Genomic DNA, 225,833 nt, shown 5'->3' with positions numbered 1-225,833 from the left:
GCTGGGCTGCAGCTGAGCGGCATCGGCGGGCTGTACTGCTCGACGAGCGGCAACACCGGCATCGGGTTCGCCGATGATTTCAACAGCAGCGACAGCGCCAGCATGAGCAACCCCTTCACCTGCGCGCTGGGTGCCAATGCCGTGGTCAGCCTTGGCCTGCTCTTTGTCCTCGCCTGGCTGCTACGCCCTGCCCGCACACCGCGTGCCCTGCGCGAGCAGCAGAGCAAGGCCCCTCCCCGCTACTTCTGGCCCTCGGCCAATCCCCGCGCCTCTCCCCAGTTCTGATCCCGGCCGTCATCCCGGCCACTGGTAATTCATCTCTGCCATTTACGAGTGCAACGGCTCGCTTGCCGTGCCTCGCCGTACCGGATCGGAACCATGACAAGAACCACAGACGTACTCCTGCGCCCCCTCTTCGTGCCCACCCTGCTCGCCCTGAGCCTGGGCTTCGCCCAACAGACCAGCGCCGCGCACAGCCTGGAACTGGACAGCACCCATATCGAAGGTCGCCAGGCCAGTGACCCCACCGCCCCCAGCCTGGCCGAGAAACAGGCCGAGTTCGCCCACATTCCCGGCGGCGCCGAGGTGGTGGACGCGGAAAGCTACAAGAACGGCCGCACCAGCAACCTGCAGGACGCCCTAGGCCTGGCCACCGGCGTGTTCATCCAGCCGCGCTTCGGCGCCGAGGAGGCGCGCCTGTCGATTCGCGGCTCGGGGCTGCAACGCACCTTCCATGGCCGCGGTCTGCTGCTGATGCAGGATGGCGCGCCGATCAACTCGCCCGATGGCAGCTTTGACTTCCAGAGCATCGAGCCATTGGCCACCGACCATATCGAAGTGCTGCGCGGTGCCAACGCCTGGCGTTACGGCGCGGCCAACCTGGGGGGCGCGATCAACTTCGTCAGCCCCACCGGTAAGACCGCACCGCCAGTCACCCTGCGCATGGAAGGTGGCAGCTTCGACTACCAGCGCCTGTACGCCGCCTTCGCCCAGGACTTCGGCGCCTGGGACGCCTTCATCAGCCTAAACGACTATGCCCAGGACGGCTTTCGCGACCACGCCCACCAGGACAACCAGCGTTACTTCGCCAACCTCGGCGGGCGCATCAACGAGCGCCTGTCCACGCGCTTCTACCTGACCCACGTGGAAACCGATTCGGACCTGCCGGGCAACCTGACCAAGGCCCAGCTACGCGACAATCCGGAGCAGGCGACCTCCCTGGCCCTGGACCAGCAGCGCGATTTCACCCTCAACCGCCTGGGCAATATCAGCGTCCTGGAACTGGACGGCGGCCATAGCCTCGAATTGGCCACCTACTACAGCGAGAAGTCGCTGTTTCACCCCATCTTCCAGGTACTGGACGTCGACTACGAAGACTACGGCCTGCGCCTGACCCACAAGTGGCAGAACGACGCCGGCTGGCGTTGGCAGGGTGGCCTGGACAGCAGCCACGGCCGCGCCTGGGACTCGCGCTACGCCAACCTGGGCGGACACCGGGGCAACAAGCTCAATGAGCTGCACCAGACCGCGCGCAACCTCAACCTGTTCGGCGAGCTGGAAATCCCGCTGGCCGAACGCTGGGCGCTGATCACCGGCGCGGCCTGGCAGCACCAGGAGCGCGACGTGGACGACCGCCTGCGCTGCAACGCCTTCGTCACCGGCTTCTGCCTGCCGCAGGACGAATCCTTCAACAAGACCTACATCGGGCGCAGCGGGCGCATCGGCCTGCGCCATGACCTGAATGAAGAGCTGCAACTGTTCACCAATTTCAGCCAGAGCTTCGAGCCGCCGACCTTCAGCGAGCTGTCCGGCGGCGCCATCGTCAGCGAGAACGACGCACAGAAGGCCAACACCCTGGAAGCCGGCCTGCGCTGGAATCGCGACCACCTGGATATCGACCTGGCGGTCTACCGCAGCGAGATCCGCGACGAGCTGATTGGTTACACCGACCCGACTCGCCCCAGCAACGTGATCACCACCAACGCCGACCGCACCATCCACCAAGGCATTGAGCTCGGCGCGGCCTGGAGCCTGGGCGACTTCGTGCTGCGCGGTCAGTACCTGTTCAACGATTTCCGCTTCGACAATGACGAAACCTACGGCGACAACCGCATCGCCGGCGTACCACGCCAGTTCCTCAAGGGTGAAGCGCTGTGGCAGCGCGCCGGCTGGTACGCCGGCCCGACGCTGGAATGGGTGCCGACCCACTACGCGGTTGACCATGCCGAAAGCCTGTACGCCGAAGGCTACGCCATCTGGGGTCTGAAGAGTGGCTACCGACCAGGCGAGGGCCTGGGCTTCTTCGTCGAGGGGCGCAACCTCGCGGACAAGAGCTACATCGCCACCACCGGCGTAGTGGCCAACGCCAACGGCCAGGATGCTGCATTGTTCCTGCCGGGCGATGGCCGCAGCCTGTATGTCGGCCTGGAGTGGCGGATGTGAGCTGGCGTCAGCGACTGCTGCGGCTGATGCCGTGGCACCGACGCCTGGCACTGCTGGCCTGCGTCGGCATCTTCACCTGGGCTATCAGCGGCATGCTGCACCCTCTGATGAGCGCACTGCAGCCACGTCCGGCGCAGACCATGGCGCCCCGTCCGGTATTGCCGCTGGAGCAGTTGCGGGCACCGGCGCAGGTACTGGCCGACGCGGGCATCGCCACGGTGGCAGGCCTGCGCCTGCTGCGGGTGGATGGCGAACCCTATTACCAGGCGCGCCTACCCGGCCAGGCCGAGCCACGCTACTGGCATGCTCGCAGCGGAGCGCCCGCCGACCTTACCGCCCGCCATGCGCGGGCACTGGCCGCCCACTACCTCAGCAGCCAGGAGCCCCTGCGTTACAGCGGTAGCCTGACAGCCTTCGACAGCGAATATGGATTCATCAACCGCCTGCTGCCGGCAGCGCGGGTCGATAGCGCGCGTGAGGATGGCCTGAGGCTGTATGTCGATCTCTATCAGGATCGCCTCGGCACCCTGGTGGACGACCGCAAGGCCTGGTTCAGCCTACTGTTCCAGCAGCTGCACAACTTCGCCTGGCTGCAGCCCGTGGAGGGCTGGCGCATCGCCTTGATGCTGCTGTTGCTGGTCTGCGTAGCCCTCACCCTGGCAATGGGTATCACCCTGTTCCTGGCCAGGCGCCGGGCTCCCACCCGCCTGCGCCGCGCGCATGGCTGGGGCGGCTTGCTGCTGGCCGTGGCCGGCTTCGGCTTCCTCTTCAGCGGCACCTGGCACCTGCTGCACAAGCAGAAGGCTCCGACTGCGCTGCAGCCATTCACCGCGCAACTGGCCAGTGCCAGCCTGATCGCCGCACCCGACGCAGGCTGGCTCCCCGCAGGCAGCAGGCTGCGACAGCTGAGTCTGGTCGAGCTGGATGGCGAGCCCGCCTGGCGCCTGCAGACAGACCGTGCCCTGCACTACCGTAGCGCCAGCGGCCAGGCGTTGGATGCGGCTGCCGTCCAGCGCTATCTGCAGCAACGCCTTGCTCACTACGCCACACAGGCTGGGCTCGGCGAACCACTGCAGGTCAGCCTGCAGACCGGCTTCGACCACGACTACGGCTTCATCTTCAAGCGCCTGCCGGTGTTCAAGGCCAGCTATGCCGATGCAGGCAACACCGCCCTGTATATCGACCCACTGGATGGAGCCCTCGCCGCCCGTGTCGACGATGCCGACCGCAGTGAAGGTGCCACCTTCGCCTACCTGCACAAATGGGAGCTGCTCGGCCATCTGAGCAAGCCCGTCAAGGACCTGGCTCTGAGCCTGACCGCCCTGGCACTGGTAGTCTTGGCCCTCAGCGGCCTCTGGCTGTACGCCCGGCGACCGCGCCGTGCGCCTGCCACCTCATTCACCGCCCCACAAGGAGAAACACCATGAAAGCGCACAAGCTTCTGCTGCTGGCCGGCCTGCTGGTCTCGCCGCTGCTGGCCCAAGCCCACGAGTACAGCGCCGGTCAGATCCACATCGATCACCCCTGGTCGCGTGCGATGCCGCCGAGCGTGCCCAATGCCGCCGCCTTCTTCGTCCTGCATAACCAGGGCGACAGCGCGGACCGCCTGATCTCAGCCAGCAGCCCGCAGGCGCAAAAGACCGAGATTCACGAGCATGTGCACAAGGATGGCCTGATGAAGATGCAGCAGGTGCAAGGCATCGATGTACCGGCCGGCGCCGAGGTGAAGCTGCAGCCCATGGGCTACCACGTGATGCTGTTCGGCGTGCAGAAACAGGCCCAGGATGGAGAGCGCTTTCCGCTTACCCTGCGCTTCGAAAAGGCCGGTGAGGTGCAGGTCGAGGTTGCCGTGCAAAAGGATGCTCCGGCCAGCGAGCACCAACACTGATCAGGCGGGCTGCGGCAGGCGCCCGTCCACCAGATAGAGATCAAGGGCAAACAGGCGCGGGATATCCGGCGCCTGGGCGCTCTTGAACGCCACATAGCCTGCCGTGGTCTCGCACAGCCAGGTCTGCTGGTTGCGCGGGCGCTGCTCACTGAACGCACTCGGCGCGTACAGCGCCACGTTGCTGCCCTGCAAGGGACAGCGTGCCGATGGATACTCGAAAGCCTCCACACCTGCCTCGCGCATGGCGCTACCCAGCGCCTGAGTGGCGGCGTAATCACTGCGGTGCATCAATGCCTCGCGAAAGCGATCAAAAGGCGGCATGTGCAGCCGAATACCATGCTCGACCTGATAGCGCGCCTCGAACGACGAATGCTCAGAGACAATCCGCCCACTCGGTGGCGGCTCGACCATGCCCTGCCAGAGCACAAAGCGGTAGAAAGCCGTTTCCGCCATCGCCGTTTCCAGGCGACAGGCGGCGTAGAACAGACTCGGCTCATGGCGCCGCCCGAAACGCGAGCCCCAGCGCAGCGGCGGATAACGAAACGGCGTATGCAGCAGGTAGTGCAGCGGCTCATCGCTGCGCGGCAGCGGCGGCTTGCTGGTTTCCAATAGCTGCTCGAGCAAAGCCTGCTCTTCCAGGGTGTCCACCAACTGCAAGGTGGCGACCTGCTCCTGATTCTCCACCAGCCGCACCAGACGGCCCCGCAGCGGAATGATCTGCTCGACGCCCGCGCAGGCATGCCAGATGTCCATATCGAAACTCGCTTAGGTCGCCCAGACCATCAAACCTTGCCACGAATGGCATCGAGATACTCCACCACCCGCACCAGGCCCTGGACCCGGCTCATCTGCTCGAGCGGCACACCGGCCAGGTGACGATTCTCGGTGCGCAGAAAATGGCGCATGTCTTCAAGATTACCGCCGAACAAGGCGAACAGGGCGCGATAGGCACGAACCAGCAGCAGGGCCAACTCTCCCGTCTTGCTCTGTGGCCGTAACCCGCCACTCTCGCTCCAGCGACTGATGGCAGAACGGTTAACGCCCACGATGGCAGCCAACTCCTGCTGGGTCAGCCCCAATTGTTCACGGGTATTGAGCAGGGCCTTGAGCAGAACAGCCTCGGCCTCGACTCCGGGTTTGCTGAGGGCACTCATGGTAGCCTCTTAAATGTTCGTTAAACTCAAAAGTAGCAGATAAAGAGCAAAACAAACACCAATGACTCGATGCCAGCCAATTTTCCGAGACAACAAAAAACCCCTGGAACCAGTGATTCCAGGGGTTTTCCATGAATGGCGGGAAGATAGGGATTTGAACCCTAGGTGCCATTGCTGACACAACGGATTTCGAATCCGTCCCGTTCGACCACTCCGGCATCTTCCCAAAGCGGTGCGCATGATACCAGTTGACGAAACGTAGTCCAGAAATTTTTCTTGTTTGATCAGATGCTTGCGCCGCACCCATGAAAAAGGGCGCCGCAGCGCCCTCCTTCTATAGCCCAATCACTCATTGAGTCAGTCGAGTGAGCGCCTCGCGGTACTTGTCGGCGGTCTTTTGAGCAACGTCAGCCGGCACGGCTGGCGCGGGCGGCTGCTTGTTCCAGCCGGTGGACTCCAGCCAGTCACGTACGAACTGTTTGTCAAAACTCGGTGGATTGCTGCCTTCGGCATAGCTGTCGGCCGGCCAGAAACGGCTGGAGTCAGGAGTCAGCGCCTCGTCCATCAGCGTCAGGGTACCGTCTTCATCCAGACCGAACTCGAACTTGGTGTCGGCAATGATGATGCCGCGGGTCGCTGCGTATTCGACCGCGGCGCTATACAGGGCGATGGCGGTGTCGCGCACCTTGGCGGCCAGTTCCTTGCCGATGATAGCCTCGCACTGCTCGAAGCTGATGTTTTCGTCATGATCACCAACAGCAGCCTTGGTCGAGGGCGTGAAGATCGGCTGCGGCAGCTTGGCTGCCTCCTTGAGGCCGGCCGGCAGCTGGATACCACAGACGGTGCCGCTCTTCTGGTATTCCTTCCAGCCCGAGCCGACGATATAGCCACGCACGATGGCTTCCACGGCTACCGGCTTGAGGCGCTTGGCGACTACGGCACGCCCTTCGACCAGGGGCAACTCGGCAGCCGGCACCACATCCTCGACCTTGTCGCCGGTAAAGTGGTTGGGTACCAAGTGACCCAGCTTGTCGAACCAGAAGTTGGAGATAGCAGTGAGAATCTTGCCCTTCTCTGGAATCGGTTCGTTGAGAATCACGTCGAAGGCCGACAGGCGATCCGTGGCGACCATCAGCATGCGCTTGGCGTCGATCTCGTAGAGATCACGGACTTTGCCCGAATAGATTTTCTTCAGGCTCAGGGTGCTGGGAGTTGTCATGTCGAATTTCCGCCTGGTTTAAACGAAACAGGCGAAACCCACCGGGTTTCGCCTATCGATTGGCTGCGAGCACGGCGCTCAACTCAGCCGAGGTTGTCCTTGATCAGGGTCAGCACGCGCTGCGCCGTGTCTGCCGGAGCGGCGGTATTGATGTCCTTCTCCACCGAGACCTGGACCTCGCCATTGGCACCGCTGGTCAGACGCACCTGATAACGCTCGGCACGCGCGTCGATCTCTTCCTGGCTCGGCTCGCTACTGAACAGACCGCTGATAAAGCCCTTCTCTTCTTCCGGCTTCTTCGCGCCTTCGGCCATGTTGACGTAGTACACGCCCAGGCTGCGGTTGATGTCATCGATGCGCACATCACCCAGCTCCAGTGCGCGACCGACGCTGGACCAGGCACGATCGAAATCGGTGCTGAGGTTGAGCACCGGGTTGCCGGCACCATCGGTGGTCAGGTTGACGCGGTTGGGGGCGTCGTAGCTGCGCGCGGCCAGCAGAGAGACCGATCCATGTTCGGCGGTACTGCTCAGGTCGGCGAGCATGCCATCAAGCAACGAGGCTTCCAGGCTGGCGATCCCGGTACGCGCCGGGAAAGCCACATCGGCAGTGCTGTCCTCATCACGCTCAACACTGGCCACGAAGACTTCGCTGGTGCCGCGCACAACACCCGGTTCGATGCGCACACGCACGCGGACCTGGTTGTCCTCATCGGACAGCAGACTGCCAACTCGGCGCCCCATGGACGGCGCCAGCTCTGCCGGGGTTTGCCACTCGGTATTGAATTCGCCGGTTTGCGGGCGCTCTTCAGCAATACGGAAACCATTGTTCTCGAAGTAGGAGCGGGCCACCGGCCAGACCGCCGACGGATCACGCTGCGCCACCAGCCAACGCGAGTCGCCGCTCTTCTGCAGGCTGAACTGGCTGGCTTCACCACTCACGCCCATCGGCTGCGGACGCGGCACTTCAAACTCCTGCGGAGTCTGGGTGCTGGTCGCGACATGCGCCGGTACCGGCAACAGTGGATCGAGACGCTTGGCATCGACATCGGCCGGCAGCTGCATCGGCGCAGTCTGACGCGCGTCGAGGTAATCGGTGGAACGATCACGGAAGTAACCTTCGTCACCCCAGAGCCAGCCGCAGCCGCTGGTGCTGGAAATGATCAGGGCAAGGGTGGAAAGACCAGCCAGTCGCTTCATGCGTATTACTTCCTCGATTAAGCCAGGACGCCGGTCTGGCGCATGGCCTGACGCAGCGGTTCGTGACAGCGCGGGCTGAGCCAGGTCAGCGGCAGACGAATACCGTCGGCCATCAAGCCCATCTCGTGCAGGGCCCACTTCACCGGAATCGGGTTGGATTCGATGAATAGATTCTTGTGCAGCGGCATCAGGCGCTCGTTGATGGCGCGGGCAGTAGCGGCATCACCGGCAATCGCGGCAGCACACAGCTCGGCCATGGCACGCGGGGCGACGTTGGCAGTGACCGAGATATTGCCCTTGCCGCCCATCAGCATCAGCTCGACGGCGGTCGCATCGTCACCGGAATAGACCAGGAAGTCGGAGCTGACGCGGTCCAGGATGTCCTTGGCACGCTGCAAATCGCCAGTGGCTTCCTTGATGCCGATGATGTTGGCGATCTTGGACAGGCGCTCGACGGTCTCCGGCAGCATGTCGCACACGGTACGGCCCGGTACGTTGTAGAGAATCTGCGGGATGGCCACAGCCTCGGCAATATGGCGGAAGTGCTGGTAGAGACCTTCCTGGGTCGGCTTGTTGTAGTACGGGGTCACCAGCAGGCAGGCATCGGCACCGACGCTCTTGGCGTTCTGGGTCAGCTCGACGGCTTCACGGGTGCTGTTGGCGCCGGTACCGGCGATCACCGGGATACGCCCGGCAACCTGATCGACCACGCGACGAATGACTTCGACATGCTCGTGCACATCCAGCGTGGCGGACTCGCCCGTGGTGCCGACGGCAACTATTGCATTGGTGCCTTCCTGCAGGTGGAAATCCACCAGTTTGTGCAGGCCATCCCAGTCCAGACCACCCTGAGAATCCATGGGCGTGACCAGTGCCACCATGCTGCCCGAAATCATGCAACCGCTCCTGCCGGAAAAAGAGAGCGGTAATGGTACTGGCGCCACCTGTGTTGCACAAGCGAACCCGCGGGGCTGCCAGCATTCCCCTGAGCGGCGCTTTTCGCTACCCTTCCGGCTTTACCCGGTGCTGCTCAGGCACCCTCTCTCCCTTTTCAGGAAGGCTGCATGTCCACCCCCTCGGTTCGCGAACAATTCCTCGTCATCAGCGCCCTCGGCGCCAACCCCATGGAGCTGACCAGCGTGCTCTGCCGCGCGACCCAGGAGAACCGTTGCGGCGTGGTTAGCAGCCGCCTCACCCGCCACGGCGAATACAGCGCCCTGACGCTTCAGGTCAGCGGCAACTGGGACGCCCTGGCCCGCCTGGAAGGTGCGCTGCCGGGCCTGGCCAAGCGCCACAGCTTCAGCGTCAACATGACCCGCAGCGCCGCCCTCGATGTACGCCCCAATGCTCTGCCCTACGTGGCCTATGTCAGTTGCGCCTATCGCCCGGACATCCTCAACGAGCTGTGCCAGTTCTTCGCCGATCATCGCGTCGAACTGGAGAACATCACCTGCGACACCTACCAGGCGCCACAGACCGGCGGCACCCTGCTGAATGTCACCATCACCGTGACACTGCCCGCAGGCACCCAGATCAGCTGGCTGCGCGACCAGTTCCTCGACTTTGCCGATGCCCTCAACCTGGACGCCCTGATCGAACCCTGGCGCCCGCAGAATCCGTAATAGATAGAAGGAGCAGACGATGGCCGTGACCCTTGACCAACCGGTTGCCGATTTCAGCGCCGCCGCCACCAGCGGCCTGCAGGTGAGCCTGAGCGCCCTCAAGGGCCAGCAGGTCGTCATCTATTTCTACCCGAAGGACAGCACGCCCGGCTGCACCACCGAAGGCCAGGGCTTTCGCGACCACTACCCGGCGTTTCAGGCGGCCAACACTCAGGTCTTCGGGGTGTCGCGCGACGGCATGAAATCTCATGAGAACTTCAAGTGCAAGCAGGCCTTCCCCTTCGAGCTGATCAGCGACAAGGATGAAGCGCTCTGTCAGCTGTTCGATGTGATCAAACTGAAGAAACTGTACGGCAAGGAATACCTGGGCATCGACCGTAGCACCTTCCTGATCGACGCCAAGGGCGTGCTACGTCACGAATGGCGCGGCGTGAAAGTGCCGGGCCATGTCGAAGAAGTACTGGCCGCCGCACAGGCCCTCAACCAAGCCTGACCCATCTAATAAAGAAGGCCGCAACCGCGGCCTTCTTCGTCAATGGCATCAGGCTTTCTTCAGCCAATAGCGGAATACGCCACCTTCCTCCTCCTCGCGCAACAGTTCATGGCCCGCCAGCCGGGCGAAAGCACGAAAGTCACGTTGCGAGCCAGCATCGGTGGCCGTCACCTTGAGCACCGCGCCGCTGGCCAGACGGTTCAGCTCCAGCTTGGCCTTGAGCAGCGGCAGCGGACAACTCAGGCCGCTGGCGTCGAGCTCGGCATCGCAGGCAGGGATATCAGTCATGGGCATCTCCTCGAGGGCCGGCAAGGATACCGTACAAGCCTGGCCAGCGGCCCACCGAGCCAGCTAGAGTAACGACTTTGTCCAAGCCAGAGCCTCTGCATGAACTTTCTGCGCCCGACCCTGCTTGCCCTTGCCTGCCTGACGCTGCCAGCAGGCGCCAGTGATCTGCCCTCATTGGGCGACGCCAGCTCCTCCATCATCTCACCCGAGCAGGAGCACCGCCTCGGCCGGGCCTGGCTCAGCATGCTGCGCGGCCAGGTCGATCAGCTGTCCGACCCACAGCTCAAAGACTTCGTGGAAACCAGTGTTTACCGCCTAGCTGAAACCAGTGAGCTACAGGACAAGCGTCTTGAGTTCGTTCTGCTCAATAGCCCGCAGATCAACGCCTTTGCTGCCCCCGGCGGCATTGTCGGGGTCAATGGTGGCCTGCTGCTCAATGCCAAAACCGAAGCCGAGTACGCCTCGGTGATGGCCCACGAACTGGCGCACCTTTCCCAGCGCCACTTCGCCCGCGGCGTGGAAGCGCAGCAGCGTATGCAGGTGCCAGTCATGGCGGCCATGCTCGCCGGCATCGTCGCGGCAGCGGCTGGCGCAGGCGATGCCGGCATTGCCACCATGATGGGCGCTCAGGCTGCTGCCATTCAGGAACAGCGGCGCTTCTCACGACAGAACGAACAGGAAGCCGACCGAATTGGCCTGCTCAACCTGGAAAGAGCCGGCTATGACCCACGCGCCATGCCGAGCATGTTCGAACTGCTGATGCGCCAGTACCGCTACGACTCGCGCCCACCGGAATTCCTGTTGACTCACCCGGTGACCGAATCGCGTATCGCCGACACCCGCAACCGCGCCGAACAATTCCCTGCAGGCGGTATCGTAAACAGCCTGAACTACCAGCTGATGCGTGCGCGCACCCAGCTGCTCTTCGAGGAAACACCCGGCATTGCCGCCAAGCGCTTTCGCGCCATGCTCGATACCGACCCCACGCTCGAAGCCGCCCGCTATGGCCTAGCGATCGCCCTGATCAAGGGCGGCCAACACGAGCAGGCCCGCAAAGAACTGAACGAGTTACTGAGCAAGTCGCCCAACAGCCTGCCTTACAACCTGGCCATGGTCGATGTGGACAGTGCCACCAAGCGCCTCAGCGACGCACAGCGCCGTATCGAGCGCTTACGCGAGCTGTATCCGGAGAGCTATCCACTGGAACAGGCACGGATCGATCTGCTGCTTAAACAAGGCCAGAACCAGCAGGCTGAAGCGGCTCTCGATCAGCTGCTCAAGCAACGTGGCAATGACCCGGACGTGTGGTATCAGGTTGCCGAAGTCCGCGGACTGACCGGCAATATCATCGGCCTGCACCGAGCACGCGCCGAGTTTTTCGCCCTGGTTGGCGACTACGACCAGGCCCTGGAACAACTCGACCTGGCCAAGCGCCGTGCCAGCAGCAACTTCCCAATGGCCTCACGCATCGACGCTCGCCAACAGCAGCTGCAGGAAGAGAAGAACGCTATCGACAAGATGATGCGCTAATAACTCGCACCATGAAAAAGCCCGGCGTTTGGCCGGGCTTTTTGTTTGCATGGACAATCAGGCGTTGCCGCTCAGCTTCATCCGCGCCGCCTGAGTGAAGTCCAGCATACGCTTGAGCGGTCGCACCGCCCGCGGAATCAGCGCCGGGTCGACCAGAATCTCGTTGCTCCCCTCGCGCAGGCACTGCAGGGTGCGCTGCAAGGTGTTCATAGCCATCCAGGGGCAATGTGCACAGCTGCGACAAGCAGCGCCATTACCCGCCGTGGGTGCCTCGATGAACGCCTTGTCCGGACATAGCTGCTGCATCTTGTAAAAGATGCCGCGGTCAGTGGCGACAATGAAGGTCTTGTTCGGCAGGGTTTGCGCGGCCTTGATCAATTGGCTGGTTGAACCGACTGCATCGGCCAGCTCGATCACCGCCTCCGGCGATTCCGGGTGAACCAGCACCGCAGCATCCGGATACAGGGCCTTCATGTCCTGCAACTGCTTGGCCTTGAACTCCTCGTGGACGATGCAAGCCCCATCCCACAGCAGCATATCGGCACCGGTTTCACGCTGGATATAGCGCCCCAGGTGCTGGTCCGGCGCCCAGAGAATCTTCTCGCCGTTGTCCATCAGGCTCTCGACGATCTCCAGCGCGCAGCTGGAGGTCACCACCCAGTCGGCACGCGCCTTCACTGCCGCCGAGGTATTGGCGTAAACCACCACGGTACGGTCCGGATGCTGGTCGCAAAAAGCCGAGAACTCATCCACCGGGCAACCCAGATCCAGCGAGCAAGTGGCGTCTAGCGTCGGCATCAGCACGCGCTTCTCCGGATTGAGGATCTTCGCCGTTTCCCCCATGAACTTGACGCCAGCGACCACCACGGTCTGCGCCTCGTGTTGATTGCCGAAACGGGCCATTTCCAGGGAGTCGGATACGCAACCACCGGTTTCCTCGGCCAGCGCCTGAATGACCGGGTCACAATAATAGTGGGCCACCAACACGGCATTCTGCTTCTTCAACTCGGCAGCGATTTCGCTGCGGTAGAAGGCTTCCTGCTCTGGCGTCAGTGCCACCGGCTGCTTGGCATCGAGATGCGCCTGAACCAGAAGGCGTTCGGAAATCTGCGTCATATCATCAAACCTGCGGGCGCTCATACGCGAGCGGCGAGTATACACCCAGGTCCCGGCAGCCGGCTGGGGAGCCGACCCGGGCGACATCTTTTCGCGGGGCAAAAAAAAGCCAGTCTTGCGACTGGCTTTGCGATCTGGTGGGTCGTGTAGGATTCGAACCTACGACCAATTGGTTAAAAGCCAACTGCTCTACCGACTGAGCTAACGACCCAACGCGGGGCGTATAATACTGATTTAATTCAGGAAATCAACACTCCACGAAAAAAATTAGCGATATCGGGTCGGATCCGCGACGCCCGCCGCGACAAAACCGGCGGCTCGCAGGCGACAGCTGTCGCACTTACCGCAAGCGCGCCCCTCATCATCAGCCTGGTAACAGGAAACGGTCAGGCTGTAATCCACGCCATGACGCAGCCCGACCTCGACGATCTGCGCCTTGCTCAGGTTCTGCAACGGGGCCTGAATACGAAAGCCATCGCCCTCGACACCCTCGCGCGTCGCCAGGTTGGCCATCCGCTCGAATGCCTCGACGAAGGCCGGACGGCAGTCCGGATAGCCCGAGTAGTCGACCGCGTTCACCCCGATGAAGATATCGTGGGCGCCCAGCACCTCGGCCCAGCCCAGCGCCAGCGACAGGAACACGGTGTTGCGCGCCGGCACGTAGGTCACCGGAATCCCTTCGGTGGGCCCCTCCGGCACGGCAATGGAAGTATCGGTCAGCGCCGAGCCACCGATGCCGTTCAGGTTCAGGCCGATCACCTTGTGCTCGACCGCACCCAGCTGCGCCGCGACCCGCTCGGCGGCCTGCAGCTCGGCACGATGCCGCTGCCCATAGTCGAAGCTCATGCTGTAGCAGGAGAACCCCTGCGCCTTGGCCTGCGCCAGCACGGTTGCGGAATCGAGGCCGCCCGAGAGCAGTACCACGGCTTTCTTGTCAGTCATGCGAGTACGCTCCTGTTCAGTGACCCGGCTCGTCGTTCCAGAGAATCTTGTGCAACTGCAGCTGGAAACGCACGGGCAGATTGTCCTCGACGATCCAGTCGGCCAAGGCCTGGGCACTGACCTGCTTATGGCTAGGCGAAAACAGCACCTCGCCAGCGCGCTGATCGAGGCGGTATTCAATCATTTTGGAAACCGCCCAGTCGTAATCCTCGCGCGAGCAGATGACGAACTTGACCTGATCCCTGGCGGTCAGCTCGGCCATATTGCTGTAGAGGTTGCGCGCAACTTCCGCAGAGCCCGGCGTCTTGAGATCGACCACGCGGCTCACCCGCCGATCGGTGGCCGCGATGTCCATGGCGCCGCTGGTCTCCAGCGACACGTCGTAACCGGCATCGCACAGGCGCTCAAGCAACGGGATGCAGTTCGGCTGAGCCAGAGGCTCGCCACCCGTCACACAGACATAGCGCGGCTTGAAACTGGCGACCCGGGCACAGATCGCCTCCAGGGTCATGATCTCGCCGCCGCTAAAGGCATAGGCAGTGTCGCAGTACTGGCAGCGCAGCGGGCAACCAGTCAGGCGAACGAATACCGTGGGCAGGCCACTGGTACGCGTCTCGCCCTGCAACGAGTAGAAAATCTCGGTAATGCGCAGGGTTTCTTGCATATAGGCACCGGGCGTGACGGCGAAACAGGCCATCCGCCTCCGTTGCGGTTGAATAAGGCCGGCGATAGTAACGAAAAAGCCCGCGACGAGCGCGGGCTTTCTGGTCGACAGGGGTTCCTACTGCAAGCGCTGCAAATCGCGCTGCGCCAACTGAGCGGCCGATGTGCCCGGGTACTGGGCAACCAACTGCTGCAAAATACCCTTGGCGTTGGCGGTATTACCCATGCGCTGCTCGACATCAGCAAGCTTAAACAGGGAGTCCGGCACCTTGGCATGGGTCGGGTAGTTGGCGCTGACCAAGGCAAAGGCACGCCCTGCAGCCTGTAGGTCACCCTTGGCCAGGTTGACTTCGCCCAGCCAGTACTGCGCGTTACCGGCGTACTGGCTTTGCGGGAATTTGCGCAGGAAACCGTCGAAAGCCTGACTGGCCTTGTCGAAGTCCTTGGCCTTGATCAGATCGAAGGCAGCGTCGTAATACAGCTTTTCCTTCGCCGGATCGGCAGGTTCATTGCTCGCCGCCGGAGCCTGCTGGCTCGGTGCGCTAGGAGTACCGGCCGCATTGATCGCACCGGACTGAGAATTCTGGGCAGGTGCCTGAGCACCGGCAGTACCGCTTTGCAGGCGGCCATCGAGATCCTGGTAACGCGCCAGGCTTTCCTGCTTGAGGCGCTGAATCTCGTTTTGCTGCTCTTCAACCATGCCACGCAGCTGAGCAATCTCTTGCTGCATCTGCTGCAGTTGCATGAACAGCTCGCCCTGCGCCGAGGTCGGGGTTACAGCCCCGCCCCCGGCGTAGGCGCCACTCGTACCGTAACCAGCAGGTGGGTAGCTGCTGCCGTAACCGGCACTGCCATCCACCACGGGAACCTCAGCCCAGGCCGCGAGCGGCAGGGCCAATACCAGAGAGGTCAGGATACGAGGGCACTTATGCATAGCGAATTACTTACGCAGTTCTACGCGGCGGTTCTGAGCCCAGGAGGACTCGTCGCTACCAGTAGCAACCGGACGCTCTTCGCCATAGGAAACCAGTTCCAGCTGAGCCGGGGAAACGCCCTGCAGCACCAGGTAGCGCTGAACGGCCTGAGCACGACGCTCGCCCAGAGCCATGTTGTACTCGCGGGTGCCGCGCTCGTCGGTGTGGCCTTCCAGAACGACGCGAGCGCCGTTGCCTTTCAGGTCCTTGGCGTGTACGTCCAGAGCGCGCATGGCTTCCGGCTTCAGGTCGGAGCTGTCGTACTCGAAGTAGAAAGTGGTGATGGCGCGCAGAGCGGCTTCTTCGCTCAGAGCGCCGTCAACGCCGCTACCGCCAGCGTTGTAGCCAGCGTTCGGGTCTACAGCGCCTTCGCCGGAGGTGTCGCCGCCTTTGGAGGAGCAACCTACAGCCACGGCCAGAGCCAGGCTCAGAGCAGCAAATTTGCCGAATTTAAGCATATCCATGATGGACTCCTAATGATCCCAGGTGTGTTTAAGAAAGTGTTGGTTCTGATACCGCATCAGTTCAGGTATGGGGACCACGAAGGCTCTCGGACATCGCCTTGAGCGGTAGGAATTGGGAGCCTAACGCGCCCATTGGTGGACACGAGCATCAAGACTCCCCGGCCCTGCTGGCGGGTGGCGTAGATTAGCATGGTGCCATTTGGCGCAACAGTGGGCGAATCATCCAGACTGGTCTCGGAAAGGATGCGCAAACGACTGGTTACAAGATCCTGAGCCGCCACTTTGAAGTTGGTAAAACCATCCTGACGATGAATCATTACCAGGGTCTTCTCGTCGGCAGAAAGTTTCGGGTTGGCGTTGTAGTTGCCGGTGAACGTTACCCGCTCGGCTCCGCCACCGATCCGCTGCTTGTAGATCTGCGGTTTGCCGGCGCGGTCAGACGTGAAATACAGAGTCTGTCCGTCCTTACCCCAGAACGGTTCGGTATCGATGGCGTAGTGGTTGGTCACGCGCTGCAGTTGACGGGTCCCCAGATCCATCACGTAGATCTCCGGGTTACCGTCCTTGGACAGCACGAAGGCCAGGCGGTTGCCATCCGGCGAGAAGGCCGGCGCACCATTGAGCCCCTCGAAATTGGTGATCTGCTCGCGGCGACCGGTATCGACATGCTGAATGAAGATGCGCGGGCGACGCTGTTCGAAGGACACATAGGCGATGCGGCGACCATCTGGCGCATAACGTGGCGACAGAATCGGTTCGCGCGACTGTAGCAAGGTCACGCCACGGGCACCGTCATAGTCGGAGCGTTGCAGCGTGTAACGGGTATTGTTGACGCCAAAACGCTCGGCGGTGACGTACAGCATCTTGGTGGAGAAAGCGCCCTTGACCCCGGTGAGTTTCTCGAACGCCTGATCGGCAGCGTAGTGCGCCATATCACGCAATTGATCGGTGGTACCGCCAACGGTGCCGGCCATCACCTGCTGCTGAGTCGCGACGTTGAACAGTGCGTATTGAGCCTGCAGGCGCGCGCCGTTGGGCACGATGCTGCCGACCATCACGTACTGGGCGCCGATGGCCTGCCAGTCGCGGTAGATGATCTCGGCTGCCGAAGTCGGCAGGCTGATCATGTTCTGCCGCGGAATCGGCTCATACATGCCGCTATTACGCAGATCGTTACCGATGATGGTGGCTAGATCCTCCGGCAATACGGTGCCGCCCTGCCAGCCAAACGGCACCACCGCGATGGGGATAGCCCGATCGGCACCACTGGTCACCAGAATGTTCTTCTCTTCGGCCATGGCCAGACTGGCAACACAGCAAAGCGTCAGCAGCAGGCCTCGAAACATAGTGATCACAGATCCAGATCCTCTGGGGTAAAGGTCATCTTGAACGAACGATAGGCATTGAAGTCACTCGGGTTCATGCCACTCATCTCCGGTATGCGGCCCACATTACGCACTGCAGTGACCGCCGAACTGTCGAAAGCGCCATCGCCACTGGAGCGCGACACAGCTGCGTTGGTGATGGTGCCGTCGGGCAACATGTTGATCTGCACCACTACACTCATCCCGTTACGCGCTGATGGCGGGCGGCTCCAGTTCTGCGATACCAGCTGGCGGATCAGATCATCATAGTTACCTGCCACCTGATCGCCGACCTCATCGGCCAGCGCCTGCTGGCGCTCAGTGGTATCCGAGAGTAGCTCGGCCAGCGCCTGCGCCTTCTTCTCTTCCGCCGACTTGCGCGCCGCTTCGGCGGCTTTGCGCTTCTGCTCAGCTTCCGCTTTCTTCTTGGCCTCTTCAGCCTTCTTCTTGGCTTCCTCGGCTTTTTTCTTCTGCGCCTCGTAAGCCTTCTTCTTGGCCTCTTCGGCGGCTTTCTTTTTCTCTTCTTCCGCTTTCTTCTTGGCGATATCAGCCTGCTTCTTCTGCTCGGCTTTTTTCGCCTCCTCGGCTTTCTTGGCTTCAGCCTGTTTTTTCGCTACCTCGGCCTGTTTGGCCGCCTCAGCTTTCTTTTGTTCCGCAGCTTGTTGTTTCTGCTGCTCTTCCTTTTTGGCTTCCAGCTGCTCGGCCTCGAACTGGCGCGCAGCCGTTTTCTTGGCTTCGCCGGCGATTTTCTGGTTGGTCTGGGTAGTCGCCTGGCTTTGCGACTTGAGCTGGTAGAGCGTCGCCTGAACGATCGGCTTGCTCGGCGGCAGCTCAGGCGCGAAGTGGAAGCTGACGAACAGCATGGCGAACATCAGGGCGTGCAATGCTACAGCCCAGATGGTCGGCCAGAAGTAGCTTTCCGAAGAGGAGCGCGTGCTCTGCTGCTGCATCAGGGCGCCTCGGTGATCAGCCCGACGTTAGCCACGCCAGCCTCTTGCAGGCCGCCCATCACGGCCATTACGGAGCCGTAGTCGACCGCCTTGTCGCCACGCACGAAGACCTGCACCTTCTTGCCCTGGCTGGCGTTCTGATTGAGGATCGCGCCAACCGTCTGCACCAGTTGCGGCAGTGCAGTCGCGGTTTCGCTGGCCTTGCCCTGGTCCGGGTCGACTTCCTCACCCATGTTCCAGTAGTAGGTCTTGTCGGCCTTGATCGAGATGGTCAGCACGCGGGAGTCGTTATCCTGCGGTAGCACCTCGCTGGAGACCTTGGGCAGGTCGACTTTCACGCCCTGGTTGAGCATGGGCGCGGTCACCATGAAGATCACCAGCAGCACCAGCATGACGTCGATGTAGGGAACGACGTTCATCTCGGCGACGGGCTTGCGTCTGTTGCGAATTCGGGCCATGGGCTAGATCTCAGTCGTCCGAGGTGTGGACCTTGCGGTGCAGGATCGCCTGGAATTCGTCGGCGAAGGTGTAGTAGCGACCAATCAGACGCTCGCCCTGTGCCGAGAAACGGTTGTAGGCGATCACCGCGGGAATTGCGGCGAACAGGCCAATGGCAGTGGCGATCAGCGCCTCGGCGATGCCTGGCGCCACGGTCGCCAGGGTGGCCTGCTGCACGGCGCCCAGCCCACGGAAAGAGTTCATGATGCCCCACACGGTGCCGAACAAGCCGACATAAGGGCTGGTGGAGCCCACGGTGGCGAGGAACGGCAGACTGGTTTCCAGCTTCTCTTCCTCGCGGGAAATGGCCACCCGCATGGCGCGAGCCACACCATCCATGACCGCATCAGGATCAACACCGGCCTGCTGACGCAGGCGGGAGAATTCCTTGAAACCGGCACGGAAGATCTGCTCCACACCGCAATCGGGGTCAGGATTGCTGCCGGCCTGGCGATAGAGCTTGGACAGGTCGATGCCCGACCAGAAGCGCTCTTCGAACACTTCCAGGGACTTCTTCGCGGCACGCAGCATGGTGCTGCGCTGGAAGATCATGATCCAGGACACCACCGAAGCGGCGACCAGGCTCAGCATAACCAGCTGCACCACGACACTGGCATTGCTGATCAGGCTCCACATCGACATATGGTCAACGGTGTTGGCTGCTTCCACGCTTACTCTCCTACTGGAACGGAAGCCGCACCGGCGAAGGCCGCACGCAGCGCCTCGGGTATGGCACGGGGTTTCAAATTGTCGGCACGTACGCAGGCCACCAGGAACTGCCCCTCGCAAAGCAACGCATCATCCATGACTCGCCTCACCTGTTGACGGAAGCGAATGCTGGCACGGTTCAACTCCATCACCTCAGCACTGATAAAGATTTCGTCGTCCAGCTTGGCCGGTGCGTGATAGCGCGCCTCGGCGGAATGCACGACGAACAGCAGGTTCTCGTCGACCAGCTGCGACTGGGCGAAACCCAGGTGCCGCAAGCGCTCGGTACGAGCCCGCTCCATAAACTTGAGGTAATTGACGTAGTAGACGATGCCACCGGCGTCGGTATCTTCGTAATACACCCGACTGCGGAGGACGAAAGGCTTGGCCTCGTTTTGTGCGCGCATACTCTAGTGCTAGCTCCCTGGGTTGCCAATTGGGGTCGGCAACTATTTTTTGTTACTCGTCGCTGCCGCCGAACAAGTCGGCGGTTGGCGTATCGAGCAGGCGCTTGGGCAGATTCAAGCCGAAGTGCAAATATGCGTGTCGAGTGACCACCCTGCCCCGCGGCGTACGCATGATGTAACCCTGCTGGATCAGATAGGGCTCGAGCACATCCTCGATGGTGCCCCTTTCCTCACCAATGGCCGCCGCCAGGTTATCGATGCCGACAGGCCCGCCATCGAACTTGTCGATCATGGCCAGCAGTAGACGTCTGTCCTGGTGGTCGAAGCCACGCTCATCCACATCCAGCATGTTCAACGCCTGATCAGCCACCGCGCGGCTGATTTGCCCACCAGCACGCACCTCGGCGAAATCGCGCACCCGACGCAACAGTCGGTTGGCGATACGCGGTGTGCCACGAGCGCGGCGGGCGATCTCGAAAGCCCCCTCGGCGTCGATGGCCAGCCCGAGAATGGCGGCGGAACGACTGACGATGGTCGCCAGATCGGCATTGGAGTAGAACTCCAGGCGCTGGACGATGCCAAAGCGGTCACGCAGCGGATTGGTCAGCATGCCCGCACGCGTAGTCGCACCGACCAGAGTGAAGGGCGGCAGATCAAGCTTGATCGAACGCGCCGCAGGGCCCTCGCCGATCATGATGTCGAGCTGAAAGTCCTCCATGGCCGGGTACAGGACTTCCTCGACCACCGGCGACAGACGATGGATTTCATCGACGAACAGCACATCTCCGGCTTCCAGGTTGGTCAGCAGCGCAGCCAGATCGCCCGGACGTTCCAGCACCGGGCCCGACGTACTCTTGATGGAGACACCCATTTCCTGAGCAATGATATTGGCCAGGGTGGTCTTACCCAGGCCCGGCGGGCCGAAGATCAGGGTGTGATCCAGTGCCTCTTGACGATTCTTGGCGGCCTGAATGAACAGCTCCATCTGCTCGCGCACCACGGGCTGACCGATGTATTCGGCCAGCTTGAGCGGGCGAATGGCACGGTCAAGCTGTTCATCGCGCTCACGACTACTGGCTGTGATCAGGCGGTCGGCTTCGATCATCGCGGGTTACACCATTCCTTTCAGGGCGCGGCGGATCATTTCTTCGCTGCTCAACCCGTCTTCCTTGATCGCCGCCACGGCCTTGCTGGCCTCCTGCGGCTTGAAGCCGAGGGCGATCAATGCACTCAGGGCATCGCTCTCCGCGCTTGAGACTGCCACACCGGCGCGAGGTTCCACCACCAGCGGGGCGATGGTCGGCATGCTCTCCCAGGCCTTGAAGCGATCCTTGAGCTCGACCAGCAGGCGCTCGGCTGTTTTCTTGCCGACTCCCGGAATCTTCACCAGGGTCGAAGTGTCCTGGGCCTGTACGCAACGCACCAGCTCGTCCACTTCCAGCCCGGACATCAGCGCCAGCGCCAGCTTGGGCCCGACGCCATTCAAACGGATCAGCTCGCGGAACAGTTCGCGCTCGCGCTTCTCGAAGAAGCCATAGAGCAGATGGGCGTCCTCGCGCACCACCAGGTGGGTGTGCAAGGTCACCGGCTCGCCGACCGAAGGCAAGCGATACAGGGTGGTCATCGGCACTTCCAGCTCATAACCGACGCCATTCACATCGAGAACCAGGTGTGGCGGCTGCTTTTCCGCCAGAGTGCCTTTCAGGCGTCCGATCACGATTTCGTTTCCTTTTCTTACAAACGCAGGCGACCGCTACGACGCTTGGCGCCAAGCAGGCCGTGGGGAATCAGGCTTTGTCGGTGGTGGGCATGACAGAGGGCGATGGCCAGGGCATCGGAGGCGTCGATTTGAGGCTTCTGCACCAGCTTGAGCAGGTGCATGACCATCATCATCACCTGCTGCTTGTCGGCGCCGCCGGTGCCGGCGATGGCCTGCTTGACCTGACTGGCGGTGTATTCGCTGACCTCAAGCCCTGCCTCGATGCCGGCGACGATGGCCGCGCCACGGGCCTGACCGAGCTTGAGCGCCGAGTCAGCGTTCTTGGCCATGAACACCTGCTCGATACCCATGGTTACCGGCCCATGCAGGCGAATTACCTCGCTGACGCCACGAAACACCTTCTGCAGACGCTCAGGCAGTGCGCCCTCTCCCGTGCGAATGCAACCCGAGGCGACATATTCACAGCCCCGACCGGTATCACGCACCACGCCATAGCCAGTGATGCGCGAGCCGGGGTCAATGCCGAGAATCAGGGTCATGCCGCCGTGCGCTCCATAACCGGCCAAGGCCGGCATACTGTCTATTTATCCAGCCGCGAGTATACGGAGTGGCACCGATATAAAAAAGCCGGAAGCACCTGAGGCGACTTCCGGCTTCTGTAGCTCAGACGCAATCAGTCCAGCTGCTCCATGATCTCGTCCGGAATTTCGGCGTTGTGGTAGACGTTCTGCACATCGTCCAGATCTTCCAGCATGTCGATCAGTTTGAGCACCTTCTTGGCAGTCTCCAGGTCGGCAACCGGCGCGCTGATGGACGGCACCATCGCCACCTCGGCTTCCTCACCCTTGAAACCGGCAGCGTTGAGCGCCTCGTTGACCGCCAGGAAGTCGGTGAAACTGGTCGACACCAGCGCCGAGCCGTCCTCGCCCATCTCCACATCGTCCGCGCCGGCTTCCAGAGCAGCTTCCATCAAGGCGTCCTCGTCCACGCCTGGAGCAAAGCTGATCTGCCCTTTGCGGTCGAACATGTAGGCCACGGAACCGTCAGTGCCGAGGTTACCGCCGCACTTGGTGAAGGCATGGCGCACTTCGGCCGCGGTACGGTTACGGTTATCGGTCATCGCCTCGACGATGATCGCCACGCCACTGGGCGCGTAGCCCTCGTAGCTCAGCTCGGTCATGTTGTCGGCTTCGGTATTACCGGCGCCACGGGCGATGGCGCGGTCGATCACCTCGCGGGACATGTTGGCCGTCAGCGCCTTGTCTACCGCCAGGCGCAGGCGCGGATTGTCCGCCGGAACCGGGCCACCATGTTTGGCCGCCACGGTCAGCTCGCGAATCAGCTTGGTGAAGATCTTGCCGCGCTTGGCGTCTTGGCGCCCTTTGCGGTGTTTGATGTTGGCCCATTTGGAATGACCAGCCATAACTCACTCCGTCTCTTTCTACTCAGGTTTAACGGGGCATGGCCCCATAACGAAGAAGCCTGGAAATCCAGGCTTCTTGTACCGATTTACTCAGCCTTGGGCTGTTCGCGCAGGCGAATATGCAGCTCGCGCAGCGACTTGTTGTCCACCTCGCCCGGCGCCTGGGTCATGACACAGGCCGCACTCTGGGTTTTCGGGAAGGCAATCACTTCGCGGATCGAGCTGGCGCCAGTCATCAGCATCACCAGGCGATCCAGACCGAAGGCCAGACCACCATGGGGCGGCGCGCCGTACTTGAGGGCGTCAAGCAGGAAGCCGAACTTCTCCTGTTGCTCTTCTTCACTGATACCCAGCACGCGGAACACGGTCTGCTGCATGGCCTTGTCGTGGATACGAATGGAACCGCCGCCCAACTCAGTGCCGTTGAGCACCATGTCGTAGGCGCGTGAGAGCGCGGCCGCCGGATTGGCTTCCAGCTCGGCCGGCGTGCACTTCGGTGCGGTGAACGGATGGTGCATCGCGGTCAGGCTGCCATCGTCGTTTTCCTCGAACATCGGGAAGTCGACCACCCACAGCGGCGCCCACTCGCAGGTGAGCATGTTCAGGTCGTGACCGAGCTTGATACGCAGGGCGCCGAGTGCTTCGGAAACGATCTTGGCCTTGTCGGCGCCGAAGAACACGATGTCGCCGTCGACCGCACCGACGCGATCGAGGATCACGTTGATGTTGTCCAGCGGGATGTTCTTGACGATCGGCGACTGCAAACCCTCAACACCGGCCGCACGCTCGTTGACCTTGATGTAGGCCAGGCCCTTGGCGCCGTAGATGCCGACGAACTTGGTGTAGTCGTCGATCTGCTTGCGCGGCATGCTCGCCCCGCCCGGCACGCGCAGCGCGGTGACGCGGCACTTCGGATCGTTGGCGGGACCGGCAAAGACCTTGAATTCAACGTCTTTCAGCTGGTCTTCGACATCCACCAGCTCCATCGGGATACGCAGGTCGGGCTTGTCCGAGCCGAAGCGACGCATGGCCTCGGCCAGGGTCATGTGCGGCAGCTCACCGAACTCGACACCCAGTACCTCCTTGAACAGGTTACGCACCATGGTCTCGGTCAGCCCCATGATGTCGGCCTCGTCGAGGAAGCTGGTCTCGATGTCGATCTGGGTGAATTCCGGCTGGCGGTCGGCGCGCAGGTCTTCGTCACGGAAGCACTTGGCAATCTGGTAGTAGCGGTCGAAGCCAGCCACCATCAGCAGCTGCTTGAACAGCTGCGGCGACTGCGGCAGGGCGAAGAAGCTACCGGCGTGGGTACGGCTCGGCACCAGATAGTCACGCGCGCCTTCCGGTGTGGCGCGGGTCAGGATCGGCGTTTCCACGTCGAGGAAGCCGTTGTCATCCAGATAGCGGCGGATGCTCGAAGTGATGCGCGAACGCAGCTTCAGCTTCTCGGCCATTTCCGGGCGACGCAAGTCGATGAAGCGGTAGCGCAGGCGGGTTTCCTCACCCACATCGGTGTATTCGTTGAGCGGGAACGGCGGGGTTTCCGCTTCGTTGAGCACTTCCAGCTCGTAACCCAGCACTTCGATGGCGCCGGAGGCCATGTTGGCGTTGCGCGCGCCTTCCGGACGCAGGCGCACCTTACCGGTGATCTTCACCACGTACTCGCTGCGCACGCGGTCGGCCTTGGCGAAGGTCTCGGCGCGATCCGGGTCGAACACCACCTGGGCCAGGCCTTCACGGTCACGGATATCGAGGAAAATTACGCCACCATGGTCACGACGGCGGTGCACCCAGCCGCAAAGGGTGATTTCCTGACCGTCCAGGCTCTCGTTCAACTGGCCGCAATAGTGGCTGCGCATCATGATCGTGTTCGCTTCTCTAATCAGTCTGAATTCGGGCCCAGGCATCTTGCAGGCATTTTCTGAGAATCTGAGACGAAAATGCGCGAATACTCGATCAGCGGCGCCATAGCGCTCGACTGGCACGATGCCGTGCCCGGGACAAGGGGCGCGATTATATATGGTTAATCGCATCGACGCAGCCGCCCGCCGCAGCAGGGAAGCTCGACCTCTCTATACTGAGATTCCAGCCACGCGGAGAGCTTTGCCATGGCCCTAGCACGCCCCGCCGACATCCCCCAGGATCTACTTGAGGACTTTCGCCTCGACACCCACGAGCAGTTGCCACGCTGCGAACAGCTCCTGATCGAACTGGAGCAGCACCCGGGCGACAGCGCGCGCCTGCGCGAGCTTTTCCGCCGAATCCACACCATCAAGGGCAGCCTGGGCTATGTCGGCCTGAATCAACTACTGCCACTCCCCCAAGCGATCGAGGATGTACTGGGCGGCCTGCGCGAAGGTGACCTGCAGTTCGACAGCCTGCTCGGCGATATTCTGCTGCTCAGCCTCGATCAACTACGCAAACTGATCGACGCCACCCTGGGCCTTGTCGAAGCCCCCTCGCCGCACCAGATCACCAGCCAGTGCCAAGCCCTACAGGCCCTGGCCAACGCACCCGCCTCACGCCAGAGTGAAATTCGCCGCACCCTGCTGCAGCACCTCGACCCCAGCACTCGTCTGCAGCCTGTCGCAGTCGGCAACGCCCCTCTCCAGCAGTTACTGGAGAGCCACGGCGTAGCCATGGACGCCGACCTGCTCTTTTTCAGCGAACTGATGAGCGCCGGCGAGCACCGCTCTCCCTACTGGCACGGTCGAGGCTTACGCCTGCTCGACCTGGCGCTGAGCATGAATGAAATAGCCGGCAGCCCCGTGGAACCCGAGCAATTGGCCGCAGCTGTCTGCCTGCACGACCTGGGCATGGCCTTTCTCCCACTCGAACTCCTGCATAAGGAGAGCGAACTGAGCCGGGAAGAACGCCGCCAGATGCAAAGCCATCCGCGCCAGGCATGTGAACTGCTCAAGCGTATGCCGGCCTGGAACACGGCCAGCGAGATCATTCTGCAGCATCAGGAGCACGCGGATGGCAGCGGCTACCCCAAAGGCCTGCGGGAAGCGGAAATCCACCCCGGAGCCCTACTGCTGAATGTGGCTGACACTTTCGACGCCCGCACCCATGAGCGCGCCCACCAAACCCTGAGCAAGCGCCCACGACTACGTGCCATCCTGGAAATCAACAACCTGTCAGGCCAACAGTTCAGCCATAAATGGGTGGATATTTTCAACCAAACCCTGCAAGCCAGACCGGAACTGGCGAAACTCTAGGAAAACCAACACCCACTCATAGCCTCCAAGCATGCCCCCAATTGACACAAGACAACCCGGGCAAAAGCCCGCCTGTGATAGGCTCCGGACATCAAGGGGAGCGTCTACCCCGGCCACCTGAGAGGAGATACCGGCATGGAAATCAACATCGGCATTGCTGAACAAGATCGCGCCGCCATCGCTGAAGGGCTTTCCCGCCTGCTGGCGGACACCTACACCCTATACCTGAAAACCCACAATTTTCACTGGAACGTCACCGGACCAATGTTCAACACCCTGCACCTGATGTTCGAAGGGCAGTACACCGAACTGGCCCTGGCCGTGGACGCAATCGCCGAGCGCATCCGTGCCCTGGGCTTCCCCGCACCGGGCACTTATGCAGCCTACGCCCGCCTGTCCTCGATCAAGGAAGAGGAAGGCGTACCCAGCGCCGAAGAGATGATCAAGCTCCTGGTCCAAGGCCAGGAAGCCGTCGTGCGCACTGCTCGCAGTATTTTTCCACTGCTGGACAAGGTCAGCGACGAGCCCACTGCAGACCTGCTCACCCAGCGCATGCAGGTGCACGAGAAAACCGCCTGGATGCTGCGCAGCCTGCTCGCCGCCTGAAGCGCATCCAGCCAAGGCCCGTCCAAGACGGGCCTTTTGCTAGGCACCCGCCCTGCAACTACTCTATTCTTTGCCCATACCACCATCCGCCACAGTGATGTGCATGAGCCAGCAGCCGAAAGCCCCCTCTATCCTCGAACAGTATCCGGAAGAAACACGCGAGGCTGCAGAGCTGCTCAAGCGTGCCGTACCCCACATGGTGCGGCACGACATCCCACCGAACCCCATCCACTATGCGCTCTGGTATAGCTATTGCCGGGGAGACGAGCCCGAACTGAACCGTCGCCTCGACAAGATCGTCGCGGACTTCTCCAGCTTCCCGCCGGAAACCGCCGCCAAACTGTTTCGTGATTACGTCATTCGCGGCGAGCTTGAAGAAGCACGCTGCGGACAGCAACAAGTCATCGAACTGGTCGACGATATTGAGGGCGACGTACAACGCAGCGTAACCGGCAGCCAGCATTACCAAGACAGCCTGTCCCAAGGCCTGGCAGCTCTGCAGGAACCCATCGTCGACGACCTGCCTGCGGTGCTCAACGAGCTACAACTGAGCACCCAGCAAATGCACGATCAGCAAGAGAAGTTCCTCTACCGGCTACGCGCCGCCCAGGGTGAAATCCAGAGCCTGCGCAGCCAGCTGGAACGCGCCCAGGCCGCCGCAACACTGGACAGCCTGACTCACGTGTTCAACCGTCACGCCTTCACTCGCCTGCTGGAGCAGGCACTGGCCAACGACACCGACGGCCTGGCCCTGATCATGCTGGATATCGACCACTTCAAGCAGTTCAACGACCAGTACGGCCACCCCCTGGGAGATCGGGTACTGCAACATGTTGGCCAACTGCTTCGCGATCTGCTGCCTGCGCGCGGCGTGGCAGCCCGTTACGGCGGCGAAGAATTCTGCATCATCCTCAAGGACTGCTTCGACCTGGCCACCGCCAGCGCCTTCGCCGAACAACTACGCCTCAAGATCCAGGCTTTGCGCGTCAAGGTTCGTAGCACCGACAAGGTTCTCGACACCATCACCGCCTCCTTCGGCCTGGCACTGGCCGTACCTGGCGACACCTTCGACACCCTGGTCACCCGGGCAGACGATGCGCTGTACCAGGCCAAACGCAACGGCCGCAACCAGATCAGCCCCGCCACCTCCGAGCCAGCCCTGAGCGCCTGATTTGAGCGCCCCTCCCCTTTGCGGTTAAATACGTTGGCGCTGCCCTTGTAGCGCCTGGCGGTCAGGCCGGCCATTTGAGCCCATTCATCGGGCTTGCGGCGGCGCTGCCAGCATGCTCAAGCCAAATAGTGAAATAAGTGAGCTCACCACCCATGTTGAAGATCGTCCACCTGATCACAGGCGGCGGCGCCCTGCTGCTGTCCTTCCTTCCCAGCCTACGAAACGAAGCCCTTCCCTTCCTGCAGCAACCGGATGCGCTCTACCTGGCATTGTTCGGCCTCAGCAACCTGTTCATGGCGCCACTCCCAGCCCACCCGCAAGGCGCACGCAACCAGCTGCAAGTACTGGTCAGCGCGCTCATGGTGTTTGCCACTGCACTGCAAACACTCGTGCTGCTTGCCCCGCTCCCACAGATCGGCAGCCAGCCAGCAGTTTTCCTCAGCCTGATTATTCTGGTAGCAGCAGCCGTCCTGCATCTGAGCATCAGCCTGAGCAAGGCAACCTCCACCCCGCGCAGCAACCCGCCCAGCCTCACCCCGAGCGAAAACCGCGAGACCGGCACGGTCAAATGGTTCAACACCTCGAAAGGCTTCGGCTTCATCTCCCGCGACAGTGGCGATGACATCTTTGTGCACTTTCGTGCCATTCGCGGCGAAGGCCATCGCGTATTGGTAGAAGGTCAGCGTGTTGAGTTCTCCGTCATGAACAGAGACAAAGGCCTGCAGGCCGAAGACGTCATAGTCGCACTCCCCGGCTACCGCTAAACCCAAATGAAAGAAGCCCGCAAACGCGGGCTTCTTCATATTCAGTAGTGCGGTGGCGGCGCATCACCTTCGGCCAAACCGAACTGATTAGCCCCCTCTTCCAAACGCCGAGCCAATTCCTTCATCTGCACCTGCATGCGCTCAATCAGCCGCTGCTGCTCCACCAGCTCATCATTCAACGCGGCAATGGTGTCGTCCTGGAACGCCAGCCGGCTTTCCAACTCCACGACCCTCTGCTCCAGATCCATATCAAACCTCCAACCACTGAAAGTCACTCGTCAACGCCAGACGCAAGCGTTCACGCATGGCTCTCAGCTGCTCTTGCGAATAAGGCACTGCGGGCTGACGCCCCCAGACCGGAGCGGGCCAGGCAGCATCATCGCGATGGCGCACCACCACATGCATATGCAACTGACTCACCACATTACCCAGCGTCGCAATATTCAACTTGTCAGCCACGAAGGCATCCTTGAGCGTCTCGGCCAGCAGCGTAGTCTCTCGCCAGAGTAGCTGCTGCTCATCTGCAGCCAGCTGAAATACCTCACTAACCGCCTCCCGGCGCGGCACGAGAATGAGCCAGGGATAACTGGAGTCATTCATCAGCAACAAACGACACAAGGCAAAATCACCTAGCACCAGGGTGTCCTGCTGCAAACGCGGATCAAGACTGAACATTCGAACCCCTCCAGCTCAGCTCACATGATTCTTCGAGCGCGCAGCATAGCGGGAAGACATGAGCTGCTCACCCACCAAGCCCCAAAAACAGGCATGCACGGCCGATTCTGGCGCTAACAAGAAAACCAACGCCCCATAAGTGGGCAAAAAAGTGGCATACGCGCCCACAAATCGAACAAGCACACCGATAAAAGCGTTACCGCGCAGCCAGACACGCTCGCACCATCGTACCAACCCGAATCAAAGACACCACCCCACACGCCAGAACGCACCCAACACAATGCCGAAAAAGCCTCTCAGCCGCAGAGGAATCAGCCACAGAGGATTTTTCTCATCACTCAGGCAACTTGTGCACGGAACTTGCTTTGGAACAGCCACCGTCGGCGCCGCAGGGGCTTTCGGTTCAGCGCGAATTACCGCTTAACGCTGTAAGCGCTTGGATTGATAGCCTTTTCAAGGCGACTCGCACGGAGAAAGCAGCGGCAAAAACCTACATAAAGGCGACATCGCAGATGCAAATTTGCGACAAGCTCACTAACTAAAGCGTAGGGAATCAATGATATCTGTCGCCAACTTAAACCTCCGTGCTATAAGTTAGCGCCGACACAAAAAGAAAGAGCCGCCCATATAACAAAATAGTGGGCAGCACAACTCTTCTAAACCAAAGGAGCAATCACAATGCAAGTGATGAAGTGGAGCGCACTGGCTCTCGCCGTGACCGCCGCAACCACCCAACTGGCTTCCGCCAGCGCGCAGTCCGAGTCTAACGGCTTCGTTGAGGACAGCAGCCTCAATGTTCTGAGCCGCAATCTGTACTTCTACCGCGACTTCCGCAACGCCGGCCCAGACCGTGACGATGATCCTCAAGAGTGGGGCCAAGGGTTCATCACCACCTTCGAGTCGGGATTCACCGAGGGCACTGTAGGTTTTGGCGTTGACGCTATCGGCCTGCTGGGCCTGAAACTGGATAGCGGCAAAGGTCGTAGCGGCTCCGGTCTATTCCCCACCGGCAGTGACGGCCGCTCTCAGGACGATTACTCCGAGGCTGGCGGCGCGGTCAAACTGCGCGTTTCCAACACTGTCCTCAAGTATGGCGACCAGTTCACTGCCTTGCCTGTACTGAGCACCGATGATAGCCGCCTGCTGCCAGAAGTTGCTGAAGGCTTCATGGTGACCAGCAGCGAAATCGAAGGTCTAGAGCTTAATGCTGGTCACTTCACCGCCATCAACGCCCAAGACCAAACCTATCACGATAGCCTGGGCCTGAAAGGCGCTGACGTATTCGGCGGCTCCTACAGCTTCACTGACAACCTGTCCGCTTCTCTGTACTACTCGGACGTGGAAGACTCCTTCGAGAAGTACTACGGCAACCTCAATTACACCTACGGCATCAGCGACAACCAATCGCTGAACTTCGACTTTAATATTTATCAGACCGATTACGATAAAGAGTACACCGATACCGGTAGCGACGAAGACAACACCATCTGGAGTCTCGCAGCCGCCTACAACATCGGCGCTCACACATTCACTGCAGCCTACCAGAAGTCCATTGGCGGCTTTGATGGTACCGGTTATGACTACGGCGTGGACGGCGGCGGCACAGTCTGGCTGGCCAACTCCATCCAGCGCTCCGACTTCAACGCCGAAGACGAGAAGTCCTGGCAAGTACGCTATGACCTCGACTTTACCGAGTTTGGTGTACCTGGCCTGGCCTTCATGACCCGCTACGTCAGCGGCTCCGATGCCAAAACCGCAACTACTGACGACGGCAAAGAGTGGGAGCGCAACGTCCAGATCGGCTACACCGTTCAAGAAGGCGCCGCCAAAGATCTGAACGTGCGTGTCCGCCAGGCAACCTACCGCAGCAGCGATGGCGTTTATTACGGCGCACCGTCGAGCGACGAAGTTCGCGTGATCATTGAGTACCCGCTGAGCATCCTGTAATAGCGCTCCGCGGTCTCATGACAAAAAGAACCCGGCCTAGGCCGGGTTCTTTTTTATCCGCCGAAGAAACTCAAAGAGGCAACGCGTAGGTCCCCGTGACATGCGCCACTAACTCCCCCTCCCCTCCTTGTGAATAAAGCTGCACCTCACACACCGCTTGACGCCGCGAAAGGCGCAAGATTCGCGCCTCGGCAACCAAATCGACAGGCTTGGGCTTGGCCAGAAAGTTGATATTCAGGTTGGCCGTCACCGCCATCTCCACCCTACCCAAACGCCCCAGCACCACCGCATACATGGCCGCATCGGCCAGCGACATGATGGTCGGCCCTGAAACAGTGCCCCCCGGCCTCACCAGCTTGCCGTGAAATGGCACTCTGGCCACCGCCTTATCGGCATCCAGATGATCGATTCTCAGGTCGATGTCTTCCGCCATGGGCACGCCGGCACGAATCAATGCCTGAACCTGGTCAGCTGTCAGCTCCGCCATATTCACTTCCGCTCCATCCTGTACGCCACCTAGCTTGCCCCGTACAATGCCGAGTCATTATTTGCCCTCGCAACCGACAGAACGGCCAAACATGCGTACCAGTCAGTACCTGCTCTCGACCCTCAAGGAAACTCCCTCCGACGCGGTGGTGATCAGCCATCAGCTGATGCTGCGTGCCGGCATGATCCGCAAACTGGCCTCGGGCCTGTACAACTGGATGCCAATGGGGCTGCGCGTATTGCGCAAGGCCGAAGCCGTGGTACGTGAGGAAATGAACGCCGCCGGCGCCCTGGAAGTGATGATGCCGGTCGTGCAGCCTGCCGAACTGTGGCAGGAGTCCGGCCGCTGGGAGCAATACGGCCCCGAACTGCTGCGCATCAAGGACCGTCATGACCGCGCCTTCTGCCTCGGCCCGACCCATGAAGAAGTCATCACTGATCTGGCCCGCAACGAGCTGAACAGCTACAAGCAGCTGCCGATCAACATGTATCAGATCCAGACCAAGTTCCGCGACGAAATCCGTCCGCGCTTTGGCCTGATGCGTGGCCGTGAATTCCTGATGAAGGACGCCTACTCCTTCCACATCGACCAGGCCTCGCTGCAGGAAACCTATGACCGCATGCACCAGGCCTACTGCAACGTGTTCACCCGCCTGGGCCTGAACTTCCGCCCGGTGCAGGCCGATACCGGCTCCATCGGCGGCACTGGCTCCCACGAATTCCATGTACTGGCCGAGTCCGGCGAAGACGATATCGCCTTCAGCGACAGCTCCGACTACGCCGCCAACATCGAAAAGGCCGAGGCCATCCCGCGCGAAAAAGAACGTGGCGCCGCCACTGAAGAGCTGCGCCTGGTCGATACGCCGGACGCCAAGACCATCGAAGAGCTGGTCAACCAGTTCGACCTGGCTATCGAGAAAACCGTCAAAACCCTGGTCGTGCATGCAGCCGAGGAAGGCAAGCTGGTTGCACTGATCGTGCGCGGCGACCACGAACTCAACGAAATCAAGGCCGCCAATCACGAACTGGTCGCCAGCCCGCTGGTATTTGCCTCCGAAGCCGAAATCCGTGCCGCAATCGGTGCCAGCCCTGGCTCGCTTGGCCCGCTGAACCTGCCGATCACTTGCGTGATCGACCGTAGCGTCGCCCTGATGAGCGACTTCGGCGCCGGCGCCAACATCGACGGCAAACACTACTTCGGCCTCAACTGGGAGCGCGACCTGCCGCTGCCTGCCGTTGCCGACCTGCGCAATGTGGTCGAGGGCGACCCCAGCCCGGACGGCAAGGGTTCCCTGGTGATCAAGCGCGGTATCGAAGTCGGCCATATCTTCCAGCTCGGGACCAAATACAGCGAAGCCATGGGCTGCAAGGTACTCGGCGAGAGCGGCAAACCAGTCACCCTGATCATGGGTTGCTACGGCATCGGCGTCTCCCGCGTGGTCGCCGCAGCCATCGAGCAGAACTGGGACGAGCGCGGCATCCTCTGGACCGACGCCCTGGCGCCGTTCCAAATCGCCATCGTGCCGATGAAGTACGAAAACGAAGCCGTGCGCGAAGCCACCGACAAGCTCTACGCCGAATTGACCGCCGCCGGTTACGAAGTGCTGCTGGATGATCGCGACAAGAAGACCAGCCCAGGTGTGAAGTTCGCCGACATGGAGCTGATAGGTATTCCGCACCGCCTGGTCGTCAGCGAGCGCGGCCTGGCCGATGGCAACCTGGAATACAAAAACCGCCGCGAAAGCGATAGCCAGCAGGTTTCGGCAGCCGACATCCTGACTTTCCTTGCCGAGCGCATCGCCCGCTGACCTCAGACCCAGTAACCCACATGTACCAGCGAAACACCCTTCGAATTGGCGCCGCCCTGCTCGGCGCCCTGATGCTCGGCGGCTGCGCCAACCAGCTACCGCAACGCAGTGAGCACGAGGAGCGCCTTGAACGGCGCTTGCTCGCTCACAGCCTGCAGATTGATGTTGGCGAGCCTCGCGTACTGGCCTTGCCGCAGCGCCGCGTGCGCATCCACGAGCAGAAGACCTTCGAGGTCACCGCCTTCGAAGTCACCCGCCGTTACGACCGCTACACGCCTTACCAGCCCTGGCGCGAGCTGTACGAAGTACCGTTGGGTGCCGTGGCGGTCGTGGCCGGGATTGGTGCCAACATCGTCAACGTGGTGATGCTCGGCCGCCTGCCGGACAGCGTGACCAAGGACTGGATCAACTATGGTTTCGCCGGCCTCAACCCAGCGATGAACGTCGAGTCCAATGGTCGCTCGGAACAGAACCTGGCCAAGATCGACGAGGTTCAGCAGGACAAGCGAACCGAGTATTCGAGCCTGCCCTGGGCTGAACGCCCCGTGCTGGTCAAGGCCGGCAAGGAAACCCATGAACTGAGCACCGACCGCGCCGGCATGCTGCGCCTGAACCTGCTCGACGGCCCCTTCGCCGACCACGACGCCAGTCAGATCGGCACATTGCTACTCAGTGTCGAAGACCCACAGGATGGGACCAGCGCCGATGCCACCCTGCTGGTCAGCCGTGACCTGCGCGGCAAACTGCGCGAAGCGCATGCATTGATCTACGACGACCTCGAAGAAGACGAAGTGTCGCACTGGGTTCATCGAGTCAAGCGTCTATCCGACCTAGGCCTGGAGGAGGAAGCCAGCGAACTGGAGCAGAGCCTGATCGAACTGACTCGTAACGACCCAGAGTTGCAGCAGGAATTTCTCCACGCCCTGCTCAAGGATGCTGGTCGCCTGGCGGCAGACCCTGGCGAGGACTGATCAGCGCCGGACCAGAAAACCCGCGATCCCCTGCAGCGGCTGCTCCTCCAGAGCCAGGCCGCTGACCTCAGCCCGCTCCGGACCATGCTCCAGCCAGGCCGTCAGCTCACGCACGGCCTGCTCCTCACCTTCGAGCAGGACTTCCACACGGCCGTCAGCCAGGTTGCGCACCCAGCCATCGAGATCCAGCCGCTCTGCCTCTTCCTGGGTGTGCTGACGAAAATGCACACCCTGCACCTTGCCGCTGACGAAACCGTGCAGACAGATACGCATGATCCTTACTCCCGAGATTGCCAATGGGCTAAGCGCGCCTGCAGGCCCGCCGCCGTTTGTTCGCCAAGCAGGCGCTCACGCAACCTGCCATCGGCACCGATGATATAGGTCACCGGCAACACGTCGTTGCGCGGCAGTTCGAGACGTGTAGCCGGGTCTGTTGCCAGCACGGTAAAGCGAATGGCAAAGGCATCGGCAGCCCGAGCCAGATCACCACCTTGCAGGGCGTCGAAATTGACACCCAGCACCTGCGCACCAGTGCCATTCAACTGCTCACTCAGCTGATTCAGCTCGGGAATTTCTGTGCGGCAGGGCTTGCACCATTCTGCCCAATAATTGATGACCAACCACTGGCCATCCAGCTGCTCAGCCGTTACCTTTCGTCCATGCTGATCGAGGCCCCAATCCTCGGCGCAGCCGGCCAGGAGAAGCGCGGCAATGCAACCCACCATCATCCGAAGTGACCGTCCCATGCATTCGCTCCTCGTGCGCGCGGGGTTGTTATGACGCTGGATGCCCTGCATCTTGAAGTGCCGGACATACTCGACGAGAACGCCACGTCACTCAGCGACCTCAATGAACGCCTGAGTGGCGCGCGCCGATTGCCCGTCGAGGAAGGCCTACAGCAGTTGCTCGAACTGCTCTTCCGCCTCAACCGCAGCGCCATGACCTTACTGGAAAGGCAGCGTGCCCTGCAAAGCTTCTGCGAGGAATACCGCCATTACAGCGCCCCTCTGCTGAGCGGCAAGCTGCCCTCCGCCAGCTTTGTCCACTTGTGCAACGAGCTGGCCTGCGGCTTCAAGCGCCTGCTACTGCAGATCCTTCAGGGACGCCAGCCATCGCGTCCACACCTGGCCTGGTGTCTGTACATGGCAGAGCATTTCCTGGCGCAGAGTCTGTTACGTCACTATCAGCTGTACCAGGAACCCAGCGAGTCGCTGTGGAGTGACAGCCACCTGCTGTACTGGATTGGCGAGCACCAGGACTGCCTGGACGAGCATGTCGCAGCCCCCTTCCAGCCAACGCCTGCCAGCACCTTGCGTGGCCTGTACCAGCAAATGTTGCTACTTGCCCTGAGCAGCCCCTTCCACCTGGCCAGCGGCGAATGCGTCGCTCTGTTTGGTGCACTTACACCACTCGCAGAGCTCGCGCGCCTGCTGCCCTGGGAGGAAGATGATGATAGTGATGGCCCGTTGATCGACCTGAGCCAATCGCTACCCTGCCTGCCTTACGAAGCCCCGATCAAAGGTACAGCAGATTACCTGCGCCGCCTCGAGCTGGGCGCCCTGCTGGTAGCACTGCACGAACCGGCACCACTACAGAGCGCCATCGAACGCGAACTGCTGGAGCGCGTTCGCCAACACTGGCACGGACGCCAGCAGCGCCGCCATCCGCGTGCGGATTTCAGCGCAGACTGCAGCCTGGTTGTCGGGCTGACGGCTATTCACGACCACCTGCTGGAAAAGCGCCCGCAGAGCAGTACAGCCCAGATGCTCGATGCAAGCCCTGGGGGCGCCCGCCTGCGCTGTCCCAACGAGCAGGGCAACCAGCTGCCGGTCGGCCAGCTGGTACTGGTGCTGACGCACAGTGGTACTCCGACTCTGGCGCTGGTGCGCTGGCGTCATCTCAATCAACAGGGGTTACACCTTGGCCTGCGCTACCTCAAGGGCCTGCCCAGACCGGTCTGGCTGCGCCGCGCTCCCAGCGCCCAGACTCATCCGGGGGTTCTGCAGAGCACGCCCGAGCCGGGCGCCGGCTGGCATCACGGCTTATGGTTGCCGCGCGGGCAGTTCGTTGAAGGAGAAAACCTCTGGCTGCAGCTGGCCAACGTGAATAATCAGGCCGTTATCCTTCTGCCTGCCGCCAATCTCGACACCCCCAGCGTGGTTCGTCACCCACTGCGTCTGGCCTGAACAAACCGCCAGGTTCTGCGAAGAAAGTCTCAACTAACTCCGCTGCAGTGCACAGTTTGCGTGCACCTCACCTGCCTATAATCGCCCCATACCTATACCAACACGTTCTGCCGGAGCCCCATCCATGTCCCAAGCCAATGACAAGCTGATCGGTCCCGTTCCCTCCAGCATCGTCAACAGCGCACGCAGCAACGTAACGCCCTACGAGGGGCGTGTGGCGGAATACAACGTGGCTACCTGGCTGCATCTGCCAGGCCTGGCCAACTTGCCGGTTTCGCTGATGGTGCGTTATCGCGACGGCAATCAGGTGCGTGACGTGGCCGTCGATCACGGCAAGGTCAACAGCCATAACAAAGTCATGCTTTCGGGCATCGCCCGCTTGCCGATGAAAGGCAAGATTGAGGACATGCAGGTACGCCTGCGCTCGGCAGTCCCCACGCAGTCGTTGATCGTCGAAGAACTTTTCGTCCAGGCGGTAGAGCTACAGGAAAGCGCCAATCGCCAGGCCATGGCCTGATAGCCAGACTGCTTAGGCAAACCCCGCTTCGGCGGGGTTTTGCTTTGTGGGCTCAGAACACCCCGAAACGCACAACCGAACTGGGCTTTTCCGGCTCGGTTTCTTCACCGGCCTGACGCGCCAGCGCAGCCAGTGACTGTGGCCAGCGAACAAAACGCAGACCGGTAATGCGGTTGAGCCGCTCCAGCGCTTCATCGGTATCGCGCGGTTGCAACGGCACTACTTTGTTCTTGCTACTGCTCATCCACTCGACTTCCCTGAGTCTCAGGCCGCCGGCACTCTGCCAGCATATAGCTGGAAGATAGCCAGAAGCGTGCCAGCCTTCCCAGGCCGGTATTGCTGCGTTTGCTCGCCTTTATAGCCTCGCGGAGCCGACTGCACCCCGCACTAAACTGACTTTTTTCGTCACTTCTGACCAGTCCCGTCCAGCCACTGGGCCAGACTGCCAGCAAATAGCTCAGCCTGCTGCTGGTGAAGCTGCTCCAGCGCCACGCGTACCGAGGGGTACCAGGCCTCCTCGAACTGCTCGGGTAACTGCCCCGGCCGCGGTAGCGGCCAGGGGCTGCTCATCAGCAGTTGATAAAGGCTGTAGTGCTGCAGATCCCGGCACAGCACCCAATTTCCGCCACTGGTGCGACAGATCAGTTGCTCACCGGCGAGAAACTCGGTCAGCTCGGCCCATTCGTCCTCTGGCAGCAACCAGCCTTCACGCTGTATCTCGGCATGGCTCACCGCTCGCCCCTGCTGCTGTCGTTGATGAAAGACCCGCAACACGCCAAGCAATACCAGCACCCGCGGTAAAGCACGCCGCCGCCAGAGGCGGGAAGAGGACAGGTTGCACACCAGCTCGGCGCCGAACAGCACGATCAACCAGGACAGGTAGATCCACAGCAAAAACAACGGCACCGTGGCAAAAGCGCCATAGATCAGCTGGTAACCGGGAAACAGGCTGACGTAGAGCCCGAACAACCCCTTGGCCAGCTCGAACAGCACGGCGGTGAACAGCCCGCCTGCGAAGGCATGGCGCAGCGGCACGCGGGCGTTCGGCACGCTGGAGTAGAGCAATGTGAACGCCGCCACACTGGACAGCAACGGAGCGAAACCGAGCAGCGTCTTGGCGCCGACCAGCGCATCCGGCCCGGACAGCAGCGACAGCGAGGTGATGTAGGTGGTCGCGGCAAAACCCGCACCCAGCAAGATCGGCCCCAGGCTGAGAATCGCCCAGTACAGCAGAAAGCTGGAGATGCCACGACGCGGCTGACGCACGCGCCAGATGGTGTTGAAGGCTTTCTCGATGGTCACCAGCATCATGAATGCCGTCACCGCCAGCAACACCACGCCGACCCAGGTAAGCTTACGTGCCTGGGTGGTGAACTCGCGTAGATATTCCTGCACCGTCTCGCCGGACGACGGCACGAAGTTCTGAAAGATGAAGCTCTGGATCTGCTCACCGGTCCCCTGAAACGCCGGGATGGCCGAAAGCATGGAGAAGGTCACAGTCATCATCGGCACCACGGCGAACAGCGTGGTGTAGGTCAAGGCGGCCGCACTGTTGATCGCGCGATCGGCCAGAAAACGCCGGAACAGGAAGCCCCAGAACTCCACCCAGTCATCCAGCCGCCGTCGCATGCCCTCTCCTTAGCCGTTTCGCGCTCTTGGCAGCTAGAATAGCGCCCTCATTCGCCAATGGGCACCCGCCATGACCGACCTGACCCTCTATCACAACCCGCGCTGCTCCAAGTCTCGCGGCGCGCTGGAGCTGCTCGAAGCCCGCGGCCTGACACCCACCGTCGTACGCTATCTGGATACGCCGCCCAGCGCCGATGAGCTACACACCCTGCTCGGCAAGCTGGGCATCCCGGCCCGCCAGCTGCTGCGCAGCGGTGAGGACGAATACAAAGCACTGGGGCTAGCCGACTCCAGCCTGAGCGACGAGCAACTGATCGCCGCCATGGCCAGCCACCCGAAACTGATCGAGCGCCCCATCCTGATCGCCGGTGAACGTGCTGTGATCGGCCGCCCACCGGAGAAAGTGCTGGAGCTGCTGGTATGAGTACGCCCTACATCCTGGTGCTCTACTACAGCCGCCATGGCGCCACGGCGGAGATGGCCAGGCAGATTGCCCGCGGCGTCGAACTGGGTGGACTGGAAGCACGCCTGCGCACCGTCCCCGCGGTTTCCAGCGAGTGCGAGGCCGTCGCTCCGGCGATTCCTGCCGACGGCGCGCTGTACGTCAGCCATGACGACCTCAAAGGTTGCGCTGGCCTCGCGCTGGGCAGCCCGACCCGCTTCGGCAACATGGCCGCGCCGATGAAGTATTTCCTCGATGGCACCAGTAGCCTGTGGCTGACGGGCGAATTGGTAGGCAAACCGGCCGGCGTGTTTACCTCGACCTCAAGCCTGCACGGTGGCCAGGAAAGCACCCTGTTGTCGATGATGCTGCCCCTGCTGCACCACGGCATGCTGATCTGCGGCCTGCCCTACAGCGAAGGAGCCCTGCTCGAAACCCGGGGCGGCGGCACACCGTATGGCCCCAGCCACCACGCCGGCGCCGATGGCAAGCGCTCCCTGGATGAACATGAAATCGCCCTGTGCCGCGCCCTTGGCCAGCGCCTGGCGACCACCGCTGCAACACTGGAGTCCTCACGTGGCTAAAACGCCCAAACCCCTGCCCAGCCTGGAATGGCTGACCCCGCGCCTGCGGCTCAGCCGCGCGCTCAGCCTGTTCAGTTTCCTCGCCTTGCTGGCACTGCTGCTGGTCTGGAACCTCGCTTTCGCCGACCTGCACGGCGCACGCATCTGGGTCGTGCTGAGCATTCAGCTGTTACCACTGCTCTTGCTCGCCCCCGGCCTGCTGCTGGGCAACGCCCGCGCCCATGCCTGGGCCTGCTTCGTGGTCAACATCTACTTCATTCAGGGCGTATTGGCCGCCATCGATCCGGCCCGCGCACTGTTCGGTGCCCTGGAAACCGTGATCAGCCTGGGGCTGTTCTGCAGCGCCCTGCTCTATGTGCGCTGGAAGTTCCAGTACGACCGTAAGCTGGCGGGCGAGTAAGTCGAACCCTGGGCCTTACCAGCCCAGGGTTTCCTTGAGAAAGGGAATGGTCAGCTTGCGTTGGGCCTGCAGGGATGCCTGGTCGAGGCGCTCCAACAGCTCGAACAGACCGCTCATGCTGCGCTCGCCACGGGTCAGGATGAAACGCCCAACGTCATCGGTCAGGTGCAGGCCACGGCGCGAAGCACGCAACTGCAGGGCGCGCAGCTTGTCTTCATCACCCAGCTCATGCAACTGGAACACCAGCGCCAGGGTCAGACGCGACTGCAGATCGGGCAGCTGCACCGGCAATTCGCGCGGTGAAACGGTGGCCGCGAGCAGCAGGCGCCGACCGGAGTCGCGCAGGCGGTTGAACAGGTGGAACAGCGCCTCTTCCCAGTCCGCGCGCCCGGCCACGGCGTCGAGATCATCGAGACAGACCAGCTCGGACTGGTCCAGGCCATCGAGCAGCTCAGGGCCGTACTCGGCCACTTCGCCCAAGGGCAGATAGACCGCCGCCTCGCCACGCTGCTCGAAACGCAGGCAGGCCGCCTGCAGCAGGTGGCTGCGCCCCACACCTTCACCACCCCAGAGGTAGATCAGGCTCTCGGTCCAGCCGGCATCGGCCTCGCACAGGCGCTCGACATAGCCGAGGGCCGCCGCGTTGGCGCCGGGGTAGTAGTTCACAAAGGTGGCGTCGTCGCGCAGGCGCACGCCAAGAGGCAGCTGGACTGGTTTCATGCACTGGACGGCGGTTCTTGCGAATCGCCGGAAGACTCTCCGTAAAGGTCGGAAAGTTTATAGAAATCATGAGCATGGCGCAGCAAAACCATGATCACCGCGGCCACTGGCAAGGCCAGCAGCACACCGGTGAAGCCGAACAGCTGACCACCGGCAAGGATGGCGAAGATCACGGCTACCGGGTGCAGGCCAATGCGATCACCGACCAGCAAAGGAGTCAGTAGCATGCCTTCGAGCAGCTGACCGATGCCAAAGACCACGGCAATGCCGATCAGTGGATAGAGCTCAAAGCCGCCATGCTGAAACAGCGCGGCGACCACGGCAGCACCAAAACCCACGATAAAGCCCATGTACGGCACGATGCTGGCCAGTCCCGCCAGCAAGCCGATCAGCAGTCCCAACTCCAAACCGACCACCATCAGACCGACTGAATAGATGCCCGCCAACGCCAACATGACCATCAGTTGCCCACGCATGAAAGCGCCCAGCACCTCATGACACTCACCGACCAACTGCACGATCAGTCGCTCGCGGGCACGCGGCAATAGGCTGCGCAACCGGGCCATCATCAGGTCCCAATCGCGCAACAGATAGAAAGCCACCACGGGTATCAACAGCAGATTACCCAACCAGCCGAGCAGCGCCAGGCTCGACGCCGTGGCTTGCGCCAGCAGGCCACCGACAATATCGGTGGTCTTGCCAAGCTGTCCGGAAAAGGCCTGCTTGAGCTGGTCGAAGCGCCAGAAACCCTCGGCCAGACCGAGCTGCGCCTGCATCCAGGGAAAAGCCTGGTGCTGCGCCCAGTCGAGCCCCTGTGGAACCAGTTCGTAGAGCCGCACCAGCTGCCGTCCCAGCATCGGGATCAGCACCAATAACAGAATCAGCAATAGCAGGCTGAACACGGCGAACACCACGACCACGCCCCAGGTACGCGAGAGCCTGCGCCGCTCCAGGCGATCCACCAGCGGATCGCCCATGTAGGCCAACAACATGGCGACCAAAAAGGGCGACAGGATCGGCATCAGCAGATAGATCAGCCAGCCACAGAGAAACAGCCCAGCCAGCCATAGCCAGCGCTGTGAATCGGTCATTTCAGGCACTCCGCCTAAAGGAAAGAGGCCGGTGCGTCACAACGCACCGGCAACACGACAGTAAACAGCAGCAATAGTGACAGCGCGTCGACCGTTTGCTTACCAGCTGAAGCGCATCAGGTTGGCCGGCACCTGAGCCGGCGTGGCCTGCGGCTCGCCAGTGGCATCCAGCGGCGCAGCCTCAACCGGTGCTTCGCGCAAGCCTGCCAGCCCCAGCTGGGCACGCAACTGCTCGGCACTGGCATTGACCTGCCACACCAGCAGATCACCGCTGACCCTCAGCAGGCGGGCACCAAACGGGTCGAGCAGGCGCTCCAGCTCTGCGTAGCGCGACAGATCCGCGCCCTGCACTTCCAGGGTCATGGCTCCAGCCGCTCCCGGTTTCACCAGGAAACGCGGCGCCAAACGCTGGCTCACAGCCAACAGCACGGCATCGGCCAGGGCCTGCTGATCCGCGCCTTGTGCGCTGCCCTGCTCACGGGCATCACCCAGCCACAGCCGCCAGTCGGCTTGCCACTGGCCATCCTGCTCGCGGGCATTGACCGCCAACAGGGCATCGGCCGCATAACGCTCGGAGGCGGGCTGCAACGCATCCGGCTGGCTGACACCAAGGTTCTCAGGGGTAGCGACCAGCTGTTCTTCAAGGTCAGCCAGCGGCAGGCGCAGCGGCAGACCGCGATGCTGGGCTGCCTGACGCAGAGGTGTTGCAGCCTCCTGGCCATCGCCGATCAGGCTGCTGCTACCCTCGCTGTTATTCAGCCACCAGGTCAGGATCAACGGACGGTTGGCGCCCCAGATCGGCACACCGGCCTGACGCAACTTGTTCTCGGTGGTCAGCGGATCGAAATCCACCACCAGGCTATCGCCCTCGTACACGTACTGACTGACCAGTTGCTGAGGGTCCTTGCGCACGCCCTCCAGCCCCGCACTCTGCACAACCTTGGCATCGCCGGTCAGGCGCAGCATGAGGGTTTCCAGGGCGCGCCCGAGCGCGGCACTGCGCTCTTCCGGCTGCTGGCTGGTAACACTCTCGCGCACCTGATAAAGGTCGTCGACCTGAGCGGCCAGGGCCGGCAGACTGAGCAGCGAAAGACAAACGGCGAACAGACGGGCGGACACGCGCATCGACAGACTCTCGGAAGGGGAAGCAAATGCCTGATCGGCCAGGCGAAGGGCTATACCTTAAACAGCCGCCTGTTCCCCGGCAACCGTCGGGGCTGGTGGCCGCTGCCGGGCAAGCCTGATAAAATCGCGCGCCTTCGCGCAGCGGCCCGCACAACGGCGCCCGCCCTCAGCATTCTCCCCTCTAAAGGCCTGATCCCATGAGCAAGCAACCCTCCATCAGCTACAAAGACGCCGGTGTAGACATCGACGCCGGTGAAGCCCTGGTCGAACGCATCAAAGGCGTGGCCAAGCGCACCGCGCGCCCGGAAGTCATGGGTGGCCTGGGGGGGTTCGGCGCCCTCTGTGAAATTCCTGCCGGCTACAAGCAGCCGGTCCTGGTCAGCGGCACCGACGGCGTCGGCACCAAGCTGCGCCTGGCGCTGAACCTGAACAAGCATGACAGCATCGGCCAGGATCTGGTCGCCATGTGCGTCAACGACCTGGTGGTGTGTGGCGCCGAGCCGCTGTTCTTCCTCGACTACTACGCCACCGGCAAGCTGAATGTCGACGTGGCCGCTACCGTGGTGACCGGCATCGGTGCCGGTTGCGAGCTGGCTGGCTGCTCCCTGGTCGGTGGTGAAACCGCCGAAATGCCGGGCATGTACGAAGGCGAAGACTACGACCTGGCCGGTTTCTGCGTGGGCGTGGTGGAAAAGGCCGAAATCATCGACGGCTCCAAGGTCGCTACCGGCGATGCCCTGATCGCCCTGCCCTCCTCGGGCCCACACTCCAACGGCTACTCGCTGATCCGCAAGATCATCGAAGTCTCCGGTGCCGATATCGAAAGCATCCAGCTTGACGGCAAGCCGCTGACCGAACTGCTGATGGCGCCGACCCGCATCTACGTCAAGCCGCTGCTCAAGCTGATCAAGGACACCGGCGCGGTCAAGGCCATGGCCCACATCACCGGTGGCGGCCTGCTCGACAACATCCCACGCGTGCTGCCGGAAGGCGCCCAGGCGGTGATCGACGTGGCCAGCTGGAACCGCCCGGCGGTCTTCGACTGGCTGCAGGAGAAGGGCAACGTCGACGAGCATGAGATGCACCGCGTCCTGAACTGCGGCGTCGGCATGGTCATCTGCGTGGCTCAGGATCAGGTCGAAAGCGCTCTGGCCAACCTGCGTGCCTCCGGCGAAACCCCGTGGGTCATCGGCAGCATCGCCCAGGCCGCCGATGGCGCTGCCCAGGTTCAACTGAACAACCTGAAAGCCCACTGATGGCCGACTGCAATGTCGTGGTGCTGATCTCCGGCTCCGGCAGCAATCTGCAGGCACTGATCGACAGCATCGCCCATGACGGCAATCCGGCACGCATCGCCGCGGTGATTTCCAACCGCGCCGATGCCTACGGGCTGGAGCGGGCCAAGCAGGCCGGTATCGCCACCCGCGTGCTCGACCACAAGCAGTTCGACGGCCGTGATGCGTTCGACGCCGCGCTGATCGAAACCATCGACGGCTTCGATCCACAGCTGGTGGTACTGGCCGGCTTCATGCGCATCCTCACCGGCGGCTTCGTCCGCCACTACGAGGGACGACTGCTGAATATCCATCCCTCGCTGCTGCCCAAATACAAGGGCCTGCACACCCACCAGCGCGCGCTGGAGGCCGGTGACCGCGAGCATGGCTGCAGCGTGCACTTCGTCACCGAGGAACTCGATGGCGGTCCTCTGGTCGTACAGGCGGTGGTCCCGGTAGAGTCTGACGACACGCCGGAGTCACTGGCGCAACGGGTTCATGGCCAGGAGCACCACATTTATCCTCTGGCCATGCGCTGGTTCGCCGAGGGTCGCCTGCGCCTGGGCCAAACCGGCGCACAACTGGACGGCAAGGACCTGCCAGCCACCGGACACCTGATTCGCACATAGGAGATCACATGCCCCGCGCTCTGCTGATGTTGCTCGCCCTGCTGGCCCTGCCGGCACAGGCCCTGGAGATCAAGCCGTTCTCCGCCAGCTACACCGCCGACTGGAAGCAGGTACCGATCAGCGGCACCGCCGGCCGTAGCCTCAAGCAACTGGACAACGGCCGCTGGGAGCTGGATTTCGAAGCCTCCATGCTGGTCGCCAGCCTTAGCGAGAAAAGCACCTTCCGCGTGGAGAACGATGCCTTCCTGCCGCTGACCTATCGCTTCGACCGCAGCGGCCTGGGTAAAGGCAAGCAAATCGAGCTGGATTTCGACTGGACCGAGAAGCAGGTGATCGGCAACGACCGGGGTGATGCGGTGCGCGTACCGCTCAACCTTGGCCTGCAGGACAAGTCCACCTACCAACTGGTCCTGCAGCACGATGTGGCCGCCGGCGAGAAGAGCATGAGCTACCAGGTGATCGACGGCGACGAGGTCGAAACCTACGATTTCCGCGTACTCGGCGAAGAAAACGTACGCACCAAGGCCGGCCTGCTCGCTGCGATCAAGGTCGAGCGCGTGCGCGATCCGACCCAGAGCAACCGCAAGACCGTGCTGTGGTTCGCCAAGGACTGGAACTACCTGCTGGTACGCCTGCACCAGGTCGAGAAAGACGGCAAGGAATACCAGATCATGCTCAAGGACGGCACGGTCGACGGCCGCACTGTCGAAGGCAAACGCGACTAAACGCAGATACCAACGAAAGCCGGGCGACGCCCGGCTTTTTCATGCCCGCCATTCGGCGCTAGGATAACTCTCTCCTCCCGGAGGGCCTTGCCATGAGTGACGCCTATCGCCCGCTGTCCTGCGACCTGTACGACTACCTGGAAATCGCCTGCATGCATCACTACCAGCTGCGGATCGAACTGGTCGGTGGCGGCGAGTTGACAGCCCAGGCCCTGACCACCCGCACCGAGAGCAGCAAGGAAGAGTTCTTTATCGTGCGCACCGAGAACGGCGAACAACCGCTACGCCTGGATCGCCTGCTGGCCATCACGCCACTCAACCACGGCGCCAGTTTCGGCCGGGTACTGCTGGGCAATGCACGCTGCTGAGCACGCATGAAAAAGCCGGGCTGGGCCCGGCTTTTTGGCATCACCACATCAGGTCGTCAGGCACCTGGTAGGCGGCATACGGATCATCCTCGTCCGGCGCTTCGGTCGGCGTGTTGAGCAGCACGATGCGGCGCTCGTCACGCTCCTGGATCTTCAGCGCCGCTTCACGCGGGATCACCTCGTAACCACCACCATGGCGGACAATGGCCAGCGAGCCACGGCTGAGCTTGTCGCGCATCAGGTTGTTCACCGACAGACGCTTGACCTTCTTGTCGTCGACGAAGTTGTAGTAGTCCTCGGTGGTCAGTTTAGGCAGACGAGCGCTCTCGATCAGCTGCTTGATCTGCGCAGCGATGGCCTTCTGCTGGATCTTCTCCTGCTGCTGACGGTTCAGCTCCTGGTCGCGCGCGGCTTTCTCGGCCATGGCCTGCAGGGCGGCCTGCTTCTGCGAGTCATCCACTTCGGCCTGACCCTTCTTTTCCAGGCGCTGCTGCTTCTGTTTCTGCTTGCCGGCCTGTTTAGCCTGCTTTTCATTGACCAGCCCGGCTTTCAGTAACTGGTCACGGAGGGAAAGGCTCATCGGTACTCGCTCTCGTCGTCAGCAGCCCGGAGACTGCTTTTCCATCTTCTTGGCTTCGCCCCAGAGGGCATCCAGTTGTTCAAGGTTGCAATTCTCGATGGCCAGGCCGGCCTCGCGCAATGCCTGTTCGATATAGCGGAAGCGCCGCTCGAACTTGCCATTGGCCGCGCGCAGGGCGGACTCCGGATCGACCTTGAGGTGTCGCGCCAGGTTGGTGACAACGAACAACAGGTCGCCCACCTCCTCGGCAATCGCCTCAGGATCGTTCTCGCTCATGGCCTCCAGCACTTCGTCCAGTTCCTCGCGCAGCTTATCCACCACCGGCAGCGCCTCGGGCCAGTCGAAGCCGACCTGGGCCGCACGCTTCTGCAGCTTCACCGCCCGCGACAGCGCCGGTAGCGTGACGGGGACGTCATCGAGCAGCGACAGTTGCTCAGGCACTGCAGCCTTCTCGGCGCGCTCCTCGGCCTTGATCTCTTCCCAGCGCTGCTTGATCGCGGCTTCTTCCAGGCGGGCCATATCCGGGGCGCCGTACAGATCGCCATCGGGAAACACGTGGGGATGACGGCGCACCAGCTTGGTCGTGATGGCGTCGACCACCTTGGCAAAGTCGAAACGCCCCTCCTCACGCGCCAACTGGCTGTAGTAGACGACCTGAAACAGCAGGTCACCCAGCTCGCCCGGGAGGTGGTCGAAGTCGCCCCGCTCGATGGCATCGGCCACCTCGTAGGCTTCCTCGAGGGTGTGCGGCACGATGCTGGCGTAGTTCTGCTTGAGGTCCCACGGGCAGCCATGCTGCGGATCACGCAGGCGGGCCATCAGGTAGAGCAGGTCGTCCAGGGTATAGATGTCTTTCATAGGCTCCAGCGTGCGCGTGGGAGCGGCTTCAGCCGCGAACAGCGGCGCTGAGATCATCGCGGCTGTAGCCACTCCCACGAACGCCCTTTGCGATATCTCACCTCAGCTGCCGTTGCGACTGCGACGCACCTCGATGATGTTGGGCAGCTGACTGATCCGCGCCAGCAAACGTGCCAGGGCGTCCAAGCCGGGAATTTCGACCGTCAGCAGCATGGAGGCGGTGTTGTCTTCCTTGTTCGAGTGGGTGTTTACCGCGAGCACATTGAGACGGTCGTTGAGCAGCACCTGGGAGACGTCGCGCAGCAGACCGGAACGGTCATAGGCCTTGATCACGATATCCACCGGATAGGTCTGCACCGGCACCGGCCCCCAGCTGACCTGGATGATCCGCTCGGGCTCGCGACCGGCCAGTTGCAGCACCGAGGCGCAATCCTGGCGGTGAATGGACACGCCACGCCCCTGGGTGATGTAGCCAACGATAGGGTCGCCCGGCAGCGGCTGGCAGCAGCCGGCCATCTGCGTCAGCAGGTTACCCACGCCCTCGATCTGGATATCGCCCCGCTTGCCCGGGCGCAGGCTCTGAGGCCGCCGCGGGATCAGCTCGAGCTGCTCGCTGCCGCGCTCCGGCTCCACCAATTGCTGGGCCAGGTTGACCGCGTGGGCCAGGCGCAGGTCACCGGCACCGAGAGCGGCATACATGTCCTCGGCGGTCTTCAGGTTGCACTTCTCGGCCAGCTTGGCGAAGTCCACCGAGGACAGCGCCAGGCGCGCCAAATCGCGTTCGAGCATGGCCTTGCCGGCGGCGACGTTTTGCTCGCGATCCTGCAGCTTGAACCAGTGGACGATCTTGGCCCGCGAACGGCTGGTGGTGATGTAGCCGAGGTTGGGGTTGAGCCAGTCGCGGCTCGGCGCGCCCTGCTTGCTGGTGATGATTTCCACCTGCTCGCCGGTCTGCAGGCTGTAGGTCAGCGGCACGATGCGTCCGTTGACCTTGGCGCCGCGGCAGTTGTGGCCGATCTGGGTGTGCACGCGGTAGGCGAAGTCCAGCGGCGTGGCGCCCTTGGGCAGGTCGATGGCATGGCCATCCGGGGTGAACACGTAGACCCTGTCCGGCTCGATGTCGACACGCAGCTGCTCGGCCAGACCGCCGATATCGCCCAGCTCCTCGTGCCACTCCAGCACCTGGCGCAGCCAGGCCATCTTCTCTTCGTAGTGGTCGGAACCACCCTTGACGTCGGTGCCCTTGTATTTCCAGTGGGCACACACGCCCAGCTCGGCTTCCTCGTGCATGGCGTGGGTGCGGATCTGCACTTCCAGCACCTTGCCGTCCGGGCCGATCACCGCGGTGTGCAGCGAGCGGTAGCCGTTCTCCTTGGGGTTGGCGATGTAGTCGTCGAACTCCTTGGGAATATGCCGCCACAGGGTGTGGACGATGCCGAGCGCGGTGTAGCAGTCGCGCACCTCGGGCACCAGCACGCGCACCGCACGCACGTCATAGATCTGGCTGAACTGCAGGCCCTTGCGCTGCATCTTCCGCCAGATCGAATAGATGTGCTTGGCGCGACCGCTGATGTCCGGCTTGATGCCGGTGGCGGTGAGCTCGTCGCGCAGTTGCTGCATCACGTTGGCGATGTACTGCTCACGGTCCAGACGACGCTCGTGCAGCAACTTGGCGATCTGCTTGTACTGCTCCGGCTCCAGATAGCGGAAGGACAGGTCCTCCAGCTCCCACTTGATATGGCCGATGCCGAGGCGGTGGGCCAGCGGCGCGTAGATGTCGAACACCTCGCGGGCGACGCGGTGGCGCTTATCGTCGTCGGCTTCCTTCACCGCGCGGATGGCGCAGGTGCGCTCGGCCAGTTTGATCAGCGCGACACGCACGTCGTCGACCATGGCCACCAGCATCTTGCGCAGGTTCTCCACCTGAGCCTGCGAGCCGAGCACCAGGGAGTCGCGCGGGTTGAGCGAGGCGCTGATGGCCGCCATGCGCAGCACGCCATCGACCAGCTTGGCCACCACCGGGCCGAACCTGTCCTGTACCTCCTTGAGCGTGGTCTTGCCCTCGCGCACGGCACGGTAGATCACCGCGGCCACCAGGCTGTCCTGATCCAGCTTGAGGTCGGCGAGGATCTCGGCGATCTCCAGGCCGGTCTGGAAGCTGGAGGCGCCCTCGACCCACAGGTTCTGCGCAGCGTTGGCCTGCTGTTCCACCTCGCGGGCGAACTCGCAGGCCGCCTTGAGCGCCGCGCGATCCAGCGCCGGGTCGACGCTGAGGGTGTGATCCAGCCAGGCCTCGAGGTTGATGCTGCCGTCGAGGTTGACGGGCTGGTGTGCTCTCACCTGTACCATCTTTCTGCCTTCCCTACGGCGGGCCGCAGCCCTGCCGGATGATCTCTGGCCTTCTATGGGCCAGTCGGATTGCGCGAGCGTCCTAGCTCGCCTCGAATAATGCCATCGCCTCCACATGTGCCGTCTGCGGGAACATGTCGAGAATCCCGGCCCGTTTCAGCCGGTAACCCTGCGCCACCAGTTCGGCGGTATCGCGCGCCAGGGTCGCCGGGTTGCAGGACACATAGACCAGGCGCCGCGCACCCAGCCGATGAATCCCCTTGACCACCTCGAACGCGCCGTCACGCGGCGGGTCGAGCAATATCGCGTCGAAGCCCCGGGATGCCCAGTGTGCCTCGGCCAGCGGCTTCGACAGGTCGGCCTGGAAAAAGTGCGCATTGCCCAGGCCATTATCCTCTGCGTTGGCCTGTGCCCGCTGCACCATGGCCTCTACGCCCTCCACCGCCACGACCTCGGCCACCGTCTGCACCAGCGGCAGGGCGAAGTTGCCCAGGCCGCAGAACAGATCCAGCACCCGCTCGCCAGTGTGCGGCGCCATCCAGTCTAGCGCCTGTTCGACCATGGCCTGATTGACCTGCCCGTTGACCTGAACGAAATCCCCCGGTCGGTATTGCAACTCCAGGCTCCAGGGTTCCAGGCGATAGCCAAGCTTTTGCCCCTGCTGGTCGGCCTCTGGCTTGCCAGTACCCTGCAGCCACAGCTGGGCGGCGTGCTCGCTGCAAAAAGCGCGCAGGCGCTGCAGATCAGCCTCGCCCAGCGGCGCCGTGTGGCGCACCAGCAGCGCGGACTGGGTGCCATGGAACAGTTCGACATGACCGATGGCCTGGGGCTTGTCCAAACCACGCAGCTGCGCCGGTAACGCGCGCAACAGTGTTTGCAAGGGCTGTACCAGTACCGGGCAGTCGCCAATAGCAACAATGTCCTGGCTGGAGGCGGCGCGGAAGCCAACGTCCAGATGCTTGTTCTTGACGTCCCAGCGCACCGCGATGCGGGCGCGGCGGCGGTAGGCGAATTCGGAACCGACCAGCGGCGCCGCCCATTCGTCGGGCTGCACACCGGCGACCCGCTGCAGTTGCTCGGTCAGACTGCGCTGTTTCAGGGCGAGCTGCTCGCCATGGGGCAGATGTTGCAGGGTGCAACCGCCGCACTGGCCGGCATGGATACACGGCGGCTGACGGCGCTGTTCCACGGCGCGTAGCACACGCTCGGTGCGCGCCTCCACCACCTGGGCACGAGTAGCCAGTACGCGGGCCTCGACCTCTTCGCCCGGCAGCGCACCCGCCACGAACCAGCTACGTCCGTCGACGAAACCGATACCGCGGCCATCGTTAGCCAGGCGCTCGATGTCGAGCTTCTGCTTCTTGCCCACCGGCACCTGCGCCTTGCGCTCGCCCCCACTGGGCTGGAAACGCAAACCGCCGCTGCGCTTGGCCATCTTCATTACCTATTTATCAGTGGGCGGCGGCTGCCATCCCGTACTTCATTATTGCTGCGGATCTTCGTAGACGCCGGTAGACAGGTAGCGATCGCCACGGTCGCAGATGATCGCCACCAGCACCGCATTCTCCACCTGCTGCGACAGGCGCAGCATGCCGGCCACCGAGCCACCCGAGGACACGCCGCAGAAGATGCCTTCCTCGCGCGCCAGGCGACGCATGACGTGCTCGGCCTCGGCCTGGGACATGTCCATCACCTGGTCGACACGTTCGGCCTGGTAGATCTTCGGCAGGTATTCCTCCGGCCAGCGGCGGATACCGGGAATGGCCGAGCCTTCCTGCGGCTGCAGGCCGACGATCTGGATCGCCGGATTCTGTTCCTTGAGGTAACGCGAGGTGCCCATGATGGTGCCGGTGGTGCCCATCGAGCTGATGAAGTGGGTGATGCGCCCGCCAGTCTGCTGCCAGATTTCCGGGCCGGTGCCGTGATAGTGCGCCTCGGGGTTGTCGCCGTTGGCGAACTGATCGAGCACCTTGCCCTTGCCCTCGGCCTGCATCTGCAGCGCCAGGTCGCGAGCGCCCTCCATGCCCTGTTCCTTGCTCACCAGAATCAGCTCGGCGCCGTAGGCGGTCATCGCCCATTTGCGCTCGGCGGTGGAGTTGTCCGGCATGATCAGGATCATCCGGTAGCCCTTGATCGCCGCCGCCATTGCCAGGGCGATGCCGGTGTTGCCACTGGTAGCCTCGATCAGGGTGTCGCCGGGCTGGATGTCCCCGCGCAGTTCGGCACGGGTGATCATCGACAACGCCGGGCGATCCTTCACCGAACCGGCCGGGTTGTTGCCCTCCAGCTTTACCAACAGGGTGTTGCTGGTGTTGCCGGGCAGGCGTTGCAGGCGAACCAGCGGGGTATTGCCGATGCAGTCGGCGATGGTGGGGAACTGCAAGGTCATGGCGAGGCGGCCATCCGTTCATCAAACAGGGCCGCCATGATACCGGCAAACCGCCGTCGACCATATCGGCACGGACACTTCACTCAGCGGCGCAAGCGCTCAGGCCCCAGCCCGGCAACGCTGCCCCAGATCAGCCGGCCTGGGCATAGATAGTTTTTGCAGCCCCCGCACCCTACTGGTCAACCCGCCTCGATCAACACCAGAACCGTCACCGGCAGACAGGCGCAAAGGGGCACACAACCGCGATCGCACCACACACCACTGCAGCTTCCCACCCGACTAATCGCTAAACTGCAGGCAACACCCGCAATGGAGAGTGCTGTGTTCAAGGATCTCGGTATCAAGGGCCGCGTGCTGCTGCTCACCCTGCTTCCCACCAGCCTGCTGGCACTGGTGCTCGGCGGCTACTTCACCTGGGTACAGCTGGCTGACCTGAATCACCAACTGCAGGAGCGCGGCGAGCTGGCCGTACGCCATCTGGCCTCACTGGCGGCCCCGGCCCTGGCACGCAGCGACGCCTCGCAGCTGGTACGCCTGGCCAACGAGGCGCTGAACCAGCCAGACGTGCGTGCCGTCGGCTTTCTCTCGGCCAACCGCAAGCGCCTGGCCCAGGCCGGCCCGGACATGCTCAGCCCGCCGCCCCAGGCCACCGTGGAGCCGCTGACCAGCAGCAGCCTCGATGACACCACGCGCTTCCTGATGCCGGTCTTCGGTCGCCACCAGAGCCTGCCCGACACGGATCAGGCCGCCGGCGCCGACCGCCTACTGGGCTGGGTAGAGCTGGAGCTGTCGCATCATCGAACCCTGCTGCAGGGCTACCGCAACCTGCTGGTCAGCCTGCTGCTGATCCTCGCTGGCCTGACCATCACCGCCCTGCTCGCCCTGCGCCTGAGCCGCGCCATCAGCGACCCACTGCGCAGCATCCAGCAAGGCGTCAATCTATTGAAGGATGGCCAGCTGGAGACTCGTCTACCTGCCCTGGGCGACCACGAACTGGACGCCCTGGCCGCTGGCATCAACCGCATGGCCGAATCCCTGCAGAACGCCCAGGAAGAACTGCAGCACAGCATCGATCAGGCCACCGAGGACGTTCGCCAGAACCTGGAGACCATCGAAATCCAGAACATCGAGCTGGACATGGCGCGCAAGGAAGCCCTGGAGGCCAGCCGCATCAAATCCGAGTTCCTGGCCAACATGAGCCACGAGATCCGCACCCCGCTCAACGGCATCATCGGCTTCACCGGCCTGCTGCAGAAAAGCGAGCTGACCTCGCGCCAGCGCGACTACCTGGGCACCATCGAAAACTCGGCGGAAAGCCTGCTGGGGATCATCAACGAGGTGCTCGACTTCTCCAAGATCGAGGCCGGCAAGCTCATCCTGGAAAGCATCCCGTTCAACCTGCGCGACCTGATCCAGGACTGCCTGACCATCCTCGCCCCAGCCGCCCACGACAAGCAGCTGGAGCTGGTCAGCCTGATCTACCGCGACACCCCGCTGAGCCTGCAGGGCGACCCGCTGCGCCTGCGCCAGGTGCTGACCAATCTGGTCAGCAATGCCATCAAGTTCACTCACGCAGGCAGCATCGTGGTGCGCGCCATGGTCGAGGACGAAAGCGCCGACCGTGCCCAGCTGCGCATCAGCGTGCAGGACACCGGCGTCGGCCTCTCCGACGAAGACCTGCGCGCGCTGTTCCAGGCCTTCAGCCAGGCCGACAACTCGCTGAGCCGCCAGGCCGGAGGCACCGGGCTCGGCCTGGTGATCTCCAAACGTCTGATCGAACAGATGGGCGGCGAGATCGGTGTCGACAGCACCCCGGACAGCGGCTCGGAATTCTGGATCAGCCTGAGCCTGCCCAAGGCCCGCGACGACGCTGACGACCTGCCCCGCGCCCCGCTGATGGACCGCCGCATTGCCCTGCTGGAGCCCCATGAACTGACCCGCCAGGCCCTGCGTCATCAGCTCGAAGACTGCGAGCTGAAAGTGCTCGAATGCGCCGATCTCGAACAATTGCTGGAGCAGGTCAGCCAGGCTCGTCAAACCGAGGCGATAGAGTTGGCGGTGATCTCCGCCAGCCTGGCGGAACTCCCCCCCCAACAGCTGGCGCCACGGCTGTGGGATCTCGAGCGCCTGGGCTGCAAGGCCCTGGTGCTCTGCCCCACCACCGAGCAGGCGAGTTACCACGAAGCCTTGCCGGATAGTCATCTGCAACTGCAGGCCAAACCGGCCTGCACGCGCAAGTTGCTGCGCGGCCTTGCTGAGTTGCTCGGCCCGCGCCAGCCAACTGCCCAGTCCCAGGCCATACCGCCCAGCCGCGCACCGCAGATTCTCTGTGTCGACGACAATCCGGCCAACCTGCTGCTGGTCCGGACCCTGCTCGACGACCTGGGCGCCGAAGTGCTGGCCGTCGACAGCGGCCAGGCGGCGGTCGAAGCCGTCCAGCAACAAGCCTTCGATCTGGTGTTCATGGACGTGCAGATGCCAGGCATGGACGGCCGCCAGGCCACCGAAGCGATTCGCCGCTGGGAACAGGAGCGCGAGCGCAGTCCGTTGCCGATCGTCGCCCTGACCGCCCATGCCCTGGCCAATGAAAAGCGCGCCCTGCTGCAGAGCGGCATGGATGACTACCTGACCAAACCGATCAACGAGCGCCAACTGGCCCAAGTGGTACTCAAGTGGACCGGCCTGCCGCTGCGCGACCAGCAACGTCCGGCTCGCCCCGTCCAGCCCATCAGCAGCAGCCTGCAGGTACTCGATCCCGAGGAAGGCCTGCGTCTGGCAGCCGGCAAGGCCGACCTGGCCTCCGACATGCTGAACATGCTGCTGGCCGGCCTGCCAGCGGATCGCCAGGCAATCCGCCAGGCTCGGGAAAGCGGCGAGCGCAACGCCCTGATCGAGCGCGTGCACCGCCTGCACGGCGCTACCCGTTACTGTGGCGTGCCGCAGTTGCGGGCGGCCTGCCAGCGCAGCGAGACCCTGCTCAAGCAGGAAGCCCCCGATACCGCGACGGCTCTCGACGAGCTGGACGCCGCCATTGCCCGCCTGGCCGAACAGGCCTTGGTCGACGCCTGAAGGAGCCCCCATGCGCATCGTCCTGTTCAGCAGCAAGCCCTACGACCGCAGCAGCTTCCTCGCTCACCCCCTGGCTGAGGGCTGGCAACTGGAGTTTCAGGAGTGCCTGCTGCGCTACGACTCCGCCGCTCTAGCCGAAGGGGCTGAGGTAGTCTGCGCCTTTATCAACGACGACCTCTCCGCCCCCGTACTGGAGCGCCTGGCCACCGCTGGCACGCGCCTGATCGCCCTGCGCTCGGCCGGCTACAACCACGTCGACCTGCAGGCTGCCGAACGCCTGGGTTTGTGCGTGGTGCGCGTCCCCGCCTACTCGCCCTATGCCGTGGCCGAGCACGCCGTGGCGCTGATCCTGGCCCTCAACCGGCGCATCCACCGCGCCTTCAACCGTACCCGCGAAGGCGACTTCAGCCTGCACGGGCTGACCGGTTTCGACCTGCATGGCAAGACCGTCGGGATCATCGGCTGCGGGCAGATCGGCCAGGCCTTCGCCCGCATCATGACCGGCTTCGGCTGCCAGGTACGGGTATACGATCCGTATCCTCTGGGCGAGCTGCCCGGGCTGACCATCCATCAGGTGCCCCTGGAGCAGTTGGTGAGCGAAAGCGACATCATCAGCCTGCACTGCCCCCTGAACGACAGCAGCCGCCACCTCATCAACACCCAGCGCCTGGCGCAGATGAAACGTGGCGCCATGCTGATCAACACCGGGCGCGGTGCCCTGGTCGATACGCCGGCGCTAATCGGCGCCCTGAAAAGCGGCCAGCTTGGCTACCTGGGACTGGACGTCTATGAAGAGGAAGCCGAGCTGTTCTTCGAGGATCGCTCCGACCTGCCGCTGCAGGACGACGTACTGGCCCGCCTGCTGACCTTCCCCAATGTCATCGTCACCGCCCACCAGGCCTTCCTCACCCGGGAAGCCCTGGCTGCCATTGCCGCCACCACACTGAGCAACGTCGCCGCCTGGCTCGCCGGCACGCCGAGCAATCGGGTGAGCAGCAACGCGTGATAGCATCGCCGCCAACTCAGGAGGCTTCATGACCACCCACGATTTCCGCTACTCCCTGCTCAGCCCGCAGCACACCCTCACCGAATGCCGCGCCCTGGCTCCCGGTCGCTATCAGGTCACCGGCAACGGTGGCGCCATCCAGGCTGGCGACACCCTGTTGGTCACTCTCAAGGGCAGCCGCGACCTGTCGATGAGCCTGACGGTGGAAAAAGTCCGCCACCTGATCAACCCACCAGGGCAGTGGATGGCCGTGGCCAGCGGCCCGGCCTTCCGCGAGCTGGCCATCCTCAATTGGCAAGTGGCCTGCGATGGCTGCGACCAACGCATCGAGCTGGAATTCGCCGCCGACGCCAGTCTGGGCGAAAAAGCCTACCCGGCCGCCGCCGAAGCCCGCCTGCAAGAGCTAGGCTGGGCAAGTCAGCGCGGCCAACACCTCTGCCCCGCGTGCAAGGAGCAAAGCGCATGAAACACCCCCTGATCGCCACCCTGCTACTGGCCGGCCTGAGCGCCTGCGCCAGCGGCCCGCAACTTGAAAGCGACAAGGCCTACCGAGTGGAATGGATCGGCGAGCGACCGTTGATCGACCGCAGCCACCTGACCATCACCCTCGGCGCGGACGGCCGTGCCTATGGCAGCGCCGGCTGCAACCACTGGTTCGCCGGCTACCAGCGCGACGGCGACACACTAAGGTTCGAGCAGGCCGGATCTACCCGCAAGATGTGCCCGCCAGCGTTGATGGAGCAGGAGCAGCGCTTCCTCCAAGCCCTCGGCCAGGTACAGCGCTGGGATTTCTCCGCCACCGGCCAACTGCAACTCTGGCCCGCCAGCGGCAAACCGATCCGCCTGTGGCCGGAAGAAGGCTGAGCATTCCGAGCCCACTCTCGGGCACGCGCAGGCTGGGCTGAGCAAGGCGAAGCCCAGCGCACCGGACAGCAGTAGCCCGGATGCAATCCGGGGAAAGCCGGCAACCCGCCGATTACATCCGGGCTACTGCCCTACTCGAACAGCACCAGCTGCTCCTGCCGGCCGCGCAGATCGAGCAGGCGCACCCCCACTCCCAGCAGCCGCACCGGCTTGTTGCCGCGCGCAAAGGCGGCGCTCAACAGCCGCCGATAGCTGTCCAGTTCACGACTGGCGCCGGCCTGCTCCAGGGTGGTCTGGCTAAAGTCGTGGAACTTCACTTTGACGAACGGTTTGTCCGGGCGGTAGCTGCTATCCAGTCGAGACAACCGTCCATTGAGCTCTTCCAGCAGCGTCGGGAGCTGTTCCAGGCAGGCCGCCAAATCCGGCAGGTCCTGGTCAAAGGTGTTCTCCACGCTCAGCGACTGGCGCCGGCTGTTGACCTGCACGGGACGCTCGTCGACGCCCCTTGCCAGGTTCCACAGGCGCTCACCGAAACTGCCGAACTCGCGGGCCAGGGCCAGCTTGCTCCAATCCCGCAGATCCAGACAGGTGCCTATGCCCAGGCGCCCCAATTTGTCCGCGGTGACCTTGCCCACACCATGCAGCTTGCTCACGGGGAGCTCGGCGACGAACGCCTCGACCTGCTCCGGGGTGATCACAAACAGCCCATTGGGTTTGTGCCAGTCGCTGGCGATCTTGGCCAGGAATTTGTTTGGTGCCACCCCGGCGGACACGGTGATATGCAGCTCCTGCGACACCCGCCGACGGATCTCCTGGGCAATGCGCGTAGCACTACCGGCGAAATGCGGGCTGGCGGAAACATCCAGATAGGCCTCGTCCAGCGATAGAGGCTCAATGATCTCGGTGTAATCGCGGAAGATTGCGTGAATATCCCGGGAGGCCGCCTTGTAGGCATCGAACCTCGGCCTGACCACCAGAAGATCCGGGCAGAGCTTAAGCGCCTGCCCGGTGGGCATCGCCGAACGCACCCCCCAGGCCCGCGCCTCGTAGTTGCAGGTGGCGATCACCCCACGCCGGTCTGCCGCCCCACCAACCGCCAGCGGCTTGCCGGCCAGGCGCGGATCGTCGCGCATTTCGATGGCGGCGTAAAAACAGTCGCAGTCGATGTGGATGATCTTGCGCACGAATGCCGCAAAGCCCCGTGTGGCATGCCCTGAAAGCCTGGAGTCTATCACCCGCCACGCGCTAAGCATCTGAACGAAAAACACTTTTTCTGAAAAACCGGTTGACATGAAGTCGTTCGACAGTAGAATGGCGGCCGCGGGATGGAGCAGTCTGGTAGCTCGTCGGGCTCATAACCCGAAGGTCGTCGGTTCAAATCCGGCTCCCGCAACCAGCTACCAAACGCCCTGATCAGGCAACTGATCGGGGCGTTTTCTTTTGCGTCGAGAAAAGTGTCCTCAGCCTTTCTTAAGAAAGGCTGCCTATGCTGCACACATCAAAGCCACCCTCGAGGACGCAGCATGAGCTGGAAGAATACCGAACACCGCTATGGCAGCCTGTCCATTGCCCTGCACTGGCTGATGCTGGTACTGATCGTCGCCGTGTACTGCACCATGGAATTCCGCAGCCTCTTCCCGAAGGGCAGTGACGGACGTACCTTGATGGTACAAGCCCACTTCATGTTTGGCCTGACCGTCTTTGCCCTGGTCTGGCTGCGCCTTCTGGCCCGCGTGATCGCGCCCACGCCGCAGATAGTGCCGGCTGTACCGCTGTGGCAAGCCATCCCGGCCAAGCTCATGCACCTGGCGCTGTATGCACTGATGATCGGTCTACCCCTGGCCGGCTGGCTGATCCTCAGTGCCAAGGGCAAGCCCATTCCTTTCTATGGTCTGGAGCTGCCGGCATTGATCGGCAAGAACCCCGACCTGGCCGAGCAGATCGAGCACTGGCACGTACTGATCGCCGAAGCCGGCTACTGGCTGATCGGCCTGCATGCGGCGGCAGCGCTGTTCCACCACTACATCAGCCGTGACAACACCCTGACCCGCATGCTGCCGCGTCGCTCCTAAGCGCAATGCCGAGCGGCTGCCACTGGCCAGCCGCTCAATCCGCTACCATGCGCGGACAGCCCGTCATGCGTATCCCTATGTCGTACTCCGTCAATCCCATCGGTTTCATGCGCTCCTGCTTCAAGGAGAAATTCGCCATTCCCCGCCAGCCGCAGCTGGCTCCTGCCGCCCGCGGCGTATTGGAGCTGGTTGCACCCTTTGACCGGGCCGAGGCGGTGCAGGGGTTGGAGCAGGTCAGTCATGTCTGGCTGCTGTTTCTCTTTCACCAGGCGCTGGAGGACAAGCCGCGCCTCAAGGTGCGTCCGCCACGCCTGGGCGGTAATGCCTCGCTGGGGGTGTTCGCCAGCCGGGCCACCCATCGCCCGAACGGCATCGGCCAGTCGGTGGTGAAGCTGGAGCGCGTCGAGCCGGGCCGCCTGTGGTTATCCGGCATCGACTTGCTGGACGGCACCCCGGTGCTGGATATCAAGCCCTACGTGCCCTACGCCGATTACGTTGCCACCGCGCACAACGCCATTGCCGACAGCGCCCCGCCGCTGGTCGCGGTGAGTTGGGACGATACGGCGCTGCAGCAGGCCCGGCAGCACGCCCAGCGTCTGGGCGAGCCGCTGGCCGAGCTGATCGAGCAGTGTCTGGCTCAGGACCCGCGCCCGGCCTACCAGCAGCCACAGCCGCAGCGACGCTACGGTGTGCGGCTATGGGATGTGCAGGTGCGCTGGCACTATCCGACGCCGGAGCAGATTCACATCCTGGAAGTCGCCCCGGCCTGAGCCGCTAGCGCCGCTCGCGACCGACAAACGCCTGCAGTTCGGGATAGAAGGCACGAAAATCCTCACCCAGCGGTTCGTATAGCGACTCCAGCTCGGCCATGGCGCCGTCCAGCAACGCGGGGCGCGACAGGCGCCGCCCCATGCCGAGCAAGACCTGCTCCAGCACGGCGAAGTCCCGATAACTGCCCAACCAGTCCTGTGCCGCCATGCGCGGGGCAATGAAGGCCAGGCGCTGGGGCAAATCCGGCTGTACCGTCAGCAGCCGATAGACCCGCTCGGTGAACAGCGACAGCGGCTCGTGCGCGTAATCCGTCCAGTCCCGCGCCAGGCAATGGTCGAAGAACAGATCCAGCAGAATCCCCGACGTGCGCCGGCGCTCACGGGGAAAGCGCGCCCGGGCGCGTTCGACCAGAGGATGTTGATCGGTAAAGGCATCAATGCGCCGGTGCAGACGAATTGCCGCCTCGACCTGCGCCGGGAAGCGCCCGTCCAGGCGCCCTTTGACGAAATCGCCATACAGGCTGCCGAGCAGCTGCGCCGGTGCAGGGCCGCCCAGGTGCAGGTGGGCCAGGTAGTTCACGCCGCCCCCTGGCGCCAGGCCCTGGGCGTGACGCCCAGCCAGCGACGGAAGATGCGACTGAAATTGCTGCTGTCCTGATAGCCGACCCGCTCGGCAATCGCCTCCACGCTCATGGGGGTGTTCTGCAGCAACCAGCAGGCCAGCTCCTGGCGCACCTCGTCGAGCAGTTGCTGGTAGTGCACGCCCTCCTCGCGCAAACGGCGGATCAGGGTCCGCTCGGACAGATTGAGCTCACCGGCCAGCTGCTCCAGGGTCGGATAACGGCCCTCGCACGCCAGCAGGCGCAGCTGTACCCGCCGCGTCCATTCGCCACCGCGCTGCGCACCCTGCAGTAATTGTTCGCAATCGCGCAGCGCCGTACGCGCGGCCAGCGGATCGGCACTCAGGCTGGGGCGATCCAGCCACTGCAGTGGCAGGCTGACACCATAGGCGGGCGCGGCGAAGGTCACCTGCCCCAGACGTTCGCGGTAGCGCGCAGCCCAGGGCGGTTCGGCGAAGGGAAAGCTGAACTCCAGCTCCGCCAGCGCCAGCCCACCGCACACGGCATCCAGCAGACGCAGCGCGGTGCCGGCCATGGTGGCCAGGATGTGTTCGCGGGCGTCGCCCAGATCGAACGACTCATCACCGGTCATGCAGTAGCGCCCGTCCCGCGCCTGCCCGGTCAGGCGTATTCCGCTCATGCGCAGCACACTGAAGCGCTCGACCACCTGCAGCACCCCGCGCAAATCGGCGCAGGCCACCGCCGCGTAGCCCACCGGACCATGGGCCGAGACCTGGGTGGCGCAGCCGATTTCCAAGCCCAGCCAGGGGCAGTCGGTCAGCTGAATGGCGCGCCGGATCAGGCGCTGTATCTGGGCAAAGCACAGGCTGCGGTTGTCGCCGTGCAGCTGCGACCAGTCCAGCCCGGTGCCGGCAAGAATCTGCTCAGGGGTGAAACCGCGCTGCTGCAACGCGGCGCAGAGCATGCGCGCGTAGATCGGGTGCAGGCAGGGTTGCAGGGAATCTTCGGTCGAGGGCATGGCAGCCTCCGCATCCAGCAAGGCTGTCACCATAAGACGATTTATTGCCCACCTCAACGGTTACCACACCCGCCGAGGTGGCGCATGCTGGCATCAGGTCGAAGAACCGAGGAGAGAACAACAATGGATGCCCAAGCTGCTGCCCTGCCCTACCGTGATCGCAAACGCCCGCTGTGGCTGCTGTCACTGTTCGTCCCTACGCTGGGTCTGGTCGGCCCGGCGTTATACCTGCTGGTGTCGCCCAATGAACTGTGGCTGTGGCTGTCGCCGCTGTTCTTCTACTTCGGCATTCCCCTGCTCGATGCGCTGATCGGCGAGGACCCGAGCAACCCGCCGGAGTCCGAAGTGCCGCAGCTGGAGGCCGATCCCTACTACCGCTGGATCACCTACCTGCTGGTTCCGGTGCTGTGGCTGTCGTTCATCGCTGTGGTCACGTTCGTCGCCAGCCAGCCACTGAGCTGGAGCGGCGTGCTGGCGATGATCATCAATACCGGCGGCGGCCTGGGCTTCGCCATCAACCTCGGCCACGAGATGGGCCACAAGAAGCCGCCACTGGAGCGCTGGTTGGGCAAGCTGGCGCTGGCCCTGAGCTGCTATGGGCACTTCTACATCGAACACAACCGCGGCCACCACCGCGACGTTGCCACCCCTGAAGACAGCGCCTCGTCGCGCATGGGTGAATCCATCTACCGCTTCGCCCTGCGCGAGCTGCCGGGCGGCCTGCTGCGCGCCTGGCACCTGGAGAAGGAACGTCTGGCCCGCTGCGGCAAAGGTCCCTGGTCGCTGCGCAACGAGATCCTGCAAACCGCGCTGATCAGTCTGGGTCTTTACGGCGGTCTGGTGCTGGTCCTGGGCATCGGCATTCTGCCCTTCCTGCTGCTCAGTGCTTTCTGGGGCGCCTTCCAGCTGACCTCGGCCAACTACCTGGAACACTACGGCCTGCTGCGGCGCCGGCTGGACAGCGGGCGCTACGAGGTGTGCCAGCCCCATCACTCCTGGAACAGCAATCACCTGTTCTCCAACTGGGCGCTGTTCCACCTGCAGCGCCACTCCGACCACCACGCCCATCCCACCCGGCGTTACCAGTCGCTGCGCAATTTCCCCGACCTGCCGCGCCTGCCCAGCGGCTACTTCGGCATGTACCTGGTGGCCTATGTGCCGCCGCTGTGGTTCCACCTGATGAATCCCCGGCTGATCAGCGCCGTGGACGGCGACGTCACGCGCATCAACTTCCAGCCCGGCCTGCGCGCGCCGCTCATGCGCCGCTACGGCCTGCAGGAGCAGCCGGCATGAGCCGCTACCAGTGCCCGGAGTGCGGTTACTGCTACGACGAAGCGGCAGGCGAACCCCACGAAGGCCACCCGCCGGGCACGCGCTGGGAGGCGCTGCCCGAGGACTTCGTCTGCCCGGACTGTGCCGTACGGGCCAAGGCCGACTTCGTCGCGCTGCCCGACTGAGGCGGCCTTCGCTCATTCCCGCCTGGGGAAACATCACCTCCGTCGATGATCGGTATCGGCACAAACGATCTGCATATCGGGCAAACCCGATATAGAGTTCGCCTCAACCCGATACACGACCCGCTGCCATGAACGACCTCGACGACATCATCAAGGCCCTCGCCCACCCCGTGCGGCGCGAGATCCTGCAGTGGCTGAAGGAGCCGGAAAAGCACTTCGCCGACCAGGACCACCCGCTGGAACTCGGCGTCTGCGCCGGCAAGTTCGAGCGCTGCGGCCTGTCGCAGTCGAGTGTTTCCGCGCACCTGGCCACACTGCAGCGCGCCGGCCTGGTGACCTGCCGCAAGGTCGGCCAGTGGAGTTTCTACAAACGCAACGAGGACGCCATCCAGGCCTTCCTGCACGACCTCGACGCCCAACTCTAAGAACGACCTGCTGCGGCAGGACAACTTACCCGAATCACTCAGGAGCCGGCCCGATGCCGTTACCGCTTCTCGTCCTCGCGCTGTCCGCGTTTGCCATCGGCACTACGGAATTCGTCATCATGGGCCTGCTGCCCGAAGTCGCCGCCGACCTCGACGTGTCCATCCCCGGCGCCGGCTGGCTGGTCACCGGTTACGCCCTGGGCGTGGCCCTCGGCGCGCCCTTCATGGCCCTGGTCACGGCCAACTGGCCACGCAAGCTGGCCCTGCTGGTACTGATGGCGGTCTTCGTGCTGGGCAACCTGCTGTGCGCCACCGCCGCCGACTACGAGCTGCTGATGTTCGCCCGCGTTGTCACCGCGCTGTGCCACGGCGCCTTCTTCGGCATCGGCTCGGTGGTTGCCGCCAGCCTGGTGCCGGAGAACCGCCGCGCCTCGGCCGTGGCCCTGATGTTCACCGGCCTGACCCTGGCCAACGTGCTCGGCGTGCCGCTGGGCACCGCGCTCGGCCAATACGCCGGCTGGCGTGCCACCTTCTGGGCGGTGACCGGCATCGGCCTGCTGGCCTTCGCCGGCCTGCTCTGGGCGCTGCCCAAACCACGCGAACAGCATCGCAGCGACATACGCAGCGAGCTGCGCGCCCTGCGCGGCAGCGGCCTGTGGCTGGCCCTGCTGACCACGGTGCTGTTCTCCGCCACCATGTTCGCCCTGTTTACCTACATCGCCCCACTGCTGGGCGACGTCACCGGCGTATCGCCGCGCGGCATCACCTGGACGCTGCTGCTGATCGGCCTGGGCCTGACCCTCGGCAACGTCATTGGCGGGCGCCTGGCCGACCGCAACCTGGCCGCCGCCCTGGTCGGCGTACTGCTGGCGCTGGCCATCTTCAGCGCCCTGGTGCGCTGGAGCAGCCCGCACCTGATTCCCCTGGAACTCAACCTGCTGCTGTGGGCCATGGCTGCCTTCGCCGCCGTGCCGGCACTGCAGATCAATGTAATGAATTTCGGCCACAGCGCTCCAAACCTGGTCGCCACCCTGAATATCGGCGCCTTCAACCTGGGCAATGCCCTTGGTGCCTGGGTGGGCGGCGTAGTGATCGCCCAGGGCCTGGGCCTGACGGCCGTGCCCATCGCTGCTGCCGCGCTTGGCGCCGCCGCGCTGATCGTCGCTTTGCTCAACCTTTCCCGCAGCGGCGACAACCTCGCCAATGCCGTGTTTGACTGACCCGGAGGCTTCACCATGACTACCCTGTTCGACCCCATCAAGATCGGCAGCCTGGAGCTGCCCAACCGCATCATCATGGCCCCGCTGACCCGCTGCCGCGCCGACGAGGGTCGCGTGCCCAACGCGCTGATGGCCGAGTACTACGTGCAGCGTGCCAGCGCCGGCCTGATTCTCAGTGAGGCCACCTCGGTCACGCCGATGGGTGTCGGCTACCCGGACACTCCCGGCATCTGGTCCGAAGACCAGGTGCGCGGCTGGCTCAATGTCACCCGTGCCGTCCATGCCAATGGCGGGCGCATCTTCCTGCAGCTGTGGCACGTCGGCCGGGTGTCCGACCCGGTTTACCTGAACGGTGAACTGCCGGTCGCCCCCAGCGCGATCAAGCCGGCCGGACACGTCAGCCTGGTACGCCCGATGAAGGAATTCGTCACTCCGCGCGCCCTGGAAACCGAGGAAATCGCCGACATCGTCGAGGCTTATCGCCACGGTGCCGAAAACGCCAAGGCCGCCGGCTTCGACGGTGTCGAGATCCACGGTGCCAACGGCTACCTGCTCGACCAGTTCCTGCAAAGCAGCACCAACCAGCGCACTGATCAGTACGGCGGCTCGGCGGAGAACCGCGCACGTCTGCTGCTGGAGGTCACCGATGCCGTGGTCGGCGTCTGGGGCGCGGACCGCGTTGGCGTGCACCTGGCACCACGCCAGGACGCCCACGACATGGGCGACGCCAACCCGCGCGAGACCTTCGGTTACGTGGCCCGCGAACTGGGCAAGCGGGGCATCGCCTTCATCTGCACCCGTGAAAAGCAAGGCGAGGACAGCCTGACGCCGTTCATCAAGGAACAGTTCGGCGGCCTGGTGATCGCCAACGAGCGTTTCACCAAGGAGCAGGCCAACGCCTGGCTGAGTGAAGGCAAGGCCGATGCCGTGGCCTTCGGCATCCCCTTCATCGCCAACCCGGATCTGCCTGCACGCCTGGCCCAGGATGCACCGCTCAACGAGCCGCGTCCCGAGCTGTTTTATGCCCAGGGCCCGGTCGGCTACATCGACTACCCACGCCTGTAATAGGCCACGGCCGGTGCACCGCACCGGCCCACAGCCCACTCAAGGAAAGACCGATGCAGAACATTCTGATCACCGGTGCCTCCCGCGGCATCGGCCTGGGTCTGGCCCAGGCCTACCTGGACCGTGGCGCACACGTGCACGCCGTGGTGCGCAATGCCGACTCGCCAGCATTGCGCCAACTGCAACAGACCTACCCTGATCGCTTGCACCTGATCGCCTGCGACCTCAACCACGATGACGCAGCCGCACAGATCACCCAAGCGCTTAACGGGCACCCCCTGGATATCGCCATCTTCAATGCCGGGATCATGGGGCCCAGCCACCAGGACGTGGCCCAGGCCAGCGCCAGCGAGATCGCCGAGCTGTTCCTCTGCAACGCCATCGCCCCGCTGCGCCTGGCCCGGCAACTGGCCGCGCAGGTCATCGAGGGTGGCGTGCTCGCCTTCATGAGTTCGCAGATGGGCAGCGTGCAGCTCGCCCGCGCCAGCGATATGCCGCTGTATGGTGCCAGCAAGGCTGCGCTCAACAGCCTGCTGCGCAGTTGGAGCGAGGCCGAGGACCGCCCCGCCGCCAGCCTGCTGGCCCTGCATCCGGGCTGGGTGCGCACCGACATGGGCGGCAGCGCCGCCGACCTGGATGTGGCCACCAGTGCCGCCGGTCTGGTCGCGACCATCGCCAGTCAGCTCGGCACCCGCAATTGCCTGTTCCTCGACTATCAGCAACAACCGCTGGCCTGGTAAGGGGCCAAGGCTCTTGCACAAAGGGCTATCAGGCTGGCTATGATCGGAGCCCATGACTGCCGCTCCCCAGCTTCGCCAACCCTGCCCGCCCGGCGCCTGCGACTGTGATCGCGAGCGCCTGCTGGAGGCTCCCGGCGCCGACCTGCGCATCCTCCTGCTGACCCGCAACGAGGAAAAGCGCCTGCTCGAGCGCCTGGAGCAGCTGCGCGACCTGAACGACCTGCGCCACCTGCAGCAGCGCATGTACCAGCAGCTCGGTATCCGCGTCGAGGTTGCCCCCGGCTTCAATGAAGTGCGCAGCATGCGCGGCATCGCCATCCACATCGAGCCACACCCGGGCCTGTGCCGCAAAACCCGCCAGTCGATCCCCGCCGCGATCCGCCGCGGCCTGGAGCACAAGCCGGAAATCGCCTGGCGCCTGCTCGACGAGCATGACCTGCTGCGCGATGCCTGAATAAAGTTGTCGCGGCGACTAAAGTGCTACCTTGCAGGTGAGGCACAAGGAACGCCCCATCGCCCACAGCTTCGCGAGGCTTACTGGATGCACGTCATGATCGTGGACGACGACCCCTGGCTGACGGGACTGCTGCAGCAACTGGTATTGAACACGAGACCCACGGCTACCATCGACTGCTTTGGTGATCTACACAGCGCCCTGAGTGCCTGGAAACTGAATAGTTACCAACTGGTGCTGGCCGACTGGAATTTACCGGATGGCTCAGGGCTCAGCTTGCTGCAAAGCATTCGCCAGCAGGACCAAAGCACCCCCCTGGTCATGATTACCGGCCGTGCCGATCGAGACAGCGTGCTCGCAGCCAGACCCCTGGGAATCAGCGCCTACATCACCAAACCTTTCGAGGTACCCAAGGTGATCGCCTGTATCGACCGGCTGTTACCAGCGGTCGAAGCGCAAACCCCGCAGCAGCCGACGCCAAGTGATTTCCTCGACCACCTCGCCGGACTCTGCGCCGCCGACCTCGATCTCCCCCTATTGAGCGGAATCAAGGACAAGCTCCAGCAAGCCTACCAGGGCACGCCCTTGGATTTTCGCAAACTGGCCGAAGAGTGGCAGCGTGATCCGGCGCTCTGCGCCTACCTGATCTCGGCTGCCAACAGCCCGGCCTACAAAGTCGACGGCCAGCCGTGCAACAGCCTGCAGGAAGCGCTGATACGCCTGGGCGGGCGCACCAGCCTCAACCTGGCCATCGCCCAGGCATTGCGCCAGGCCTGCACCAGCGACGATCCCATACTGTCCTCGCTGATCCAGGAGCACCTCAATGCCGCCGAACGGATAGCCGAACAGGTGATCGGCCTAGCGCGCCAGTGTGGCATCGACCACGGTGCCCTGCATGCCGCGGCTCTGTTACACCGCATGGGCGAGTTGAGCGTATTGCTCCAGGCACAGCAGTGGAGCGCGCAAGGTAGATCGCTCGACACGACACTGATCGACAAAGCCATCAGCGACTACGCCACCTCTTTCGCTATTGCCCTGAAAGCCCAGTGGGGACTGCCCATGGCGCTGCGCCAGTTGATCGGTGCCACCTATGCACTGCCCAAGACCCAGGTCCGCCGCGAACAGGTGCTGATGCGTCTGGCAGCCGCCCTGTTCAATAACGAGCCAGAGGAAACCACCGAGCGCCTGAAGAGCCTGGCAGGCACGGCATGAGCCGGCGCCCAGGCAGAAACCTACACTCCGGATACATCCGTACCCCCATCGTCGGCTTTCACCACTGCGACATGCGGGCTACGGCAGTGCCGGATAAGCGCCGGCAGCATTCGATCGCCTCCTGGGACAAGCTCGCCTATGAAGAAAAACCTCTCGGCAAGATGGAGCATCGCCTGGATCCTGCTGCTGGGCCTGGCCACCACCGTACTGATCGCCGAATGGCTGCGTAACACCAACCAGCAAAAGTTGCACAGCGCACTGGAAAACGCGACCACGCATGCCGCAGACGCCATCACCGAGCGCGTCAAGATTTACCAGTACGGTCTACGCGGCGCACGCGGCGCCGTGCTTTCCGGCGGCGATGATGGCATCACCAGGGAAGCCTTCCAGCGCTACAGCCAGACCCGTAATCTCGAACAGGAATTTCCTGGCGCCGCCGGCTTCGGCTTTATTCGCCGCGTGCCGCAGGCAGAGGAAGGCGCCTTCCTTGCCCGAGCCAGAACCGATAGCCACTCCGCGTTCAACCTCCAGCAGTTTGCCCCCCATGACGGCGACCGTTATGTCATCCAGTACATCGAGCCGCTGGAGCCCAACCTGCCGGCCGTAGGGCTGGATATTGCCTCGGACGCCGCCCTGCGCAGCGTCGCCCTGGCCGCCATGCAAAGTGGCGAAGCGCGCCTGACCGGGCTGATCACCCCGTCCCCAATCAAGGGCGAAACGCAGCAATCGCTGCTGATATTGATGCCCATCTACCGTACCGGCAGCACTCCGCCCAGCCTGGCCGAGCGCACGCGCAATGGCTTGGGCTGGAGCTACGCCCCCTTGTCGCCCTCATCCATGATCCAGGACTTGCACCTGCACAACCAGGCCGTGCACCTGCGTCTGCTCGACATTACCGAACCCAATTACAGCCCCGTGCTGTACGAGGCGGACAATCAGCCGGAGAGTGCGACCACAATCGCCACGCACCTTGTGGAGCGGGACATTTTTGGCCGCCGCTGGCAAATCGAACTAAACGCCTATCCAGGCTTCGCCAAGAGCTTGCACCTGACCTCGCCGAAGATGATCTATATCGCCGGCGGCCTGCTCAGTCTGATGCTGGCGGCGCTGGCCGGCATCTCCAGCATCAATCGCCAGCGCCGCCGGCAGATCTTCGCCGGGCAGGCGCGTCTGGCGGCCATCGTCGAGAGTTCCAACGACGCCATCATCGGCAAGACCCTGGACGGCACCGTTACCAGCTGGAACAGAGGTGCCGAGAAGATGTTCGGCTACAGCGCCAAAGAAGCCATCGGGCTGCGGCTGGTCCAACTGATCGTGCCACCGCAACTGGCTCATGAAGAAACCATGATCCTGCAAAAGGTCGGCGCCGGCGAAACAATCAACGCCTTCGAGACCCTGAGAAAGCGCAAGGACGGCAGGATGCTCGACGTCTCGGCCGTGATCTCGCCGATACATGACGAGGCCGGACAGGTAGTGGGGATATCCAAAACCGTGCGCGACATCACCGAGCGCAAGGCCATCGAAAACAAAATCCTTGAACTCAATGCCAGCCTGGAGCAGCAGGTAGCGGCACGAACCGCCGAACTGAGCGAACTCAACGTGCTGCTTACCAGCGTGCTGGACTCGGCCTCGGCGGTGGCGATTATCGCCACGGACACCGCCGGCACCATCACCGTATTCAATTACGGCGCGCAGAACCTGCTGGGTTACAGCGACACGGACATGGTCGGCAAGCAGAGCCCGACCTTGCTCCATCAGCAAGACGAACTGGCTCGCCGCAGCACGGAGCTGAGCGGCACCTACGGCACCTCGATCAGCGGTTTTCGCGCACTGGTGTACCTGGCGGAGACCCAGGGCGCCGACATCCGCGAGTGGACCTATGTACGCAAGGACGGCAACACCTTCCTGGTCAGCCTGGCAGTCAATGCCATACGTGACCGACAAGGACAGCTGGTGGGCTACCTGTGCATCGCCGTTGACGTTACCGAGCAAAGAGAGGCCTCACGGCGCCTGACAGACAGCCTGGAGACCACCCGCGCGATACTGGACACAGCAGTAAACCCAGTGATCACCTTCCATGCCGACGGTCGCGTGCAGAGCTTCAACCCCGCCGCACAACAGGCCTTCGGCTACAGCGCCGATGAAATGGGGGAGCGCGTCCTGTATGACCTGATCAGCCCGAGTTCACGAGAGCGCCTGAAAGACATGATCGAGAGCCATGTCAGCCAAGGCAATTCGCAGCAGGGCAAAGCCGTCGAGCTGACCGCACTGAACAAAAGAGGTACGGAATTTCCCATTCACCTGTCGATCGGCTCCATGCCATCGACTGATCAGCCGTTGCTGGTGGGCGTCATTACCGACCTCAGTGAGCAGGTAGCCCTACGCAAGGAACTCCTCGCGATCCGCGACCAACTGACGGTGGCTGCCGAAGTGGCGCAGCTCGGCATCTGGTCCTGGGATCTGGCAGACAACAGCCTGCACTGGAACGAACGGATGTTCGAGCTATACGAACAACCTCCGCAACTTGGCGAGCAGGGCTTGCGCTACGAGCACTGGCTGTGCCGGATTCACCCCGATGACCGTGAAACCGTGATGGCCGACCTGCTCAGGGCCATAGCCAACGAGAATAGCTACGCCCCGGTTCTTCGCGTCGTGCGCAGCAATGGACAAGTGCGCTTCATTCAGGCGGGGGCCCATGTAGAACGCAATGCTGACGGCAAGCCCATCAGGGTTATCGGGATCAACATCGATATCAGCGCCCAGCATGAGGTAGAGGCCTATCTGCGCTATGCCAAGGAACAGGCGGACGCCGCCAATGCCGCCAAGAGCACGTTCCTCGCCAACATGAGTCACGAAATACGCACGCCGCTGAATGCGGTGCTGGGCATGTTGCAGCTGGTTCAGGCAACGCAGCTGACGCCACGCCAGCTCGACTATGTGCGCAAGGCCCATGGCGCGGCAAAGTCCCTGCTCGGCCTGCTCAACGACATCCTCGACTACTCGAAGATCGAGGCCGGCAAACTGCAACTCGAACTGCATCCCTTCGAGCTGGAGCCGCTGATGCGTGATCTGGCGGTGATACTCGCCGGTAACCAGGGCCTCAAGGACGTGGAGGTGATGTTCGACCTCGACCCCAACCTGCCAGAGGCCTTGCTCGGTGACAGCCTGTGCCTGCAGCAGATCCTGATTAACCTGGCCGGCAACGCGCTCAAGTTCACGGAGCATGGCCAGGTGGTCGTCAGCCTGCGCCAGCTCGGCAGAATCGGCCAGCGGGTGCAGTTGCGCGTCGCCATCAACGACACCGGTATCGGTATCAGCGAAGAACAGCTCGGCCGCATTTTCGAAGGCTTTACCCAGGCAGAAGCCTCCACCAGCCGCCGCTTTGGTGGCACCGGGCTCGGTCTGGTGATCTGCAAGCGCCTGATCGCGCTGATGGGCGGCGAGTTGCAGGTCACCAGCCAGATAGGCCAGGGCAGTAGCTTCTGGTTCGACATCGAACTGGACATGGCCACCCAGAGCTCCCTGCGCACCTCCTGCAGCGCCATCGACAGTGAACTACGCCTGCTGGTAGTGGACGACAACGCGATGGCCGGCGAGCTGCTGCTGCAACTTGCTGCCGACCTTGGCTGGCACGCCAGCTACGTTGACAGCGGCGAACGGGCGCTAGCGGCCATCGAGAGCGCAGCGCAGCAGGGCCAACCCTTCCAGATCGTACTGATGGACTGGCGCATGCCCGGCATGGACGGTATCGACACGGCCCGCCAACTGAACACCCGTCACCTTGAGCGGCCACCACTGGTCGTGATGATTACCGCCCACGGCCGCGAGGTAATGAGTGATATCCAGCACGAAGGCAACGCGCCCTTCGCTGCATTCCTGAGCAAACCCGTAACCCCCATGCAACTGTCCAGCACCATCGAGCGTGTACTGACCGGACAAACGGAAACCAGCGAGCCAGTTCGCAACGTACAACCCGAACGTCTCGTCGGCCTGAACCTGTTGGTGGTCGAGGACAACGCCCTGAACCGTCAGGTCGCCCAGGAGCTGCTGCAGGCTGAGGGCGCCCGCGTGCACTTGGCCGAGGATGGGCAGGCCGGTGTGGATGCCGTGCTGCGCGCAGCGCCTCAGTACGACGCCGTGCTGATGGACATCCAGATGCCGGGCATGGACGGCCTGCAAGCCACACGCGCTCTGCGCAGCCACCCACAGCTCAGCGCCCTGCCGATCATCGCCATGACGGCCAACGCCTCGCAAAGTGACAGACAGAACTGCCTGGAGGCAGGCATGAACGAGCACGTGGGCAAACCCATAGACCTCGAACAACTGGTACAGGTTCTGCTGCACTGGACCGGCCGAGCAGTGCCTGACAGCCCCACCCGCACGCCGACAGATAGCGCCGGCGGCCTGATCGAATCACGCGAGTCGCTGTTACGCCGCTTCGGCAACAACCGGCAACTGCTGCGCAACATGCTGAGCAGTTTCGACACGCAGATGAGCAGGCAGCTCGAGCAGTTGGCGGCCTGTGCGACTAACAATGACCGCCCCGGTGTGCTGATGGCCTTGCACACGCTCAAGGGCAGTGCCGGCACCATGGGGGCCAGCGGCCTGGCAGCGGAAGCGGCGCGATGGGAGCACTCGTTCAAGCACAGCGAGGACAGCGCACTTGCCACCCCACTGACCGATCCGACCTGGCTGCAAGGACTGACCACACTGCTCGCCAGCAGCGTACGCGAGCTGAACGAGATATTTACCGAGAGCGAGCCGGCCACCTCGCCGCTGCCCGCAAGCAGCGACAATGACTGGATCTCGGAGCTGCAACACCTGCACGACCTGCTGGCCAGCGGCAACCTGCAGGCACTCGAACAGGCGCAGACCCTGGCGGCGGCAGTGCCCGAGAACTGGCGCGACAGCTACAGCGAACTGCTGCAGGCCAGCGAACTGCTAGAGTTCGAGCAGGCACGACAACTCTGCCATGCGATCCTCACCGCCGTTCAAGGAGCCTGAGATGGAGTCCTGGATAGAGCACCGCAAGATTCGCCCCAAGCTGTTGGTGGTCGACGATCAGCCCCTGAACATCCGGGTGCTGAACGAACTCTTTCGCCATGATCACGATGTTTTCATGGCCACCCGCGGTGAGCAGGCCATCGCCATCTGCCGGGAGCAGCGCCCCGACCTGGTATTGCTCGACGTGGTCATGGAGGGCATGGACGGCTATCAGGTGTGCCGTGAGCTGCAGGCTGACCCGCTGACCCGCGACATTCCCATCATTTTCGTCAGCGCCAAGGGCGAGGAGGAGGACGAGGCGTTCGGCCTGGAACTGGGTGCTGTCGACTACATCAGCAAACCTTTCAACTCGAACATCGTACGCGCAAGAGCCAAGACTCACCTCACCCTCAAGCTACAGAGCGACTACCTGCGCAGCCTGACCCGGCTCGACGGCATGACCGGGATTGCCAACCGCCGCTGCTTCGACGACAACCTCAACAATGCCTGGGCCCAGGCTTGCCGTAGTGGTAGCCCGCTGTCATTGCTGATGATCGATATCGACTACTTCAAGCGCTACAACGACCATTACGGCCATCAGCAGGGTGATCTGTGCCTCAAGCAGGTTGCCATGGCCCTCGCTGGCGCCACCAGCCGCCCTTCTGATCTGGTGGCGCGCTACGGTGGCGAAGAATTCGCCTGCCTCCTGCCGGATACCCAGCAGGAGGGCGCCATCTTGATCGCCCGAAAAATGCTCACGGAAGTCGAGGCGCTGGCAATCGCCCACCCCCTCTCGGACGTGGGCGACAGGGTCAGCCTGTCCATCGGCGTGGCCACGCTAGTGCCATCGGCACAGGCCGATCCGACCCAACTGGTACGCGATGCCGACGAACAGCTGTACAAAGCCAAGCACGCCGGTCGCGGGCGAATGAACGTAGACCCCGGCTAGCTCACAGCGAGTCCAGGTAACGCTCCACATCCAGCGCCGCCATGCAGCCGGCGCCGGCCGAGGTAATGGCCTGGCGGTAGACCGAGTCGGCCACGTCGCCGGCGGCGAACACGCCGGGCACGCTGGTCGCGGTGGCATTGCCGTCGCGACCGCCGTTGACCACCAGATAGCCATCCTTGAGTGCCAGCTGGCCCTCGAACAACGAGGTGTTGGGCGTGTGGCCGATGGCGACGAACAGGCCATCGACCCTGAGTTCGCTACTGGCGCCGTCGTTGTGCTTGAGCCGCACGCCGGTGACGCCACCGGCATCGCCCAGCACCTCGTCCACCTCGGCATTCAGGCGCAACTCGATCTTGCCCTCGGCGATGCGCGCACGCAGCTTGTCCTGCAGGATCTTCTCGGCGCGGAAGGTCTCGCGGCGATGCACCAGGGTCACCTTGCTGGCGATATTGGCCAGGTACAACGCCTCTTCCACGGCGGTATTGCCACCGCCGACCACCGCCACTTCGCGGTTACGGTAGAAGAAACCATCGCAGGTGGCGCACGCGGACACGCCCTTGCCCATGAAGGCCTCCTCGGACGGCAGGCCCAGATAGCGCGCACTGGCGCCGGTGGCGATGATCAGCGCATCAGCCGTGTAGGTACCGCTGTCGCCGACCAGGGTGAAGGGCTGGCCGGCCAGGTCCACGGCATTGATGTGGTCGAAGACGATCTCGGTCTCGAAACGCTCGGCATGCTCCTGCATGCGCTGCATCAGCGCCGGGCCGGTAAGACCGTGGGCATCGCCCGGCCAGTTGTCGACCTCGGTGGTGGTGGTCAGCTGGCCGCCGGCCTGGATGCCGGTGATCAGCAGCGGTTTGAGGTTGGCGCGGGCGGCATACACGGCGGCACTGTAGCCGGCCGGGCCGGAACCGAGAATGATGACGCGGGCGTGACGGGTAGCGCTCATGGCCAACTCCAAAAGAAAAAGGGGCCATCCGGAAGCACTTGGGGAAGGCTTGGATCAATCGAACAGCCCCGTTAAAGGGAATTGCCGGCAAGGCTACCCAGTGCGAGGCAAGCTGGAAAATGCCCAATGCCAATCCGCTCGATAGAGCGGCACTATACGGCCGGGGGGCTGAGGGCGTTGGCTATACTCGGCACATTCCCACCTCAGCGGTGCGACCGGCATGACCCTGCGCAAACGTCTGTTTTGGCTGTTCGCCCCATTGCTGGTGCTGGCCCTGCTGTTTGCCTATGGCCTGTCGCAAAGCCTTATTCTCAGCCGCTTCGACCGCCAGGACGCACAGCTGCTGGAGGGTGAGGCAGTGCGTTTGCAGAACCTGTTGGAACAGAATCTGCGGCGCAATCTCGATCTGGTGCAAAGCTATGCACAGTGGGACACCAGCTACGAATTCATGCACGGCCAGCATCCGGACTACCTGCGCCGCAATGCCGACCCTGAAGCTCTGAGCGAAATGAACTTCGACTTCATGGTGTTCCTCGACCTGCAGGGGCGCGTGCATGCCGAGCAGTGGTTGCCGCCCACCCTGACGGACATGTTCGTGCTCGACGGCCAGCCCCCCAGGAGCCTGGAAGCACTGCGCCGGGCAATACTGGAGCAAGCCAGGGGCCTGATACAGACAAGCGATGAGGATCTCTATGGCGCGTTGATCGCTGTACAGGGCGTGCCCCTGAACCTGGCCATGGGCAGCATCCAGGACAACCAGAGCACCCTACCCAGCGCCGGCACCCTGATTGCCGGACACTTCCTCGACGGCGAACGTAGCGAGAACCTGCAACAACAGATCAATGGCACCCTGCGCCTGCTGGCAGCGGATCACTCGGTCGAGCGCTGGGCCCCACTCCCCTCCCCCGGGGTGTTCAGCCTCAATCGCGCGGAACTGAGCCAGCGCCACCTGCCGAATGAGGAACAGCAACAGATCCTTCTGCGCTTCAGCAACAGCCTGGGCCAGCCGCAGATGCTGTTCGAGCTGACCCGCGACCGCCGCCTCTATCATGAAGGCCGCAAGGCCATCGCCATCTTCCTGGCCCAGGCCACGGGTGTCAGCCTGCTGGCTTTGCTGCTGATCTACCTGGGCCTGGAGTTCGCCATCCTGCGCCGTGTCTCGCGCATGCACCAGGACATCGCCGCCATTGGCCCGGACTCCAGCCAGCAGCGCCTGCAGGATCGCGGCACGGACGAACTGGGCCGCCTCGCCTGCGAGGTCAACCGCATGCTCGAACGCCTGGAGCAAAGCGAGACGCGCGACCGCGAAATTCTCGACGCGATTCAGGACGGCTATTTCGAGATCGCACCCGATGGCCAGGTACAGGCCGTCAACAGAGCCCTGTGCAACCTGCTCGACTACCCGGCCGAAGCCATGCTTGGCCAAAGCTACGAAAGGTTGCTGAGCCGCGAGGATGCCGAACGGGCCCGCCAGGACTTCGCCCTGGCCCTGGCCAATAACGAACAGATCCGCTTCAGCGCGCCCTTGCGGCGTGGCGACGGCAGCCTTGGCCACTATGAAACGCGCTTCTCGCTGATTCGCGACAGCCAGGGCCATTTCGCCGGCTTTCGCGGCATCCTGCGCGATATCAGCGAACAGGTGGCCTATCAGAACCAGTTGCTCGATCTGGCCTATCGCGACTCGCTAACCGGCCTGGGCAACCGCAAGGCCTTCAGCGAACAACTGCGCCATGCCCTGGACAAGGCGCAGCGCGAGCAGGGCCGGCTGGCCCTGCTCTATCTGGACCTGGATCGGTTCAAGGAGGTCAACGATCGCTACGGTCACGATGTCGGCGACGCCCTGCTGCAGGACATCGCCGAACGCCTGCGCCGCACGGTACGGCAACCGGACCGGGTGTATCGCCTGGGTGGCGACGAATTCACCCTGGTGCTGCCGGACAGCAACAGCGTCGCAGCGCAAAAGCTTGCCGAGCGCCTGCTCGCCGAGCTGCAAAACGCCGCACAGATCGGCGCACTGAGCATCGACTTTGTTACGCCGAGTATCGGCATCGCTCTCTACCCGGACCACGCACAGAACCCGGAGGCTTTGATCAAGGCCGCCGACAGCGCCATGTACGAGGCCAAGCGCGAACGCAACCGCGTCGACCTCTTCCACCCGCGGCTGCTTTCCTCGTCCACGCAAAGTGGTTAAGGTCGGCGCGTTTGTCACTGCGCGGAGCCGCCTGCCATGCCCACACCCGCCCTGTCTGGCCCCCAATACCTCGGCGAAGGCCTGAAACTGGTCCTCAGCCCAGGCCTACGCCTGTTCGTGCTGCTGCCCCTGGCGATCAACACGCTGCTGTTCATTGGCCTGATCGCCCTGGCCATGCAGCAGTTTGGCGGCTGGGTCGACACCTTCATGCCCAGCCTGCCCAGTTGGCTGAGCTTTCTCGAATACCTCATCTGGCCGCTGTTCGTGCTCATGGTGCTGGTGATCATGTTCTTCAGCTTCACCCTGCTGGCCAACATCATCGCCGCGCCCTTCAACGGCTTTCTCGCCGAGAAGGTGGAAGTGGTGGTGCGCGGTCGCGATGATTTCCCGCCCTTCAGCTGGGCCGAGCTGATGGCCATGGTGCCGCGCACCCTCGGCCGCGAACTGCGCAAGCTCGCCTACTTCCTGCCGCGTGCCATTCCGCTGCTGATCCTCACCTTCATCCCCGGCCTCAATCTGATTGCCGCGCCGCTGTGGATTCTGTTCGGCGTGTGGATGATGGCCGTGCAGTACATCGACTACCCGGCGGACAACAACAAGCTGGGCTGGAACGAGATGCTCGCCTGGCTGCGCGAGAAGCGCTGGCAGAGCCTGGGCTTCGGCGGCGCCACCTACCTGGCGCTGATGATCCCCTTCGTCAACATCCTGGTGATGCCCGCTGCCGTGGCCGGCGCCACGCTGTTCTGGGTGCGCGAGCGCAGCGTCATCGCTCCGTAACAATCACGTCACCCAGGCTTCATGGCGCCGTCGCAGACTGGCGTCATGAATGTCACATCCCTGCATATCGCCCTGGTCAGCGAAACCTTTCCGCCGGAAATCAACGGCGTGGCCAACACGCTCGGGCGCCTGTGCCAGGGCCTGCGCGAACGTGGCCATCGCCTGCAGCTGATCCGTCCAAGACAGGATGGCGACGCCCGATCACACACCGATGACGAGCTGCTGCTGACCCGTGGCTGGCCACTGCCCGGCTATGCCGGTCTGCAGTGGGGCCAGTCGGCGCTGCACAAGCTGCTGCGCCGCTGGCAACAGCGGCGGCCCGATGTGCTGTACATCGCCACCGAAGGCCCGCTGGGCCTCTCTGCCCTGCGGGCAGCAAGGCGCCTGGGCATCCCGGTGGTCAGCGGCTTCCATACCAACTTCCAGCAGTACACCGGCCACTACGGCATGGGCCTGCTGACCCGTCTGCTGACCGGCTACCTGCGCTGGTTCCACAACCGCACGCGGATGACCCTGGTGCCCAGCCTCAGCCAGCGCATGGAGCTGCAACGCCGCGGTTTCGAGCGCCTGGAACTGCTTGCGCGCGGGGTCGACGGCCAGCTGTTTCACCCCTGCCGCCGCTCGGCCGAGCTGCGCGCCGCCTGGGGCCTGAGCGAGGCCGATATCGCCGTGCTGCATGTCGGTCGCCTGGCCGCGGAAAAGAACCTGCCCCTGCTGGTGCGCAGCTTCCGCACCCTGCAACAGCAGAACCCACAACACAATCTGCGCCTGGTGCTGGTGGGTGACGGCCCGCAACGCCTACAACTGCAGGCCGAACTGCCCGGGGCCGTGTTCTGCGGCATCCAGCGCGGTGAGCAGCTGGCTGAGCACTATGCCAGCGGCGACCTGTTCCTGTTTCCCAGCCTGTCCGAAACCTTCGGCAACGTGGTGCTGGAAGCCCTGGCCGCCGGCCTGGCCGTGGTCGCCTACGACCAGGCCGCCGCCGCCCAGCACATCCGTCACGGGCATAACGGCGCCCTGGCCAGCCCGGGTGACGAACAGGCCTTCATCGATGCCGCCCAGTGGCTGCTGGAAGATGCCGAAAGCCTGCGCCGGGTTCGCCTCAACGCCCGCCAGCATGCCGGCCGCCAGGGCTGGCCGGCGATCGTCGAGCAGTTCGAACAGCATCTGCTGGTCGCCTGCACCCCACCCTTGCCACTCGCCCAGACATAAAAAAAGCCCCGGTGTGCCGGGGCTGAAAAGACTCGCCGAAGCGAATCAGGGGTAATGCATCAAACCAGGGTCATCAGCGCCTCGCGGCTGAACGGCAGGATGTCCTGCTCGCGGCTGTCGCGCACCTTCACCGCCCAGTCCGGGTCGACCAGCAGGGCGCGGCCGACGGCCACCAGGTCGAATTCCTGCTTGTTCAGGCGTTCCAGCAGGTTCTCGATGCTGGCCGGCTGCGCCACCTTGTCGGTGTTGACCATGAACTGCAGGAACTCGCCGTCCAGGCCGACGCTGCCCACGGTGATGGTGGGCTTGCCGGTGAGCTGGCGGGTCCAGCCGGCCAGGTTGAGATCGGAGCCTTCGAACTCCGGCTCCCAGAAGCGGCGGGTCGAGCAGTGGAAGATGTCCACGCCGGCATCGCTCAACGGCTTGAGGAAGGCGCCCAGCTCTTCCGGGGTCTGCACCAGGCGCGCGGTGTAGTCCTGCTGCTTCCACTGCGAGAAGCGGAAGATGATCGGGAAGTCCGGGCCAACGGCGGCACGCACGGCCTGGATCAACTCGATGGCGAAGCGCGAGCGCTGGGCCAGGTCGCCACCGTACTCGTCGGTGCGCTTGTTGCTGCCTTCCCAGAAGAACTGGTCGATCAGGTAGCCGTGGGCGCCGTGGATTTCCACGCCGTCCATGCCGATGGCCTTGGCGTCGCGGGCGGCCTGGGCGAAGGCGGCGATGACCTCGGCAATGTCGTCCTTGGTCATGCCGTGGACGATAACGTTGCCATCCTTGACCTTCTCGCTCGGGCCATAACCCGGCACGCTGGCGTCCGGCTCGGTACCCGCCTTGCGCACATTGCCCACATGCCATAGCTGCGGAACGATCTTGCCGCCTTCGGCGTGCACCGCGTCGACCACCTGCTTCCAGCCGGCCAGGGCGTCGTCACCGTAGAAGCGCGGTACGTTCGGGTAACCGTTGGCCGCCTTGTGGCCGACGGTGGTGCCTTCGGTGACGATCAGACCGACGCCGGCCGCAGCGCGACGACGGTAGTACTCGACTACCTTGGCGTTGGGCACGCCGCCCGGCGAGAAAGAACGGGTCATCGGTGCCATGACCACGCGGGTCGGCAGCTCCAGGTTACCCAGGCGGAAGGGTTCGAACAGGGCTTGTACGGGGGCGCTCATGCGGTCTCCTTGGGCCGGCCAGATGACCGGTCGTCTCATTAATGGATGTAAAAAATTCAGGGTCGCAGCAGCAGCTGCAAACGGGCGATGAAGGCATCCAGCACCTGGATATTGCCGCCGACCTTGAGCCGCGCCAGCACGCCTTGCCAGGCATTGCTGATGAAGATGGCCAGGTTGGCGCAGTCTTCCTCTGCGTTCAGTTCACCGGCCTGCTGAGCCTGTTCCAGACACGCCTGAAGAATGTCCACCGACGCCTGCTGGATCTTCTCGACCTGCTCACCGATGGCCGGCAACAGCTCGGCCATCTCGAAACTCAGGCTGCCGATGAAGCAGTGGTACTGGGCCTTTTCCTGGCGGCTGAAGTGCTGCTGCAGCTCGCGGTAATAGCCGAGGATGCGCTCGCGCGGGCTCAGCGCCGTATTGCCCAGGGCCTCGGCATAACGCGCCAGGCGCGGCTGATAGACGAAGTCCAGGGCCTGCAGGGCGAAGTCTTCCTTGCTGGCGAAGTAGTGATAGAAGCTGCCCTTGGGAATGCCGGCGGCCTGGACGATTTCCAGCACACCGGTGCCGTGGTAACCGCGACGGGTCATCACGTCCGAGCCCTTGGCCAGGATCAGGTCACGCTTGTCGAGTCGGATGCGGCTGTTCATGCTGGCAAGAATATGACCGGTCGTCTCGCCTCGCCCAGCACTATTGATCGCGGTGATTGCGACCAAGAAGCTGGCACGCGCTCCCACGGTGACCGCCCCTCTTGACACGCAGGGTAGGCTGTTACTGAACCCGCATTTTTTGAGGAGCAGCGCATGCATCGCGACGAGGTCACGGAAATCTTCCAGCAGCAGGCCGCCAGCTATGACCGCCAGTGGGCGAAGACGGCGCCGATCCGGCATTGCCTGCACCTGCTGCTCGACTCGCAGTTCGCCGAGTTGCCTGTCGATGCGCGCATTCTCTGCGTCGGTGCTGGGACCGGGACGGAAATTGCCCACTTGGCACTGAAGAACCCTGGCTGGCACTTCACTGCAGTAGAGCCCGCCGCCGCCATGCTCGACGAATGCCGGCAACGAGCGGACAGCGAAGGCTTTGCCTCCCGCTGCAACTTCCACGAGGGCTATCTGGAGTCGCTACCGGCGACCGAGGCCTATGACGCAGCCACCTGCTTCCTGGTCTCCCAGTTCATTCTTGAGCCGCAGGAGCGCTCCACCTTCTTTGCCGAGATCGCCGCCAGGCTCAAGCCAGGTGGCCTGCTTGCCAGTTCCGACCTGGCCGCCGACGTAAGCTCCGCGGAGTACGCGGTGCTGCTGCGCGCCTGGATGCACATGATGGCGGCGGCCGATGTTTCGGAGCAGGCCATGGCCCACCTACGCCAGGCCTACGCCAACGACGTCGGGGTACTGTCGCCCCAGCGCACGGCTGAAATCATCGCCGCAGGGGGTTTTGCCCTGCCGGTGCCGTTCTTCCAGGCCGGGCTGATCCACGCCTGGCTGTCGCAGCGCGCCTGAGGCGCAGGCGGCACTAGAGCCAGGAGACGTGCTGCTCCAGCGGGAAGCGCAGGCGCGGGTTGTACACGCCCTTCTCGCCCTGGCGCCCGACCGCCAGCAGCATGATTGGGATGGCCTGACGCGGAATATCCAGCACCTGGCGCAGGCGCACCTCGTCGAAGCCCTCCATCGGGCAAGTGGCGTAACCGTGGCTCTGGAAGGCCAGCATCAGGTTCTCGGCCGCCAGCGCCGTGGATTTCACCGCCCAGATGCGCATATCGGCCTTGCTGTTGGGTTTGCGCATCAGCGGCTTGCGCAGGGCCAGCAGGCGCACCAGTTGACGCTTGAACAGACCGAGCAGGCCCAGCGGCCCCTGGTTGTACTGGAACGGCGCCGTCTTGGCGTAGAAGTGACGAATGCGAGCCGGCACCTCCGGCTCCGGCCAGTACTCGACCATATTGGCGCAGGCCTGCTTCCAGGTATCCGGGCGCGCCAGCACGGCGATAATCAGCGGCGCCTTGGCCGCATTCTGACTCATGCAGACCGGATGCAGGCGCGCCAGCAACGCCGGATCGCGCACCACCTGAAAACTCCAGGGCTGCAGGTTGCAGGAGTTGGGCGCCAGCACCGCCAGTTCCAGGCTATCGCGGATTACCTGCTCCGGCACTGGCTCATCGGTAAAGCGGCGCACCGCTCGGCGGCTCTCGATCAACGCGCGTAAAGCCGCCGGTGAAGCTGCGGCAGGAAAATCATCAGGTGAGAAACTGCTCATCGCCTACCTCCTCGGCAGAATGGCTCGATTAAGCAATCGAGGTGCCGAGGGGGCAAGGTGGCAGGCGGGGATGACCGGACTTTGGCGCAATCGCCGCTTAGTCGAGGGCCCTTTCGATGGCTTGCACCAGGGCGGGATCGTCCGGCGCCGTACGTGGCGAGAAGCGCGCCAGCACACGACCATCGCGGCCGACCAGAAACTTCTCGAAGTTCCAGGTAATGTCCCCGGGGAACTCGGCGCCCTCGCCCGCCAGCAGGCGGTACAGCGGGTGGCGCTCGGGGCCGTTGACGTCCAGCTTGCTGCCCAGCGGAAAGGTCACGCCATAGTTGAGGCTGCAGAACTCGCGAATCTCGTCCTCGCTGCCCGGCTCCTGGCCGGCGAACTGATTGCAAGGCAGGCCCAGCACCGTGAAACCGCGCGCCTGATACTGCTGGTGCAGCGCCTCCAGACCGGCGTATTGCGGGGTGAGCCCGCATTTGGAGGCCACGTTAACGACCAGCACTATCTGGCCCTTGTAGGGCGCCAGCGGCAGATCCTGGCCGTCCAACGCACGTAAATTGAGATCATGAAAGGCACTCATGAGTAGCTCCTTGAGCAGGCCGCAGCGGACAAAAAAGGCGCCCGTAGGCGCCTTTTTCGGTTACCTGAGCTTAGCAGCCACTGCGCAATTTGAGACGACCATAAGTCGTATTGCGCGGCCGCCAATCAGGTGATCTATCAGTGGTGGTGACCACCTTCGCCGTGGATATGGCCGTGGGCCACTTCTTCGGCACTGGCCTCACGAACGTTGACGATCTTGACCTGGAAGTTCAGGCGCTGACCGGCCAGCGGGTGGTTGCCGTCGACGATCACGTCGTCGCCGTCGATGTCGCGGATGGTGACGATCTGCATGCCGCCATCCGGACCGGAAGCATGGAACTGCATGCCCACTTCCAGTTGGTCGACGCCTTCGAACATGCTGCGGTTCAGGGTGGCGACCAGCTCGGCGCTATATTCACCGTAGGCTTCGCCCGGCTCGATGGCCACGGTGACTTCGTCACCGACCTGCTTGCCCACCAGGGCCTTTTCCAGGCCGACGATGATGTTGCCGGCACCGTGCAGGTAGACCAGCGGCGCGCCGCCCGCAGAGCTATCGATTACCTCGCCGGCATCGTTGGTGAGGGTATAGTCGATGGACACGGCCTTGTTGGCGGCGATCTGCATGGAGGAAGAACCTTTTGCTGGAGAATGGAAAGGAACCAAGTCTACCCGTCACGCCCGGCGAATGCGACCGCGCGCCTGACAGACGGCCCCGACTGCTGGGCTTTCACCAGGACGAAGATGGCCACTGGGTGGCCGAATTGTCCTGCGGCCATACGCAGCACCTGCGCCATCAGCCACCGTGGCAGAATCGCGCCTGGGTGCTCGATCCGCAGCAGCGGCAGCAGCACCTGGGCCAGCCCTTTCCCTGCGGCTGGTGTGCAGCCCAGGCGCCCCTCACGGATAAGGAATAGTCATGTCGGCACGCAACATTCTGGTCATCAACTGCGGCAGCTCCTCGATCAAGTTCGCCCTGGTCAACGAGGCCCACGCACATTTCACCCTGAGCGGCCTGGCCGAGCGCCTGGGCAGCCCTGAGGCGGTGTTGCACTGGCAGCACAACGGCGAGAAAGACAGCCTGCTGTTGCAAGGTGGTGACCACCGCACCGCCCTGCAGCATCTGTTGCCCCTGGTACAGCGGGCTACCGGCGGCCAGCTGCACGGCATCGGCCACCGCGTCGTGCATGGTGGCGAGCAGTTCACCGCCGCCTGCCGCATCGACGCCGTAAGTCTGCTGGCGATCCGTGCCACCGCGCCGCTGGCACCGCTGCACAACCCGGCCAACCTGCTGGGCATCGAGGCGGCGCTCAAGCTGTTCCCCGAGCTGCCGCAGGTGGCGGTATTCGACACCGCCTTCCATCAGAGCCTGCCCGAGCACGCCTACCGCTATGCCGTGCCGGAGGTGCTGTACCGCGAGCACGGTGTGCGCCGCTATGGCTTCCACGGCACCAGCCACCGCTACGTCAGTCAGCTCGCCGCTGAAATGGCCGGGCTGGACTACACCGGAAGCAGCTGGCTCTCGGCGCACCTGGGCAACGGCTGCTCCACCTGCGCCATCGTCGATGGCCAGAGCCGCGACACCAGCATGGGCCTAACCCCGCTGGAGGGCCTGGTGATGGGCACCCGCAGCGGCGATGTCGACCCCAACCTGCACGGCCACCTGGCCCGCACCCTGGGCTGGAGCCTGGAGCAGATCGACGCCATGCTCAACAAGGACAGCGGCCTGCTCGGCCTGTCCGGCCTGTCCAACGACATGCGCAGCCTGGAACAGGCCCGCGAGCAGGGCCACCCCGGCGCCACCCTGGCCATCGAGGTGTTCTGCTACCGCCTGGCCAAATCCCTGGCCGCCATGAGCTGCGCCCTGCCGCAGCTGGACGGTCTGATCTTCACCGGCGGCATCGGCGAGAACTCGCCGTTGATCCGCAGCAAGACGGTGAGTCACCTGAAGCTGTTCAAGCTTGCCCTCGACCAGGACGCCAACGCCCGCTGCATCCGCGGCGTGGCAGGCAATATTCACGCCCCGGGACACCCGCGTGTGCTGGTGGTACCGACCAACGAGGAGCGGCAGATCGCCCTCGACACTCTGGCCCTGCTCAGCGCCTGATTTCATCAAGGACAGCCCATGCATACCTTCTTCATCGCCCCCACCGGCTTCGGTGTCGGTCTCACCTCCATCAGCCTGGGCCTGGTTCGCGCCCTGCAACGCGCCGGGCTCAAGGTCGGCTTCTTCAAGCCGATCGCCCAGCCGCATCAGGGCGACGAGGGCCCGGAACGCTCCAGCGAACTGATCGCCCGCACTCACGGCCTGACCCCACCCAAGCCATTGCCGCTGGCCCAGGTCGAACGCATGCTCGGCGATGGCCAGCTGGACGAGCTGCTGGAAGAAATCATCAGCCTGCACCAGCAGGCTGCCGAGGGCATGGACGTATTGATCGTCGAAGGCATGGTGCCGACCCGCCACGCCAGCTACGCGGCGCGGGTCAACGTGCACCTGGCCAAGAGCCTGGATGCCGACGTGCTGCTGGTGTCCGCCCCGGAAGGCGAGGAAAGCGAAAACCTCACCGAGCTATCCGACCGTATCGAGATCCAGGCGCAGCTGTTCGGCGGTCCTCAAGACCCCAAGGTGGTCGGCGTGATCCTCAACAAGGTGCGCCACCCGCAAGGCATCGAAGCCTTCACCGAGCAGCTCGGCCAGCTGTCGCCGCTGCTGCGTGGTGACAGCTTCCGCCTGCTCGGCTGCATTCCCTGGCAGGACGAGCTGAACGCCCCGCGCACCCGCGACGTAGCCGACCTGCTCAACGCTCGGGTGATCAACGCCGGTGACTACGAGCAGCGTCGTGTACAGAAGATCGTGCTCTGCGCGCGCGCCGTGCCCAATACCGTCGCCCTGCTCAAGCCCGGCGTACTGGTGGTCACCCCGGGTGATCGCGACGACATCATCCTCGCCACCAGCCTGGCCGCGATGAACGGTGTGCCACTGGCTGGCCTGCTGCTGTGCAGCGATTTCCCGCCGGACCCGCGCATCCTCGAACTATGTCAGGGCGCCCTGCAGGGCGGCCTGCCGGTGCTCAGCGTCAGCACCGGCTCCTACGACACGGCGACCAACCTCAACCGGATGAACAAGGAAATCCCGGTGGACGACCGCGAGCGCGCGGAAAAAGTCACCGAGTTCGTCGCTGGGCATCTCGACTTGGACTGGCTCAAGCTGCGCTGCGGCGCCCCGCGTGAGTTGCGCCTGTCGCCGCCGGCGTTCCGCTACCAGCTGGTGCGCCGAGCCCTGGCGGCGAACAAGCGCATCGTCCTGCCGGAGGGCAGCGAGCCGCGCACCGTGCAGGCCGCGGCCATCTGCCAGGCGCGCGGCATCGCCCGCTGCGTGCTGCTGGCCAAACCGGAAGAGGTGCAGAGCGTCGCCAAGTCCCAGGGCATCGAACTGCCGGCCGGCCTGGAAATCCTCGACCCGGACCTGATCCGCGAGCGCTATGTCGAGCCCATGGTCGAGCTGCGCAAGGGCAAGGGCCTCAACGCCCCGATGGCCCTGGCCCAGCTGGAAGACACCGTAGTGCTGGGTACCATGATGCTGGCTTTGGATGAGGTCGACGGTCTGGTCTCCGGCGCCATCCACACCACCGCCAACACCATCCGCCCCGCCCTGCAGCTGATCAAGACCGCACCGGGCTACAACCTGGTGTCCTCGGTGTTTTTCATGCTCCTGCCCGAACAGGTGCTGGTGTATGGCGACTGCGCGGTGAACCCGGAACCCAATGCCGCCGAGCTGGCCGAGATTGCCCGGCAGAGCGCGGCCTCGGCGGAAGCCTTCGGCGTACCGGCGCGGGTGGCGATGATCAGCTATTCGACCGGCGACTCCGGCAGCGGCGCCGAAGTGGAGAAAGTCCGCGAGGCCACCCGCCTGGCCCGCGAAGCCAACCCGGCCATGCTGGTGGATGGCCCATTGCAATACGACGCCGCCGCCATCGCCAGCGTCGGCTTGCAGAAGGCGCCCAACAGTCCGGTGGCCGGCCGTGCCACGGTGTTCATCTTCCCCGACCTGAACACCGGCAACACCACCTACAAGGCCGTGCAGCGCAGCGCCGACTGCGTCAGCGTCGGCCCCATGCTGCAGGGCCTGCGCAAGCCGGTGAACGACCTGTCGCGCGGCGCGCTGGTGGACGACATCGTCTACACCATCGCCCTGACCGCGATTCAGGCCGCCGCCAAAGGCTGAGTCGGGTCTTATGTAGGAGGGGTCTTGGCCGCGACCCAGGCAGCACAGACAGTCGCGGCCAAGGCCCCTCCTACAGGTTGCGCCAGGCTTGAGTAGGAGCGGCTTTAGCCGCGATGAGCGCCGCTCAAAGGCATCGCGGCTAAAGCCGCTCCCACAAAGAGCCTTCCTCCTGCATGTGCTCGCTGCTGCGATCGGTGCAAGCCAGACCCAACTCGGGACAGTTGCCCCTGCAGATGCCTCGCCGCAGTGGCAACTAGGCTAGAATCCGCCGCGCTCGGCCAGGCATGGACGACGGAGCTGACCGCCGAGTCGGTCATGACACTTGCCGTTCAGTGTACAAGCGTTAACCTTTGCGCCGGAGCCGCTTGCCGCAGGGAGTGCTGCAGGTATCCCAAACCACGGGGCAGACCATAAGCCCCCAGACCTGGAGCTGTCCGAGCCCATGCTGCACTTTCTGCCTGCCCCGCTGCGCGGCATCATCAGCGCCCTGCTGCTGGCCCTCAACACGCTGGTCATGTGCTGGCCACTGTTCCTCACTGCCCTGCTCAAGCTGCTGCTGCCATTTCCCAGCGCCCAACGCGCGCTGCGCTTCGTCATGCACGGCATCGCCGAAGCCTGGATCGACATCAATAAGTTCTGGATGCGTCTGGCCCGCAAAACCCAGTGGGATGTCGAAGGCATTCAGGGTCTGGATATGCGCCACTCCTACCTGGTGACCAGCAACCACCAGAGCTGGGTCGACATCCTGGTGCTGCAGTACCTGCTCAACCGACGCATGCCGCTGCTCAAGTTCTTCCTCAAGCAGGAGCTGATCTGGGTGCCGGTGATCGGCCTGTGCTGGTGGGCGCTCGAATTCCCCTTCATGAAGCGCTACAGCAAGGACTACCTGGCCAAGCATCCGGAGAAGCGCGGCCAGGACCTGGCCACCACGCGCAAGGCTTGCGAGCGCTACAAGAGCAACCCGGTGTCAGTGTTCAACTTCCTCGAAGGCACGCGCCTGACGCCGCAGAAGCATGCGCAGCAGCAATCGCCCTTCCAGCATCTGCTCAAACCCAAGGCCGGCGGCATCGCCTTCGTCCTGGATGCCATGGGCGAGCAGCTGGACGCGCTGGTCAATGTCACTATCCACTACCCGGGCGGCAACCCCGGTTTCTGGGACCTGCTCTGCGGGCGCCTCGGTGAGGTCGTGGTGCGTTTCGAGAAGATGGCCATTCCCGCCGAATTCATCGGCAAGAACTACGACCAGGATGAAACCTACCGCCTGCAGTTTCAGCAGTGGGTCAACCAGTTGTGGCAGGCCAAGGATGCCCAGCTGGCTGAGCTGCACCGACAGTTCCCGGGCTGAACAACGGCACGACAGCCCCAAGCCGCATACGGGCTATTGTCACAGCGGCGGCGCGCCCTCTTGCCGGCACACCTGCTCGCAATCGCCACAAAAAGTGCGGAGAGCCCCAGAAACGCCAAAGGCCCCTTGCGGAGCCTTTGGTTTGGAGCCTCTAACTCAGTACTGCGCGCCGGGCAGTGGGCGCAGGGTGACTTCCACCCGACGGTTCTGTGCACGACCATCGGCCGTGGCGTTGCTGGCCACCGGCTGATCCGGGCCGGCGCCGCGGGTGCTCAGGCGCGAAGCATCGACGCCCTGAGCCGACAGATAGTTGGCCACGCTCTGCGCACGACGCTGCGAGAGGCTCATGTTGTAAGCATGGCTGCCGGTGCTGTCGGTGTGACCGACGATCTCGATACTGTTCTGGTTGTACTGGCGGAAGGACGCGGCCAGGTTGTTCAGCGGTGCATAGAAGCTGCTGGCGATGTCCGCGGAATCGGTGGCAAAGGTAATGTTGCCGGGCATGATCAGCTGGATGTTGTCGCCCTGGCGCTGCACTTCCACACCAGTGCCCTGCATGCTGCGGCGTAGCTCTTCTTCCTGCTTGTCGACGTAATAGCCGTAGCCGGCACCCGCGGCACCCGCGACTGCGGCGCCAATCAGCGCGCCCTTGCCCCGGTTGTCATGGTTGATCGCCGCGCCGGCCACGGCGCCCGCCAGCGCGCCCAGGCCGCCATATTTGGCAGTTTTGCTCATGCCACCGCTCTGGCCGCCGGCCTGGGCGTCATAAGGGTTCTGCGAGGCACAGCCTGTCACCAAGGCAACCAGTACTGCGGCAAGGGTCAGGCGTGAAGTGTTGAACATGTTATTGGCTCCTGAAGCAGAGTTGACGGCCGGCAATACCGGCTAGAACTTAGAACGGCGGGAGTGGGAAAGATTCCTCAGCCCCGAACAAAGGGATTCTCGCGCATCTCGTCGCCCAGTCGAGTGTCCGGGCCATGGCCTGTGACCACGGTAGCATCCTCGTCCAGGGTATACAGGCGCTTGATCGATCGCACGATGGTGGCCTGGTCGCCGCCCCACAGATCGGTGCGACCAATACCACGGCGAAACAGGGTATCGCCGGCGATCAGCAGCTTGGCCTCGGGGAACCAGAAGCTGGTGGAGCCCGGCGTGTGCCCCGGTGTGTGCAGCGCCACGCCGCAGCCACAGGCCAGTTCTTCATCATCGGCCAACCACTGGTCCGGCGCCGGCACTGGCGTGTAGGGCACGCCGAACATGCGGCACTGCATCTCCAGATTGTCCCAGAGGAACTGATCGTCCTTGTGCAGGTGCAGGGTGGCGCCGGTCTTCTCCTTCATCTGCCCCGACGCAAGGAAATGATCCAGGTGCGCATGGGTATGGATGATGCTCACCACCTTGAGGCCATGAGCCTCCAGACGCGCCATGATCAGCTCGGGATTGCCACCCGGGTCGACAACGATGGCCTTCTTGCTGACGGGGTCGCCAATGATGGTGCAGTTGCACTGCAAAGGGCCGACAGGGAATGTTTCGCGGATCAGGCTGGGCTGGGCAGTCTCGCTCATGGGGTGCTCCTCGTCGCTGGCACAGGGGCGGCACGATAATCGCTCGGCGCCCTGCCCGTCCATTTGCGGAACGCCCGGCGAAAGTTGGACGGGTCGCTGAAGCCCAACAAGTGGGCGATTTCGAACAGCGGCAGGTGGGTGGTGCTCAGGTACTGCAGCGCCAGGCTGCGCCGCACCTCGTCCAAGACGTGCTGATAGCTGGTACCGCTGGCCGCCAGATGCCGGCGCAAACTGCGCTCACTGGTGTGCAAGGCCCGCGCGGCAGCGGCCAGGTCGGGGAAATCTCCCGGGCGTGCCAGCAGCAGACGTCGTACCCGACTGAGCAGCCCCTCCTGCAAGTCCAGACTGGCCAGCAACGCCTCGCACTGCTGCTCGCACATTTGCATGGTGGCCGGATTGGCCAGCGCCATGGGGTGCGCCAGATAAGCCCGTGGCAGACGAAACCAGTGCCAGGGTTGATCGAAGCAGGCGGCGACGCCAAATGCCTGGCGGTAGCGCCCGGCATGCGCCGGCTCGGGAAAGGTAAAGCCGATCTCGATGCCCTGCGGCGGCTCGCCGAGGAGGAACTCGGCAATGCTGAACAGGCTGCCGAACAGGCCTTCTGCGGAAAAGCGGCTGAGCGCCCCCAGCGGAACCGACTCGCTGGCGCGCAGTTCCAGGCTGTCAGGCAGCTCCACCAGCTGCAGTTCGAAGGTCAGTCCAAGCACCCGGTAATAACGCAACGCGAAGTGGATGGCCTTGCCCAGATCGGCACTCGATAGCAGGGCATAGCCGAGAATGCCGTGGGCCGAAGCATTCAGACGCAGGCCAAGCAGCAACCCCAGTGCCGGCTCGTCACACAGCGCCAGCGCACTGCTGGCCAGCAGATGAAAGTCGGCTAGAGCCAGTCGCCCCGTGGGGTTCAGCAGGATTTCGGCTCGCAGTCCCGCGCGGGTCAACACCGCGGTGCGGCTTACACCGCACTCCTCGGCCAGTTGCAACAAAGCCTCTGCATAGGCCAGCGGTGCCAGTTCGGCGGTCAGGACGGAGGTTTTGCTCATGGCGGGGCTTGGCCGGATATGACCTGAAGATTGGCTGAAGATAACCTTGTCCGGAAATGACCGGCAAGACCATAGTCCCGACAAATCATAAAAATGAAACGGGAGGCCGCATGCCCAGCACGACCCCGCAGGACTTGCAGATCAAGCCTCGCCAGCCAGCGCTCGAGCTGCCCGCACCCTGGGCGCGCCACTGGCATGGCGACAACGCATTCAAGAGCCACTTTTTCGATGCCATGTCGCTGCTGTTTCCGGACGGCGAGCGTTTCTTCATCGACTCGGTACGGGCCTTCCGCGACCAGGTGAGTGACCCGCTGCAACAGGCGCAGATCCGCGGATTCATTGGTCAGGAGGCGCATCACAGCCGCGAGCACGAACACTACAGCGAGGCCCTGCGTGCCAGTGGCTACGACCTCGACTACCTGGAGAAGCGCCTGAAAAAGCGCCTGGCCTTCGTGCGCAAGCATCTGCCCGCCAAGGTGCATCTGGCGGCAACCGTGTCGGTCGAGCATCTGACCGCGATCATGGCCGATGCCATTTTGCAGAACCCGGACTGGCTGGCCGGCGCCGACCCGCAAATGGCGCGTCTTTGGCGCTGGCATGCCCTGGAGGAGAGCGAGCACAAGGCCGTGGCCTTCGACCTCTATCAGCAGGTCTGCGGCAACGTCTGGCTACGGCGCCGGGCCATGTTGCAGAGCACGTTCTTCTTCAGCCTGGATACCTTCAAGGGCCTGGTGCACATGCTGCGCCGCGACGGACTCTTGTGGAACTGGCGCGTATGGCGCGACGGCCTGGCCTGGTTGTGGGGCAGTCGCGGCATCCTGCGTCCGTTGGTGCGGGTGTACTGCGATTACTACCGCGCCGACTTTCACCCCTGGCAACACGACAACCTGCAACTGATCCACGCCACCCGGCGCGAGTTCGACCCCGAACTCAGTTGAGCAGCCCCAGGCTCTTGGCCCGCGCGACGGCCTGGGTGCGCCGCTCCACACCCAGCTTGCCGTTGATGTGGCGGGCGTGAGTCTTGACCGTGTGCAGGGAGATGAACAGCTTGTCGCTGATTTCCTGGTTGGAACAACCCTGAGCGATCAGACGCAGCACGGCCAGCTCGCGACTGCTCAACGCCTCGGCGAGAACGGAAGCGTCATGCACGGGCTCGTCCGGGCCTTGCGGCAGATGTTGGCGCAGCGCTTCGGTAAGCGGCGTACGGGGTGCACTCAGCAACTGTTCATGCAACCAGGCTGGCTGATGCATCAGCAACTCATGGAAAGGCAGCAGAGCACCACCGGAGCTGATCTCGAAAGCGCCATGCAACTGCAACTGAGCCTCACGCTCGCGCCCCGCAGCATGCAGCAACAAGCTCAATTGCACCTGAGCGAAGCTACTCAACAGCTGCGCCCCCCGCCCCTGAGCGCGCAGGATCAGAGCCCGCAGACGCCGCTCGGCCGCCTCGCCCTCGCCCTTGCGTCGCTCCAAGGCCGCCTGCTGCAACTCGATATGCAAAGAAAGCTGCGGGTGAAACTCCGGCGCCGTGGCCGCCTGCTCGCCAGAATAGGTATCTGCCAGACGAAGCAGCCAGGCACCTGCCAGGTCAATCTGCCCCTGACTGAGCCACAGCTCACACTTGGTCAGGGTGATCATCGACAGGTAATACACCGGTGGCACATCCCAGATATGCATCAGCCGCTCAGCTTCGGCCAGAAAGGCAAAAGCCTCGTTCAGATGCCCCGCACGTCCCTCCTGGCTGGCCAGCAGGCAATAGCCGACCAGCAGACTGATGTCGCGACAGTTGCGCGCCTCGGCAATGCCTTCGAGTAGGCGTTGGCGCGCGTCCTGCGGACGCATCCGCAGCGCCAGCAGGAAGCCCTCGTACAACGCCAGTCGCGCGCGTACCGCGTACATCCGCTGGAGCGGCAGCCCGCGCAAGCGTTCCAGTCCAGCCTGCACTTCTTCCTGGCCGCGCAGTATTTCCCCACGCACCAGCAGTACCCGGGCTCTGTCGTAGTGGCAGAAGGCTTCAAACAATGGATTGGCTTGGCGCTGGGCCAGCTCCAGAGCTTCACGGTTGAGACCCCGGGCACGCCACAGGTCGCCATGCACCATGGCCAGATTGGCCAGTGTGGACAGGCACAGCAGGCGAGAGCCGTAATGCTCCGCAGGCATTGCCGCCAATGCCTCGCCACAATAGGCCTCGGCACGCTGACTATCACCGCGTCCACGGGCGATGACGCCACTGACCGATAGCCACTGAGCCAGCAAGGACTGTTGCTCGGCCTGGCTGGGAGCAGGCAGGAAACGCACCAGCTGGCTGGCCAACTCTTCTGCCGCATCCAGCTGACAGGCCAGGGCCAACGCCCAGCTGTAAAGCAGGATCAGCCGCGGCGTGCTGCTCAGCAGGCTGTCGGGCAAGTCCATTTTCCAGCGCAGCAGCAAGGCTACGTTCTGCTCGGCCAGCAGATGCTCTTCAGAAAAATTCTGTACCAGACTGGCAGCCACATCGGGCTGCCCGGCGCGCAGGGCCTGCTCCACCGCCTCATCGAGTATGCCTTGCTCGCTGTACCAGCGGCAGGCGCGCAAATGCAGACGTGCCGTAGGTTGCGATTGGTGCTGTTGCGGATTGGCACGCAACAGGTCGGAGAACAGGTGGTGGTAACGGAACCAGCGCCCCTGCTCGTCAAGCGGCACCAGAAAGACCTGATGCGCCTGCAGGTGCTGGAGCATGGCCGCACTGTCATGACTGTCGCGCAGGGCATCACACAGCTCGGCACAGAAGCGCTCCAGGCAAGCCGTGTCGTAGAGAAAGGCCTGCAGTTCGGCCGACTGACGCTCGATCACCTCTTCCAGTAGATATTCGCGAATCATGCCCCGCGCGCCATGCAGGCTTTCTTCGCCTTCGCTCGCGGTCAGCAACCACAGGCGCAGCCCAGCTATCCACCCCTCGCTACGCTCGAGCAGGTTATCCAGGGTAGCCTGGGGCATATCTGCCCCCTGTGCACCCAGTAGTTCTCGCGTTTCTTCGGCACTAAGACGCAGATCCTGCTCCTGCAGCTCCAGCAGCTGACGCGACAGGCGCAAGCGCGCCAGATGCCAGTCTGGACGCTGGCGACTGGTCACCAGCACCAGCATGCTCGCAGGCAGGTGATTGAGGAAAAACTGCAGGCAGCGATCCAGCACCGCGCCCTGAGCCAGGTGATAGTCATCCAGCACGACCAGCAAAGGGCGCTCGGGATCGAGACGATCATTGAGTTCATCAAGCATGCTGCCCAGCCACTCTTCGAAGGCGAATGGCTGATGACGCTGGCGCAGCTTGAGCATGCCCATGGCTTCCTCGCCGATGCCCGGGAAGTGCTCGCGCAAGCCTTCGAGCAGGCGTTCGAGGAAACGTCCAGGATCACTGTCGCGCCGACTGAGCCCCAGCCAGAGACTGTGCCAGTTGTCAGGCAGCCGCTCACAGAACTCCACCGCCAGCGAGCTCTTGCCGAAGCCTGCCGGCGCGCTGATCAGCAGCAGGCGCCCACCCATGCCATCCTCCAGGCGCTCGCACAAGCGCGGCCTGCGGACATGCCCGGCCGGCAATGGCGGACGATAGAAGCGGACATCGCCAGCAGTGTCTGGGGAGGCGTGAGTCAGGGAGGAACGGGAGAGATCGGTCACAAGCAGGATGAGTCTTCGGCTGGCGCGAAATGACCGCAGCCTATCCCCTCATGGCCATGAAAAGAAGCCCATAGCGACAGGCAAACACAAAAAAGCCGGCACTAGGCCGGCTTCTTCGTGCAACGCGCAGCTTAGCGAACGCCCGCCTGACGCAGAGCAGCAGGGGTGTAGTCGCTGGTCGCAGCCTTGTAGTTGAAGTCGTAGGATTGTTTCTCCTCGTTCTTCATACCCAGGGCCAGGTAGCGGCCGGAGATGATGTCGTGCAGGGTTTCCACGGTGTACCACGGCACTTGCTTGTCGTAGTAGTACTGGGAATGAGCCTCGGCGACACGCCACAGGGCACCGCGACCGTCGTAGTGGTCGATCACCGCGGCCTGCCAGGTGTCCTCGTCGATGAACACATCACGCTTGGCGTAGATGTGGCGCTCGCCGGCCTTCAGGGTACCGGTGACATGCCAAACGCGGTGCAGCTCGTAGCGCGTGTGCTCCGGGTTCAGGTGGCCGGCCTTGATGATGTCGGCGTACTTGAGGTTCGGCGAGTCCAGCTTGTAGGAGTTGTACGGAATGTAGATCTCCTTCTTGCCGTTCAGCTTCCAGTCGTAACGGTCAGGCGCACCGTTGTACATGTCGAAGTTGTCGGAAGTACGCAGGCCGTCGGCAGCGGTACCCGGACCATCATAGGACACCTGCGGGGCGCGACGCACACGACGCTGACCGGCGTTGTACAGCCAGGCCAGACGCGGCTCCTTCACCTGGTTCAGGGTCTCGTGAACCAGCAGTACGTTACCGGCCAGACGCGCCGGAGCGGTCACACGCTGCTTGAAGTAGAACAGGATGTTGGTCGGCTTGCTCGGATCGTAGTCGGTCAGGCTGGTCGGGAAAGTGAACTCGTCCTGAAAGTACACCAGGCTGTAGGAACCGTTGGCTTGCGGAGTCGCCTGGGTCACCAGGCGACGCACGCTACCGCCGCGGTAGCGGGTGATCTGGTTCCAGATCGCTTCCAGACCGTTCTGCGGGATCGGGAAGGGGTATGCGGTCTTGAAGTTCTCCAGACCGTTACCGCCTTCGACCAGCTTGGTGTTGGTGGCGTTGATCTTCACATCATCCAGCACGCTCTGCGGAGCAGTGGCGCTGCGGTGAGTGGTGTACACCGGGATCTTGAAGCTATCCGGGTAGCGCTTGAACATGGCCTGCTGACCAGGGGTCAGCTTGTCCTTGTACTGGTCGACGTTCTGCGCGGTGATGGTGAACAGCGGCTGCTCGTTCGGGAACGGGTTGGACAGGAAGCCACGAGCGTCGGCGGTGCCGGCGTTCTGCGGCAGGCCGCCGGTCCACTCGGGAATGGTGCCATCCGCATTACCGGCCTTCTCAGCGCCCAGCGGAGTCAGGGTGGTGCCCAGCTTGGCTGCTTCCTCGGCGGAAACGGCAGCCATGACACTGGTGGCTAGCATGGACAGCGCCAGCACGCCCGATTGCAACAATGCTTTTTTAGCTTTCATCTGCATAGTCATCCTTATTCTTGTTCTGCGCTTAGAAGCTCACGCCAACGCTGAAAGCGAGGAAGTCACGATCGATGGAGGTGTTGTAATCACCGCCAAAGAAATCGGTGTAGGCCAGGCTTGCGGTGTAGGTGTTCTGGTACTCAGCATCCAGACCCAGGCTGACAGCCTTGGCACCTTCGTTGAACAGGCCGTTCGGGCCATAGCCATCGACGTCATGCGACCAAGCAATGCTCGGTTTGAGGTTGACACCGGCAAATACGTCCGGGTAATCCCAGATAGCGCGAGTGCGGTAGCCCCAAGAGGTAGAAGTAGCAAAACCATCATCTTCACAGTACTTGCTCACATTCTCCGCAGTCGTGCTGCCGAGAGTGCCAGCATTGAGCGTCGCACACTGATTGTTGGGGAGCGGACCTGGGCCGTAGATCGGATCACGGCCGTAACGTGCCTCGGAGGTATGCTCCAAACCACCGATGTGAACCACACCAACTTCGCCAACTAGTGTCAGACGTGAAGCCCCCATAACCTGATCAAAGAAGTGTGTAAACGTGGTCTGGAATTGAGTAAGTTCCTTACGGCGATAACCATGCTGATCCGTGCCCGGAGTGCCCTGCAGTACCGATACGCTCGGGTTGAGCGGAGTAAGCCCCGAATACAAAATATCGGTTGTATTGAGCTGTACCGGCGCATTGGGGCGATAACTCACCTCACCGCTCCAGGCGGTGCCTGTAGGCAGCGTAGTGGAGAAACTCAGGCCGTAAAGACGAATATCTTCCGGGTACTCAATGAAGTAGTTGCTGTTGCCGGCAACAGTGGCACTGGCGACGCCAGTAGCGGCCGTTCGAGCTGCAGTCTGCACCGCTGCCAGACACTGCGCCCGAGCCGCTCCCGATAGCGCTGCGCATTGCTGCCCGAGCTGCGCACCAAGATTACTGGCCACCGCGCTACCCGCCGCGCTTGCGGCAGCATATGCACCGGCCGGCGCACCTTGCGCGCTGAAGATCGGCGAGCGGCTGTGGTAGTTCATGAAGTAGGCGCCAAACTCAGTATCGAGCGGCTCGAAGAAATAGCGAAACGCAGTGCCCCATTGGCCACTGTCACGCGCATCGCGGTCAGCACCACGAGGAACGATCACGCCCTCTGGGGTCGTTTGATAACCATACCCTCTTGCCGCTGCGGCACCAGAGAACGCACCCAGCGCAGGGGAGAGAACCGCCAGGTTGTCAGAGCAACCATCCGCAACAACATCCGGTTGCGCAAAGAAAGTACCGCAGTTGTCGGCAACGGTTTGATCCCACTCAATCTGGTAAAACGCCTCAGCCGACAGATTGTCAGTCAGACTCTGCGATACATAGAACATATTGACCGGAATCAGACCTTCCTTGATCTCGGCACCTGGGCGACGGAATGCGGCAGCATCAACCGGGTTAATCGAGTTGATCGAGTTCTGGATGAAAGTGCTTTCGCCCCAGCTCACAACCTGTTTACCCAAGCGCACCGATCCCGGCTGATCGCCAATGGAATAGTTGTGGTAAACGAAGGCATCGAGGAACTCCGCACCAGAAGCCTGCGCAGCCTCCTTGCGGTTGTGGTCGTCGATATCTTTGAATAGACGGCTCTCGTCCTTCAGCTCGAAGTCATACCAGTACTTGCCACGTACGAAGACACCGGTGTCGCCGTACTTGAGTTCCAGATCGTGGATACCCTTGAAGATCTTTGAGAAAGTCTCACCTTTCTTGAAGTTCAGGTGAGAATCGTCGGAGGTTTGCGACAGACCATCACCACCGTTGTTCTTACCAATAAGATCCGGGTCGGCACCACGCATCGACCAACTGGCGCCTACGGAAAGGGAGGAATCGAACTGGCCTTCAATTTCGCCGATATCGAATGAAACAGCGAAGGCCGGGGCAGCGATGGTGGAGGCAAGGCTGACTGCCAGGGGCAGTTTGGCCAGTTGCCAGAATGGGTTGGTTTTTGTCATCGACGCTACTCCATGTGTTTTTTGTTATGGATGCGGCGGACTATAGTCACCCCCCTTTAGAGCTAGATCCCCCTAAAGTGTGATTTCAAGCCAGCAGCCTCTCTAGACCGGCCAGTCACGCAATCAAGAGACCGGCCAAGCACACCTGGAATAGCAATTAACAAGCCAAACATTTAAACGGATTTGCGGGTATTAACCGCAAATCCGGGCCCATTCAGCCTAAAGAGTGGAAAGAAATGCGCTGCCGGAGGCCTGCCACTGGGCGATATCCAGGCGGATTCGCTTCTTGTCCAGTTTCCCCACACTGGTCTTGGGAATTTCAGTAACAATCGCAATCTGACTGGGAATAGCCCACTTGTTGATATTGCCCTGCTCGACAAAGGGCTTGAGGTGCTCCTTCAAGCCTTTGGCATCCAGTTCCTGACCATCACGCAGCACCAAGAGAGCGAAGGGACGCTCGCCCCACTGCGGATCGGGAATACCCACCACCGCTACCTCGCGCACGGCCGCATGGCGACTGATCAGATCCTCCAACTCCAACGAGGACAACCATTCGCCGCCGGTCTTGATCACATCCTTGATACGGTCGCGGATATCGATGAAGCCGAAATCATCCAGGGTGGCAACGTCACCGGTGTGCAGCCAGCCGTGCTCCCACAGCTCGGCACTTTTCTGCGGCTCGTTGAAGTAGCCCATGGTCAGCCAGGGCGCGCGCAGCACCAGTTCACCTTGGGTTTCACCGTCGGCCGGCAGCAACTGGCCGTCCGCTCCCATCAGCGCAGCTTCCACCAGAGGCACCGGCACGCCAGCCTTGATGCGGTAAGTGGTGCGCTCATCCTCGGTTCCAGCCATCAGTTCATCGTTGATATGCGCACAGGAAATCAGCGGGCAGGTCTCGGACATTCCGTAAGCAGCGGTCAGCTGGATGCCGCGGGCCTTGGACGCCTCATATAGGGCACGATTGAGCGCACTGCCACCAATGATCACTTTCAGCCCGCCGAAGTCGTAACCCTGGGCCGTCGGCGCATTGAGCATCATCTGCAGGATGGTCGGCACGCAGTGGGAGAAGGTGACCTTTTCCTCACGGATCAGCCGGCACAGCATGTCCGGCTCGTAACGCCCCGGATAGACCTGCTTGATGCCGAGCATGGTGGCCACATAAGGAATACCCCAGGCATGCACGTGGAACATCGGTGTGATCGGCATGTAGACATCGGCGGTACCCAGCAGACGTACGCTGTCCAGGCTGCCCAGCACACTGGCTTCGGCCAGGGTGTGCAGCACCAGTTGCCGGTGGGTGAAGTACACGCCCTTGGGGTTGCCGGTGGTGCCGGTGGTGTAGAAGGTGGTGGCCACCGAGTTTTCGTCGAAATCGGCGAAGTCATACTGGGTACTGGCGGCGGCCAGCAGGCTCTCGTACTCGCCTACCAGATTAGCCAGATCCGCTGTTTTACTGGCCTCATCGGTCAGCAGCAGGGTCTTCTCCACCGTGGTCAGCTGACTTTCGATGCTCTTGTACAGGCCCACGAACTCGCTGTTGACCAGGACGAATTTGTCCTCGGCGTGATTCATGGTGTAGAGGATCTGGTCGGCGGACAGGCGAATGTTGATGGTGTGCAGTACCGCCCCGATCATCGGAATGGCGAACATGCATTCCAGATAACGATGGCTGTCCCAGTCCATCACAGCCACGGTGTCACCAGCCTTGACCCCGGCATCCGTCAACACATTGGCCAGGCGGGCCACTCGCTCATTGAAGGTCGCGTAGCTATAGCGCAGCTTGTCGCGGTAGACGATCTCCCGGGTCTTCTCATAGCGGCTGCCGGACAGCAAAAGACGCTTGATCAGCAGGGGGGCCTGGTTGGCGTTTTCAGTTGGCGGAATGACACGGGTCTGCAGCATGGCGATCACCTGATTGTTTGAAGTTGTTGTTGAGCGACAATCTAGAACCGTGCCGGCATGGCTTAATCAACCCAAAGAATGATTTTCCAGGTGACCCTTTGGCCACTTTCGGTCACACAGTAGAATCGTTGCGTTACGCCGCTCCGGCTTCACTCTTCAGAGGTAATACCGATGTCCGATATCGTCATCGTCAGCGCCGCCCGCACCCCCATGGGCGGCTTCCAGGGCAGCCTGTCCAGTGTTCCGGCCGTGGAACTGGGCGCCATCGCCATTCGCGAGGCGGTGGCCCGCGCCGGCATCGCACCGGCTGACGTGCAGGAAGTAATCATGGGTTGTGTGCTGCCCGCCGGCCTCAAGCAGGGCCCGGCCCGCCAGGCCTCGCTGAACGCGGGCCTGCCAGCCGCCACCGGCTGCACCACCATCAACAAGCTGTGCGGTTCCGGCATGAAGGCCGTGATGCAGGCCTTTGACGCCCTCAAGGCCGGCAGCAACGAGGTGATGGTCGCTGGCGGCATGGAGAGCATGTCCAACGCCCCCTACATCATCGAGAAGGCCCGCACCGGCCTGCGCATGGGCCACGGCGAGATCAAGGACCACATGTTCTTCGACGGCCTGGAAGATGCCCGCACCGGCCGCCTGATGGGCTCCTTCGCCCAGGAAACCGCCGACAAGTACGGCATCACCCGTGGGGAAATGGACACCTACGCCATCGAGTCGCTGAAGCGCGCCCAGGCCGCCATCCAGAACGGCGAACTGGCCAGTGAGATCGTCCCGGTCACCGTCACCAGCCGTAAAGGCGAAGTGGTGGTGAAGGACGACGAACAGCCGCTGACCGCCAATCTGGACAAGATCCCGACCCTCAAGCCGGCGTTCAAGAAGGACGGCACCATCACCGCCGCCAACGCCAGTTCGATCTCCGACGGCGCCAGCGCGCTGGTCCTGATGACTGCCGAGGAAGCGGCCAAGCGCGGCCTCAAGCCGCTGGCGAAGATCGTCGCCCACGCCACCCAGAGCCAGGACCCGAGCGAGTTCACCATCGCGCCGATCGGCGCCATGAGCAACCTGTTCAAGAAGACCGGCTGGAGCAAGGACAGCGTCGATCTGTACGAGATCAACGAAGCCTTCGCCATGGTCACCATGCTGGCCATGCGTGAGCACGGCCTGGACCACGCCAAGGTCAACGTCTACGGCGGCGCCTGCGCCCAGGGCCACCCGGTGGGCTCCACTGGCTCGCGCCTGATCGTCACCCTGATCAACGCCCTGCAGAAGAAGGGCGGCAAGCGCGGCGTGGCCTCGCTGTGCATCGGCGGCGGCGAAGCGACTGCCGTGGCCATCGAACTGCTGTAACCAGCACGCGAATGAAAAGCCCCGCCTAGGCGGGGCTTTTTTATGGGCGACGCTCTTATCGAAGCTCGGTAAAGGCCAGCTTGACGCCCAACCCCACCAGGACAGCGCCCATCAACCGGTCGAACCAATGCCCCAGGCGCGCGAAGCCGGCGCGCACGCGGCGCTGGCTGAACAGCAGCGCAACCAGGCAGAACCAGGTGGCCGTGGCGAAGGCCAGGTAGACGCCGTAACCCGCTTGCACCGTCAGCGGCGTATGCGGATTGATTACCACGGTGAACAGCGAGAGGAAGAACAGCGTGGCTTTGGGGTTCAGACCGTTGGTAACAAAGCCGGTCATGAAGGCACCGCGTGGCGAGCGCTCGGCGCCATCCACGGCCACGTCCAGGCCACCCGGCGCCGCCGGCTTGGCGCGCAGGGCCTTGATGCCGATGTAGAACAGGTAGGCCGCTGCCAGCCACTTCAGCGCGTTGAACAGCACGATGGACTGCGACACGATCAGACCGATGCCCAGCAGCGAGTAGGCGACATGGACGAAGATGCCGGTACCCACGCCCAGCGCCGTCCAGGTGCCTGCGCGGCGACCATGAGCCACGCTCTCGCGCACCACGACAGCGAAGTCCGGTCCCGGGCTGGCCACTGCCAGCAAGTGGATCAACGCCACAGTCAAAAACTCCGCCCAGTACATGCGACCTCCGAAGGGTGGGAATCGGTGAGACAGGCTGGCAACCTTACGCCACTGCAACGCATCCAGACAGGTACAGCTGATGAGCAACAGCACCCGCGCGGTCTTCCTCGACCACGCTTCTCTTGATCTTGGCGACCTCGACATGTCGCCGCTGCGCCAGGTATTCGGCGAACTTACTCTGCATGCCACCAGCACTGCCGCCGAGGCGACCGAGCGCCTGCAGGGCGCCCAGGTGGCGATCAGCAACAAGGTGCGCCTGGACGCGGACACCCTGGCCGCCTGCCCCGAGTTGAAGCTGATCCTGGTGTCCGCCACAGGCACCAACAACATTGACCTGGCCGCCGCCTGCGAGCACGGCATCACCGTCGCCAACTGCCAAGGCTACGGCACCGCCTCGGTGGCGCAGCACGCGCTGATGCTGCTGCTTGCCCTGGCCACACGCCTGCCCGACTACCAGGACGCGGTTCGTAACGGGGCCTGGCAGCGCGCCAGCCAGTTCTGTCTGCTGGACTTCCCGATCATCGAACTGCAAGGCAAGACCCTCGGCATCCTCGGCCATGGCGAACTGGGCGGAGCCTTCGCCCGCCTGGCCGAAGCCCTGGGCATGCGCGTGCTGTATGGCGCCCTGCCCGGTCGCCCGCCACGCGCCGATCGCCTGCCACTGAGCGAACTGCTGCCGCAAGTCGATGCCCTCAGCCTGCACTGCCCACTGACCGAGCAGACCCGCCATCTGATCGGCGCCGCCGAGCTGGCGCTGCTGAAACCCCAGGCACTGCTGCTCAACACCGCCCGCGGTGGCCTGATCGACGAGCAGGCGCTGGCCGACTGCCTGCGTGCCGGCCATCTGGGTGGCGCGGCGTTCGACGTGCTCAGCGAGGAACCGCCGCGCCATGGCAACCCGCTGCTGGCGAACGATATCCCGCGCCTGATCATCACCCCGCACAACGCCTGGGGCAGCCGCGAGGCCCGCCAGCGCATCGTCGGCCAATTGTCGGAGAATGCCCGCGCGTTCTTCTCCGGCGCCCCCATCCGCGTGGTCAACGGGTAAACTACGCGGCTTTTTTGACCCGGAGATCGCCATGGACCCACGAAGCGAAGTGCTGCTGCGCCAGCCAGAGCTGTTCCAGGGCGATCTGTTGCTGGCCGGTCTGCCGGCCGATGACCTGCTGGGCCAGTTGCCCCGTGCACAGGGCTGGAGCTGGCATGCCGGCGAACACAACAGGCTCGAAACCCGCTTCGCCGGGCGTTGCCAGTTCGGCACCCGAGCTCCCGAGCGCCACTTCGACGGTGCCGTGTTGTTCCTGCCGAAATCGCGCGAACTGACCGACTATCTGCTGCAGGCCCTGGCCACGCGCCTGGCCGGTCGCGCGCTGTATCTGGTCGGCGAGAAACGCGGCGGCATCGAACGCGCCGCCAAACAGCTGAGCGCGTTCGGCAAACCGCGCAAGCTGGACAGCGCCCGCCACTGTCAGCTGTGGCAGGTGACGATAGAGAACGCACCGGCAGCCCCCGATTTGCACGCCCTGGCCCAGCGCTTCGAGCTGCAACTGGCCGACGGCCCGCTGCAGGTGCTGAGCCTGCCAGGTGTATTCAGCCACGGCCGCCTGGACCGTGGCAGCGCCTTGCTGCTGGAGCACCTGGACAACCTGCCGCCAGGCCACCTGCTCGACTTCGGTTGCGGCGCCGGCGTGCTGGGCGCCACGCTCAAACGCCGCTATCCGCAGAGTCAGGTCAGCATGCTCGATGTCGATGCCTTCGCCGTCGAGAGCAGCCGCCTGACCCTGGCCGCCAACGGCCTGGATGCCGAGGTTATCGCCGGTGACGGTATCGATGCGGCACCCACGGGCCTGGCCGCCATCATCAGCAACCCGCCCTTCCATACCGGCGTGCACACCGACTACCAGGCCAGCGAACACCTGCTGCGCCAGGCCGCACGGCATCTGGACAAAGGCGGCGAGCTGCGCCTGGTGGCCAACAGTTTCCTCAAGTACCCACCGCTGATCGAACAACACCTGGGGCCTTGCACGCTCCTCAACGAAGGCGACGGCTTTCGTATCTACAACGCCCACCGCCGCTAAGCACACGCCCTGAATCAGACTCAGGCGTCGGCACAGCCGAACGCCCTGGAGCCCATTTGTGACCGAAAACACCCAACCTCATCTGCATCGCGTCCTGAAACCGCGCCACCTGAACATGATTGCCATCGGCGGCTCGATCGGTACCGGTCTGTTCGTTGCCTCCGGTGCCACGGTCGCCAGTGCCGGCCCCGGCGGCGCCCTGCTGGCCTACGCGCTGATCGGAGTAATGGTGTACTTCCTCATGACCAGCCTCGGCGAGATGGCCGCGCATATCCCGGTTTCCGGCTCGTTCAGCACCTATGGCAGCCGCTTCGTCGACGATGGCTTCGGCTTCGCCCTGGGCTGGAACTACTGGTACAACTGGGCGGTGACCATCGCCGCCGAACTGGTCGCAGCGCAGCTGATCATGAGCTTCTGGCTGCCCGATGTACCCGGCATCTACTGGAGCGCCCTGTTCCTCGGCCTGATGTTCCTGCTCAATGTGTTTTCAGTGAAAGGCTTCGGCGAGAGCGAGTTCTGGTTCGCCCTGATCAAAGTAGTCACCGTGGTCGTGTTCATCGGCATCGGCCTGGCCACCATCTTCGGCATCATGAGCGGCATCGAGTCACCGGGCTTCAGCAACTTCACCACCGGTGAAGCGCCGTTCGTGGGCGGCCTGCAGGCCATGGTCGGGGTGATGATGATCGCCGGCTTCTCCTTCCAGGGCACCGAGCTGATCGGTATCGCCGCCGGCGAGTCGGAGAACCCGAAGAAGAACATCCCCATCGCCATCCGTCAGGTGTTCTGGCGCATCCTGATGTTCTACATCCTGGCGATCTTCGTGATCGGCATGCTGATCCCCTACAACGAGCCGAGCCTGCTGCAGAACGACGCCAGCGACATCAGCGTGTCGCCCTTCACCCTGCTGTTCGAGCGCGCCGGCTTTGCCGCGGCGGCCAGCGTGATGAATGCCGTGATCCTCACCGCCATCCTCTCCGCCGGCACTTCGGGCATGTACGCCTCGACCCGCATGCTCTACAACCTGGCGACTCAAGGTAAAGCCCCCCGGCTGTTCGCTCGCCTGTCCGCCAGTGGTGTGCCGCGCAACGCGCTCTACGCCACGACGCTGGTTGGCGCGCTGTGCTTTTTCACTTCTATCGTCGGTGATAGCACCCTGTACACCTGGCTGCTCAATACCTCCGGGATGTGCGGCTTCATCGCCTGGCTCGGCATCGCCGTGTCCCACTACCGCTTCCGCAAGGGCTACCAGGCACAGGGCGGGCGCCTGCAGGACCTGCCCTATCGCGCCAAGCTGTTCCCCTTCGGCCCCCTGTTCGCCTTTGCCCTGTGCCTGCTGATCACCCTGGGGCAGAACTACCAGGCCTTCGTCGGCACAACCATCGACTGGGCCGGGCTGGTCGCCACCTACATCAGCCTGCCGCTGTTCCTCGTCATCTGGCTGGGTTATCGGCTGAAGAATGGCAGCAGACTCGTCTCCTACCGCGACATGGATGTGCGCGGCAGCGAAGACTGAGGTTGCCCCACCGGCACGCTTTGGGCACAATGCGCGCCGTCCTAGGGGAGTAGTCTCCCGTGAGCGCCCTGCTCACCCGGCATGCGTCAACACACTTGCTCCACAGAGCATGGCGCATGCGACCCAAGGCCCGCAGAGGCCTGGGTTTGACAAGACCTATGACACGCACACCTCACCCGGGGCGGGAAGGTCGTACGTGTCATAGCTAACCGTCAAACCCGCCCCTGTAGGAACGCCTGATGATGCTTGAATCCCTGCTCGTCCCCACCGGTATCGTGGCCCTCGCCGAAATCGGCGACAAAACGCAGCTGCTCGCGCTGTTGCTCGCTGCCCGCTTTCGCCGCCCCTGGCCAATCATCTGGGGCATAGTCGTCGCCACCTTGGCCAACCACTTCGCCGCAGGCGCGGTAGGCAACTGGGTTGCCGGATTCTTCTCCCCCAGCACCCTGAGCTGGATTCTCGCCGCCAGCTTCGCTGCTGTCGCGCTGTGGACGCTGGTTCCGGACAAACTCGACGATGACGAAGAGTCCAACCTCAAGCGGTTCGGCCCCTTCCTCACCACCCTGGTCGCCTTCTTCCTCGCCGAAATGGGCGACAAGACCCAGGTCGCCACTGTGATGCTGGCCGCCCAGTACCCTGATTTTGTACTGGTGGTGATTGGCACGACCCTGGGCATGCTGATTGCCAACGTCCCCGTGGTACTGGCCAGCCACTTCGCCGCCGATCGTCTGCCGCTGACGCTCATTCGTCGCCTGGCGGCCCTGGCTTTCGCCGCCCTGGCCATCTACGCGGCCTGCCAGGCACTGGGTTTGGGCGCATAGCTGCAGTCAGCGCTTGCATGAACGGTTTCACGAACAGAGGCTGAAACAGGTCTCAGCGCTGGTATTCTGTGCAACGGATTGCACAATCCCGCTAAAGGAGCAGTACATGTCAATGGACGAAATGAAAAGACGGGTGCGCCAGCACATCGACCTGACCTGGAACAAGGGCCGCCTGGCCCTCGCCGAGCAGATGCACGGTGCGGACTTCCTCTACAAAAGCTCATTCATCGGCCGCCCGCTGGGTAGCGCAGCCTTTACCCAGATGGTGCAGGAAATCCGCAGCGCCATGCCGGACATGGAGGTCGTGGTCGAGGAATGTATCGCCGAGGGCTACAAGGTGGTGACCTGGAGCACCCTGATCGGCACCATCGAAAAACCCGCGCTCGGCTACCCGCCGAGCGACAAGGTGCTGAGCATTTCGGCCATGGCCTTCTGGACCCTGGCACCAAATGGCGATATTCGTGAGATCTGCACCATGTTTGACATGGAGAGTTTCCGCGCCCAACTGGGTCTGGAGACTCGTCCCTACGCAGAAAAGGCCCTGCCCTGATATGAAAACGGCGCCTGCTGGCGCCGTTTTCATTATTTCTGAGCCTGCTGATAGAGCGGCATTACCTTCGGAATTGCCGCCTGCAGCGCCGCTATACGCGAGCTGGAAGACGGGTGAGTGCTCATGAACTCCGGCGGCGCACCACCGCCGGCCCGGCTCATTTTCTGCCACAGGCTGATCGCCGCATTCGGGTCATAGCCGGCGCGCGCCGACAGCTCCAGACCGATGATGTCCGCCTCGTTTTCATTGGAACGACTATTCGGCAGAGTCATCAGGTACTCCACCCCGGTATCCGCCATCTGCTTACCGGCCTCCCCCAGCCCCAGCAATGCCGAGCCAAGCTGAGTGGCCATCTGCGTACCGTAGGCCTTGGACATGGCCTCGCGGCTGTGTTCGCGCAAGGCATGGGCGATCTCATGGCCCATCACCGCGGCCAGCTCGGCGTCGCTGAGCTGCAACTGCTCGATCAGCCCGCTATAGACAATGATCTTGCCGCCAGGTCCACAGTTGGCATTCAGCTCGGGGCTGTCGATCAGGTTGACCTGCCAGTCCCACTGCGCGGCATCCGCCCGGAACACCGGGGCCTGAGCGATCAGGCGCTTGGCGATGGCCTGCACGCGCCGGGCATTCTGGCTGCTCTTGTCCAGCACGCCTTTGCTCGACGCCTCGCTGAGAGTCTGCTGATAGGCCTGGGCGTACATTTTGTCTACTTCCTGGGCGGAGAGCATGCTGAACATGTACTGCTTACGCTCCACACCCACCGCGCCACCGCTCGTGGTATTCACAGCCTGACAGGCCGTGAGCAGGGAAAGACCGGCCAGGGCTGTCAGGCGAAACAGGCTGTACATAACGAATCTCCGGGTAAGACAAGCGCCGTATGCTAGGGCGCCCTCAGACGCAGAGCAACGCCCCACTTGCACTATGACCCTCGGGCAACTTTGCTAGTTGCAGAGGTCGGCTCATGCTTTGGCATGTGTCGGCCGATAAGCCAGGGACAGGCACAACCCAATGTTGTGGAGTCTCTATGCGCTTCAAGTCGATTCAGTTCTCCGTGGTTCTCCTGGCCGGAGCGAGCATTCTCGCCGTGGTCATCGCCCTGGTGCTATACGCCCTGTTCGCCAACACCCGCACCCAGGCACTGGTGCAGCAACGCACCCAGGAACTGCTGCAGAACACCATCAATCAGCGCCTGCAGGCCATGGCCAATGCCCAGGTTGGTGAACTGCAGCGCAAGTTCGAACAGCCCATGCTGCTGGCCCAGTCCATCGCCACGCTGAACAGCCGTATCGGCCAAACCCTGCCTGACGGCACCGTACTAGGCACCAGCCGGGAAGAACTGAGTGCGCTGCTCGGTGAATATCTGAAGGACAACCCGGACTTGATCGACCTGTATATCGGCTGGGAAGCCAATGCGTTCGATCAGGATGACGACCTCTATGCCGGCCAGCAGGATATCGGCTACGACGCCTCGGGCCGCTTCATGCCCTGGTGGTATCGCGACGGTGGTCAGTTCAAGCGTGAGGCCCTGACCCTTGAGCAGATGGAAAGCCAGGAACGCCAGCCAACGGGCGTGCGCACCGGCGAGTACTACCTGTGCCCGAAGGAAACCGGCAAGCCCTGCGTGATCGACCCGGCCTCTTACGACTTCGGTGGCAAGCAAGTGCTGGTCGCGTCCTTCAACGCCCCCATCATGGTCGACGGCCAGTTCAAGGGGGTTGTCGGCAACGACTTGGCTCTGGACTTTATCCAGGCGCTGCTCAACCAGGCCAAACAGCAACTCTATGGCGGGGCCGGCGAACTGGCGCTGATCTCCGCCAATGGCAGCCTGATCGCCGCCACCAAGGACGCCAGCCTGGTTAACCAGCCTGCGGAAAAGGCAGTCGATAGCCAATTGCTGCAGCAATTGCAGCAGAGCGGCAGTGAAGATCCCATCCTGCGGCTGGATGAGCAGAGCCAGCAGATCCAGCTGATCCAGCAGTTTCGCGTGGCCGGCACCGAAACACGCTGGGCTCTGGCCATCGAGTTACCCACCCAGGCCGTCATGGCCGAACTGCGCCAGCTGCAGGGTGAGCTGACCGAGCAGGCCAACCAGGATACTTTCGGCATGACATTGGTTGGCCTGCTGGTGGCCGCCCTAGGCCTGCTGGTGATCTGGTTCGTTGGCTACGGCATCGCCCGCCCCCTGCGGCAGATGGTTGGCATGCTCGACGATATTGCCAAAGGCGACGGCGATCTCACCGTACGCCTGCAGGTCGATCGCGCCGACGAACTGGGGCAGATCGCCGGCGGCTTCAACACCTTCCTCAACAAGCTGCAGGGCATGATCCGCGACGTGGTTACCTCAGTGCAGAAAGTCAGCGACTCCTCCGAATACACCGCCGACATTGCCATCCGTACCAACCAGGGCGTGCAACGGCAGATGGCCGAGATTGACCAGGTCGCCACTGCAGTGCAGGAAATGAGCGCCACCGCCCAGGATGTGGCGCGCAACGCCACCCAGGCAGCCGAAGCCGCAAGCCATGCCGACCGCTCGGCCAACGACGGCAAGCGCATCGTCGAGAACACCGCCAAGGCGATCTCCGGCCTCGCCGGTGAAATTGGCCGCGCCGTGGGCGTGGTGCAGACCCTGGCCAAAGACAGCGAGAACATCAACGCCATTCTGGTAGCGATTCGTGGCATCGCCGAGCAGACCAACCTGCTGGCGCTCAATGCCGCCATCGAGGCCGCCCGCGCAGGAGAACAGGGCCGAGGCTTCGCCGTGGTGGCCGACGAGGTGCGCAACCTGGCGCAGAAGACCCAGCAAGCCACCGAAGAAATCCAGAGCATGATCCAGCAGCTGCAGAATGGCACCCGCGAGGTGGTCAGCGTGATGGAGCAGAGCCAGACACGCACCGACGACAGCGTGCAGCAGGCGCAGATCGCCGCCGAAGCGCTGGAGAACATCACCCAGGCAGTGTCGGTGATCAACGACATGAACACCCAGATCGCCAGCGCCGCCGAGGAGCAGAGCGCGGTGGCCGAGGACATCAACCGCAACGTCACCAACATCGGCCAGGTAGCCGCCGAAGTGGCGGGCGGTGCCGACGAAGCCAGCCAGGCCAGCGCCGAGCTGACCAAACTGGCCGAGCAGCAGCGGCGGTTGATTAATCAGTTCCGCGTCTAAGGTGAGTACGTCAGAGTATCCGGCCACGCCAGCCTTGGCAGAAGCGAGCTGCGGAGCTCCGCAAACAGGGCTCGCTCTGCCGCTGACACCAGGGTAGCCCGGACTTCAGTCCGGGAAACGGCGAAATCCCGGACTGAAGTCCGGGCTACACCGCGGTCAGTGTTTGTGCGTCCAGCGCTGGCGCAGCCACTCCAGGTCTTCGGGGCGGGTGATCTTCAGGTTGTCCGCCCGCCCCTCCACCAGCTTCGGCGACTGCCCGGACCACTCCAGGGCGGAGGCCTCGTCGGTGATCGCCACGCCCGCTACCAGCGCATCGGCCAGGGCCTGATGCAAGGCGGCGAAACGGAACATCTGCGGTGTATAAGCCTGCCAGATCACTCTGCGATCCACAGTTTCGGCGACACGTCCGTCCGCCCCGACGCGCTTGAGGGTGTCGCGCGCCGGCACGGCCAGCAGGCCGCCGACCGGGTCGTCGGCCAGCTCCTGCAGCAGCTTGTCCAGGTCTTCGGCGGCCAGATTGGGCCGTGCCGCATCATGCACCAGCACCCAATCGTCCGGCTGCGCGCCCAACTCCAGCAGGCGCAGCAGGCCGGCCAGCACCGAGTCGGCACGCTCCGCCCCGCCGTCGGCGCGCTGCACCCTTGGGTCGGCTGCGCCCGGCAGGGTTGGCCAGAACGGATCGTCCGCCGCCAGGCTCAGAACCAGGCCCTTGAGCTGCGGATGCTCGAGAAAACAATCGAGGGTGTGTTCGAGGATGGTTTTGCCGGCCAGCTGCAGATACTGCTTGGGACGGTCGGCACGCATGCGCGAGCCGATGCCGGCGGCGGGAATCACCACCCAGAACGAAGGAATAGGACTAGGGTTCATTCGGCGAGCTGATAGAGGGTTTCGCCCTCTTTGACCATGCCCAGCTCATGACGAGCACGCTCTTCGACCGTTTCCATACCCTTCTTCAGCTCGACCACTTCAGCCTCAAGGATACGGTTACGCTCGAGCAGGCGCTCATTCTCGCCTTGCTGCTCGGCAATCTGCTGCTTCAGTTCGCTGACCTGGGCCAGGCTACCCTCGCCCACCCACAGACGATACTGCAAACCGGCAAGAACCAGAATGAGCGCAACGAACAGCCAGTAAGGCGCCTTTGACATGTTGTTCAGGGTATCCATACAAAAAGGGCAGCTTGCGCTGCCCTTTTACCATTCCCGGCTTAGCCGCGGAACTCGGCGCGGCCGCGATACGGCGCCTTTCCGCCGAGCTGCTCTTCGATACGCAGCAGCTGGTTGTACTTGGACACGCGATCCGAACGGCACAGCGAACCGGTCTTGATCTGGCCGGCAGCGGTACCGACGGCCAGGTCGGCGATGGTGCTGTCCTCGGTTTCACCCGAGCGGTGCGAGATCACTGCGGTGAAACCGGCGGCCTTGGCCATCTGGATGGCTTCCAGGGTCTCGGTCAGCGAGCCGATCTGGTTGAACTTGATCAGGATCGAGTTGCCGATCTTCTCTTCGATACCGCGCTTGAGGATCTTGGTGTTGGTCACGAACAGGTCGTCGCCGACCAGTTGTACCTTCTCGCCGATCTTGTCGGTCAGGACTTTCCAGCCGGCCCAGTCGGACTCGTCCATACCGTCTTCGATGGAGATGATCGGGTAACGCTGGGTCAGACCGGCCAGGTAGTCGGCGAAGCCTTCGGCACTGAACACCTTGCCTTCACCAGCCAGGTCGTACTGACCATCCTTGAAGAACTCGGAAGAAGCGCAGTCCAGCGCCAGGGTCACGTCATCGCCCAGCTTGTAGCCGGCATTGGCCACGGCTTCGGCGATCGCCGCCAGGGCGTCTTCGTTGGAAGCCAGGTTCGGCGCGAAGCCACCTTCGTCACCCACCGCGGTGTTCAGGCCACGGGCCTTCAGTACGGCTTTGAGGTGATGGAAGATCTCGGCGCCCATGCGCAGGGCGTCGGCGAAGTTCTTGGCGCCCACCGGCTGAACCATGAACTCCTGGATGTCGACGTTGTTGTCGGCGTGCTCGCCGCCGTTGATGATGTTCATCATCGGTACCGGCATGGAGTAGACGCCCGGGGTGCCATTCAGATCGGCGATGTGCGCGTACAGCGGCACGCCCTTGGCCTGGGCGGCGGCCTTGGCGGCGGCCAGGGACACGGCGAGGATGGCGTTGGCGCCCAGCTTGCCTTTGTTCTCGGTGCCGTCGAGGTCGATCATGGCCAGGTCGAGGCCTTTCTGATCCAGCGCATCTTTGCCCAGCAGCAGGTCACGGATCGGGCCGTTGACGTTGGCAACGGCCTTGAGCACGCCCTTGCCCAGGTAACGGCTCTTGTCGCCGTCACGCAGTTCCAGCGCTTCACGGGAGCCGGTGGAGGCACCGGACGGCGCGCAAGCGCTGCCGACAATGCCACCCTCGAGGATCACATCGGCTTCAACGGTGGGGTTGCCACGGGAGTCGAGAACTTCACGACCCTTGATATCGATGATTTTTGCCATCGCGTTTAACACTCCAAATGTTCACGAGAGAGGATGCCTGCCGGTCACGGCCAACGGGCGCGCACTTTACCGGAGAACTGCTCGTTCAGGCAGTCTCGATCGGCGGGAAACTCTTCACCAGATCGTCCAGCTGCTTCAGCTGGCTGAGGAAGGGCTCCAGCTTGTCCAGGCGCAAGGCACAGGGGCCATCGCACTTGGCATTATTCGGATCCGGGTGAGCCTCGAGGAACAGGCCCGCCAGGCCCTGGCTCATACCGGCCTTGGCCAGGTCGGTGACCTGCGCACGGCGACCGCCGGCGGAATCGGCACGGCCACCCGGCATCTGCAGGGCGTGAGTGACGTCGAAGAATACCGGGTACTCGAACTGTTTCATGATGCCGAAGCCAAGCATGTCCACTACCAGGTTGTTGTACCCGAAGGAAGAACCGCGCTCGCAGAGGATCAGTTGGTCGTTACCGGCTTCTTCGCACTTTTTGAGGATGTGCTTCATTTCCTGCGGGGCGAGGAACTGGGCCTTCTTGATATTGATCACCGCACCGGTCTTGGCCATGGCCACCACCAGGTCGGTCTGCCGGGAGAGGAAGGCCGGTAGCTGGATGATGTCGCACACCTCGGCCACCGGGGCGGCCTGATAGGGCTCGTGCACGTCGGTGATCACCGGCACGCCGAAGGTCCTCTTCACTTCCTCGAAGATCTTCATGCCCTCTTCCAGGCCCGGGCCGCGGAAGGAGGTGACGGAGGAACGGTTGGCCTTGTCGAAGCTGGCCTTGAACACATAGGGGATGCCGAGCTTCTCGGTCACCCGCACGTACTCTTCGCAGGCCTGCATGGCCAGGTCGCGCGATTCCAGCACGTTGATGCCACCGAACAGCACGAAGGGTTTGTCGTTGGCGATTTCGATATCGCCAACCTTGATGATCTTCTGAGCCATGAGCGTTCCTTATGCCTTGCCGGCTTGCTTCAGTGCAGCCTTGACGAAGCCACTGAACAGCGGGTGGCCGTCACGCGGAGTGGAGGTGAATTCGGGGTGGAACTGGCAGGCGACAAACCACGGATGATCCGGAGCCTCTACCACTTCGACCAGTGCCCCGTCAGCAGAGCGGCCGGTGATCTTCAGCCCGGCCTCTTCCAACTGCGGCAGCAGATTGTTGTTCACCTCGTAACGATGGCGGTGGCGCTCGACGATCACGTCCTTGCCGTAGCACTCACGCACGTTGGAACCGGCCATCAGCTGGCAATCCTGGGCGCCCAGGCGCATGGTGCCACCCAGGTCGGAGGCATCGGTACGGATTTCCGTAGCGCCGGTAGCGTCTTGCCACTCAGTGATCAGGCCGACCACCGGATGACCGCTGTCCTGCGTGAACTCGGTGGAGTTGGCATCTTTCCAGCCCACTACGTTACGGGCGTACTCGATCACCGCGACCTGCATACCCAGGCAGATGCCCAGGTAGGGAATCTTGTTCTCGCGGGCGAACTGCACAGTCTTGATCTTGCCTTCCACGCCGCGCAGACCAAAGCCGCCAGGCACCAGGATGGCATCGACACCGGCCAGTAGGTCAGTGCCCTGATTCTCGATGTCTTCGGAATCGATGTAGCGCAGATTGACCTTGGTGCGGTTCTGGATGCCGGCATGGCTCATCGCTTCGATCAGCGACTTGTAAGCATCCAGCAGCTCCATGTACTTGCCGACCATGGCGATGGTGACTTCCTTCTCCGGGTGCAGCTTGGCATCTACCACGCGATCCCATTCGGAGAGGTCGGCCGGCTGGCACTGCAGGCCGAAACGCTCGACGACTATGTCGTCCAGGCCCTGGGCGTGTAGCACGGATGGAATCTTGTAAATGGTGTCGACGTCCTCCAGACCGATCACCGCACGCTCTTCAACGTTGGTGAACAGCGCGATCTTGCGGCGCGAGGACAGGTCGATCTCATGGTCGGAGCGGCACACCAGTACGTCAGGCTGCACGCCGATGGAGCGCAGTTCCTTGACCGAATGCTGGGTCGGCTTGGTCTTGGTTTCGCCGGCGGTGGCGATGTACGGCACCAGAGTCAGGTGCATGAACATGGCACGCTTGGCGCCCAGCTCCACGCGCAGCTGACGGGCTGCCTCGAGGAACGGCTGCGATTCGATATCGCCCACGGTGCCGCCGATCTCGACCATGGCAACGTCGGCGTCACCGGCGCCCTTGATCACGCGGCGCTTGATCTCGTCGGTGATGTGCGGGATGACCTGGATGGTCGCGCCCAGGTAATCACCACGGCGCTCCTTGCGCAGCACGTCTTCGTAGACGCGGCCAGTGGTGAAGTTATTGTTCTTGGTCATGGTCGTGCGGATGAACCGCTCGTAATGACCCAGATCGAGATCGGTCTCGGCACCGTCGTGGGTGACGAACACCTCACCGTGCTGGAATGGGCTCATGGTGCCCGGATCGACGTTGATATAGGGGTCCAGCTTGAGCATGGTGACCTTCAGGCCACGTGCCTCCAGGATGGCTGCCAAGGAAGCCGAGGCAATGCCTTTCCCCAATGAAGAAACAACACCACCCGTGACGAAGATGTAGCGCGTCATGAAAAATCCTAGAAGTCTGCGTTCAAGCGGTCGGCGCCGCCGGGGTAAGAGCGCAGGCTGGCGTTCGCCAACCTGAAATAAGCAAAGCACTGCGGGTTCCGGAGGGAGCCCACAGAAGCAGTAACAAGACGGGAGCGTAGTCTACGCGAAAGGGTCTAGCAGCTCAAACCTTGTACGCCGGTCGGAGGGTACCAGTGCAGGCGCCACTCTCCCGAGCGCGGACCGTCCAGCCCCTCGACACCCGCGACCGCAACCAGCTCCGAGTCGCGGTACAGCAAGGGCACGCGGCCACGCACGAATGCCGGCAAGCCGGACTCATTGAGCAGACGCTTTAGGTCGCGCCGCCCGCGCCCCGGCACAATCATTTGCTCCCCACCCTGGCGGTAGCGCAGCGCCAATTCACCCAAGGGCGGTTGTCCCAGCAATTGCGCTGCACCATTGCCCGGCAGTGCCAGCGCCGCTTGCGGATCAAGCCAGGGCGGGGGCGGTAAAGGGCTCTGCAGCCACTCGTCGGCCAGCCACCACAACCGCCCGTCGGCACGCCTTAGCTCTCCCTGGCCGAGCCGCCAGATCGGCTCGGCATCAACTGCGGCGTCCCTTAGGTCGCACCAGCCGGCCCAGTGCTCGCGGTCCGGCATCGGCGTCAGCGGTGCCAGCCAGTGACGCAGGGCATTGCGCTGACGCGCCTCGGACAGATCAAGTAGTGGCGCAAGCTCAAGGGAAGGCAAACCCAGCCAGGTGAAAGGGTGTGCACTGCGGGCAGGCACCAGGTCCTGCTCGGCCAGCTCGCCAAGCAGCTGTTCGGCCTCGGCCATTTGCCCGGCCGTGCGCGCCAGGGTGGCGCCTACCTGCGGCCATTGCCGGGCAAGCGCCGGCAGTATCTCGTGGCGCAGAAAATTGCGCGCCAGTCCAGTGTCGGCGTTGGAGGGATCCTCCACCCAACTCAGCCGCTGCTCGCTGGCGTAACGCGCCAGCTCGGCGCGCGCCACCCCAAGCAGCGGACGCACCAGCTGCCCGTTGCCCAGAGGCCGAGCAATAGGCATGCCCGCCAAGCCACGCACACCGGCGCCTCGCAGCAGACGAAAAAATAGCGTCTCGGCCTGATCGTCACGGTGCTGCGCAGTAAGCAGCAGCTCGCCAACGCCCAGCCTGCGCGCGCACGCCGCATAGCGCGCCTCCCGAGCTGCCCGCTCAAGGCTCGCGCTGGCGGCCACCTGCACGAACTCGACCTGCAGCGGCACGCCCAGGCGATCACACAGCTCCCGACAATGCGCCGGCCAGGCGTCGGCCGCCGATTGCAGTCCATGGTGAACATGGATGGCTTTCAGCGCTGGCAACCTTTCTTGCTCGCGCAGGCGCACCAGCAGATGCAGCAACACACTGGAGTCCAGGCCGCCGGACAGGGCGATATGCCAGGCGGGCGCGTCACGCCAGGGCTGCAAGGCAGCCAATAGCTGTCGTTCGAGGATGTTCATCGGCCAAGCTTAAAACAACAACGGGCCCGAAGGCCCGTTGTCTCTATCCCACCTGGAATCAGGCTACACCGAAGCTCATCAGTTTCTCGTAACGGCGCGCCAGCAGTTGCTCGCTATCGAGCTTGAGCAGCTCATCCAACTGCCCTTCCAGCTCCTTGCGGATGCTGGCCGCAGCAGCGGCCGGATCACGATGAGCGCCACCCAGCGGCTCGCCGATCACCTTGTCGACGATGCCCAAGCCTTTCAGGCGCTCGGCGGTAATGCCCATGGCCTCGGCGGCGTCCGGCGCCTTCTCGGCGGTTTTCCACAGGATGGAGGCGCAACCTTCCGGCGAGATCACCGAGTAGGTGGAGTACTGCAGCATGTTCAGCTGATCGCACACACCAATGGCCAGCGCACCGCCGGAACCACCCTCACCAATGACGGTGGCAATGATCGGAGTCTTCAGGCGAGACATGACACGCAGATTCCAGGCGATGGCTTCGCTCTGGTTACGCTCCTCGGCATCGATGCCCGGATAGGCGCCCGGCGTGTCGATAAAGGTCAGGATCGGCAGCTTGAAGCGCTCGGCCATTTCCATCAGCCGGCAGGCCTTGCGATAGCCTTCCGGACGCGGCATACCGAAGTTGCGGCGCACCTTCTCGCGCACCTCACGGCCTTTCTGGTGACCGATGACCATCACCGGCTTGTCGCCCATGCGAGCCACACCCCCGACGATGGCGGCATCGTCGGAGAAATGACGGTCGCCGTGCAGTTCGTCGAACTCGGTGAAGAGGTGTTCGATGTAGTCCAGGGTGTAGGGGCGGCGCGGGTGGCGCGAGAGCTGGGAGATCTGCCAGCTGCTGAGATTGCCGAAGATGCTCTTGGTCAGCTCGCTGCTCTTGTCTTGCAGGCGGGCAATCTCGTCGGTGATGTTCAGCGCGTTGTCGTTACCGACCAGACGCAACTCTTCGATCTTGGCTTGCAGGTCGGCGATCGGCTGTTCGAAGTCGAGAAAGTTCGGGTTCATAGGCATCCGTTTGCGTCAGCGGCCTGGCGGCCGGGGGCGGCTGATTCCATATGGCGCCCTACCTTACGGGATAGAACGCCAGCGGTCGAGGCCAAGGGCAGATACCTGCCGCTCAGCGATATTGGAGGAAGACGTTGTCTTTACCGAACTGGTCACGCAGGGCCTGGATCAGGTTGTCAGCCGGGTCGACGCACCATTGCTCACCGAACTGCAACACCGCCTTGGCCTCGCTGCCGCTGTAGTCGAGGGTCAATGGACAGGCACCCTTGTGCTTGCCGAACAGCTCGCCCAGCCAACGCAGGCGGTCACCCGCCAGGGCCTCACGCGGGGCACGGATGCGCAGGCTCTCGGCCAGGCCGGTGCGCGCCTCCTCCAGGCTCATCACCCGCTTGGCACGCAGGCGCAGACCGCCGGAAAACTCGTCATTGCTCACCTCGCCCTCGACCACCACCAGCGCATCGGTCTGCAGCAACGCCTGGGCGCCGGCAAAGGCGTCGGCGAACAGCGAGGCCTCGATTCGTCCGGAGCGGTCGTCCAGGGTGATGAAGCCCATTTTGTCGCCCTTCTTGTTCTTCATGACCCGCAGGTTGACGATCAGTCCGGCGATGGTCTGGGTATCGCGCGCCGCGCGCAGCTCGACGATGCGCTGGCGGGCGAAGCGGCGGATCTCGCCTTCGTATTCGTCAATCGGATGCCCGGTCAGGTACAAGCCGAGAGTGTCCTTTTCGCCCTTGAGACGCTCCTTGATCGACAGCTCGCGCGCCTTGCGGTGCTTGGCGTAGACATCCAGCTCGGGCTCGGCGAACACGCCGCCGAACAGGTCCATGTGACCGCTGTCGTGGCTGCGCGCGGTCTGCTCGGCGGCCTGCACGGCCTCCTCCATGGACGCCAGCAGCACCGCACGGTTGAGGTCTACCGTCGCCTGGTAGGCCTTGAGCTCGTCCTGGTAGTAAGGACCGAGGCGGTCCAGCGCACCAGAGCGGATCAGTGCCTCCAGGGTGCGTTTGTTGATGCGCTTGAGGTCGACACGATTGCAGAAGTCGAACAGATCCTTGAAAGGACCGCCCTCGGCACGGCACTCGACAATGGCCTCCACCGGCCCTTCACCCACGCCCTTGACCGCGCCCAGGCCGTAGACGATACGACCGTCGTCGTTGACGGTGAACTTGTACTCCGAGGTATTCACGTCCGGCGCGTCGATGCGCAGCTTCATGCTGCGGCATTCCTCGATGAGGATCACCACCTTGTCGGTGTTGTGCATATCCGCCGACAGTACCGCGGCCATGAACGGCGCCGGGTAATGCGCCTTGAGCCAGGCGGTCTGGTAGGACACCAGGCCATAGGCGGCGGAGTGGGACTTGTTGAAACCGTAGCCGGCGAACTTTTCCACTAGGTCGAAGATGTTGCCCGCCAGGTCGGCATCGATGCCGTTCTGCGCGCAGCCTTCAATGAAGCCACCACGCTGCTTGGCCATCTCCTCGGGCTTCTTCTTGCCCATGGCGCGACGCAGCATGTCCGCGCCGCCCAGGGTATAGCCCGCCATGACCTGAGCGATCTGCATCACCTGTTCCTGATACAGGATGATACCGTAGGTGGGCTTGAGCACCGGTTCGAGACCGGCGTACTGGTAGTCCGGGTGCGGGTAGGACAGCGGTTCGCGACCGTGCTTACGGTTGATGAAGTCGTCCACCATACCCGACTGCAGCGGGCCGGGGCGGAACAGTGCCACCAGTGCGATCATGTCCTCCAGGCAGTCGGGCTTGAGCTTCTTGATCAGCTCCTTCATGCCGCGCGATTCGAGCTGGAACACCGCCGTGGTCTCGGCCTTCTGCAGCATGGCGTAGGTCGGCTTGTCATCCAGCGGAATGAAGTCGATGTTGATCAGCTCGTCATCCGAGGCACCATCACGTTTCTGGATGCGGTGGATGGTTTCCATCGCCCACTTGATGATGGTCAGGGTGCGCAGGCCGAGGAAGTCGAACTTGACCAGGCCGGCCTGCTCGACGTCGTCCTTGTCGAACTGGGTCACCAGGCCGGCGCCCTCCTCGTCACAGGAGGTCGGCGCAAAGTCGGTCAACTTGGTCGGCGCGATCACCACCCCCCCGGCGTGCTTGCCGGTACCGCGCACCACGCCTTCGAGCTTGAGGGCCATGTCCCAGATTTCCTGGGCCTCCTCGTCACTCTTGAGGAAGTCGCGTAGTACTTCCTCCTGGTTGTAAGCAGCCTCCAGGGTCATGCCCACTTCGAAGGGGATCATCTTCGACAGGCGATCGGCCAGGCCATAGGACTTGCCCTGCACCCGCGCCACGTCGCGCACCACCGCCTTGGCCGCCATGGAGCCGAAAGTGATGATCTGGCTCACCGCATTGCGGCCGTACTTGTCGGCCACGTAATCGATCACCCGGTCGCGACCGTCCATGCAGAAGTCGACGTCGAAGTCGGGCATGGAAACCCGCTCGGGGTTGAGGAAGCGTTCGAACAGCAGGTCATAGGCCAGCGGATCGAGGTCGGTGATCTTCAGCACGTAGGCCACCAGCGAGCCAGCACCCGAACCCCGCCCCGGGCCAACCGGCACGCCGTTACTTTTCGCCCACTGAATGAAGTCCATCACGATGAGGAAGTAACCGGGGAAACCCATCTGGATGATGATGTCGAGTTCGAAGTTCAGGCGGTCGACATAGACCTGGCGCTTTTCCTCGTAATTTGGCGTGGTTTCCTTCGGCAGCAGGACCGCCAGGCGCTCTTCCAGGCCCTCGAAGGAGGCGTGGCGCAGGTAATCGTCAATCCCCATGCCGTTTGGCGTGGGGAAGTCCGGCAGGAAGTACTTGCCCAGCTGCACCTCGATGTTGCAGCGCTTGGCGATCTCGACGGTGTTCTCCAGTGCCTCGGGCAGGTCGGAAAACAGCTCGGCCATCTCTTCCGGGCTCTTGAGATACTGCTCCTCGGAGTAGTTGCGCGGCCGACGCGGGTCATCGAGAGTACGCCCCTCACCGATGCACACCCGGGTTTCATGGGCCTCGAAGTCCCCCTTCTTGAGGAAGCGCACATCGTTGGTCGCCACCAGCGGTGCACCGGTACGCGCCGCCAGTTCGACAGCTGCGTGCAGATGCTCCTCGTCCCCCACCCGATTGGTACGCTGCACCTCCAGATAGAAGCGCTCGGGGAAAACCTCCAACCACTCGCCAAGGAAAGCCTCGGCACGGGTGAGGTCGCCAGACAGCAGGGCCATACCCACCTCGCCCTCGCGGGCACCGGAAAGTGCGATCAGGCCTTCGGCGGCGCCCTTGACCCAGTCGCGCTGGATAATCACCAGGCCATTGTCCTGGCCCTCGGCCCAGCCACGGGAAATCAGCTCGGTCAGGTTACGGTAGCCCCTGGCGTTCATGGCCAGCAGGGTCAAACGCGACAACGGGCCGTCTTCCTCCGGGCTTGCCAGCCAGATATCGGCACCGCAGATCGGCTTGATGCCGCCGCCCATGGCGGCCTTGTAGAACTTCACCAGCGAACACATGTTGCTCATGTCGGTGACGGCCACGGCCGGCATGCCGGCAGCGGCCACCGCCTTGACCAGCGGCTTGACCCGCACCAGGCCATCGACCAGGGAGAACTCGGTGTGCAGGCGCAGATGGACGAACGTGGCGGTCATGGCAATCCCGTTGGTGACACAGAAACGATAAGGCCCGGATTGTACCGGGCCTGGTTACAAAGGACAGCCGCAGCCATCTACTGCTGAGCGGCCGCTTCCAGCGCCTGGCGCACCGGCGCAAAGGAACGCCGATGGATGGGCGTGGCCCCCAGGCGCTTGAGAGCCTCCAGATGTACCGGCGTGGGATAACCCTTGTGCCCGGCGATGCCGTAGCCTGGGTAGAGCGCATCCAGCTCGGCCATCTCGCGGTCGCGACTAACTTTGGCAAGGATCGAAGCGGCGGCAATGGCCGGCACCTGCGCGTCGCCACCCACCACCGGTGCGCTGGGCACCGCCAGCTTTGGGCAGCGGTTACCGTCAATCAGTGCCAGCCTCGGCGTGACCTGCAGCCCCTCCACCGCACGCTGCATGGCCAGCATGGTGGCATGCAGGATGTTGAGGCGATCGATCTCTTCCACCTCGGCGCGGGCGATACACCAGGCCAGAGCCTTCTCGCGAATCTCATCGAACAGCTTGTCGCGGCGCGCCTCGCTGAGCTTCTTCGAGTCGTTGAGACCGGCTATCGGCCGGGCCGGATCGAGAATCACCGCAGCAGTCACTACCGGGCCGCAGAGCGGGCCACGGCCCACTTCGTCGACGCCGGCGACCAGTTGTTCGACCAGAGCAAAGTCCAGCCCCAGTTGCATCAGGCCCGCCCTACCAGCTTGAGCACGGCGTCCGCAGCCTGCTGCGAGGCATCCTGACGCAGGGCGCGGTGAATGGTGTCGAAACCTTCGGTCTGCACGGCGCCGTTATCCAGCAGGGGGGCCAGCGCCTGAGCCAGGGCATCCGGGGTGGCAGCGTCCTGGATCAGCTCGGGTACCAGCATGCGTTCAGCCAGCAGGTTGGGCAGCGAGATGTACGGGCTCTTCACCAGATGCTTGAGAATGCGGTAGGTCAGTGGCGCGACCTTGTAGGCCACCACCATCGGCCGCTTGTGCAGCAGCGCCTCGAGGGTGGCGGTACCGGAAGCGATCAGCACCGCGTCGCAGGCCGTCAGCGCCTCGTGGGAGCGGCCGTCGAGCAGCAACAGCGGCAGATCACGATCGACCAGCATGGCCTCCAGCTGGGCGCGGCGCTCGGCATTGGCACAAGGGAGCACGAAGCGCACGCCCGGACGCAGGGCGCGCAGACGCTCAGCAGCGTCGAGGAACAACGCGCCCAGGCGCGCCACCTCACCGCCACGACTGCCGGGCAGCAAGGCAACCACTGCGTCCTCCAAGCCCATGCCCAGCGCCTCGCGGGCACCTGCACGATCGGCCTGCAGAGGAATGGTATTGGCCAGCGGATGACCGACGAAGCGCACCGGTACCTGATGATCCAGGTAGAAGCGCGCCTCAAAGGGGAACAGGGTCAGCATCAGATCGCAGGCCTGACGAATCTTCAGCACCCGCTTCTGGCGCCAGGCCCAGACGGACGGGCTGACGTAATGCACGGTCTTGATCCCTGCCTCACGCAGCTTGAGTTCGAGGGTCAGGTTGAAGTCGGGGGCATCGATGCCGATGAAGACATCCGGCTTGGCGGCAATCAGCTCGGCAATCAGTCGCTTGCGCCGCCCGAGCAGCTCGCGCAGGCGACCAAGCACCTCGATCAGCCCCATCACCGCGAGGCGCTCCATGGGAAACTTAGAAACCAGGCCTTCGGCCCCCATGCGCGGCCCGCCAACACCGAGGAATTCGACTTGTGGATAGCGCATCTTGAGCGCCTGCATCAGACCGGCGCCGAGAATATCGCCGGACGCTTCGCCAGCGACCAGCGCGACACGTAACGTAGCCGCCATATCAGCGCGTGATGCCGCGGGTCGAAGCCTGGATCGAGTCACGGAACACCGCGACTTCGGGGAACTGCGCCGCGGACTCGGCCATCTCGGTGAGCGCCTGCTCGACGGTGAGACCCTGTCGATAGACCACCTTGTAGGCGCGACGCAGCGCGGCGATGGCCTCGGTGCTGAAGCCACGGCGACGCATGCCCTCGAAGTTCATGCTGCGCGCTTCGGCAGGATTGCCGAACACGGTGACATAGGCTGGAACATCCTTGCCGATGGCGGTGCCCATACCGGAAAAGCTGTGCGCGCCGATGCGGCAGAACTGATGCACCAGGGTGAAGCCGGAAAGAATCGCCCAGTCATCCATATGAACGTGACCGGCGAGAGCGGTGTTGTTGACCAGAATGCAGTGATTACCGATCACGCTGTCATGACCGATATGAACATAGGCCATCAGCAGGTTGTGATCGCCAATGGTGGTCTCACTGCGGTCCTGCACCGTGCCACGGTGAATGGTGACACCCTCGCGGATCACATTGTGATCGCCGATGACCAAGCGGGTCGGCTCGCCCTTGTACTTGAGGTCTGGGGTGTCCTCGCCCACCGAGGAAAACTGGTAGATCTTGTTGTGTCGACCGATCACGGTGGGCCCCTTGAGCACCACATGCGGGCCGACCACTGTACCCTCACCAATTTCCACATCGGGCCCGATGATCGACCAGGGGCCGACCTGGACATCCGCAGCCAGCTTGGCCGACGGATCGATGATGGCGCGAGGGTCAATCAAACTCATAGCTTGCGTTCCGCACAGATGATTTCGGCCGAGCAGACTTCCTTGCCATCGACACTGGCACGGCACTCGAACTTCCAGATACTGCGTTTGACGCTGAGAAACTTGGCCTCAAGGATCAGCTGATCACCGGGCAGCACTGGCTGGCGAAAGCGCAGCTTGTCCGAACCGACGAAATAGTAAAGGGTGCCATCGGCCGGCTTCACATCCAGCATCTTGAAACCCAGGATGCCGGCAGCCTGGGCCATGGCTTCAATGATCAGCACGCCCGGCATAATCGGATGCTCGGGGAAATGGCCGTTGAAGAAAGGCTCGTTGATGCTGACATTCTTGTAAGCGCGAATGCTCTTGCCTTCGATATCCAGCTCGGCGACCCGATCCACCAACAGGAAAGGGTAGCGGTGCGGCAGATATTCGCGAATCTCGTTGATGTCCATCATGTGCGGAAAGCCTTTACTAAATAGGGGGGCGTGCCTCGGGCACGATCAGGCATCTGATGAGGCCTGATCGTTAGAGGTCACGGCGGCAAGGCGCTTTTCCAGCTCGCGCAGACGCTTTGCCATGTCATCCAGTTGACGTATGCGAGCCGCGCTCTTCTTCCAGTCGGCTGCGGTCTGCATGGCCGTACCGGAAGAGTAGGCGCCCGGCTCGGTGATCGAACGGGTCACCATGGTCATGCCAGTGACGAACACGTTGTCGCACACCTCGATGTGCCCAACCATGCCAACACCGCCAGCGATCATGCAGTGTTTGCCGATCTTTGTACTGCCGGAAATGCCCACGCAGCCAGCCATCGCGGTGTGCTCGCCGACCTGTACGTTGTGCGCAATCATGATCTGGTTATCCAGCTTCACACCGTTGCCGATCACGGTGTCAGCCAGGGCACCTCTATCGATGGTGGTATTGGCGCCGACTTCCACATCGTCGCCCAGCACCACGCCACCAATCTGTGCAATCTTCTGCCAGACGCCCTTCTCATTGGCAAAACCGAAACCTTCACCGCCGAGCACAGCGCCGGATTGAATCACTACACGTTTGCCGAGTTTGACGTCGTGATACAAGGTCACACGTGGCGCCAGCCAGCTGTCTTCGCCTACTTCGCTACGGGCACCGATCACACAATGTGCACCGATGCGAACACCAGCGGCTATCCGCGCCTCACTCTCGATAACCGCGTACGCACCGACACTGGCGCTCGGATCAACCTGAGCGTCGTCAGCGATCACAGCAGTCGAGTGCACCCCGGCGGGCGCGACGGGCTTAGGATCAAACAAATGGGATATACGGGCAAAAGCCAGATAGGGATTCGCCACCAGCAACACATCGCCGGCATAACCCTCAGCATCGGCCTCAGTCAGCAGCACTACGCCAGCACGGGTTTCGGGGAGAAACTTGCGGTACTGGGCATTGGCCAGAAAACTCAGCTGATCCGGACCGGCGTCCTGCAAGGTCGCCAGGCCGCGAATCGGCTTGTCCGCAGCACCGCGCAGGGTGGCGCCGAGACGCTCGGCCAATTGGCCGAGGGTAAAGAACGGAGCGTTCATCTTCAGCGCAGCGAGTTCATGCGCTGAATGACCTGGCGGGTGATCTCGTACTGCGGCTTGACGTCCACAACGGCGCCACGCTCCAGCACCAGATCGTAGTTACCCTGCTTGATCACTTCCTCAACCGCTTTATCCAGCTTCGGCTTGAGCTGCTTGAGCATGTCACGGTCGGAAATGGCCTTGGCTTCGTTCAGCTCCTTGGACTGGAACTGAAAATCGCGGGCTTTCTGCTTGAACTCGAGCTCCAGGCGCTCACGCTCGGCCTGCTGCATCTTCTCGCCATCTTTGACCAAGCGATCCTGGATACGCTTGGCATCGCCTTCCAACTGCTTGAGCTTGTTCAGTTGCGGGCCGAACTTCTTCTCGGCGTCGACGGCGTACTTCTTCGCAGCATCCGACTCAAGCAAGGCCATCTGATAGTTCATCACCGCGATCTTCATCTCGGCGAAGGCCGGGGTTGCCAGCATGGTGGCAGCAACCAGAACCAATTGAGTCAACTTACGCACGATGCACTCCTGCAACAAACACTGTTGTCTAGCAAATTAGAAAGTTTGGCCCAGGGAGAACTGGAATACCTGGGTATCCGCGTCATCCGGTTTCTTCACCGGCATCGCCAAACTGAAGCTCAGCGGGCCGAGAGCGGTAATCCAGGTCACACCAACACCCACTGAGCTGGCCAGGTTACCAAAGTCGATATCGCAGCTATCGCTGAGCGCCTTTTGGCTGTCAGTGCAATTGGTATCGAAGACGCTACCCACGTCCCAGAACAGCGAGGTACGCAGCGAGCGCTGATCCTTGACAAATGGCAGGGGGAACAGCAGCTCGGCACCACCCTGAATCAATACGTTACCACCGAACGGCAACGGATCCTGATCCGGGTCTGTAAAGCGGCCGTACTTGTCCTCGGTGTCGAAGACGATTTCACCCTGCGAGTTGCGGACAACGCTCGGCGTGCTGCGAGGACCAAGACTGCTGTCCTCGAAACCCCGCACCGAGTTGAAGCCACCCGCATAGTAATGCTCGTAGAACGGCAGTTCAGACGTCGAACCATAGCTATCGCCATAACCCAGCTCGGTATGGAAACGCATGGTGTAGTCCTTCGACAGCGGCGCAAAAATCTGGCCACGGTAGTCCAGCTTGAAGAACGACAGATCACTACCCGGAACAGTCGATTCCAGTACCAGGCTCTGCGAGTGACCGCGATTTGCCAGCACACCTCGATTGAGAGTCGACTCCGACCAACCGATGGAGGCTTTCAGGTTGAGGAAGTCGTCACCCTCCTCTTCGATGAAATCAACGATTTCGTCGACGGTGTAGAAACCGGTGTCCAGGCTATCTTGCTGGATGGTCAGACCGTAGGTCAGGCGCGAGGTCTCGCTGATCGGGTAGCCGATGCTGACACCCGCACCATAACTGTCAACCGAGTAGCTGGAGACATCTACGTCCAGTTCATCGTAGTCAGTGGTGCGATAGAAGGCGTTGTAACCCAGGCTGACGCCATCCACTGTCCAGTAGGGATCGACGAAGCCGAAGTTATAGCGAGTCTGGTACTCCGAACGGGTCAGACCCAGGCTGACCTTGTTACCGGTACCGAGGAAGTTGTTCTGACTGATAGAACCGCCCAGGATCAAACCGGCATTCTGCGCAAAACCAACGCTGGCAGTGATGGAGCCGGACGGCTGCTCTTCCACGCTGTAGTTGACGTCGATCTGATCGTCGCTACCCGGCACTTGCGGGGTTTCAACGTTGACTTCCTTGAAGTAACCCAGACGCTCCAGACGGGTCTTGGACTGATCGATCAGGTAGGTCGACGCCCAGCCACCTTCCATCTGGCGCATTTCGCGGCGCAGTACTTCATCTTCGGTCTTGGTATTGCCACGGAAGTTGATGCGATTGACATAGGCACGCTTGCCCGGATCGACCACAAAGGTAATGGCAACAGTCTTGTCTGCGTCATTGGCCTGCGGCACGCCGTTGACGTTGGCGAAGGTGTAACCTTCGTTGCCCAGGCGACGGGTAATCAACTCAGAGGTGGTAGTCATCACCTTGCGCGAGAAGACCTGGCCTTGTTTCACCAGCATCAGCTTCTCGATTTCTGCCTGCGGCACTTTCAGATCGCCGGACAGCTTGACCTCGCTGACACTGTACTTTTCGCCCTCGTCGACGTTGACGGTGATGTACACGTGCTTCTTGTCAGGTGTGATGGATACCTGAGTAGAAGAGATATCCATGTTGATGTAGCCGCGATCCAAGTAATAGGAGCGCAGACGTTCCAAGTCACCGGAGAGCTTCTCGCGAGCGTACTTGTCATCATTCTTGAAGAAAGACAGCCAGTTGGTGGTCTTCAGCTCGAACAGGCCGACCAGATCTTCATCCGGGAAAACGCTGTTACCCACCACGTTGATGTGCTGGATCGCTGCGACCGAGCCTTCGTTGATGTCAATCTTCAGCGCAACGCGGTTACGCGGCTGCGGAATAACTTCTGCTTCGATCTCTGCGGAATAACGGCCCTGCGCCACATACTGGCGCAGCAGCTCGTTACGCACACCTTCGAGGGTAGCGCGCTGGAAGATCTCACCCTCGGCCAGACCGGATTGCTCCAGGCCCTTCATCAGGTCTTCAGTACTGATCGCCTTGTTGCCTTCGATTTCAATGGTGGAAATCGACGGACGCTCAACCACACTGATTACCAGCACATCGCCATCGCGGCCCAGCTGGATATCCTGGAAGAAACCCGTTTTGAACAGCGAACGAGTCGCCTCGACCAAACGGCCATCGTCGACCTGATCGCCCACGTTCAGCGGCAAGGCGCCGAACAGGCTGCCAGCGGAAACCCGCTGCAGGCCGTTGACCTGAATGTCAGTGATAGTGAAGGACTCGGCGTGAACTTCGGCGATCATCAGTGCGGAGAGCACCGCGGGTAGCAGCAGACGTTTCATGAAGTCCTTTCTTATTCCAACTGATAATAAAGAAACTGCCGCAAAGCGCGGCAGATTCGGAATTCAGCTATTCGTTACAGACGACTCAGATCATTCACCAGGGCCAGCAACATGACCCCCAGCACCAGACTGATACCGATCTGAATACCCCAGCCCTGTACCCGCTCGGACAGTGGGCGACCACGCACCCATTCGACCAGGTAAAACAGCAAATGCCCCCCATCCAGCACAGGAATGGGCAGCAAATTGAGAACCCCCAGGCTAATGCTCAGATAGGCGAGGAAATTCAGGAAATCCGCGACGCCCGACTGAGCTGAAGCGCCCGCCACTTTAGCAATGGTTATCGGCCCACTCAAGTTTTTTACCGAGAGCTCGCCGAACAGCATTTTCTTCAGCGAATCAAGGGTTAGCACCGTCATACCCCAGGTACGACGCATGCCTTCAAGCACCGCCTCGGCGGGACCATAGCTGACCTCGCGCAACATGTCGGCAGGCCACTCGCCACCCTTCACGCCCACCCCGAGATAACCACTACGCGCCTGCCCCTCACCACGCTCGGCCAGAGTCAGCGGCAACTCGACCTGTCGGCCATCGCGATCCAGGCGCAATGTCGCCGACTCGCCCGGGCGCTGACGCACCCAGTCAACCACCTGCTGCCAGTCATCCAACACCTGATCATCGAGGGCCAACAATCGATCCCCTAACTGAACGCCCGCCGCCTGGGCCGGACCGTCCGGATCAAGCTCACTGACCACCGGCAACACCGCAGGCCGCCAAGGCACTAGCCCAAGAGATGCCAGCGGCTCAGGCTCGTCGACGCCCTTCTGCCAGTCATTCAGCACCACCTGACGGGACATTACCTGCAGAGCACCATGCTCACGCACCTGCAACTCCAAGGTGCCGCTTTCACCCAAGCGGCGCACCAGCTGCAGATTGACCGCCGCCCAGCCTGCCGTGGCCTCGCCATCCACGGCGACGATCTCCTGGCCAGCCTGCAAACCTGCGGCAGCCGCGAGACTATCCGGCTCGACCTTGCCTATTACCGGCCGCACCTGCTGGCTGCCGAGCATGGCAATCGCCCAAAAGAACGCGATAGCAAGCAGGAAGTTGGCAATCGGCCCTGCTGCGACAATGGCAATACGCTGCAATACCGGTTTGCGATTGAACGCTTGATCGAGCTGCTCGGGTGCTACATCACCCTCACGCTCATCAAGCATCTTGACGTAGCCACCCAGCGGGATGGCGGCCACCATGAACTCCGTTCCATGCCGGTCATGCCAGCGCACCAACGGACTGCCAAAACCAACGGAAAAGCGCAGCACCTTTACCCCACAGCGCCGCGCCACCCAGAAATGACCGAACTCGTGAAAGGTCACCAGCACCCCAAGGGCGATCAGCGTACCGAACAGCATATACAGCCCGCTCATTGCATACTCCTCCGAACTCAGGCCGGATAGCGACTCAGCCAGTTGTTGGCAAGAACCCTGGCCCGGGCATCAGCCGCGAACACCGCATCCAGGGACTCTACCGCAGTGACTGCCTCGCGCTGCAAGACCTCTTCGATCATACGCGCGATATCGGGAAAGCGAATGCGCTGCTCAAGAAAAGCCGCCACTGCCACTTCATTGGCCGCATTGAGCATGGCCGGCGCACTGCCACCCACCTCGGCAGCCTGTCGCGCCAGGCGCAGACAAGGAAAACGCTGCTCATCCGGGCGCTGGAAGTCCAGCCGGGCCACCGCAAACAGATCCAGCGGCGCCACGCCGGAATCGATCCGCTCAGGCCAAGCCAGGGCATTGGCGATTGGCGTGCGCATATCCGGATTGCCCAACTGAGCCAGCACCGAACCATCCACATAATCGACCAGCGAATGAATCACGCTTTGCGGATGGATCACCACTTCGACCTGATCAGGATGCGCCGCAAACAGCCAGCAAGCCTCGATAAGCTCCAGGCCCTTGTTCATCATGCTGGCAGAGTCGACCGAGATCTTGCGCCCCATGGACCAATTCGGGTGCGCACAAGCCTGCTCAGGCGATACATGCGCCAACTCAGCCAGCGGCGTTTCGCGAAAAGGCCCGCCTGAGGCCGTCAACAGAATGCGCCGCACCCCAACGGCCTTCAGCCCACGCGCATGATCGACCGGCAGACACTGGAAAATGGCATTGTGCTCGCTGTCGATCGGCAACAAGGTGGCACCATTTTCCTGCACGGCCTGCATAAAGAGGTCGCCTGACATAACCAGCGCCTCCTTGTTGGCCAACAGCACCTTCTTGCCGGCACGCACGGCAGCCAGCGTCGGCCTGAGCCCCGCTGCACCGACGATGGCCGCCATCACCGCATCTACCGCCGGATGCGCCGCCACCTCACACAACCCAGCCTCGCCGGCCAGCACCTCAGTACTCAGGCCTGCCGCCCGCAGCGCTTCGCGCAGCACTCGCGCCGAAGCCTCGTCAGCCGTCACCGCAAAAGCAGGCCGATGTTGCAGGCAAAGCACCTTCAACTCGGCCACACGGGAAAACCCGGTTAGGGCGAACACCTGATAGCGTTCAGGATGACGAGCGATCACATCGAGCGTGCTGAGACCAATGGAGCCCGTCGCACCCAGCACACAGATCTGCTGAGGCATGCTCACAAAGCACCCCACCCTGCCAACCACAACAGCACGGCAAACAGGGGAATGGCCGCCGTCAGGCTGTCGATGCGATCCAGCACGCCTCCATGACCAGGCAACAGATTACTGCTGTCCTTGATCCCGGACTGACGCTTGAACATGCTTTCGGTCAGATCGCCAATCACCGATGCAGCCACCACCAAGGCAGCACCCGCCAACCCCAGCAGCACAGCGGCAACCGACCAACCCTGCTGCACGGCGACAACCAGGGTCAGCAGCAGACTGAACGCCAGGCCGCCAAAGAAACCTTCCCAACTCTTGCCAGGGCTAACCCTGGGCGCCAACTTGCGCTTGCCGAAGGCCTTCCCGGAAAAATAGGCCCCTACATCGGCCCCCCACACCAACACCATCACAGCGATGATCAGGGCATTGGCCTGCGGCCACTGCTTGAGCAGCACCAACCCTTGCCAGGCCGGCAGCAAAATCAGCAAGCCGATCAGCAATTTTCCGGGTAAACCACCCCAATAGCGACTGCTTTTCGGGTACGTCATCACCAACCCTGTAGCCAGCAGCCACCACAACACCGCACCGCCCAGCAGCCAGGGCGCCAACTGCGGCAGCAGGTAGAGTGCATAAAGCAGTGCCGCCACCGCACCGGCGTAAGTAACGCGCAAAGCCTGGCTTGCGAAGCCCGCCAGACGCGCCCACTCCCACGCACCAAGACAGACAACCGCCGCAATAAATAGGGCAAAAGCGCCGCCTTCGAGCAGAAAAAAACCACCCAAGGCGATGGGCAGCAGAATCAGCGCCGTAATAACGCGTTGTTTCAGCATTGACTGCGAGCCTCGGCATCCACCTGATCACCAGTCTTGCCGAAGCGACGCTGACGAGTGGCAAAGTCGGCCAGCGCATTGCGCATGGCCTCGTGTTTGAAATCCGGCCAGAACAGGTCGGAGAAGTACAGCTCCGAGTAAGCCAGCTGCCAGAGCAGGAAATTGCTGATGCGATGCTCGCCACCAGTACGGATGCACAGATCAGGCAGCGGCAGATCACCGGTTGCCAGGCAACCCTGCAGCAGCCCCGGAGTAATGTCCTCGGGCCGCAGATGCCCCGCCTGCACCTCACGCGCCAGGCGCTGGGCAGCCTGCACGACATCCCACTGGCCACCGTAGTTGGCCGCGATTTGCAACACGAAACGGTTGTCGCCAGCAGTCTGCAACTCGGCCTCACGCATCGCCGCCTGCAGCTCCGGATGAAACCGCGAACGATCACCGATGATGCGCAGGCTGATGGCGTTCTCCTTGAGCTTGCGCGCCTCGCGACGCAAAGCACTAAGGAACAACTCCATCAGCGCGCCCACCTCTTCGGCCGGGCGCTGCCAGTTTTCACTGGAGAAGGCGAACAGGGTCAGCACTTCAACACCAGCCTCGGCGCACACCTCGATCACGGCACGCACCGCATCGACACCCGCCTTGTGACCGGCAACACCAGGCAGCAAGCGCTTTTTCGCCCAGCGATTATTGCCATCCATGATGATGGCGACGTGACGCGGTATCGCCGCCGAGGCTTCCTGCTTGGCCTTGCTCACATCACACCGCCATCAGATCGGCTTCTTTGGCTTCCAGAGCCTTGTCGACTTCGGCAACGAACTTGTCGGTAAGCTTCTGCACTTCATCAGCAGCGCGGCGCTCTTCGTCTTCGCTGATTTCCTTGTCCTTGGACAGCTTCTTCAACTCAGCCAGAGCATCGCGACGCACGTTGCGCACGGCCACCTTGGCATCCTCGGCAACGCCGCGGGCCTGCTTGGTGTAGCCCTTGCGCGTTTCCTCGGTCAGAGCCGGCATCGGCACGCGGATGGTGGCGCCGGCACTGCTCGGGTTCAGGCCAAGGTCAGAAATCATGATGGCCTTCTCGATCGCCGCACTCAGGGTCTTGTCGTGGGCCACGATTTTCAGGGTGCGCGCATCCTCCACGGTAATCGCCGCCACCTGATTCAGCGGCATTTCGCTGCCATAGGCCGGCACGCGAATGCTGTCAAGAATGCTCGGGTGCGCACGACCGGTACGAATAGAGGCCAGGTTACGCCCCAGGGACTCAAGGGACTTGCTCATGCGTTCCTGAGCATCTTTCTTGATCTCGTTGATCATTGTGCTTCCTCCTCGATCAGGGTTCCTTCGGCGCCACCTACCACGATATTCAGCAGGGCACCGGGCTTGTTCATGTTGAAGACCCGCAACGGCATCTTGTGATCGCGCACCAAACAGATGGCCGTCAGGTCCATCACGCCCAGCTTGCGGTCGAGCACCTCGTCGTAGGTCAGACGCTCGAACTTCTCCGCATTGGGATCCTTGAAAGGATCGGCAGTGTACACGCCATCGACCTTGGTGGCTTTCAGCACCAGATCGGCATCGATTTCGATGGCGCGCAGGCAGGCGGCAGAGTCCGTAGTGAAGAAGGGGTTGCCGGTACCGGCAGCGAAAATCACCACCTCACCGGAATTCAGGTGGCGCATGGCCTTGCGCCGATCGTAGTGATCGGTCACACCCACCATGGAAATGGCCGACATCACGATGGCCGGGATGTTGGAACGCTCCAGTGCGTCACGCATGGCCAGCGCATTCATCACGGTAGCCAACATCCCCATGTGGTCGCCAGTGACACGATCCATGCCGGCAGCAGACAAGGCCGCGCCACGGAACAGGTTGCCACCACCGATCACCAGACCGACCTGCACGCCAATGCCAACCAGTTGGCCGACTTCCAGCGCCATGCGATCCAGCACCTTGGGATCGATACCGAACTCTTCGGAGCCCATCAGGGCCTCGCCGCTTAACTTGAGCAGAATGCGTTTATAGCGTGCTTGACGACCACTCATCTGCTGAGCCATTGCTTGTCTCTCCTGCGGCGTTTATTTGGCTAATCAGTTTACCCGGCAGTCAGACCACTGCCCGGTGAATTGGTGCAGCGCGCCACAATTGTGTCTCGCGCTTTGCAAAAGAGGCCGCACGCAGGAGCGGGCAGCCTCTTTCTTTACTGCTGTAACGACTGCCTTATTGCTTGGCAGCAGCTACCTGAGCGGCAACTTCGTCAGCGAAGTTGTCAACCGGCTTCTCGATGCCTTCGCCCACTTCAAAGCGGATGAAGGAAACGATTTCAGCACCGGCTTTCTTGGCCAGCTCACCAACCTTGACTTCCGGATCCATGATGAAGGCTTGCTCAACCAGGCTAGCTTCGGACAGGAACTTGGCGATACGGCCTTTGACCATGTTTTCGACGATGTTTTCCGGCTTGCCGGCGATCTTCTCGGCGTTCAGCTGCAAGAAGATTTCCTTTTCCTTGGCAATCAGCTCTTCGGAAACGTCGGCCGGGCTCAGTACGGCCGGGTTGGAAGCAGCGACGTGCATGGCAACGTGCTTGGCCAGCTCTTCGTTGCCGCCTTTCAGGACAACCAGAACACCGATGCGGTGGCCGTGCAGGTAGGAACCTACAACGTCGCCCTCAACGGCAGCCAGACGACGGATGTTGACGTTTTCGCCACACTTGGCAACCAGCGCCTCACGAGCGGATTCACGGGAAGCGATCAGCGGGGCGGCTTCGGTCAGCTTCTGAGCGAAGGCTTCGTCCAGACTCTCCTTGACGAAGGTCTTGAAGTCGTCCTGCAGGGCCAGGAAGTCGGTCTGCGAGTTGACTTCGATCAGCAGGCCACGACCACCCTCGACACGAGCGGCGATAGCGCCTTCGGCGGCGACGTTACCGGCTTTCTTGGCGGCCTTGATGGCACCGGAAGCGCGCATATCGTCAATGGCCTTCTCGATGTCGCCACCAGCGGCAACCAGAGCCTTCTTGCACTCCATCATGCCTTGGCCAGTACGCTCGCGCAGTTCTTTAACCAGGGCTGCAGTAATCTCTGCCATGTTCCTAATCCTCTTGAAGTGGTGTTCAACCATTCAACCCGGCCACGCCGGGCATAAAATTCTCAAGTGGCAAAAAGGGGGCCTAGCCCCCTTCTTGCGCAACGGGAAACCTGAGGTTACCCGCTATCAGCCTTCGCTAGCCTCGGCTGCAGCTTCTTCGACGAACTCGTCGGTAGCGCCGCCGGCATTGCTACGACCACGGATCACGGCGTCAGCCATGGCACCCATGTACAACTGGATGGCGCGAATGGCGTCATCGTTGCCCGGGATAATGTAGTCAACGCCTTCCGGGCTGCTGTTGGTATCGACGATGCCGATAACCGGGATGCCCAGCTTATTGGCTTCGGTGATAGCAATGCGCTCGTGGTCAACGTCGATCACGAACAGAGCGTCCGGCAGACCGCCCATGTCCTTGATACCGCCCAGGCTGCGATCCAGTTTTTCCAGGTCGCGGGAGCGCATCAGGGCTTCTTTCTTGGTCAGCTTGGCAAAGGTGCCGTCCTGGGACTGGGTTTCCAGATCGCGCAGGCGCTTGATCGAAGCACGGATGGTCTTGTAGTTGGTCAGCATGCCGCCGAGCCAGCGGTGGTCAACGTAGGGAGAACCGCAACGCGCTGCTTCTTCAGCAACGATCTTGCCGGCGGAACGCTTGGTGCCTACGAACAGGATCTTGTTCTTGCCGGCAGCCAGCTTCTCAACGAACGACAGAGCGTCGTTGAACATCGGCAGGGTTTTTTCCAGGTTGATGATGTGAATCTTGTTGCGAGCACCGAAAATGAACTTGCCCATTTTCGGATTCCAGTAACGGGTCTGGTGGCCGAAGTGCACACCGGCCTTCAGCATATCGCGCATGTTGACTTGGGACATGATAGTTCCTTGATAAGTCGGGTTAGGCCTCCACGCATCCCGCTATCCAACCCTTGCGAGCACCCAGGATAAACGTGTCGATACGTGTGCGGATTTAAGCCTTGCGGGCAGCACTGCCCACAAAGCGGCGCGTTTTATACCACACAAGCCATAGCTAAGCTAGAAAAACACTGCACCGACTTAACCTTGCTGGCGCATTGCAGCTTCAAGCTTGCCGTACGCAGCTGTTACCATTGCCACCTTTATGGATTCGCCCGAGAGCCGCTATGACCGTCACCATCAAGACTCCCGCTGAAATCGAAAAAATGCGCGTCGCCGGCCGCCTGGCAGCCGAAGTGCTGGAGATGATCGGCGAGCACGTCAAGCCGGGCGTCACCACCGAGGAAATCGACCGCATCTGCCACGACTATATCGTCAACGTACAGAAGGCCATCCCTGCCCCGCTGAACTATGGCGCCGCACCCGGCCGGCCCGGCTTTCCCAAGTCGATCTGCACCTCGATCAACCACGTGGTCTGCCACGGCATCCCCAACGACAAGCCCTTGAAGGACGGTGACGTGCTCAACATCGACGTCACCGTGATCAAGGATGGCTACCACGGCGACACCAGCAAGATGTTCATGGTCGGCAAGGTGCCGGAATGGGCCCAGCGCCTGGCCCAGGTCACCCAGGAGTGCATGTACAAGGGCATCGAGATGGTCAAGCCGGGCGCACGCCTGGGCGATATCGGTGAAGTGATCCAGAAGCACGCGGAAAAACAGGGCTTCTCGGTGGTGCGCGAATACTGCGGCCACGGCATCGGCGCCGTCTTCCACGAAGAACCGCAGATCCTGCACTACGGCCGCGCCGGCACCGGCATGGAACTGAAGGAAGGCATGACCTTCACCATCGAGCCGATGATCAACCAGGGCCGCCCGGAGACCCGCCTGCTCGGCGACGGCTGGACCGCCATCACCAAGGACCGCAAGCTGTCCGCCCAGTGGGAGCACACCGTGCTGGTCACCGAGACCGGCTACGAAATCCTCACCCTGCGCAGCGACGACACCCTGCCGCGCACCTCCGCCTGAGCCCACATATATAGAAGGTAGGTCCGCATGCCGCAGATGGATCCGGAGTTGTTTGATCGCGGCCAGTTCCAGGCGGAACTGGCGCTCAAGTCCAGCCCCATCCCTGCCTTCAAGAAGGCCATCAAGCAGGCCCGCGAGGTGCTCGACGGGCGTTTTCGCAGCGGCCGCGACATCCGCCGCCTGATCGAAGACCGCGCCTGGTTCGTCGACCAGATTCTGCAGGAGGCCTGGAAGCGCTTCGCCTGGAGCGAGGATGCCGACATCGCCCTGCTGGCGGTTGGCGGTTATGGCCGCGGTGAGCTGCACCCCTTCTCCGACATCGACCTGTTGATCCTGCTCGACAGTGCCGACCATGAGGTCTTCCGAGAGCCCATCGAAGGCTTTCTCACCCTGCTCTGGGATATCGGCCTGGAAGTCGGCCAGAGCGTACGCAGCGTGGGCGAATGCGCCGAAGAGGCGCGCGCCGACCTGACAGTCATCACCAACCTGATGGAAAGCCGCACCATCGCCGGCCCGGAACACCTACGCCTGCGTATGCAGGAGGTGACCAGCACTGCACAAATGTGGCCCAGCCAGGAGTTCTTCCTGGCCAAGCGCAAGGAAAGCAAGGCACGCCACGCCAAGTACAACGATACCGAGTACAACCTGGAGCCCAACGTCAAAGGCTCGCCTGGCGGCCTGCGCGATATCCAGACCATCCTCTGGGTTGCCCGCCGCCAGTTCGCCAGCCTGGATCTGCACGCCCTGGTCAAGCAGGGCTTTCTGGTGGAAAGCGAATACAGCATGCTCGCCTCCAGCCAGGAGTTCCTGTGGAAGGTCCGCTACGCCCTGCACATGCTGGCCGGCCGCGCCGAAGACCGCCTGCTGTTCGACCACCAGCGCAAGATCGCCGGCATCCTCGGCTTCGAAGATGGCGACGGCAAACTCGCCGTCGAGCGCTTCATGCAGAAGTATTACCGGGTGGTGATGGCGGTTGCCGAGCTATCCGACCTGATCACCCAGCACTTCGAGGAAGTCCTGCTGCGCACCGATGAGGCCGCACCGGCGCAGCCGCTCAACAGTCGCTTCCAGGTACGCGACGGCTATATCGAAGTCACCCACGCCAATGTCTTCAAACGCACGCCTTTCGCCATCCTCGAAGTCTTCGTACTGATGGCCCAGCACCCCGAGCTCAAAGGAGTGCGCGCCGACACCATCCGCCTGTTGCGCGACAGCCGGCACCTGATCGACGACGATTTCCGCTCGGATATCCGCAATACCAGCCTGTTCATCGAGCTGTTCAAATCCGCGCAAGGCATCCATCGCAACCTGCGCCGCATGAACCGCTACGGCATCCTCGGCCGTTACCTGCCAGAGTTCGGTCATATCGTCGGCCAGATGCAGCACGACCTGTTCCACATCTACACCGTCGACGCGCACACCCTTCACCTGATCAAGCACCTGCGCAAGTTCAAGTGGCCAGAGCTGGCGGAAAAATTCCCCCTCGCCAGCAGCCTGATCGACAAGCTGCCCAAGCCCGAATTGATCTACATCGCCGGCCTCTACCACGATATCGGTAAGGGTCGCGGAGGCGACCATTCCGAGCTGGGCGCCGTGGACGCGGAAGCCTTCTGTGTCCGCCACCAACTCCCCACCTGGGACAGCCAGCTGGTCGTCTGGCTGGTCCAGCAGCATCTGGTGATGTCGACCACTGCCCAGCGCAAGGATCTGTCCGACCCGCAGGTGATCCTCGACTTCGCCCGTCTGGTTGGCGACCAGACCCACCTGGACTACCTCTACGTGCTGACCGTGGCCGATATCAACGCCACCAACCCCAGCCTGTGGAACTCCTGGCGCGCCAGCCTGTTGCGCCAGCTCTATACCGAGACCAAACGCGCCCTGCGCCGTGGCCTGGAGAACCCACTGGACCGCGAGGAACAGATCCGCACCACGCAGAGCGCGGCCATCGACATCCTGGTGCGCGGCGGTATCGACCAGGACGACGCCGAGCAGCTGTGGAGCCAGCTGGGCGACGACTATTTCCTGCGCCACACCGCCGCAGATGTTGCCTGGCATACCGAGGCCATCCTGCAGCACCCGGCCAGCAAGGGCCCGCTGGTGCTGATTCGCGAAACCGCCCAGCGCGAATTCGAAGGTGCCACGCAGATCTTCATCTACGCTCCGGACCAGCACGACTTCTTCGCCGTGACCGTGGCCGCGATGAGCCAGCTCAACCTGAACATCCACGACGCGCGGATCATCACCTCCACCAGCCAGTTCACCCTCGACACCTATATCGTGCTGGATGCCGAAGGCGGGCGTATCGGCGACAACCCGGCGCGCATCAAGCAGATCCGCGAAGGCCTGATTGAAGTACTGAAGAACCCGGACGCCTACCCGGACATCATCCAGCGCCGCGTACCGCGCCAGCTCAAGCACTTCGCCTTCGCACCCAAGGTCACCATCCACAACGACGCCCAGCGCCCGGTGACGGTACTGGAAATCACCGCGCCGGACCGCCCTGGTCTACTGGCACGCATCGGCAAGATCTTCCTCGACTTCGACCTGTCGCTGCAGAACGCCAAGATCGCCACCCTCGGCGAGCGGGTGGAAGACGTGTTCTTCATCACCGACGCCAACAACCAGCCGCTGTCCGACCCGGAGCTGTGTGCCCGCCTGCAGGACGAGATCACCCGTCAGCTGTCGCCCTCCGGCGGCGAAACCGCCACGCCCAGCTCGCTGAGCATCTGAGTACGCAAGTAGAGACCGCATGAACCACGCCCTCACCCAGCTGCAGCCCTACCCCTTCGAGAAACTGCGCGCCCTGCTCGCCGGCATCACCCCGCCCGCGGACAAGCCCCCCATCGCCCTGTCCATCGGCGAGCCCAAGCACAAATCGCCGGAATTCGTGGCCAAGGCCCTGGCGGACAATCTCGATCAGCTGGCCGTGTATCCGACCACCCTGGGCATTCCCGCGCTGCGCGAAGCCATTGCCGCCTGGTGCGAGCGCCGCTTCGGCGTACCGCAAGGTTGGCTGGACGCCGCCCGCCACGTGTTGCCGGTCAACGGCACACGCGAGGCGCTGTTCGCCTTCACCCAGACCGTGGTGCAGCGTGCCGAACCTACACAAGAGCGCGGCCTGGTGGTTAGCCCCAATCCGTTCTACCAGATCTACGAAGGCGCAGCCCTGCTCGCCGGCGCCGCGCCGCACTACCTGCCGTGCCTGGAAGACAATGGCTTCAACCCGGACTTCGACGCCGTGCCGACCGAGGTCTGGCAGCGCTGCCAGATCCTCTTCCTCTGCTCGCCGGGCAACCCTACCGGTGCGCTGGTGCCGATGGCGCAGCTGAAGAAGCTGATCGCCCTGGCCGATGAGCACGACTTCGTGATCGCCGCCGACGAGTGCTACAGCGAGCTGTACTTCGACGAAGAGAATCCGCCGCCCGGCCTGCTGACCGCCTGCGCCGAACTGGGCCGCAGCGACTTCAAACGCTGCGTGGTGTTCCACAGCCTGTCCAAGCGCTCCAACCTGCCGGGCCTGCGCTCCGGCTTCGTTGCCGGCGATGCCGACATCCTCAAGGCCTTTCTGCTCTACCGCACCTACCATGGCTGTGCCATGCCGGTGCAGACCCAGCTGGCCAGCATCGCCGCCTGGCAGGACGAAGACCACGTGCGCGCCAACCGCGACCAGTACCGTGCCAAGTACGACGCCGTGCTGGAAATCCTGCAGCCGGTGCTGGACGTGCAGCGCCCGGACGGCAGCTTCTACCTGTGGGCCAAAACCCCGGGGGACGACGCCACCTTCACCCGCGAACTGTTCGCCCGCGAACACGTCACCGTGGTGCCCGGCTCCTACCTGTCACGCGAAGTGAACGGCGAGAATCCGGGCGCCGGCCGCATCCGTATGGCCCTGGTCGCGCCGCTGGCCGAATGCATCGAGGCCGCCAAGCGGATTCGCGCCTTCGTACAGGGCTGAACAGCGGATAAAAGAAACCCGGCACTGGGCCGGGCAGGAGGAGGAGCATCACAACCTCACCCTGCCCAGCCACAAGTGAAAAGATCGTGAAACGATCGTCCGCCAGCATGCAGGGCTATCGTCGGTGCCGACATGGCATAATCGCCGGCCAATCTTGACGGAACACGCTATTCGGTCTGCCCCTCAGACCCGTGAGGAACGCCCATGTCCTGCACCCTCTACGGCATCAAAGCCTGTGACACCATGAAGAAGGCCCGCACCTGGCTCGACGAGCATCAGGTCGAATACGCCTTCCACGATTACAAGACGGCCGCCATCGACCGCGCCAACCTGCAGAAGTGGTGCGCCGAGCATGGCTGGCAAACCGTGCTGAACCGTGCCGGCACCACCTTCCGCAAGCTGGACGATGCGCAGAAGGCCGACCTCGACGAGGCCAAGGCCATCGAACTGATGCTGGCCCAGCCTTCGATGATCAAACGCCCGGTACTTGACCTGGGCAACCGCACACTGGTCGGTTTCAAGCCTGACCTCTATGCCCAAGCGCTGGCCTGACCCGGCCGAACACGAATTGAAAGAAAAGGAATCCAACATGACAACCTCCTCCCTGTTCAGCCTGGCCTTTGGCGTCGGCACCCAGAACCGCCAGGGCGCCTGGCTGGAAGTCTTCTACGCGCAGCCGCTGCTCAACCCGGGCGCCGAACTGGTCAGCGCCGTGACCGCCAAGCTGGGCTACACCGGTGGCAACCAGGCCATCGCCATCAGCACCAATCAGGCGGCTGAGCTGGCCAACGAGCTGCGTAACATCGACCCGCTGCAGTCCGCCCTGCTGACCCGTCTGGCCGAGAGCACCAAGCCGCTGGTCGCCACCCTGCTAGCCGAAGACAAGGAGCTGTCCTCCACCCCCGAGGCCTACCTCAAACTGCACCTGATCTCCCACCGTCTGGTCAAACCGCACGGCCTGAGCCTGGCCGGCGTGTTCCCGCTGCTGCCGAACGTGGCCTGGACCAGCCAGGGCGCCGTCGACCTCAGCGAGCTGGCCGAGCGCCAGCTGGAAGCGCGCCTGAAGGGCGATCTGCTGGAAGTGTTCTCGGTGGACAAGTTCCCCAAGATGACCGACTACGTGGTGCCGGCCGGCGTGCGTATCGCCGACAGCGCCCGCGTGCGCCTGGGCGCCTACATCGGCGAAGGCACCACCGTGATGCACGAAGGCTTCGTCAACTTCAACGCCGGCACCGCCGGCCCGGGCATGATCGAAGGCCGCGTTTCCGCCGGCGTGTTCGTCGGCAAGGGTTCCGACCTGGGCGGCGGCTGCTCGACCATGGGCACCCTGTCCGGTGGCGGCAACATCGTCATTTCCGTCGGTGAAGGCTGCCTGATCGGCGCCAACGCCGGCATCGGCATCCCGCTGGGCGACCGCAACACCGTGGAATCCGGCCTGTATATCACCGCCGGCACCAAAGTGGCGCTGCTCGACGACGCCAACAACCTGGTCAAAGTGGTCAAGGCCCGCGACCTGGCCGGTCAGGCCGACCTGCTGTTCCGCCGCAACTCGCAGAGCGGCGCGGTGGAATGCAAGACCAACAAGACCGCCATCGAGCTGAACGAGGCGCTGCACGCGCACAACTGAGCGCAGGGTGTTAAAGAAGGCCGGGCTCATGCCCGGCCTCTCTATTTATACTGAGCACATTTCCCAGCAGTGCCATCGCCCATGTCTCTGATCTCTCCCTGGCGCGCCGACTTTCCCGGCATCCTCGCCCTCGAAGCCGAAGGCCAGACCTATCTGGACAGCGCCGCCACCGCGCAAAAGCCGCAAGCTGTGCTGAATAGCCTGCTTGGCTACTACGCCAGCGGCGCGGCCAATGTGCACCGCGCCCAGCACCTGCCGGGCGAGCGTGCCACTCGCGCCTTCGAAGCCACACGCGACAAGGCTGCCGCCTGGCTGAATGCCGCCAGTCGCGAGGAAATCGTCTTCACCCGAGGCAGCACCGAATCGCTGAACCTGCTCGCCTACGGCCTGGAGCACCTGCTGCAACCCGGCGATGAAATAGCCGTCAGCGCCCTGGAGCACCACGCCAACCTGCTGCCCTGGCAACAACTGGCAGAACGCCGCGGCTTGCACCTGGTGATCCTGCCGCTCGACACCGAGGGCCAGATAGACCTGGCGCAAGCTGGCGAGCTGATCGGCCCGCATACTCGCTTGCTCGCCGTGTCGCAGCTCTCCAACGTCCTCGGTCGCTGGCAACCGCTGGCCGAGCTGCTGGCCATGGCCCAGGCACATGGCGCGCTAACCGTGGTCGACGGCGCCCAGGGCGTGGTGCATGGCCGCCATGATCTGCAAGCGCTGGGCTGCGACTTCTACGTTTGCTCCAGCCACAAGCTCTATGGCCCGGACGGGGTGGGCCTGCTCTACGGCCGACGCGCCGCGCTGGAGCAGCTGCGCCCCTGGCAGTTTGGCGGCGAGATGGTGCTGGAAGCAGATTATCAGCACGCCCGTTTTCGTCCGGCGCCGCTGGGGTACGAGGCTGGCACGCCAGCCGTCTCCAGCGTGATAGCCCTGGGCGCAGCACTGGACTATCTGAACGGACTGGATCAGGCCGCCGTCAACGGCCACGAAGCCACCCTGCATGCCAAGCTGCTGGCTGGCCTGAGCATCCGCGACGGCATTCGGCTGCTGGGCACGCCGCAGGTGGCCCTGGCCAGCTTTACCGTGGACGGCGTGCACGGCGCCGACCTGGCCCACCTGCTCACTGATCAGGGGATTGCGGTGCGCAACGGCCATCACTGCGCCATGCCGCTGCTCAAGCGCCTCGGACTGCCTGGCGCGATCCGGGTCTCGCTGGCCCTGTACAACAATGGCGAGGATCTGGAGCGCTTCTTCAGTGCCCTGGACAAGGCCCTGGAGTTGCTGCGATGAGTCTGCCCGGCAACGCCCAGGAGGCGCTCGACGCCTTCTCCGCCTGCCCCGGCTGGGAGCAACGTGCACGCCTGCTGATGCAGTGGGGCGAACGCCTGCAACCACTGAGCGAGGCGGAACGCTGCGAAGCCAACCGCGTCAACGGCTGCGAGAGCCTGGTCTGGCTGGTCGGCGACTGCCACCAGGGCGTCTGGCAGTTTCGCGCCGCCAGCGATGCTCGCCTGATCCGCGGCCTGCTGGCCCTGTTGCTGGCGCGTATCGACGGGCTGGAAACTCAGGCCTTGCAGAGCCTGGACCTGGCCGAGTGGTTCAGCCAGCTGGGGTTGAGCCGGCAGCTCTCGCCCTCGCGCAGCAACGGCCTCAACGCCGTGCTGCAGCGCATGCGCGAACTCACCCGAGCCTAGCCACGCTGGCGCTCGGTCAGCCCACGCAGGAAATTGCGCAATACCTGATCGCCGCAGGCGCGGTAGTTCTTGTGCTCCGGGCTACGGAACAACGCACTCAGCTCGGCCTTGGTCATCGGCAGGTCGGCCAGGCGCAGGATCTCGTGCAGATCATCGTCGCGCAGCTCGAAGGCCACTCGCAGCTTCTTGAGGATGATGTTGTTGGTCAGGCGCTTCTCCACCGGCAGCGGCGGGCGACTCTCATCACGCCCGCGCTTGTGCAACACCAGGCCAGCCAGGAAATGCGCCAGCACTGCGTCGGTGCACGGCTGGAACCCCTCCTCGTCATCCTTCTTCAGCAAAGCGGGCACGAGTGCCGGGTCGAGGTCGAAATCGGCCACCCCGCAGATACCTGCCAGCTCGGCATCATTGATATCCAGCAGATAGCGCAGGCTGCGCAGTACGTCGTTGTTGTTCATAGCACACTCTTATGCAGGCGCCGGCGGCGCAAGTGATCGGGTAATGGAGTGATCGCGGTCGAAGCCGCTACCACGGCTCCTGCGTGTTAAACAGGCTTGGCGCTGCGCTCTGACGGGCGCCGTGCGCCAGCCACCAGCTTGTCGATGATGCGCGCGGCCGCCGCCATGCCGAAGCTGGCGGTGACCATCATCACCGCGCCGAAGCCGCCAGCGCAGTCGAGTTTCACACCCTCACCAACGAAACCCTTGGCCTGGCACACAGTACCGTCGGGCTTGGGATAGCGCAGCTGCTCGGTGGAAAACACGCAAGGTACGCTGTAAGTACGCCCCGGCGTGCGCGAGAAGTTGTAGTCGCGGCGCAGGGTGCTGCGCACCTTGGCCGCCAGCGGGTCATTGAAGGTCTTGTTGAGGTCGGCCACCTGGATCTGTGTCGGGTCGACCTGGCCACCGGCACCACCGGTGGTGACGATCTGAATCTTGCGCCGTTTGCACCAGGCGATCAGCGCGGCCTTGGCCGCCACGCTGTCGATACAGTCGATCACCGCGTCGAGCTGCTCGGTGATGTACTCGGCCATGGTCTCGCGGGTGACGAAGTCGGCTACCGCGTGCACCGTGCAGGCCGGGTTGATGGCATGGATGCGCGCGGCCATCTCGTCGACCTTGGCCTTGCCCACGGCCCCCTCGATGGCATGCACCTGGCGGTTGGTGTTGGTGATGCACACGTCGTCCAGGTCGAACAGCGAGATCTCGCCCACCCCGGAACGGGCCAGCGCCTCGGCCGCCCAGGAGCCGACGCCGCCAATACCCACCACCGCCACATGGGCCGCGCCCAGGCGCTCCAGCCCCTCACGCCCATAAAGCCGGGCGATGCCGCCGAAGCGCTGTTCGTCTGTCATTTGCCGTACACCCTCGAAATCAGGGCGCCATTATACGGCTACAACGCGCTTTCGTTATGCACACGCCGACATCGTGCACGCCAATCGCTCAGCTGATGTTCTCCCTCTGCAACTGTTCGCACCGGGCTCGCCTTCGCCAGTCAGCGCCTGCGCCCCGGCTGCAAAAACAACGAACTTTCCGACGCCTGTAAGGCCCAAGCGAAGGGCGCTCCAGGCGCCGCTATACAGGCATCGGGAGGCGGAGTAGCATGCGCGCCGACCGGTGTTCACCGGGCCTTCCTCGTTCCTCCTTACGGAACCCACAAGCAAGATGCCAACGCGCAAATTCGGACTCAATCTGGTGGTCATCGTCGCGGTCGCCGCGCTGTTCACCGGCCTCTGGGCGCTCTACAACCGCCCCGTCAGCGCCCCCGACTGGCCGGAGCAGATCGCCGGTTACTCCTTCTCGCCTTTCCGCGTCGGGCAGAACCCGCAGACCGGTGTTTACCCGGACGACGCACAGATCCGTCAGGACCTGGAACTGCTCAGCCGGCAGACCGACAACATCCGTACCTACTCGGTGGACGGCAAGCTGGCCGATATTCCACGCATCGCCGAAGAGTTCGGCCTGCGCGTGACCCTGGGCATCTGGATCAGCACCGACCTGGAGCGCAACGAGCGCGAAATCGCCAAGGCCATCGAACTGGCCAACACCTCGCGCAGCGTGGTGCGCGTGGCCGTGGGTAACGAGGCCCTGTACCGCAACGAAATCAAGGTGCCGGAGCTGGTTGCCTACATCGACCGGGTGCGCGCCGCGGTCAAGGTACCGGTCACCACCTCCGAGCAATGGCACATCTGGCAGGAGCACCCGGAACTCGGTGACCACGTCGACCTGATCGCCGCCCACGTCCTGCCCTACTGGGAATTCGTGCCGATGGAGGACTCCACCGAGTTCGTCCTCGAACGTGCCAAGGACCTGAAGAAGCTGTTCCCGAAGAAGCCGCTGCTGCTCTCCGAAGTGGGTTGGCCAAGCAACGGCCGTACCCGTGGCGGCGCCGAGGCGGATCAGGCCGAACAGGCGGTGTACCTGCGCACCCTGGTCAACGCATTGAACGCCAAGGGCTACAACTATTTCGTCATCGAAGCCTTCGACCAGCCGTGGAAGGCCAGCGACGAAGGTTCGGTCGGCGCCTACTGGGGCGTGTACAACCTCGATCGCCAGCCCAAGTTCGCCTTCGAGGGCCCGGTGATCGCCATTCCGCAATGGCGCATGCTGGCCGTCGCTTCGGTGGTCATGGGCCTGCTGGCCCTGGCCCTGATGCTCATCGACGGCAGCTCGTTGCGTCAGCGCGGGCGCACCTTCCTCACCTTCGTCGCCTTCGTTGGCGGCTCGGCTCTGGTGTGGATTGCCTACGACTACAGCCAGCAGTACAGCACCTGGTTCAGCCTGACCGTCGGCGGCCTGCTCGGCATCGGCGCGCTGGGCGTGTTCATCGTCCTGCTCACCGAGGCCCATGAGCTGGCCGAAACGGCCTGGGTCAGAAAACGTCGCCGGGCCTTCCTGCCCGTCCTCGGCGACAGCGCCTACCGGCCCAAGGTGTCGATCCACGTGCCCTGCTATAACGAGCCGCCGGAGATGGTGAAGCAGACCCTGGATGCCCTGGCCGCCCTGGACTATCCGGACTTCGAAGTCATTGTCATCGATAACAACACCAAGGATCCGAAGGTCTGGGAGCCGGTCGAGGCTTACTGCCAGCAACTGGGCGAGCGCTTCCGCTTCTTCCATGTCGCGCCCATCGAGGGCTTCAAGGGCGGCGCGCTGAACTACATCCTGCCGCACACCGCGCCCGATGCTGAAGTGGTGGCGGTGATCGACTCCGACTACTGCGTCGACCCCAACTGGCTCAAGCACATGGTGCCGCACTTCGCCAACCCGAAGATCGCCGTGGTGCAGTCGCCGCAGGACTACCGCGACGGTGACGAGAGCAGCTTCAAGAAGCTCTGCTACGCCGAGTACAAGGGCTTCTTCCACATCGGCATGGTCACCCGCAACGACCGCGACGCGATCATCCAGCACGGCACCATGACCATGATTCGGCGCAGCGTGATGGACCAGCTGAAATGGGCCGACTGGACCATCTGCGAGGACGCCGAGCTGGGCCTGCGGGTGTTCGAGCACGGTTACTCGGCGGCCTACGCGCACCAGAGCTACGGCCGTGGGCTGATGCCGGACACCTTCATCGACTACAAGAAACAGCGCTTCCGCTGGGCCTACGGCGCCATCCAGATCATGAAGGGCCACGCCCGCTCGTTGTTCCGTGGCGAAGGCTCGCAGCTGACCCGCGGCCAGCGCTATCACTTCATCGCCGGCTGGCTGCCGTGGATCGCCGATGGCCTGAACATCTTCTTCACCATCGGCGCCCTGCTCTGGTCGGCGGCCATGATCATCGTGCCCAACCGGGTCGATCCGCCGCTGATGATCTTCGCCATCCCGCCGCTGGCGCTGTTCTTCTTCAAGTTCGGCAAGATCATGTACCTCTACCACAAGGCCGTGGGGGTCGATATCAAGCGTGCGTTCCAGGCGGCGATCGCCGGCCTCGCGCTGTCGCACACCATTGCCAAGGCCGTGCTGTACGGGGCGTTCACCAAGACCATCCCGTTCTTCCGCACGCCGAAGATGGCCAGCAACCACGGCATCCTGGTTGCCCTGGCCGAGGCCCGCGAGGAGGTGTTCGTCATGCTCCTGCTGTGGGGCGCGGCCATCGGCATCAGCTTCGCCCAGGACATCGGCAACGCCGACGTGAAGTTCTGGGTGGCCACCCTGCTGGTGCAGTCGTTGCCCTATCTGGCGGCCTTGCTGATGGCTCTGCTGTCGTCGCTGCCCAAGCCGCAGGAACAGGCCGCTAACGAGCCGGCCAGCGCCACCTGAACCGGGCACAACCCATCGAAACGGCGGCCTTGAGGCCGCCGTTTTGCTTTAGAATGGCCGCCTTTTCGCCTAACGCCGTACCGGAGCCGCAATGACTGCCCTCACCCCGACTCTCGAGCTCGCCTGCGACCTGATCCGCCGCCCCTCCGTCACCCCGGTCGACGAAGGCTGTCAGGAGCTGATGATGCGCCGCCTGGCCGCCTGCGGCTTCGAGGTCGAGCGCATGCGCATCGAGGAAGTGGAGAACTTCTGGGCCAAACGCGGTGGCGACGGCCCCGTACTGTGCTTCGCCGGCCATACCGACGTGGTGCCGACCGGTCCGCTGGACGCCTGGCAGTACCAGCCGTTCGACGTGCGCGTGGACGACGAAGGCATGCTCTGCGGCCGCGGCGCGGCGGACATGAAGGGCAGCCTGGCGTCGATGATCATCGCCGTGGAACGCTTCGTTGCCGACCACCCGAACCACAAGGGCGCGATCAGCTTCCTGATCACCAGCGACGAGGAAGGCCCGGCCCAGCACGGCACCAAGGCCGTGGTCGAGCGCCTGCGCGAGCGCAACGAGCGCCTGGACTGGTGCATCGTTGGCGAGCCCTCCAGCACCACGCTGCTTGGCGACGTGGTGAAGAACGGCCGCCGTGGCTCACTCGGCTGCACCCTGACCGTGTACGGCAAACAGGGCCACGTGGCCTACCCGCACCTGGCCAAGAACCCCATCCACCTGGCGGCCCCGGCTCTGGCCGAACTGGCCGCCGAGCACTGGGACGACGGCAATGCCTACTTCCCGCCGACCAGCTTTCAGGTGTCCAACCTCAACGCGGGTACCGGCGCGACCAACGTCATTCCGGGCGAGCTGAAAGCCGTGTTCAACTTCCGCTTCTCCACCGAGTCGACGGTCGAAGGCCTGCAGCAGCGCGTCAGTGAAATTCTCGACAAGCACGGCCTGGACTATCACCTGGAGTGGGCGCTGTCCGGCCTGCCCTTCCTCACCCAGCCGGGAGAGCTGCTCGACGGCGTTGCTGCCGCCATCCGCGCCGTCACCGGTCGCGAAACCACGCCATCCACTTCCGGCGGCACCTCGGACGGGCGCTTTATCGCCACCCTGGGTACGCAAGTGGTTGAACTCGGCCCGGTCAACGCCACCATTCACCAGATCAACGAGCGCGTACTGGCCAGCGATCTGGACCTGCTCACTGAGGTCTATTACCAGACCATGGTCAAGCTGCTGGCATGAGTCTGACCTGCCCCATCTGCCATGAGCCGCTGGACGTCAGCGACAGCGGCCTGGCCTGCAGCAACCGGCACAGCTTCGACCGTGCCCGCCAGGGCTACTACAACCTGTTGCCGGTGCAGCACAAGAACAGCCGCGACCCAGGCGACAATGCCGCCATGGTCGAAGCGCGCCGGCGCTTCCTCGGTGCCGGTCACTACGCCCCACTGGCCAGGCGCCTGGCCGAACTGGCCGCCGAGCGCCAACCGGCCAACTGGCTGGACATCGGCTGTGGCGAAGGCAATTACACCGCCCAGCTGGCCAAGGCCCTGCCGGACGCCCAGGGCTATGCCCTGGACATCTCCCGCGAGGCGGTCAAACGCGCCGCGCGCCTGGCCCCAGAGCTGACCTGGATGGTCGCCAGCATGGCCCGTGTGCCCCTGGCCGACGCCAGCTGTGACCTGCTGGCCAGCGTGTTCAGCCCGCTGGACTGGCATGAAGCCCTGCGCCTGCTCAAACCAGGCGGCGGTCTGCTGCGCATGGGCCCGACCCGCGAGCACCTGATGCAGCTACGCCAGAAGCTGTACGACGAAGTCCGCGACTACGATGACCAGAAGCATCTGGAGCTGATTCCTGCCGGCATGCGCCTGGCGCACAGCGAAACACTCAGCTTCCCGTTAATGCTGAGCGATGCCCAGGTCCGCGCCGACCTGCTAGCCATGACCCCGCACGGCTGGCGCGCCAGCGCCGAGCGCCGCGCCGCGGTGATCGCCGAAGACTTCGAAGTCACTGTCTCCATCCGCTACGATTGGATCGAAAAGGTCTAGAGAGCCCGCCATGCGCCAACCCGATATCGAGATCTACCTCAAGGACGCCAGCCAGCAAGCCGTAGCCGACTGGCTGAGCAAGGCACTGGGCCCATGCAGCGCCTGGCAGCAACGCGGCCAGACCTTCAAGTGCCACGCTGGCGACATCCCGGTCACCTTCCTGCCCAAGGCGGTAGGCAAATGGCACAGCATTCTGCTGGAAAGCGACGCCACGCCCTGGGCCGACGATGTCGCCTGCGCCGAAGCCGCCTTCGCCGCGCTGGGCGTGGAAGTGCGCTGCGCGCCGGGTGGCTGGAGCGAGGAACAGGGCGAGGAAAACGCCGACCTGTGGATCAAGGTCAATGCCGAGGGCACCCAGGAATTTATCTGGCGTACCGACTGAGGCAGTCGCGGCCAAAGCCCCTCCTAAAAAGCCCAAAAACAAAAGGCCCGTCGATGACGGGCCTTTTGTTGTAACCGCGCGGGTCTTCAGACCTTGGCCACGTCTTCCGCCTGCAGGCCTTTCTGGCCCTGGATCACGGAAAACTCCACCTGCTGACCTTCGATCAGCGAGCGATGACCTTCGCCACGGATGGCGCGGTAGTGGACGAACACATCCGGACCGCTTTCGCGTTGAATGAAGCCATACCCCTTGGAATCATTGAACCACTTCACGGTTCCGACCTCACGATCAGCCATTACCACTTCCCTCGATTCTCGATTTTGTTTTTGCCCCTTGGGGGCTTCGACGTTCGGCGCAGTCATCGCTCTGTGCATCCTTTCCTGGCCAGGCCAGGAAGGCGTCCGGGGCGACGGCCGGTCGAGTATAAAACAAGTGTTCGCTCTGCCAAGGGATATTTTAGGCCAGCCGTAAAGGCCGTCACACAAGGCCTGCAGCCGGATTTCAGGGTTTTGCCGAAAGCAAATCGGTCAGCTTTTTCGCCAGGCTCTGATACTGGTACGGCTCGATGCGATAAGCCCAGTCAGTGCGCCCCGGAACGTTCTCGGCGGCCAGATCGCTGTCCTTACCAAGCAGCAGCCAGTGCTGGTCGGCCTTGAGATAGAAACGGCCCTCCAGCTTCTTGCCGGCAAAGGTCTCCAGGCTGAAGATCAGACTGGGTTTGCCCTCGAACGTCAGCTGATCGAGCGGCGCCGCGTCGGCGAACTGCAGGTCGGCAAACACTCGGGCCATGCCATCGGCGGCGCCGTCGAACGCCAGATTGCCGTTCTTGGGCAGATTGCGCACCTGCAGATTAGGCTCCTCGGCCTTGTCGCGGAACAGTTGCACTTGCTGGCCATCGGCGTGCTCCACCTGCAGCGCCTTGACCTCGGCAAATGGCACGGCGGTCACCCGGCGATCCAGCCAGTCCAACTCGGTAGCCGGCAGTTCGATGCGTCGATCGATCAACCAGCTCTGCGCCTCGCTGGCGCCACGCACCAGCTGACCGTTCTGTTGTCCTGGATTACCGATCAGTAGCGGCAGTGACGGCAACTCTCCACGCAGCAGCGTGACCTTGAGCGCTTGCGGCTCCACCAGACCAAGACGCGCGTAGAGTTCGGGGTTACGGGTACGCGGCTCGACCTTGCGCGCCTCGTTCAGCACCTTGAGCAAACCAGACACCTGCGCCTGGTTGGCCGGGTAATTCGCCTTGGCCGGCAGCACCCAGCCCTGCTCCTGACGCTGCAGCCGGACCAATGGCTGGCCGGCACGCTGCACTTCAATGGCCTCGACCTGGGACGGCTGCAGCTCTGGCAACCAGCGTTGCGCTTCCGGCAGCGCCTGCGGCTGCTCGGCCTTGCGGGTGAAATGCCAGGCAGCCAGGAGCGCCACCACCAGCACTGCCAGGATGATCAGGGTCTTGCGATTCATAGCGGTGTTCTCCTCGATCAAGGAGTCGTTGTATACGGAAGGGAACAGCATGGGGAAAGGGCAACGCCCCTTCCCCTTGCCGATATCAGGCCGACTTGCGGCGACGCCACAGCCACAGGGCCAGTACACCCAGGGTCAGCAGCAGCGGCACCAGCAGGATATTGGCCAGTTTCAGGGTACGGCCCAGATCCTCGATATTGGCATTGAGCTGGTAACGCACCTCGCGCAGCTCCTTGCGGATGCGCAGCTTCTCGTCGACAAACTGCTGCAGCGCGGTCTGCTGCTCGGCGGTCAGCTCCAGCGGCTTGCTCGGGTCCTGCTGTTGCAGGGCGGCGAGTTTCTGCTCGGTCTCGGCCAGGCGCTTCTGCAGGTCTTCTTCCTTGACCCGGAACTGCGCCTCGGCCTCACGCTGCAGCGCCTCGACCACCTCGAACGGGCGACTGAAACGACCGCGCGAGCGCACGCTGATCAGCGCGTCGCTACCGGACAGGTTGTCCAGGGCGTTGATGGCAAAGCCGGCATTGTCGGCGAACGGCTGCGGCACGCGCTGGCCGAAGAAGTCCTGCACCTGCACCCACATGCGGTCGCCCAGCAGGTCGGTGTCGGCCACGGCGATCACGTTGATGTTCTCCGCCGACTTCAGGCCGTCCTTCTGCCCCTCGATACCGTCAGGAAACGCCGTCTGTGCCGGGCCGCTGATGCGCGCAGCAATCGCATAACGCTCGCCGGTCGGGTTGAGGTCGGCCATCAGCTCTTCCGGGTTGGCCAGCATGGCGAAACGCGCGGCGTCCAGTGGCATGGCGTACTCGGAGCTTTGCAGCAGCGGGGTGAACTGGGTCTTGGCCCCCTCAACCGGTTCAAGAATGCCACTGGTGGCGACGTTGATGCTCTCCAGACCCGAGGTCACCACATCGTCCTGATCCATGGCCCGCTGCGGCAGCGCCAGCCAGGCGGCGTGGCGGACCGGACGCTGGCCCTGGCCCATGCCCACGGAGAGTGCGTAGGAGCCGTCGCCGAGCACCTTGTTCGGCAGCATGCGCACGCCCCAGGCCTTGAACAGCGGCTCCAGGTCGCTGGCCTTGTCCATCTCGTCGCCCGGCAGCATCGGCGCGGCGTTGTCGGCCTCGGCGTAGGGGTCGACGAATACCAGCAGCTTGCCGCCGCGCAGGACGAACTGGTCGATGGCGTACAGGCTGGCCTGCGGCAGGTTCTTCGGGTGCACCAGCAGCAGTACCGAAACCTCGTCCGGAATCTTGTCGACGCCGGCCTTGAGGCTGTCGATCTTGAACAGCTGGCGAATCTCCTCCATCACCATCCACGGCGCGGTCGGCTGGCGCGCGGCCATGTCGAAGCCGCCGTTGATCTGCAGGCCACTGAGTAGGCCGATCACCGGCTTCTGCGGCTTGGCCAGGCCCTGCACCAGCTGGCTGATCTGGTACTCGAGGAACTCTTCCTGATCCAGCGGGAAGAACGGGATCACCTGCTTGTCGTCCACCGCGTTGGTGCCGGCCAGGCCGAAGTAGATCGAGTCGCCGTTCTGGCTCGCCGGTACCGCCTGCAGGCCAAAGGCAGCAGCCTTGTCCTCGTCCTCGGAGAACGGCTCGGGGTCGACGATATGCAGCTTGATCTTGCCGTCGGCGGCACGCTCGTAGGCCTTGAGCATTTCTTCCACGCGGGTGGCGTAGTTGCGCAGCACGGCCAGGTCGCGGGCACTCTTGTCGGAGTAGAAGAAGTACAGGTTGATCGGTTCTTCCAGCTCGCCAAGGATGCGCTCGGTGCCCTCGGAGATGGTGTAGAGCTTCTGCTCGGTCAGGTCCAGGCGGGCATTGCCCAGGCCCAGGCTGGTGAGCATGTTGAAGGCCAAAAAGGCCACGGCGATCAGCAGCAGGCCGGCGCCGGAATACATCAGTTTTTTCATCGTCAGTCAGCCTTCTTCAGATCGACCACGATGGCGGTGGCAGCAAGCCAGGCGGCCATCAGGGAGATGAAATAGAGCAGGTCGCGCAGGTCGATCACACCCTTGCTGATCGCGTTGAAACGGGTCAGGAAGGACAGCGACGACACCGCATCAATGGCCCACTGCGGCGCCCAGGCCAGTGCGTCGAGCACCATGGGGAAGCCGCTGACGATAAATAGGAAGCAGGCGCTGACGGCGAGGATGAAGGCAATCACCTGGTTCTTGGCCAGGGCCGACATGCACGAGCCGATGGCCAGGTAGGAGCCCGCCAGCAGCCAGCTGCCGAAGTAGCCGGTGAAGATCGCGCCGTTGTCCGGCTGGCCCAGGTAGTTGACCGTGATGATCATCGGGAAGGTCAGCAACAGAGCGATGCCGGCGAACACCCAGGCGGCGAGGAACTTGCCCAGCACCGCGTCAAAACGGGTGATCGGCAGAGTCATCAGCAGCTCGATGGAACCGGATTTGCGCTCCTCCGCCCACAGGCGCATGGCGATGGCCGGCACCAGGAACAGGTACAGCCAGGGGTGGAAGTTGAAGAACGGCGCCAGGTCCGCCTGGCCGCTCTCGTAGAAGCCGCCGAGGTAGAAGGTGAAGACTCCGGACAGCACCAGGAAGATCAGGATGAACACGTACGCCAACGGGGTGGCGAAGTAGCTGCGCAGCTCGCGCTTGAAGACGACCGGCAACTGCGTCATGCCGCTTCTCCTCGGGTCAGGGTGCGGAAGACCTCATCGAGGCGGCCGCGCTCCACGTCCAGTTCCTTGATCTGCCAGCCGCGCTGGCGGATCAGCTCGTTGACCTGCGGGAAGATCACCTCGCCGGCATTGGCCAGCACGGTCAGGCTGTGCTCGCGCTCGTTGCGCTCGACGCCGGCCACCCCCGGCAGGGCGGACAGGGCTTCGACGTCCAGTTCGCTGGTGGCGACCAGGGTCACCGCCTGGTGGTAACGCGAACGCCCCTCCAGCTCCAGCGGCGTGGCATCGGCGACCAGCTTGCCGCCGGCGATCACCACGGCGCGGGTGCATACGGCGGACACTTCTTCGAGGATATGGGTGGAGATGATGACGATCTTGTCCTTGGCCAGGCTCTGGATCAGCTGGCGCACCTGGTGCTTCTGGTTGGGATCGAGGCCGTCGGTGGGCTCGTCGAGGATCAGCACCTGCGGATCATGCAGGATCGCCTGGGCCAGGCCGACGCGGCGCTTGAAGCCCTTGGACAGGGTCTCGATGCTCTGTTCCAGCACCTTGTCCAACTCGACCTGCTGAACCGCGCGCAGCACCCGCTGCTTTTTCTCGGCGCCGCGGAAGCCGCGCACCTCAGCGATAAATTGAAGGAAGCCGCGCACGGTCATGTCGCCATAGCTCGGCGCACCTTCCGGCAAATAGCCAATCAGACGCTGTGCGGCGAGGGTATCGCTCTGCACGTCATGACCAAGAATGCTCGCCGTACCCGAGGTTGGCGCCAGGAAGCCCGTGAGCATCTTCATGGTGGTGGATTTACCGGCCCCGTTCGGGCCGAGGAAGCCCAGCACTTCCCCTTGCTGGACTTTGAAGCTGAGGCCATCAACGGCCGCATGCCCCGCAAAACGCTTGGTCAGGTTTCTTATCTCTATCATGGCCTCTCACCATCGCGATGGAAGCCCGCAGCCTGCGATACCACTGCGGGCCCGACAAATGCCGGCCGGACTATAAGGAGTGGGTCGGCGGCTATGCAAGACCGCATGGGCAAGGGAAAGTTTCCATATGTCTCGTCCATCGTTTGGCTTTTGCCGCAGACCCGCGCTTGCGGCACACTAGCGCCCCCGAGCAAGTGCTCGCTTGAAATGCCGTCAAGAGCCCGTATGACCCGCTCCCCGTTCCGCCGCCTTGCGTTTGGCGCCCTGCGCCGCCTGTTGTTTCTCTGGGTGCGCTCGGAAACCATCAATCAGTCTTCCTTCAACCTGCGCCTGGATCGCTCCAAGCCGGTGTTCTATGTGCTGCAGCAGCCCTCGGCCGCCGACCTGGCCGTGGTCGACCGCGAATGCAGCAAGGCCGGTCTGCCGCGTCCGGTACTGCCGGTGGCCATCGGCGAGCAGCTGGAACCGGCCGGCTTCTTCTACCTGACCCGTGAACCCAGCTGGTTCGGCGGGCATGACAAGCGCGGCGCACCGCCCGCCCTGCAACGTATCCTCGCCAGCCTCGACAGTCAGGCAGTGGACGATGCACAGATCATTCCGGTCAGCGTGTTCTGGGGCCAGTCGCCGGACCGCGAGACCAGTCCGTGGAAACTGCTGTTCGCCGACACCTGGGCCGTGACCGGGCGCCTGCGCAAGCTGGTCAGCATCCTGATTCTTGGACGCAAGACCCGCGTGCAATTCGCCGCGCCCATCCACCTGCGCGAACTGCTCGACCAGGGCAAGGGCCGCGAACGCACCCTGCGCATGGTGCAGCGCATCCTGCGGGTGCACTTCCGCAACCAGAAGGCCGCGGTGATCGGCCCGGACGTGTCGCACCGGCGCAACCTGGTCAAGGGCCTGGTGCACGACCCGCTGGTGCGCCAGGCCATCGCCGAAGACGCCGAGCGTGAAGGCATCAGCCTGCAGAAGGCCGAAGCCAAGGCGCTGCACTACGGCAACGAGATTGCCTCGGACTACACCTACACCGCCATCCGCTTCCTCGAAGTGGTGCTCAGCTGGTTCTGGAACAAGCTGTACGAAGGCATCCAGGTCAACCATCTGGAAGCCGTGCGCGACCTGGCCCACGACCACGAGATCATCTACGTGCCGTGCCACCGCAGCCACATCGACTACCTGCTGCTGTCCTACCTGCTGTTCCGCAACGGCCTGACCCCGCCGCACATCGCCGCCGGCATTAACCTCAACATGCCGGTGGTCGGCGGCCTGCTGCGCCGTGGCGGCGCCTTCTTCATGCGCCGCACCTTCAAGGGCAACCCGCTGTACACCGCGGTGTTCAACGAATACCTGCACACCCTGTTCAGCAAGGGCTTCCCGGTCGAGTACTTCGTCGAAGGCGGACGCTCGCGAACCGGCCGTACCCTGCAGCCGAAGACCGGCATGCTGGCCATCACCCTGCGCAGCTTCCTGCGTTCCAACCGCCTGCCGATTGCCTTCGTACCGGTGTACATCGGCTACGAGCGGGTACTGGAAGGCCGCACCTACCTGGGCGAGCTGCGCGGCGCGGCGAAGAAGAAGGAGTCGATCTTCGACATCTTCAAGGTCATCGGCGCCATCCGTAAGCAGCGCTTCGGCAGCGTGCACGTCAACTTCGGCGAGGCGATCAAGCTGGCCGACTTCCTCGACCACGAGCAGCCCGGCTGGCGCACCCAGGACCACGGCGAGCAGTTCCGCCCGGCCTGGCTCAACACCACCACCAACCGCCTCGGCGAGAAGGTGGCCCAGCACCTGAACGAGGCAGCAGCCATCAACCCGGTCAATCTGGTGGCCCTGGCCCTGCTCTCCACCGCCAAGCTGGCGCTGGACGAAAAGGCCCTGGCCCGTGTGCTCGACCTGTACCTGGCATTGCTGCGCCAGGTGCCCTACTCGCCGCACGCCACCCTGCCCGAAGGCAACGGCCAGGACCTGATCCGCTACGTGCAGAGCATGGACCTGCTGGCCGAGCAGAAGGACGCGCTGGGCAAGATCCTCTACCTGGACGAGCAGAATGCCGTCCTGATGACCTACTACCGCAACAACGTGCTGCACGTGTTCGCCCTGCCGGCGTTGCTGGCCAGCTTCTTCCTCAGCAGCTCGCGCATGAGCCGCGAGCAGATCCTGCGCTACGTCAGTGCGCTGTATCCCTACCTGCAGTCCGAGCTGTTCATCCGCTACTCGGCCGAGGAGCTGGAAGGTGCCGTCGACCAGTGGCTGAACGCCTTCGTCGAGCAGGGTCTGCTGCGCCGCGATGACGACATGTTCATCCGCCCGGCACCCAGCTCGCGCCAGTACGTGCTGCTCAGCCTGCTGGCCCGCGCCATCGTGCAGACCCTGCAGCGCTTCTACATGGCCACCGCGCTGCTGCTCAACGCCGGCCAGTACGCCCTGAGCGCCGAGGAGCTGGAAAACCTTTGCGTGACCATGGCCCAACGCCTGTCGATCCTGCACGGCCTCAACGCCCCGGAGTTCTTCGACAAGAGTCTGTTCCGCCACTTCATCCAGACCCTGCTCGACCAGGGCGTGCTGCGGCAGAACGGCGAAGGCAAGCTTAGCCACCACCCGCAACTGGCTGAACTGGTCGAGGGCGTGGCCAAGCGCGTATTGCCGGCGGAAATCCGTCTGTCGATTCGTCAGGTCGCGCTGGAGCGAAGCGAATACCCCGAAGAGGCCACCTGAACTAGTGCTCCGAACGTCTGCCGCGTGACGTCCGCCGGCAGCGCTCGGAGCAATAGCGCACCTCCTCCCAGCAGCGCGCCCAGCGCCGCCGCCAACTGAAGGGCAAACCGCAGTGCACGCAGAGTTTGCTCGGCAGGTCGGCCTTTTTCACAGTGCCTGCCCCGCATCCAGGCGCGCCAACAGATCCTCGCCACGCTGCCACAGCGCCTCACGCCGCTCTTCGTCCATGCGATCGAGGTTGCGGTAGACCATGGCCAGGCGCGGATTGGTGCCCAGGCGGTCGCGATGGCGGCGTAGAAAATGCCAGTACAGGGCATTGAACGGGCAGGCCTGCTCGCCCACGGCCTGATCGACCCGGTAGGCGCAGTCGCCACAGTAATCGGACATGCGCTGGATATAGCGACCGCTGGCGCAGTAGGGCTTGGAACCCAGGTAGCCGCCGTCGGCATGCATGACCATGCCCAGGGTGTTGGGCAGTTCCACCCAGTCGAAGGCGTCCAGGTAGATCGCCAGGTACCACTCGCAGATCGCCTTGGGCGCGATGCCGGCGAGCAGGGCGAAGTTGCCGGTCACCATCAGCCGCTGGATATGGTGGGCATAGCCCAGCTCGAGGCTCTGGCCGATGGCCTGGGCCATGCAGCGCATCGAGGTGTCGCCAGTCCAGTAGAACTCGGGCAACGCGCGACGATTGCCGAAGGCGTTGAGCTCGGCGTACTCCGGCATGCGCAGCCAGTAGATGCCGCGCACGTATTCGCGCCAGCCGATCAGCTGGCGGATGAAGCCCTCGGCCGCATTCAGCGGCGCCCTGCCCTCGCGGTAGGCCTGTTCGACATCGGCGCACAGCTGGCGCACATCGAGCAGGCCGATGTTCAACGCGGCGCTGATGCGGGCGTGGAACAGATAGGGCTCGCCCTGGGCCATGGCGTCCTGGTAATCGCCGAACGCGGCCAGGCCGAAATCGAGAAAATGCTGCCACAGCGCCTGGGCCTCGGCATGGGTCACCGGGTAGTCGAAGCCTTCGAGGCTGCCGTAGTGCCCGGCAAAGCGCTGCTCGACCAGTTGCAGCACCTCGCGGGTGAGGTCGTCGGCCGCGAAACTGGCCGCGAAGGGGCCGCGCAGGCCTTTGGGCAGCGCCTTGCGATTGTCCTGATCGAGGTTCCAGGTGCCGCCGACCGGGCTGCCGTCGAACTCCATCAGCAGGCCGGTGCGCTTGCGCATGTCGCGGTAGAAGTTCTCCATGCGCAGCTGTCGGCGCCCGCTCGCCCAGGCCGCGAAGCGCTGCCGCGAGCAGAAAAACCGTCGGTCTTCGTGCCACACCAGCGGCCGACCGCACTGGTTCAACGCCTCCTGCAGACGCCATTCGCCGCACTCGGTCAGGTGCACCTGCTCGACGCCCAGGCGCTCGGCCCAACGCAGCAGCTCGCCCGGCAGACTGCCGCTGTTGTCGGCATCGTCCAGGCGCACGTAGATCACCCGCCAGCCGCGCTCGCCCAGGGCCTGGGCGAAGTGGCGCATGGCGCTGAAGATCAGCGCGATCTTCTGCGGGTGATGGGCGACGTAGGTAGCCTCGTCCATCACCTCGGCCAGCAGCAGCGCATCCTGAGTGGGATCGAGCGCGTCGAACAGGCTGAGGTCGAACGACAGCTGGTCGCCCAGCAGTACACCGAGTCTGCGCGCTGGCGTCACTACCAGGGCTCGCTCAGGCCGACCGGCACCCGCAGCGGCTCCACCGGACCATCGCGCATGCCGCACATCTCGTCGTGCACCACCTGCTGCACCATGGTGCACGACACCGGCGGGGTGAAGCGCAGCAGCTCACGCAGGTGGGTGATCGAGCGTACCTGCACGGTATCACCCGAGGCGTCGAGCAACGGCTTGGTGCCCTCGTCGGTACGGGCGAGCAACACATAGAAACCACCTTCCAGCGAGCACAGCTCCAACTCGTTGATGGCCCCTTGGGCGGCCATCTGGTTGAGTTCTTCGAGGGTCATGGCGCATCTCCTACCAGGGTAAAGGCTCGCCGTCATAGGCGAAGAAACCGCCACTGTCGGCGGGGTCCAGTCGATCGATCAGGTTAAGCAGCTGCGCGGCCGCCTCACGGGGCGGGCGGCCTGCGGCAGCGCCGTGAAAGGGTTGAGACAGGGGCGAGAGCACGGTGCCCGGATGCAGACTGAACAGCCGCGCCTGCGGCCGGCTGCGCGCCAGCTCGATGGCAGCGGTCTTGACCAGCATGTTCAGCGCCGCCTTGGAGGCACGGTAGGCGTACCAGCCGCCGAGGCGGTTGTCGCCAATGCTGCCGACCTTCGCCGACAGCACGGCCATGATTCCACGGGGCGCCAGCAGCGGCAGGAACTGCTGCAGCACCAGCGCCGGCCCCAGCGCGTTGATCTGGAATACCGCCTGCAACGCTTCGGCCTGCAGCGCCGCCAGGCTCTTTTCCGGACTCACCCCAGGACGGTGCAGCACCCCGGTCGCCAGCAGGATCAACTGCAGCGGCCCCTGCTGGCCGATCTCGGCAGCGGCGCTGGCGATGCTCTGCGGGTTTTCAAGATCCAGCGCCGGCGTGGTCGAACGCCCGAGGGTGAGCACCTCGGCGCAACGCGGGTCCTCGCGCAGCAGCTGGCAAAAGGCAGCGCCCAGGGCGCCACCGGCGCCGATCACCAGCGCCCGATAGCCATCACTCAGGGAGTCCATCAGGGCCTGCGTTCGGCGGGAGCGCGGCGGAAGAACAGGGTGACCTGGCCCAGCTCGACACCGAACTTGCGCATGCTCGAACGGTTGATCAGGGTGTCCTCGTCCATCAGGTACATCCAGTCGTCGAACTCCACCACATAGGTTGTGTCGTCGACCGGCAGGTTCAGCTGATAACGCCAGCGCAGTGCATTGCCGGCGATCTCGCCCTGGGCTTCGCCCAGCACGTCATCGGCACGCCCGCGCCAGCGGCCCTCGCCGTCCGGCGTCAGGGTCCAGACCCGGCGCTGGCGCGTACCGTCGCTGTAGAGGAAACGCTCGTCGAGAATCAGCTGCTCACCCTCGCGGCGGCTGGTGATATCCACATGAAAGCGCTTGATCACCTCGCCGGAACGGTCCTCGAAAATGCCCCAGGCCTCGACCGGGCCGTCGAAGAAGGTCGGCAGATCCAGGCGCGGTTGTTGATCGGAATAGTGCTCGACCTCAACCCCGCTGCAGCCGCCGAGCAGCGCACCTGCAAGCAACAGCGCCAAAAACCTGCGTTTCATCGCGAACGCTCCGTATTGAGGCCGAGCAGCGCCCGGCGCAGCTCGGGACTGCGGGTGTCGGTATCCAGCCAGATGGCGAAGAAAGCCTTGGCAAACTCGGGGTCGGCAATTTCCTGGCGCAACTGGCCATCCAGGTAAAACCGCCCGCCCTGCCCCGGCCGGTACTCGCCGGCGATGCGTTGGCCGGCTTTCACATCGGGGAAGGCCAGGCGCAGGTCGTCTTCCCAGCCGGCCAGTGTCGCCGGATCTACATCCGCGACCCGGCGCATCTCGTCCAGGCTGGCCTTCACCAGCGTGTCCCGGCTGATGTCACGACGGTAGGTCAGCTCCAGCACGAAAGGCTGGTTGAAATCGACCCGGGGGGCCGGGCTCCACAGCCGTGCGGTGTAGACCGTGAAACCGAACCAGGTGAACTCACCGGCGCCAACCAGCCGTGCATCGGGAAGCTGACTGCGCCATTGGCCCTGCGCAGGCAGGGCCGGGACGTTCAACGACAGCACCAGTGCGGCAAGGAAGGCCGCCCGGCGCAGCCAATGGATGTAGCCTGTCATCAGCGCACCTCCCATACCCTGTTAAGCCGGGGCCCCATGGCACCCGGGTGTTGAATAAAAAAATCCGGCAACCCAGAAAGGGCATGGGGAGGGAGGTTGCCGGATTGCGCAGCACGACAGTCGAGGTGCCATCAGGCAGCGAATTCGTCCTCGCTGAATGCCATCAAAGTTGCCTTGCCTGCGCGCACTTCGGCGAGCAGACCATCCGTCTCGGTCAGTACCCGCGCCATGAAGAAGTCGGCCGACTTCAGCTTGGCGCTGTAGAACGCGCTATCGCCGGCGCCAGACGCCAGTCTGGCAGCGGCCACCTGGGCCATGCGCGACCAAAGCCAGGCCAGGCTGGTCAGGGCAAACTGGCGCAGGTACGGCACCGATGCAGCGCCGGCCTGCTCGGGATCCTGCATGCCCTCGCGGGCGAGCCACAGGGTGGCGTCCTGCAACTGCTTGAGCGCTTTCTCCACGGCGGCAGCGTGAGGCGCGTCGGGGTGCGCGGCCAGCCATTGCTGCACCAGGGTGAAGAAGCTGCGAACCGCCCGCCCACCACCCAGCGCCAGCTTGCGGCCCACCAGGTCGAGCGCCTGAATGCCGTTGGTGCCTTCATAGATGCGGGTAATGCGGCAATCACGCACCAGCTGCTCGATACCCCAGTCCTCGGTGAAACCGGAACCGCCCAACACCTGCAGACCCTCGTTGGCACAGGCGAAACCTTCATCGGTGAGGAACGCCTTGACCACCGGGGTGAGCAGCTGCACCAGATCGTCCGCCTGCTGACGCACGTCGGCCTGCGGGTGGTCGTGGGCGATGTCCAGCTGCAAGCCGGTGAAGTACGCCAGCGCGCGGCAACCTTCGACCATCACCTTCTGCCGCAACAACATACGCCGCACATCCGGATGCACCAGGATCGGGTCTGCCGGCTTGTCGGCCGCCTTGGGGCCGGACAGCGAGCGGCTCTGCAAGCGCTCGCGAGCGAAGCCGAGGCTGATCTGATAAGCGTGCTCGGCAATGCCCAGCCCCTGCAGCCCCACCATCAGGCGGGCGGAGTTCATCATGGTGAACATGCAGCTGAGGCCCTTGTTCGGCTCGCCGATCAACCAGCCCTTGGCACCCTCGAAGTTCATGACGCAGGTGGCGGAGCCCTTGATCCCCATCTTGTGCTCCAGGCCGCCGCAGAAGGCCGGGTTACGCGTACCGTCCGGCAGCCACTTGGGCACCAGGAACAGGGAAATACCCTTCACGCTGTCGGGCGCGTCCGGCAGCTTGGCCAGTACCAGATGCACAATATTCTCGACCAGATCATGCTCGCCGCCGGTGATCCAGATCTTGGTGCCACTGAGGGCATAGCTGCCGTCAGCCTGAGGGGTGGCGCGAGTACGGATGAGGCCGAGATCGGTGCCGCACTGCGGCTCGGTCAGGCACATGGTGCCGGTCCAGTCACCGCTGATCAGGCGCGGAAGATAGGCCTCCTGCAGATCGCGGCTGCCATGCGCCGACAAGGCATTGATCGCACCATGGGTTAGGCCGGGATACATACCCAGTGACAGGTTGGAGGAGCACACCATCTCCTCGACCATCATATTCATCACATGCGCCAGGCCCTGGCCACCAAACTCGGTGGGGCAGGCCAGTGCCGTCCAGCCACCTTCGGCGAAGTGCTGATAAGCCTCCTTGAAACCTTGCGGCGTGGTGACCGAATGGGTGGCCGGATCGTACTGGCAGCCCTGTTTGTCGCCACTGCTGTTGACCGGTGCCAACACCTGCTCGGCCAGCTTGGCGGCCTCTTCGAGCACCGCACTGCCCAGGTCGGCGCTGAATTCGCTCTGGCTCGGCAGCCCTTGCAAAGCGGTGTAGCCGTCGAGGACTTCCTCGAAAACGAAGCGCATGTCACGAAGGGGGGCGCGGTAGTTCGACATCGGTGCAACTCCATCAAAGTTGTACAATATGATTTTTTGTACAACTAATTGGGAGACCAGTGCAAGCACTTTGCGTATGTCTTGCCACACTTGAGACAGAAGCCACTGCCGAAACGCACCCGCAGGCAGGCCAAAACACCCGCAGCGACGACCGTCGGCGAGGAAATGGCGCAAGGAATGGGTGATGGCGCCAGGTTATGAATGAGCGTCAGCGCCGCTCAACGCGGCGCCAGGTGCGCCACCAGCAGCTGTACGCTTTCGCGTCCCTGGTACTCGTTGACGTCCAGCTTGTAGGCCAGCTCGACCCAGCGCACGTTGGGGTTGGGCCACAGCTCGCGGTCGACGTTGAAGGCGATGCCGTCCAGCGTCTGCCCACCGCACTCGGTCTTCAGCACCAGTTTGAGGTGCTTCTCGCCTACCACGCGCTGATTGACGATCTGGAACACGCCATGGAACAGCGGCTCGGGAAAGTGCTGTCCCCAGGGGCCGGCATGACGCAGGGCCTTGGCCAGTTCCAGGTGAAATTCCTCAACGCCGAGCTGACCGTCGGAGAGCAGGCGGCCAGTGAGGTCATCTTCGCTCAGCTGACGGCGCACCTCGGCATCGAAGGCGGCGGCGAAAGCGCCATAGTTTTCCTGTGGCAGCGACAGCCCGGCGGCCATGGCGTGGCCGCCGAATTTGCTGATCAGCCCCGGATGCTTGGCCGCTACCGCGTCCAGCGCATCACGGATGTGCAGGCCCGGCACCGAACGCGCGGAGCCCTTGAGCAGGCCGTCACCGGCATCGGCGAAGGCGATGGCCGGGCGGTGATAGCGCTCCTTGAGGCGTGAGGCAAGGATGCCGATCACGCCCTGGTGCCAGTCCGCCTCGAACAGGCACAGACCGAATGGCAGGCTGTCCAGCGGCAGGTCCTTGAGCTGGGCCAGGGCCTCGCGCTGCATGCCCTGCTCGATGGCCTTGCGGTCCTTGTTCAGGTCGTCGAGCTGCTGGGCCATGTCGCGGGCGAGGGCCTCGTCCTCGCAGAGCAGACACTCGATGCCCAGGCTCATGTCGTCCAGGCGACCCGCTGCATTGAGGCGCGGGCCGAGAATGAAACCGAGGTCGGTGGAGCTGATGCGCTCGTGGCGCTTGCCAGCCACCTCGAGAATGGCCTTGAGACCGGGCCGTGCACGTCCGGCGCGAATGCGCGCCAGGCCCTGGTGCACCAGGATGCGGTTGTTGGCGTCCAGCGGTACCACGTCGGCCACGCTACCCAGCGCCACCAGGTCGAGCAGCTCGCCCAGATTCGGTTCGGCCGGACGCGGCTCGGCGATGCCGGCGCTGGCGAACCAGCCCAGCTCACGCAGCCTGGCGCGCAGCGCCAGCAGCACATAGAACATCACCCCGACCCCTGCCATGGCCTTGCTCGGGAACTCGCAGGCCGGCTGGTTGGGATTGACGATGGCGTCGGCCGCCGGCAGTTCGGGGCCGGGCAAGTGGTGATCGGTGACCAGTACGCGCAGGCCCGCCGCCTTGGCGGCCGCCACGCCGTCGACGCTGGAGATGCCGTTGTCCACGGTCAGCAGCAGGTCGGGCTGGCGTTCCAGCGCCACGGCGACGATCTCCGGGGTCAGGCCGTAGCCGTACTCGAAACGATTCGGCACCAGGTAATCGACATGCGCCGCGCCGAGCATGCGCAGGCCCAGTACGCCGACCGAGCTGGCGGTGGCGCCGTCGGCATCGAAGTCACCGACGATCAGAATGCGCTGGCGCTGCTGCAGGGCCTCGACCAGCAGCTGCACCGCCGCGTCGATGCCCTTGAGCTGCTGATAGGGCAGCAACCGCGCCAGCCCCTTATCCAGCTCGACGGCGGACTGCACGCCACGGGCGGCATACAAACGGGTCAGCAGCGGTGGCAGCTCGCCGAGGTCAGGCAGGGTTTCGGGTAGAGGGCGAAGGTCGATGCGCATGGAAATACAGGTACTCAGTTGCGATGAAGGGCGGCGATCAACGCTCGCCGTGCAGCCACTCCAAGGGAATCTCGTGCTGACCGCGCTCATCGGTCACGAACAGCTCGCCATCGCTGATCATCACGCTCCAGTTCACCGCGCGCGGCAGGTCACGGGCCAGCGCTTCCAGCGCCTCCTGCCCCACCGCCACGACATTGATGTTCTTCAAGCTGCGCACCGTGTCGAGCACCTTCGTCTGCCACACGCGCAGGTTGCCGTAGGCGACCAGGCTGAACTTCTCGGTACGCCGCGAGCACCAGGTGATGCGTTCGGCATCCGGCTGGCCGACCTCGATCCAGTGCAGCACGCGGTCGTCCAGGCTCTTCTCCCACAGTGCCGGCTCGTCGACATCCGACAGGCCGCGACCGAAGGCCAGCTGCTCGTGGTACCACAGTGCATAGGCGATCAACCGCACGCACAAGCGCTCTTCAGTCTCCGAAGGATGCTTGGCCACGGTGAAGCGCAGGTTCTCGTAGACGCTGCGGTCGATGTCGGTGAGGTTCAGTTCGATTTTGTAAGGCGTGGCTTGCAGAGCCATAGGAGCGGTACCGGCAGGGAAGCGAAGGGGCGCAAGTCTAGCGCGAAAGCCTGCTCAGGTGCGGCCCTGCCGACCGGATTAGCGGCGATCAGCAATACAGCTGTCTGATCTGCCGATCCACCGGGTCGCTGTAGTCGATGATGGCCTGCGCCGTGCCCAGATCGACACACAAGCGGCAGTAATGCTCACCGTGACGCCAGGCCATGATCACGCTAGCGTCGCTCGACTGGTTGAGCTCGAAGCGCCCATCGAAAGCCGGATGGCTGTTGCGCAGGCGCATTAGCGCCAACAGGCGCTGCACCAGTGGCTGCTGCAAGGCTTCCTCCGCCTCTTCCAGACTGTAGTGGTGACGGTTGACATCGCGTGCCTCGCCGCTGGCCTCGCACAGCTCGAAATCGTTGCAGCCAGCCAGCAGACCGACGTAGTAGACCTGCGGAATGCCCGGGGTGAAGAACTGGAGGGCGCGGGCCGCGATGTAGGCATTCTCGTTGCGCATCAGCGCCTCGAAGAAGGTACAGGTCAGCTGATAGATAGCGCCGACGCTGTGCACGTTGACCGCCGAACGGCGCATGATCGGGTCTGCGCTGCGGGCCGAGACCTCGTCGATCAGGAAGCGGATTTCCGTCTCCGGCAGCATGCTTTCCACATCGGGAATGCAGATGCCGTCGTGGGTATCCAGCACGGTGATCTGGTTGCGCGGGCACATGCGCAGCCAATGCTTGAGGTAGCGGCTGTTGCCGCTGAGAAAGGCGTGCAGCACCAATGGCGGCAGGGCGAAGGCATAGGGCCGCATGTGCCGGCGCGAGATGGCGTACTGGTAGCTGATATGGTCATGTACTTCCGGCAGCATCTCGGCGCCGTACTTCTCGCCGGTTTCGCGGAACCAGTCGAGGATGCGGTAGACGTCCGGCTCGACCAGGAAGCAGCTGCTGCCGATCTTCTTGGTGGTGTAGCCGAAGGCATCCAGGCGGAACAGCTTGACCCCGCGCGCGGCGAGAAAGGCCAGGTAGCGCTCCATCAGCTGGTAGGTTTGTGGTGACTGGTAGTTGAGGTCGATCTGCCGCTCGGTGAAGGTGCACCACACCCGGCAGCGCTCGCCGGTGGCCAGTTGCACCTCGCGAAACGGCTCCTTCTCCTTGCGGATATGGATCTTGGCCAGGTCTTCCAGGGTGATCTCGCCCAGCTCGTCCACCTGCACGAACAGCTCGGCATGGGGCGAAGCGCGGCCCTTGGCGACGAAATCGAGAAACTCCGGCGACGCGTCGGAGATATGGCTGATCACTAGGTCGACGCACAGATCGAAGCGCGCGGAGATGCGCTCGACATCGGCCCAGTCGCCATAGCGCGGGTCGACCTCCAGATGGGTAAGCGGCGAGAAGCCACCGTCGGCATTGGACGGATACAGCGGCAGGATATGCACGCCGCCAAGAGCATCGGCCAGGTAACGGTCGAGCAACTGGTAGAGGCCCGCCAGGTTGCCGCCGAAACGGTCCGGATAGGTGATCAACTGCACCGCATTGCGCAACGCCATGGGCTCTCTTCTCCCCTTTGCCAGCCGGAAAAACCTACCGACCGTTAAAGCAGGCTGAGCCCAGACGTCAAGCCAGGGCAGACCGAAAGCCGCGCCTCACACCTTGCTGGCGAAGCGCTCCCACAGGCTGTCGAACTGCTGGGAGTAGGCACTCAGCAACTGCGGATGGTCGATCACCAGCAGATTCTCTTCATTGCTGGTGCTGGCGCTGCGGGTCCAGTTGAAGCTGCCGTTGAGCAGCAGTCGGCCGTCGAACAGGGCGAACTTGTGGTGCATGTGGAAGGGGCTGTCGTCAATGCGCAGCGGCACACCCTGGGCGATCAGGTGCTGGATGTCACTGCCTTCGTCGAACTGCTTGTCGTTGTCGCTGATCACCCGCACCGCCACGCCGCGGCGATGGCAGGCGATGATTTCCTCACTGAGACGATCGTCGGAGATGGTGTAGACGCAGATATCCACCGTCTGTCTGGCCTGGCGACACAGTTCGCGGATCTTGCGCAGGCACTCCTCGCCGGGGCTGAAGTGGGCGCTGGCCACCGCCGGGCGCGCAGGAGCGCTGGCCAGGTCGAGGGTCTTGACCACCTGTTCCAGCCATTTCAACGCGCCCAGGGCGTTGACCGGGTCCAGCACCAGCTCGCGCACCAGGGCGAAGGCCCGGTTGCGCAGGTAACGCACCTGATCGGGACCGAGGTCGCTACCAAGCTGGCGCAGTTCGTCGCGCTCCTCGTTGCTCAGTTTGAGGTCGGCCAGGCTGTCGCGCAGCTGCTGGTCCAGGTGGGCGAAATCCATTCAGGTTCTCCTTGGGGTACGGGTCAGTGCGGCGTACAGCGCGCCACAGAAAGCGCCGGCCAGGTGGTATTCGAAGGACACGCCGCGCTGCGGCAGCAACCCCCACCACCAGCCGCCATATAGCAGCAACACCAATACGGCGATCAGCAGGCTGCCCAGGCTGCGCTCAAACCAGGCACGGCCGAGCAATAACCCCCACAGGCCGAACAGCCAGCCGCTGGCGCCCAGGTGCATGCCCGGCCGGGCCAACAGCCACACCAGCAACCCGCTGCCGAGGATGATGAAAGCGCTGGCGGCGAGAAAGCGCCGGGGCGAATCGAGCATGGCCAGCCAGGCCAGCAACAACAGGACGGACAGGTTGCCGAGCAGATGCCACCAACCGGCGTGCAGCCAGGGCGCAAACAGAATGCCCGGCAGGCTGCCAACATGCCGGGGCAGCACGCCCCAGGCATTCAGGGCGTTGCCGCTCAGACTATTGAGCACCTGCAGCACCAGCATCAGCCCGGCGATGCCCAGCAGCAGCCGCAGGCGCGGCGCCAGCCAGGCCGTCACTTCTGCTCAGGCCCCGGCTCTACTGGCGTCTGTGGCGCGCCGAGGAACTGCCCGAGGTCGCGCAGCCGGTTGGCCATCTCGCCCATGCGGTTATGGGTACGCAGGTCGATCTCGATCTTCTTGTCCATCGCATTCATCAACGGCAGGAAGCTGTTCTGCAGGGTCTCGGCCAGGCGCTCCAGCAGCACCTGTACCCCTGGCTGCGGCGGCGCCTGCACGGCCACTTCGACCTGTGGACGCAGTTGGCCCAGCTTGTCCAGGCCAGCCAGCAGCTCGCCCCAGGGAATATCCTGCTGCTTCTGCGGCTCGCGCTGCAGATTACCGCCGAGGGCGCGAATGCCTTCGACCAGATCATTCAGCTGGGCCACCACACGGGCGCCAACATCCGTATCGCTGCCACCCATGGCCTTGTTGCGCAGGAAGTCGCGCTTGATCTGCGCCCAGCGCTCGCTTTGCTCGGCGGTCATATTGCCGCGCAGTTCGGCCAGCTTGAGCAGGTTCTCCTCGGCGCCGGTGGTGAGCAGTTGCGACTCGCCCTGATAGTGGTCGGCGATCAGCTGCAGCAGCTCGGCGTCGTTCATCACCGAACTGATCTTCTCCGCCATCTTGTTCATGTTGCGGTAGCTACCCTGCAGCTTGAACGGCGGCTCGCTACGGTAGTGGTCGGCCTGTGCGGCGCTGGCGATGTACTGCTGGTTGACCTTGAGCACCACGTCGCGCACCTGCATCAGGCGCTGCAGGGTGCTGACGATCTCGTTGATCTCTGCGCCGCTGTAGCCGTGGCTCAGCTCGTTGGCGGAGAACGGCTTGCCCTCGGCCTTGGCGACGAAGCGGTAGACGTCGGCCATGTCGCGGGTGGCCAGCGGCGCCAGCACCGGGTTGGAGGTCAGGCCGTTCTCGATGTAGGACAGCGCGAAGGCCTCCTGCATGCCGCCCAGGGTGTCGCCCAGGTTGTAGATATCGGCGCGGTTGGCCAGCATGTCCGGAATCTTGAAGACCTCGCCAGACTCGGTGTAGGGGTTGCCCGCCATCACCACGCAGAACTTCTTGCCGCGCATGTCGTAGGTCTTGGTCTTGCCCTTCCACACGCCCTCGATGCGCCGGGTGCCGTCGCACAGCGAGATGAACTTCTGCAGGAACTCGGGGTGGGTGTGCTGGATGTCGTCGACATACAGCATCACGTTGTTGCCCATCTCCAGCGCCAGGTTGAGCTTCTCCAGCTCCTGGCGCGAAGTGGCGTCCGGCGCCTGCGCCGGGTCGATGGAGCGCACCTCGTGGCCGAGGGCCGGGCCGTTGATCTTCATGAAGATCAGGCCCAGACGGTGCGCCACGTACTCCATCAGCGTGGTCTTGCCGTAGCCGGGCGGCGAGATGAGCATCAGCAGGCCCATCAGGTCGGTGCGCTTGTTCTCGCCGGCGGTGCCCATCTGCTTGGCCAGGTTGTCGCCGATCACGCCCAGGTAGACGTCGTTGATCAGCTTGTTGCGCACGAAGGAACTCAGCGGCTTGGGCTTGAACTCGCTCAGGCGCAGCGCAGCGCGCTCGCGATTGATCACCTCCTGGCGCAGCGCCTGGTAGCGCTGCAGGCCCGGCAGGAACTGCCCACGGTGGCGGCGCAGACGGGCGAAGAAATCGTCCACTGCCAGCACCAGCTGCTGCTCCTGAACACGCGGGTGCTCGCCCATCAGGCCGCTGACGGTGAAGCGCAAATCCACTTCGCTGAAGCGGCCGGGGAAACCTTCACCGAGCAGCGCCAGGGCCGTGGCTTCGGCCACGTAGCCGCGCAGCGCGGCGAACTCGTCCTGGGCACACAGGCCCTGCAACCAGTTGCCCGCCAGAGCCCACTGCGCCGCCGGACGGCCTTCTAGCTTGGCCAGGGCCTGCTGATAGTCGTCCCACATGCGCGCACCCTGCAGGCGCAGCTTGAGGCCTTCAAGTAGTTGCTTGGCGTACTTGCTGAAGACGAATTCGATACGCTCGGCAGAAAGCTCCTGCACCAGGTACTCGGCCGCCTCGCCTACCACCGCCGTGTCCAGTCCCAGCGGCTGCTCGCCGAGGAAGGTCTGCAGCGCGTCGGCGATCTCGCTCTGCAGCTGGCGCAGACCAGAGTCCTGACCGAACAGCTGCTGGATATGCCGGCTGGTGCGTGCCCGCTGCGGCCATTGCGCGGCACTTTCGCTCTCGCGTTGCAGGTCCCAGAACAGGCAGGCCAGTGCCCGCGCCTCGGCGCCGTAACGCAGCAACCCGGCACTGTCGCGCAGCGGCAGCAGGGCCGCGAGGATGGCGGCGGCGTCGTGGTCGTGGATGCCTTTCTCGTAGCCCTCCTTGTAGCGCGGCGCGGCGAAGTCGCGGATCAGCTTGGCCAGCTCGGCCGGCTGCGCCAGAAGTGGCTTGATGCGCTCGATGCTGAGCCCCTCGCGCCCGGCATCGGCGGCGGTCAGCACTTCACCGGCCAGGTATTCGGCGCGGTACAGGTGTTCGGATTCGGACTCCAGGGCCACCTGCCAGAACGGTTTGAGCGCCTCCAGCTCGGCATTGGCCAGCGGTTCGAGAAAATCGGTGCCGGTCAGGTGCAGGTAGAGCTGCTCGCCGCGCGGCAGCAGCGTCAGGTCCAGCTCCTGGGTATTAACGCTGAAGCGGTGACGCGGACCGAGCTTGATGACGTTGCCGCCCTCTTCGAACAGCTCGCTCTTGTCGCGCAGGGCACGTACCGCCTGGTCGCGGGCACCCTTGAGGCGTGCTTCGATATCGTCGGCCTTGACGCTGTCTTTCAGCGCACGCAGGCGCTCGGTCATTTCGCGCAGCTTGAGGATCAGCGGGTCGGCGGCGAAGAAAGCATTCAGCTCCTCGGCCTGGGTGAACTTGGCGGTGCGCCGGCCGAGGCTGTCGAGGATGCGCTTGGCCGCATCCAGCACGCTCTGCGCCTTGCGCTGGCGCTCATCGAGCAATGCCTGCTTGTGCGCCTCGAAGGTTTCCAGCAACTCCTCGCGCTTGGCCAGGATGTCGCCGAGGAATTGTTCCTGATCGCCGAACTGGCTCTCCAGTTCCTCCAGCTGCACCAGCAGGCGCGCCAGCTGCTCGTCGCAGCGCTCCGGGTCCTGGGCCTGGCCGAGAGCATTGGTGATGCCCTGACTGAACAGTTTGAACTGCGCACCGAACTGCGCCACGGTCTCGGCCGAGCCCAGGCCCTTGCGCCGCTGCTCGGCACGCGCCTTGGCCTGGTTGAGGCGCGCATAGATCTCGGAGATCGACTCGACGGTACGGGTGCGCTGGGTGGCGTCGTCGATCTTCAGCGAAGCCATCAGGCTGGACAGCATGTCCAGGTCGGCGGCCATGGTCTGCAGCTCGCCCAGCGGCTCGTTGAGCTGAGCCACGGTCTCGGCCTTCTGCGCCTGCTCGTCGAGGGCCTGCAGGCGAGTGATGAAGGGCTGCAGCGCAGCCTCGCTGGCGAGGAAGCTGGCGGTGGCCGCGGCGGTGCGCTCCTGGGCGGCCAGCAGCTCGGCCTCCATCGCATCCAGGCGCGCGATGTCGATGTAGCGGTACTCGCGGATGGTCAGCAGCAGGCCGCGCTGGGCGGTGATGCCGTTGAGGCCGTCGACGAAACTCTGCACCTGGTCCCAGCTGTCCGGCAGCAGGCCGTCGAGCTGCGCCTTGTGGCGATTCTCGGCATCGCTCATGGCTTGCGCCGACTGCTTGCGGATGCTCTCGACCTTCTCGTACTCGTCCAGCACCAGCTCGGCGGTGGCGGCGATCTCGCGCAGCAGCGGTGCCAGGCCGGCCAGCTGCTCGCTGCCCAGCCAGTGGTAGGCATCGAACAGGCGGCGGGTGTTCTGGCACAGCATGCCGTAGCGCTGCACCGACACCGACGGCGTGTCGATTTCGCGGCACAGGTCGTAGAGGTCGGACACGCCGCGCACCAGCTCGGCGTTGCCGATCTTGCCAAGGAAGCCGCTGCGCGCCGGCTGGCGGGCAGCGAACTCCTCGCTGCAGAACGGCGTCTGCCAAATCTGCATCGGGTGGATACGGGTCGGCTCCTCGCCTTCGGCGGCGAAGATCACCGTGCGCCCGTCTTCCAGGCGCGCGTAGCCATGGCCGAACAGCGGGTTCTGAAGCTGGCGGTTGATCAAGTTGTAGGTGAGCAGCACCGCCCGGCCCTGCTCCGGGTGATAGAAGATGTACTGCACGTCCTCGCCATTGGGCGAACGCACGGCGCGCTTGAAGCGCATGCCGTCCATGGACTGCTCGAACGTCTTGTGCTCGCCGCTCTGCAGGTAGTAGCCGCCAGGGAAGATGATGCCGTGGTCTTCCGGCAGCTGGACGCAGGCCAGGCCGATGGCGTCGATGCGCTCCACCTTGCCGGTCAGGCCGTTGTACACCAGGTAGCGCCACTGCTCCTCGCGGTACGGCAGGATCTTCAGCAACAGCAGGCTGCCGACCCGGGCGAACTCGATCTGGCTGTCATCGAGGGACTGGGTCTTGTCCAGCACCTCCTCGCGGTAGATGCCCAGACCATCCTCGGTGTTGTTCTCGACCTTGATGGTGAGGTCTCCGTTGATGGTCTCGACGAACAGGGTGTCAAGGATGTTGACGTGCGGATGGCGGCCTTCGACCACCATCTCGCGAGTGGCCTTGCTCCACCCGAAATCGAAGGGTGCCGGCAGTGCGATATCGCGCTCGCCGCGGTTGTCGATGTAGCGCACATCCTTGCCGTCGACCGAGATCGACCAGCGGAACACGCGGATATCGCTGATGCGCTCGCCGATCTGGAAGCTGGCCAACAGCTTGCCGTCGCGCACCATCAGCTGCAGCAGGCGGGTGTTCTTGTAGTAGCTGTAGAGCTCGTTGAAGTCGGCCACGAAGCTGGCCTGGGCCAGGAAGCTGCCTGCCAGTGGCACCGGCTCGGCCTCGTAGCCTTCGGTCTGCTCGACCAGGCGATAGAGGGAGAACACATCCTCGACGCGGGTTTCCTTCTTCAGGCCGAGGAACACGTTGTAGCCGAACAGCAGGCAGTCGCCGACCTGCACGATGTCGCGGGCGATGCAGTTGTTCTCGGTGCGGATGCGCACCCGCCCGACCACTTCCATCTGGCTGCTGCCAAACTCTGCCAGGCGCTGCTGGTTGAGCTGCTCGGCGGTCTGGCGCAGGCGCTGGCCCTGGTCCTGCAGGCGCTTGTGCAGCACCTCGTAGGCGCCACCCTCGGCAACGGCCTTGTCCAATACGTCCTGGGTGTGTGCGTCCGACATCGTGATCTTCCTGGATCGGCCCGGCGGGCAGGCAACTGCGCCCAACCGAGCGAGACTGAACTAGCGAGTGGAGGTGGAGCTTGAACAAGCTCCTGTGGGCCGCCGGAGAAAAGCCGACGGCCCAGGCGGCACTCAGGCGCCGATCTTCTGCATGACCTGAGCCATCTTGTCCTGCATGGCCTGATCGATTTCCTCGGGCTTGATCCGCGCGACGATGTTCTTCAGTACGCGAATCTCGTTGTCGTCGATCACCCCATCGCGCTCGGCGATGTCCAGCAGCGAGCCCAGCTCGTGCACATCCAGGCGGCCGTCGTTGGCGAAGCACTGGATCGAGCGGAAGGACAGTTCCAGATAGTCTCTTGGTTCGGACATGAGCGTTCCTTGTCGACTGACATTGAATGAAGAAGTAAGCAGCGGACGCCACGTCCGCTGCACAGGTGCATCAAGCGCCGGCGGCCGGCGCCTCACCGTCCAGCTTGTCGGCCAGCACCGAAGCCGCCGGAGCCTTGCCCGCCAGCAGGCGGGACAGCACGTCCTGCACCACCGGACTCTTGCCAACCACGCCTTCGATGGCCTTGCCCACCGACAACGACTTGGCGAAGGAATTGAAGAAGTCGCCTTCGCCGCCGACGATCTCGATCTTCGCCTTGCCCAGCGCGGTGGCCAGCACCTCGGCCTGGTCCTTGGCGATGTCCTTGTTGGCGGCGATGGCGGCCATGGCCTCCTCGAAGCTCTTCTCCAGCTGCATGCGGAACTCTTCGTGCTGGCGAGCGCTGTCGCTGAGGGCGTCGAGGGCACCGAACTTCTTGCCCAGACCTTCCGCTTCGGCGTTCAGGCGCTGCAGCAGGATATCCGCCTCGGCAGTACCCTGGTCCTTGGTCGCCTGAGCCTTGGCACTGCCGAGCTGCTGCTCGCCGCGCGCCTGGGCGCCGAGTTTCTCTTCCAGCACCTTGGCTTCGGCCAGGCCGTCTTTTTCCTTGGCGGCGGCTTGCGCTTCCAACACGCGAGCTTCGGCCAGGCCCTTCTCCTGCTCGCCCTTGGCTTCGGCGATCAGCTGCTCGGCCTTGACCCGTGCCGCGGCCAGACCGTCCTTCTCTTTCGCCGCGGCGGTGACTTCCAGCACGCGGGCGTCAGCCAGACCCGGGGCTGCGCGCTCGGCTTCGATACCTTCGGCCATGCGCTTCTTGGCCTCGGCCTGCTTGGCCGCGGCTTCCAGCTCGGCCTGGGCCAGGTTGTTGATTTCCACGGCCTTGTGCTTGGAGCGGGTCTCGTCGGCTTCCGCCTGCTTGACCTGGCGCACCAGCTCCTGCTCGGCCTCGGCCTGCGCCTGCAGGACGATGACCTGCTTGGCGCGCTCGGCTTCGGAGACTTCGCGCACTTCCTTGATGCGCTCTTCTTCCTGGGCCACGGTCTTCTCCACGGCCACACGCTCGCGGATCACGTTGGCGATGTTCTTGCGCTGCTCTTCCAGGGCCTTCTCGGCCTCGATGCGCTGCAGCTCGACTTCGCGCTCGCGGGCCACCACTTCCAGGTCCTTGGCACGGGTGACTTTTTCCACCTCGATGACCACGGCACGCTGGCGATTCTGCTGGGCCACTTCCACTTCGCGCTGATGGTTCTCGGCGCGCACATCGATTTCCTGCTGCGACTGAATGCGCGCCTGCTCGGCCTTGAGGCGCTCCTCTTCCTTGACCTTGATGGTCTCGGCTTCCTCACGGGCACGGATGGTCTCGATCTCGCGCTTCTGCCGCGCCTCGGCATCGGCCTGCTGGCGTTCCAGGGCCAGGGTGGCCTCACGGGTCTCGACGTTCTTCTTCTTGATCGCCAGCTCTTCGTTACGCTCCAGCTCGTTGGTGATGACGTTCTGCGCGGCGGTCAGCTGAGTGATCTTGCGAATGCCCTCGGCGTCGAGAATGTTGCTCGGGTCCAGGGAGTTCTTCGCGGTCTGTTCGAGGTAGTCGATGGCGACGTCTTCCAGCACATAACCATTGAGGTCGTTGCCGATGGTCTCGACGATGCGGTCGCGGAAGTCCTGACGGTTCTCGAACAGCTGGACGAAGTCGAACTGCTTGCCGACGGTCTTCAGCGCCTCGGAGAACTTGGCGTTGAACAGGTCATTGACCGCGCCACGATCGGAGGCGCGATCGACACCAATGGCCTTGGCCACCTTGAGCACGTCTTCCTGGGTCTCGTTGACGCGCAGGTAGAAGGCCACGGTGATGTCGGCGCGCATGTTGTCCTTGCAGATCAGGCCGTCCTTGCCACGGCGATCGACTTCCAGGGTGATCAGAGAGATCTTCATGAACTCCTTGAGGTAGATCACCGGGTACACCAGGGCGCCGGTGAAGTGCACCTTGGGCGTTGAGGACATGTCGTTGACGATCAGCGCCGTGCCCTGCGGGACCTTGATATAGAAGGCCTTGAACAGCACGAAGAAGCCGAAGATCACCAGGAAGAACAAACCGACGCCCATCAGGAAAGGCATCACCATTTCGAGGCTCATTGCAATCAATCTCCTTTGATTCTAAAAACGACCCAGCGGCTCAAAGGCCTTGGAACTCGTCCTCGGTAATGACCCGGTAGGCGTGTTCGCCCTCCAGATACTCCAGCAACACGACGCGATCGCCGCGTTTGAAACCACGTGTCTCGTCGGCACGCACGCGCAGGATCAGGCCCGCGCCACCGTCTTCCAGAATCGCTTCACCATGGCTGAGCGTCACACGCCCGCTGCGCACCACGGCGGTCTGTCCCAGCACCGACTTGCTGGTTGTCGCCTCCAGCTTGCGGAACAGCGGCCGCAGCGGACGGCATAGCGTGGCGGTGATCGGCACGGCACAGCACAGCGCAGCGAACATCAGCACCAGGCCCAGCGGATAACGCAGCAGGCCCAGCGGCAAATGGCGTAGCAGCAGGAGTTCGACGAAGTAGCAGGCGACCCAGGCGAAAAAGAACAGCAGGGTCAGCACCAGAGTCACCGGCACGCCATTGAGGCCCAGCTTGAGCAGCAGGCCTGCGAGGCCTTCGGGCTGTACCGAGTCGAGGGTGGAATCGGCTTCGATATCGAGCACGTCGACATCGAGAATGCCCAATGCGGCAACGCACCAGTAGAGCACCGCCACGCACAGCAGGAAGCTGAAGATGACGGTGGGAAACGCAAAAGCGCTGTGCAGGAAATTTTCCATCGAGTTCCTATCCCTGAATCAAGCGGCGCAGCGAACTGCGCCCTAAAGCACAACGATCAGGACTTGGCCTTCTCCTTGAGGCGCGCCAGCACGCTTTCGGCGCTGGCGTTGTCGGCCTTGATACCCGCCGCGCGCAGCTTGGTCTCCAGCGAATCGTCGATGTTGGCGGCTTCGGCCAGTTCCGCCGCGGCTTCCATCTTCGCCGCACGCTCGGCTTGCTGCTGCTTGATCCGCTCCAGCGACTCAACCGCAGTGTGCAGCTTGGCCTGGGAGCCGCCGTAGCGCTGAGCCACGGCCATCTGCGCCTTCTGCACGCTCTCGGTGGCCTTAACCGTATCCACCTGCTGCTTGAGGCGCTTGATGTTGGCCTCGGCCTGGCTCACCGCCTTGCGCAGTTGCGCCACGCTCGCGGCATAGCCCTCAGCCTGCTCGCGCTCACCCGCGACTTCGACTTCCAGATTGGCGATCTTCACCGCCACTTCCTGTGCGAGTACCTCGTTGCCGGCCTCCAGGGCCTTAAGCGCATACTGTTCGTACTCGGCGACCTTGGCCGCGCTCTTTTCGGCACGATCAGCGGCCAACTTCTGCTTGGCCATGATCTCGGCCAGCGCCTCCTTGGACTTGCGCAGCTCCAGGTCGGCGTCGCGGATTTCCTGGTCGAGGATGCGCAGCGCCTGGCTATCCACCATGGCCTCGCCCACTTCATTGGCACCGCCACGCAGGGCGGTCAGCAATTTGCTCCACACGTTCATGGCACTCTCCTTAGGCAGTCTTGAGGAAGCCTTCGTAGGCCTCGGTCGCTTTGATCACGTTGTCCGCCAGCAGCTCGATTTCCAGCACCACGTCGGACAGACTCGAAGAAGCGCTCAGTGCGCCAAACATGGTGTAGCAGGCCTGGCCATTCGGCAGAGTTTCAAGACCGATAGACGACAGCGGGAACAGCTTGTGGCTGCGCAGCACCTCCTCGTTGAAGGCGGCGGCATCACGCACCTCACTGACCGGCCAGAGCAGCGCTTCGACGATGATCTGCTCGCCTACCACTGCCATGAACAGCGGCAGGTCACCGTATTCACGCATAGTGACGTGCAAGCCGGCGTCAGCACCCTGAATCAGTTCGATGGCGGCGCGCCCGTCCTTGAACAGCTCCGCCGCAGACAGCGCATCGAACATACCTTGTGCAGTCCAAACCTGAGGCATGGCACCTCCCTCCTTCTCCGTAGAGGCCAGCTTCGGCTGAGGCTGGCGCAGTTTCCGCTCGAACGCCGCGAGCGTCTGAGCATGCTCGGGCAGTATCCACACCTCTTTCTTGACCAGCCCCTGCTCGCGCAGGCGCTGCCGAAAAAGGCGCTGGTAATGGGCTGATGATTTGCTTTCCATGAAGCGAGACTAGGAGCTCACATGTAATAACGCAATTGATCACATGTAATATTTTCAAACGCCCGTATGACGACCACATACACGTACCCAGCGCAGACCTGAAAATCGGCACGGGAACACAACTGCGAGAGGGAAAGGGAAGCGGGAGGGAGAAGCCTTCCGGGGCAGAGAGAGCGCGCATCCTTTCGCCCGGCGATTTAACCGCAGATACTCCACCGACGAAAGTTCATGGTGCGCCAACCAGGTCGCAGTTACAGGAGAACGCATGATCCCCAGCAAACCCCTCGCCGGCCTTAAAGTGATCGAGCTCGGCACCCTGATCGCCGGTCCTTTCGCTTCGCGCATCTGCGCCGAGTTCGGCGCCGAGGTGATCAAGGTGGAATCGCCGGATGGCGGCGATCCGCTGCGCAAGTGGCGCAAACTGTACGAGGGCACCTCGCTGTGGTGGTTCGTGCAGGCGCGCAACAAACGCTCGATCACCCTCAACCTCAAGCACGAGGACGGCCGCGAAGTATTGAAGAAGCTGCTGGCCGAGGCCGACATCCTGATCGAGAACTTCCGCCCTGGCGTGCTGGAAAAACTCGGCCTGGGCTGGGACGTGCTGCATGCGCTCAACCCCAGGCTGGTGATGGTGCGCCTGTCGGGCTTCGGCCAGAGCGGGCCGATGAAGGACCAGCCGGGCTTCGGCGCAGTAGGTGAATCCATGGGCGGGCTGCGCTACATCACCGGCTTCGAGGACCGCCCGCCGGTGCGCACCGGCATCAGCATCGGCGACTCCATCGCCGCGTTGTGGGGCGTGATCGGCGCGCTGATGGCGCTGCGCCAGCGCGAGGTCAACGGCGGCAGTGGCCAGGTGGTGGACGTAGCGCTGTACGAGGCGGTGTTCGCCATGATGGAGTCGATGGTGCCGGAGTTCGACGTGTTCGGCTTCATCCGCGAACGCAGCGGCAACATCATGCCCGGCATCACGCCCTCCTCTATCCACACCTGCGCCGATGGCAAGCACATCCAGATCGGCGCCAACGGCGATGCCATCTTCCAGCGCTTTATGCGCGCCATCGATAGAGAAGACCTGGCCAGCGATCCGATGCTGGCCGACAACGCCGGCCGCGATACCCGCCGCGACGAACTCTATGGCGTGATCGACCGCTGGGCCGCCTCGCTGCCCCTGGCCGAGGTGGAGGCCGTGCTGGTGCGCGCCGAAGTGCCAGCCAGCCGCATCTACTCGGCCGAAGACATGTTCGCCGACCCGCAATTCCTCGCCCGCGAGATGTTCCTCTCGGCCAAGTTGCCGGACGGCAAGCCGTTCAGAATGCCCGGCATCGTGCCCAAGCTGTCCGAGACACCCGGCAGTGTGGAGTGGACCGGTCCCGCGCTGGGCGAGCACAACGACGAAGTACTCGCCCAACTGGGCTACAGCAGCGAGCAGATCGCCAGACTGCGCGAAGCCGGCGCGCTGTAACAGCGCGCTACTGTCCCATCAGGTGGCGGGCCAGCGCCGCGTAGGCCGGCAGCGACACCGGGTCATTGGCACCGTTGGCGGCAATCGGGTTGGAGGCGAAACGGGCTATCACCATCTCTGCCTTGGGATCGATATACAACGCCTGGCCGTAGATGCCGCGTGCAGCAAAGACGCCATGATCGTCATGGGCCACCCACCACATGTTGCGATAGCTCCAGCCCGGCAGGGTCTTGTAGCCGGCCTTGGCAAACAGCGCCGGGTCGGCGCCGCGGCGAATATCCGCGATCACCGCCGAGGAGACAATCTGCTGGCCATTGAAGCGGCCATCGTTGCGCATCATCTCGCCGAAACGCGCCATATCGCGCAGGCTGCTGTTCAGGCCACCCCCCGCGAACGCCGTGCCCACCTCGTCCACCATCAGGTAGGCATCCTGTTCAGCGCCCAACTTGCCCCAGATGCGCTCCTGCAGCAGGGCGGTAAAGGACTGGCCGCTGGCTCGCTGCACCACCCAGCCCAGCACATCCGAGTTGACCGTTTTGTAGGCGAAGGCCTGTCCATGCTCACCCTCGGGGCGAACCTTCTGCAAAAAGCCGTAGAACGAGGTCGCACCCTGGTAGCCGGCGGGGCGCGGCATCAGATGCCCGGCCATGCCGTACTCCCAGACCTCGGCCTTGGGGTCGGCATAGTTCTCCGAATAGCGAATACCGGTGGTCATGTCCATGACCTGGCGCACCGTCGCATTGCCGAAGGCACTGGTCTTCAGTTCAGGCACGTAGTGTGAAACCTGAGCCCTGTCGTCCAGCACCCCCTCCTCGACCAGCATGGCGGCCAGGGTGCCGACGAACGACTTGGTGATCGAGAATGCCGTGTGCGGGCGCTCCGCCTGCAGCGCACCGAAGTAGCGCTCGTAGACGATGCGACCGCGATGCAGAACCACGATGCCGTCGGTGTAGTTGGCCGCCAGCGACTGCTCCCAGGTCATGCTCGAACCATCCGCGACCTGGATGCTCAGGCCATCGATATCCGTACGCAGTTCGCGCGGCAAAGCGCTGACCTGCACGGAGCCACGCGCGACCGCAACCGTGGGCACCAGTTCACGGATATGCGAGAACGACCAGCGGGTACGGGGAAACTGCAGGTAATTGCGGAAGTTAACCTGCTGCTCGGCGGCGGGCGGAAAGCCCTGCATCAAGCCGAGCGCAGCAGGGTCACTCGCCCTGGCGTCGAGCGGTTGTGCCGCCGACACGCCCTGGGTCGCCAGCAGGCTCCCCAGCAGCAGCCCCAGGCTGGCCCGACACAATGGCTTGGATGATTTCATTGATTTCACTCCCCCGTGATTCCAATTGGCGGGCACGCTGACGGGCGCCACAACACTTGGGGGCAGTATTGAACAATGCTATACAGAGCATCCAATGCATCTATAAGCACTTATTAATGCAATGAACAGCTCAATCGATCTCAAGCGCCTCAACCACCTGGTGCTGCTCAGCGAGGAGCTGCATTTCTCTCGCGCCGCCGCACGCGCCCACCTGTCGCAGACCGCCTTCAGCCGCAGCATTCAGTCACTGGAAAACGACCTGCAGTTGCGCCTGTTCGACCGCGGCACCCGCAGCGTGCAATTGACCGCCGTGGGCCGACAGTTGCTGGAAAGCGCCCGCGAACTGCTGCGCCACGCCCACAACCTGACGACCGAGGCGCAGTGCCTGGCCCAGGCAGAGGGCGGCGAACTCAACTTCGGCGCAGGCTTGCTGGCGGTGCACAGTTATATGCAGGAACTGTTGCCCATGCTGCGCAACGACCACCCAGGCTTGCAGCTGCATATCGAGGTTGATCACTGGCAGAACCTGCTGCGCCATCTGGAACAGGAACGCATCGAGTTCTTCATCGGCGACGCCAGCCAGTTACACAGCGAGCCGCATCTCAGCATCACGGTCTTGCCGCAACAGCCGGCCAGCATCTATTGCCGCGCCGGACACCCGCTGCTCAGGCAACCGCACATCCTGCCCCAGCAACTGGCCGAATACCCCTGGTGCGCCGCCCTCTTCGACGATGCCCTGGGCCTCCATCTTCGCCACCTGCTAGGCATTCCCGCGCGCCAGCCGCTGCCGGCCCTGATGAGCTGCAACAACCTCCACCTTCTGCGCGAGACCACCCAGCACAGCGACAGCCTGCTTTTCACCTGGAGCACCTGGCTACAAGACGCCCTGAGCCAGGGCACCCTGGTAGACCTGGCACCACGCCTGACCCCTGCGCTAGCGGCGCAACATCTGGTGCTGGACTGCAGCCTGGTTCATCTGGCAGGGCGCAGCCTGTCACCGGCCGCACAGAAGGCCCTGAGACTGATTCAGGCGGTTGCCGAACGCTATCGTGCTGAGCCCGCCCCCAGGCTTTCAGTGCTGTCGGCGGCCTCCATCAGTGCGCCGTCTTGAGCTCGTCCGCACAGGCCGCTGCGCTTTGCGCGCCATACTCGAAATGCAAGACGCCATCCTCGATGGCCCCGTTGCGCAGCAGCCGTGCATCCGTCCGATAGTCATTGAGCACCTGCCAGGGCGCGCGATCGCCCTGGCGCGGCAGCAGATCGGCGCCGCGCTTTACATAACCGGAGTTGAGCGAGCTCATCACGCTGGCGTCCAGCGCGCAGCCCTGTTCGTCCCGCGCAACAACCACTTGCTGTCCGCGATCCTGCATATGATTGAGCAGGCGACAGATGTACTCGGCGGCGATATCGGCCTTGAGTGTCCATGACGCATTGGTGTAGCCGAAGATCCACGCCGCGTTCGGCACGTCCTGAACCAGCACGCCCTTGTACACCAGCTTGCTGGAAGGCTCGGCAGGCTCGCCATCGATGCTCAGACGCATGCCACCAAGCAGTTGCAGCTTGAGGCCGGTGGCGCTGACGACGATGTCCGCCGCCAGCTCGCGGCCGGACTTCAAGCGGATACCGTCTGCGGTGAAGGTGTCGATGCTATCGGTCACCACCTGCGCTTTGCCGTCCCGCAGGGCGCGAAACAGATCGCCGTCCGGCACGGCGCACAGGCGTTCATCCCAAGGCTGATAACGGGGGGTGAAATCACTCAAATCGGCCTGCGCACCGAGTTGCTTGCGCACCCCGCGCAGCAATATCCAGCGCACGAAGCGTGGCCAACGTTTGGCGGCCTTGAACATCTGCCGCTGCATGGCAATGTTGCGCTGGCGCGCCAGACGATAGACCCAGCGCTCCGGCAGAATCTTGATCAACAGGCCCGACAGCTTGTCGCGCGACGGCACCGAGAAGATGTAGGTGGGCGAGCGCTGCAACATGGTGACCTGCGCAGCCTGCTCGGCCATCGCCGGCACCAGGGTCACCGCCGTGGCGCCGCTACCGATCACCACCACGCGCTTGCCCTGGTAGTCGAGATCTTCTGGCCACTGTTGCGGATGAATGAAGCGCCCGCGGTAGTCCTGCAGACCGGGGAAGTCGGGTTGATAGCCCTCGGCGTAGTCGTAATAGCCGGTGCAGGAGATCAGGAAATCGCAGCTGTAGTGACGTTCTTCGCCACTCTGCATATCGCGCCCGACCAGCAACCAGCGCCGCTGCGCGCTGGACCAGTTGGCCGAGAGCAGATCGACGCCGTAGTGAATGTGCCGGTCCACGCCAAACTCACGGGCGGTGTCGCCCAGGTACTGACGGATCGAGGCACCATCGGCCAGCACTTTCAGGCCATTCCACGGGCGCAAGGCGAAGCCGAAACTGAACATGTCCGAATCGGAGCGCACACCGGGATAGCGAAACAGATCCCAGGTCCCACCCAATGCCTGGCGCCGCTCCAGAATGGCGAAACGCCGCTGTGGGCAGTTCTGACTGAGGTGGCAGGCCATGCCAATACCAGACAGCCCGGCACCGATGATCAGAACGTCGAAGTGTTGCGACTCCATGAGCACGATCTCTCCTGCGGCACGATTCGAGCAGCAAGCATGGACGCGAACAGGCTCGTGCGCCTAGCCATCCAAAGACTTAATTGCTCAGCTGGTCCGGGCAAATGATGCGGCATAACGGCGAGCGATAAGCGCCCCTGAATTGCCCCGGATCAGTTCAACGCAGCGGCGCGCCGTCTACCCTGAGGAAAACAAGGGGGAGCACCATGGACAGCTTCAACATCATGCTGGCACTGCTGGTCGGCGGTTTCCTGCTGCTGGGCTTCGGCTTCAACTATCGCGAGCACGAATGGGGCGTGCGCCTGATCGGCGTGGGCGTGCTGGTCACCCTCATGCCCATCGCCTTTCGCATGTATCTGGCTCTGCAAGTACCCAGTTGAACGGGCGCCTCAGTCGTGCCAGCGTTGCAGGGCAGCCTGGTCGCTGGCGCGCCCTTCGACCCAGCGCTCGCCTTCCGGGGTGTCTTCCTTCTTCCAGAACGGCGCACGGGTTTTCAGGTAATCCATGATGAAGTTGCAGGCGTCGAACGCCGCCTGCCGGTGAGCACTGGCGGTGCCAACGAAAACGATCGGCTCACCCGGCTGCAGGCGACCGACCCGGTGCAGCACCTCGACCCGCAGCAGCGGCCAGCGCTCACCGGCCTCGGCAGCGATCTTCTCCAGGGCCTTCTCGGTCATGCCCGGGTAGTGTTCGAGGAACATGCCGCGCACGTCCTGGCCGTCGTTGTAGTCGCGCACATAGCCAATGAAGCTGGCCACCGCGCCAATGCCCAGATTGGCGGCGTGTAGCGCATTGACCTCCGCCCCCGGATCGAACGGCTCGGCCTGAACCCGAACACTCATCTCAGCCTCCGGTCACCGTGGGGAAGAAAGCCACTTCATCGCCATCGGCCAACTCGGTTTCCAGGCTGCACAGCTCCTGGTTGCGCGCACACATCAGGTTCTGCTCGGCCAGTACCTGCCACACGCCGCCGCGCTCCAGCAGGTGCTGGCGCAGCGCCTCCAGGCTGGTCAGCTCGCCACCCTGCAACTGCTCGCCGTCGATGCCCAGCACCTCACGGTAACGGGCGAAATACTGCACGCGGATCATTCGGCCTCCTCCAGGCGGTACTCGCCACTCTTGCCACCGGACTTGTGCAGCAGACGGACGTTCTCGATGGTCATGCCGCGATCCACCGCCTTGCACATGTCGTAAATAGTCAGCGCGGCGACACTGGCGGCGGTCAGCGCCTCCATCTCCACACCGGTCTGCCCGGCCAGCTTGCAGCGCGCGACGATACGCACGCAGTCGTCACCCTCGGCGGCCAGCTCGACCTTGACCCCAGTCAGCAGCAGCGGATGGCACAGAGGGATCAGCTCATGGGTCTTTTTGGCCGCCTGGATACCGGCGATGCGCGCCACGGCGAACACGTCGCCCTTGGGATGATCGCCGTCGACGATCATGCGCAAGGTCTCGGGCAGCATGCGCACGCGGGCTTCGGCGCTGGCCTCGCGCGAGGTCACCGCTTTGTCGGTGACGTCGACCATGTTGGCGCGGCCCTGGGAATCGAGATGGGTCAACACAACGAAACTCTCCTCGTCGGCACCGCGAGCGCGGCGCCTGCCCGAGCGATTGTATACAAGTTATCCGGCGATAGGTCAGCGGGCGGCCGCAGCCGCCCGCCCGGCGGCGCTACATATGGCTTTCCGCGTACTCGGCCAGCACCGAGCGCGGCACACCCTGCAGGGTGATGTGCACGCCGTGCTCGAAGTCCTTGAAGCGTTCGGTGAGGTAGGTGAGGCCCGAGCTGGTAGCGGACAGGTAGGGCGTGTCGATCTGCGCCAGGTTGCCCAGGCAGATCACCTTCGACCCCGTACCGGCACGGGTGATGATGGTCTTCATCTGGTGCGGCGTGAGGTTCTGGCACTCATCGATCAGGATCAGGCTGTGCTGGAAGCTGCGCCCGCGGATGTAGTTCAGCGACTTAAACTGCAGCGGCACCTTTTGCAGGATGTAGTCGACGCTGCCGTGGGTGCTCTCGTCGTCCGAGTGCAGCGCCTCCAGGTTGTCGGTGATGGCGCCGAGCCAGGGCTCCATCTTTTCCGCTTCGGTTCCGGGCAAAAAGCCGATGTCCTCGTCCAGCCCCTGCACGCTGCGGGTGGCGATGATCCTCCGGTAACGCTTGCTGACCATGGTCTGCTCGATGGCCGCCGCCAGCGCCAGGATGGTCTTGCCCGAGCCCGCGGCGCCGGACAGGTTGACCAGGTGAATGTCCGGATCGAGCAGCGCATACAGCGCCAGCGACTGATAAACGTCACGCGGACGCAGGCCCCAGGCTTCCTGATGCAGCAATGGCTCCTGGTGCAGGTCGAGGATGGTCAGGGTGCTGCCTTCGATGCCTTTTACCCAGCCGACAAAACCCTGCTCGTCGATGATGAACTCGTTGACGTGCACGGCCGGCAGGTTGTCGGTGAGCTGTACCTGATGCCAGGTGCGGCCATGGCCCTGGCGGGTCTCGACCTTGCTCACCCGGTCCCAGAAGGAGCCGTCCATGTTGTGGTAGCCGCGCGACAGCAGGGACACGTCGTCCACCAGCTGGTCGGTGTGATAGTCCTCGGAAGCGATACCACAGGCACGCGCCTTCAGGCGCATGTTGATGTCCTTGGTCACCAGCACCACGGGAGAGCCGCTACGCCGGCTCTGCAACTCCACCAGCTGGTTGATGATCTTGTTGTCGTTGAGGTGCTCGGGCAGCCAGGTGATGGGCTCCGCGCGCTTGCTCATGAGGATCGACAAGGTGCCCTTGGGCTCGTTCTTGCCGCGTTGAATCGGTACGCCCTGTTCCACCTCCTCGGGCGTGGCCTCACCCAGCATCTGGTCGATCAGGCGGATGGCCTGGCGGCATTCGGCGGCGACCGTGTGCTTGCCGGTCTTGAGCTTGTCCAGCTCCTCCAGCACGGTCATGGGGATAGCGACGTGGTGTTCCTGGAAATTCAGCAGCGCGTTGGGATCGTGGATCAGGACGTTGGTGTCGAGGACATACAGGGTGGGCTGGGTAGAGCGGGTGCGTCCGTGATCATCCATACTCGGTCACCTTATCGAGAGGCCAGACGGCGACGGGGCGACAGCGCTCCGTCGCGGGAGAACCGCCGGCCTGCCGGGGCTGTCGACAGGGTGCCTGCAAGGTGATGGCCGAGGCCCGCCACCTGTGCTGCAGGGTTCGGCGGTCTGACTTCGTTAATACCCCAATCTTGATGACGGAAAAAAGACTTTTTTCGTCATCGCCAGGCTTTTTTATCGGTGCGACGAATAACCCTTGGCGGCCTGGGCATGCACCGTTAAAGTCGGAAGTCCTGCTGCTGCACCCCCCCGCGAAAAAACCACTCCCCATATCCTGAAATCGCCTGCAAAAGCCCTCTGCCTCGAGCTTTCAGGAGAAATACCATCATCCTCGTGCACCCGACTCGCCGCGCCCGGCCTGTGCGCCAATCAACCTGATAGGTAGAGCTACGTGCGGCATCCGGCCTAGAATCGCGTCACGCTTTCTGGAGACGATCCGATGTTGATGGTGATTTCGCCTGCCAAGACGCTCGACTACGAGACCCCGCCCACCACCCCGCTGTTCACTCAGCCCCAGCACCTGGACCACGCCCAGGAGCTGATCGCCCAGCTGCGGCAGATGAGCCCGCAGCAGATCGGCGAGCTGATGCACCTGTCGGACAAGCTGGCCGCCCTCAACGTGGCGCGCTACGGCAGCTGGGAGCGGCCATTCAACCCGTCCAACGCCAAGCAGGCGCTGCTCGCCTTCAAGGGCGACGTGTATACCGGGCTGGCCGCCGAGGACTTTTCCGAGGCCGACTTCGACTTCGCCCAGCGCCACCTGCGCATGCTTTCCGGTCTGTATGGCGTGCTGCGCCCGCTCGACCTGATGCAGCCCTATCGCCTGGAGATGGGCACCAAGCTGGCCAACGCCCGCGGCAAGAACCTCTACGAGTTCTGGGGCGACGACATCAGCGGCTGGCTCAACGCAGCCCTGGCCGAACAGGGTGACGAGGTGCTGCTCAACCTGGCTTCCAACGAGTACTTCGGTGCGGTCAAGCGCAAGGCCCTCAAGGCGCGGGTGATCGACACCGAGTTCAAGGACCTGAAGAACGGCCAGTACAAGATCATCAGCTTCTACGCCAAGAAAGCCCGCGGCCTGATGGCGCGCTACGTGATCAAGGAGCGGCTGCGCGACCCGGCCGGACTCAAGGACTTCAACTACCAGGGTTATCGCTACAGCGCCGAGCAGTCCAAGCCGGACAGTCTGGTGTTCCTGCGCGATCACCCCGAAGATTGATCGCCGATGCCGGGTGGCAACGGCACCGCCTTTTCCACCCGCCCCACCTCTGATTGCAAGGACTCGCCATGAGCCAACCCGTCGCCCTGATCACCGGTTGTTCCAGCGGCATCGGCCGTGCCCTGGCCAATGCCTTCCAGGCCGGCGGCTATCGGGTGTTCGCCGCCGCGCGCAAGGGCGCGGACCTGGAAGCACTGAGCAGCGCCGGTTTCACCGCGATCAAACTGGACGTCAATGACGCGGCCGATATCGCCCGCGCCTACGAGCGCCTGAACGCCGAAGCCGGACGCCTCGATGTGCTGGTCAACAACGCCGGTTACGGCGCCATGGGCCCGTTGCTCGATGGCGGCGCCGAGGCCATGCGCCAGCAGTTCGAAACCAACGTGTTCAGCCTGGTGGAACTGACCCGCGCCTGCTTCCCGCTGCTGCGCGCCAGCCGCGGCCTGGTGGTGAACATCGGCAGCGTGTCGGGCGTGATGGTCACTCCGTTCGCCGGCGCCTATTGCGCCTCCAAGGCGGCAGTACATGCCCTGAGCGACGCCCTGCGCCTGGAGCTGGCGCCCTTCGCCATCGATGTCATGGAAGTGCAACCGGGCGCCATCGCCTCCAGTTTCGGCGCCAGCGCCAGTGCCCAGGCCGAACAGCTGATCCGCGAGAGTTCGCCCTGGTGGCCGCTGCGTGAAGGCATCCGTGCCCGCGCCAGGGCCTCGCAGGACAAACCCACCCCGGCCGAGGACTTGGCCGCCACGCTGCTCGCCGCCGTGCGCAAGTCCAAGCGCCCGGCGCTGCTGCGCATCGGCAACGGCAGCCGCGCCCTGCCCCTGCTCGCACGCTGGGTGCCGCGCAGCCTGCTGGACAAGGTGCTGAGCAAGCGCTTCGGCCTCGACCAGCGACTGAGCTGAGCGCCATGACTCGCCGTTTCCCGCTCTACCAGTATGCCCTCGGCGGCGCCGCGGCGGTTTTCGCGCTCAACCTGCTGGCGCGCGTGCTGCTCAAGCTCGGCGGCTACCCGGCTACCCTGCTGGTGGCGGTGCTGGTCGCTCTCGGCCTGCGCTGGCTGTTTCGTCGCCTCGAAGGCCACCTACCCGGCCATGCCGAGGCCTGGGGCCTCAACCTGCTCTATGCCGGCGTGCTCGGCCTGCTCTATCTCGGCCTCTGGGGGCTGATGTGGCTGAAGGACGAACCGGGTTATATGGGCCAGCTGATTTTCCTCCTGCACTACCTGACCTACCCGGCCGCCCTGGCGCTCTGCCTGCATACACGCCGTTAGTTCAGGGCGCCGGGCAGCGCGGCAATGACTGACAGGCTCCTGATGACGAGCCGGCCGTGGACAGCGGCGCGATCAGGCGTTTGTCCTGCGGCGCGAGGCGCTGCGCGCAGCTACGCGCCGCCTGCGCCTGAGCCACGCAGCCACGCTCGTTGAGCAACTCGGACAGGTTGAACCAACCCACCGCGAAATCGCCGCGCCGGTCCAAACTGCTGCGTAACGCCAGCTCGGCCGCCGCCCGGTCACCCTGGGCATAGTGCAGGTTGGCCAGAGCAAAGCCGGGCAACGCCTCGTCTGGCCAATGTGCGATGGCGGTGCGATAAGCCGTTGCGGCGGCCGCATGCTGGGCGGTCTGCTCCAGATCGCTGGCCGCCTGCAGCCAGGCACCCAGCTGCGGCTCGGCCGGCAGGCGATCCGGCGGCAAGGTCAGCACCGCCCAACGCTCGGCGCGTGCCCAGGTGCGGTCGAACGCCGTGAAATCGGTAGTCCAGCGCTTGTGGGTCGCCGAGCGCAGTACCAGTTCCTGGCGTGAGCGGTCGTAGCCGACCACCACGGCGAAGTGCCATTGCGGATACCAGTCGAGCCCCAGGTTCTGCATTACCAGCACCGGATTGCCCGCCGCGATCTGTTCCAGCACGGCCTTCAGCTGCGGGCGCAATGGATAGACCAGTTGCCCCTGCTGACGCGCCGCTGCCACCAACTCGACCTTCAGACTGCCCTTGCGCCCCGGCAGGTAAACGCCCGGCAACAGCGCCTCGGGCGAGGTGCGCACGCCGCGCTGCACCAGCATGGTCGCCAGCGCCGCCGGGCCGCACTGATAGTCCTCCTGGGGAAAGAATGGCGTTTCGACCAGTTCCGCACGCGGCGGCAACAACTCGCTGCTGGCTGGCAGCTGTACCTGCCGACCGGCACAGCCGGCCAGCAGGATTACCAAGGCGAGGCCAATAACCCGCCCGATCAACGCACACACTTCACAAAGGAGAAGATGTCCGTCGCGCAGAGCATGTCGGTGATGATGAAGATCACCAGGAACAGCACGATGATGCCCACCACGCCAGCGCCAGCAGGCTCTTCGGACAGCTGCTGATTGAACTGGGCCAGTTCAGCGGGCGTCAGGCTATCGATGCGTGTCTCCACCTGGGCGCGATCCACTCCCAGATCGGCCAATTTCTCCTGCACCTGCTGATCATCGAGCATGGCACGCAGCTGTTGTCGGTCGACTTGCTGCTGGTGTTCCTGCAGCACCTGAGGCGTGCCGAGCATGGCGGCGCTGGCCATCGGCAGGTGGGCAAACAGAACGAGATGCAGAGCTGCCAGGGTGGCAGCAAGAAAACGCATGAAGGGATGTGCACGCATGATGGTATTACCTCTTGGTGTTGTTATCGTCTTGACCTCCAGGCACTCAATGCGGTTCCAACATGTTGCTCTCCGACCCGATCCATGCACCCGATCAATTGCTGCCTTGTGAACTGCTCGACCATCCACAGTGGCGCCGCGGTCGGCAGCGCTATGCGTTATGGTCGATCCCCGTGGAATGCCCGGCAGTGCTATCGCGCACGCAAGCTGCCCGCGAGCTGCTCGGCGACTGGCTACAGCCCGCTGGCGAGCGCCAGGCTCACATCACTCTGTTCGTTTGCGGCTTCCCCTGCGCCAACGCCCGACATGACGACGACATAACCCTGGCTCAGCTGGACGCCCAATACGAAGCGCTCGCCCGCCTGCAACTGGCGCCGTTCGAGTTGCTCATAGGCGGGCTCGACAGCTTCGCCAGCGCGGCATTTCTGCGTGTAGATGCCGAGTCCCCACTGCAGCAGCTACGCCTGGCACTGGCAGGCATCACCCCAGAGGTACGCCAGGCGCCCTATGTCCCGCACCTCACACTCGGCCTGTATCGCTGTGCCGCCAGCGCCAGTGACTGGCACAGACGCACCCAGCCCATGCAGGACCTTCAGCGCCTGCACCTGCCCGTGCGTGTAGTGCAGTTGCTCAGCTACGAGGCGGCAATACCACAGGGGCCGCTCAGGATTGAGCGGCAGCTGGTGTTACGCAGTAGCTGAGCCTGCCGCCAGGCGATGGGGCGCCGTCAGCTTTCTTCGGCACTGCGCCCCAGACGGACCGGCGCCTGCACCGAAGGAAAGCGTGAGGAGGCAAAACGCACCACCAGAATCGCCACCGCCAACAGCAGAATCGCCCCCGACACATAAACCACCCCCATGTCCGGACGGTGGTGGTGGGATACATCGGAAATCAGCAGGCGGGTCAGCGCAGTGATCGCTACATAGATCAGGAAGCGTACCGGCATGTGGTTGGTCTTGAAGTAGATACCGACCATGGCCCCCAGCTCCAGGTAGATGAACAGCAACAGGATGTCATCCACCGTGATATGGCCCTTCTCCAGCATGCCGAGAAAGGCCACTACCGAGGCCCAGGCCGTGATCCCGCCGATGGCGAAAAGCGCCAGGTAGTGGAACGACTCCACCAGCAGATTACCCAGCGACTGGGCCAATTCATGCATGCCGCCACGCAGCTCATCGACTCTGTTCAGATTCATCAGCACACTCCTTGGGGTGACGACTCAGACTGGCCACATTTCATGACAACGGCTATGCAGGATGAGGGCCAGGGGTTGCGTGAACCCGACACAATCAAATACTGTATATCCATACATATCAAGCAACTAGCGACAGGAATGAGGTGATGAATGGCCGTCGAAGTGGTGTATCGCAGCAGTCGAGATCCGGAGCGTCTGTTCATGGATAAGGCCGAAGCCGATCGTTACGACAAAATGCTGGAACTGGCCGAGGCGTTGTCCTCGGCGCTGCACAAGGCCGTGCCCTCGCTGAACGAGGAGCAGGTCGAAGAGCTGGGCATCTTCATGGCCAAGAACCGCGATACCTTCGCCAAGGCCTTCAAGAACCAGCCGGATGCCCTGGCCGAGCTGCAGGCGGATTCCGTCGACGCCTAAGGTCGATGCGGGCTGCGTAAGCGCGGCCTGCTGCGTGGGTCCCGGCGCCCCTCCCTTCACGATGCTTCAGGTAATGCCCTGTCAGGCCAAAGACTGGCGGTCGGGCTTCGCGGCACGCAGAGGGTGTTGGCCTCGTGAAGCGGGCTCAGGCCTCTTCCAAGGCTTCGACCAGCGCCTTGAGAAAGCGCGCCGCCTCGCCACCGGTGGCCGCACGGTGATCGAAGGTCAGCGACAATGGCAGTACCGGATGCACCGCCGGCTGCCCTTGCCAGGCCACCACTTCATCGCGGATGCCACCGGCGCCGATGATCGCCACCTGCGGCGGCACGACGATGGGGTTGGCGTAGCGACCGAACAGGTTGCCGAAGTTGGACAGAGTGATAGTCGCGCCCATCATCTCCTGCGGCGGGATGGAACGCGCCTGCACGTCGGCGCGCAGGCGTGCCATGCCCTCTTTCAGGTCCTCCGCGCTGCGTTCGCCGACATTGCGCAGCACCGGCACGAACAGGCCATCCGGGGTGTCCACGGCAATGCCCAGGTCGAGCTTGTCATGCTGGCGGATCGAGGGGCCGCGCCCGTCGAACCAGCTGTTGAGTACCGGCTCCACCGTGCAGGCATGGGCGATGGCCTTGGCCAGGCGGATCAACGGATCGCGCGCCTGGCCCCAGCGGTGCAGGTCGGCATCGCCGTAGATGGTCACCGGCACCACTTCGGCATGCGATCTGGCCATGTTGATCGCCATGCTGCGCCTGACGCCACGTAGACGCTCGCCGCCGATGCGCGACGAGGCCACCTGCGCGGCACCTTCCACGTCGGCAGCCGTGATCAGGCCGTCGGCACCGCTACCAGACAGGCCCGCCAGATCGACCCCCAGCTTGCGCGCCAGCTGGCGTACCGCTGGCGTGGCACGTGGCGCCAGGTGCTCGCGGGTCGAAGGCGCGGCGCCGACGAAGAAACTGTCCTCCTGGGCCGAATGACCACCCTCCAGGCGGCCGACCACGGTGCCGGCATCCGCCTCGCCCTCGTAAGCCAGCAGCGGTTCTCCCACATGCAGCAAGTCGCCCTCGCTGCCGAAGGTCTTGGCCACCACGCCGTCATAGGGCGCCGGGATATCGACGATGGCCTTGGCCGTTTCCACCGACACCAGCAGCTGGTCGGCCTTCACCGTGTCACCAGCCTTGACGTGCCACTCGACAATCTCGGCCTCCTGCAGGCCTTCGCCCAGGTCGGGCAGCTTGAAGTATTTCATCGCGGGCCTCCTTGTTCTCGGGGCGTCAGGCGTAGTTCAGGGTGGTGTCGCAGGCGGCGAGAATGTCCTCGACGCCAGGCATGTACAGTTGCTCCAGGCGATACAGCGGCGGCGGTATATCCGGTGCGGTGACCCGCTGGATCGGCGCCTGCAGATCGAGCAGCGCGCGCTCGTAGAGGCTGGCCGCAATCTCCGCGCCCACCGCGCAGGACCTGGGTGCCTCGTGCACGATCACGCAGCGCCCGGTCTTGCGCACCGAGGCTTCCAGGGTGTCGAGGTCCAGCGGCTTGAGGCAGGCCACGTCGATCACTTCGCAGCTGACGCCTTGCTCGGCCAGGCGCTCGGCGGCCTGTAGCGTTTCGTGTACGCTCGCGCCCCAGCTGACCAGGGTGAGGTCACCGCCCTCGCGCAGGGTGAAGCAGCTGTCCAACGGCAGGCGTTTGCCATCGTCGACCAGCGGCTGCGGGTTCATCCGGTACAGCCGCGTGGGTTCGAGAAACACCACCGGGTCGGGATCGTCGATGGCCGCCAGCAGCAGGCCGTAGGCCCGCGCCGGTGACGAGGGGATGACCACGCGCAACCCCGGGATATGGGCGAACAGCGCCTCGGTGCTCTCGCTGTGATGCTCCGGCGCACGGATGCCCGCGCCCATCGGGCTGCGCAGCACCATCGGGCAGGTCAGCCGGCCACGGGTGCGATTGCGCATCCGCGCGGCATGGGCCAGCACGTGCTCCATGGCGGCGAAGACGAAACCGAGGAACTGGATCTCCATCACCGGCTTCAAGCCCTGCGCGGCCATGCCCACGGTCAGCCCAGCGATCATGGTTTCCGCCAGCGGCGTGTCGAGCACGCGCTTGAAGCCGAAGCGATCGCGCAGGCCCTGGGTGGCGCGAAACACGCCGCCATTGATACCGATGTCCTCGCCCAGCACCACCACGTTCTGGTCTTCCTGCATGGCGCGGTGCAGGGCTAGGTTGACCGCCTCCAGCAGGGCGTATTTCTTCACTTCATTCATGGCCCTGCCCTCCTGAGCGGCGCGCCGCACGCTCGGCCAGCCACTCGCGCTGTTCGGCCAATGCCGCCGGCCAGTGGGCATAGACATGCTCGATGGCGGCTTCAGGCGCGGGCATTTCGACGGCCTCGAATGCGTCCACCGCCTGTTGCACCAGCGCCTGGCATTCGCCGATCAAGGCCTGCTCGCGACCCTCGTCCCACACGCCCTGCTGGAGCATGAAGCGCTGCAGGCGCTTGATCGGTTCCTCGTCCCAGGCCTGCTTCACCTCTTCGGCGCTGCGGTAGCGGGTGGCATCGTCAGCGGTGGTGTGGTCGCCCAGGCGATAGCTGAGGCACTCCAGCAGGGTCGGTCCCTTGCCTTGCCGTGCCCGGTCGAGGGCGTGGCCAATCCGGTCATACACCGCCAGCACATCGTTGCCATCGACCTGCTCACCATGAAAGCCGGCACCGACCGCCTTCTGCGCCAGAGTCGGCGCGCCACTCTGGATGCGCCGTGGCGTGGAGATGGCCCACTGGTTGTTGTTGACTACGAACACCACCGGCAGCTGCCAGGCGCCAGCCACATTGAGCGCTTCGAGGAAGTCGCCCTTGCTGGTCGCGCCGTCGCCGCAGGTGGTTACGGCCACCCGGTGCTGACCACGAATCTTGAACGCACTGGCCACGCCGCAGGCATGCAGGGCCTGGGTGGCGATCGGCACGCACAGTGGGAAGTCCTCGGCCACCGCCGGGTCGGCATAGGCGCTGCCACGCTCGTCGCCGCCCCAATAGAGCAGGATTTCTTCCATCTTCACGCCGCGCATCAGCTGCACGGCGGTGTCACGGTAATAGGGCACCAGCACATCTTCGCCGTGCATGCGGCAGCCAATGGCCACGCCAATGGCCTCCTGACCGAGGGTGGGCGCATAAGTGCCGATGCGACCGGTGCGCTGCAGGGCCACGGCCTTCTGGTCGAACAGGCGGGTCAGCTGCATCTGCCGGTACAGGCGCGCCAGCAGGTTGAAATCATCGGCCCAGGCCGGCAACTCGCCGAGCAGACGGCCATCGGGCGCCAGATAACGGGTCAGGGGCAGGTCAAGCGAACACTGAGTCATCACACTCCTCCTCGCGGCACGCCGGGTAGGCATGCGCTGTGGCCTCGCGCTTGTGGCGCCAGGCATGGGGGGCAGTAGGCCCCGGGTGGGGAGGCTAGCTGCCGTAGAGCAGGCGCTCGGCCAGGGCGTCGGCAACCCGCGCCGGCGAGCGCTTGTCGGCCTGGGCGTGGGCGTAGATCTCGGTCAGGCGCTCGGCGATCTTGGTCAGATGCGCGGTGATCACCGGCAGCGCCTCGCCGCGATGCTTGAGCGCCACGTAGATCAGCCCGCCGGAATTGATCACGTAGTCGGGCGCATAGAGAATGCCGCGCGCCTCCAGTTCGTCGGCCACCTCGGCGCTGGCCAGCTGGTTGTTGGCCGCGCCGGCCACCGCCGCGCAGTGCAGTGTTCCGACGGTCTGCGGGTTGAGCACGCCACCCAGGCCGCAGGGCACCAAGATGTCGCAGGGCGTACTGAGTAGCGCCTCGTTGCTCACCGGGTGGGCGTCGAGTTCCTCCACCGCCAGTTGCAGCCGGCCAGAATCGAGGTCACTGACATACAGCTCGACCCCAGCCGCCGCCAGTTGCTGGGCCAGGGCGTAGCCAACATTGCCCAGGCCCTGAATGGCCACCCGCAGGCCCTGCAGGTCATCGCCGCCGAGGCGCGCCATGGCCGTGGCACGGATGCCGGCGAACACGCCCATGGCGGTGTGCGGTGACGGATCGCCAGCCGCCGTGGTGCTGGTGACGTGGCGGGTCTGCTGGGCGATGCAGTCCATATCGGCGCTGGAGGTGCCGCTGTCCACGGCGGTGATATAGCGACCGCCCAGCGATTCGATCATGCGCCCGAAGGCCTCGAACAGCGCGCCGCGGTTGTCCAGGTGCGGCGGACGGATGATCACCGCCTTGCCGCCGCCCTGCGCCAGGCCGGCCAGGGCAGCCTTGTAGCTCATGCCTTGGGCCAGGCGGATGGCGTCGCGGATGGCGCTGTCGTCGTCGGGGTAGGCCAGGTAGCGGCAGCCTCCCAGAGCAGGGCCGAGTTTGCTGCTGTGAATGGCGATGATGGCTCGCAGGCCGGTGGCAGAGTCTTGGGCAAGATGCAGGGCTTCGAGCCGGGCGTTTTCCATCATGGCGAACATGCGGACGACCTCTCTGGCTTTACGGCCAGTATAGGTCGCCTGCGGTATTCGCCTGGATCGGCCAGTTATAAGCAGGTGGGATTTATATGGTTCTTCGCAGCGTCAGGGAAAACATGGATTGCGGACGGGTAAATGTGCTTTAGCTAGCGTGTTGCAGAAGAGGCAAGGGAAGCTTTTGTGGGAGCGACTTTAGTCGCGATAAAACCGGTGAAACGCATCGCGGCTAAAGCCGCTCCCACGTAGATTGCTTGCGGGTCTTCACGCTCCGCATGTCCACTCGCGCCTTCGCATAACCCGCGAATCCCACTCAGGCTCGATAGCCCTGCACCTTCCACCAGGTGCAGAACTCCTCCAGCGCCGTCCAGATCGGCACCTGCGGCTCGTAGTCCAGGTACTGGCGGGCGCGGGAAATGTCCAGGGAGAAATCCCGCGCCATCACTGCAACGCCGAGGCGGAACAACGCCGGCTGCGGGCGCCCCGGTAGCAGCTTGCAGACAGTCTCGTTGAGCGCCGCCGCGGTGTACGCCAGCGGATAGGGCATGTGCTTGCTCACCGGCGGCAGATTGAACTGGCGCAGCACAAAGTTGACCACGTCCCACAATGGCAGCGGCGCGCCATTGCTGATGTTGTACACCTTGCCCAGCGCCTCTCCGGAAGCCAGCAGGCTGCTGAACAGGGCATCGTTGAGGTTCTGTACGCTGGTGAAGTCGACCTTGTTCAGGCCGTCGCCGATGACCATCAGCTTGCCCTTGCGGTGCATCTCGATCAGCCGCGGGAAGATGCTGGTATCACCGGCGCCGGTGACGAAGCGCGGGCGCAGGGCGATCACTTCCAGGCCAAACTCCTGGGCCTCCATGACCTTCAGCTCGGCCAGGTACTTGGTGGCGCCATAGTGGTCGACGAATTTTTTCGGCACCTGCTCTTCGCGCAGGCCGACGTGCGACTTGCCGTCGAAATACACCGAAGGCGAGGACAGATGCACCAGGCGCCGCACCTTCTGCCCCAGGCAGGCCTCGATGACGTTCTGGGTCACCACGACGTTGGCCTGGTGGAAATGCTGGTAAGTGCCCCAGGTGCCGACCGCGCCGGCGCAGTGCACGACCATCTCCACGTCGCGGCAGAGCTTGTGCACCAGGTCGGCATCGTTGAGGTCGCCCTGGACGAACTCGGCACCACGCTTGATCAGATGCTGCACCGCTTCGGGGCGCCGCCCGTTGACCCGCACCGTCAGGCCCTGCTCCAGGGCAAAGCGGGCGAAGCGCCCACCGATGAAACCGCTCGCGCCGGTTACCAGAATCTTCATCTGCAGTTCCCCAATTCCGATCTTGTTATAGCCAGCGACTCTAGCAGCCACGGCGGCTTCTGCCTGTTGCCCTGACGGCCAAAAAGACGGCTTTGCAACGCCTCGCTCGATTTTATTTACAGACGTAAAACTATTTGCACGCTTCTTGCAGAATCTTTGACACCCTAGCGCGTTGTCACCTATCTACCCGCGGAGCCGTATCATGCCGTTGCGTCTCAAGCTTGCCCTCAGCTTCCTGCTGCTGGGCCTTATCCCGGTAATGGCCATGGCCATCACCGTCTATCTGCAAGCCAGCCACTCGTTACGGGAGCAGGCCCTCAACAGCCTGGAAGCCGTAGCGAATATCAAACAGCAGCAACTGCAGGACAACTGGCAGGCGCGCAACAACCAGCTGAGCACCCTGGCCAGCAACCTCGGCACCAGCTATGCCGGGCTGGATGACAACGCGCTGCTCAGCACCGCCAACTATGACCGGCCGATCTTCGAGAACTTCACCAAGACCTTCGGCTACCGCGAGCTGAAGCTGGTCTCGCGCGATGGCCAGGTGCTGTTCAGCCTGCAGCGCGGCGCCGACTACCAGCAGAACCTGAGTGATGCTGCCTGGCGCAATACGCCGCTGGGGCAGGTGGTGCGCGCCACGCTGGACAGCGGCAAGGCCCAGGTAGGTGACCTGGCGGTGAGCATGCCCGGTGCCGAGCCCAGCCAATTCCTCGCCGCGCCCGTTAGTGAAGAAGGCGAGCTGCAACTGCTGCTGGTCCTGGAGCTGCCGCTGTCCGAACTGAACCGGGTCATGCAGACCCGCCAGGGCCTGGGCGAATCCGGCGAGACCTACCTGGTCGGCCCCGACGCACAGCTGCGTTCGGATTCGGTGCGTTTCGAGGATCGCCGCGTAGCACGCCAGGACAGCGAACCGTCTGCGGCGCTGCCGGGCAGCGCCATCGGCCGCGCCCTGAGCGGCGAACAGGGCCGCCTGGCCGAGGCTGGACTCAACGGCCAACCGGTGCTCAAGGCCTTCGTACCCGTGCAGCTGGATGACCAGCGCTGGGCCCTGATCGCCGAGATGGACCAGGCCCAGGCCTATGCTCCGGTACGCACGCTGATGTGGCAGGTGGTGGTGCTGGTCCTGCTGACCATAATCGGTGTGGCGCTGGCCACCTGGCTGGTCAGCCGTAGCGTGATGCGCCCGCTGGGCGGCGAGCCGCGCAAAATGGCCGAACTGGCCAGACGCCTGGCCGCCGGTGAATTACGCCTGCAGGGTGACGAGGGCCAACAGGACGGTCTGATGCTTGCGCTGCACGAGATGGCCCGAGCCTGGCGCGAGGTGGTCGAGCGTCTGCGCCAGGCCAGCCAGGCGGTTGGCAGCGCCAGCGGCGATATCCTCGGTGCCGCCGGGCAGACCAGCAATAGCCTGGACGCACAACAGGAAGCGCTGGAGCTGGTGGTCAGCGCCGTCGACCAGATGGCCGCCACCGTGCAAGAGATCGCCAGCAGCGCCAGCCAGAGCGCCGATGGCAGCGCCGCCGCGCGTGATGCCTTCGTTACCGTGCAGGGCAGCCTGCAGCGCATGGTTGGCCAGCAGGATCAGCTGCTGGCCAACCTGCGCGAGGCCGACCAGGTGGTACAGACCCTGGCCAGTGACAGCCAGCAGATCGGCTCGGTGCTCGACGTGATCCGCGCCATCGCCGAGCAAACCAATCTCTTGGCCCTGAACGCCGCCATCGAAGCGGCGCGCGCCGGCGAGCAGGGCCGAGGCTTTGCCGTGGTCGCCGACGAAGTGCGCAACCTGGCCTTGCGCACGCGCAGCGCCACCGAGGAGATCGTCACCATAGTCGCGGCACTGGGCGACTCCTCCAGCCAGGCCAGCCAGCGCATGGGCGCCTCCAGCCAGCAGGCACGGGATCTGGAGGTACAGACCCAGGCGCTGATCGGCTCGCTCGACCAGCTCGACGACTCGCTGCAGAGCGTGCACGCGCTGGCCTTCCAGATCGCCGCGGCGGCCGAGCAGCAGGCGGCCACCACCCAGGAAGTCAATCAGCACATGCACCGCCTCAATGACATGACCGGCGAGAACCGCCGCACCGCCGCGCACACCCGCGACTGCGGTGAACACTTGCGCAAGGTGGCCGGCAGCCAGGAACAACTGGTGGCGCAGTTCCAGCTCTGACTCCGCGCGACTCCCATCGGCCGGGTAGAGTGAAGCGAACCCCGGCGCATTCCCGACTCCGCAACTGGGTTACGGCCTTTGGCCTAACCCAGCGAACCAGGCAGCAACCTAGACCAGCCAGGCCCCCACACCCTTCTCCAGGTGACGGGTCAGGCTGCTCAGCAACTCCCCGCCATTACGCCAGTGGTGCCAGTACAGCGGCACATCCAGCGGCCGCTCGGGCAACAGTTCGACCAGCTCGCCACTCGCCAGCTCGCGCTGTACCTGCAGCTCCGGCACCAGGCCCCAACCCAGTCCCGCACCGGCCAGGCGAATGAAGCCCTCCGAAGACGGGCACAGGTGATAGTTGAAGGCGCCATTGAGACCCAGGCTGGCCATATAGCGATGCTGCAGCAGGTCATCCGGACCGAAGACGATGGCCGGTGCCCGCGCCATGCTTTCAGCATTCACCCCGGCGGCGAAGTGGCGAGCGATAAAGCCCGGGCTGGCCAGCGCGCGATAGCGCATGGCCCCCAGCGGCAGCGCCCGAGCGCCCGCCACCGGCCGCTCGGCGGCACATACGCAGGCCGCCACCTCGCCGGCACGCATGCGTTTGAGGCCGACGTCCTGGTCCTCCACCACATGCGCCAGCAACAGCTTGTGCTCGGCACAGAAGTCGCCCACCAGCGGTGCCCACCAGGTCGCCAGGCTGTCCGCGTTGAGGGCGATACGCAGGCGCTCTACCGGCTGGTCTTCCGCCAGGGCCGGCACCTGGCCCTGCAGATCGCGCTCCAGCAGACGCACCTGCTGCACATGGTTGAGCAGGCGCCGGCCGACTTCGGTCGGGGCTGGCGGCGTGGCACGCAGCAGCACCGGCTGGCCGACCCGCGCCTCCAGCAGCTTGATGCGTTGCGACACTGCCGACTGCGACAAGCCGAGCAGTTGCGCCGCACGCTCGAAGCCGCCCTGCTCCACCACGGCCGCCAGGGCGGCAAGCAGCTTGTAGTCAAACATAAGAACTCCTAATGAGAGATCAGCATGATTTGTTTTTCTTATACAGCGGCAATCCCCAGACTGGCCAGCATCCACCCGCCACCACTCAGGAAAACACCATGGCCGGAGAAACCGATCTGAACAAACTGCTGGCCAGCCTCTCGCCGCGCCTCAACCCCGGCGAGTTCGTGTTCTGCTGTGTCAGCGATGCGGCCCTGCTCGCCAGCGCCAAGGCGTTGGGTAGTTTTCAGGAAAGTGAAGGCACCACGCTGATCCTCCCCCGCGCCGAAGCCGAGCGCCTGGGCCTGACTTACGACTATGTCGCCGCCTGGATCACCCTGGAAGTGCACTCGGCGCTGGCCGCCGTGGGCCTGACCGCCGCCTTCGCCACCGCCCTGGGCCGCGCCAATATCAGTTGCAACGTGATCGCCGGCTACCACCACGATCACCTGTTCGTCGCCCATGGCGATGCGGAAAAAGCCATGTCCGTGCTGCGCCAACTGGCCGTGGAGGGTTGCTGAAATGTGGCAGAGCTACCTCAACGGCCTGCTGGTCGCCGCCGGCCTGATCATCGCCATCGGCGCGCAGAACGCCTTCGTCCTGGCGCAGAGCCTGCGCCGCGAACATCACCTGCCGACCGCTGCCCTCTGCGTGCTGTGCGATGCCCTGCTGGTCAGCGCCGGGGTGTTCGGCCTGGCCGCCGTACTGGCGCAGAATCCGACCCTGCTGGCCGTGGCCCGCTGGGGCGGCGCGGCCTTCCTGCTCTGGCTTGGCGTACAGGCCCTGCGTCGGGCGCTCAACCCACAAGCACTGCAGCAGCAGGACAGTGGCCCCCGCTCGCGCCGTGCGGTGCTGCTGGCAGCCCTGGCGGTAACCCTGCTCAACCCCCACGTGTACCTGGATACCGTGCTGCTGATCGGCTCGCTCGGTGCCCAGCAACCGGTGCCTGGCGCCTATGCCCTGGGCGCCGCCAGCGCCTCGGCCCTGTGGTTCTTCACCCTGGCCCTGGGCGCGGCCTGGCTCGCCCCCTGGCTGGCGCGACCGGCCACCTGGCGCCTGCTCGACCTCACAGTGGCCGCCATGATGTTCGCCATTGCCGCACAACTGATCCTGCACGCGCCGGGAGCATGACCACAGCCGCGCCGTGGCGGTATGCTACGGCGCTTGCAAGCCTGTCTGGGAGCGCACGTGGATACGACGGTGTTTGCCGTGGTGCTGGCCGCCGCCGCGCTGCATGCGGGCTGGAATGCCCTGCTCAAGATTGGTCTGGACCGCTACCTGACCGCTTCGCTGATCCAGATCGGCGCCGCCTGCGTGGCCCTGCTGGCCCTGCCCTTCTTCGCGATTCCCGTGGCCAGTGCCTGGCCCTGGATCGCCCTCTCCGCCCTGCTGCATATCGGCTACAACCTCTTCCTCACCCGCGCCTACCAGCATGGCGACCTGTCTCAGGTCTACCCGATCGCTCGCGGCAGCTCCCCCTTGCTGGTGGCGCTGCTTGCCCTGCTGGCCGGCGATGTACTACAGGCGGGACAATGGGCGGGGCTGCTGATGCTGGTCGGCGGTATCTGGCTGATGGCTTGGCGCGGCGGCCACCCAGGCAGCTCACTCAATGGCCCGTTGCTGTTCAACGCCCTGGCCACCGCCGTCTGCATCGCCGGCTACACGGTGGCCGATGCCCTCGGCGCGCGAAGCAATGGCGACGCCATCGGCTACGCGCTGTGGCTGTTCCTGGTCAACGGTCTAGTTGCGGCCTTGGTCATTGCCCTGCGCCGCGGGCCGCGCATCTTCCTTCAACTCGGCCCGCACTGGCGCGGCGGCCTGGGCGGCGGCGCAATGTCCATGCTGGCCTACAGCCTGGTGATCTGGGCCACAACTCAGGCACCGGTCGCCCTGGTTTCGGCACTGCGCGAAAGCAGCGTGCTGTTCGCCCTGCTGATCGGCTGGCTGTTTCTCAAGGAATCCATGCTGCCGCTGCGCCTGCTCGCCTGCCTGGTCATCGCCGCGGGCGTAGCATTAATGAAACTGACCTGAAGCAAACTGCACTTTTGCCGCCCGTATCTGTCCACCCCCAGGATGGACAAAGCCCCTGGCACCGGCTTTTCCACACAGTTGCTGCGTGGTTAAGGCCAGGCTCGGGTGCTATGATCCCGGGCTCGCGGCACACTAAAAGAGCTTTAGCTCTCGCCGCCCGCATTCCGGCCGCCCGTGAACGGCCCGCGCTAGTCGCACATATCCCGACCTGATGAAGGAGATAGACCATGGCTTTCGAATTGCCGCCGCTGCCGTACGAGAAAAACGCCCTCGAGCCGCACCTGTCCGCCGAGACCCTGGAGTTTCACCACGGCAAGCACCACAACGCCTACGTGGTGAACCTGAACAACCTGGTGCCGGGCACCGAGTTCGAAGGCAAGAGCCTGGAAGAAATCATCAAGACTTCCTCCGGTGGCGTCTTCAACAACGCCGCACAGATCTGGAACCACACCTTCTACTGGAACTGCCTGAGCCCGAACGGCGGCGGCGAGCCGACCGGCGCTCTGGCTGACGCCATCAACGCTGCCTTCGGCTCTTTCGACAAGTTCAAGGAAGAGTTCAGCAAGACCTCCATCGGCACCTTCGGCTCCGGTTGGGGCTGGCTGGTGAAGAAGGCCGACGGTTCCCTGGCCCTGGCCAGCACCATCGGTGCCGGCTGCCCGCTGACCAGCGGCGACACCCCGCTGCTGACCTGCGACGTGTGGGAACACGCCTACTACATCGACTACCGCAACCTGCGTCCGAAGTATGTCGAGGCGTTCTGGAACCTGGTGAACTGGGACTTCGTGGCGAAGAACTTCGCGGCCTGAGTCTCGCTGTAGTCGCTTCGCCGACTGCATAACAAACGCCCCGGCATCGCCGGGGCGTTTGCGTTTATGGCGGTGCCGAGGAGTGCCAACCGCAACGAGTTACAGCAGTTTCTGCGGCGGCATTTGCAGGTTGTAGCGCTCGGCTTTCTGCACCGCGCGGGTCAGTACCTGATCCGCAGTGACCGGCCCAAGGAACTCGCACAGGCCGATATAAAGCAGGTTGAGCAGCATGCGCAGCTGCTCCAGATTGAGCGCCGTCAGCCCCAACGAACCGCCCTGTTCCAGCCAGCCGCGCAAACGCAGACGCAGCTCGGTTTCAACCTGCATGCCACTCAGGTTGCCCGCGGCGAAGCGGCGCAGGCGCGGCACCATGTCGGCATCCAGCAGGCCGAACAGCTCACGGCTGAGCACTTCAAAGGTCTGCCGCGCCAAGGCGTCTGGCCCGGACACCTCTTCGGCGGCGACACCGGCGCCCTGGCGCCAAGCCTGTAGACGTGGTGCCGGGTCCGGCAGCAGATTGGCGGTCGGTCCGGTCAGCGCCCCCACCAGCTCACGATACAAGCGGGCGCGCTCGAACTTGCGCTCGGTGCGCTGCACCACCTCGGCCAGAAACTCATTGAGGGCAAACGGCGGTTTGTCCGCGTACTTGGCCTCCCACAGCGACAGCAGGGGCAGCGCTTCCTCTTCGGAAAAGTGGCCGGCCAACCCGGTATAGATGGCGCGACGGCGAGTAGTCAGGCTCATCTCAGGTCCTCCGCGCCAAGTCGCTGCCGTCGTAGGTCAGTGCCTGATTGAACTCCGGATAACCGGCTTCGGCATGCTCCGAGTAGTCCAGGCCACGTTGCTCGTGCTGGGTGGAAGTACGCAAGCCCACGGTCTTGGCCAAGATCAGGTACATCGCCAGCGCCAGCGGAAAGGCCCAGAGGAACGCCGCGCCGGCGCCGATCAACTGCACACTCACGCGTGCCCAACTGAACAGATCCCCGCTGTAGAACAGCCCCGCCGCGACCGTGCCCCAGACACCGGCCAGACCATGTACCGGTACCGCACCGACGACATCGTCGAGGCGCAGACGATCCATCAGGCGCATGCCGAACACCACCACGAAACCGGCAATCAGCCCGGTCACCAGGGCATAGCCAGGCTGCATGGTGGCGCAGCCGGCGGTGATGCCGACCAGACCACCGAGCGAACCATTGACCGTGGTGCTGAGCAGCACCGGACTGGCCGTACTGCGCAGCGCCAGCACCGCTCCAAGCGCGCCGGCGGCCGCCGCCAGGTGAGTGTTGAGGGCAATCAGGCCAAGGCTCTCGTTCATCGCCAGCGTGCTGCCGGCATTGAAGCCGAACCAACCGAGCCAAAGGATGAAGCCCCCCAGCGCCACCAGACTCATGTTGTGGCCCGGAATCACCCTGGGCGTACCGTCGGCGGCGAAGCGCCCCAGGCGCGGGCCCAGCACCAGGATGCCCGCCAGGGCGCACCAGGCGCCGACACTGTGAACCACGCTGGAGCCGGCAAAATCGATGAACCCCATCTTGGCCAACCAGCCCTGGCCGCCGTAGGCACCACTCCACACCCAGCTGCCGAACACCGGATAGATGAAGCCACTGATGACAACGGCTCCGACCAGGTAAGCACTGTAACGGGTTCGCTCGGCCATGGCCCCGCTGGCAATGGTCGCGGCCGTGGCGGCGAACATCATCTGGAACAGCAGAAAGGTAAAGTCCCAGGGCTGGCCCTCGCTCGGTGCGAAATGGCTCATGCCGTACCAGCCGGTGGCGTTGGCGCCGAACATCAGGCCGAAGCCCACCAGCCAATAGACGATGCCGCCGACACAGCCGTCCATGTAGTTCTTCATCATCACGTTGACGGCATTTTTGGCCCGTGACATGCCACTTTCCAACAGGGCGAAGCCGGCCTGCATGAAGAACACCAGCGCACTGGCCAAGACGACCCAGCCGGTATTCATGGCCAGTTCGGTACTGCCATCGGCAGCGTGGGTAGAGGGTGAGAACAACAGGGCACACAGCGACAACAGGTAGAGCTTCATGGCGAATCTCCCAGCACGGTGATGCCGGGGCAACGCAACTCTTGTGCCAGACTATTCAGCAGTCAGCAGGCCCTCTCCTCACCCGCCTGCACCAACGCAACGCATACCGGCTCGCCGCCACCTGAAACATGCGCCAAGTCAGTACGCACGCAAAAATAATCAGTAATGGCGTAATGGCCCTTTGACGGTAATGGCGCATTTGCCAATACTCTCCACGGTTACATGCCTCCGGCGGCGAACAAGGAATCCCCATTTGAAGCTGGAACTGAAAAACAGCCTGTCGCTGAAACTACTGCGTGTGGTCTTGATGTCGGCGCTGGTGGTCGGTGTCGTGTTGAGCTGCGGGCAGATCGTCTTCGACATCCACAAGACTCGCCAGGCGGTGGCCAATGATGCGCAACGCATCCTCGGCATGTTCCGCGACCCGTCCACCCAAGCCGTCTACAGCCTCGACCGCGAGATGGGCATGCAGGTCGTCGAAGGTCTGTTCCAGCATGAGGCCGTGCGTCACGCGGCCATCGGTCACCCCAACGAACCCATGCTCGCCGAGCGCTCCCGGCCATTGACCGAATCCACCCGTCGCTGGATCACCGACCCGATTCTCGGCAAGGAGCAGACCTTCGCCACCCAACTGGTCGGCAAGGGCCCCTACAGCGAGTACTACGGCGACCTGACCATCACTCTGGATACCGCCAGCTACGGGGAGAACTTCATCACCACCTCGGTGATCATCTTTATCTCCGGCGTACTGCGTGCCCTGGCCATGGGCCTGGTGCTGTACATGGTCTATCACTGGCTGCTGACCAAGCCGCTGTCGAAGATCATCGAGTACCTCACCAACATCAACCCGGACCGCCCCAGTGAGCACAAGCTGCCCATGCTCAAGGGCAACGAGAACAATGAACTGGGGCTGTGGATCAACACCGCCAACCAGCTGCTGGAATCCATCGAGCGCAACACCCACCTGCGCCGCGAAGCGGAAAACAGCCTGCTGCGCATCTCGCAGTACGATTTCCTCACCGGCCTGCCCAACCGCCAGCAACTGCAGCAGCAGCTCGACCAGATCCTTGAGGATGCCGGTCGTCTGCAGCGCCGCGTAGCCGTGCTGTGCGTCGGCCTGGATGACTTCAAGGGGGTCAACGAACAGTTCAGCTACCAGACCGGTGACCAGCTGCTGCTGGCGCTCTCCGACCGTCTGCGTAGCCACAGCGGCCGCCTCGGTGCGCTGGCACGCCTGGGCGGTGACCAGTTCGCCCTGGTGCAGGCCGATATCGAGCAACCCTACGAAGCCGCCGAGTTGGCGCAGAGCATCCTCGACAGCCTGGAAACGCCCTTCACCCTGGAGCAGCAGGAAGTCCGCCTGCGTGCCACGATCGGCATCACCCTGTTCCCGGAAGACGGCGACAGCACCGAAAAGCTGCTGCAAAAAGCCGAACAGACCATGACCCTGGCCAAGAGCCGCTCGCGCAACCGTTACCAGTTCTATATCGCCAGCGTCGACAGCGAGATGCGGCGCCGCCGCGAACTGGAGAAGGAGCTGCGCGAGGCACTCAGCCGCAACGAGATGCACCTGGTCTACCAACCCCAGGTCGACTACCGCGACCACCGCGTGGTCGGCGTCGAGGCGCTGATCCGCTGGCAGCACCCGCAACACGGCTTCGTCCCGCCAGACCTGTTCATCCCGCTGGCCGAACAAAACGGCACCATCATCGCCATCGGCGAATGGGTGCTGGATCAGGCCTGCCGTCAGCTGCGCGAATGGCATGACCAGGGCTTCAGCGAGCTGCGCATGGCGGTCAACCTGTCCACCGTGCAGCTGCACCACAACGAGCTGCCGCGCATGGTCAGCAACCTGTTGCAGGTCTACCGCCTGCCGCTGCGCAGCCTGGAACTGGAAGTCACCGAAACAGGCCTGATGGAAGACATCAGCACCGCCGCGCAGAACCTGCTCAGCCTCCGCCGTGCCGGCGCGCTGATCGCCATCGACGACTTCGGTACCGGCTACTCTTCGCTGAGCTACCTGAAGAGCCTGCCGCTGGACAAGATCAAGATCGACAAGAGCTTCGTCCAGGACCTGCTGGAAGACGAGGACGATGCCACCATCGTTCGCGCCATCATCCAGCTGGGCAAGAGCCTGGGCATGCAGGTCATCGCCGAGGGTGTGGAGACCGCCGAGCAGGAGGCCTACATCATTGCCCAGGGCTGCAACGAGGGTCAGGGCTACCTGTACAGCAAACCGCTGCCGGCCCGCGAACTGACGCTCTACCTCAAGCAGGCTCGCCGTCTGAGCAACGCCGGCAACCCGGCTACGCTGTAGCCGCCCCCATCGACTGACACAAAAAACGCAGGCTCGGGCCTGCGTTTTCGTTTGCGCGGAAAATCAGTTGCCGCGGTAGGTGGAGAAGCCGTACGGGCTGAGCAGCAGCGGGATGTGGTAGTGCGCCACACTGCCGTCGACCTCGAAGATCACCGGCACTTCCGGGAAGAAACTGGCCGTCGCGTGCTGCTTGAACCATTCGCCGGTTTCGAAGGTGACGCGGTAGGTGCCGCTTTCCAGCTTCTTGCCCTCCGGATAGAGCGCGGTGATGCGGCCCTGCTCGTTGGTGGTGCCCTCGTTCAGCTTGTTCCAGCGCTCGCCGTCGAGCTTCTCCAGGCTGACCTCGACGCCTGGCGACGGCAGGCCGTCCTGCAGGTTGAGGACGTGCACGCTGAGCGGGTTGCCGGCGGCCAGGACGAGGGTGGACAGGCCGCTCAGGGCGCTGCCGAGCAGCAGGTTTTTCAGCATCTTCATGGTGGACCTCCAGTTCAGGGTTGGGTGGGTAGAACCTGGGCGATGGCCTGCAGCGCACAGCCTTCGTCGAATTGCGCGCCGCCGGCACCGGCCACGCCGATGGCACCGATCACCTGGTCGGCCACCTTCAGCGGCACGCCGCCGCCGAGCAGCAGCAGTTCATCGAGGGTGTTGAGGTTTGCCGCGTCGGGGGTGCTGCGCGCACGCTCGGCCAGCAGGCCGGTGGCGGTCTTGGTCGACAGCGCGGTAAAGGCCTTGCGCTGGGCGGCCAGGGTGTTGTGCGGGCCGACGTTGTCGTCGCGCTGCACGGCAACCAGGTTGCCGCCACGGTCGACGATGGCGGCCACGGCAGTGCGGCCTTCGGCATGGCAGGCGGCCAGGGTGGCGTCGAGCAACTGGTTGGCCAGGGCCAGGCTGACATCGGCGCGCTGCGCCACCGCCGGGGTCTCGGCCCAGGCCGGGCTAGCCGCCAGGGCCAGGGCGAGCAGCGACAGTGCGGTAGGGGTTCGGATGGTCATGCGGTTCTCCCGGATAAGGCTCGGCTGAGCCAGTGGCGGGCATCTTGCCCAGCCCTTGCGCACAAACCGATTGCCGGCGGATTACCAATTTGTAATGGGAGAGAAGCGCGGATCGACCTAGGCTATGCGTCTGTAGTGGAGGTCGGCATGCGTATCCTGGTGGTTGAAGACGAAGCGAAGACGGCGGATTACCTGCGCAAGGGCCTGAGCGAAGACGGCTATGCGGTAGAGGTCGCCGGCAATGGCCTGGACGGCCTGCACCTGGTGCAGGAGGAAGTGTTCGACCTGGTCATCCTCGACGTCATGCTGCCGGGCATCGATGGCTGGCAGCTGCTGCAGATCATCCGCCGCCAGCTGCAGACCCCGGTGCTGTTCCTCACCGCCCGTGATGCCGTCGAGGACCGCGTGCGCGGCCTGGAGCTGGGCGCCGACGATTACCTGGTCAAGCCCTTCTCCTACGCCGAGCTGCTGGCGCGGGTGCGCAGCCTGCTGCGCCGGGGGCCGCCGCGGGAAACCGAGCACTTCGAGGTGGCCGACCTGCAGCTCGACCTGCTCAAGCGCAAGGTCACCCGCAGTGGCGAGCGGCTCAACCTGACCAACAAGGAATTCGCCCTGCTGCACCTGCTGCTGAGCCGCCAGGGCGAAGTGCTGTCGCGCTCGCTGATCGCCTCGCACGTCTGGCAGATGAACTTCGACAGCGACACCAACGTGGTCGACGTAGCCATCCGCCGCCTGCGCGCCAAGGTCGACGATCCCTACCCGCTCAAGCTGATCCACACCGTGCGCGGCATCGGCTACCTGCTGGACCTGCAGCCGTGAGGCTCTGGCCGCGCACCCTGAGCCTGCGCCTGGCGCTGATGTTCGCCCTGGTCGGCGTGCTACTGCTCGGCGCCTTGGGCTTCTTCCTGTACCAGTCGCTGCAGCGCGAAATTGCCTGGCGCGACGACCAGGCCCTGCTCGGCCGCCTGCAGCGCATGCAGGCCCTGCTCGATGACGCCGCCAGCATCGAGGCGCTGCGCCGGCGCCCACAGCTGTACGAAAACATGCTGGGCAACCGCGACAACCTGTTGTGGATAGTCGATGCCCGTGGCCAGCCACTGATCGAGGTGAACCCGCCGGCCCTGCCCCTGCCGAACCTGCCGCCGGCATCGGCGCCCCGGCTGGCCGATGCACCAGGCAACCCCACCCTGCGCCTGGCCTGGCTCGACGTGCCGCGCCCGGGCGACTCGCTGCGGCTGATCGCTGGCAAGCTGGCCAGCGAGCGCGAACAGATGCTCGCCGCCTATCGCCTGAAGATCGGCCTGGCGCTGGGCGTCGGCGCGCTACTGGCCTTCGCCCTCGGCGCCCTGGTCAGCCAGCGAGGGCTGCGCCCGGTGCGCCAGCTGGCACGACAGGCCGCTGGCATCGATACACAGCACCTGCACCTGCGCCTGCAGGGGTTCGCCGAGGTGGGAGAGCTGAGCGCCCTGAGCCAGGCTCTGAACCAGATGCTCGACCGCCTGGAGCAGGGCTTTGCCCAGCTCTCGCGCTTTTCCGAGGACCTGGCCCACGAGATGCGCACGCCGCTAAGCAACCTGATGGGCCAGACCCAGCAGGCGCTGCGCCACTCTCGCTCGGTCGAGGATTACCAGAACCTGCTGGTGTCCAATCAGGAGGAATACGAACGCCTGGCACGGATGATCGACAGCATGCTGTTCCTCGCCCGCACCGAGCAGCCGAAGGCGGCGATCCAGCATGAGGCGGTCGACCTGCAGGCGCTCGGCGAGCAGCTGTGCGACTACTTCGAGGGCATGGCCCAGGAGCGCGACATCACCCTGCTCAACCAAGCCAGCGGACAGCTCGCGGCCGAACCGCAACTGCTGCGCCGCGCCCTGGCCAACCTGCTGGCCAATGCCCTGCGCCATGCCACACCACACAGCCGCGTCACCCTCGGCAGCACCTGCACGACCACGGGCGTGACCCTCAGCGTGCACAACCTCGGCGAGCCGATCGGTGCGCAGCACCTACCGCATCTGTTCGAGCGCTTCTATCGCTGCGACCCTTCACGCCATGAACCGGGCGACTCCGGTGGCTTGGGCCTGGCGATCGTGCGTTCGATCATGCAGGCGCACGGCGGCCAGGTCAGCGTCAGCAGCGATAGCGACGGCACCCTCTTCCGCCTGCACTTCCCGGCCTGACGGCTGCGCCACTCATGCAAACGGGGCCGCAGCCCCGTTGTCTTCACAGCTGCTGCGGTGCCCGCTCGCACAGCACCTTGAGCGTCTGCACCCACTGCGGGTGGTCGTTCAGGCAGGGCACCAGCACCAGATCCTCGCCACCCGCTTCGCGGAACTGCTCGCGGCCGCGGTCACCGATTTCCTCAAGCGTCTCGATGCAGTCGGCGACGAAGGCCGGACACATCACCAGCAGCTTCTTCGCCCCGGCCTTGGCCAGCTCGTCCAGGCGCGCCTCGGTGTAGGGCTCGATCCACTTGGCCCGGCCCAGGCGTGACTGGAAACCCACCGACCACTTGCCGGCCGGCAGCCCGGCACGCTCGGCGAACAGCTCGGCGCTGCGCAGGCACTGGGCGCGGTAGCAGTTGGCGAGCACCTGCGGCGAGGCGTTCTTGCAGCAGTCGGCGCCTTTCAGGCAGTGGCCAGTAGGGTCCAGCTTGTGCAGATGGCGCTCCGGCAGGCCGTGGAAGCTCAGCAGCAGGTGGTCGAAGTCCTGTTCGAGATAGGGTTTGGCGCTCTCCACCAGAGCGTCAACGTACTCCGGCTGGGCGTAGAACGGCGCCAACTCGGCGAATTGCAGGGCCAGGCCGCCTTCGCGCACCACACGCCGCACTTCCTGCAACGCGGTGGTGGTGGTGCTGTCGGCGAACTGCGGGTAAAGCGGCGCCAGGGTGACCTTCTTCACGCCACGGGCCGCCAGGCCGACCAGCACCTTCTCGATCGACGGCTCGCCGTAGCGCATGGCCAACTCCACCGGGCCGTGCGGCCAGTGCGGCGCCATGGCCTGCTGCAGGCGGCGGCTGAGCACCACCAGCGGCGAGCCCTCCTCCCACCAGATCGAGGCGTAGGCGTGCGCCGACTGCGCCGGACGCTTGATCAGGATCAGCGACACCAGCAGCCGGCGCAGCGGCCAGGGCAGGTCGATCACGTAGGGGTCCATGAGAAACTGATTGAGGTAGCGACGCACGTCGGCCACCTCCGTGGAAGCCGGCGAACCCAGGTTGAGCAACAGCAGGGCGTGATCGGTCATGCGGGGTCCTTGAGCAGGTCGGCCAGGGCCGAGTCGATATCGGTGAAACGAAAGTGGTAACCGTCATCCAGCGCACGCTGTGGCAGGGCCTTCTGCCCGCCCAGCAGCAATTCGGAGAGTTCGCCCAGGCCGGCCTTGAGCAGGAAGCCAGGCACGGGGAACAGCGCCGGACGCCGCAACGCCCGGCCCAGGGCCTTGGCAAAGGCCTTGTTGCGTACCGGCTGCGGCGCGCAGGCATTATAAGGACCGCTGGCCCCCTCCTGCCGCAAGAGAAAATCGATCAGGCCGATTTCATCCTCCAAATGAATCCACGGCATCCACTGCCGGCCACTGCCCACGGGCCCACCCAATCCCAGACGAAACGGCAGTAGCAAGCGTTTGAGGAAGCCGCCGTCCGGCGCCAGCACCAGACCGGTGCGCAACAGCACCACAGCGATCCCCAACGCTTCGGCACGCAGGGCAGTCTCTTCCCAGGCTCCGCACAGTTGCGCGGCAAAGTCCTCACACACCGGCGGATCCGTCTCGCGCAACTCGTGCTCGCCAGCATCACCGTACCAGCCGACAGCCGAGCCAGAGAGCAATACGCGGGGCCGTTGCGGGCGTTGCTCCAGCCAGCTCAGCAGCTGTTCCGTGAGACCAATCCGACTGTTCCACAGCGCCAGCTTACGCTTGTGCGTCCAGGGACGATCCGCAATAGGGGCACCGGCCAGGTTGATCACAGCATCCAGCGGCTCGTCGCCATACTCTTCGAGGCGACCGAGGCCGCGAACCTGAGCCCCGCACAACTCACTGACCCGCTCCGGCGTGCGACTCCACACGCTCAGGCGATGCCCCTGGGATAACCAATGGCGGCACAAGGCTCGACCAATCAGCCCGGTACCGCCTGTCAGCAAGATATGCATGGCATCCTCCTCGCATGGCACTGACCACTCATCCCGCCCTAGTCTGGATTATGGCGCAGGCACGTGTCCTGGCCCGACAGCGCTAACGTCGCACTGAGTAAAAGGGCTGACCATTGATTCACAATAATTGTACAAATCAAATAACATGTACAATTAATGCCTGGAACGTCGCCTGATGTAAAGGAAACGAGGTAGACCATGACAGCACCCATCGCCATCATCGGCACCGGCCTGGCGGGCCTTTCCGCCGCGCAAGCCCTGCATGCAGCCGGCATGGAAGTCCAACTGTTCGACAAGAGCCGGGGCAGTGGCGGACGCATGGCCAGCAAGCGCAGTGACGCTGGCTCGCTGGATCTGGGCGCCCAGTACTTCACCGCACGCGACCGCCGCTTCGTCGAAGTGGTGCAGCAGTGGCAGGCACGCGGCTGGGTGGCCGAGTGGGACCCGCAGCTCTACCAGCTCGATGAGCACGGCCTGCATCACTCACCTGATGAGCAACTGCGCTGGGTCGGCACGCCGCGCATGAGCGCCATAAGCCGCGCCCTGCTTGGCGCTCTGCCGGTACATTTCAGTTGCCGCATCACCGAGGTCTTCCGCGGCGAACAGAACTGGCAGTTGCAGGATGCCGAAGGCCAGAGCCACGGCCCCTTCAGCGCCGTGATCGTCGCGACGCCCGCGCCACAGGCCAGCGGCCTGCTCAGCGCCGCTCCCAAGCTCGCAGGCACCGCCGCCAGCGTGATCATGAACCCGACCTGGGCCGTTGCCCTGGCCTTCGACAGCCCGCTGGACACTCCAGTGGAAGCCAGCTTCGTGCGCGGCAGCGCCCTCGACTGGCTAGCGCGCAACCGCAGCAAGCCAGGGCGCGACAGCCACTACGACACCTGGGTGCTGCACGCCTCCAGCGAGTGGAGCCGCCAGCACCTGGACCTGCCCAAGGAAGCCATCATCGAGCAGCTGCACGGCGCCTTCGCCGAACTGATCGGCTGCTGCCTGCCGGCACCGAGCTTCAGTCTGGCGCACCGCTGGCTCTATGCTCGCCCGGCCGGCAATCACGAATGGGGCGCCCTGGCCGATGCCGACCTGGGCCTGTACGCCTGCGGTGACTGGTGCCTGTCCGGACGGGTCGAAGGCGCCTGGCTGAGTGGCCAGGAAGTGGCTCGGCGCCTGTTGGAGCACCGCCAGTGACCCCACAGCGCCTCAATCCCAGCAAGCTGCTGCTGTCGAAATGGACGGCGCGCCAGCCGCGCAACCGCGAGAAGCACTTTCTGGTCACCGAGCTGCATTGCGATGAGGAAGGCACGGTACTGCAGGTGGAATTGCAGGCCGTCCTCACCCAGCGCACTGAACGCCTCGACTGGCGCGCCCTGCAGGACGACGAGCGTTGGCTGATGGGCTGGAAGTGACGTCTGTGGGACAATGCCCTCCCCGCTCAGCGAACCCTCCAGCATGTCCGAGAAAGCTCATCCGCCGCGCCAGCCCAAAGCCATCGCCAAGGGCCAGTTGCACCCACGCAACCGCCATCAGGGCCAATACGACTTCCCTCGGTTGATCGAGAAAAACCCTGAGCTGGGCCGCTTCGTTATCACCAATCCATACGGCAAGCCGAGCATCGACTTCGCCGATCCCGAGGCGGTACGGGGACTCAATCGCGCCCTGCTGCGCCAGCTGTACGGCATTGGCTACTGGGAAATACCGGCTGGCTATCTGTGCCCACCGATTCCCGGGCGCGCCGACTACGTGCACGGTCTGGCCGATCTGCTGGCGAGCGACCATGGCGGCAGGATTCCGCGAGGCCCATACATCCGCGCCCTGGATATCGGCACCGGCGCCAGCTGCATCTATCCGCTGCTTGGCCATGGCGACTATGGCTGGCGCTTCCTCGGCTCGGACATCGACCCGCCAGCCCTGAAATCGGCCGGCGAGATCGTCCGCCGCAATGACCTGGCTGAGGCCATCGAACTGCGCCAGCAACAGCAGCGCGGACAGATCTTCAAGGGCCTGCTGCAGGCAGACGAGCGTTTCGAACTGACCCTGTGCAACCCCCCCTTCCACGCCAGCGCCGAGGAAGCCGCCAGCGGCAGCCGGCGCAAATGGAAGAGCCTCGGCAAACTCGACCCGCAGCGCAAGCTACCGGAGCTCAACTTCGGCGGGCAAAGCGCCGAGCTGTGGTGTACCGGCGGCGAGGCCAGTTTTCTCAAACGCATGATCGCGGAAAGTGCGCAGGTCGCCGACCAGGTGCTGTGGTTCAGCAGCCTGGTATCCAAGGTGAGCAATGTGGCCCACGCCGAAAAGCTGCTGAAGAAAGCCGACGCGCTGGAAGTCCGCTGCATCGACATGGCCCAGGGCAACAAACAGAGCCGCTTCGTCGCCTGGACCTTCCACAGCCCGGAGCAGCGCAGCGCCTGGCTGCAGAGCAGGGCACAAGACTGAGCTATGCCCTTCACCCTGCAAACGCCCTGCGCCTACCACGAGGAAATCCGCAAGAGCCGCTTCCTCGCACTCGCCGCCCCCGTCGAATCGGCGGAGCAGGCACTGGCCTTTATCGAGCAGCACAGTGACCACAGCGCCTCGCATAACTGCTGGGCCTTCAGGTGCGGCAACCAGTACCGTTTCAATGACGACGGCGAACCCGGCGGCACCGCCGGGCGGCCGATACTCGCCGCCATCGAGGGCCAGGATTGTGACCGGGTGGTAGTACTGGTCATCCGCTGGTACGGCGGCATCCAGCTCGGCACAGGCGGCCTGGCCCGCGCCTACGGCGGCAGCGCCGCCAAGTGTCTGCAGGGCGGCTCGCGGGTCGAACTGATCGAGCGCATCCAGGCCCGCTGCCATGTGCCCTTTGCCGAACTGGCGCGAGTGAAGGCGCGGCTGGGTGACTGGCAGGCCATGCTTGAAAGGGAGACATTCGACGCACTAGGGGCCTGGCTGCTTCTGGCCCTACCCGCAACGACATTCGAACAGGCGAAATGCCACTTGGGCGACCTAGGCCGTGGCCGCATTCACCTTGAGCGGCTCGATCACGCCAATACCTGAGCTTCCGATTGCACCAATACCTTCCGGATATCTCCTGACCAAGGACGAGTCATATGCACCATCTCAGGCCTTTTACCCGCGGTTTCATACACCAGCCTCTGGGGGCTAACCGCTTTCTCATAGATCCCCAGTACCGACTGGAGATCCAGAGCGTGTTGGAGCGTTTTTTTGCCCAACCCCATGCACGGACAACGCTGGACAAGCCGGAGGAAAACCGTGGCGTCTACCTGCTGCAAGGCGACCAGCACCAGTGGGTGCTGAAATTCAATCGGCTAACCAGTTGGAAAAAACAGCTGGCCAACTTCTGGGGCTGGAAAAAGAGCTATGGGCTGCATGATCTGACGAACGAGATGATCAATCTGCGGCGCATCAGCGCCAGCGAGCTCACCCCTGAAGTCGGCGCCTATGGCTACCGAGCCCTTCACGGCTACCGACTCCAGGACGAGTACCTGCTGGTTCGTTTCTTCGCCGATCACACGGATGTGGATATCCGTTTGAAACAGGCCCCGGAACAGGCCGAACAGCTGCTGGAGCAAATCTTTACCCTGTTCAGCCACATGCTCGACCAGGGGTTCTGCCACATGGACCCTCACCCAAAGAACATTCTCATCGCACCGGATGGGCCATTGCGCCTGATCGACTTCGAATGCTGCGCCCATCAGGTGTTCAACCGGGATTTCACCCTCGGTTTCCTGCACGGCTACTTCTACCGCTACTGGTTCCAACGTTTTCTGGCCAAGGAACGTTATGACGCAGTCAGTCGCGACTATCTGCAGACGGCTCACCCGCAGCTTGATCAACGAACCTTCTCGACAATTTATCTACGTTTTCGCGACCATAAGGTTTCGCGGCGCACTCGCTACGCGATCCTGACCAGCCAGCGGGCGCAGGAAGCATTTCTGCGCGAATCGGCTACATCGACCACTCCTTGACCACCATATGCGTCTTCACCCGCTGCATGCCGGGGTAGCTTTCGATCTCGCCGCGAATCTCGGCCAGGCGCGCCATGCTGGTCGTCTCCACCTGCACCAGCATGTCGGTCTCACCGCTGATGCCACAGCATTGGCGGATCTCGGGAAAGGCACGCATACGCTCGACGTAGTCCTGGCAGCGGCTGTCCTTGTAGAAAAGTTCCAGGAACGCCTTTATCGACGGCAGAGCCGGATCGGCCACGCTGGCGTGATAGCCCTGGATCACCCTGCTCTCCTCCAGCTGGCGGATACGCTCGGCCACCGCCGAACGCGACAGGCTGACCTCGCGGGAAATCTGGCTGACGGAGGTGCGCGCATCGGCACGCAACAGGGCGAGGATCTGGCGATCGAACTTGTCCACAGGAGCTCTCGGCAGTTTGGCGGTGGAATCCGCCACTTCGCCGGCAATCGGCGGCAACCTGCCGCTCAGGAGCGGCATAACATGGCGGGATCGAAAGGAAGGAACGAGCATACCTCATGAGCCGCCTGAACAAGGAACTGGGCCTGGTGCAAGGCATCGCCCTGCTCAGCACCTCGCTGCTGGGCACCGGCATCTTCGTCGTGCCGGCACTGGCCGCCACAGCTGCCGGCAGCGCTTCGCTGTGGGCCTGGCTGATCCTCATCGTGCTGGTGCTGCCGGTGGCTTTCACCTTCGCCCAACTGGGCAAGCGTTATCCCCATGCCGGCGGCGCGCCACACCTGATCGGCCGCGCCTTCGGCGCACGCATGGAGCGGCTGATCGCCTTTCTATTCCTCGCCGTGTTGCCGGTGGGCCTGCCGGCGGCGCTGAATATCGCTACCGGCTTCTGGCAAGCCGTACTGCCCATCGGCAAGGTCGAGGCGCTGCTGATCCAGTTGCTCACCCTCGGCGCCATGCTCCTGCTCGGCCAGCGCCCGGCCAGGGCCTCGGGTCTGGTGCAGGGGCTGATTGCCATGGCCATCCTCGGCACCGTGGCGCTGGTCTGGTGGGTGGGCGATCTACCTCGCGCCAGCCAGCCGTTGCTGCCCATCATCGACGCCGATGCCTGGGCGCTGATGCCGGCGGCGCTGGGGGTGATGTTCTGGTGCTTCGTCGGCATCGAGGCTTTCACCCACCTGGGCGAAGAGTTCAAGCACCCGCAGCGCGACTTTCCCCTGGCCCTGCTGCTCGGCGTGCTGCTGGCCGGCCTGGTGTACTGGGCCTTCTCGGTCGCAGTGCTGAGCTACGGCGTCTACGGCGACGTGCACAGCGACGCCGCCTCGCTGCCGCGGCTGATGCACCTGCTGCTCGGCGATGAGGCACGCTGGCTGGTGGCACTGGTCGGCTACCTGGCTTGCTTCGCCTCGATGAACGTCTATGTGCAGGGCTTCGCCCGGCTGATCTGGAGCCTGGCCGACGAGGGCAAGCTGCCGGCACCACTGGCCGAACGCAACCATTATGGCGTCCCGGCCAGAGCATTGCTGCTGGTGGTGACTATCTGCGCTCTGTGTGCGGCGCTGGCAAGCTGGCTGCAGCTGTCGGTGGACGACCTGATCCGCTACGCCAACGGCAACTTTATCCTGGTCTACCTGCTCAGCATGGCTGCCGGCGTCACCCTGCTCCAGGGCATCTGGCGCTGGGTCGCCGGCTTCAGCACCCTGCTCTGCCTGCTGGTACTGGCCGCGCTGGGTACCGATGCGCTGTATGCGTTGGGACTACTGGCCCTGTTTGCCTGCCTCGGCTTCGGCCGCCGACAGCTCGGCCGACACATAGCAACTCAACGCACCTGACCGCTATTACTTGGTTGCCAGTTTGCCCTGAGCGATCAGAAGCCGGCGTTTTTTGCGGCACGTTGGTTTGCGCTTGGCCAACTCATAGATACGGGCAAAACACTCGCGGTCGATATCACCGTAGGCCTGCAGGGCTGTACTGACCAGTTCGTCATAACGAGCTTCAGTGATGTACTCCCGAACAAAGCGGAAATAGAAAAAGCCGAATTGAAAGCCCAGTGTCTCCGCATAACGCGGAGCAGCACCAATATGGCAATTTTCCAGATCGACAACGCGCAGTTGGTCGGGGTTGGTCGGGTCGACCATGATATTGGCCAGCCACAGGTCGAGATGGAAGATTTCCCGATCATGCAGATGCTTGAACAGGGAAAAGCAGCGCTGCAGGAATGATTCGATATCGATACCTGGTCGTTGTATCCACTCCATGCCGTTGACATGGCCTTCGAGCATTTCACTGACCAGGAAAAACTCTCGCACCAGGCGGCGGCCGCGCCGCTGATAGCCAAAACCGGCCACTTGGGGAACTGGCGCGCCACGGCGAAAAGCCTCAACAGAATTGCGCAACTCTTCGACTAGCCAGGTATAGCCACCCTCGGAACGTTGCAACCCAAGGGTAGCGCGCATGCGTGAAGGGAAGGTATCGATCTTCTCGGTTTTGACGAAGAGTCGAGAGCGGGAAGTGTCCAGGCAACGCGTCAGACTTCCGCGCAGCGGCTCATGACCACGTCGCCCCAGCAACTCGGAGATCGGGGACAGCACTTCTGCATAATCATGATCCCGCACATGCAGGGTCAAATCCTGCAGACGAGCTTCATGCTTGAACATCCTTTTATATGTGCCTAGATAACGCATAGCCGCTCCTTGCTTTTCAGGCCGGCAAGGTAGCCATGAGCCATCACCGAATCAACCCATTTTTCACGAAAGTTTCACATTTGTATCTTTCCCGCGACACAAACATCCAGAGTCACTCCAGCTATGCTGTCGCCCAAGCCTCACCTAAGGACAGCCCATGCGCCGCATTCTCCGCGACCTGAAAATCCTCATCCTCGCCAACCTGTGGCTGGTGCCGGTGATCGCCGGCCTGGTCGGTGCGCTGTTCTATTTCGTTGCCCCGCCACCGCCCATGCATGCACGCATGGCCACCGGCGCCTTGGGTGGCGGCTACCACAGTTTCGCCGAGCGCCTGCGCGATGAACTGGCCCAACAGGGTTTCGAGTTGGAGCTGGTGCAGAGCCGCGGCTCGCAGGACAACCTGGCCAAGCTGGATAGCGGCGAAGTGCAACTGGCGCTGGTACAGAGCGGCCAGGAATTGAGCCTGAGCGACACGCAGCGCGAGAAGATTTCAGGGCTGGGGGTGATGTATCGCGAGCCGCTGTGGCTGTTCCTTGGCGAAGAGGTACGGTTCGAGCGTCTGGCCGACCTGCTCAAGCTGCGCCTGGCTATCGGCTCGGAAGGCAGTGGCACGCAGGCAATCACCGCGGCGCTATTGCAGGCCAACCGCATTGCACCGGACCGTTATCCACCACAGTGGCAAGCCATCGGCGGCACGCCTGCAGCCGAAGCGCTGATTGACGGCAAGCTGGATGCTGCCTTCTTCGTCGGCCCGGCGGAAAATCCGCTAATCCAGCGGCTGGCTGGCGAACCCAAGGTGCACCTGGTCGGTCTGCGCCGTATTGATGCCTACCTGGCGCGCCTGCCCTACCTGAGCCGGGTAGAGGTCGGCGAGGGCATGCTGGACCTGGGCCACAACGTGCCAGACCGGAACATCGCCACCCTCGGTCCGGTGGCGACACTGGTCGCCGGTGAAGGCTTCCATCCCTCACTCACCCCGCTGATTCTCGAAGCAGCCCGAACGGTACTGAAGAACGGCAGCCTGCTGGACCCGGCCGGCAGCTACCCGACCAGACCACCGCTCTCGCTGCCGATCCTCGACGAAGCCGAGTACTACTACGCCAAGGGCCTGCCGATACTGCAGCGCTACCTGCCGTTCCGCATCGCCTCGCTGGCCGACCGCTACATCATCCTCGCCATTCCGCTGGTGATCCTGCTGTTCCCGCTGTTCAAGGCCATCGGCCCGATCTACCAGTGGCGCATTCGCGCGCGTATATATCGCTGGTACAAGCACCTGCGCGAAATCGACCAGCAGCTGTATAGCGGCAAACTGGAAGGCGACATCAGTGCCGAGATCGAGCGTCTGGAAAAGCTCGAAGACGAGCTGGCCAGGGTCGAGGTGCCGCTGTCCTACTCCAACGAACTGTACGAGCTGCACATGCACCTGCGCTACATGATCGAGCGCCTGCATGCGGTACAGCAGCGCCGCAGCATCAGTGCATGAAAAAGCCTCGCTCAGGCCGACTCAGGTAAACTCTGCGCCCTGCGTCCGAACACCAGCGAGAGCCATCCATGCCGATCCGTCATTGCATCGTCCACCTGATCGACAAGAAGCCCGATGGCAGCCCCGCTGTGCTGCATGCCCGAGAGTCCGAACTGAGCGCCTCGCAGGCCATGGAAAACCTGCTGGCCGACCTCAACGAGAGCTACAACGCCAAGCAGGGCAAAGCCTGGGGCCTGTTCCACGAAGAGTCCGGTGCCTATCCGTTCAGCGGCTGGCTGAAGGCCTACCTTGAGGGCGAGCAGGACTTCACCGCCTTCAGCCGCCAAGCCGTGGAACAACTGCAGAAGCTGATGGAGGAGTCCAACCTCTCCACCGGCGGCCACGTCTTGTTCGCCCACTACCAGCAAGGCATGACCGACTACCTGGCCATCGCTCTGCTCCACCACAACGAAGGTGTGGCAGTGACCGACGCACTGGATGTCGCGCCGGCCAAGCATCTGGACCTGGGTCAGCTGCACCTGGCCGCGCGCATCAACATCAGCGAGTGGCAAAACAACAAGCAGTCCAAGCAGTACATCTCCTTTATCAAGGGCAAGAACGGCAAGAAGGTCTCGGACTATTTCCGCGACTTCATCGGCTGCCAGGAGGGTGTGGATGCGCCGAGCGAAACCCGCACCCTGCTCAAGGCTTTCAGCGACTTCGTCGAGAGCGAAGATCTGCCCGAGGAGCAGGCGCGGGCCAAGACCGACACGCTGGTCGACTATGCGACCAGCCAGGCCAAGCTCGGTGAGCCGATTACCCTGGACGAACTGTCCGGGCTGATCGACGAGGAGCGTCCGCGCGCCTTCTACGAGCACATCCGCAACAAGGACTACGGCATGGCCCCGGAATTTCCGGCGGACAAGCGCACCCTCAACCAGTTCCGCCGTTTCACCGGGCGCGCCGAGGGCCTGTCGATCAGCTTCGAGTCACACCTGCTGGGCTCGGCCATCGAGTACGACGAGGCGCGCGACATGCTGATCATTCGCCAGTTGCCGACCCAGCTCAAAGACCAGCTCAAGCGCCGCAAGGACTGACCTGCGTGCGCCTGGCCGATGCCATCCTCGACGCCTGCCAGTGCGATGTGCAGGCGCCGCTGGCAGCTGATCCGGCGCAGGATTTCGGCCTGGACAAGGCTCAGGCCCAGCAGGCGCTGGCCGAGCTGCGACCCTGGCTCAATGAGCGCCAGCGCATGCTCTGGGCCAATCGCAAAGATGCGCTGCTCCTGCTCTTGCAGGGGCCGGACTGCTCCGGCAAGGACAGCCTGATCCGCCGGGTGGTCAGCGCCTTCGACCCACAGGGTGTTGCCCTGCATGCCTTTCAGGCCCCCGATGCCTGTGCCCGGCGCCATCACTTTCTCTGGCGCTACCGACGTGCTCTGCCGCAACCCGGTCTGCTCGGCGTATTCAACCGCAGCCACTACGAAGGCCTGATCAGCGACCCGCTGGATGGCCTGTGCAGCGCCGAGGAGCTACCAGCACGCACCACCGCGCTGCTGGCCTTCGAAGCCCAATGGCCAGCGCAAAACCTGCACCCCTTGAAGTGCTACCTGCATATTTCCCGGGCAAAACAGCAGCAGCGTCTGCTGAGCCGCCTGGAGCGTCCGGAGAAACGCTGGAAGCTGCAGGCCAGCGACCTGCAGGCACACCGTGAATTCGACCTGCGCCAGTCACGCTGGAGCGCAGTGCTGGCCGCCACTCACACGCCGCAGGCGCCCTGGTACGTGATCCCCGCAGAACATCGCTGGTTACGCGACTGGCTGGTGGCAAGCCTGCTTGCTCGCACCCTAGAGCGCCTGGAATTGAACTGGCCTGAGGTCGTGCCGCCCTTCGCCAGGGCAGACCTGCACGACTGACCGCGCAAACGAAAACGCCCGGCTCAGCCGGGCGTTTTCATGCCTGCAACATTCACAGGGCGGTGATGCAGAACCCCAGACGCGGGAAGTGCACGTGCACCACGCCGGCGCGCTCGTCCTCGCGGCGCAGGATCAGCTCCTCGGCACCGGCGAACAGCAGCTCGCCCTCCACCGGATCGACGCCGTAGTCGGTGGCGGCGATCTTCACCCGCTGACCGGCCTGGAAGCCGTTGGGCTCGACGAACTGTTCATCCGGCAGCGCCGCCGGCGTCGCCGCACGGGCAATCTCGATGGCCTCACCGGCGCTCAACTCGCTGACGGCGCCATGGCCGAAGCCCAGCACACGGCCCAGCCAGGCACTGACGTTGGGATAGGCATCGACC

The 225,833-nt window shown here is 63.6% G+C and carries 216 protein-coding genes, 3 tRNA genes, 3 pseudogenes and 1 riboswitch (2 of these 223 running past the window's edge); of the genes and pseudogenes, 94 read left to right on the top strand and 128 right to left on the bottom strand.

What is annotated here, in order from left to right; genetic code table 11:
• The 4 genes from P7A97_RS04470 to P7A97_RS04455 form a co-directional block, all read left to right on the top strand.
• Positions 1–285 carry the 3' portion of a DUF2946 domain-containing protein gene (locus P7A97_RS04470; protein WP_277688727.1) on the top strand. The gene continues 99 nt to the left of window position 1, outside the view, so only the last 285 of its 384 coding nucleotides appear in the window; its start codon lies off the left edge, out of view; it ends in the stop codon at positions 283–285.
• A 93-nt stretch (positions 286–378) separates the two neighbouring features.
• Positions 379–2,442: a TonB-dependent receptor gene (locus P7A97_RS04465; RefSeq protein ID WP_277688726.1), complete on the top strand. Its 2,064-nt coding sequence runs from the start codon at positions 379–381 to the stop codon at positions 2,440–2,442.
• Positions 2,439–3,869 carry a PepSY domain-containing protein gene (locus P7A97_RS04460; protein WP_277688725.1) on the top strand — a complete coding sequence of 477 codons (1,431 nt, stop codon included), beginning with the start codon at positions 2,439–2,441 and terminating at the stop codon, positions 3,867–3,869. Before P7A97_RS04465 ends, P7A97_RS04460 begins: the two co-directional genes overlap by 4 nt.
• Positions 3,866–4,330, top strand: coding sequence for a copper chaperone PCu(A)C (locus tag P7A97_RS04455; protein WP_277688724.1), 465 nt, complete (start codon positions 3,866–3,868; stop codon positions 4,328–4,330). Before P7A97_RS04460 ends, P7A97_RS04455 begins: the two co-directional genes overlap by 4 nt.
• On the opposite strand, the gene P7A97_RS04450 is transcribed toward P7A97_RS04455, so the two are convergent.
• From P7A97_RS04450 to dapA, 6 genes are all read right to left on the bottom strand, one after another.
• Positions 4,331–5,083, bottom strand: a complete 753-nt coding sequence (locus P7A97_RS04450) for an RES family NAD+ phosphorylase (RefSeq protein WP_277688723.1) — start codon at positions 5,081–5,083, stop codon at positions 4,331–4,333.
• A 29-nt stretch (positions 5,084–5,112) separates the two neighbouring features.
• The gene (locus P7A97_RS04445; protein ID WP_277688722.1) at positions 5,113–5,484 is read right to left on the bottom strand and encodes an antitoxin Xre/MbcA/ParS toxin-binding domain-containing protein; all 372 of its coding nucleotides are present in this window, start codon (positions 5,482–5,484) and stop codon (positions 5,113–5,115) included.
• Positions 5,485–5,620: 136 nt separating this feature from the next.
• A tRNA-Ser gene (locus P7A97_RS04440) sits at positions 5,621–5,710 on the bottom strand.
• Positions 5,711–5,833: 123 nt separating this feature from the next.
• Positions 5,834–6,703, bottom strand: coding sequence for a phosphoribosylaminoimidazolesuccinocarboxamide synthase (locus tag P7A97_RS04435; RefSeq protein WP_277688721.1), 870 nt, complete (start codon positions 6,701–6,703; stop codon positions 5,834–5,836).
• An 83-nt stretch (positions 6,704–6,786) separates the two neighbouring features.
• The gene (bamC, locus tag P7A97_RS04430) at positions 6,787–7,902 is read right to left on the bottom strand and encodes an outer membrane protein assembly factor BamC (RefSeq protein WP_277688720.1); all 1,116 of its coding nucleotides are present in this window, start codon (positions 7,900–7,902) and stop codon (positions 6,787–6,789) included.
• A gap of 17 nt (positions 7,903–7,919) precedes the next feature.
• Positions 7,920–8,798: a 4-hydroxy-tetrahydrodipicolinate synthase gene (gene dapA, locus P7A97_RS04425; RefSeq protein ID WP_277688719.1), complete on the bottom strand. Its 879-nt coding sequence runs from the start codon at positions 8,796–8,798 to the stop codon at positions 7,920–7,922.
• A gap of 168 nt (positions 8,799–8,966) precedes the next feature.
• On the opposite strand from dapA, the gene P7A97_RS04420 reads away from it, so the two are divergent.
• Both P7A97_RS04420 and P7A97_RS04415 read left to right on the top strand, forming a co-directional pair.
• Positions 8,967–9,524: a glycine cleavage system protein R gene (locus P7A97_RS04420; RefSeq protein ID WP_277688718.1), complete on the top strand. Its 558-nt coding sequence runs from the start codon at positions 8,967–8,969 to the stop codon at positions 9,522–9,524.
• A 19-nt stretch (positions 9,525–9,543) separates the two neighbouring features.
• Positions 9,544–10,017, top strand: a complete 474-nt coding sequence (locus tag P7A97_RS04415) for a peroxiredoxin (RefSeq protein ID WP_277688717.1) — start codon at positions 9,544–9,546, stop codon at positions 10,015–10,017.
• Between the two features lie 48 nt (positions 10,018–10,065).
• Here P7A97_RS04415 and P7A97_RS04410 read toward each other — a convergent pair whose 3' ends face one another.
• Complete coding sequence (locus tag P7A97_RS04410) at positions 10,066–10,305, bottom strand: sulfurtransferase TusA family protein (RefSeq protein WP_277688716.1); 240 nt, start codon at positions 10,303–10,305, stop codon at positions 10,066–10,068.
• Positions 10,306–10,404: 99 nt separating this feature from the next.
• On the opposite strand from P7A97_RS04410, the gene P7A97_RS04405 reads away from it, so the two are divergent.
• Positions 10,405–11,835: a M48 family metalloprotease gene (locus P7A97_RS04405; RefSeq protein ID WP_277688715.1), complete on the top strand. Its 1,431-nt coding sequence runs from the start codon at positions 10,405–10,407 to the stop codon at positions 11,833–11,835.
• Between the two features lie 57 nt (positions 11,836–11,892).
• Here the strand turns inward: P7A97_RS04405 and nadA are convergent, their stop codons facing one another.
• The 16 genes from nadA to aspS form a co-directional block, all read right to left on the bottom strand.
• The gene (gene nadA / locus P7A97_RS04400) at positions 11,893–12,951 is read right to left on the bottom strand and encodes a quinolinate synthase NadA (RefSeq protein WP_277688714.1); all 1,059 of its coding nucleotides are present in this window, start codon (positions 12,949–12,951) and stop codon (positions 11,893–11,895) included.
• Positions 12,952–13,086: 135 nt separating this feature from the next.
• Positions 13,087–13,162, bottom strand: a tRNA-Lys gene (locus P7A97_RS04395).
• Between the two features lie 56 nt (positions 13,163–13,218).
• Positions 13,219–13,893: a 7-cyano-7-deazaguanine synthase QueC gene (gene queC / locus P7A97_RS04390; RefSeq protein ID WP_277688713.1), complete on the bottom strand. Its 675-nt coding sequence runs from the start codon at positions 13,891–13,893 to the stop codon at positions 13,219–13,221.
• A 16-nt stretch (positions 13,894–13,909) separates the two neighbouring features.
• A complete protein-coding gene (gene queE, locus P7A97_RS04385) occupies positions 13,910–14,557 on the bottom strand; it encodes a 7-carboxy-7-deazaguanine synthase QueE (RefSeq protein WP_277688757.1) in 648 nt (215 codons plus the stop codon).
• Between the two features lie 117 nt (positions 14,558–14,674).
• On the bottom strand, positions 14,675–15,490 hold the full coding sequence (ybgF, locus tag P7A97_RS04380) for a tol-pal system protein YbgF (protein WP_277688712.1): 816 nt from the start codon (positions 15,488–15,490) through the stop codon (positions 14,675–14,677).
• 6 nt (positions 15,491–15,496) lie between these two features.
• Positions 15,497–15,994: a peptidoglycan-associated lipoprotein Pal gene (gene pal / locus P7A97_RS04375; RefSeq protein ID WP_277688711.1), complete on the bottom strand. Its 498-nt coding sequence runs from the start codon at positions 15,992–15,994 to the stop codon at positions 15,497–15,499.
• A 56-nt stretch (positions 15,995–16,050) separates the two neighbouring features.
• On the bottom strand, positions 16,051–17,292 hold the full coding sequence (gene tolB, locus P7A97_RS04370) for a Tol-Pal system beta propeller repeat protein TolB (protein ID WP_277688756.1): 1,242 nt from the start codon (positions 17,290–17,292) through the stop codon (positions 16,051–16,053).
• A 53-nt stretch (positions 17,293–17,345) separates the two neighbouring features.
• Positions 17,346–18,308, bottom strand: coding sequence for a cell envelope integrity protein TolA (tolA, locus tag P7A97_RS04365; RefSeq protein WP_277688710.1), 963 nt, complete (start codon positions 18,306–18,308; stop codon positions 17,346–17,348).
• Positions 18,308–18,766, bottom strand: a complete 459-nt coding sequence (gene tolR, locus P7A97_RS04360; protein ID WP_277688709.1) for a protein TolR — start codon at positions 18,764–18,766, stop codon at positions 18,308–18,310. Before tolR ends, tolA begins: the two co-directional genes overlap by 1 nt.
• Before the next feature lie 10 nt (positions 18,767–18,776).
• Positions 18,777–19,448 carry a protein TolQ gene (tolQ, locus tag P7A97_RS04355; RefSeq protein WP_277688755.1) on the bottom strand — a complete coding sequence of 224 codons (672 nt, stop codon included), beginning with the start codon at positions 19,446–19,448 and terminating at the stop codon, positions 18,777–18,779.
• Between the two features lie 29 nt (positions 19,449–19,477).
• Positions 19,478–19,921 carry a tol-pal system-associated acyl-CoA thioesterase gene (gene ybgC / locus P7A97_RS04350; RefSeq protein WP_277688708.1) on the bottom strand — a complete coding sequence of 148 codons (444 nt, stop codon included), beginning with the start codon at positions 19,919–19,921 and terminating at the stop codon, positions 19,478–19,480.
• A gap of 52 nt (positions 19,922–19,973) precedes the next feature.
• A complete protein-coding gene (gene ruvB, locus P7A97_RS04345; RefSeq protein ID WP_277688707.1) occupies positions 19,974–21,026 on the bottom strand; it encodes a Holliday junction branch migration DNA helicase RuvB in 1,053 nt (350 codons plus the stop codon).
• Positions 21,027–21,032: 6 nt separating this feature from the next.
• On the bottom strand, positions 21,033–21,638 hold the full coding sequence (ruvA, locus tag P7A97_RS04340) for a Holliday junction branch migration protein RuvA (protein WP_068828570.1): 606 nt from the start codon (positions 21,636–21,638) through the stop codon (positions 21,033–21,035).
• A gap of 17 nt (positions 21,639–21,655) precedes the next feature.
• Positions 21,656–22,180, bottom strand: a complete 525-nt coding sequence (gene ruvC, locus P7A97_RS04335; RefSeq protein WP_277688706.1) for a crossover junction endodeoxyribonuclease RuvC — start codon at positions 22,178–22,180, stop codon at positions 21,656–21,658.
• A gap of 134 nt (positions 22,181–22,314) precedes the next feature.
• Positions 22,315–23,064, bottom strand: a complete 750-nt coding sequence (locus P7A97_RS04330; protein WP_277688705.1) for a YebC/PmpR family DNA-binding transcriptional regulator — start codon at positions 23,062–23,064, stop codon at positions 22,315–22,317.
• Positions 23,065–23,150: 86 nt separating this feature from the next.
• On the bottom strand, positions 23,151–24,926 hold the full coding sequence (aspS, locus tag P7A97_RS04325; protein WP_277688704.1) for an aspartate--tRNA ligase: 1,776 nt from the start codon (positions 24,924–24,926) through the stop codon (positions 23,151–23,153).
• A 246-nt stretch (positions 24,927–25,172) separates the two neighbouring features.
• Here aspS and P7A97_RS04320 point away from each other — a divergent pair, with 246 nt between their 5' ends.
• The 5 genes and pseudogenes from P7A97_RS04320 to P7A97_RS04300 all read left to right on the top strand — a co-directional run.
• Entirely contained in the window at positions 25,173–26,285 is a 1,113-nt protein-coding gene (locus tag P7A97_RS04320) for an HD domain-containing phosphohydrolase (protein WP_277688703.1), read from the top strand.
• Positions 26,286–26,420: 135 nt separating this feature from the next.
• Positions 26,421–26,891, top strand: coding sequence for a Dps family protein (locus tag P7A97_RS04315; protein WP_277688702.1), 471 nt, complete (start codon positions 26,421–26,423; stop codon positions 26,889–26,891).
• 103 nt (positions 26,892–26,994) lie between these two features.
• Positions 26,995–28,062 (top strand): diguanylate cyclase, encoded by a 1,068-nt coding sequence (locus tag P7A97_RS04310; RefSeq protein ID WP_277688701.1) that lies wholly within the window; start codon positions 26,995–26,997, stop codon positions 28,060–28,062.
• 152 nt (positions 28,063–28,214) lie between these two features.
• Positions 28,215–28,532 (top strand): annotated as a pseudogene (locus P7A97_RS04305) (cold shock domain-containing protein membrane protein); the annotation flags it as partial.
• A 75-nt stretch (positions 28,533–28,607) separates the two neighbouring features.
• Positions 28,608–28,826, top strand: a pseudogene (locus P7A97_RS04300) (cold-shock protein); the annotation flags it as partial.
• 41 nt (positions 28,827–28,867) lie between these two features.
• Here P7A97_RS04300 and P7A97_RS04295 read toward each other — a convergent pair.
• Positions 28,868–29,074 (bottom strand): SlyX family protein, encoded by a 207-nt coding sequence (locus P7A97_RS04295; protein ID WP_277688700.1) that lies wholly within the window; start codon positions 29,072–29,074, stop codon positions 28,868–28,870.
• A gap of 1 nt (position 29,075) precedes the next feature.
• Positions 29,076–29,501 carry an HIT domain-containing protein gene (locus tag P7A97_RS04290; protein ID WP_277688699.1) on the bottom strand — a complete coding sequence of 142 codons (426 nt, stop codon included), beginning with the start codon at positions 29,499–29,501 and terminating at the stop codon, positions 29,076–29,078.
• Positions 29,502–30,179: 678 nt separating this feature from the next.
• Here P7A97_RS04290 and P7A97_RS04285 point away from each other — a divergent pair.
• On the top strand, positions 30,180–31,448 hold the full coding sequence (locus tag P7A97_RS04285; protein WP_277688698.1) for an OprD family porin: 1,269 nt from the start codon (positions 30,180–30,182) through the stop codon (positions 31,446–31,448).
• 70 nt (positions 31,449–31,518) lie between these two features.
• Here P7A97_RS04285 and P7A97_RS04280 read toward each other — a convergent pair whose 3' ends face one another.
• Complete coding sequence (locus tag P7A97_RS04280; RefSeq protein ID WP_277688754.1) at positions 31,519–31,926, bottom strand: PaaI family thioesterase; 408 nt, start codon at positions 31,924–31,926, stop codon at positions 31,519–31,521.
• Between the two features lie 100 nt (positions 31,927–32,026).
• Here P7A97_RS04280 and P7A97_RS04275 point away from each other — a divergent pair, with 100 nt between their 5' ends.
• Both P7A97_RS04275 and P7A97_RS04270 read left to right on the top strand, forming a co-directional pair.
• A complete protein-coding gene (locus tag P7A97_RS04275) occupies positions 32,027–33,742 on the top strand; it encodes a proline--tRNA ligase (protein WP_277688697.1) in 1,716 nt (571 codons plus the stop codon).
• Positions 33,743–33,762: 20 nt separating this feature from the next.
• Positions 33,763–34,713: a hypothetical protein gene (locus P7A97_RS04270; protein WP_277688696.1), complete on the top strand. Its 951-nt coding sequence runs from the start codon at positions 33,763–33,765 to the stop codon at positions 34,711–34,713.
• Here P7A97_RS04270 and P7A97_RS04265 read toward each other — a convergent pair whose 3' ends face one another.
• Both P7A97_RS04265 and P7A97_RS04260 read right to left on the bottom strand, forming a co-directional pair.
• The gene (locus tag P7A97_RS04265) at positions 34,714–34,989 is read right to left on the bottom strand and encodes an acylphosphatase (protein WP_277688753.1); all 276 of its coding nucleotides are present in this window, start codon (positions 34,987–34,989) and stop codon (positions 34,714–34,716) included.
• A gap of 2 nt (positions 34,990–34,991) precedes the next feature.
• A complete protein-coding gene (locus P7A97_RS04260) occupies positions 34,992–35,459 on the bottom strand; it encodes a TlpA disulfide reductase family protein (RefSeq protein WP_277688752.1) in 468 nt (155 codons plus the stop codon).
• Positions 35,460–35,489: 30 nt separating this feature from the next.
• Between P7A97_RS04260 and P7A97_RS04255 the strand changes: the two genes are divergently transcribed.
• Positions 35,490–36,899 (top strand): PilZ domain-containing protein, encoded by a 1,410-nt coding sequence (locus P7A97_RS04255; protein ID WP_277688695.1) that lies wholly within the window; start codon positions 35,490–35,492, stop codon positions 36,897–36,899.
• Positions 36,900–37,023: 124 nt separating this feature from the next.
• Positions 37,024–37,416, top strand: a complete 393-nt coding sequence (locus P7A97_RS04250) for a hypothetical protein (protein WP_277688694.1) — start codon at positions 37,024–37,026, stop codon at positions 37,414–37,416.
• Positions 37,417–37,468: 52 nt separating this feature from the next.
• On the opposite strand, the gene P7A97_RS04245 is transcribed toward P7A97_RS04250, so the two are convergent.
• Both P7A97_RS04245 and P7A97_RS04240 read right to left on the bottom strand, forming a co-directional pair.
• Complete coding sequence (locus tag P7A97_RS04245; RefSeq protein ID WP_277688693.1) at positions 37,469–37,660, bottom strand: hypothetical protein; 192 nt, start codon at positions 37,658–37,660, stop codon at positions 37,469–37,471.
• 161 nt (positions 37,661–37,821) lie between these two features.
• Positions 37,822–39,045: a virulence factor BrkB family protein gene (locus P7A97_RS04240; RefSeq protein ID WP_277688692.1), complete on the bottom strand. Its 1,224-nt coding sequence runs from the start codon at positions 39,043–39,045 to the stop codon at positions 37,822–37,824.
• A gap of 70 nt (positions 39,046–39,115) precedes the next feature.
• Between P7A97_RS04240 and arsC the strand changes: the two genes are divergently transcribed.
• Genes arsC through P7A97_RS04225 form a run of 3 tightly spaced genes read left to right on the top strand, consistent with a single transcriptional unit; the run spans position 39,116 to position 40,471 of the window.
• The gene (arsC, locus tag P7A97_RS04235) at positions 39,116–39,469 is read left to right on the top strand and encodes an arsenate reductase (glutaredoxin) (protein WP_277688691.1); all 354 of its coding nucleotides are present in this window, start codon (positions 39,116–39,118) and stop codon (positions 39,467–39,469) included.
• Complete coding sequence (wrbA, locus tag P7A97_RS04230; RefSeq protein WP_277688690.1) at positions 39,466–40,071, top strand: NAD(P)H:quinone oxidoreductase; 606 nt, start codon at positions 39,466–39,468, stop codon at positions 40,069–40,071. Before arsC ends, wrbA begins: the two co-directional genes overlap by 4 nt.
• Positions 40,064–40,471 carry a DUF2069 domain-containing protein gene (locus P7A97_RS04225; RefSeq protein ID WP_277688689.1) on the top strand — a complete coding sequence of 136 codons (408 nt, stop codon included), beginning with the start codon at positions 40,064–40,066 and terminating at the stop codon, positions 40,469–40,471. The genes wrbA and P7A97_RS04225 overlap by 8 nt, the downstream gene beginning before the upstream one ends.
• A gap of 15 nt (positions 40,472–40,486) precedes the next feature.
• Here P7A97_RS04225 and hda read toward each other — a convergent pair whose 3' ends face one another.
• The 3 genes from hda to P7A97_RS04210 form a co-directional block, all read right to left on the bottom strand.
• Positions 40,487–41,191, bottom strand: a complete 705-nt coding sequence (gene hda / locus P7A97_RS04220) for a DnaA regulatory inactivator Hda (protein WP_277688688.1) — start codon at positions 41,189–41,191, stop codon at positions 40,487–40,489.
• Positions 41,188–42,282, bottom strand: a complete 1,095-nt coding sequence (locus P7A97_RS04215; RefSeq protein WP_277688687.1) for an AI-2E family transporter — start codon at positions 42,280–42,282, stop codon at positions 41,188–41,190. Before P7A97_RS04215 ends, hda begins: the two co-directional genes overlap by 4 nt.
• Before the next feature lie 99 nt (positions 42,283–42,381).
• Complete coding sequence (locus P7A97_RS04210) at positions 42,382–43,407, bottom strand: DUF2066 domain-containing protein (RefSeq protein ID WP_277688686.1); 1,026 nt, start codon at positions 43,405–43,407, stop codon at positions 42,382–42,384.
• Between the two features lie 197 nt (positions 43,408–43,604).
• Between P7A97_RS04210 and purM the strand changes: the two genes are divergently transcribed.
• The 4 genes from purM to P7A97_RS04190 all read left to right on the top strand — a co-directional run bounded on the left by purM (position 43,605) and on the right by P7A97_RS04190 (position 46,403).
• On the top strand, positions 43,605–44,663 hold the full coding sequence (purM, locus tag P7A97_RS04205; RefSeq protein WP_277688685.1) for a phosphoribosylformylglycinamidine cyclo-ligase: 1,059 nt from the start codon (positions 43,605–43,607) through the stop codon (positions 44,661–44,663).
• Entirely contained in the window at positions 44,660–45,310 is a 651-nt protein-coding gene (gene purN, locus P7A97_RS04200; protein ID WP_277688751.1) for a phosphoribosylglycinamide formyltransferase, read from the top strand. The genes purM and purN overlap by 4 nt, the downstream gene beginning before the upstream one ends.
• An 8-nt stretch (positions 45,311–45,318) precedes the next feature.
• Positions 45,319–46,035 (top strand): DUF3108 domain-containing protein, encoded by a 717-nt coding sequence (locus P7A97_RS04195; RefSeq protein ID WP_277688684.1) that lies wholly within the window; start codon positions 45,319–45,321, stop codon positions 46,033–46,035.
• A gap of 92 nt (positions 46,036–46,127) precedes the next feature.
• Entirely contained in the window at positions 46,128–46,403 is a 276-nt protein-coding gene (locus P7A97_RS04190) for a Rho-binding antiterminator (protein WP_277688683.1), read from the top strand.
• Between the two features lie 40 nt (positions 46,404–46,443).
• On the opposite strand, the gene P7A97_RS04185 is transcribed toward P7A97_RS04190, so the two are convergent.
• The 5 genes from P7A97_RS04185 to cysM all read right to left on the bottom strand — a co-directional run bounded on the left by P7A97_RS04185 (position 46,444) and on the right by cysM (position 52,579).
• On the bottom strand, positions 46,444–46,983 hold the full coding sequence (locus P7A97_RS04185) for a DUF2058 domain-containing protein (RefSeq protein WP_277688682.1): 540 nt from the start codon (positions 46,981–46,983) through the stop codon (positions 46,444–46,446).
• 18 nt (positions 46,984–47,001) lie between these two features.
• Positions 47,002–47,832, bottom strand: coding sequence for a nucleoside triphosphate pyrophosphohydrolase (gene mazG, locus P7A97_RS04180; RefSeq protein WP_277688750.1), 831 nt, complete (start codon positions 47,830–47,832; stop codon positions 47,002–47,004).
• Positions 47,833–47,943: 111 nt separating this feature from the next.
• Positions 47,944–50,190, bottom strand: coding sequence for a GTP diphosphokinase (relA, locus tag P7A97_RS04175; protein WP_277688681.1), 2,247 nt, complete (start codon positions 50,188–50,190; stop codon positions 47,944–47,946).
• An 82-nt stretch (positions 50,191–50,272) separates the two neighbouring features.
• The gene (gene rlmD / locus P7A97_RS04170) at positions 50,273–51,625 is read right to left on the bottom strand and encodes a 23S rRNA (uracil(1939)-C(5))-methyltransferase RlmD (RefSeq protein WP_277688680.1); all 1,353 of its coding nucleotides are present in this window, start codon (positions 51,623–51,625) and stop codon (positions 50,273–50,275) included.
• 48 nt (positions 51,626–51,673) lie between these two features.
• On the bottom strand, positions 51,674–52,579 hold the full coding sequence (cysM, locus tag P7A97_RS04165) for a cysteine synthase CysM (RefSeq protein ID WP_277688679.1): 906 nt from the start codon (positions 52,577–52,579) through the stop codon (positions 51,674–51,676).
• Between the two features lie 321 nt (positions 52,580–52,900).
• Here cysM and P7A97_RS04160 point away from each other — a divergent pair, with 321 nt between their 5' ends.
• The 4 genes from P7A97_RS04160 to P7A97_RS04145 are packed head-to-tail and all read left to right on the top strand — an operon-like array spanning position 52,901 to position 57,518.
• Positions 52,901–55,648, top strand: coding sequence for a response regulator (locus P7A97_RS04160; RefSeq protein WP_277688678.1), 2,748 nt, complete (start codon positions 52,901–52,903; stop codon positions 55,646–55,648).
• Between the two features lie 10 nt (positions 55,649–55,658).
• Positions 55,659–56,654, top strand: a complete 996-nt coding sequence (locus tag P7A97_RS04155) for a 2-hydroxyacid dehydrogenase (protein ID WP_277688677.1) — start codon at positions 55,659–55,661, stop codon at positions 56,652–56,654.
• A gap of 28 nt (positions 56,655–56,682) precedes the next feature.
• Complete coding sequence (locus P7A97_RS04150) at positions 56,683–57,120, top strand: hypothetical protein (RefSeq protein ID WP_277688676.1); 438 nt, start codon at positions 56,683–56,685, stop codon at positions 57,118–57,120.
• Positions 57,117–57,518 carry an META domain-containing protein gene (locus P7A97_RS04145; RefSeq protein ID WP_277688675.1) on the top strand — a complete coding sequence of 134 codons (402 nt, stop codon included), beginning with the start codon at positions 57,117–57,119 and terminating at the stop codon, positions 57,516–57,518. Before P7A97_RS04150 ends, P7A97_RS04145 begins: the two co-directional genes overlap by 4 nt.
• 131 nt (positions 57,519–57,649) lie before the next feature.
• Here the strand turns inward: P7A97_RS04145 and dinB are convergent, their stop codons facing one another.
• Entirely contained in the window at positions 57,650–58,702 is a 1,053-nt protein-coding gene (gene dinB, locus P7A97_RS04140) for a DNA polymerase IV (protein ID WP_277688674.1), read from the bottom strand.
• Between the two features lie 135 nt (positions 58,703–58,837).
• Here dinB and P7A97_RS04135 point away from each other — a divergent pair.
• From P7A97_RS04135 to tsaA, 3 genes are all read left to right on the top strand, one after another.
• A tRNA-Met gene (locus P7A97_RS04135) sits at positions 58,838–58,914 on the top strand.
• 127 nt (positions 58,915–59,041) lie between these two features.
• Positions 59,042–59,590 (top strand): cytochrome b, encoded by a 549-nt coding sequence (locus P7A97_RS04130; protein ID WP_277688673.1) that lies wholly within the window; start codon positions 59,042–59,044, stop codon positions 59,588–59,590.
• Between the two features lie 77 nt (positions 59,591–59,667).
• Positions 59,668–60,360 (top strand): tRNA (N6-threonylcarbamoyladenosine(37)-N6)-methyltransferase TrmO, encoded by a 693-nt coding sequence (gene tsaA, locus P7A97_RS04125; protein ID WP_277688672.1) that lies wholly within the window; start codon positions 59,668–59,670, stop codon positions 60,358–60,360.
• A 4-nt stretch (positions 60,361–60,364) separates the two neighbouring features.
• Here tsaA and P7A97_RS04120 read toward each other — a convergent pair whose 3' ends face one another.
• Positions 60,365–60,940: an ACP phosphodiesterase gene (locus tag P7A97_RS04120; protein ID WP_277688671.1), complete on the bottom strand. Its 576-nt coding sequence runs from the start codon at positions 60,938–60,940 to the stop codon at positions 60,365–60,367.
• Complete coding sequence (locus tag P7A97_RS04115; RefSeq protein ID WP_277688670.1) at positions 60,937–61,959, bottom strand: AraC family transcriptional regulator; 1,023 nt, start codon at positions 61,957–61,959, stop codon at positions 60,937–60,939. The genes P7A97_RS04120 and P7A97_RS04115 overlap by 4 nt, the downstream gene beginning before the upstream one ends.
• A gap of 123 nt (positions 61,960–62,082) precedes the next feature.
• Between P7A97_RS04115 and P7A97_RS04110 the strand changes: the two genes are divergently transcribed.
• The 10 genes from P7A97_RS04110 (at position 62,083) to P7A97_RS04065 (ending at position 74,464) form a co-directional block, all read left to right on the top strand.
• Entirely contained in the window at positions 62,083–63,252 is a 1,170-nt protein-coding gene (locus P7A97_RS04110) for an alkane 1-monooxygenase (RefSeq protein WP_277688669.1), read from the top strand.
• Entirely contained in the window at positions 63,249–63,416 is a 168-nt protein-coding gene (locus tag P7A97_RS04105; protein ID WP_277688668.1) for a rubredoxin, read from the top strand. The genes P7A97_RS04110 and P7A97_RS04105 overlap by 4 nt, the downstream gene beginning before the upstream one ends.
• Before the next feature lie 128 nt (positions 63,417–63,544).
• Positions 63,545–63,841, top strand: a complete 297-nt coding sequence (locus P7A97_RS04100; protein ID WP_277688667.1) for a metalloregulator ArsR/SmtB family transcription factor — start codon at positions 63,545–63,547, stop codon at positions 63,839–63,841.
• A gap of 53 nt (positions 63,842–63,894) precedes the next feature.
• Positions 63,895–65,061: an MFS transporter gene (locus tag P7A97_RS04095; protein WP_277688666.1), complete on the top strand. Its 1,167-nt coding sequence runs from the start codon at positions 63,895–63,897 to the stop codon at positions 65,059–65,061.
• 15 nt (positions 65,062–65,076) lie between these two features.
• Positions 65,077–66,126 carry an alkene reductase gene (locus P7A97_RS04090; protein WP_277688665.1) on the top strand — a complete coding sequence of 350 codons (1,050 nt, stop codon included), beginning with the start codon at positions 65,077–65,079 and terminating at the stop codon, positions 66,124–66,126.
• A 53-nt stretch (positions 66,127–66,179) separates the two neighbouring features.
• Positions 66,180–66,866 (top strand): SDR family oxidoreductase, encoded by a 687-nt coding sequence (locus P7A97_RS04085; protein WP_277688664.1) that lies wholly within the window; start codon positions 66,180–66,182, stop codon positions 66,864–66,866.
• Positions 66,867–66,918: 52 nt separating this feature from the next.
• Positions 66,919–67,320: a hypothetical protein gene (locus tag P7A97_RS04080; protein WP_277688663.1), complete on the top strand. Its 402-nt coding sequence runs from the start codon at positions 66,919–66,921 to the stop codon at positions 67,318–67,320.
• Positions 67,321–67,416: 96 nt separating this feature from the next.
• Positions 67,417–68,532, top strand: a complete 1,116-nt coding sequence (locus P7A97_RS04075) for an HDOD domain-containing protein (protein WP_277688662.1) — start codon at positions 67,417–67,419, stop codon at positions 68,530–68,532.
• 138 nt (positions 68,533–68,670) lie between these two features.
• Positions 68,671–73,536, top strand: coding sequence for a PAS domain S-box protein (locus tag P7A97_RS04070; RefSeq protein WP_277688661.1), 4,866 nt, complete (start codon positions 68,671–68,673; stop codon positions 73,534–73,536).
• A gap of 1 nt (position 73,537) precedes the next feature.
• Positions 73,538–74,464, top strand: a complete 927-nt coding sequence (locus P7A97_RS04065; RefSeq protein WP_277688660.1) for a diguanylate cyclase — start codon at positions 73,538–73,540, stop codon at positions 74,462–74,464.
• Position 74,465: 1 nt separating this feature from the next.
• Here P7A97_RS04065 and trxB read toward each other — a convergent pair whose 3' ends face one another.
• A complete protein-coding gene (gene trxB / locus P7A97_RS04060; RefSeq protein ID WP_277688659.1) occupies positions 74,466–75,413 on the bottom strand; it encodes a thioredoxin-disulfide reductase in 948 nt (315 codons plus the stop codon).
• A 220-nt stretch (positions 75,414–75,633) separates the two neighbouring features.
• Between trxB and P7A97_RS04055 the strand changes: the two genes are divergently transcribed.
• The 3 genes from P7A97_RS04055 to P7A97_RS04045 are packed head-to-tail and all read left to right on the top strand — an operon-like array spanning position 75,634 to position 79,593.
• Positions 75,634–77,604, top strand: coding sequence for a diguanylate cyclase (locus P7A97_RS04055; RefSeq protein WP_277688658.1), 1,971 nt, complete (start codon positions 75,634–75,636; stop codon positions 77,602–77,604).
• A 36-nt stretch (positions 77,605–77,640) separates the two neighbouring features.
• Complete coding sequence (gene cysZ / locus P7A97_RS04050) at positions 77,641–78,381, top strand: sulfate transporter CysZ (RefSeq protein WP_277688657.1); 741 nt, start codon at positions 77,641–77,643, stop codon at positions 78,379–78,381.
• A 21-nt stretch (positions 78,382–78,402) separates the two neighbouring features.
• Positions 78,403–79,593, top strand: a complete 1,191-nt coding sequence (locus tag P7A97_RS04045) for a glycosyltransferase family 1 protein (RefSeq protein WP_277688656.1) — start codon at positions 78,403–78,405, stop codon at positions 79,591–79,593.
• Between the two features lie 59 nt (positions 79,594–79,652).
• Here P7A97_RS04045 and P7A97_RS04040 read toward each other — a convergent pair whose 3' ends face one another.
• Together P7A97_RS04040 and P7A97_RS04035 are read right to left on the bottom strand one after the other, a co-directional pair.
• Positions 79,653–80,762, bottom strand: a complete 1,110-nt coding sequence (locus tag P7A97_RS04040) for an NADH:flavin oxidoreductase (protein ID WP_277688655.1) — start codon at positions 80,760–80,762, stop codon at positions 79,653–79,655.
• A gap of 56 nt (positions 80,763–80,818) precedes the next feature.
• Positions 80,819–81,412, bottom strand: a complete 594-nt coding sequence (locus tag P7A97_RS04035; RefSeq protein ID WP_277688654.1) for a TetR/AcrR family transcriptional regulator — start codon at positions 81,410–81,412, stop codon at positions 80,819–80,821.
• A 153-nt stretch (positions 81,413–81,565) separates the two neighbouring features.
• Between P7A97_RS04035 and P7A97_RS04030 the strand changes: the two genes are divergently transcribed.
• The gene (locus tag P7A97_RS04030) at positions 81,566–82,261 is read left to right on the top strand and encodes a class I SAM-dependent methyltransferase (protein ID WP_277688653.1); all 696 of its coding nucleotides are present in this window, start codon (positions 81,566–81,568) and stop codon (positions 82,259–82,261) included.
• Positions 82,262–82,274: 13 nt separating this feature from the next.
• Here the strand turns inward: P7A97_RS04030 and P7A97_RS04025 are convergent, their stop codons facing one another.
• The 3 genes from P7A97_RS04025 to P7A97_RS04015 all read right to left on the bottom strand — a co-directional run bounded on the left by P7A97_RS04025 (position 82,275) and on the right by P7A97_RS04015 (position 84,215).
• A complete protein-coding gene (locus P7A97_RS04025; protein ID WP_277688652.1) occupies positions 82,275–83,012 on the bottom strand; it encodes a nitroreductase family protein in 738 nt (245 codons plus the stop codon).
• A gap of 97 nt (positions 83,013–83,109) precedes the next feature.
• On the bottom strand, positions 83,110–83,592 hold the full coding sequence (locus P7A97_RS04020) for a glutathione peroxidase (RefSeq protein ID WP_277688651.1): 483 nt from the start codon (positions 83,590–83,592) through the stop codon (positions 83,110–83,112).
• A gap of 137 nt (positions 83,593–83,729) precedes the next feature.
• Positions 83,730–84,215: a peptidylprolyl isomerase gene (locus P7A97_RS04015; RefSeq protein ID WP_277688650.1), complete on the bottom strand. Its 486-nt coding sequence runs from the start codon at positions 84,213–84,215 to the stop codon at positions 83,730–83,732.
• On the opposite strand from P7A97_RS04015, the pseudogene P7A97_RS04010 reads away from it, so the two are divergent.
• The 4 genes and pseudogenes from P7A97_RS04010 (at position 84,184) to P7A97_RS03995 (ending at position 89,158) form a co-directional block, all read left to right on the top strand.
• Positions 84,184–84,505 (top strand): annotated as a pseudogene (locus P7A97_RS04010) (DUF3565 domain-containing protein). The gene P7A97_RS04015 and the pseudogene P7A97_RS04010 overlap by 32 nt on opposite strands.
• 2 nt (positions 84,506–84,507) lie before the next feature.
• The gene (locus P7A97_RS04005; RefSeq protein ID WP_277688649.1) at positions 84,508–85,695 is read left to right on the top strand and encodes an acetate kinase; all 1,188 of its coding nucleotides are present in this window, start codon (positions 84,508–84,510) and stop codon (positions 85,693–85,695) included.
• An 18-nt stretch (positions 85,696–85,713) separates the two neighbouring features.
• A complete protein-coding gene (gene pta / locus P7A97_RS04000) occupies positions 85,714–87,813 on the top strand; it encodes a phosphate acetyltransferase (RefSeq protein ID WP_277688648.1) in 2,100 nt (699 codons plus the stop codon).
• A gap of 442 nt (positions 87,814–88,255) precedes the next feature.
• The gene (locus P7A97_RS03995; protein WP_277688647.1) at positions 88,256–89,158 is read left to right on the top strand and encodes an acyltransferase; all 903 of its coding nucleotides are present in this window, start codon (positions 88,256–88,258) and stop codon (positions 89,156–89,158) included.
• 156 nt (positions 89,159–89,314) lie between these two features.
• Here the strand turns inward: P7A97_RS03995 and P7A97_RS03990 are convergent, their stop codons facing one another.
• The 3 genes from P7A97_RS03990 to P7A97_RS03980 form a co-directional block, all read right to left on the bottom strand.
• Positions 89,315–90,001 (bottom strand): OmpA family protein, encoded by a 687-nt coding sequence (locus tag P7A97_RS03990; protein WP_277688646.1) that lies wholly within the window; start codon positions 89,999–90,001, stop codon positions 89,315–89,317.
• 77 nt (positions 90,002–90,078) lie between these two features.
• Positions 90,079–90,723, bottom strand: coding sequence for an MBL fold metallo-hydrolase (locus P7A97_RS03985; protein ID WP_277688645.1), 645 nt, complete (start codon positions 90,721–90,723; stop codon positions 90,079–90,081).
• Complete coding sequence (locus P7A97_RS03980; RefSeq protein ID WP_277688644.1) at positions 90,720–91,763, bottom strand: AraC family transcriptional regulator; 1,044 nt, start codon at positions 91,761–91,763, stop codon at positions 90,720–90,722. The genes P7A97_RS03985 and P7A97_RS03980 overlap by 4 nt, the downstream gene beginning before the upstream one ends.
• Positions 91,764–91,873: 110 nt before the next feature.
• Between P7A97_RS03980 and P7A97_RS03975 the strand changes: the two genes are divergently transcribed.
• Positions 91,874–92,701: a metal-dependent hydrolase gene (locus tag P7A97_RS03975; RefSeq protein ID WP_277688643.1), complete on the top strand. Its 828-nt coding sequence runs from the start codon at positions 91,874–91,876 to the stop codon at positions 92,699–92,701.
• Here the strand turns inward: P7A97_RS03975 and P7A97_RS03970 are convergent.
• The 4 genes from P7A97_RS03970 to P7A97_RS03955 form a co-directional block, all read right to left on the bottom strand.
• A complete protein-coding gene (locus P7A97_RS03970) occupies positions 92,694–95,414 on the bottom strand; it encodes a LuxR C-terminal-related transcriptional regulator (RefSeq protein ID WP_277688642.1) in 2,721 nt (906 codons plus the stop codon). The genes P7A97_RS03975 and P7A97_RS03970 overlap by 8 nt on opposite strands.
• A gap of 131 nt (positions 95,415–95,545) precedes the next feature.
• On the bottom strand, positions 95,546–96,913 hold the full coding sequence (locus P7A97_RS03965) for a DUF1329 domain-containing protein (RefSeq protein WP_277688641.1): 1,368 nt from the start codon (positions 96,911–96,913) through the stop codon (positions 95,546–95,548).
• A 31-nt stretch (positions 96,914–96,944) separates the two neighbouring features.
• Positions 96,945–98,894: a DUF1302 domain-containing protein gene (locus tag P7A97_RS03960; RefSeq protein ID WP_277688640.1), complete on the bottom strand. Its 1,950-nt coding sequence runs from the start codon at positions 98,892–98,894 to the stop codon at positions 96,945–96,947.
• Between the two features lie 219 nt (positions 98,895–99,113).
• Positions 99,114–100,796: a fatty acid--CoA ligase gene (locus P7A97_RS03955; RefSeq protein WP_277688639.1), complete on the bottom strand. Its 1,683-nt coding sequence runs from the start codon at positions 100,794–100,796 to the stop codon at positions 99,114–99,116.
• A 171-nt stretch (positions 100,797–100,967) separates the two neighbouring features.
• Here P7A97_RS03955 and P7A97_RS03950 point away from each other — a divergent pair, with 171 nt between their 5' ends.
• A complete protein-coding gene (locus P7A97_RS03950; RefSeq protein ID WP_277688638.1) occupies positions 100,968–102,143 on the top strand; it encodes an acetyl-CoA C-acyltransferase in 1,176 nt (391 codons plus the stop codon).
• Between the two features lie 55 nt (positions 102,144–102,198).
• On the opposite strand, the gene P7A97_RS03945 is transcribed toward P7A97_RS03950, so the two are convergent.
• The gene (locus P7A97_RS03945; protein ID WP_277688637.1) at positions 102,199–102,828 is read right to left on the bottom strand and encodes a LysE family transporter; all 630 of its coding nucleotides are present in this window, start codon (positions 102,826–102,828) and stop codon (positions 102,199–102,201) included.
• 79 nt (positions 102,829–102,907) lie between these two features.
• Between P7A97_RS03945 and P7A97_RS03940 the strand changes: the two genes are divergently transcribed.
• The 5 genes from P7A97_RS03940 to P7A97_RS03920 all read left to right on the top strand — a co-directional run bounded on the left by P7A97_RS03940 (position 102,908) and on the right by P7A97_RS03920 (position 107,790).
• Positions 102,908–103,876 (top strand): 2-hydroxyacid dehydrogenase, encoded by a 969-nt coding sequence (locus P7A97_RS03940; RefSeq protein WP_277688636.1) that lies wholly within the window; start codon positions 102,908–102,910, stop codon positions 103,874–103,876.
• Positions 103,877–103,907: 31 nt separating this feature from the next.
• On the top strand, positions 103,908–104,906 hold the full coding sequence (locus P7A97_RS03935; RefSeq protein ID WP_277688635.1) for a class I SAM-dependent methyltransferase: 999 nt from the start codon (positions 103,908–103,910) through the stop codon (positions 104,904–104,906).
• 58 nt (positions 104,907–104,964) lie between these two features.
• Positions 104,965–106,419 carry an amino acid permease gene (locus P7A97_RS03930; protein WP_277688634.1) on the top strand — a complete coding sequence of 485 codons (1,455 nt, stop codon included), beginning with the start codon at positions 104,965–104,967 and terminating at the stop codon, positions 106,417–106,419.
• A 32-nt stretch (positions 106,420–106,451) separates the two neighbouring features.
• Positions 106,452–106,566: riboswitch (yybP-ykoY riboswitch) on the top strand.
• A 95-nt stretch (positions 106,567–106,661) separates the two neighbouring features.
• The gene (locus P7A97_RS03925; protein ID WP_277688749.1) at positions 106,662–107,240 is read left to right on the top strand and encodes a TMEM165/GDT1 family protein; all 579 of its coding nucleotides are present in this window, start codon (positions 106,662–106,664) and stop codon (positions 107,238–107,240) included.
• A gap of 106 nt (positions 107,241–107,346) precedes the next feature.
• Entirely contained in the window at positions 107,347–107,790 is a 444-nt protein-coding gene (locus P7A97_RS03920) for a ketosteroid isomerase-related protein (protein WP_277688633.1), read from the top strand.
• A 32-nt stretch (positions 107,791–107,822) separates the two neighbouring features.
• On the opposite strand, the gene P7A97_RS03915 is transcribed toward P7A97_RS03920, so the two are convergent.
• On the bottom strand, positions 107,823–108,638 hold the full coding sequence (locus P7A97_RS03915) for a M48 family metallopeptidase (protein WP_277688632.1): 816 nt from the start codon (positions 108,636–108,638) through the stop codon (positions 107,823–107,825).
• Positions 108,639–108,814: 176 nt separating this feature from the next.
• Between P7A97_RS03915 and P7A97_RS03910 the strand changes: the two genes are divergently transcribed.
• Positions 108,815–110,953 carry a methyl-accepting chemotaxis protein gene (locus P7A97_RS03910; protein WP_277688631.1) on the top strand — a complete coding sequence of 713 codons (2,139 nt, stop codon included), beginning with the start codon at positions 108,815–108,817 and terminating at the stop codon, positions 110,951–110,953.
• Positions 110,954–111,109: 156 nt separating this feature from the next.
• On the opposite strand, the gene ispD is transcribed toward P7A97_RS03910, so the two are convergent.
• From ispD to rpsB, 23 genes are all read right to left on the bottom strand, one after another.
• Entirely contained in the window at positions 111,110–111,820 is a 711-nt protein-coding gene (gene ispD, locus P7A97_RS03905) for a 2-C-methyl-D-erythritol 4-phosphate cytidylyltransferase (protein WP_277688630.1), read from the bottom strand.
• A complete protein-coding gene (gene ftsB, locus P7A97_RS03900; RefSeq protein ID WP_277688629.1) occupies positions 111,817–112,098 on the bottom strand; it encodes a cell division protein FtsB in 282 nt (93 codons plus the stop codon). The genes ispD and ftsB overlap by 4 nt, the downstream gene beginning before the upstream one ends.
• Positions 112,099–112,157: 59 nt before the next feature.
• A complete protein-coding gene (gene eno, locus P7A97_RS03895) occupies positions 112,158–113,447 on the bottom strand; it encodes a phosphopyruvate hydratase (RefSeq protein ID WP_277688628.1) in 1,290 nt (429 codons plus the stop codon).
• Between the two features lie 85 nt (positions 113,448–113,532).
• Positions 113,533–114,378 carry a 3-deoxy-8-phosphooctulonate synthase gene (gene kdsA / locus P7A97_RS03890; protein ID WP_277688627.1) on the bottom strand — a complete coding sequence of 282 codons (846 nt, stop codon included), beginning with the start codon at positions 114,376–114,378 and terminating at the stop codon, positions 113,533–113,535.
• A gap of 9 nt (positions 114,379–114,387) precedes the next feature.
• Positions 114,388–116,016: a CTP synthase gene (locus P7A97_RS03885; RefSeq protein ID WP_277688626.1), complete on the bottom strand. Its 1,629-nt coding sequence runs from the start codon at positions 116,014–116,016 to the stop codon at positions 114,388–114,390.
• A gap of 155 nt (positions 116,017–116,171) precedes the next feature.
• The gene (tilS, locus tag P7A97_RS03880; protein ID WP_277688625.1) at positions 116,172–117,491 is read right to left on the bottom strand and encodes a tRNA lysidine(34) synthetase TilS; all 1,320 of its coding nucleotides are present in this window, start codon (positions 117,489–117,491) and stop codon (positions 116,172–116,174) included.
• 58 nt (positions 117,492–117,549) lie between these two features.
• Complete coding sequence (locus P7A97_RS03875; RefSeq protein ID WP_277688624.1) at positions 117,550–118,500, bottom strand: acetyl-CoA carboxylase carboxyltransferase subunit alpha; 951 nt, start codon at positions 118,498–118,500, stop codon at positions 117,550–117,552.
• A 112-nt stretch (positions 118,501–118,612) separates the two neighbouring features.
• Positions 118,613–122,146, bottom strand: a complete 3,534-nt coding sequence (dnaE, locus tag P7A97_RS03870) for a DNA polymerase III subunit alpha (RefSeq protein WP_277688623.1) — start codon at positions 122,144–122,146, stop codon at positions 118,613–118,615.
• Positions 122,147–122,223: 77 nt separating this feature from the next.
• On the bottom strand, positions 122,224–122,832 hold the full coding sequence (rnhB, locus tag P7A97_RS03865; protein WP_277688622.1) for a ribonuclease HII: 609 nt from the start codon (positions 122,830–122,832) through the stop codon (positions 122,224–122,226).
• A complete protein-coding gene (gene lpxB, locus P7A97_RS03860; protein ID WP_277688621.1) occupies positions 122,832–123,965 on the bottom strand; it encodes a lipid-A-disaccharide synthase in 1,134 nt (377 codons plus the stop codon). Before lpxB ends, rnhB begins: the two co-directional genes overlap by 1 nt.
• Position 123,966: 1 nt before the next feature.
• Positions 123,967–124,743 carry an acyl-ACP--UDP-N-acetylglucosamine O-acyltransferase gene (gene lpxA, locus P7A97_RS03855; protein WP_277688620.1) on the bottom strand — a complete coding sequence of 259 codons (777 nt, stop codon included), beginning with the start codon at positions 124,741–124,743 and terminating at the stop codon, positions 123,967–123,969.
• Positions 124,740–125,180: a 3-hydroxyacyl-ACP dehydratase FabZ gene (gene fabZ, locus P7A97_RS03850; protein ID WP_277688619.1), complete on the bottom strand. Its 441-nt coding sequence runs from the start codon at positions 125,178–125,180 to the stop codon at positions 124,740–124,742. The genes lpxA and fabZ overlap by 4 nt, the downstream gene beginning before the upstream one ends.
• Before the next feature lie 45 nt (positions 125,181–125,225).
• Positions 125,226–126,284 carry a UDP-3-O-(3-hydroxymyristoyl)glucosamine N-acyltransferase gene (gene lpxD / locus P7A97_RS03845; RefSeq protein ID WP_277688618.1) on the bottom strand — a complete coding sequence of 353 codons (1,059 nt, stop codon included), beginning with the start codon at positions 126,282–126,284 and terminating at the stop codon, positions 125,226–125,228.
• 2 nt (positions 126,285–126,286) lie between these two features.
• Positions 126,287–126,790, bottom strand: a complete 504-nt coding sequence (locus P7A97_RS03840) for an OmpH family outer membrane protein (RefSeq protein WP_277688617.1) — start codon at positions 126,788–126,790, stop codon at positions 126,287–126,289.
• Between the two features lie 36 nt (positions 126,791–126,826).
• Complete coding sequence (bamA, locus tag P7A97_RS03835) at positions 126,827–129,223, bottom strand: outer membrane protein assembly factor BamA (RefSeq protein WP_277688616.1); 2,397 nt, start codon at positions 129,221–129,223, stop codon at positions 126,827–126,829.
• 74 nt (positions 129,224–129,297) lie between these two features.
• The gene (gene rseP / locus P7A97_RS03830; protein WP_277688615.1) at positions 129,298–130,650 is read right to left on the bottom strand and encodes a sigma E protease regulator RseP; all 1,353 of its coding nucleotides are present in this window, start codon (positions 130,648–130,650) and stop codon (positions 129,298–129,300) included.
• A 17-nt stretch (positions 130,651–130,667) separates the two neighbouring features.
• A complete protein-coding gene (ispC, locus tag P7A97_RS03825; RefSeq protein WP_277688614.1) occupies positions 130,668–131,858 on the bottom strand; it encodes a 1-deoxy-D-xylulose-5-phosphate reductoisomerase in 1,191 nt (396 codons plus the stop codon).
• Positions 131,855–132,670: a phosphatidate cytidylyltransferase gene (locus P7A97_RS03820; protein WP_277688613.1), complete on the bottom strand. Its 816-nt coding sequence runs from the start codon at positions 132,668–132,670 to the stop codon at positions 131,855–131,857. The genes ispC and P7A97_RS03820 overlap by 4 nt, the downstream gene beginning before the upstream one ends.
• On the bottom strand, positions 132,664–133,425 hold the full coding sequence (gene uppS / locus P7A97_RS03815) for a polyprenyl diphosphate synthase (protein ID WP_277688612.1): 762 nt from the start codon (positions 133,423–133,425) through the stop codon (positions 132,664–132,666). The genes P7A97_RS03820 and uppS overlap by 7 nt, the downstream gene beginning before the upstream one ends.
• A gap of 1 nt (position 133,426) precedes the next feature.
• Complete coding sequence (frr, locus tag P7A97_RS03810; protein WP_277688611.1) at positions 133,427–133,984, bottom strand: ribosome recycling factor; 558 nt, start codon at positions 133,982–133,984, stop codon at positions 133,427–133,429.
• Positions 133,981–134,724 carry a UMP kinase gene (gene pyrH, locus P7A97_RS03805; RefSeq protein ID WP_277688610.1) on the bottom strand — a complete coding sequence of 248 codons (744 nt, stop codon included), beginning with the start codon at positions 134,722–134,724 and terminating at the stop codon, positions 133,981–133,983. The genes frr and pyrH overlap by 4 nt, the downstream gene beginning before the upstream one ends.
• A gap of 163 nt (positions 134,725–134,887) precedes the next feature.
• Entirely contained in the window at positions 134,888–135,751 is an 864-nt protein-coding gene (gene tsf / locus P7A97_RS03800; RefSeq protein ID WP_277688609.1) for a translation elongation factor Ts, read from the bottom strand.
• A 126-nt stretch (positions 135,752–135,877) separates the two neighbouring features.
• Positions 135,878–136,618 (bottom strand): 30S ribosomal protein S2, encoded by a 741-nt coding sequence (rpsB, locus tag P7A97_RS03795; protein WP_277688608.1) that lies wholly within the window; start codon positions 136,616–136,618, stop codon positions 135,878–135,880.
• Positions 136,619–136,884: 266 nt separating this feature from the next.
• Between rpsB and map the strand changes: the two genes are divergently transcribed.
• The 7 genes from map to P7A97_RS03760 all read left to right on the top strand — a co-directional run bounded on the left by map (position 136,885) and on the right by P7A97_RS03760 (position 144,958).
• On the top strand, positions 136,885–137,685 hold the full coding sequence (gene map, locus P7A97_RS03790; protein WP_277688607.1) for a type I methionyl aminopeptidase: 801 nt from the start codon (positions 136,885–136,887) through the stop codon (positions 137,683–137,685).
• Between the two features lie 27 nt (positions 137,686–137,712).
• Complete coding sequence (locus P7A97_RS03785) at positions 137,713–140,415, top strand: [protein-PII] uridylyltransferase (protein WP_277688606.1); 2,703 nt, start codon at positions 137,713–137,715, stop codon at positions 140,413–140,415.
• A gap of 19 nt (positions 140,416–140,434) precedes the next feature.
• Positions 140,435–141,640 (top strand): succinyldiaminopimelate transaminase, encoded by a 1,206-nt coding sequence (gene dapC / locus P7A97_RS03780; RefSeq protein WP_277688605.1) that lies wholly within the window; start codon positions 140,435–140,437, stop codon positions 141,638–141,640.
• A gap of 204 nt (positions 141,641–141,844) precedes the next feature.
• Positions 141,845–142,192: an ArsC family reductase gene (locus P7A97_RS03775; protein ID WP_277688604.1), complete on the top strand. Its 348-nt coding sequence runs from the start codon at positions 141,845–141,847 to the stop codon at positions 142,190–142,192.
• A gap of 37 nt (positions 142,193–142,229) precedes the next feature.
• Positions 142,230–143,267 carry a 2,3,4,5-tetrahydropyridine-2,6-dicarboxylate N-succinyltransferase gene (dapD, locus tag P7A97_RS03770; RefSeq protein ID WP_277688603.1) on the top strand — a complete coding sequence of 346 codons (1,038 nt, stop codon included), beginning with the start codon at positions 142,230–142,232 and terminating at the stop codon, positions 143,265–143,267.
• 81 nt (positions 143,268–143,348) lie between these two features.
• Positions 143,349–144,554, top strand: coding sequence for a cysteine desulfurase (locus P7A97_RS03765; protein WP_277688602.1), 1,206 nt, complete (start codon positions 143,349–143,351; stop codon positions 144,552–144,554).
• Positions 144,551–144,958, top strand: coding sequence for a SufE family protein (locus P7A97_RS03760; RefSeq protein ID WP_277688601.1), 408 nt, complete (start codon positions 144,551–144,553; stop codon positions 144,956–144,958). The genes P7A97_RS03765 and P7A97_RS03760 overlap by 4 nt, the downstream gene beginning before the upstream one ends.
• Here the strand turns inward: P7A97_RS03760 and P7A97_RS03755 are convergent.
• Both P7A97_RS03755 and tcdA read right to left on the bottom strand, forming a co-directional pair.
• Positions 144,955–145,416, bottom strand: coding sequence for a DUF1456 family protein (locus P7A97_RS03755; protein ID WP_277688600.1), 462 nt, complete (start codon positions 145,414–145,416; stop codon positions 144,955–144,957). The genes P7A97_RS03760 and P7A97_RS03755 overlap by 4 nt on opposite strands.
• Positions 145,417–145,502: 86 nt before the next feature.
• Entirely contained in the window at positions 145,503–146,312 is an 810-nt protein-coding gene (gene tcdA, locus P7A97_RS03750; protein WP_277688599.1) for a tRNA cyclic N6-threonylcarbamoyladenosine(37) synthase TcdA, read from the bottom strand.
• Between the two features lie 310 nt (positions 146,313–146,622).
• On the opposite strand from tcdA, the gene P7A97_RS03745 reads away from it, so the two are divergent.
• The 4 genes from P7A97_RS03745 (at position 146,623) to P7A97_RS03730 (ending at position 151,636) form a co-directional block, all read left to right on the top strand.
• Complete coding sequence (locus P7A97_RS03745) at positions 146,623–149,220, top strand: glycosyltransferase (RefSeq protein ID WP_277688598.1); 2,598 nt, start codon at positions 146,623–146,625, stop codon at positions 149,218–149,220.
• Positions 149,221–149,311: 91 nt separating this feature from the next.
• A complete protein-coding gene (gene dapE / locus P7A97_RS03740; RefSeq protein ID WP_277688597.1) occupies positions 149,312–150,451 on the top strand; it encodes a succinyl-diaminopimelate desuccinylase in 1,140 nt (379 codons plus the stop codon).
• Positions 150,448–151,254, top strand: a complete 807-nt coding sequence (locus tag P7A97_RS03735) for a putative RNA methyltransferase (protein WP_277688596.1) — start codon at positions 150,448–150,450, stop codon at positions 151,252–151,254. The genes dapE and P7A97_RS03735 overlap by 4 nt, the downstream gene beginning before the upstream one ends.
• Before the next feature lie 10 nt (positions 151,255–151,264).
• Positions 151,265–151,636 (top strand): hypothetical protein, encoded by a 372-nt coding sequence (locus tag P7A97_RS03730; RefSeq protein WP_277688595.1) that lies wholly within the window; start codon positions 151,265–151,267, stop codon positions 151,634–151,636.
• A gap of 86 nt (positions 151,637–151,722) precedes the next feature.
• Here the strand turns inward: P7A97_RS03730 and P7A97_RS03725 are convergent, their stop codons facing one another.
• The 5 genes from P7A97_RS03725 to P7A97_RS03705 all read right to left on the bottom strand — a co-directional run bounded on the left by P7A97_RS03725 (position 151,723) and on the right by P7A97_RS03705 (position 156,675).
• Positions 151,723–151,932 (bottom strand): cold-shock protein, encoded by a 210-nt coding sequence (locus P7A97_RS03725; protein ID WP_277688594.1) that lies wholly within the window; start codon positions 151,930–151,932, stop codon positions 151,723–151,725.
• Positions 151,933–152,137: 205 nt separating this feature from the next.
• Positions 152,138–153,103, bottom strand: a complete 966-nt coding sequence (locus P7A97_RS03720; protein ID WP_277688593.1) for a DUF4340 domain-containing protein — start codon at positions 153,101–153,103, stop codon at positions 152,138–152,140.
• An 85-nt stretch (positions 153,104–153,188) separates the two neighbouring features.
• Complete coding sequence (locus P7A97_RS03715) at positions 153,189–155,021, bottom strand: Gldg family protein (protein ID WP_277688592.1); 1,833 nt, start codon at positions 155,019–155,021, stop codon at positions 153,189–153,191.
• A 2-nt stretch (positions 155,022–155,023) separates the two neighbouring features.
• Positions 155,024–155,755, bottom strand: a complete 732-nt coding sequence (locus tag P7A97_RS03710; RefSeq protein ID WP_277688591.1) for an ABC transporter permease subunit — start codon at positions 155,753–155,755, stop codon at positions 155,024–155,026.
• Positions 155,752–156,675 carry an ATP-binding cassette domain-containing protein gene (locus tag P7A97_RS03705; protein ID WP_277688590.1) on the bottom strand — a complete coding sequence of 308 codons (924 nt, stop codon included), beginning with the start codon at positions 156,673–156,675 and terminating at the stop codon, positions 155,752–155,754. The genes P7A97_RS03710 and P7A97_RS03705 overlap by 4 nt, the downstream gene beginning before the upstream one ends.
• Positions 156,676–156,900: 225 nt before the next feature.
• Here P7A97_RS03705 and plsB point away from each other — a divergent pair, with 225 nt between their 5' ends.
• Positions 156,901–159,387 carry a glycerol-3-phosphate 1-O-acyltransferase PlsB gene (gene plsB, locus P7A97_RS03700; RefSeq protein WP_277688589.1) on the top strand — a complete coding sequence of 829 codons (2,487 nt, stop codon included), beginning with the start codon at positions 156,901–156,903 and terminating at the stop codon, positions 159,385–159,387.
• Between the two features lies 1 nt (position 159,388).
• Here plsB and P7A97_RS03695 read toward each other — a convergent pair whose 3' ends face one another.
• The 18 genes from P7A97_RS03695 to P7A97_RS03610 all read right to left on the bottom strand — a co-directional run bounded on the left by P7A97_RS03695 (position 159,389) and on the right by P7A97_RS03610 (position 180,287).
• A complete protein-coding gene (locus P7A97_RS03695; protein WP_277688588.1) occupies positions 159,389–159,538 on the bottom strand; it encodes a DUF2256 domain-containing protein in 150 nt (49 codons plus the stop codon).
• Positions 159,535–161,073, bottom strand: a complete 1,539-nt coding sequence (locus P7A97_RS03690; protein ID WP_277688587.1) for a cryptochrome/photolyase family protein — start codon at positions 161,071–161,073, stop codon at positions 159,535–159,537. Before P7A97_RS03690 ends, P7A97_RS03695 begins: the two co-directional genes overlap by 4 nt.
• Positions 161,073–161,378 carry a DUF6482 family protein gene (locus P7A97_RS03685; protein ID WP_277688586.1) on the bottom strand — a complete coding sequence of 102 codons (306 nt, stop codon included), beginning with the start codon at positions 161,376–161,378 and terminating at the stop codon, positions 161,073–161,075. Before P7A97_RS03685 ends, P7A97_RS03690 begins: the two co-directional genes overlap by 1 nt.
• 10 nt (positions 161,379–161,388) lie before the next feature.
• On the bottom strand, positions 161,389–162,081 hold the full coding sequence (locus P7A97_RS03680) for an SDR family NAD(P)-dependent oxidoreductase (RefSeq protein ID WP_277688585.1): 693 nt from the start codon (positions 162,079–162,081) through the stop codon (positions 161,389–161,391).
• Positions 162,081–162,626 (bottom strand): DUF3833 domain-containing protein, encoded by a 546-nt coding sequence (locus P7A97_RS03675; RefSeq protein WP_277688584.1) that lies wholly within the window; start codon positions 162,624–162,626, stop codon positions 162,081–162,083. Before P7A97_RS03675 ends, P7A97_RS03680 begins: the two co-directional genes overlap by 1 nt.
• Positions 162,623–163,177 (bottom strand): chalcone isomerase family protein, encoded by a 555-nt coding sequence (locus tag P7A97_RS03670; protein WP_277688583.1) that lies wholly within the window; start codon positions 163,175–163,177, stop codon positions 162,623–162,625. The genes P7A97_RS03675 and P7A97_RS03670 overlap by 4 nt, the downstream gene beginning before the upstream one ends.
• Positions 163,178–163,308: 131 nt before the next feature.
• The gene (locus P7A97_RS03665; RefSeq protein ID WP_277688582.1) at positions 163,309–165,087 is read right to left on the bottom strand and encodes an acyl-CoA dehydrogenase C-terminal domain-containing protein; all 1,779 of its coding nucleotides are present in this window, start codon (positions 165,085–165,087) and stop codon (positions 163,309–163,311) included.
• A gap of 218 nt (positions 165,088–165,305) precedes the next feature.
• On the bottom strand, positions 165,306–167,036 hold the full coding sequence (gene recJ, locus P7A97_RS03660; RefSeq protein WP_277688581.1) for a single-stranded-DNA-specific exonuclease RecJ: 1,731 nt from the start codon (positions 167,034–167,036) through the stop codon (positions 165,306–165,308).
• Positions 167,037–167,073: 37 nt separating this feature from the next.
• Complete coding sequence (locus tag P7A97_RS03655; protein ID WP_277688580.1) at positions 167,074–167,613, bottom strand: YaeQ family protein; 540 nt, start codon at positions 167,611–167,613, stop codon at positions 167,074–167,076.
• An 88-nt stretch (positions 167,614–167,701) separates the two neighbouring features.
• A complete protein-coding gene (gtfA, locus tag P7A97_RS03650; protein WP_277688579.1) occupies positions 167,702–169,144 on the bottom strand; it encodes a sucrose phosphorylase in 1,443 nt (480 codons plus the stop codon).
• A gap of 96 nt (positions 169,145–169,240) precedes the next feature.
• Positions 169,241–169,933, bottom strand: a complete 693-nt coding sequence (locus P7A97_RS03645; RefSeq protein WP_277688578.1) for a phospholipase D-like domain-containing protein — start codon at positions 169,931–169,933, stop codon at positions 169,241–169,243.
• Positions 169,934–170,431 (bottom strand): rhomboid family intramembrane serine protease, encoded by a 498-nt coding sequence (locus P7A97_RS03640; RefSeq protein WP_277688748.1) that lies wholly within the window; start codon positions 170,429–170,431, stop codon positions 169,934–169,936. It lies immediately after the preceding gene.
• 50 nt (positions 170,432–170,481) lie between these two features.
• Positions 170,482–175,728 carry a DNA repair ATPase gene (locus P7A97_RS03635; protein ID WP_277688577.1) on the bottom strand — a complete coding sequence of 1,749 codons (5,247 nt, stop codon included), beginning with the start codon at positions 175,726–175,728 and terminating at the stop codon, positions 170,482–170,484.
• A 132-nt stretch (positions 175,729–175,860) separates the two neighbouring features.
• Positions 175,861–176,100 carry a hypothetical protein gene (locus P7A97_RS03630; protein WP_277688576.1) on the bottom strand — a complete coding sequence of 80 codons (240 nt, stop codon included), beginning with the start codon at positions 176,098–176,100 and terminating at the stop codon, positions 175,861–175,863.
• 70 nt (positions 176,101–176,170) lie between these two features.
• On the bottom strand, positions 176,171–178,231 hold the full coding sequence (locus P7A97_RS03625) for a flotillin family protein (protein WP_277688575.1): 2,061 nt from the start codon (positions 178,229–178,231) through the stop codon (positions 176,171–176,173).
• Between the two features lie 40 nt (positions 178,232–178,271).
• Complete coding sequence (locus P7A97_RS03620; protein WP_277688574.1) at positions 178,272–178,910, bottom strand: OB-fold-containig protein; 639 nt, start codon at positions 178,908–178,910, stop codon at positions 178,272–178,274.
• Positions 178,911–178,966: 56 nt separating this feature from the next.
• Entirely contained in the window at positions 178,967–179,662 is a 696-nt protein-coding gene (locus P7A97_RS03615) for a PspA/IM30 family protein (protein ID WP_277688573.1), read from the bottom strand.
• 10 nt (positions 179,663–179,672) lie between these two features.
• Positions 179,673–180,287 carry a YjfI family protein gene (locus P7A97_RS03610; RefSeq protein WP_277688572.1) on the bottom strand — a complete coding sequence of 205 codons (615 nt, stop codon included), beginning with the start codon at positions 180,285–180,287 and terminating at the stop codon, positions 179,673–179,675.
• 265 nt (positions 180,288–180,552) lie between these two features.
• Between P7A97_RS03610 and P7A97_RS03605 the strand changes: the two genes are divergently transcribed.
• Positions 180,553–181,749, top strand: a complete 1,197-nt coding sequence (locus tag P7A97_RS03605) for a CaiB/BaiF CoA-transferase family protein (RefSeq protein ID WP_277688570.1) — start codon at positions 180,553–180,555, stop codon at positions 181,747–181,749.
• Between the two features lie 7 nt (positions 181,750–181,756).
• Here the strand turns inward: P7A97_RS03605 and P7A97_RS03600 are convergent, their stop codons facing one another.
• Positions 181,757–183,067: a serine hydrolase gene (locus P7A97_RS03600; protein WP_277688569.1), complete on the bottom strand. Its 1,311-nt coding sequence runs from the start codon at positions 183,065–183,067 to the stop codon at positions 181,757–181,759.
• 121 nt (positions 183,068–183,188) lie between these two features.
• Between P7A97_RS03600 and P7A97_RS03595 the strand changes: the two genes are divergently transcribed.
• Positions 183,189–184,178, top strand: a complete 990-nt coding sequence (locus tag P7A97_RS03595; RefSeq protein WP_277688568.1) for a LysR family transcriptional regulator — start codon at positions 183,189–183,191, stop codon at positions 184,176–184,178.
• On the opposite strand, the gene P7A97_RS03590 is transcribed toward P7A97_RS03595, so the two are convergent.
• Positions 184,162–185,664 carry an NAD(P)/FAD-dependent oxidoreductase gene (locus P7A97_RS03590; RefSeq protein WP_277688567.1) on the bottom strand — a complete coding sequence of 501 codons (1,503 nt, stop codon included), beginning with the start codon at positions 185,662–185,664 and terminating at the stop codon, positions 184,162–184,164. The genes P7A97_RS03595 and P7A97_RS03590 overlap by 17 nt on opposite strands.
• A 206-nt stretch (positions 185,665–185,870) precedes the next feature.
• On the opposite strand from P7A97_RS03590, the gene P7A97_RS03585 reads away from it, so the two are divergent.
• A complete protein-coding gene (locus tag P7A97_RS03585; RefSeq protein ID WP_277688566.1) occupies positions 185,871–186,044 on the top strand; it encodes a hypothetical protein in 174 nt (57 codons plus the stop codon).
• Positions 186,045–186,053: 9 nt separating this feature from the next.
• Here P7A97_RS03585 and moaE read toward each other — a convergent pair whose 3' ends face one another.
• From moaE to P7A97_RS03565, 4 genes are all read right to left on the bottom strand, one after another.
• Positions 186,054–186,506: a molybdopterin synthase catalytic subunit MoaE gene (gene moaE / locus P7A97_RS03580; protein ID WP_277688565.1), complete on the bottom strand. Its 453-nt coding sequence runs from the start codon at positions 186,504–186,506 to the stop codon at positions 186,054–186,056.
• A gap of 1 nt (position 186,507) precedes the next feature.
• Positions 186,508–186,753, bottom strand: a complete 246-nt coding sequence (locus P7A97_RS03575; protein ID WP_277688564.1) for a MoaD/ThiS family protein — start codon at positions 186,751–186,753, stop codon at positions 186,508–186,510.
• On the bottom strand, positions 186,750–187,226 hold the full coding sequence (gene moaC, locus P7A97_RS03570) for a cyclic pyranopterin monophosphate synthase MoaC (protein WP_277688563.1): 477 nt from the start codon (positions 187,224–187,226) through the stop codon (positions 186,750–186,752). The genes P7A97_RS03575 and moaC overlap by 4 nt, the downstream gene beginning before the upstream one ends.
• Before the next feature lie 109 nt (positions 187,227–187,335).
• On the bottom strand, positions 187,336–188,727 hold the full coding sequence (locus P7A97_RS03565) for a PhoH family protein (protein WP_277688562.1): 1,392 nt from the start codon (positions 188,725–188,727) through the stop codon (positions 187,336–187,338).
• A gap of 475 nt (positions 188,728–189,202) precedes the next feature.
• On the opposite strand from P7A97_RS03565, the gene yaaA reads away from it, so the two are divergent.
• From yaaA to P7A97_RS03550, 3 genes are all read left to right on the top strand, one after another.
• The gene (yaaA, locus tag P7A97_RS03560; protein WP_277688561.1) at positions 189,203–189,982 is read left to right on the top strand and encodes a peroxide stress protein YaaA; all 780 of its coding nucleotides are present in this window, start codon (positions 189,203–189,205) and stop codon (positions 189,980–189,982) included.
• 68 nt (positions 189,983–190,050) lie between these two features.
• On the top strand, positions 190,051–190,884 hold the full coding sequence (locus P7A97_RS03555) for an SDR family oxidoreductase (protein WP_277688560.1): 834 nt from the start codon (positions 190,051–190,053) through the stop codon (positions 190,882–190,884).
• A 5-nt stretch (positions 190,885–190,889) separates the two neighbouring features.
• Positions 190,890–191,252 (top strand): hypothetical protein, encoded by a 363-nt coding sequence (locus tag P7A97_RS03550; RefSeq protein WP_277688559.1) that lies wholly within the window; start codon positions 190,890–190,892, stop codon positions 191,250–191,252.
• A gap of 1 nt (position 191,253) precedes the next feature.
• Here P7A97_RS03550 and P7A97_RS03545 read toward each other — a convergent pair whose 3' ends face one another.
• Positions 191,254–192,177: a PA2778 family cysteine peptidase gene (locus tag P7A97_RS03545; protein WP_277688747.1), complete on the bottom strand. Its 924-nt coding sequence runs from the start codon at positions 192,175–192,177 to the stop codon at positions 191,254–191,256.
• 29 nt (positions 192,178–192,206) lie between these two features.
• Positions 192,207–192,605 (bottom strand): PA2779 family protein, encoded by a 399-nt coding sequence (locus P7A97_RS03540; RefSeq protein ID WP_277688558.1) that lies wholly within the window; start codon positions 192,603–192,605, stop codon positions 192,207–192,209.
• Between the two features lie 62 nt (positions 192,606–192,667).
• On the opposite strand from P7A97_RS03540, the gene P7A97_RS03535 reads away from it, so the two are divergent.
• Entirely contained in the window at positions 192,668–193,306 is a 639-nt protein-coding gene (locus tag P7A97_RS03535; RefSeq protein ID WP_277688557.1) for a 2'-5' RNA ligase family protein, read from the top strand.
• Positions 193,307–193,332: 26 nt separating this feature from the next.
• On the opposite strand, the gene P7A97_RS03530 is transcribed toward P7A97_RS03535, so the two are convergent.
• Positions 193,333–193,800, bottom strand: a complete 468-nt coding sequence (locus tag P7A97_RS03530; RefSeq protein WP_277688556.1) for a phosphate-starvation-inducible PsiE family protein — start codon at positions 193,798–193,800, stop codon at positions 193,333–193,335.
• A 150-nt stretch (positions 193,801–193,950) separates the two neighbouring features.
• Here P7A97_RS03530 and P7A97_RS03525 point away from each other — a divergent pair, with 150 nt between their 5' ends.
• Positions 193,951–194,214, top strand: a complete 264-nt coding sequence (locus P7A97_RS03525; RefSeq protein WP_277688555.1) for a YebG family protein — start codon at positions 193,951–193,953, stop codon at positions 194,212–194,214.
• A gap of 145 nt (positions 194,215–194,359) precedes the next feature.
• On the opposite strand, the gene P7A97_RS03520 is transcribed toward P7A97_RS03525, so the two are convergent.
• From P7A97_RS03520 to P7A97_RS03500, 5 genes are all read right to left on the bottom strand, one after another.
• On the bottom strand, positions 194,360–195,463 hold the full coding sequence (locus tag P7A97_RS03520) for a dihydrolipoamide acetyltransferase family protein (RefSeq protein WP_277688554.1): 1,104 nt from the start codon (positions 195,461–195,463) through the stop codon (positions 194,360–194,362).
• 25 nt (positions 195,464–195,488) lie between these two features.
• Positions 195,489–196,478 carry an alpha-ketoacid dehydrogenase subunit beta gene (locus P7A97_RS03515; RefSeq protein WP_277688553.1) on the bottom strand — a complete coding sequence of 330 codons (990 nt, stop codon included), beginning with the start codon at positions 196,476–196,478 and terminating at the stop codon, positions 195,489–195,491.
• On the bottom strand, positions 196,471–197,568 hold the full coding sequence (gene pdhA, locus P7A97_RS03510; protein ID WP_277688552.1) for a pyruvate dehydrogenase (acetyl-transferring) E1 component subunit alpha: 1,098 nt from the start codon (positions 197,566–197,568) through the stop codon (positions 196,471–196,473). Before pdhA ends, P7A97_RS03515 begins: the two co-directional genes overlap by 8 nt.
• A gap of 94 nt (positions 197,569–197,662) precedes the next feature.
• Positions 197,663–198,685: a Glu/Leu/Phe/Val dehydrogenase dimerization domain-containing protein gene (locus P7A97_RS03505; protein ID WP_277688551.1), complete on the bottom strand. Its 1,023-nt coding sequence runs from the start codon at positions 198,683–198,685 to the stop codon at positions 197,663–197,665.
• A gap of 307 nt (positions 198,686–198,992) precedes the next feature.
• A complete protein-coding gene (locus P7A97_RS03500; RefSeq protein ID WP_277688550.1) occupies positions 198,993–199,988 on the bottom strand; it encodes an NAD-dependent epimerase/dehydratase family protein in 996 nt (331 codons plus the stop codon).
• Positions 199,989–200,190: 202 nt separating this feature from the next.
• Between P7A97_RS03500 and P7A97_RS03495 the strand changes: the two genes are divergently transcribed.
• Complete coding sequence (locus tag P7A97_RS03495) at positions 200,191–202,152, top strand: methyl-accepting chemotaxis protein (protein WP_277688549.1); 1,962 nt, start codon at positions 200,191–200,193, stop codon at positions 202,150–202,152.
• Between the two features lie 108 nt (positions 202,153–202,260).
• Here the strand turns inward: P7A97_RS03495 and P7A97_RS03490 are convergent, their stop codons facing one another.
• The gene (locus tag P7A97_RS03490; RefSeq protein ID WP_277688548.1) at positions 202,261–203,145 is read right to left on the bottom strand and encodes a LysR family transcriptional regulator ArgP; all 885 of its coding nucleotides are present in this window, start codon (positions 203,143–203,145) and stop codon (positions 202,261–202,263) included.
• A gap of 98 nt (positions 203,146–203,243) precedes the next feature.
• Between P7A97_RS03490 and P7A97_RS03485 the strand changes: the two genes are divergently transcribed.
• The 4 genes from P7A97_RS03485 (at position 203,244) to sodB (ending at position 205,964) form a co-directional block, all read left to right on the top strand.
• Entirely contained in the window at positions 203,244–203,645 is a 402-nt protein-coding gene (locus P7A97_RS03485) for an ACT domain-containing protein (RefSeq protein ID WP_277688547.1), read from the top strand.
• 1 nt (position 203,646) lies between these two features.
• Positions 203,647–204,255 carry a LysE/ArgO family amino acid transporter gene (locus P7A97_RS03480; RefSeq protein WP_277688546.1) on the top strand — a complete coding sequence of 203 codons (609 nt, stop codon included), beginning with the start codon at positions 203,647–203,649 and terminating at the stop codon, positions 204,253–204,255.
• Between the two features lie 57 nt (positions 204,256–204,312).
• On the top strand, positions 204,313–205,155 hold the full coding sequence (locus tag P7A97_RS03475) for an EamA family transporter (protein WP_277688545.1): 843 nt from the start codon (positions 204,313–204,315) through the stop codon (positions 205,153–205,155).
• A gap of 227 nt (positions 205,156–205,382) precedes the next feature.
• Positions 205,383–205,964 carry a superoxide dismutase [Fe] gene (gene sodB, locus P7A97_RS03470; protein WP_277688544.1) on the top strand — a complete coding sequence of 194 codons (582 nt, stop codon included), beginning with the start codon at positions 205,383–205,385 and terminating at the stop codon, positions 205,962–205,964.
• Between the two features lie 99 nt (positions 205,965–206,063).
• Here sodB and P7A97_RS03465 read toward each other — a convergent pair whose 3' ends face one another.
• Together P7A97_RS03465 and P7A97_RS03460 are read right to left on the bottom strand one after the other, a co-directional pair.
• Positions 206,064–206,708, bottom strand: a complete 645-nt coding sequence (locus P7A97_RS03465; protein WP_277688543.1) for a hypothetical protein — start codon at positions 206,706–206,708, stop codon at positions 206,064–206,066.
• A 1-nt stretch (position 206,709) separates the two neighbouring features.
• Positions 206,710–208,014, bottom strand: a complete 1,305-nt coding sequence (locus P7A97_RS03460) for an ammonium transporter (RefSeq protein ID WP_277688542.1) — start codon at positions 208,012–208,014, stop codon at positions 206,710–206,712.
• Between the two features lie 253 nt (positions 208,015–208,267).
• Between P7A97_RS03460 and P7A97_RS03455 the strand changes: the two genes are divergently transcribed.
• Complete coding sequence (locus P7A97_RS03455; RefSeq protein ID WP_277688541.1) at positions 208,268–210,331, top strand: bifunctional diguanylate cyclase/phosphodiesterase; 2,064 nt, start codon at positions 208,268–208,270, stop codon at positions 210,329–210,331.
• A gap of 63 nt (positions 210,332–210,394) precedes the next feature.
• On the opposite strand, the gene uraH is transcribed toward P7A97_RS03455, so the two are convergent.
• Positions 210,395–210,805 (bottom strand): hydroxyisourate hydrolase, encoded by a 411-nt coding sequence (gene uraH, locus P7A97_RS03450; RefSeq protein ID WP_277688540.1) that lies wholly within the window; start codon positions 210,803–210,805, stop codon positions 210,395–210,397.
• Positions 210,806–210,819: 14 nt separating this feature from the next.
• Positions 210,820–211,323 (bottom strand): heme-binding protein, encoded by a 504-nt coding sequence (locus tag P7A97_RS03445; protein ID WP_277688539.1) that lies wholly within the window; start codon positions 211,321–211,323, stop codon positions 210,820–210,822.
• Positions 211,324–211,470: 147 nt separating this feature from the next.
• Here P7A97_RS03445 and P7A97_RS03440 point away from each other — a divergent pair, with 147 nt between their 5' ends.
• Together P7A97_RS03440 and P7A97_RS03435 are read left to right on the top strand one after the other, a co-directional pair.
• Positions 211,471–212,142 (top strand): heavy metal response regulator transcription factor, encoded by a 672-nt coding sequence (locus P7A97_RS03440; RefSeq protein WP_277688538.1) that lies wholly within the window; start codon positions 211,471–211,473, stop codon positions 212,140–212,142.
• Positions 212,139–213,500 (top strand): heavy metal sensor histidine kinase, encoded by a 1,362-nt coding sequence (locus P7A97_RS03435; protein ID WP_277688537.1) that lies wholly within the window; start codon positions 212,139–212,141, stop codon positions 213,498–213,500. Before P7A97_RS03440 ends, P7A97_RS03435 begins: the two co-directional genes overlap by 4 nt.
• A gap of 43 nt (positions 213,501–213,543) precedes the next feature.
• Here P7A97_RS03435 and hemH read toward each other — a convergent pair whose 3' ends face one another.
• Positions 213,544–214,566: a ferrochelatase gene (gene hemH / locus P7A97_RS03430; RefSeq protein ID WP_277688536.1), complete on the bottom strand. Its 1,023-nt coding sequence runs from the start codon at positions 214,564–214,566 to the stop codon at positions 213,544–213,546.
• Positions 214,563–215,468, bottom strand: a complete 906-nt coding sequence (locus P7A97_RS03425) for a TIGR01777 family oxidoreductase (RefSeq protein WP_277688535.1) — start codon at positions 215,466–215,468, stop codon at positions 214,563–214,565. The genes hemH and P7A97_RS03425 overlap by 4 nt, the downstream gene beginning before the upstream one ends.
• A gap of 198 nt (positions 215,469–215,666) precedes the next feature.
• Between P7A97_RS03425 and P7A97_RS03420 the strand changes: the two genes are divergently transcribed.
• Genes P7A97_RS03420 through P7A97_RS03400 form a run of 5 tightly spaced genes read left to right on the top strand, consistent with a single transcriptional unit; the run spans position 215,667 to position 219,433 of the window.
• Entirely contained in the window at positions 215,667–216,653 is a 987-nt protein-coding gene (locus P7A97_RS03420) for an NAD(P)/FAD-dependent oxidoreductase (protein WP_277688534.1), read from the top strand.
• Positions 216,650–216,871, top strand: a complete 222-nt coding sequence (locus P7A97_RS03415; RefSeq protein WP_277688533.1) for a TIGR02450 family Trp-rich protein — start codon at positions 216,650–216,652, stop codon at positions 216,869–216,871. Before P7A97_RS03420 ends, P7A97_RS03415 begins: the two co-directional genes overlap by 4 nt.
• A gap of 43 nt (positions 216,872–216,914) precedes the next feature.
• Positions 216,915–217,898, top strand: coding sequence for a 23S rRNA (adenine(1618)-N(6))-methyltransferase RlmF (gene rlmF / locus P7A97_RS03410; protein WP_277688532.1), 984 nt, complete (start codon positions 216,915–216,917; stop codon positions 217,896–217,898).
• 3 nt (positions 217,899–217,901) lie between these two features.
• Positions 217,902–218,501 carry a YigZ family protein gene (locus P7A97_RS03405; RefSeq protein ID WP_277688531.1) on the top strand — a complete coding sequence of 200 codons (600 nt, stop codon included), beginning with the start codon at positions 217,902–217,904 and terminating at the stop codon, positions 218,499–218,501.
• A gap of 53 nt (positions 218,502–218,554) precedes the next feature.
• The gene (locus tag P7A97_RS03400) at positions 218,555–219,433 is read left to right on the top strand and encodes a phosphotransferase (protein ID WP_277688530.1); all 879 of its coding nucleotides are present in this window, start codon (positions 218,555–218,557) and stop codon (positions 219,431–219,433) included.
• Here the strand turns inward: P7A97_RS03400 and P7A97_RS03395 are convergent.
• Entirely contained in the window at positions 219,414–219,833 is a 420-nt protein-coding gene (locus P7A97_RS03395) for an Lrp/AsnC family transcriptional regulator (RefSeq protein WP_277688529.1), read from the bottom strand. The two genes, P7A97_RS03400 and P7A97_RS03395, sit on opposite strands and share 20 nt — an antisense overlap.
• Before the next feature lie 116 nt (positions 219,834–219,949).
• Between P7A97_RS03395 and yjeH the strand changes: the two genes are divergently transcribed.
• The gene (gene yjeH / locus P7A97_RS03390; RefSeq protein WP_277688528.1) at positions 219,950–221,221 is read left to right on the top strand and encodes an L-methionine/branched-chain amino acid transporter; all 1,272 of its coding nucleotides are present in this window, start codon (positions 219,950–219,952) and stop codon (positions 221,219–221,221) included.
• Positions 221,222–221,227: 6 nt separating this feature from the next.
• Here yjeH and P7A97_RS03385 read toward each other — a convergent pair whose 3' ends face one another.
• Positions 221,228–222,073 (bottom strand): lipopolysaccharide kinase InaA family protein, encoded by an 846-nt coding sequence (locus P7A97_RS03385; RefSeq protein WP_277688527.1) that lies wholly within the window; start codon positions 222,071–222,073, stop codon positions 221,228–221,230.
• 157 nt (positions 222,074–222,230) lie between these two features.
• Here P7A97_RS03385 and P7A97_RS03380 point away from each other — a divergent pair, with 157 nt between their 5' ends.
• The 3 genes from P7A97_RS03380 (at position 222,231) to P7A97_RS03370 (ending at position 225,450) form a co-directional block, all read left to right on the top strand.
• Positions 222,231–223,556 carry a TAXI family TRAP transporter solute-binding subunit gene (locus tag P7A97_RS03380; RefSeq protein ID WP_277688526.1) on the top strand — a complete coding sequence of 442 codons (1,326 nt, stop codon included), beginning with the start codon at positions 222,231–222,233 and terminating at the stop codon, positions 223,554–223,556.
• A 68-nt stretch (positions 223,557–223,624) separates the two neighbouring features.
• Positions 223,625–224,632, top strand: a complete 1,008-nt coding sequence (yejK, locus tag P7A97_RS03375) for a nucleoid-associated protein YejK (RefSeq protein WP_277688525.1) — start codon at positions 223,625–223,627, stop codon at positions 224,630–224,632.
• Between the two features lie 5 nt (positions 224,633–224,637).
• Complete coding sequence (locus P7A97_RS03370) at positions 224,638–225,450, top strand: hypothetical protein (RefSeq protein ID WP_277688524.1); 813 nt, start codon at positions 224,638–224,640, stop codon at positions 225,448–225,450.
• 52 nt (positions 225,451–225,502) lie between these two features.
• Here P7A97_RS03370 and P7A97_RS03365 read toward each other — a convergent pair whose 3' ends face one another.
• Positions 225,503–225,833 carry the 3' portion of a glutathione S-transferase family protein gene (locus P7A97_RS03365; RefSeq protein ID WP_277688523.1) on the bottom strand. The gene runs 605 nt beyond the window's last position, so 331 of the gene's 936 nt are visible here — the last part of the coding sequence; its start codon lies beyond the right edge, outside the window — the gene reads right to left on this strand; its stop codon occupies positions 225,503–225,505.

Origin of the sequence: Pseudomonas sp. GOM6 (assembly GCF_029537485.1) — a bacterium.
Classification (GTDB): domain Bacteria; phylum Pseudomonadota; class Gammaproteobacteria; order Pseudomonadales; family Pseudomonadaceae; genus Aquipseudomonas.
The sequence above is the reverse complement of the archived record's forward strand: the minus strand, read 5'-3'. Positions and strand labels throughout refer to the sequence as shown.

Bases quoted from the DNA above. Each gene is read 5' to 3' on its own strand.
- P7A97_RS04465 (WP_277688726.1), top strand. From the start codon at position 379: ATGACAAGAACCACAGACGTACTCCTGCGCCCCCTCTTCGTGCCCACC.
- P7A97_RS04455 (WP_277688724.1), top strand. From the start codon at position 3,866: ATGAAAGCGCACAAGCTTCTGCTGCTGGCCGGCCTGCTGGTCTCGCCG.
- P7A97_RS04450 (WP_277688723.1), bottom strand. From the start codon at position 5,083: ATGGACATCTGGCATGCCTGCGCGGGCGTCGAGCAGATCATTCCGCTG.
- P7A97_RS04445 (WP_277688722.1), bottom strand. From the start codon at position 5,484: ATGAGTGCCCTCAGCAAACCCGGAGTCGAGGCCGAGGCTGTTCTGCTC.
- P7A97_RS04435 (WP_277688721.1), bottom strand. From the start codon at position 6,703: ATGACAACTCCCAGCACCCTGAGCCTGAAGAAAATCTATTCGGGCAAA.
- bamC (WP_277688720.1), bottom strand. From the start codon at position 7,902: ATGAAGCGACTGGCTGGTCTTTCCACCCTTGCCCTGATCATTTCCAGC.
- dapA (WP_277688719.1), bottom strand. From the start codon at position 8,798: ATGATTTCGGGCAGCATGGTGGCACTGGTCACGCCCATGGATTCTCAG.
- P7A97_RS04420 (WP_277688718.1), top strand. From the start codon at position 8,967: ATGTCCACCCCCTCGGTTCGCGAACAATTCCTCGTCATCAGCGCCCTC.
- P7A97_RS04415 (WP_277688717.1), top strand. From the start codon at position 9,544: ATGGCCGTGACCCTTGACCAACCGGTTGCCGATTTCAGCGCCGCCGCC.
- P7A97_RS04410 (WP_277688716.1), bottom strand. From the start codon at position 10,305: ATGACTGATATCCCTGCCTGCGATGCCGAGCTCGACGCCAGCGGCCTG.
- P7A97_RS04405 (WP_277688715.1), top strand. From the start codon at position 10,405: ATGAACTTTCTGCGCCCGACCCTGCTTGCCCTTGCCTGCCTGACGCTG.
- nadA (WP_277688714.1), bottom strand. From the start codon at position 12,951: ATGACGCAGATTTCCGAACGCCTTCTGGTTCAGGCGCATCTCGATGCC.
- queC (WP_277688713.1), bottom strand. From the start codon at position 13,893: ATGACTGACAAGAAAGCCGTGGTACTGCTCTCGGGCGGCCTCGATTCC.
- queE (WP_277688757.1), bottom strand. From the start codon at position 14,557: ATGCAAGAAACCCTGCGCATTACCGAGATTTTCTACTCGTTGCAGGGC.
- ybgF (WP_277688712.1), bottom strand. From the start codon at position 15,490: ATGCATAAGTGCCCTCGTATCCTGACCTCTCTGGTATTGGCCCTGCCG.
- pal (WP_277688711.1), bottom strand. From the start codon at position 15,994: ATGGATATGCTTAAATTCGGCAAATTTGCTGCTCTGAGCCTGGCTCTG.
- tolB (WP_277688756.1), bottom strand. From the start codon at position 17,292: ATGGCCGAAGAGAAGAACATTCTGGTGACCAGTGGTGCCGATCGGGCT.
- tolA (WP_277688710.1), bottom strand. From the start codon at position 18,308: ATGCAGCAGCAGAGCACGCGCTCCTCTTCGGAAAGCTACTTCTGGCCG.
- tolR (WP_277688709.1), bottom strand. From the start codon at position 18,766: ATGGCCCGAATTCGCAACAGACGCAAGCCCGTCGCCGAGATGAACGTC.
- tolQ (WP_277688755.1), bottom strand. From the start codon at position 19,448: ATGTCGATGTGGAGCCTGATCAGCAATGCCAGTGTCGTGGTGCAGCTG.
- ybgC (WP_277688708.1), bottom strand. From the start codon at position 19,921: ATGCGCGCACAAAACGAGGCCAAGCCTTTCGTCCTCCGCAGTCGGGTG.
- ruvB (WP_277688707.1), bottom strand. From the start codon at position 21,026: ATGATCGAAGCCGACCGCCTGATCACAGCCAGTAGTCGTGAGCGCGAT.
- ruvC (WP_277688706.1), bottom strand. From the start codon at position 22,180: ATGACCCTGATTCTCGGCATTGACCCCGGCTCGCGCATCACTGGCTAT.
- P7A97_RS04330 (WP_277688705.1), bottom strand. From the start codon at position 23,064: ATGGCTGGTCATTCCAAATGGGCCAACATCAAACACCGCAAAGGGCGC.
- aspS (WP_277688704.1), bottom strand. From the start codon at position 24,926: ATGATGCGCAGCCACTATTGCGGCCAGTTGAACGAGAGCCTGGACGGT.
- P7A97_RS04320 (WP_277688703.1), top strand. From the start codon at position 25,173: ATGGCCCTAGCACGCCCCGCCGACATCCCCCAGGATCTACTTGAGGAC.
- P7A97_RS04315 (WP_277688702.1), top strand. From the start codon at position 26,421: ATGGAAATCAACATCGGCATTGCTGAACAAGATCGCGCCGCCATCGCT.
- P7A97_RS04310 (WP_277688701.1), top strand. From the start codon at position 26,995: ATGAGCCAGCAGCCGAAAGCCCCCTCTATCCTCGAACAGTATCCGGAA.
- P7A97_RS04295 (WP_277688700.1), bottom strand. From the start codon at position 29,074: ATGGATCTGGAGCAGAGGGTCGTGGAGTTGGAAAGCCGGCTGGCGTTC.
- P7A97_RS04290 (WP_277688699.1), bottom strand. From the start codon at position 29,501: ATGTTCAGTCTTGATCCGCGTTTGCAGCAGGACACCCTGGTGCTAGGT.
- P7A97_RS04285 (WP_277688698.1), top strand. From the start codon at position 30,180: ATGCAAGTGATGAAGTGGAGCGCACTGGCTCTCGCCGTGACCGCCGCA.
- P7A97_RS04275 (WP_277688697.1), top strand. From the start codon at position 32,027: ATGCGTACCAGTCAGTACCTGCTCTCGACCCTCAAGGAAACTCCCTCC.
- P7A97_RS04270 (WP_277688696.1), top strand. From the start codon at position 33,763: ATGTACCAGCGAAACACCCTTCGAATTGGCGCCGCCCTGCTCGGCGCC.
- P7A97_RS04260 (WP_277688752.1), bottom strand. From the start codon at position 35,459: ATGGGACGGTCACTTCGGATGATGGTGGGTTGCATTGCCGCGCTTCTC.
- P7A97_RS04255 (WP_277688695.1), top strand. From the start codon at position 35,490: ATGACGCTGGATGCCCTGCATCTTGAAGTGCCGGACATACTCGACGAG.
- P7A97_RS04250 (WP_277688694.1), top strand. From the start codon at position 37,024: ATGTCCCAAGCCAATGACAAGCTGATCGGTCCCGTTCCCTCCAGCATC.
- P7A97_RS04245 (WP_277688693.1), bottom strand. From the start codon at position 37,660: ATGAGCAGTAGCAAGAACAAAGTAGTGCCGTTGCAACCGCGCGATACC.
- P7A97_RS04240 (WP_277688692.1), bottom strand. From the start codon at position 39,045: ATGCGACGGCGGCTGGATGACTGGGTGGAGTTCTGGGGCTTCCTGTTC.
- arsC (WP_277688691.1), top strand. From the start codon at position 39,116: ATGACCGACCTGACCCTCTATCACAACCCGCGCTGCTCCAAGTCTCGC.
- wrbA (WP_277688690.1), top strand. From the start codon at position 39,466: ATGAGTACGCCCTACATCCTGGTGCTCTACTACAGCCGCCATGGCGCC.
- hda (WP_277688688.1), bottom strand. From the start codon at position 41,191: ATGAAACCAGTCCAGCTGCCTCTTGGCGTGCGCCTGCGCGACGACGCC.
- P7A97_RS04215 (WP_277688687.1), bottom strand. From the start codon at position 42,282: ATGACCGATTCACAGCGCTGGCTATGGCTGGCTGGGCTGTTTCTCTGT.
- P7A97_RS04210 (WP_277688686.1), bottom strand. From the start codon at position 43,407: ATGCGCGTGTCCGCCCGTCTGTTCGCCGTTTGTCTTTCGCTGCTCAGT.
- purM (WP_277688685.1), top strand. From the start codon at position 43,605: ATGAGCAAGCAACCCTCCATCAGCTACAAAGACGCCGGTGTAGACATC.
- P7A97_RS04195 (WP_277688684.1), top strand. From the start codon at position 45,319: ATGCCCCGCGCTCTGCTGATGTTGCTCGCCCTGCTGGCCCTGCCGGCA.
- P7A97_RS04190 (WP_277688683.1), top strand. From the start codon at position 46,128: ATGAGTGACGCCTATCGCCCGCTGTCCTGCGACCTGTACGACTACCTG.
- P7A97_RS04185 (WP_277688682.1), bottom strand. From the start codon at position 46,983: ATGAGCCTTTCCCTCCGTGACCAGTTACTGAAAGCCGGGCTGGTCAAT.
- relA (WP_277688681.1), bottom strand. From the start codon at position 50,190: ATGGTACAGGTGAGAGCACACCAGCCCGTCAACCTCGACGGCAGCATC.
- rlmD (WP_277688680.1), bottom strand. From the start codon at position 51,625: ATGGCCAAGCGCAGCGGCGGTTTGCGTTTCCAGCCCAGTGGGGGCGAG.
- cysM (WP_277688679.1), bottom strand. From the start codon at position 52,579: ATGACCTTGCAGTTCCCCACCATCGCCGACTGCATCGGCAATACCCCG.
- P7A97_RS04155 (WP_277688677.1), top strand. From the start codon at position 55,659: ATGCGCATCGTCCTGTTCAGCAGCAAGCCCTACGACCGCAGCAGCTTC.
- P7A97_RS04150 (WP_277688676.1), top strand. From the start codon at position 56,683: ATGACCACCCACGATTTCCGCTACTCCCTGCTCAGCCCGCAGCACACC.
- P7A97_RS04145 (WP_277688675.1), top strand. From the start codon at position 57,117: ATGAAACACCCCCTGATCGCCACCCTGCTACTGGCCGGCCTGAGCGCC.
- P7A97_RS04130 (WP_277688673.1), top strand. From the start codon at position 59,042: ATGAGCTGGAAGAATACCGAACACCGCTATGGCAGCCTGTCCATTGCC.
- tsaA (WP_277688672.1), top strand. From the start codon at position 59,668: ATGTCGTACTCCGTCAATCCCATCGGTTTCATGCGCTCCTGCTTCAAG.
- P7A97_RS04115 (WP_277688670.1), bottom strand. From the start codon at position 61,959: ATGCCCTCGACCGAAGATTCCCTGCAACCCTGCCTGCACCCGATCTAC.
- P7A97_RS04110 (WP_277688669.1), top strand. From the start codon at position 62,083: ATGGATGCCCAAGCTGCTGCCCTGCCCTACCGTGATCGCAAACGCCCG.
- P7A97_RS04105 (WP_277688668.1), top strand. From the start codon at position 63,249: ATGAGCCGCTACCAGTGCCCGGAGTGCGGTTACTGCTACGACGAAGCG.
- P7A97_RS04100 (WP_277688667.1), top strand. From the start codon at position 63,545: ATGAACGACCTCGACGACATCATCAAGGCCCTCGCCCACCCCGTGCGG.
- P7A97_RS04095 (WP_277688666.1), top strand. From the start codon at position 63,895: ATGCCGTTACCGCTTCTCGTCCTCGCGCTGTCCGCGTTTGCCATCGGC.
- P7A97_RS04090 (WP_277688665.1), top strand. From the start codon at position 65,077: ATGACTACCCTGTTCGACCCCATCAAGATCGGCAGCCTGGAGCTGCCC.
- P7A97_RS04085 (WP_277688664.1), top strand. From the start codon at position 66,180: ATGCAGAACATTCTGATCACCGGTGCCTCCCGCGGCATCGGCCTGGGT.
- P7A97_RS04080 (WP_277688663.1), top strand. From the start codon at position 66,919: ATGACTGCCGCTCCCCAGCTTCGCCAACCCTGCCCGCCCGGCGCCTGC.
- P7A97_RS04075 (WP_277688662.1), top strand. From the start codon at position 67,417: ATGATCGTGGACGACGACCCCTGGCTGACGGGACTGCTGCAGCAACTG.
- P7A97_RS04070 (WP_277688661.1), top strand. From the start codon at position 68,671: ATGAAGAAAAACCTCTCGGCAAGATGGAGCATCGCCTGGATCCTGCTG.
- P7A97_RS04065 (WP_277688660.1), top strand. From the start codon at position 73,538: ATGGAGTCCTGGATAGAGCACCGCAAGATTCGCCCCAAGCTGTTGGTG.
- trxB (WP_277688659.1), bottom strand. From the start codon at position 75,413: ATGAGCGCTACCCGTCACGCCCGCGTCATCATTCTCGGTTCCGGCCCG.
- P7A97_RS04055 (WP_277688658.1), top strand. From the start codon at position 75,634: ATGACCCTGCGCAAACGTCTGTTTTGGCTGTTCGCCCCATTGCTGGTG.
- cysZ (WP_277688657.1), top strand. From the start codon at position 77,641: ATGCCCACACCCGCCCTGTCTGGCCCCCAATACCTCGGCGAAGGCCTG.
- P7A97_RS04045 (WP_277688656.1), top strand. From the start codon at position 78,403: ATGGCGCCGTCGCAGACTGGCGTCATGAATGTCACATCCCTGCATATC.
- P7A97_RS04040 (WP_277688655.1), bottom strand. From the start codon at position 80,762: ATGAGCGCCCCCGTACAAGCCCTGTTCGAACCCTTCCGCCTGGGTAAC.
- P7A97_RS04035 (WP_277688654.1), bottom strand. From the start codon at position 81,412: ATGAACAGCCGCATCCGACTCGACAAGCGTGACCTGATCCTGGCCAAG.
- P7A97_RS04030 (WP_277688653.1), top strand. From the start codon at position 81,566: ATGCATCGCGACGAGGTCACGGAAATCTTCCAGCAGCAGGCCGCCAGC.
- P7A97_RS04025 (WP_277688652.1), bottom strand. From the start codon at position 83,012: ATGAGCAGTTTCTCACCTGATGATTTTCCTGCCGCAGCTTCACCGGCG.
- P7A97_RS04020 (WP_277688651.1), bottom strand. From the start codon at position 83,592: ATGAGTGCCTTTCATGATCTCAATTTACGTGCGTTGGACGGCCAGGAT.
- P7A97_RS04015 (WP_277688650.1), bottom strand. From the start codon at position 84,215: ATGCAGATCGCCGCCAACAAGGCCGTGTCCATCGACTATACCCTCACC.
- P7A97_RS04005 (WP_277688649.1), top strand. From the start codon at position 84,508: ATGTCGGCACGCAACATTCTGGTCATCAACTGCGGCAGCTCCTCGATC.
- pta (WP_277688648.1), top strand. From the start codon at position 85,714: ATGCATACCTTCTTCATCGCCCCCACCGGCTTCGGTGTCGGTCTCACC.
- P7A97_RS03995 (WP_277688647.1), top strand. From the start codon at position 88,256: ATGCTGCACTTTCTGCCTGCCCCGCTGCGCGGCATCATCAGCGCCCTG.
- P7A97_RS03990 (WP_277688646.1), bottom strand. From the start codon at position 90,001: ATGTTCAACACTTCACGCCTGACCCTTGCCGCAGTACTGGTTGCCTTG.
- P7A97_RS03985 (WP_277688645.1), bottom strand. From the start codon at position 90,723: ATGAGCGAGACTGCCCAGCCCAGCCTGATCCGCGAAACATTCCCTGTC.
- P7A97_RS03980 (WP_277688644.1), bottom strand. From the start codon at position 91,763: ATGAGCAAAACCTCCGTCCTGACCGCCGAACTGGCACCGCTGGCCTAT.
- P7A97_RS03975 (WP_277688643.1), top strand. From the start codon at position 91,874: ATGCCCAGCACGACCCCGCAGGACTTGCAGATCAAGCCTCGCCAGCCA.
- P7A97_RS03965 (WP_277688641.1), bottom strand. From the start codon at position 96,913: ATGAAAGCTAAAAAAGCATTGTTGCAATCGGGCGTGCTGGCGCTGTCC.
- P7A97_RS03960 (WP_277688640.1), bottom strand. From the start codon at position 98,894: ATGACAAAAACCAACCCATTCTGGCAACTGGCCAAACTGCCCCTGGCA.
- P7A97_RS03955 (WP_277688639.1), bottom strand. From the start codon at position 100,796: ATGCTGCAGACCCGTGTCATTCCGCCAACTGAAAACGCCAACCAGGCC.
- P7A97_RS03950 (WP_277688638.1), top strand. From the start codon at position 100,968: ATGTCCGATATCGTCATCGTCAGCGCCGCCCGCACCCCCATGGGCGGC.
- P7A97_RS03945 (WP_277688637.1), bottom strand. From the start codon at position 102,828: ATGTACTGGGCGGAGTTTTTGACTGTGGCGTTGATCCACTTGCTGGCA.
- P7A97_RS03940 (WP_277688636.1), top strand. From the start codon at position 102,908: ATGAGCAACAGCACCCGCGCGGTCTTCCTCGACCACGCTTCTCTTGAT.
- P7A97_RS03935 (WP_277688635.1), top strand. From the start codon at position 103,908: ATGGACCCACGAAGCGAAGTGCTGCTGCGCCAGCCAGAGCTGTTCCAG.
- P7A97_RS03925 (WP_277688749.1), top strand. From the start codon at position 106,662: ATGCTTGAATCCCTGCTCGTCCCCACCGGTATCGTGGCCCTCGCCGAA.
- P7A97_RS03920 (WP_277688633.1), top strand. From the start codon at position 107,347: ATGTCAATGGACGAAATGAAAAGACGGGTGCGCCAGCACATCGACCTG.
- P7A97_RS03915 (WP_277688632.1), bottom strand. From the start codon at position 108,638: ATGTACAGCCTGTTTCGCCTGACAGCCCTGGCCGGTCTTTCCCTGCTC.
- P7A97_RS03910 (WP_277688631.1), top strand. From the start codon at position 108,815: ATGCGCTTCAAGTCGATTCAGTTCTCCGTGGTTCTCCTGGCCGGAGCG.
- ispD (WP_277688630.1), bottom strand. From the start codon at position 111,820: ATGAACCCTAGTCCTATTCCTTCGTTCTGGGTGGTGATTCCCGCCGCC.
- ftsB (WP_277688629.1), bottom strand. From the start codon at position 112,098: ATGTCAAAGGCGCCTTACTGGCTGTTCGTTGCGCTCATTCTGGTTCTT.
- eno (WP_277688628.1), bottom strand. From the start codon at position 113,447: ATGGCAAAAATCATCGATATCAAGGGTCGTGAAGTTCTCGACTCCCGT.
- kdsA (WP_277688627.1), bottom strand. From the start codon at position 114,378: ATGGCTCAGAAGATCATCAAGGTTGGCGATATCGAAATCGCCAACGAC.
- P7A97_RS03885 (WP_277688626.1), bottom strand. From the start codon at position 116,016: ATGACGCGCTACATCTTCGTCACGGGTGGTGTTGTTTCTTCATTGGGG.
- tilS (WP_277688625.1), bottom strand. From the start codon at position 117,491: ATGAACATCCTCGAACGACAGCTATTGGCTGCCTTGCAGCCCTGGCGT.
- P7A97_RS03875 (WP_277688624.1), bottom strand. From the start codon at position 118,500: ATGAACCCGAACTTTCTCGACTTCGAACAGCCGATCGCCGACCTGCAA.
- dnaE (WP_277688623.1), bottom strand. From the start codon at position 122,146: ATGACCGCCACGTTCGTCCATCTGCGCCTGCACACCGAGTTCTCCCTG.
- rnhB (WP_277688622.1), bottom strand. From the start codon at position 122,832: ATGCAACTGGGGCTGGACTTTGCTCTGGTCGAACAACTGGTCGCCGGC.
- lpxB (WP_277688621.1), bottom strand. From the start codon at position 123,965: ATGGCGGCTACGTTACGTGTCGCGCTGGTCGCTGGCGAAGCGTCCGGC.
- lpxA (WP_277688620.1), bottom strand. From the start codon at position 124,743: ATGAGTTTGATTGACCCTCGCGCCATCATCGATCCGTCGGCCAAGCTG.
- fabZ (WP_277688619.1), bottom strand. From the start codon at position 125,180: ATGATGGACATCAACGAGATTCGCGAATATCTGCCGCACCGCTACCCT.
- lpxD (WP_277688618.1), bottom strand. From the start codon at position 126,284: ATGAACGCTCCGTTCTTTACCCTCGGCCAATTGGCCGAGCGTCTCGGC.
- bamA (WP_277688616.1), bottom strand. From the start codon at position 129,223: ATGAAACGTCTGCTGCTACCCGCGGTGCTCTCCGCACTGATGATCGCC.
- rseP (WP_277688615.1), bottom strand. From the start codon at position 130,650: ATGAGCGGGCTGTATATGCTGTTCGGTACGCTGATCGCCCTTGGGGTG.
- P7A97_RS03820 (WP_277688613.1), bottom strand. From the start codon at position 132,670: ATGCTGAAACAACGCGTTATTACGGCGCTGATTCTGCTGCCCATCGCC.
- frr (WP_277688611.1), bottom strand. From the start codon at position 133,984: ATGATCAACGAGATCAAGAAAGATGCTCAGGAACGCATGAGCAAGTCC.
- pyrH (WP_277688610.1), bottom strand. From the start codon at position 134,724: ATGGCTCAGCAGATGAGTGGTCGTCAAGCACGCTATAAACGCATTCTG.
- tsf (WP_277688609.1), bottom strand. From the start codon at position 135,751: ATGGCAGAGATTACTGCAGCCCTGGTTAAAGAACTGCGCGAGCGTACT.
- rpsB (WP_277688608.1), bottom strand. From the start codon at position 136,618: ATGTCCCAAGTCAACATGCGCGATATGCTGAAGGCCGGTGTGCACTTC.
- map (WP_277688607.1), top strand. From the start codon at position 136,885: ATGACCGTCACCATCAAGACTCCCGCTGAAATCGAAAAAATGCGCGTC.
- P7A97_RS03785 (WP_277688606.1), top strand. From the start codon at position 137,713: ATGCCGCAGATGGATCCGGAGTTGTTTGATCGCGGCCAGTTCCAGGCG.
- dapC (WP_277688605.1), top strand. From the start codon at position 140,435: ATGAACCACGCCCTCACCCAGCTGCAGCCCTACCCCTTCGAGAAACTG.
- P7A97_RS03775 (WP_277688604.1), top strand. From the start codon at position 141,845: ATGTCCTGCACCCTCTACGGCATCAAAGCCTGTGACACCATGAAGAAG.
- dapD (WP_277688603.1), top strand. From the start codon at position 142,230: ATGACAACCTCCTCCCTGTTCAGCCTGGCCTTTGGCGTCGGCACCCAG.
- P7A97_RS03765 (WP_277688602.1), top strand. From the start codon at position 143,349: ATGTCTCTGATCTCTCCCTGGCGCGCCGACTTTCCCGGCATCCTCGCC.
- P7A97_RS03760 (WP_277688601.1), top strand. From the start codon at position 144,551: ATGAGTCTGCCCGGCAACGCCCAGGAGGCGCTCGACGCCTTCTCCGCC.
- P7A97_RS03755 (WP_277688600.1), bottom strand. From the start codon at position 145,416: ATGAACAACAACGACGTACTGCGCAGCCTGCGCTATCTGCTGGATATC.
- tcdA (WP_277688599.1), bottom strand. From the start codon at position 146,312: ATGACAGACGAACAGCGCTTCGGCGGCATCGCCCGGCTTTATGGGCGT.
- P7A97_RS03745 (WP_277688598.1), top strand. From the start codon at position 146,623: ATGCCAACGCGCAAATTCGGACTCAATCTGGTGGTCATCGTCGCGGTC.
- dapE (WP_277688597.1), top strand. From the start codon at position 149,312: ATGACTGCCCTCACCCCGACTCTCGAGCTCGCCTGCGACCTGATCCGC.
- P7A97_RS03735 (WP_277688596.1), top strand. From the start codon at position 150,448: ATGAGTCTGACCTGCCCCATCTGCCATGAGCCGCTGGACGTCAGCGAC.
- P7A97_RS03730 (WP_277688595.1), top strand. From the start codon at position 151,265: ATGCGCCAACCCGATATCGAGATCTACCTCAAGGACGCCAGCCAGCAA.
- P7A97_RS03725 (WP_277688594.1), bottom strand. From the start codon at position 151,932: ATGGCTGATCGTGAGGTCGGAACCGTGAAGTGGTTCAATGATTCCAAG.
- P7A97_RS03720 (WP_277688593.1), bottom strand. From the start codon at position 153,103: ATGAATCGCAAGACCCTGATCATCCTGGCAGTGCTGGTGGTGGCGCTC.
- P7A97_RS03715 (WP_277688592.1), bottom strand. From the start codon at position 155,021: ATGAAAAAACTGATGTATTCCGGCGCCGGCCTGCTGCTGATCGCCGTG.
- P7A97_RS03710 (WP_277688591.1), bottom strand. From the start codon at position 155,755: ATGACGCAGTTGCCGGTCGTCTTCAAGCGCGAGCTGCGCAGCTACTTC.
- P7A97_RS03705 (WP_277688590.1), bottom strand. From the start codon at position 156,675: ATGATAGAGATAAGAAACCTGACCAAGCGTTTTGCGGGGCATGCGGCC.
- plsB (WP_277688589.1), top strand. From the start codon at position 156,901: ATGACCCGCTCCCCGTTCCGCCGCCTTGCGTTTGGCGCCCTGCGCCGC.
- P7A97_RS03685 (WP_277688586.1), bottom strand. From the start codon at position 161,378: ATGACCCTCGAAGAACTCAACCAGATGGCCGCCCAAGGGGCCATCAAC.
- P7A97_RS03680 (WP_277688585.1), bottom strand. From the start codon at position 162,081: ATGGACTCCCTGAGTGATGGCTATCGGGCGCTGGTGATCGGCGCCGGT.
- P7A97_RS03675 (WP_277688584.1), bottom strand. From the start codon at position 162,626: ATGAAACGCAGGTTTTTGGCGCTGTTGCTTGCAGGTGCGCTGCTCGGC.
- P7A97_RS03670 (WP_277688583.1), bottom strand. From the start codon at position 163,177: ATGACAGGCTACATCCATTGGCTGCGCCGGGCGGCCTTCCTTGCCGCA.
- P7A97_RS03665 (WP_277688582.1), bottom strand. From the start codon at position 165,087: ATGTCGAACTACCGCGCCCCCCTTCGTGACATGCGCTTCGTTTTCGAG.
- recJ (WP_277688581.1), bottom strand. From the start codon at position 167,036: ATGCGCATCGACCTTCGCCCTCTACCCGAAACCCTGCCTGACCTCGGC.
- P7A97_RS03655 (WP_277688580.1), bottom strand. From the start codon at position 167,613: ATGGCTCTGCAAGCCACGCCTTACAAAATCGAACTGAACCTCACCGAC.
- gtfA (WP_277688579.1), bottom strand. From the start codon at position 169,144: ATGGCGTTGCGCAATGCGGTGCAGTTGATCACCTATCCGGACCGTTTC.
- P7A97_RS03645 (WP_277688578.1), bottom strand. From the start codon at position 169,933: ATGGATTTCGCCCACCTGGACCAGCAGCTGCGCGACAGCCTGGCCGAC.
- P7A97_RS03640 (WP_277688748.1), bottom strand. From the start codon at position 170,431: ATGCTGGTGCTGCAGGTGCTCAATAGTCTGAGCGGCAACGCCCTGAAT.
- P7A97_RS03635 (WP_277688577.1), bottom strand. From the start codon at position 175,728: ATGTCGGACGCACACACCCAGGACGTATTGGACAAGGCCGTTGCCGAG.
- P7A97_RS03630 (WP_277688576.1), bottom strand. From the start codon at position 176,100: ATGTCCGAACCAAGAGACTATCTGGAACTGTCCTTCCGCTCGATCCAG.
- P7A97_RS03625 (WP_277688575.1), bottom strand. From the start codon at position 178,231: ATGAGCCTCGAAATGGTGATGCCTTTCCTGATGGGCGTCGGTTTGTTC.
- P7A97_RS03620 (WP_277688574.1), bottom strand. From the start codon at position 178,910: ATGGAAAATTTCCTGCACAGCGCTTTTGCGTTTCCCACCGTCATCTTC.
- P7A97_RS03615 (WP_277688573.1), bottom strand. From the start codon at position 179,662: ATGAACGTGTGGAGCAAATTGCTGACCGCCCTGCGTGGCGGTGCCAAT.
- P7A97_RS03610 (WP_277688572.1), bottom strand. From the start codon at position 180,287: ATGGAAAGCAAATCATCAGCCCATTACCAGCGCCTTTTTCGGCAGCGC.
- P7A97_RS03605 (WP_277688570.1), top strand. From the start codon at position 180,553: ATGATCCCCAGCAAACCCCTCGCCGGCCTTAAAGTGATCGAGCTCGGC.
- P7A97_RS03600 (WP_277688569.1), bottom strand. From the start codon at position 183,067: ATGAAATCATCCAAGCCATTGTGTCGGGCCAGCCTGGGGCTGCTGCTG.
- P7A97_RS03595 (WP_277688568.1), top strand. From the start codon at position 183,189: ATGAACAGCTCAATCGATCTCAAGCGCCTCAACCACCTGGTGCTGCTC.
- P7A97_RS03590 (WP_277688567.1), bottom strand. From the start codon at position 185,664: ATGGAGTCGCAACACTTCGACGTTCTGATCATCGGTGCCGGGCTGTCT.
- P7A97_RS03585 (WP_277688566.1), top strand. From the start codon at position 185,871: ATGGACAGCTTCAACATCATGCTGGCACTGCTGGTCGGCGGTTTCCTG.
- moaE (WP_277688565.1), bottom strand. From the start codon at position 186,506: ATGAGTGTTCGGGTTCAGGCCGAGCCGTTCGATCCGGGGGCGGAGGTC.
- P7A97_RS03575 (WP_277688564.1), bottom strand. From the start codon at position 186,753: ATGATCCGCGTGCAGTATTTCGCCCGTTACCGTGAGGTGCTGGGCATC.
- P7A97_RS03565 (WP_277688562.1), bottom strand. From the start codon at position 188,727: ATGGATGATCACGGACGCACCCGCTCTACCCAGCCCACCCTGTATGTC.
- yaaA (WP_277688561.1), top strand. From the start codon at position 189,203: ATGTTGATGGTGATTTCGCCTGCCAAGACGCTCGACTACGAGACCCCG.
- P7A97_RS03555 (WP_277688560.1), top strand. From the start codon at position 190,051: ATGAGCCAACCCGTCGCCCTGATCACCGGTTGTTCCAGCGGCATCGGC.
- P7A97_RS03550 (WP_277688559.1), top strand. From the start codon at position 190,890: ATGACTCGCCGTTTCCCGCTCTACCAGTATGCCCTCGGCGGCGCCGCG.
- P7A97_RS03540 (WP_277688558.1), bottom strand. From the start codon at position 192,605: ATGCGTGCACATCCCTTCATGCGTTTTCTTGCTGCCACCCTGGCAGCT.
- P7A97_RS03535 (WP_277688557.1), top strand. From the start codon at position 192,668: ATGTTGCTCTCCGACCCGATCCATGCACCCGATCAATTGCTGCCTTGT.
- P7A97_RS03530 (WP_277688556.1), bottom strand. From the start codon at position 193,800: ATGAATCTGAACAGAGTCGATGAGCTGCGTGGCGGCATGCATGAATTG.
- P7A97_RS03525 (WP_277688555.1), top strand. From the start codon at position 193,951: ATGGCCGTCGAAGTGGTGTATCGCAGCAGTCGAGATCCGGAGCGTCTG.
- P7A97_RS03520 (WP_277688554.1), bottom strand. From the start codon at position 195,463: ATGAAATACTTCAAGCTGCCCGACCTGGGCGAAGGCCTGCAGGAGGCC.
- P7A97_RS03515 (WP_277688553.1), bottom strand. From the start codon at position 196,478: ATGAATGAAGTGAAGAAATACGCCCTGCTGGAGGCGGTCAACCTAGCC.
- pdhA (WP_277688552.1), bottom strand. From the start codon at position 197,568: ATGACTCAGTGTTCGCTTGACCTGCCCCTGACCCGTTATCTGGCGCCC.
- P7A97_RS03505 (WP_277688551.1), bottom strand. From the start codon at position 198,685: ATGTTCGCCATGATGGAAAACGCCCGGCTCGAAGCCCTGCATCTTGCC.
- P7A97_RS03500 (WP_277688550.1), bottom strand. From the start codon at position 199,988: ATGAAGATTCTGGTAACCGGCGCGAGCGGTTTCATCGGTGGGCGCTTC.
- P7A97_RS03495 (WP_277688549.1), top strand. From the start codon at position 200,191: ATGCCGTTGCGTCTCAAGCTTGCCCTCAGCTTCCTGCTGCTGGGCCTT.
- P7A97_RS03490 (WP_277688548.1), bottom strand. From the start codon at position 203,145: ATGTTTGACTACAAGCTGCTTGCCGCCCTGGCGGCCGTGGTGGAGCAG.
- P7A97_RS03485 (WP_277688547.1), top strand. From the start codon at position 203,244: ATGGCCGGAGAAACCGATCTGAACAAACTGCTGGCCAGCCTCTCGCCG.
- P7A97_RS03480 (WP_277688546.1), top strand. From the start codon at position 203,647: ATGTGGCAGAGCTACCTCAACGGCCTGCTGGTCGCCGCCGGCCTGATC.
- sodB (WP_277688544.1), top strand. From the start codon at position 205,383: ATGGCTTTCGAATTGCCGCCGCTGCCGTACGAGAAAAACGCCCTCGAG.
- P7A97_RS03465 (WP_277688543.1), bottom strand. From the start codon at position 206,708: ATGAGCCTGACTACTCGCCGTCGCGCCATCTATACCGGGTTGGCCGGC.
- P7A97_RS03460 (WP_277688542.1), bottom strand. From the start codon at position 208,014: ATGAAGCTCTACCTGTTGTCGCTGTGTGCCCTGTTGTTCTCACCCTCT.
- uraH (WP_277688540.1), bottom strand. From the start codon at position 210,805: ATGAAGATGCTGAAAAACCTGCTGCTCGGCAGCGCCCTGAGCGGCCTG.
- P7A97_RS03445 (WP_277688539.1), bottom strand. From the start codon at position 211,323: ATGACCATCCGAACCCCTACCGCACTGTCGCTGCTCGCCCTGGCCCTG.
- P7A97_RS03440 (WP_277688538.1), top strand. From the start codon at position 211,471: ATGCGTATCCTGGTGGTTGAAGACGAAGCGAAGACGGCGGATTACCTG.
- hemH (WP_277688536.1), bottom strand. From the start codon at position 214,566: ATGACCGATCACGCCCTGCTGTTGCTCAACCTGGGTTCGCCGGCTTCC.
- P7A97_RS03425 (WP_277688535.1), bottom strand. From the start codon at position 215,468: ATGCATATCTTGCTGACAGGCGGTACCGGGCTGATTGGTCGAGCCTTG.
- P7A97_RS03420 (WP_277688534.1), top strand. From the start codon at position 215,667: ATGACAGCACCCATCGCCATCATCGGCACCGGCCTGGCGGGCCTTTCC.
- rlmF (WP_277688532.1), top strand. From the start codon at position 216,915: ATGTCCGAGAAAGCTCATCCGCCGCGCCAGCCCAAAGCCATCGCCAAG.
- P7A97_RS03405 (WP_277688531.1), top strand. From the start codon at position 217,902: ATGCCCTTCACCCTGCAAACGCCCTGCGCCTACCACGAGGAAATCCGC.
- P7A97_RS03400 (WP_277688530.1), top strand. From the start codon at position 218,555: ATGCACCATCTCAGGCCTTTTACCCGCGGTTTCATACACCAGCCTCTG.
- yjeH (WP_277688528.1), top strand. From the start codon at position 219,950: ATGAGCCGCCTGAACAAGGAACTGGGCCTGGTGCAAGGCATCGCCCTG.
- P7A97_RS03385 (WP_277688527.1), bottom strand. From the start codon at position 222,073: ATGCGTTATCTAGGCACATATAAAAGGATGTTCAAGCATGAAGCTCGT.
- P7A97_RS03380 (WP_277688526.1), top strand. From the start codon at position 222,231: ATGCGCCGCATTCTCCGCGACCTGAAAATCCTCATCCTCGCCAACCTG.
- yejK (WP_277688525.1), top strand. From the start codon at position 223,625: ATGCCGATCCGTCATTGCATCGTCCACCTGATCGACAAGAAGCCCGAT.